Below are 230,686 nucleotides of genomic sequence, written 5' to 3'. Positions count from 1 at the left end.
CTTGTGCTTCCCGGAGGCGTCCACATCGTCCGCGTCGATCTCGATGACCGCGTTGGCCAGCGGCTTGCCCGTGGCCGTGTCCACCTTCTCGAGGACGAGTTCAGCGTCCTTGAAGGGGTCGATCACTGTGATGGGCTTGGCCGAGCCGGACTGCCCGGCCACGATCAACACGTCTTGGTCGGCCGCCAGTTCGTGCAGCTCATCACCTGTCGAGATCTCGTGCAGCCGGTACTTACCTGCCACCAGCCCCTCGAAGGCCAGGACACCTCCCTTGTTGGTCTTGCCCTCTTTCACGACCTTCCCGGAGGAGTCCAGAAGGTGGAAGGTGACACCGGCCAGGCGGGAGCCCTCCGGGTCCTTCTTGCGGATCTCCACGCCGCCGGTAGCGGGCTTGACGGTGACGGCCGCGGAATCCCACGCGGTCGTCTTGTCCCCGGCCAGCAGCATGCGCTGAGCGCGCTTGTCGTGCGGATCCAGGGCCTTGAGCTGCGAGCCCGGCAGACCGGCTGCGGTGCCCCTGACCGCGGTGGCGCCCGCCTTCGACGCGGTGAACGTCCAGCTCGTACGGCCGTCCTTGCCAGTGGTGACGCTTCCTTGCGCCGAGCTGGAGTTGAGAGCCACCTTGACTCCTGGCACCCGCTCGCCGGACAGCTTGGACGTGACGTCCACATCCACCGTGACCTTCGTGCCCTCCGTGGCCTCCTTCGATCTCGGCCGGACATGCAGCTCGTACGGGCCCGCTCGCTTCTTGGCCTCGGCAAGGTAACCAAGCGCGAGAGATCGGGAGTTAGCTGAGACATTCGGATAGTTCAGGCGGGCCTTTCCGCGCACCTCATGGATCCCGTACGCGCCACCGGCGAGCAGGTCGTACGTGGCCGCATCAACAGCGGCTGCCTGAGAATCCGAACGGGTCTGTCCGTACTTGCCAATGATGTACGAGGCGTACGCCAAGTTCGCGGCCGGGACCTGCCGCCCGGTTTCCGATGAGGCCCACCGCGAGACTGGCCGAGGCCCCAAGTACCCGCCAGCCGCGTCGGGTCCACGGCGCGAAGGGTCCGCGCAATACGTCTCGTAGTCGCCCCAGACCTGAAGACCAGGCGGACCGTACGCGCCGATATGGCTGGCCGCCGCGTGCCCCTCAGAATCTGGGACCTTGAAGCCTGGCCCGTACTTGTCCGCTGCGGTAGCGGACGGGGCCCAGGCCAGGGTGCCCATCACCCCAGCGGCCACAGCGACGGCGGCGAGCCGGGACGGGGTTGGTATGCGTGAACGCATGAAGTGGTGCTCCTGCTTACGGAAGCCGCCCACATGTTGGGGGCTTCGGAGGCGGGAACCGGTGTCAGCCTCCCGGTTCGGGACCGGCTCCCCTTGCTGAGAAGGGCCCGCAGTACGAGCCCGCGCACCGTCGGAGCAGTTGTTGTCCCGAAGCGACGTCACGTTGCGGCCCTGGGATCGAATCCTGATGAGTTCACATCGGCCGCCTTGCGTCATATCAAGGTGAATCGACCCTTCCCAGAGCACGGCAGTTTCCGGGATTCCGAAAATTGCACGACCTGCGAAACGCCTAGAGCGCTGGGCCGTGCGGAAATTCTGACAGGGGTGCGGGAAGAACTCACATGAAATCAAAGGGGGAAGTTAATTCCGAGAATCAACTTCTCATATCTGGAACGTGTCCTGTGTGGTGAGAGGGAGCCATCTTTCACCGTTCAGGGAGAGTGAAGTTGGATCGGGCCGGGCGACCTGTGGGAGATCGCCTCACCATGCATGACGCGGCCTCAGGAATAGAGCGAGTTACTCATCGTCAGCTGAGTGCAGTGTCGGCCTGGGGGGGTGCCTCTATGACTTCGGTCAAGGGGCAACGGGGGTTGGTGGTTGGTAGAAGGTCCCGTCGCGGAGCATCGCGAAGAGCACGTCGGCTCGGCGTCGGGCGAGGCAGAGGAGGGCCTGGGTGTGATGCTTGCCTTCCTTGATCTTCTTGTCGTAGTAGGTGCGGGAGGCGGGATCGGACAGGGCGGCGAACGCGGAGAGGAAGAAAGCCCGCTTGAGCTGCTTGTTCCCTCTCCTGGACTGCTGTTCGCCGCGGATCGAGGAGCCCGAGCTGCGGGTCGTCGGCGCGAGTCCCGCATAGGCGGCGAGGTGGGCGGCTGAGGGGAACCTGGTGCCGTCGCCGACGTCGATGAGGAGGCGGGCCGCGGTCCTGACGCCGACGCCGGGCATCGACGTCAGGACCTGGGAAAGAGGGTGTGTCTCCAGCAGCTCGTCGAGTCGTTTCTCCAGCAGACGGCGCTGGTCGAGCACGGCGGTCAGGGACCGGGCGAGGCTGGGAACGATCAGTGCGGCCGCCTCGGTGCCCGGGACGACGACGGTCTGTTCGTCGAGCGCGGTGAAGACGTCCTCGGTCAGACGGGCCGCCATCCGCGGAGCCTTGGGCCGCAGCAGGTGGGTGACCTTGCGGCGTCCGGTCTGGCGGATCTGGGCGGGCGAGCCCAACCTCTCCAGCAGGACCAGGACGGCCGGGTGCTGCATGCGCGGGCCGAGCACCCGCTCCAGGTGCGGGTGGACCTGCGTGAACAGGCCGCGGAGCCGGTTGGAGAGCCGGTTGGCCTCAGCGACCAGGTCGTCGTCGAACCCGACGAGCATCTCCAGCTCGGCGACGGTCTCGTCGTCCAGCTCGATGGAGCGAAGCGTGTGCGGCATCGCCCTGGCGGCGTCGGCGATGATGAACGCGTCGCGGGCATCGGTCTTGGCTTCGCCCGGATAGAGGTCGGCGATCCGCCGCATCGTCAGTCCGGGCAGATAGGCGACCTGGCAGCCGACGGCTCGGGCAACGGCCAGCGGCAGGGCTCCGATGGAGGCCGGCTGGTCGACGACCACAAGCACGATGCCGTGCTTGGCCTGGAGTTTCGTGAAGACCTCGCGGAGCTTGGGTTCGCTGTTGGGCAGGCGTTTGTCGAGGGCCTTCTTCCCGGCCGATGTGACAGCGGTGGCGTGGTGTTCGCCCTTGCCGACGTCCAGGCCGAGGAAGACGTCGATGTCGCTGATGTCGATCACGTCGTGGTTCCTTCGGTGCTGTTCACCCGGCCTCGCCACGGCACTGATCGCCACATCCACATTACGAAGAGCCTCCCGACCTGGGGAAAGGCCGGTGGTCATGCCTCTAATCAGCGGTCTGTCAGTGCCTTCGGAGCCGGTGACACCACCCCCCGGGCCATGCACTCGACAAGGGGAGGTAGTCATGCCAACTCCGAAGGCCGGTAGTCCCGTTGCGGGACTACGAGAACGGTAATGGGGGGGGGCAGGGTCTTGCGCAGGCTGGAGGAGAGCGCTTGCGTGCCTGCGGGGCGAGGGGCGATCGAATCTCCTCGTAGTCACGCAGGTGGGTGGCGAGCGCCCCGAAGGCGAGGGTTGTGCCGCGTCCAGTGAGGCGGATCTGGACCGAACTGTCTACGAGAACGAAACAGGCCGAACAGTTCAGTAAGCACTTTGTGCGGCTCAGCAGATGTATAGGCATGACGAAGCATGTGGCACCGTGCGTGGGTGGAGGACAGTGATGTCGTGGTGTGGGGAACTGCTGCCAGAACTGGGGTGCCCTCTAGTGGGGTTGTTGTTCCTCGGCTCAGGTGCGCTGAGGCTCCTGGCCGAGCGATCACGGCGTAAGACGCTGGTGGCTGTGACGGCACGGGCACCAGCCGGTACCTACCTGGTCCAGGCTCGTGGGGCCGGTGGGCCTGCCCTGTGGCTGCGGGTGGGCACCCCCGTACTCGCACCAGATACCTCCCCTCACCAGGAGAGCCGGTGAATCGGACGCCTCCCGACTACCGGATACCTCCCCACTACAAGGTTGAGATCGCAGATCTCTACTGCGAGGCAGCTGGTGAACTGGAAGCCTTTGCCTCGCATCTCATGCTGTACGACCGAGTGCTCGCGCCCGACTTCGTCCAGGACGCCTTCCAAGCCGCAGCACACCAGTGGCAGCGACTGCGTGCACTCGACCGCGGCGCCCAGCGGGCCTGGCTCTTCCGGGTCCTCAAGAACAAGGTGTTCGACCACTGGGGGACGCGGGCAGCGCGAGAGCTTCCGCTGCCCGAGGTGCCCGCTCCGCAAGGGCTCAGCGACCCTCCGCGCCAAGCGTTATCCCACATGCTGCTCCTACGGTGCTGGCACGTGATGGATCAGATGCCGCCTGTCCAGCGGAAGGTGGCGTTGCTCCGGTGGCGCGGGGAGTGGACCAGCCGCGAGATTGCTGAACATCTTGGTATCTGCACCAGCACCGTCCGGGTCCATCTGGGCCGAGCACGGCAAGAGCTGTGGGAGGAACTCGGCAGCGAAATGATTTTTCCATCTGAGTGGTGGGACGCAGCTGTGGAAGACGTGGAGTGGGAGGTATCCCGGTGAGCCACAGCAACGAGCTCTCCATACATGGCGCATCAGGCTCCGCCGCGCCGCGCGTGAACGATGTACTGGCCCACCTGGAACAGGTGGGCGAAGGACACACAGGAACCGCCGACGGGCTGAACCGGCTGATGGCCTGGATGGACGGCCATGTCGGTCCCGTTGCGGAGGACAGCACCTATGCGGCATCGGCCGAACAGTATGGCCTCCATGGCATGGTCCTCGGCGGATACCGGGCCGGAGCGGGGGCATTCGTTCAGTCCGTGACACTCCAGCTCTGGGGTCAGCGGAGCGAGTCGTTCGGGATCTTGTCTACCGACGCTGGCAGCCTCAAGTTGTTCGCGCCCGGTGACACATGGCCTACAGAGGAATGGGATCGCTGGGCTGAGGGGAGCGTGGGGGCAGTGATCGTCGCCAACACTCAGCACTTGGAGGATTGCTTCGCAGCGCTGAGGTACGTGGAGACCCGAGGGATTCAACACGTTGTGGCAGTTCCCCACGTTGCGGGTGCTCCGACATACGAGGAGGAAGACATCCGGTCGGCTCTGGGAGTGCCCGCTACCGTCCCGCTGACGCGTTTCAGTACGCAGGAAAAGGCGACAGTGGGCAACACGTTGATCGTTCTGGTCGAACACCACTTGCGACGCCTGAGGGCCCAACACCCCGATGTCTTGGAAGAGCTGAGGACCTTCCTCGATTCGATGGAGAGGGAGAGTCTGCTGCAGTAGCGGTTGGCACTCTGACCCGAGGGGATCAATCACGGTGGGAGTGAGCCATGAAAGCGGGCGTGACGGTGGTCCCTTGTCCCCTGGGGAGCGGTGCGCAGCCTCACGCGTGGGGCGCATGGTTCGAAGACGGCGCACGCGCGGCCCCCTGCGTGACGCTCCCACGTCGAGCACGGCATCGGCCGTCTCGGTGCCAAGGCCGCTGTGAGTTATGAAGCGACATCATTCAAACCGTCGCAGGGGCACCCTCCAGGCAGGAGGCTGTCGCCGAGAGCGCGTAGCCGCCCTTTGGTACTCCACCACCAACTAGGCATGAGCTCGTCTGAAGGTCGGGGGCAGTACTGCCGGATGCCACACCTGGCGAAAGGCCGCCAAGATAGCGTGAGGCGCTACGTCAGCGCGGGGCCGCAGGCATCCGGGTCTCGGGTGCGCCGACACGTCTCGGTCTGCTCCATACTCAAAGGAGGGCAAGTGCCCAGTCTGGTCAGTGCTGTTGACGTCCGCCCGTGTGTCTCATACCGGACCATCCAAGTCGGCCCCATCCTCTTCGAAGAGGCGCCGGCAGAAGACGAAATCATCCAGATCCCCGGTGACGGTCTGACGCTGACTTCCAGCGACAATGACTTCTTCCCTCTGGTACGGCTGGAAGTATGGGACGGCACCCCAGCGAAGCCGGATGAGGCCTGGGAGTACGAGCGATCCTTCTGCGCCCCCCTGACGGATAACTTCGTCGTCATCGACCTAAACGGCAGAACGCAGGGTGAGATCACAGTCGAGCCAAGAAAGCACCACATCCGTGTGCTGTGCCGGGGGCGGGATCACTATGAGGCATCCCTGGCCCTTGACCCCTTCCCTCCAGTGGGCCCTCATGAGGACCCACTGGAGTTCTGGGTTATTCAATTGTGGCCTGCCTGATGAACTTCACCGCGGCTGTTGGCCGACCAGCTGGGGCTAGCGGCCAGGAGGTCTGACGGTCCCGCCGCGTGGCGACATCTGGAACGTGATGAAGCGTGGCTTGTAGATACTGGGGTCACTGTAGTGATCGGCGTTCGGATTCACGCGGTTGTCCATGCTGTTCACGTTGTAGGAGAGGGTGTAGGGGCCGAGCCCGTCTGGCAGCTTCGTTCTGTGGACGTGAGCGTTGTAGCTGATCACGTTCGGGTTTGCGTAGCTGCCCCAGGGGCCGGGTTCGGGCATGCGGTAGACGTCTGTCTCAAGCTGGAAGGGGCCATGCGGGGAGCAGGAAACTGATGCTTTGATCTGCCCGCTGAAGCCTTCCTTGCTTGTTTGGCTGACTGCCATGAAGCCACCATTCCATGGCGTCACGCTGTACTCGTTGGCGATCCCGGTGTGAACGTTCGCTGCCTGCTTCTCGCTGCGCATCCAGCCGCCGGCACCGGGGTTGTAGTACTCCCATTTTCCGGTGAGATCGGTGCCCTCCACGCGTGCGATGCGCATCTTCTTGTTCAGCGGAGCATCGTCCACTCCATAGATGTAGGTGTAGCGGTCGCCGCTGAGGCCGGCGGGAAGCAGAGCTGATCCCCACCCGACGCCAGGCGTTGAGGGCACGGGCTCGATGTACAGGGGCTCGTGTCCGTGTGCCGTGCCCAAGTCGTCGAGGGAGAACGTGGCGACGAAGTTGGCCTTGTGCTTGAAGTCCCAGTTCCCTGGACCGAACTTGTAGTACTCCTGGAAGATGACCTGCAGGTAGGTGGTGTTCCCCTCCTTGTGCAGTTGCCCGTCTCCCAGCCAGTACCAGTGTTTGTCCGCGGCCGGTTTCATGAGGCCCTCGGGTTTGGTCTTGGTCCCGCCCCGGAGCGTGGTCATTTTGTCGCCGTCCTGGACCACGAAGGTGCTGTTGACGAGCTGTGCGCTCGTAGGCCTGGTGCCGTTGCTGTTGAGAGGTCCCAGGAAGGTGTCGGAGAAGAGCCAGAGAATGCGGCCGTCCGGGAGCTTGGCGGAGAAGGTTGAGTCACCTCCGGTCCATCCGTCGGGTGTGTTCTTCGCGTAGTTCAGGAAGGTCTTTTCGGGAGCGGCGCTGGTTTTCACGTCGTGTACCTCTGGCTGGCGAAGATCACACGACCGGTTGGAGACTGGTGAGGAGACGCCGTCCGGTTCATCCACCCCAGGGTATTTCCCGCCGTCTGCTGCGAGCACATTGACGAAGAAGGTGTCTGTGTTGATGATCCGTTCATCGAGATAGAACGTATTAAGGAGACGGCCAGCCGCCTGGTTGTCGCCTCCGTTCAGAGGTCTGACGGAGAAATGCCCCGTCGAGTCGTCCTCGACGCCTCCTGTCGAAGCGCCTTCCCGTGTCGATGCCATGGGGTATTCGTCACAGTCGAGTGTCGCACCCCTGGAGTAGGATTTACCGAAGTTCGTTACGCAAGCCGCAGTCGACTTATCCCTGTTCTTCTTGTGCAGTACGTCGTTTTCACTCCCGGCCGCACCTGCCAACCGTTCCAGTGATTCACCACTCTGAATCGAACCTGGGATGTCCTTGTCGCCGACCGTTGGCGGTCGAGTCGAGTTCGGCTTGAATTGCGCGGTCCATACATGCTTGGCGGTCTGTGCAACACCAGGCTCCGCCTTGAAGTTCCAGATGGATGTGACCCCGTCGAATACGCATCCGTACGATGGCACACCGACAGGCCATTTCATGTAGGTGGCCGAGTCGCAACGGAATCCCGCCTCACCGGGCGGGATCATGATTCCCGGTACTGGATACTCCTGGAACACCATTGAGTTCAGGGTGAAATCCATGTAAGCTATCTTGTCGCCGGACAGCGAACCCTCAGGGGACGAGTATTTCCAATCCACATAGCCGGCTTGCATCCACCCCGCGATCGAGTCGATTCGACCGTTTCCTGCGGCGGCATCGCATGCAGCTCCCGAGTTGAACGAAGTGCATACCCCCGTGAAGCCGAGCTGGTCGGTGATGCGTGGGGCGCCGAAGGTCTGGGGCTGGTCGAGCATCATCCAGTACCGAGCCTTGCGGGCGCTGCGATCGTTCTTGTCCTGGTATCCCTGCCCCATGATCCCGATACGGAACTGGACGCTGCCGATTTCTACGCAGCCATTTCCTGGAGGCGGGCCCTTGCAGTTCTCGTAGGAGGAGTAGCTCCCGAGGGCCTTCTTGCACCACTTCCAGTGGCTGAGCGTCACCGTGTTTGCGCCGTTGTAGTCGGCGTCGTAGCACTCCGTCATGGCTGCGGGAGGGAAATCTCCCGCCAGCCGAGGCCCAACCTTCTCGTTCTTCTTGATCTTGTTGAGGTGGTTGCTTCTGGTGCGAACCTGTTCCGGGGTCTCCTTTTGTATGCGCTTCCGGCGTTCATCGAGGGTCTGCGGGGGCTTGCCGGGGTTCTTGAGCGGGGTCCCGTCGGGGCTCGTGACGACGAACCGGCCGGCTCGCTCGCCGCTGCCCTGAGCCTGCGCTGCTGGCGCGATCAGGGATGACAGAAGGGCGGCGATGAGCACCCCCAGCCAAACTGGTCTTCGTCTCTTGGGTTTTCTGCACGTCCGCAAGTGAAGCCTCCTCGCTGCACGTAGGCATGGCGATGCAGGCCAAGGGCAGATGCCTATGGCCCTGGGAGATGTTCACATGGTCATGCCATACGCAACGAGACTTAATTAAATCTCGGCGTGTTCAAGCGGAATGATCAGATCCTCGCTTCGCTGGCTTACACGGCGGCAATGGAGAGACTCGTGGCCAACTCAATCGGCGAGAACTGGCCAAAATTCGCCGCAGCCCGCTAGGGGGTATTTGGGCCGCCCGATGGGTTCTGTCGCCTGAGTTTTTCTAGGTAGTCGGCGCGCCTTTGGGATTGCTCGGGCGTCTCCTTCTGCACTCGCTCTTTGCGCTCTTGCAAAGAGCGAGGAGCGTGTGGTGTAGAAAGTGGCTTCCCGTCGGGGTCTGTCACGGTGAACATTCCGCCGTGTCCTCCGCTTTCGCCACTCTCAGCCGATGGGAGGGCAGGAGCACACACAAGCCCGGCCCCTGCAAACACACTGATGAGCACGGTCCTTCGGCGCATGACAACCCCAGTCCGCCCGGCTACACGTGGGCCAGAAGCCTACTGCCGCGAGGGTCCGATGGGCAGGCAGATGACCACGAGACCCTTCAGAATCCCGGAGGAGCCAAGCCGAGCCGCCTGCTGCGCGTTCTTCGCCTGAACAGCTCGCACCTGCCGGTAGACCGCCGACACCCCGACAGCATCGATCACCGCAGAGAGCGAGGTCGCTGGAGCAGCGAGGCCACCGGCTTCGCCCGCAGTCCGCAGCAGGAGTGGCCGGTCGCCGGCCCGTCCTGAGCCACCCACGTGAGGGTCAAGCCCGACTGCCGGGTCGAAACGCCGTCCCTGCAGGACTGCGCGGGTAGACGGGCCAACTCCGTATGTACGTGAAGGGCAACGCGGGTCAGGCCGGGCGGCTGGTCGCCGACTCCTGGGCGAACTTCACCGTCGACCGGGAGCTCCCGGAGGTCCCTGCGCCGGGGGCCGAGCTTGGAGATCCAATCCAGGAGCGGAGGCCTGGCCCAGACTCCCACCAACTTGAAGGAAGTTGAGATGGGATTTGGCTTGCTCCGCCGTATACCGGATGGCTGCGTTTGCTGGGCGGTGTTGGCGTCGCCGCACGGCTACTTCCTTCGTAAACATGCTGGCTCCTCGCGGTTGCCGCAACGGGTCTTTCCCAATTGCGGCAACCGAGGAGAGGGGCACTCACGAGACGAGATCGTCACAGGACGCTGGAGACAGTGACGGGAGCGCGATTCTGCGCTGCTTCCGCCTCTTCGTGTAGTGCCGCGAGTAGCTCGCCCATCCGGTCATTGCCGACCTGCTCGCGAGCGCGGACGGCGTACTTGATCGCGTCACGCGTGATCTTTCCGGCCTGCTGGGCAGCCTCTCGGGCGACGGGAAGCAGCCGCTCCTTCCAGTCGTCCGCGATCTCACGGTCCTCTGAAGCTTCACCACCGTCCGGGACGGGAACCATGTCTTCGTCCGCGAGGGGGTTGGCCGTCCCGTGGTCCGGTGATTGATCTTCCGTTCGGTCAGCGGGGACCGGTGAACCGTCCGGGACGGAAGTACCTTCGGGACCGGCGGGTCGGGGTCGTCCGTCCGGGACGCTCTCCACATGCTCCCGGCTTGCGGAGGGCCAACCCTCCGCGTCCCTAGGGTGGACTGAGGCGGGCGGGTTCCCCTTGTCCAGACTGGCTCGTTGCCCATCCGTTGAACCCGGATCACGACCGTCCGCTGCAGACGAACCGGGGACTGCGACCGACTCAGAAGCTGGTGCAGCGCCGGACCAGCCACGCTCGAACTGATCTTCCGTGGCGCTTGTCCGCTCTGTCCGGACGGCCTCGCGGACAGGCTCCGGACGGGTCTTGAAACGGTCCGGGACGGACGACTCGGCCGTCCGCGCCATGATGATGTAGAGGTGGACCGAACCCGCGAGTGCCAGCGGCGCGAGCGTGGAAAGGACACCGACGACACGGTCCTCCAAGTGCAGCGCGGACGAGCCGGACTGCGGACCGCGGTTGAGCGTGATCGCGTGCAACGCGTTGGCCCACAGGCTCGATCCCGTGGCTGCCAGGAAGAGGAACCAGGCGTACATGCGCGCACCAAAACCACTGTGACGAAGCAGCACGAGCGCCCGCACGCCGTACGCAATGAACCCGTCGATGAAGACCGGGAACAGGTAGGAGAGCGACGGACGTGCGTGTATCGCGATGGCCACCTGTCGCAGTGCGTCGTAGGAGAAGGCGAAGCCAGCCGCACCGAGCAGGATGATCGCTGCGCGGTCCCAGACACACATCCTGCGCAGCTCGTGCGAGCCCCTCGCCAACGTTGCCTGGGCCACCGCAGTGCGCTCCACGTTCATGCCTCGGCACCGTTGTTCCGGGCGTTGATGTCGGGCCAGGCGGCCGTGCGCGTGAGCAGCAGACCGAGTTGTTCGAGCGAGGTCACTTCGTCCGCCTGCTGACTTGTGCACGAGTCGCAGGTGCGCCGCAGCACGAGCCGCTCATCCCCCTGGCCATCTCCGCTGTAGTGGAGCACCAGGTGCTGACCGGATGCCGTGTCAAGCGACGAGAACGCCTGGAGGTGCTCGTCCAGTCGGAGCACGCCGAGCGCCTCCCACGTGAGGGTCGCGGCGTCGTCTCCGAGTACACGGCGGGCGTATTGCGAGGCCGCTGTGATCGAGCGTGGTGCCCAGGAGCGGAGGGCCTGCTCTCGCACCGTGGTGTGCCGTTTGGCCGCCACATACATGAGCGGGTGTGTCATCGAGCAGGTCCTTCCAGAGAGCAGGTGGCGAGGCGCGGTTCGGTGCGGTTGGCCAGGCGGAGCAGGACGTCGGCATGGCAGGGGGCATCGAGGGGGCAGGTGCACATGAGGTCGAGGCCGTAGAGGGAGCGGGCGAACCGCTCGGCGTAGTAGCGCCCCACAGGCCCGCGGAGCATGGCGTCGAAGAGGTGCACGGCTTCGTGCGCAGTCATCGCTCTCCGGCGCACGAAGGGACTTGGGTGACCGGCGCGGAAGGGGTTGGCGTAGCGGGTGCCCCCGCCGACGTAGATGCAGGAGGCGGGCGACCTCCCGGCGGTACGAGCGGAGCCTTGGAGGCGGACCGGCATCATGCGGCCCCCCGACTCCGGCGTCGGTCGTCCCCGATCATCGGGACCAGTGCCGTGACCATCTCGGCCAGGCGGCTGGCCACGCGGTCACCCACGAAGTCGGTCAGGTCCGGGCCGTCTGCGTCGCGGGCGGGGAGGTTGGACGTGATGATCGTCGGGAGGCAGTGGTTGTAGCGATAGTTGATCAGCCGGTACGTGATCTCCTCGGTCCACTCGGACGTCTTGGACGTCCCGAAGTCGTCGAGGAACAGGTACTGCACGGTGGACAACCGCCTCAGTTCCCGCTCCGAGGACCCGACCACATGCGTTGGCCGCAGATGCCCGTACATGTCCGCGCTGTTCACCGCGAGCAGCTCGAACCGGTCGGGGCCGCCCGCCGCGATGTGGCGCAGGGCCCCGTACGCCTGATGCGTCTTGCCCGTACCGGTCAGGCCGGTAAGAAGCATCGTCCCCGCCTTCGAAGGGTCATCGAGAGCTCGCTCGGCCCAGGCCCTGACATCAGGGAACGTCGCCTCAGCTGTGCGGAATCGGGGCGGGGTAGCAGTCTCCCAGCGCGTCAGCGCGTACTCGACACGAGCACCGTGATGCCAACCGGGATCGCCGGGGCCCCCTTCGTCGGGAATCGGCGTAGTGCCGGAGCTGGACAAGAGAGGTAGTCCCTTCGCCGCGAGGATGCGGTCGATGGCACCCATCGACCGCGCCTGACCTGCGCGTTGGGGCTCAGCCATGCTCAGAATCCGTTCTGGTAGGCGCTGGGCTTGGCCGAGTTACGGAAGGGCTTCCAGCCGCCGGGCTCACGCCGAAGCGGGACGACGTTGCCTTGCGGAGCCTCAGCGGGGACATGGGATGGCAGGTCGTCCCAGATGCGGAGCAGGTAGCGGGCTGACTGAGGTGGCCGACCCGGATCCCACCGCCGCGCGATGAGCTCCACGAGCCGTTCAGCGCCCCAGCGGGCCGACAAGACTGTTACCCGGTTCCATTCGTCGTCCGAGAGTCGCCAGCCCACGAGCATCCCCGCGTGGGTCAGTGCCGCAACGACTTCCTGGGCGCCAGTCGGGATATCGGCGGCTTCCAATCCCTGCTGGCTCGACTTGGAGGAGGGCGAGCTAGCTTGCTTTTGAGAGGTGTTATTACTCCCGTAGGGAGTAATAACACCGTGTACGCCCGAGGAAGAAACTTCCTCGTTCTGTGGCAAGAACTTCCTGCCTTCTGCGTCAAGCTTCCTGTTTCCAGAAGTAGCTTCCGAGTAATTGCTTCCTGCGTCTTGCGAAACGGCGTCGCCGCATGGAGCCAGTTCGGCAGGGTGGCCGAGACGTATGGAGTATTGGTTCTGGTGCCCCCTGCCGCCTCCAGAGCTGTAGGTCAGCTCACCGAGGCCGGACAGTTCCCTAAGGCACGTGGTGATAGACCGTGGAGAAAGCCGAGTGAGCTTGGATATGTCCTTCAGGGCCAACGTCGCTTGCCCCAGCTCATCGGCCTCACGCGCAAGGGCGAGCAGGACGGTAAAGGATCCCCGCTTTGACCGCGATGAATTCCATACGAGATCGGTCATGATGTCACTCACGGTGGCCGCCCTCGGCCGTTGCGATGAGCCGAGAAGGGGTGATGCCGAAAGAGTTGTCATCATCTGGGATGAACCCCAACTGGTCCGGTTCCGGAGTTCGATAGAGAAACCCTGTAGGAATGTGGAATTCGTGAGACCGCCGCCAGTCGGTACGGGAAAAGTGATTACGGACCAGCCTCGCTGCATGTTGCTCTATCTCGTGACCAACTAGGAGGCGAGAGAAGGTCCCTGCGTACAAATGGGCAGCGTCCTGGCTTATTGGGCAGACGCGGACCACAACGATCGAATGGTCCAAGACTCTAATTTGCCCGTAGAGCCCCGTGTGGGGTGCAGGCGAAGAGGTGTTTTCGGGCATGGGAGATCTCCCGTGGAACGCAAGGGAACCCTTGCGGAAGAACGGATTTACCCGTCGAGGGGCGCTCAGGCAGCCTTCGACGCAGGTGAAGTAGGAGCCGGGGAGGTGGCCGGTGCGTACCGCTGCTTGTGCTCTCGGGCGAGCTGCCACAGGTACTTGCTCGGGACGCCGAGCCCGCGGGCTACCCGGTCGGCACCGATCATGGGGTCGGCGGCGAATCGGGCCACGACTTCCTGACGCTCGTGAGCGCTGAGCAGGGTGGTGACGCCACGCAGCGCTGCTGAGATCGCGGTGCTGTCGAGGCGCTGCTTCCAGGACCTCCGGAGTTCGGACCGTTCCGATGCCAGAAGTCCGGCCCGGATGCCGTACTCGTCGTCGCTACGCAGGGACTCGACAAGGCATCGTGCGGCCACCGCCAGCGGGCAGGTGGCGCACAGCTTCAGTGGGGCGTTGAGCGCGATCCCCTGAGCGTGCCGTACTTGATCGGGGTCGCTCCAGGGATGCTCTGCGGTCGGGAAGAAGGTATCGGCCATTCTTCCGGAACATTGAGCTTTCTCTGCCCAGTTCTTTCCTGGCGCGTCCGCCGCTGCTTCAACTAGAGGGGTCCAATTCCCTTCACGGGCAGCTTGCACGGCAACACCTATGCTCGACGCCATCATGCATCATCCGAACTGGATTCGGAAGTGCATGCTGAGGCAGAGCCCACGTAGCGCGCATAAACGAAGAAGTTTTCATTCACGGTCATTGACTTGGCTTCGAAAGATCCAGCCGGACGGAAAGCGGCGAGGATGCCTCTTCGTATCTGATAGGCGGCCGTGGCGGCGTCACCTCGTTTTGCGCGCTCCTGAATGCGCGCCCAGCAATTGGGATTTGCTTGAAGCTTCCTCGCAGCGTCTGAGTGTCGGACGCTGGAGGTCGCTGATCTGCGAGTGGGGGAGGGGAGATCTTCAAAGACGATGTGGCTAACCACTGGAAATTACTCCTGGAGGATCACTGAGAAGCGCGTTGGCACGCGCTGAGCCGAGGTGCGGGAATCAGGCGTGTGAAGAAACGCGTGAACGTCGCGACGGCGTGAGGTTTGTGACCCTCTCGCTCTGGCCGTTACCGATGGGGATCGCGTCGAGATCAGGCCGCACGGCGTACATCTCGGAAATGGCCCTGAGGTCATCATCGGTGAAGCCGACGAACTTGCCCATCTTCCGGTGGGGGAGTGACCCTATGCGTCCGCGGAGCCACTTCTCCGGGATGTTCAGTCGCCTGGCGGCCTCTGTGTAATCGACGTGGAGCGTGTCCAGCTGACGCAGTAGGGCATCGACGTCGCCGCTGTCTGCGATGAGTCGCAGCACCGCAGTGAGTCCTTGCAGGTTAAGGGTGCCGCCGACGGCAGGTGTCCCTGCGGGGTGTCCCATGACACAATCACTCCTTGAGCAGGCAGGGCATGGCCCTGCCTGCATCCGGTGACAGCGGAGCATCGCCCCGTTGCCACTACCGAAGTGCGACCGCGAGGTTTACCAGGCCCGTGCGGTCTGCACTGCTTCTTCGGGAGGCTGAGCCTCCCAAGTTCGGCTCATTGGTGTGGAGTTCCCGCTCCCGCCAGTGGGCCGAACTTGCTTCTTGGAGCCGCTCGACGGCGGCTCGAATCACGATTCCAGGACGGGTTCCCATCCTGACATCATGATCACTATACCATCATTTCCTTCCCGTCATTTTCTTCTCTTGACTCCCTGTGGTGATCTTCGGCTGGGTCGGCTGGGATACTGGCCAGCGTGAAGAGCGTCCAGGACTTCAGCCCGGCTGGGTTTCGCGCCGCCTATGAAGAGCGGGGCATGACCCAGGCTGACGTAGCGAAGGTCGTTGGCGTGACGGTCGGCACTGTCGGCCGATGGGTCACGGGCAAGGGGGCGCCCAGCTCCCGCAAGTTCGCTGCACTGGTCGAGGAGCTCAAGGTCCCTCGGTCGCAGCTGCTGCTACCCCTCTCCGCTGACGCCGACCTCGCCGTGCTGCGAACGCGCGCCGGCCTCCGTCAGGAAGATGTCGCTGAACGTCTGGCCGTCCAGGCGTCGGACGTTTCGGAATTGGAACAGGGGGTTGGGCGCATGAGGGTTGAGTGGGTCGAGCCGCTGTCTGCCCTTTACGACGTTCCGCCGGAGCGGCTGGCCGCGGCCGTGGAAGTCGTGGAGGGGCGCTGGCGCGCGAACCTAGATGCCAAGCGCCAGTGAGTCAATCCCTGGCGCGCTATCGGTACTTGGCTCTACTTCCGGTGATGTCTTAATGCTGGCAGCGGCTTCACTGTCCGATCTGGAATGGGGGCGGGGGTGTAAGCGGGGCCTCGTTGTTGAGTACCCACGTACTTGTCGCGGGTGGAGGCGTTGAATCGACGGCAAGGAAGGTCACGTTGAACTCGCTGTCTGGTGGGTCGGTTCAGATCGGCTGAGGGCATACGAGGTGGGCGGGCTGCTGCGATTGGATCGCTGCGCCCTGCACGCATCCATGAAAGTCCGTAAATGATCACTAGTCAAACGATTGTTTGCAGTTGAATCTGCAATCAAAGGATCGTTGGACCGTCAGTTATGGTTGCTTCCTCACCACTTGTCGAGAAAGACCGCTACCCGTGACCCCAGTCTCCAACCCTGGGCAGCCGACCTTCGCCGCCCGGCTCAACCTTTTGTTCGAAGCTTCCGCCCCCGAAGATCCAGAGCGCCCTGGTCGGTACGTCGAGTACACGAATCAGCAGGTCGCGCAGGAGATCTGTCGGCGCCATGGTGACGGCACCATCACGGCTGAGTACATCCGCCGCTTGCGCAGAGAAGGTGGACCTCAGCCCACCGCGCCGTACATGTCGGTGCTTGCCGACTTCTTCGGGGTCCCGCTCGACGTCTTCAATCTGACCAGTACTGCGGCGAACACGACCGCGGGCGGTGTCATCGCCGAGCTCGAGCGCTTCCTCGACGAGCGACGCCAGCGCCAGGAGCCGGAGGGGAACGAGACCCTTGCCGTTCTCGCTCGATCTGCCAGCCGGTTGTCCCCTCAGGGCCAGGCACGTGTTGTCCAGTACGCCGACCGGCTAGGGGAAGTCGAGCAGATGGAGCACGAGGCCGGGGCAGGAGAGGCGAAGCGGCCCGACCACGACTGACCGACTATCCCCCACGCAAGGTGCACGACTCCGGTGATCCACTACGCCGACAGCCAAATATGCCGAGCTCTCGCGAGTTTCCCGGTTCCTGAACCACTGACCATCGACTCGCTGTTCGCCGTCATTCAGGATCGATACCCGCGGCCACTGGAACTGTGGCGAGAGGACCCGCCCCTCGCCGGTCTCCGGGCCAATGGCCTGTGGCTGACTCGTCCCGAGGCGGAGAGCGATGCCATCTGGGTCGCGCCGGAGCTCACCGGAGCCGCCGCCGTGCACACCCTTGCCCACGAAGTCGGGCACATCGCGCTGAGTCACAAGCCCGTTGTGCTGCCCGCGGAGCCAGAACCCGAGCCGTACCAATTCTTGTCAGCCGACTTCCTGGCCGGTTGCTTGATGGGCCGTACTCGATCCCAAGACGGCCCTCAGGACCCTGAGCACGTCAAGGTCGAGGACCAGGCGGAAAGGTTCGCGTTCGCCCTACGCCGGAAGGCGCTCGATCGCGCCCGCGAGAACCAGCACAGCGGCGATCCGCTCCTTGACCGCCTCTACAAGGCGCTCTAACCGCTCCTGCCGCCGCCTACTCAGAAACAGCTCCTGTTTTGACCTCCGATGACCACATAGCTCTCCTGACGATCATCCCGCTGTGGGCGGTCGTCGTCGTCCGCGCCAACGCCCGGCGCAAGCGCACCGAACCCAACGCGGGTAAGGACGCACTGTTCTGGACGTTCGTAGCCCTCGCCATCGGCACCACGCTGCGACTATCGCCGCTCGAACACGCCCTGGCCTCACTCACCGGGATACGCGACTCCGCCGTGTTGCCGAAGCACCTCTCCCTCGTGGTGGCGTGTCTTCTCCTGGTGGGCTGGGTCGACTCCGCCGTACCACCACGCAGTCCCGAACCGCGCTGGCGCCGCCTCGCTGCGTTCAAGCCGCGACTTGTCCTCGGCGCTGTCGCCGTCACCGCGGCCGTCGCGACTTTCCCCGGCGCCGCTCCCGCTCGGCTGGCCCCCAACGGGGACACGGACTTCATCAACGGCCAGTTCGGCGACGGGTGTGGCACCGCCTACCTCTTCGTCTACCTCATGCTCATCGGCGTCGCGCTGGCGCTGTCCGCCGCCTTGTGCACGGCGGCCGCCAACCGTAGCCCGGCGGGCGCTTTCCGCCGCTGCATGCAGCTCATGGCCATCGGTTGCGGGCTCGGCGTCAGCTACCCCATCTACCGGCTCACCTACCTCGGCTACGGTCTCGTCGGTTCCGATTTCCCGTTGACCGAGGACCAGTTCGACATGGGAGGAAACCTCCTCCAGGTCTCGACGATCCTCCCCGTCATCGCGGGCTCCAGCGTCCGCGCCATCGACCTCGTCGCCCGCGGCCTGCGCAACCGCCGCGCCCTCATCGACCTGCGCCCGCTGTGGATCGACCTCGTGTGCGTCCTCTCCCCGGACACTGTCCGCAAGCACCTGGACCAGGGCACTTCCTCATTCCGCGACTGGTGGAGCGTGCGCGACACCTACGACCGGCTCGACCAACGCGTCGTCGAGATCTGGGACGCCGCCTACGAACTGCTCCCGTGGATCGACGAGGACCTGCCCGCTCGCGCGCTGGCCGCAGCACGCGTCGAAGGCTTCACCGGCGACGACGCGGAAGCCGCCGCCGAGGCCGTGTGCCTGCGCATCGCCCGCCGCCGCGCGGTAGACGGCGAACCCCAGGCCTTTCCCGCGACCGTCGAGCCGCTGTTGGCGCTGCGCGACGACCAAGAGGCCAATGCCCGCTGGCTGACCCGTGTCGCAGCCGTCTACACCTCCACGCGCCTGGACTCCGTCGAGAAGGCGCTGGCGAACGAGAACGAAATGGTAGGAACAGCGTGACCACCCTGCACGATGCGCCTGACTTGGCTGTCACCCCCACCGCCATCAGCAGCAGGCGGGCACGGGTAGCGCGGCGCATCACCGACGGACTCGACCCGAAGAACGTCATCATCGCCGTCAGCCTCTTGACCGGCCTTGCCCAGGACCGCCCACTGATGGGTCTCGCCTGGGGCGTCGAGGCGATCGTCTTCGCCGCGGTGATACCCGTCGCCTACATCAAGTACGGGATCAAGTCCGGGAAGTGGAGCGACCGGCACGTCGGCAACCGCCAACGACGCCTTCTCCTGATCCCCGTCATCATGGCGTCCGTCAGCATCGGCATCGGCACCATGCTCTGGCTCGGTGCCCCACGCCAGATGCTCGCCCTGGTCGTCGCGATGCTCACCACACTCGCTGTGCTTCTGCCGATCACCGCGTTCTGGAAGATCTCGGTGCACACCAGTGTCGCGGCCGGTTCGCTCGCGATCCTCGCGTGTGCGTACGGGCCCATGGTCTGGCTGGCCGTGCCGCTGGTGGGGGTGATCGCATGGTCCCGCGTGTTCCTGAGCGCTCATACGCTGGCTCAGACCGTCGCTGGAGGGGGCGTTGGTGCCATCGTGGCGGGGGGCGCATTCAGTGTGCTGAGTTCGTGACGTAAGTGGCTGCGGGAGTTCGCGTTGTGCACGAAGCAGGTCAGCAGGGGCTGTGCGAGATGCGGCTTGTGGAGCTTCTTCATGCGGCGTTGTAGGTGGTCAGAGCGATGGCTCACCCCGGCTTGCCTCCGTTCGCGCGGAGAGTACGACGCCACCGACGCACTGGACAGCATCCTCGACGACTCACCTCCGCTCGCCCGGAGAGCACCCGCACGGGCATCCTCATGCACGGCCAGCGCGCGACTCACCTCCGCCCGCGCGGAGAGCACGCCGCGCCAGCAACGGCGAGCCCCAGAAGGAACGACTCACCTCCGCTCGCGCGGAGAGCACGCGGCACGACCGTGCGCCGCCGGACCCCGGTACGACCCACCTCCGCTCGCGCGGAGAGCACCCGTCACCCCTCGCGGGGTGAACCGTCGGCCCCGACCCACCTCCGCTCGCGCGGAGAGCACGCGCCGTAGCTGGTCGGGCTCAGCTCGTAGAGCGACCCACCTCCGCTCGCGCGGAGAGCACTGTACGCCTGCAACTCGGCGTCGTGCGCGCCGCGACCCACCTCCGCTCGCGCGGAGAGCACACGGGCAAGGTCGGCGGCGAAGCGGCACGCGTCGACCCACCTCCGCTCGCGCCGAGAGCACAGCCGCTCCCTCATCCCCCGGCCCTCCTCCACCGACCCACCTCCGCTCGCGCGGAGAGCACGCATCGCCTTGAGCAGTGCCGAATCAACCTTGCGACCCACCTCCGCTCGCGCGGAGAGCACCCCCAAGACTGGGCGGCGCATGTCCTACACGGCGACCCACCTCCGCTCGCGCGGAGAGCACGTGTCACAGGATCAGACACGGAACACGATGACCGACCCACCTCCGCTCGCGCGGAGAGCACCCTCCAACTGGTCGACGATCCGGGCCAAGGTGCGACCCACCTCCGCTCGCGCGGAGAGCACGAGGAGCACCAGCCCGCCCGGACGCGCCCGTACGACCCACCTCCGCTCGCGCGGAGAGCACAACGTGGCCGGGGGCGCTATCTCCACGCCCGGCGACCCACCTCCGCTCGCGCGGAGAGCACTCTGAAGAAGCTGGGCCCGCTGGCGAAGGCCACGACCCACCTCCGCTCGCGCGGAGAGCACGGCGAACTCCTCCCGCAGAACACGGTCCTGCGCGACCCACCTCCGCTCGCGCGGAGAGCACGCCGTCATGTACGCCGTGGCGACGGCGGGCGGCGACCCACCTCCGCTCGCGCGGAGAGCACCCTGACGGTCGGGGGAAGCGGCGGCGAGCAGCCGACCCACCTCCGCTCGCGCGGAGAGCACGACGTGCTGGTCGTCGTCGTGGACCTGGACGACGACCCACCTCCGCTCGCGCGGAGAGCACTGAGAGGCCACCACCCGAACCGGGGCGGTGGCCGACCCACCTCCGCTCGCGCGGAGAGCACTCCAGCCGGTCGGCGAACTCCTCGGCGGTGAACGACCCACCTCCGCTCGCGCGGAGAGCACCCGTGCGTTTCGGTACTTCGGGCGTGGAGCATCGACCCACCTCCGCTCGCGCGGAGAGCACAGCGCATCAAGGCGGCGCTGAACCACGAGTTGCGACCCACCTCCGCTCGCGCGGAGAGCACGACGAGGACGGCCGCCCCCAGATCGAGACCACCGACCCACCTCCGCTCGCGCGGAGAGCACGTGTACCCCCGGTGGGCCGTGGTGGTGCGCTACGACCCACCTCCGCTCGCGCGGAGAGCACATCCAGCTGACCGCACACCGATGACGATCTGCCGACCCACCTCCGCTCGCGCGGAGAGCACTCCGCCAGGGATGGCCTGGGCGGCCGCGAGGCAGACCCACCTCCGCTCGCGCGGAGAGCACCCGTACGTACGAGGAGTCGATCAGCCCTGTGCCGACCCACCTCCGCTCGCGCGGAGAGCACTCGGGCACGGTCTTGGCGAGGTATCCGGCGGCCGACCCACCTCCGCTCGCGCGGAGAGCACTCGGGGTCGGCGAGGTCGAACCGGTTGGCGGCCGACCCACCTCCGCTCGCGCGGAGAGCACCAGTGCGGCGCCGGACACCCGCCCGGCGAGCACGACCCACCTCCGCTCGCGCGGAGAGCACTTGACCTCTTCGTATCCGGCATCCATGACTGCCGACCCACCTCCGCTCGCGCGGAGAGCACGCGATCTGGTGGGGCGCACCCGGGTGAGGTGGCGACCCACCTCCGCTCGCGCGGAGAGCACGTGTTCGTGCGTGCTCTGGCCCGTGTCACCGCCGACCCACCTCCGCTCGCGCGGAGAGCACTCCACCCAGGCCAGGTGCTGTGCCTGTCCAAGTGACCCACCTCCGCTCGCGCGGAGAGCACGTCGCCGACCCCGGCAGGTACGACGGTGGCCCCGACCCACCTCCGCTCGCGCGGAGAGCACTAGGAGAGCAGCGTCAGGAGCAGCCCCTTCGCCGACCCACCTCCGCTCGCGCGGAGAGCACCCTTCCCGACCTGGGACTCTAGAGACCCTTTGCCGCTTCTTTGTCATCTGGGTTGAGCAGACGCCGCTGCTGGTGAACGGGGAGGAGTATCTGGGTCACGTGGAGAGACTCTACGCGTCCGGCGCCAGTTCGCTGGATCTCGTGCTGCTGTGCTTCGCCGCAGACTCCGGCTGTCCGTCGAGCCGCCTCACAGGTGATTCGCTGGCCCGTGTCCTATCCCAACTCGACTACCTCACCGCCGTGTTGGCATGTTTCGGTAAGTGGAGCGCATTGTCAGTGGCGACTGCTATTCCTTGCCTCATGACGAATCACGGAGAGGCAACGCCCGGATGCGTTCCGCTCGATGCCCGGTTCTGGGGCAAGGAGCGGGAGCTCCCGCATCCCTATCCGGTCGTGTGTCATCTGCTGGACACTGCCGCTGTTTTCGGGGTCCTGTGGGATGTCCTGCTCGGTGCCGAGGTGCACGAGCGTGTGTCCGAGGCTCTCGGACTGCGGGTGGAGCAGGCACGGTCCGTGCTGTCGTTTTGGGCGGGACTGCACGACTTGGGGAAGATCACTCCGCCGTTCCAGGCGCAGGTGCCAGAGAGTTTCGCCGGGCTGCGGGCGGATGCCGCGTACCGGTTCGCTCCGGGGGCGGAGAAGGAGCGGGCGTTCCGTCATGAGATGGCGACGCACTGGTCCCTGACCCAACTGCTGGGCGAGGCCGGGTATCCGGCGGACGGCCGGTTGATGCGGCGGGCGGTGAGTCATCAGGTCGCTCAGCTGCTCGGCGGGCACCACGGGAGTTTCGGCGCGGTCCTCCTGTCCAAGGAGCTGTCTCGGGCGAGTGAGTATCGGCCCGGCCTTGGGGAGGAGGGCTGGGCCGCACAGCGGCGGGCGCACTTCGCGGAGTTGCGGCGCGTTACTGGAGCCGACGCGGTGCCGACGCAGGGGCTGCCTGCCGAACTGGCCGTGAGCGTCACCGGGTTGGTAGTCGTCGCGGACTGGCTGGCCAGCCAACGGGGCGCGATCGTGCCGCTGATGCCGCCGGTGGGCTGGCAGGGCAGGCCAGAGGAGCTGGATGCGCATTGGAGCCGCACGCAGGCGGCGGCGGTCGGGCTGGTGGCGAAGGCGCGTCTGGGGCGGGCCCGGTTTGACGCCGAGCGGTTCGAGGAGATGTTCCCGTTCTCACCCAACGCCCTGCAAGGTGACCTTGCTGAACGCCTTCCGCGGCTCGTGGGGGAGAGGGGGCCGGGACTGTTGCTGGTCACCGCGCCGACCGGGGACGGCAAGACGGAGGCGGCGCTGTACGCGGCCTCGGTTCTGGGGCGGGCCGCCAACGCGCGCGGCCTGTACTTCGCCCTGCCCACGATGGCCACGGCCGATGCGATGTTCCCGCGGGTCAGGGACTTTGCCGCCGAAGCCCTGGAGGGGGAGCGTGCTCTGACGCTGTTGCACTCCATGGCCTGGCTCAGCCCCGCCTATGCCCAGGACGAGCAAGCCCCCGAAGTCTCGGACGGAGCCGTCAGCGCCGACCCGGCCACGGCGACCGAAGCGGGGACATGGCTGCGCGGCTCCAAGAGGGGGCTGCTCGCACCGCTCGGTGTGGGCACGATCGACCAGACGCTCGCTGCGGTTCTGCCCCTGCGGTACAACGCACTGCGGCTGTTCGGCCTGTCCGACAAGGTCTTCGTCGTCGATGAGGCGCACGCCTACGGCCCGTGGATGCACCAGCTCCTCTCGCGCCTGCTGGAGTGGCTCGGCGCCTTTCGCGCGCCCGTGGTTCTGCTCTCGGCGACGCTGACCGGCCGCACGGCCGCCTCCCTGGTCGACGCCTACCGGCGGGGCGCCGGGTTCCTGGAGCCTTCAGCGGTCGAACCCGCCTATCCGGGCTGGCTCTTCACCGACTCCAGGACCGGCAAGATATCCAGGCCCCGCACCGTCACCAGCCAGCGTGCCCGCACCCTCGACATCGACCTGCGGCCGGTGGCGTGGGATGCGATGGAAGGGCCCGCCGCTACACCCCGGACAGAGGGTCGCCGCGCAGCCCTGCGAGAGGTGCTCCGCCCGGTGGCCGAGGAGGGCGGTACGGCGCTGGTGTGCTGCACCACCGTCGCCGAGGCCCAGCAGACCTTCCGCGATCTGTGCACAGCCTTCCCGGAACTGGCCCTGAGAGAGGGTGGGTTGCGGCTGCTGCACTCCCGGTATCCGGCCTTTGCCCGGCAGCGCATCACCGCCGACTGCGAGGAGGCCTACGGCAAGCTGCGCGGCGACCTTGAGGCAGCCCCGCCCCGCCCGGCATCAATCCTGGTAGCCACCCAGGTCGTTGAGCAGTCCCTCGATTTCGACTTTGACGTGGTCGTCAGTGATCTCGCACCCGTGGCCCAGCTCCTCCAGCGTGCCGGACGCGGACGCCGCCATGCACGCGGGAAGGCGGGGCGCCCACCGTGGGCCCACCTCGAGGACCGGCCGCTCCTGGTCGTGTTGGAGCCGGTCGACGGTGACGGCAAGACCGCAGTGCCCCGAACCTGGGGGGCGGTGTACGACGCCGGTCTGCTCCGGCGCACCGCTCTCCTACTCGCCGAGCAGACACGCACCGGCATCGCCATCCCCGATGGTGTCCAGAGCTTGGTCGACGCGGTGTACGCCGAGGACTTCGTCGACGGCCTGGATGCCGCCGCACGACTGGAGCTGCGCCGCATGGACTCCGAGCGCGCCGCCGGAGAGATAGCCGAGGAGCACCTCGCCGGCATGGTCGGCATCTGCGCTCCGGCCGATGTGGCCGGTGATCTCCATAAGCTCAGCCGCCAGGAGGCAGGGGTCACCGAGGAACTCCTGACGACCCGCCTGGGCGCGGACAGCGGCCGTGTCCTGTGTCTGTATGAGCAGCAGGACGGTGCCTTGACGCTGGACGACGCCGGAGCGCTGCCGCTGCCCCAAGGGGGCAAGCGGGGCCCCTCCCGGCAGGAGCTGGTGCAGATCATGGCGCATGTTGCCCCGGTGCCGGGCAGCTGGCTGCGCGGAGCCGAGGGGCACCCCGCCCCTCGGGGATGGAGCGAACAGGTGCCCCTCCGCGATCTCGTCTTGCTGACGGTGCGTCCCGACGACGCCGAGGGCACGACGTGGACTGGCCGCCACGGCAACCGGTCCATCCGGATCTCGGACATCGGCTTGGAGGACGTACCGCACGTCAGTTCACCGCAACGGGAGCCTGGCCGTTGGCAGCCAGCTTCCGCTAGCTTCAATGTGCCGCCCCAGCAGTGGCCCTGACTCCTCCGCAGGCGCTGCTGGGGCGGTGCCCGCCCGCTTGCGCGGGCAGTGGGGGGCGGACGCACTCGGCCGTTGGCAGCCAGTGACTCACCTCCGCTCGCGCGGAGAGCCCGCCCCCATTGTGGCCCGCTGATAGGAGGCCCATGACCACCAGTACGTTCAATCTCCTCGACGAACCGTGGATCCCGGTCCGATGGACCCCGACCGAGTTATCCTCCGCGGTTGCTGGTCGGCCTGACCGAATCGGACTCCGCGAGCTGCTGGCCCGCAGCCCGGAGATAGCGGGGCTCGCCATCGCCGAACCGCCCGCGCACTCCGCGCTGTTGCGGATCCTGTACGCGCTCACCGCCCGGGTGACCGGCCTGGACGAGGCAGGCCCCGGTGACTGGGGCGTGCGTCGCGCCGATGTGCGGGATGCGGGTGAACTGCCGCCGCAGGGCATCAGCGACTACCTTGCCACCTACCGCCACCGCTTCTTCCTCTACGACCCCGATGGCGGCCGCCCCTGGATGCAGGATGCGCGCTTGGCTCACGAGTGCGACCCGGACAACACGGCCGGGGTGAACAAGCTGATCGTCACGCGCCCTTCCGGTAACAATCACTCCTGGTTCGAACACACCAGCGACGCTGCGCCCGGTCTGCCGACCGCCTCGGAGGCCGTGCTGAACCTCCTGGTGTGGCACTACTACGGCCCTTCCGGACGCTGTTCGTCCCGTGAGGTGAACGGTGCGAAGAGCGCCAGCGCGAAGGCGGGCCCGCTGCGCACCGCGCTCTCCTACCATCCGGAGGGCGAGACGCTCTTCGAGACGCTGCTGGCGGGTCTGGTTCCGCCCAAGTCGACGGTGAAGTCCGCGCAGGATCAATGTCCTTGGGAGTGGCATGACCTGCCGGACCCGGATGCCGTCCCTGTTGCCCCGGCCGGACCGTGCGCGCGGCTCACGGCCTGTTCGCAGCACGCGCTGCTGCTCGTTCCGCAGGAGCCGGACGGGCAGTGGGTCCGGGATGCCTTCATCACCTGGGCGTATCGCGACGGCCGCATCCCGCGCGACGACAGCTTCCTGATCTGGCAGGTCAGTCAGCAGGGCAACCGCTATCCGCGCCCGGCCGACTCCGGCCGCGCCCTGTGGCGGGACCTGGACGCCCTGCTGCTCAAGGAGTCCGCAGGGGCCGCGCAGCCCCGGCGGCCGAGGGTCTTCGAGTACGCCTGCGAGGTCTCGGACTACCTGCGGGTCCGCGCGCTCGGATTCGAGCAGGAGGGCCAGGCCAAGGACACCCAGTTCGTCGATGCCAGCACCCCGCCGGTAGTGGAGTTCGTCGAGCGGGAGACGGCACGGACGGCACTGCCGGTGGCGACTCTGCGGCAGCTCGGTGAGACGTATGGACGTCGCCTGGACCGGGCGGTGAAACGGGCCTGGGCCCAGTACGTCGACGATGCCAAAGCGGACGCCGGAACCTGGGCGGCCCAGGCCGGGGCCCGCTACTGGCCGGGTGCCGAGGCCGAGTTCTGGCACCGCTTCGCTCAGCTGGATCGCACCGGCGCAGACCTCGGCGCCGGTTTCGACGCGGCCGCGGCCCGCACGGCGTTCCTGCGCCTGGCCATGGCGGCGTACGACAGCGTGACCGACTCCGTCACCCGTACTCAACGCGGCGCCAGAGCGGCATCCGATGCGCGGATCGAGTTGTACGGCGGCCCCCGCAAGAAGAAGCAAGAGCACGCAGGGAGCGCGCCGCGTCCCGTCCCAGCTCACGGCAACGACGCGAAGGCAGATCACGGATGACAGCGCAGAGCATCACCGAAGACAAGGCCGCGGCCCGACGTAGGCACCGGCAGGGGTTCACAGCGCACGTCGAGAAGCTGTGCCAGGACGCCGGGGCGCGCACGGCGCTGCGCAGCGGGCTGGGCCGCGGCATGGACGACGTACGGCGCATGCACCGCTTCATCGCCCCCCGGCTGCCCGGGGACCGGGTCGGCGAGGCCGAACAGCGGGCCTACTACGCGGTGGCCGCGATGATCGCGGCGCAACCCCGCCAGAGCCCCGCCGGGCCTGAAGACCCCGCCGAGACGGGAGCCGACACCGAGCCCGACACCGGGACCGAGCCCGCCGCGGGCCCCGAACCCGGGCGCTCCGCTGCGCCGGGCACGGCCACGACCGCCTCCGCACGGTACGGAACCAGTCTGGGCACCGCTTTCGCCCTCGCCGTCACCCAAGGCCCCGGCCGGGACCGGAAGATGCGGGAGTCCACAGCCGAGTCCCGCCTCAACCTGCTGACACGGCAGAGCATCACCGGCCTGCACCGTCACCTTCCCGCCTCCGTCCGCTACTTGCGCTCCCTGGGCGTTCCGCTCGACTGGGCACAGCTGCTGGACGACCTGATCGCCTGGCCCGAGTACTCCGGGCGGATCGCACGGCGCTGGCTGCAGGACTACTACCGCCTGAGCAGCCGGGCCCTGCGCGAGCACGCCGACCTGGCCGACCGACAAGAAGCCGAAGCAGCCGAAGCGGCCGCCCCCGGCGCGTAACTGACGGGCACGCGACTTCGCACCGCCCTCTGATATCCGCATCCTCGCCGCCCGCATTCACAGGAGAAGCCCATGCCCGCTCCCGCCCGGTTCATCGACGTCCACATCGTGCAGTCCGTCCCGTTCGCCAACCTCAACAGGGACGACACGAACTCCGTGAAGACCGTGCAGTACGGCAACACCCTGCGTACCCGCGTCAGCAGCCAGTCCTGGAAGCGCGCCACCCGCGAGGTCTTTCAGGAGCGGATCGGCCAGGCGGCCCTGCGCACCCGGCGCATCGGCGAGCGCGTCACCCAGGAACTGGAAGGGCGCGGCTGGCCCCCGGCGCTCGCGCAGCGCGCCGGGGGCCACGCGGCGGCCGCCAGCAGCATCAAGTTCGAGCTGGCCAAGGACCCGGCCGACAACAAGCAGTTCCTGCCCAACACGGTGCTGACCAACGCGATGGTGTACGTGCCGGAGGCGGCGGTCGCCGAACTGGCCGATCTCGCCGAGCAGCACCGCCAGGAGCTGGAGAGCGCCAAGGACATCAAGAAGCCCGCCGACAAGAGCGTGCTGCCCAAGGACGCGGTCGAGGCCGTGCTGCGCTCGCGCAACGGCGTCATCAACCTCTTCGGCCGGATGCTCGCCGAGGTCGACGACGCGGGTGTCGACGGCGCCGTCCAGGTCGCCCACGCCATGACCACCCACGAGACGGACGTCGAACTGGACTACTTCAGCGCCGTCGACGACATCACCGCCGCCTGGAAGGACTCCACCGGCAGCGGCCACATGGGGCACACCGAGTTCAGCGCGGGCACCTTCTACCGGTACGCCACCGTCGACCTGCGTGATCTCGCCACGAACATCGGCGGCGAGGTGCGGGCCGCACGCGAACTAATCGCAGCGTTCCTGGCCTCCTACATCGAGTCGCTGCCGCAGGCGAAGAAGAACTCCACCGCCCCGCACACCATCCCCGACCTCGTCCACATCTCGGTGCGCTCCGACCGCCCGCTGTCCTATGCGGCCGCGTTCGAAAAGCCCGTCCGCGCGGGCGCTCCGGGCGGCTTCGGAGAGGTGTCCCGCGCCGAACTCGCCACGTACGCGCAGGCCGCGAACACCCTGCTCGGCACCGGACGCATCGTGACCTCCGGCTGGGCCAGCCTGGAGACCAAGGACCTGACCGGCCTGGGCACCCGCCATGAGTCCTTCGACGACCTCATCACCGCCGCCCTGGACGCCGCCCTGCACCCGGCCCACGACGGGGCGGCGGCGTGACCCACACACCTGCCCGGCCTGCCCCCGAGCCCGGACTGCTGCTGCGACTGAGCGGGCCTCTGCAGTCCTGGGGCGAACGCAGTCACTTCAACGAACGCGACACCGCCCGCTTCCCGACCCGTTCCGGCATCATCGGGATGCTCGCCGCCGCGCTGGGGCGACGCCGCGGTGAACCGGTCGACGACCTCGCCCGGCTCTCGCTGACCGTGCGCACCGACCGGCCCGGCATCCTCCTGCGTGACCTGCACACCGTCGGCGGCGGCCTGCCCGCCAAAGCCACCGTCACCACCGCCGAGGGCAAGAAGCGCCCCGGGACCACCGGCACCCTGCTCACTCACCGCACCTACCTCGCCGACGCGGCCTTCACCATCGCCCTCACCAGCACCCCCGACGACAGGCCCCTGCTCGATCAGGCGGCCCAGGCCCTGAACACCCCGTGCTGGCCCCTTTTCCTCGGCCGCCGCTCGTGCCCGCCCGAAGGCCCCCTCCTGCTGGGCGCCTCCGAAGACGCCCTGCACCACCTGGTGCACCTGCCGCTCGCCGCCCATCCCGGCCGCGGGCAGCAGGACACCGAATTCCTCGCGGACCGCCCCCTGAACCGTCTTCCGTACGGGACGGCCACCCCGGTCGGCGCGGACGGCACACACCCTTCCGGCGAGGTCAACGACCAGCCGCTCTCCTTCGACCCACGCCGCCGCTCCTACCGTGCCCGGCCCCTGTACCGGCGCAGCCTGCGCCTCCCCACAGAGCAGTACGCCGGACTGGGCACCGAGCACGTCCAGGCACTGGGCGCCTACCTGCGCCAGCACCTGAACCAGCCGGAAGGGAGCCACCGTTGAGCATCTGGCTGACCCGCATCGTCCCCGACCTGCGCTCACGCGACGCCCGCCGCGACCTCACCGGCACCGCGACAGCCGTCGGCCTGCACCGCCGCCTGATGGCCCTGTTCCCCCAGGACGCCGGGCCCGACCCGCGCGCCCAATTCGGCGTCCTGTTCCGCATCGAGGACACCACCACCGGACCGCACGTCCTCCTGCAGAGCACCCACGAACCCGACCTCACCCGCCTGCCCGACGGCTACGGCACCTCCCTCAGCCGACCCCTGGACCCCCTCCTGGACGCCCTGGAACCCGGCCTGACGGTGCGCTACCGCTGCGTAGCCAGCCCCGTCCGCAAACCCGGAGCCACCACCCGCGAGGTCTACAACCTGCCCGCCGTCGTCCCGCTCAGCGGCGCCGCCGCCGACGAATGGTGGCTGCGCCAGGCCGACACCGCCGGACTCAAATCCCTCACCCACCACGCCCAGCCCCTGGACCCAGCCCAAGGGACACGCGGCCCGCACACCCCGGGCAAGGAACAACGCGTCCGCCACGCCCGCACCCGCTTCGACGGCTCCGCGATCATCAACGACCCCGACCTCCTCCGCCAGAAGATCACCGAAGGCATCGGCCGCGGCAAGGCATACGGCTGCGGCCTCCTCAGCATCGCCCCCGCCAAGGCCCTGTGATGACCGACCCAACCACCCACCCCACCGGCCCGCCGCGCGCCAATGCCCGACGGAAACTCGCCGCGCCCACCGTCGCCATGCTGCCCCGCATCGCCGACTCCCTGTCCTTCCTCTACCTCGACATCGTCCGCATCCACCAGGACGACACCGGCGTCTGCGCGGAAGTAACCAGCGAACGCCACGGCACCGAAACCGTCTACCTGCCCACCGCTGCCCTCAGTTGCGTCCTCCTCGGCCCCGGCACATCCATCACCGCCCGCGCCCTGGCCACCTTCGCCCGGCACGGCACCACCGTCCTGGTCACCGGCTCCGGCGGCGTCCGCTGCTACGCCGCCACCCTGCCCGACTCCCTCACCACCACCTGGCTCGAACGCCAGACCCGCGCCTGGGCCGACGACACCAGACGCCTTGCCGTCGCCGGCGCGATGTATGAGAAACGCTTCGGAACCGGCACAGCGCCAGCGGGCAGCACCCTGGCCCAACTCCGCGGCCTGGAAGGCCAACGCGTCAAAGCCCACTACCGGCTGCTCGCCCAGCAATACAAGATCGGCCGCTTCCGCCGCGCCTACGACCCCGACTCCTGGGACACCCAGGACCCGGTCAACCTTGCCCTGTCCTCCGCGAACACCTGCCTCTACGGCATCGTCCACGCCGCCATCCTGGCCCTCGGCTGCTCCCCGGCCCTCGGCTTTGTCCACAACGGCAACCAGCAGGCCTTCGTCTACGACATCGCCGACCTCTACAAGGCAGACCTGACCATCCCCCTGGCCTTCTCCCTGCACGCCTCGACCAACCCCGAAGCCGAAGCACGTCGTTCCTTCCGAGACGGCCTGCGCCTGTTCAAACTGCTGCCCCGCATCGTCACTGACGTGCAGATACTCCTGGACCCCGAAGCCCAACTGGATATCCCAGACCCCGAAGAGCAACTCGTCGACCTCTGGGACCCCATCGCAGGAGCGATCCCCGGCGGCATCAACCACGGAGAGGGCCCATGACCGCCCGGCCGGAGGGACACAGCCCATGGCATCCATGATCGTGCTCTCCGCCACAGCCGTCCCCGACCACCTTCGCGGAGCCCTCTCCCGCTGGCTTCTGGAAGTCACCCCCGAGCTGTACATCGGTACGGTCTCGGCCCGCGTACGCGAGGAACTCTGGGCCTCCGTGACGGCGTGCGCAGACGACGGCACGGCTGTCCTGGCCTACCCGAGCGACAACGAACAGGGCTTCGAACTCCGCACCGCGGGGACGCAGCGCCGCCGCCCGGCGGACTTCGACGGGCTGACCTTGATCGCCTTCCGCCGAGAGAGTAAAGAAGATGCAAACCTCGTCTAACGGTCCAGGTCGGGAAGGGTGCTCTCCGCGCGAGCGGAGGTGAACCGTGGCTCAGGCCCCGGGCGTACTGCCAGGTGTGGTGCTCTCCGCGCGAGCGGAGGTGAACCGTACGTCGTCGCTCTGCGCTTCGCGTCCGTGGAGTGCTCTCCGCGCGAGCGGAGGTGAACCGCCCCTACTCGCGCCCCCGGTTTCCTAGGCCAAGTGCTCTCCGCGCGAGCGGAGGTGAACCGCGGTCAGCCGCGACCGCATCGCGGTACTCGCCGTGCTCTCCGCGCGAGCGGAGGTGAACCGGCGTCGAGGACTGGCACAGATGGCTGGTCTGGGTGCTCTCCGCGCGAGCGGAGGTGAACCGGGCTGACCTCGCTGGAGTCAGCGGCCGTGGAGGTGCTCTCCGCGCGAGCGGAGGTGAACCGCGGTCGGTGTATGGGCCACCGGCTCACGATGCGTGCTCTCCGCGCGAGCGGAGGTGAACCGTTTCGTCGGCAAAGCGCTCAAAGCCTGCGGGAGTGCTCTCCGCGCGAGCGGAGGTGAACCGAACTCGCCGGGCTCCGCGTCATGGTGCAGCACGTGCTCTCCGCGCGAGCGGAGGTGAACCGGCTGGGCTGTTCTCGGCGTGGCCGGACTGGGCGTGCTCTCCGCGCGAGCGGAGGTGAACCGTTCAACCCCTGGCGGTGGGACCGGGACAACGGGTGCTCTCCGCGCGAGCGGAGGTGAACCGGAACCCCGCCATGAACCCCCCGACCCGTATCGGTGCTCTCCGCGCGAGCGGAGGTGAACCGGCCGAGGCCGCCGCGTTGGCCAGCTGTGCGCAGTGCTCTCCGCGCGAGCGGAGGTGAACCGTCGTCGACGGGCACGCAGTGGTATTCCGTGCCGTGCTCTCCGCGCGAGCGGAGGTGAACCGGGCATCGGGGTGGGCGCCCGCCCCATCGCCGTGTGCTCTCCGCGCGAGCGGAGGTGAACCGCTCTCTTCCCACCGCTCCGGCCAGTTCGCCGGGTGCTCTCCGCGCGAGCGGAGGTGAACCGGCGCTCGGCGGTGCGGGCTAACTCCCCGACCCGTGCTCTCCGCGCGAGCGGAGGTGAACCGAGCCGTCCGCCCTCCTCCACGACCTCCGTCGGGTGCTCTCCGCGCGAGCGGAGGTGAACCCGGTCCCAGAGCCAGCGGGGCGCGTGCCCGGTCGTGCTCTCCGCGCGAGCGGAGGTGAACCGCGCTGGTACGGCTCCGGCCTGCGTCCCCGTCCGTGCTCTCCGCGCGAGCGGAGGTGAACCGTCGCGGCCGCCGGGGTCGACGTACCCGAGGCCGTGCTCTCCGCGCGAGCGGAGGTGAACCGTCGCGGCCGCCGGGGTCGACGTACCCGAGGCCGTGCTCTCCGCGCGAGCGGAGGTGAACCGGCGCCCCCGACACCCCAGATTCGCCAGAAAGGGTGCTCTCCGCGCGAGCGGAGGTGAACCGTCCGTCCCTACATTGGACCCCGGGGTGATCGAGTGCTCTCCGCGCGAGCGGAGGTGAACCGGCGGTCCAGGAGCCCGCGCTTCTTCCCGCCCGGTGCTCTCCGCGCGAGCGGAGGTGAACCGGAGATGGACATCAGCTTCGGGCGGGTGCGGCAGTGCTCTCCGCGCGAGCGGAGGTGAACCGCGTCTCCCAGACCGCCCGTGGCGGCCCTTACGGTGCTCTCCGCGCGAGCGGAGGTGAACCGCTAGCCCTAGTTAGCCCTCACGTCTAGCCCTAGTGCTCTCCGCGCGAGCGGAGGTGAACCGGCGGTCCAGGAGCCCGCGCTTCTTCCCGCCCGGTGCTCTCCGCGCGAGCGGAGGTGAACCGGAGATGGACATCAGCTTCGGGCGGGTGCGGCAGTGCTCTCCGCGCGAGCGGAGGTGAACCGCGTCTCCCAGACCGCCCGTGGCGGCCCTTACGGTGCTCTCCGCGCGAGCGGAGGTGAACCGCTAGCCCTAGTTAGCCCTCACGTCTAGCCCTAGTGCTCTCCGCGCGAGCGGAGGTGAACCGGCGGTCCAGGAGCCCGCGCTTCTTCCCGCCCGGTGCTCTCCGCGCGAGCGGAGGTGAACCGGAGATGGACATCAGCTTCGGGCGGGTGCGGCAGTGCTCTCCGCGCGAGCGGAGGTGAACCGCGTCTCCCAGACCGCCCGTGGCGGCCCTTACGGTGCTCTCCGCGCGAGCGGAGGTGAACCGCTAGCCCTAGTTAGCCCTCACGTCTAGCCCTAGTGCTCTCCGCGCGAGCGGAGGTGAACCGGCTCGGTACGGGACGCCGTAGTGCATGGCGGCGTGCTCTCCGCGCGAGCGGAGGTGAACCGTCCGGTGCGTTGGTGCTGAACTCGTCGAGGAAGTGCTCTCCGCGCGAGCGGAGGTGAACCGGCCCTCAGGGGCCTGGCACGACGCGGGTTGCTGTGCTCTCCGCGCGAGCGGAGGTGAACCGCTGGCGGTGTGGGCGTGCGTGAACCTGGTGGCGTGCTCTCCGCGCGAGCGGAGGTGAACCGCCGTTCTCCAGCAGGGCCTGCATGAACACGTTGTGCTCTCCGCGCGAGCGGAGGTGAACCGGAGCCCCAACCCCCCCCGTAGGGCAGGGGGGTTGTGCTCTCCGCGCGAGCGGAGGTGAACCGTCCCAAAGGTGCGGGTCTCCCGCAGGGCGGGCGTGCTCTCCGCGCGAGCGGAGGTGAACCGCGCGACCTGGTAGATCAGGCGGATCAGTACTCGTGCTCTCCGCGCGAGCGGAGGTGAACCGATCAGGCCGAGCGTGTCGCCGACCATGGAAGCGTGCTCTCCGCGCGAGCGGAGGTGAACCGTCGCTGATCAGCCAGAGGAGTGCGGCCAGGGCGTGCTCTCCGCGCGAGCGGAGGTGAACCGCAGCATCACACGCTCCTGACCCGGGCTTTACGGTGCTCTCCGCGCGAGCGGAGGTGAACCGAACGACGAGGGCCGGAAGCTGACGCCCAAGCAGTGCTCTCCGCGCGAGCGGAGGTGAACCGGCGAGGTACTCGCCGATGCTCATGCCGCTGAGGTGCTCTCCGCGCGAGCGGAGGTGAACCGCGAACCCCCGACCGTTGTATGGGGACCGTACAGTGCTCTCCGCGCGAGCGGAGGTGAACCGGGGCAGGGAGGGGACCTCGTCCCAGCGCAGCCGTGCTCTCCGCGCGAGCGGAGGTGAACCGACGGCGTTACCGAGATCATCAGCATGAGTCAGGTGCTCTCCGCGTGAGCGGAGGTGAACCGACGCTCCAGTACCGGGCGATGCAGAAGTTGGGGTGCTCTCCGCGCGAGCGGAGGTGAACCGTCCCGGACGGGGGCGACGCAGGCATGAGCAAGGTGCTCTCCGCGCGAGCGGAGGTGAACCGCCGCGCAGGACGAGCACGAGGTGAACGGCACAGTGCTCTCCGCGCGAGCGGAGGTGAACCGGTCCACGCCCACCACGTGCTGCTGCGCGCCGCGTGCTCTCCGCGCGAGCGGAGGTGAACCGATCTTGTCCGGCGGCAGCAGACGCCCGGTGTGGTGCTCTCCGCGCGAGAGGAGGTGAACCGGTCCACGCCCACCACGTGCTGCTGCGCGCCGCGTGCTCTCCGCGCGAGCGGAGGTGAACCGAAGTACGCGTCCGTCATCCGGCAGATCGACGGGTGCTCTCCGCGTGAGCGGAGGTGAACCGCGGCCGAGGATGGACTTGGCGCACCGCTGTGCGTGCTCTCCGCGCGAGCGGAGGTGAACCGGAGGTTCCATGACCGCACAGCACGCGGACGGCGTGCTGTACCGCGGTGACGAGGCGGGCAAACCACCTGGGCGTCGGTGCCGGTTCGATCGATCCTTCGGTGAGATTTTCTCCAGGGAGAGTGGTCCAGCCGGTAGACCGGCATTTCTGTCCGAGCGCTGTTTGCGGAAAGTGGTCCCTGCAATTCGAGGCGGACTGCAAGGTCGCGGGGTGGGACGATCTGCCCGCCGTCGGGCGGGCTCCAGGAGGGAGCTGCTGGCGTCGATCAGGTTCCAGGTCGGAATGAATCCGGCGGTGCCCGAGCGGCGTGATTCTGGCATCAAGCGGCAGCCTGTCCGTGGAGATATTCCGACCCGGCTCAGCCTGGGGCTCTGAATTCGGGCGACGACGCACCCGGAAATGCCTTCATGTGTCACCGACGCATATGCCCACGTGAAGCAAGTCACAGCCGTTGTCCACACGTTGGACGCCCTCGGGTCGGACTGGTGGGGTCGCTGCCGTCGGCCAGATCTGCACGGCGTAGCAGCCCTCGCCGAGGTTCGCTGGGAGTCTGACGGGATCAGACGCTCGTGGGTGCTGCGCCGGAAGGTTAAGCCGCGGCTACGTAGACACGGGTGAACGTCAGATGGTTACGCGGCCGTCAAAGTAGCCTCGGGCGTGGCCATCCTGCATGTTCGCGCAGGTGACAGCTCTCTGGTGATTCTCCGTGCCGTAGTGCACCGGGACCGCGCTGCGCGGCGCGAGCCGGGCGAGTGCTTCGGCGGCGCGGGAGGGGTTCAGATGGCCGTGGCCGAGGTAGGGGCCCCAGCCGCCGACCGGCAGCAGCGCCACGTCCACCTCGCCGACCTCCGCCGCCATGCCGTCGAAGAGGCCGGTGTCGCCCGCGAAGTAGGTGCGGGCCTCACCGCTCACCACGAAACCAAGGGCGGGGGAGAGGTGCGGTCCCACCGGCAGCCGCCGTCCGTCGTGCAGCGCGGAGACCACGCGTACGACGAGGTCGCCGATCCGGACCTCGTCGCCCGGCACGACCTCGGTGAAGCGCAGCTGGGGCAGTCTGCGGGCCAGTCCTGGCACCGAGCGCGCGGTCCCGCGCGGGACCAGCGCACGCGTGCCGGGCGTGAGCCGGGCGAGCGACGGTACGTGCAGATGATCGGCGTGCAGATGCGAAAGGAGCACGACGTCGGCGACGGCGGCGCCCGGCGGTGGCGGTGCGCCCCTGCGGCGCCGCAGATGTGCCAGGCGGCGCGCGAACAGGGGGTCGGTCAGTACGCGGACGCCCGAGTCCTCGACCGTGCAGGTGGCGTGGCCCCACCATGTGACCTCGACGGGCACCCGGTTCCTCCTTCGTGCGACTGTCTCCGAGCCTACGGCCAGGAGTAGTGTCCGTGGCTGACGCAGAGGTGAGCAGAGGTGAGGGGGACACCATGGAAGACGCCGCGGGCATCGGCATCGGCACGGGCGCCGGAACCGGTTCCGGCACCGGCGTCGCCGTGGTGCGGGTCGCGGCGATCGCCAGCCTGACGCCCCTGGAGGAGCTCGAGGCCGACCCCTTCCTCGTCGACTCCCGCAGCCAGCACGCGATGTGCGCGCGGTGGGCCGCCGAACGGGGCTACGTGGTCACGCGCGAACTCGTCGTACGAGGACTGCGCGCCGACCACGTCGTGCTGTGGGGGGACGTCGAGGCGGGACTCGTGGACCTCTTCGTCGTACCGAGCCGACGCGTCCTGGAACGGGCGCTGCGCTCTGCCGACGAGTTCACCGCGGAGTGTGCGCGGCGGGGGGTGCGGGTGGAGACGGCGGGGCTCGCGGAGCCCGCGTACGACTCGGAGATGAAGGCGCATGTGCATCGGCGGCTTTCCATGCCTACGGCGGGGTACGACGGGCGATAGCTCTCCGCGGGGTGGGTTTTCCCTCTGCGAGGTGGCTGCGGTTCGTGGGGCCGGTCCCTCATCGCCGCCCGCCCGGTCATGCCCCTCGACCGCGGCGACCGCCCCCCCCGTGCCTGCTGCCCGCGACTGCCCTGCCCCGCCCCGCTCCACAGCGACGGCCCGACCGCAAACCCCCGCCGCTCCGCGACGCCTTTCCCCACCCACCCGCCCGGTCATGCCCCTCGGCACCGCTGCCTCCCTCTGCACCGCTCCGCGGCGACCGGCCCCCCCCCGTGGCTGCTGCCCGCAGCCGGGCCTCTCCCACAATCCCGCCGCTCCGCGGCGCTTTCCCCCACCCACTCGCCCCGCCATGCCCCTCCGGTGCGGAGTGTTGGGTGGGCGGGTGGGGAAGATCCGCCGCGGAGCGGTGGTTTGTTCAGGGGACCGGGGGCCGGGGGCCGGGGGCCGGGGGCCGGGGGCCGGAGGGCGGAGGGATCCGGGGCGAGGGCAGAGGGAGGGGGCTGGGAGGGTGTGGGAGGGTGGTGTCCGGTTCGGGTGGAAACGTGAGGTGGCACGGCGTGACGCAAGGGCGATGGCGCAGAATCGGCAGCACGCTCTGGCGCGTGGTGGCCGTATGGGCCGTCAGCACGCTGACGATGCTCGTACTCGCCGGCATCCTGCCGGACTTCAAGCTCCAGTCGGACGACGGCGACAGCGCCACCCGCATCGCCGTCACCGCGGCCCTCGGCGCCGGCGCCTTCGGTGTGCTCTCGGCCGTCGTGTGGCCGCTCCTCGTGCGTGCCCTGCTCCTCGTACCCGCCCTCGTGCTCGGGCTGCTCGCCTTCTTCCTCAACGGGTCCCTGCTGCTCATCGCCCTGCGGCTGATCCCCGAGGGACGGGGCGAGGTCGGTGCGGAGACCGCCGTCGTCGTGGCCGCCGTGATGTCCGCCGTCGCGTCCGCCACCGGCGGCGCGCTCGCCGTCCGGGACGACGACGCCTACCGGCGCCGCCTCTACCGGCTCTCCGACCGGCGGCGCAGGCGGAACAGCGGCCGTGACGACCAGGACGGCGGCGGGCCCGTCACGCCCGGCACCGTGTTCATCCAGCTCGACGGCGTCGGCCACGACGTCCTGCGCGACGCGGTCGACAAGGGCCTCATGCCGACCGTCGCGGACTGGCTGGGCGAGGGGAAGCGCGGCGCCACGCACCGGCTCACTCCCTGGCGTACCGACTGGTCAAGCCAGACCGGCGCCAGCCAGCTCGGCATCCTGCACGGTTCCAACCACGACGTGCCCGCCTTCCGGTGGTACGAGAAGGACACCGGCGAGGTCATGGTCAGCAACCGGCCCGCCTCCGCCGTGGAGCTGCAGCGCCGCGCCATCGAACGCACCGGTGACGGCGGACTCCTCACCGTGGACGGCGCGAGCCGCGGCAACCTCTTCAGCGGGGGCGCCGAGCAACTTGCGCTCGTGCTGTCCATGGCGGCCAGGCGCGGCAAGGAGAACCGGTCGCGGGCCGGGTACTTCGCGTACTTCTCCGACCCCGCCAACGCCGTACGCACCGCGCTCTCCTTCGTCGCCGAGGTCTTCAGGGAGATCGGGGAGTCGACGCGGGCCCGCGTGAAACGGCGGCGGCCGCGCATCGGCCGCGGCGGGCTCTATCCGTTCATCCGCGCCTTCGCGACCGTCGTCGAGCGGGACGTCGTGGTCGCCGCCGTCATAGGGGACATGCTCGCAGGGCGCAGCGCGGTCTACGCCGACCTGGTCGCCTACGACGAGGTGGCGCACCACTCCGGGCCCACGGGACCCGACGTGGAGAAGGTGCTCGCGCGCCTGGACCGGTCGCTCGCGCTGCTCGCGCAGGTCGCCGAGCACGCCCCCCGCGCGTACCGGATCGTGCTGCTCTCCGATCACGGGCAGAGCCCGGGCGAGACGTTCCGCGCGCGGTACGGGCTGACCCTCGGCGACCTGGTGCGGGCGGGCTGCGGGCTGCCCGTGCCGCGCAGGGCGCAGCGCACGCACAGCGGCGCCGAGGCCAGGGCGTCGGTGCGGGCCGCGCTGCGCCGCCCGGTGGAGGAGGGCGCCGACGAGCGGCGTCCCGCGCGCCGGGCCGAGCCGATCGTGCTGGCATCGGGCAATCTCGGCCTGGTCTCCTTCCCCGACGTGCCGCACCGCATGACCCGCGAGGAGATCGACCGGCGGCATCCCGCGCTGCTGCCCACGCTCGCCAACCATCCGGGCATCGGCTTCCTGCTCGTACGCAGTGCGGAGCGCGGTCCCGTGGTGCTCGGGGCGCGCGGCGTCGAGGTGTATCTGGCCGAGGAGCCCGCGGAGCTCGGGCCGCTCGCCGATTTCGGGCCCGGCGCCATGGAGGCCGTACGGCGTACCGACGGCTTTCCGCACACCGCCGACATCATGGTCAACTCCTGGTACGACCCGGCGGAGGGCGAGGTGCTCGCCTTCGAGGAGCAGATCGGCTCGCACGGCGGGCTCGGCGGGGCGCAGGCCAGGCCGTTCCTGCTGTCGCCGCTCGCGCTGTCCGAACCGGTGGCGCCGGGGCAGGAGCTGGTCGGTGCCGAGCAGGTCCACCACGTACTGCGGTGCTGGCTCGGCGAGGAGCTGGGGCCGGAGGTTCCGGTGGGCGACGCGGGTGCGGTACGCGCGGAGAACCCGCAGGTCACGGCGCGGGAAGCCGTCGCGGAGGCTGCGGTTCCGGTGGATGATTCCCGGCCGAATGCCGCTGGCGGCACAGCATTTGCGGCCGCCGACGCCGCCGGGCAGGACAAAACACACTGATTTGGTGGAGCGTCCGCCGTGCCCGACCATGGCTTCCGCTCGGCGATCCCGGGCACCGGGCACGACGAGAGGCGCACCACCCCATGCACGACACCGGAACCGCAGCACCGTCGGCTCCGGCCCCTGACCAGTCAGAAGGCCAGGAAGCGCAGAGCAGGCACGCCCGGCGCTTCGGGCTTCCGATCGCCACCTGCCTCGTCATGGGCAACATCATCGGCGGCGGCATCTTCCTGCTCCCGGCCTCCGTCGCCCCGTTCGGCACCATCAGCCTGGTCGCCTTCGCCGTCCTGACGGCGGGCGCCATCGCGCTGGCCCTGGTCTTCGGGCGCCTCGCGGAACGCGACCCGCGCACCGGCGGACCCTATGTGTACGCACGGGCGGCCTTTGGCGACTTCGCGGGCTTCCTGGCCGCCTGGTCGTACTGGATCACCACCTGGGTGTCGAACGCGGCGCTCGCCGTCGCGGCCGTCGGGTACCTGAACGTCCTGATCCCCGTCAACGACCACAAGTGGTCCGCCTGCCTGGCCGCGCTCGTGCTGCAACTCCTGCCCGCGCTCGCCAACTTCGCGGGCACCCGCTACGTCGGCGCGGTCCAGCTGGTGGCGACCGTACTGAAGTTCCTGCCGCTGCTGCTCGTCGCGGTCGGCGGGCTCTTCTTCTTCGACAGCGCCAACCTCGGGCCCTTCCAGGCGAGCGACGACAGCCCGATGGGGGCCGTTTCGGCGGCCGCCGCGATCCTGCTCTTCTCCTACCTGGGCGTCGAGTCGGCGGCCGTCAGCGCGGGCGAGGTCCGCGATCCGCGCCGCAACGTCGGGCGCGCCACCATCCTGGGCACCCTCGGCGCCGCCGTCGTCTATCTGCTCGGCACCCTCGCCGTGTTCGGGACGGTCGCCCACGACAAGCTGATCACGTCCACCGCGCCCTTCTCGGACGCCGTCGACGTCATGTTCGGCGGCTCCTGGGGCGGCACCGCGGTCGCCTTCGCCGCGCTGATCTCCATGGTGGGCGCCCTCAACGGCTGGACGCTGCTCAGCGCCCAGACGCCGTACGCGGCCGCCAAGGACGGGCTCTTCCCCGCCGCGTTCGGCAGGAAGAAGCGCGGCGTGCCGACCGTCGGCGTCCTGGTCACCGTCGTCCTCGCCTCGCTGCTCACCGTCTACAACTACACGGCGGGCTCGTCGGGCGTCTTCGAGTCGCTCGTCCTGATCACCACATTCACGGCGACCGTGCCGTACCTGCTCGCCACCGTCGCGCAGATCTACTTCCTCGTCTCCGGGCAGCGCGAGCGCGTCAACCGCGGGCGTCTGGTGCGGGACGCGGTGCTCGCCGGTGCCGCGTTCGCCTTCGCGATGTGGCTCGTCGCGGGGTCGGGTTACGCGGCCGTCTACCAGGGCGTGCTGTTCCTCTTCGTGGGCGTGCTCGTCTACGCGTGGATGGCGGCCCGCAAGCAGCGGGCCGCCACCTCGAACGACTGACCTCCGGTGAACGACTGACCTCTGGTGCCGGTGGTCGCGCCTACCTCGCCAGCGGCGCGACGACCCAGCGCTGCGTGCGGAACATGCTGTCCCGCTGGCCGATCTCGATGAGCTTGCGGGCCGCGGGGTACGCCTCGTTGCCCTCGACCTCGTAGCCGACCTCGAACGTGCCGGGCACGTCCTTGACCTCGGGCTGACGCTGCTGCGCCGCGCCCTGTCCGCTCTCGCCCGCGGTGACCGCCGCGAGCTCGGCGAGCAGCTTGCGCTGCGCCGCGTCGAGCGCCTTGCGCGGGTCGCGCTCCAGCGGCGCGGCCGTCGCCTTGCCGCCCTTGGGCGGTGGCGGCGAGACCTCCGTGCTCGGCTCGCGCGTGACGCCGGTGGCCTGGCGCGTGGCGATCTGCGACTGGACGACGGTGCCGTCGTTGTCCAGGCCGACCCGGATCAGGCCGCGCCCGGGGGTGATGACGGGCACGCCGTCGAAGACCTGCCGGAACGTCACGTGCGTCTGCAGGGACACCGGGCGCCCGACCTCGGAGCCGTCCTTGGTGCCGGAGTTCTGCATCAGGTCGTGCACGCTGTCGACGACGAGCTCGGCGCCCTCGGCGTACTGCTCGGCGAAGGTGCGCGCCGCCTGGATCGCCCGGTCGGTGGGCAGCTGCTGGGTGTTGCGGTGGTTGGGCTCGGCGAGCTTGACCCAGCGGCTGGCACCGGGGGCGGTGGAGATGACGCGGTCGCCGGAGGTCGCGCTGATGACGCCCTGCCGTTCGACCTGCACCTCCTGCAGCGCGGCCGTCGGGAACCCGGCCTGCCGGCCGAGTGCGGTGAGTTCCGCGCTCGGGTCGCGGGGCGCGAGCTGGACGATCTGCTGGGGCCCGGGGAGCTGGGTGAGCGGTTCCCTGACGCCTTCGCGCGCGTAGTACCAGCGCCATGCGTACCAGGTGTCCGGCACGTGGTCGCGGTAGAAGTTGCGTTCGGTGTTGAGCCGGTTGACGGCCTCGGCCTGGGTGGTGCCGACAGCGGCGACCGAGGGTGCCTGCCCGTGGTAGATGTCCCAGCTGGCGTTCAGCCAGGCGTCGCAGTACGTCTGCCCGGCCCGCCACTTCTCCCAGAACTTCTTGCCGTAGTCGCCGCTGTCGATGCTGGTGGTCTCGAACCCGAAGATCATCCGGAAGCCGATGTTGGGACCGGCCCAGGTGCGGATCGGGGAGTGGCCGCCGGTGACCTTGAGCGAGTCACAGGTCGACCAGAAGACGTAGTTGACCTTCTCGTTGCCGAGGGCCATCCGGTTGGAGATCGCGTCGCTGCGGCCGTCCCAGACGGCGCCGAGTGGCGCGAAGAAGACGCCGTTGCCGTCCATGCCGCCGTGCCCCGAGTGGTACACGGCGCACACCGCGTCCATGCCGTAGCGGTCCTGCCAGTTGTCGTACGTCTCTTCGTACGCCCACACCTGCGCGCCGCCGTCGGCGAACCAGAAGTTGCGGTCGTAGAACTGCTGGAGGTACGCCAGCCAGCCGGTGGCATCCTCGTGCGTGTGGTAGAGCGTCGCCTGGTTGACGAACTTCTGGATGCTGAAGGCACCCCACCAGCCGAAGGTCGAGTCGCGGTCGCCCGCCGCACCGGGCTTCTCCGGTTCGAGCGGAGAAGGACCGCGGTCCGAATAGTTCATGCGCATGGCCATACCCCCTGAGAGGATCTCCTCGTTCCGTGCGCGAGGGGGCCAAAAAAGTGTCACCTTCGACGCGCCTTGCCCAGTTGTCATTCCAGCCATAGGGCGCCTGCCACAGGTGTGTTCCCGCACCTCGGAGGCACCTTTGGCGCTTGGGTCGACACAACTTGTTCGTATCGGCCGACGCGTACCTGCGCGCCCCGCTCGAACACCTCCGGGCGCCCGCTCCGCCCCGCGCGGCCCGTTTTCATCCGGAGTGTGATCGGATGGTGGCCACGCAAGTTCCGATCACGGAACCGCACTGAAGGGAACTGCATCGTGGCAACCACGCGCTCCGCGCACACGGTCTGGGAAGGCTCGCTGACGGAGGGTTCGGGCACCGTCACCTTCGACTCCTCGGGCATCGGGGAGCAGGCGGTGTCCTGGCCGTCGCGCGCCGAGGAGGCGAACGGCAAGACCAGCCCGGAGGAGCTGATCGCGGCCGCGCACTCCAGCTGCTTCTCCATGGCCCTGTCGCACGGCCTGACCGGTGCGGGCACCCCGCCCACCCGGCTCACCACCTCCGCCGACGTGACCTTCCAGCCGGGCACCGGCATCACCGGCATCCACCTCACCGTCGAGGGCACCGTGCCGGGTCTCGACGAGGCCGCCTTCACCTCGGCAGCCGAGGACGCCAAGGCCAACTGCCCGGTGAGCCAGGCGCTCACGGGTACGACCATCACGCTTTCGGCCAAGTTGGCCTGACGCGACGCCTGTCGGCGATGCCGCCGTCCCGATCGGGGCGGCGGCATCGCCATGTCCGGGGGTTGACAAGAGCCCGCTCAAGTTTTGTGATGGAGGACGGAGTAGACCTGGATTCGGGGGACTTGGGCTCGCGGCGGAAGGGACTGGACCATGGCACGTGCGGTCGGGATCGATCTCGGGACGACGAACTCAGTGGTGGCCGTGCTGGAGGGCGGTGAGCCCACCGTCGTCGTCAACGCGGAGGGCGCGCGCACCACGCCGTCGGTCGTGGCGTTCGCGAAGAGCGGCGACGTTCTGGTGGGCGAGGTCGCCAAGCGGCAGGCGGTCACGAACGTGGAGCGGACCGCGCGCTCCGTCAAACGCCACATGGGCGACGGCGGTTGGCGCTTCCCGGAGAGCGGCTCCGTGGACGGCACCCGCTACACCGCGCAGGAGCTGTCCGCGCGCGTCCTGCAGAAGCTCAAGCGCGACGCCGAGTCCTACCTGGGGGAAGACGTCACCGACGCGGTGGTCACCGTGCCCGCGTACTTCGACGACACCCAACGCCAGGCCACCAAGGAGGCCGGTGAGATCGCGGGCCTGAAGGTCCTGCGCATCATCAACGAGCCGACGGCCGCGGCCCTCGCGTACGGCCTGGACAAGGGCGACGACCAGACCGTGCTCGTCTTCGACCTCGGCGGCGGCACCTTCGACGTCTCCCTCCTGGAGATGGGCGACGGCGTCATCGAGGTCAAGGCCACCAACGGCGACACCCAGCTCGGCGGCGACGACTGGGACCAGCGGATCGTCGAGCACCTGGTGCGGCAGTTCAAGAACGGCCACGGCGTGGACCTCGCCAAGGACAAGATGGCGCTCCAACGCCTGCGCGAGGGCGCGGAGAAGGCGAAGATCGAGCTGTCCTCGTCGAGCGAGACGGACATCAACCTGCCCTACATCACCGCATCCGCGGACGGACCGCTGCACCTGGCCGAAAAACTGACGCGCGCTCAGTTCCAGGAGCTCACCTCGGACTTGCTCGACCGCTGCAAGCAGCCCTTCCACCAGGCGGTCAAGGACGCGGGCGTCAAGCTGTCCGCGGTCGACCACGTGATCCTGGTGGGCGGCTCCACGCGGATGCCCGCGGTGAGCGAGCTGGTCAGGGAGCTCACCGGCAAGGACCCGCACAAGGGCGTCAACCCCGACGAGGTGGTGGCACTCGGCGCGGCCTTGCAGGCCGGGGTGATCCGCGGCGACGTGAAGGACGTGCTGCTGCTCGACGTGACCCCGCTGTCCCTGGGCATCGAGACCAAGGGCGGCATCATGACCAAGCTCATCGAGCGCAACACCACGATCCCCACCAAGCGTTCGGAGACCTTCTCGACCGCCGAGGACAACCAGCCGTCGGTGGGCATCCAGGTCTTCCAGGGCGAGCGGGAGATCGCCGCGTACAACAAGAAGCTCGGCGTCTTCGACCTCACCGGACTGCCGCCCGCCCCGCGCGGCGTCCCCAAGATCGAGGTCACCTTCGACATCGACGCCAACGGAATCATGCACGTGTCCGCGAAGGACGAGGCCACCGGGCGCGAGCAGCGCATGACGGTGACCGGCGGTTCCGCGCTGCCCAAGGACGACATCAACCGCATGGTCCGCGAGGCCGAGGAACACGCGGAGGAGGACCGCAGGCGCCGCGAGGCCGCGGAGACCCGCAACCAGGCGGAGCAGCTCGTCTACCAGACCGAACGCTTCCTGCGCGACAACGAAGAGCGGATCCCCGCCGACACGAAGACCGAAGTGGAGGCGGCCGCGGCGGAGTTGAAGGACCTCCTGAAGAACCGGGCGGAGGACACCGCGGCCCTGCGCACGGGCGCCGAGAAGCTCGCCTCGGTCAGCCAGAAGATGGGCCAGGCGATGTACGCGAACTCTGGCGGGGGCGCCTCGCAAGAACGGACAGCCTCGGAGCCCGCGGCCGAGGAGGGCGTGGTGGACGCGGAGATCGTGGACGAGGACGACAAGAACGAGAAGGGCGGGGCGTAGGGGGGCGCCCCGTAAGGGGCGCGGGGCCGTGACATGTGCGGCTCCGCCGCGTGGGCGCGCTCAGCCACGAAGCACCCGCAGGCGACGCGTCATGAACCGGTCCGCTCCCACCCCCGCCGGTCCGGACGAGCCCCCACCCGCTTGGGGTCCCGGCTCCGATACACCACATACGGCCGAAAGAGATACTGCACCGGCGCGCTGAACATGTGGATCAGCCGAGTGAAGGGCAGCAGCGCGAACAGCAGGAGCCCGATCACCGCGTGGATCTGGAAGGTGAGCGGGACGCCCACCATCAGGTCCACGTCCGGCTGCAGAGTGAAGAGGCTGCGGGCCCAAGGCGCGATCGTCTCACGGTAGTTGTAGCCCTCGTCGAGGCCGGAGTTGGTGAGCTTGGCCCACATGCCCATGACGATCGCCGCGAGCAGCACGACGTACATCACCTTGTCGTTCGCGGTGGTCGCGCGGAAGACCGGCGCCTTGGTGCGGCGCCGGTAGAGCAGCATCAGGATGCCGAGCACGGCGAGCGCGCCCGCCGCCGTGCCGCCCCACAGCGACAGCTTGTGGTACGTGCTCTCGGTCAGGCCGACCTTGTCCGTCCACGACTCCGGCACGAACAGGCCCATGAGGTGGCCCACGAGCACGAAGAGGATGCCGTAGTGGAACATCGGCGAGGCGATGTTGAGGAGCTTGGACTCGTAGACCTGCGAGGAGCGGGTTGTCCAGCCGAACTTGTCGTAGCGGTAGCGCCAGACGACGCCCGCGACGAGCAGGACGAAGGCGACGTAGGGGAGTGCGCCCCAGAGCAGGGTCTTCATGCGGGTCGCTCCCCGATGAGTGCGAAGGGTTCCATGCCGCCGAACGGTTCGAGTCCGACGTCCTCGCGCGGCGGCCCCGAGCGGGCCAGGGCAAGCGCCTCGGCGCGGTCCTTGGGCGAGGGCCCGGGCAGCGAGGCGCAGACGGCGTCGAGGACGGCGGCGTACGGCGTACCGAAGTCGGTCAGGGCCAGGCGGAGCAGTTCGATGCCGCTGCGGTTCTCCGTGAGGAGCACCGGGCCCGCGTGCGCGGAGAACTCCAGGACCGCGGGCAGGAAGTCCGGCAGCTCCTCGCCGCTGAACTCCAGGCCGTGCTCGCGGTACACCTCCTTGAAGCGCACCAGGGCCATGCCGCGCCGCCGGGTGTCGCCGTCCCGCCACCAGCTCAGATAGAGGCTGTGCCGGTTCTTGAAGTCGAAGACCTGGACGTAGTGCGCGGCCAGTTCGCGCTGCCCGGTCGCCTCCGCGTGGTCCAGGAAGCCGGTCAGTTCCGCGGGGGCCGCCGCCCTCAGCAGCGGCAGGCGCGCGCGGAACTCGTCGTCGGGGTAGGCCAGGCAGAGCGCCGCCGCCTGGTAAAGGACCGCGTGGCGCGTCACTTGTCGTCCTCCCTGGCCGCGTGGGCCTCCTCGGTCGCGCTCGGCTGTTCGTCGGCGGTCTGCCTGGCCCGCAGCGCGTGGAAGTTCTCGATGGTGACCAGCGGCAGCTGCTTGCGTCCCGAGTCCTGACCGAAGGGGCCCTCGCCGCCCATCCCTGGCCCGTCCTCGTAGTCGAGGCTGCACGAGTCGGGCAGCGCCGACTCCTCCAGGCGCCGGGCGTCGCCGACCGCGGCGGTGGGGATGACGTACCGGTCCTCGTACTTGGCGATGGCGAGCAGCCGGTACATCTTCTCGATCTCCTGCGCCGACATGCCCACCGACCGCGCGACCGAACTGTCCGGCAGGTCACCGAGGTTGATGGACCGCATGTGCGCCCGCATCGCCGCGAGCTTCTCCAGCGAGGACCGCACCGGGCCGACGTCACCGGCCGTGAAGATCTCCGCGAGGTATTCGAGGGGGATGCGCAGGGTGTCGATCGCGCCGAAGAGGTTGTCCAGGTCCTCGCCGTCGTGGCCGGTCTCGCTCAGCGCGTCCACCACGGGGGAGAGCGGCGGGATGTACCAGACCATCGGCATCGTGCGGTACTCCGGATGGAGAGGGAGCGCCACCTTGTACTTGCTGATCAGCGCGTGCACGGGGGAGCGGCGGGCCGCCTCCAGCCAGTCGTACGAGATCCCGCAGCGTTCGGCGTCGCGGCGCACCTCCGGGTCGTCGGGGTCGAGGAAGACGCCCAACTGCGCCTCGTACAGCTTGTGTTCGTCGGGCTCGGAGGCCGCCTCCGTCACCTTGTCGGGGTCGTAGAGGATCACCCCGAGGTAGCGCAGGCGCCCCACGCAGGTCTCGGAGCAGACGGTGGGCAGGCCCACCTCGACGCGTGGGTAGCACATCGTGCACTTCTCGGCCTTGCCGGTGCGGTGGTTGAAGTAGACCTTCTTGTACGGGCAGCCCGTCACGCACTTGCGCCAGCCGCGGCAGTGGTCCTGGTCGACCAGGACGATGCCGTCCTCCTCGCGCTTGTACATCGCGCCCGACGGGCAGGACGCCACGCACGCCGGGTTCAGGCAGTGCTCGCAGATCCGCGGCAGATAGAACATGAAGGTCTGCTCGAAGGCGAACTTCACCTTGTCGGCAGCCTGTTGGCGGGTCTTGGCGACCATCGGGTCGAGGTCGCCGTGCTCGGTGGCGCCGCCGAGGTTGTCGTCCCAGTTCGACGACCACTCGATCTTCATCGGCTTGCCGGAGATCAGCGAGCGCGGCTCGGCCACCGGGTAGTCGTCGCCGAGCGGGGCGTCGGTGAGGTTCTTGTACTCGTACGTCCAGGGCTCGTAGTAGTCCTTGATCTCCGGCAGTTTGGGGTTGGAGAAGATTTCGAGGAGGGACTTGACGCGGCCGCCGTTCTTCAGCTTGAGGGCGCCGCGCTTGTTCAGCTCCCAGCCGCCGCGCCACTTCTCCTGGTCCTCGTAGCGGCGCGGATAGCCCTGTCCCGGGCGGGTCTCGACGTTGTTGAACCAGACGTATTCCATGCCGTCGCGGTTGGTCCACGCCTGCTTGCAGGTGACCGAGCAGGTGTGACACCCGATGCACTTGTCGAGGTTCATCACCATCGCGATCTGTGCCATCACACGTCGTTGAGTGGCTTCGCCACGCGGCATCAGTACTGCACCTCCTGGCTGCGGCGGCGGATGACCGTCACCTCGTCGCGCTGGTTGCCCGTCGGGCCCAGGTAGTTGAACGCCCATGACAACTGCGCGTATCCGCCGATGAGATGGGACGGCTTGAGGATGAGCCGGGTCAGCGAGTTGTGGATGCCGCCGCGTTTGCCGGTGGTCTCCGTCTTGGGGACGTTCACCGTGCGTTCCTGCGCGTGGTGCATGTAGACCGTGCCCGCGGGCATCCGGTGCGAGACGATGGCGCGCGCCACCACCACGCCGTTCCTGTTGACCGCCTCGATCCAGTCGTTGTCCTTGACGCCGATCGACTCCGCGTCCTGCGGCGCCATCCAGATGCACTGGCCGCCGCGCGACAGGGAGAGCATGAACAGGTTGTCCTGGTACTCGGAGTGGATCGACCACTTGTTGTGCGGCGTGAGGTAACGGACCGTCACTTCCTTCTCGCCGTCAGGGCCGAGGCGTGGCTCGCCGAAGAGCCGGTTCATGTCCAGGGGCGGCCGGTAGACGGGCATCGCCTCGCCCAGTTCGTGCATCCAGTCGTGGTCGATGAAGAAGTGCTGCCGTCCGGTGAGGGTGTGCCAGGGTTTGAGGTGTTCGGTGTTGAGCGTGAAGGCGGTGTAGCGGCGCCCGCCGGATTCGCTGCCGCTCCATTCCGGTGAGGTGATCACGGGGACGGGGGCGGCCTGTGTGTCGGCGTAGGTGATGCGTTTGCCCTCGTGTTCGGCGGCGAGGTGTGCCATCTCCTGGCCCGTGCGCGCCTCAAGGGTGTGGAAGCCCTGGGTGGCGAGGCGCCCGTTGGTCGTGCCGGACAGGGCGAGGATGGTGTTGGCGGCCTTCACCGCGGTGTCCAGGGCGGGCCGTCCGTCGGCGGGCCCGCCACGCACGACGCCGTTGCGCTCCTTGAGTTCCTCGACCTCTTGGTCGGGGTTGAAGGAGATGCCCTTGACCGGCAGTCCGAGCTTCTCCACGAGCGGCCCGAGCGAGGCGAACTTCGCGCCGATCGCGGTGTAGTCGCGCTCCACGACCGCCAGGTTCGGCATGGTCTTGCCGGGGATCGCCTCGCACTCGCCCTTGCGCCAGTCGAGGACGACCCCGCCGGGCTGCGCGGTCTCCCCGGGGGTGTCGTGCTGGAGCGCGGTGGCGACGACGTCCTTGCGTACGCCGAGGTGGTCGACCGAAAGCTCGCTCAGCCGGTCCGCGATCACGCGGAAGGTGTCGAAGTCGGTGCGGGCCTGCCAGGGCGGGTCGACGGCCGGGGTGAAGGAGTGCACGTAGGGGTGCATGTCCGTGGTCGACAGGTCGTGCTTCTCGTACCAGGTGGCCGCGGGGAGCACCACGTCGGAGAGCAGCGTCGACGACGTCTGGCGGAAGTCGAGCGAGACGAGCAGGTCGAGCTTGCCCTCGGGGGCCTCCTCGCGCCAAGTCACCGTCGAGGGGCGCTCGTTCGGGGCCGCCTCCTCGGCGCGCAGCGAGGAGTGCGTGCCGAGCAGGTGCTTGGTGAAGTACTCGGCGCCCTTGGCGGAGGAGCCCAGCAGGTTGGCGCGCCACAGGGTGAGGACGCGCGGCCAGTTCTCCGGCGCGTCGGGGTCCTCGCAGGCGAACTTGAGGGTGCCCGCCTTGAGTTCGTCCACCACATTGGCGACCGGGTCGCTGGTGGTGTCGCCGAGTTCGAGGGAGTTGCGGTCGAACGTCGGGTACGACGGCATCCAGCCGGAGCGTGCCGAGAGGGCCAGGCAGTCGGCGCCGGTCATGCCCGTGAACCGGCCCTCGCCCAGCGGTGAGGCGAGGACGTCCGCCGCGAACTTGTCGTAGCGCCACTGGTCGGTGTTGAGGAACCAGTACGCGGCGCCGATCATCTGGCGCGGCGGCCTACTCCAGTCGTTCGCGCTCGCGAGCGTCGCCCAGCCGGTGGACGGACGGCACTTCTCCTGCCCCACGTAGTGCGCCCAGCCGCCGCCGTTGCGGCCCTGGCAGCCGGTGAGCTGGAGCAGCGCGAGGAAGGCGCGGTAGATGGTCTCGGAGTGGAACCAGTGGTTGGTCCCGGCGCCCATCAGGATCATGCACCGACCCTGCGACTTCTCCGCCGTCCGCGCGAACTCCCTGGCGATCTTCACGCACTTGGCGGCGGGCACGGACGTGTGCGCCTCCTGCCAGGCGGGCGTGCCGGGCGAGTCGGCGTCCTCGTACGACGCGGGCCACTGGCCGGGCAGCCCCTCGCGCGCCACGCCGTACTGCGCGAGCAGCAGGTCGAAGACCGTCGTGACGAGCGGCCCGTCCTGCCCGCCGAGCCGTGTGGCGGGAACGCCGCGGCGCACCACCTCGCCGCGGCCCTGACCGTGCGTGCCGCCCTCGGTGTCGAAGCGCGGAAGGAGCACCTCGGTGCCCGCCGCGACGTCGGAGCCGTGCAGGGTGAGCACCGGTTCGATGTCGCCCAGCTCAAGATTCCACTTGCCCTTGCCGGACTCGGTCCAGCGGAAGCCGAGCGAGCCGTTGGGGACGGCGGGCCGCCCGGTGTTCCCGTCGAGCACGGCCGTCTTCCACTCGCCGCCCTCCCCGTCCTCGCCGAGGTCGGTGGCGCGCAGGAACTTCGAAGGGACGTACGCGCCGTCGCGCTCGGTCAGCGTCACCAAGAAGGGCAGATCGGTGAACTTGCGTACGTAGTCCGTGAAGAAGTCCGTCTGCCGGTCGACGAAGAACTCCTTGAGGATCACGTGCCCCATCGCGATGGCGAGCGCCCCGTCGGTGCCCGGGTGCGGGTGCAGCCACTCGTCGGCGAACTTGGCGTTGTCGGCGTAGTCGGGCGCGACGACCACGACCTTCTGGCCGCGGTAGCGCGCCTCCGCCATCCAGTGCGCGTCGGGCGTCCGCGTCACCGGGACGTTCGAGCCCCACATCATCAGATACGCGGCGTCCCACCAGTCGCCCGACTCCGGCACGTCGGTCTGGTCACCGAACACCTGCGGCGAAGCCACCGGAAGATCCGCGTACCAGTCGTAGAAGGACAGCATGGGCGCGCCGATGAGCCCCATGAAGCGGGCGCCCGCCGCGTGCGACACCATCGACATCGCGGGGATGGGGGAGAAGCCCGCGACGCGGTCGGGGCCGTACGTCTTGATGGTGTGGACGTGCGCGGCCGCGATGATCTCGACGGCCTCGTCCCACGTCGCCCGCACCAGACCGCCCTTGCCGCGCGCCTGCTGGTAGGTCTTCCTGCGCTCCGGATCCCCCTGGATGTCCGCCCAGGCGAGCACCGGGTCCTTCAGGCGGGACTTCGCCTCGCGGTACATCTCCAGGAGCACGCCGCGCAGGTACGGGTAGCGGACGCGGGTGGGGGAGTACGTGTACCAGGAGAACGCGGCGCCCCTGGGGCAGCCGCGCGGCTCGTACTCGGGGCGGTCGGGGCCCACGCTCGGATAGTCCGTCTGCTGGGTCTCCCAGGTGATGATGCCGTCCTTGACGTACACCTTCCAGCGGCAGGAGCCGGTGCAGTTCACGCCGTGCGTGGAGTTCACGACCTTGTCGTGGCTCCAGCGGTCGCGGTAGAACGCGTCCGCGTCCCGGCCACCGGTGAGCCCGATGCTGTGCAGGTCGGGGGCGGTGGTGCCGCGCCGGAAGAACTTGCCCGCCCGCAACAGGGCGGCGGCGGGCTCGGTCGTCTCTGTCACCGTGGTGCTCCCTAGGTCTGCCTCTCAACCGAACCTAGGTGCGGGTGGTACGGAGTACCTGTCGGCAGCGTCCGTACGGGTTGCCGGGTTGCCGGGCTGCGGACCGCCGAGCCGCCCGGGCGATTACCCGGGACGTAATCGACCAGCCCCCGCGAGCCCGGGAGAGTGGTTCCACCGGATCCGGTCCGGCGCACTCCGGACCGGAGCCGGGTCCCTGAACCGCCCGTTCCCCTGTATGGAGGCCGATCCCTCATGTCCGCGTTCCAGCTCACCGCCCTGGCCCGCACCACTGACCCGCAGACGATGCTACGCCGCTTCCTCGCGCTCGACGCGGTCGTGACCGCGGGAAACGGGCTCGCCTACGCCGCCGCGTCAGGCCCTCTCGGGCGCTTCCTCGGCGTCGACTCGGGACTGCTGCTCACCCTCGGAGTCTTCCTGACCCTGTACGCCGCGGGTGTCGGCTTCCTCGCCGCGCGCAAGAGTCCGCCGGTACTGCCCGTCCGGGCGGTGATCGAGGTGAACGCGGCCTGGGCGGTGCTCAGCTTCGTCGCCCTCGCCCTGTGGCTCTCGCCCGGCGCGGCGGGCGCCGTGTGGATCCCGCTGCAGGCCGTGGCGGTGGGCGGTTTCGCGGCGCTCCAGTACGCGGCGCTGCGCGCCATCGGGGGCGCGCGCTAGGACATCATCGACTGGAGGTACTTCGATGTCGCCGGGTCGGCCGGGAGCAGCGTCTCGATGGCCAGCTCGGCGACCGTCACGTCCATGGGGGTGTTGAACGTCGAGATGGACGAGATGAAGGAGAGGATCTGCCCCTCGTGCTCGACGCGCAGGGGCAGCGCGAAGTACGGCACGTCGGTGTCGGCGTCGAAGGCGTCGACCCCCGGATCCGCCACCGGGTAGGCGGCCACCTCGTCGTACACGGCGCGCAGCGCGTCGGAGCGCTGCAGCGCGATCTGCCGCTCCATCTGGTGCAGCAGGTGCCCGCGCCACTCGCGCAGATTGCGGATGCGCGGGGCGAGGCCCTCCGGGTGGAGGGTGAGCCGCATCGCGTTCAGCGGCTGGGACGCGAGCAGGTGCTCGGGCAGGCCCCCGAGCAGCGTCGCGAGGCTGTGGTTCGCCGCGATCACGTCGTACGTCGCGTCGACGACCAGCGCCGGATACGGCTCGTAGCCGGTCAGGAGCCGGTCCAGGCTCTCGCGCAGCGCGCCCATCGACGGGTCGTCGAGCGGGGTCTCACGGAAGCGCGGCGCGTAACCGGCGGCCAGGAGCAGGGAGTTGCGGTCGCGCATCGGTACGTCGAGGTGGTCGGCGAGACGGAGCAGGAACTCCTCGCTCGGCCGCGACCTGCCGGTCTCCACGAAGCTGATGTGCCGCGCCGAGGAATCGGCGCGCAGGGCCAGTTCCAGCTGGCTGACGCGGCGGCGCTCGCGCCAGGCGCGCAGCAGGGGACCCACTCCAGCGGCGTTCCCCTGAGTGCTTCCCCGGGCATTCCCCTTGATGGACGCGGCGGTTGTCATACCTAGACGGTAGTCGAAGGCGGGTGTGGCAAGGTGAGCCGCAGACGTACGTCGTGCCGTAGGCCCGGACGACCAGGAAGGAAGCGTGGCTCATGACCCCCGAACCGCTTTCGCAGAAGGAGATCGAGGACCGGCTCGCCGAGCTGCCAGGATGGTCGCTCGACGGCGGCCGGATCGGCCGCTCGTACCGGCTCGGCTCGCACTTCGCGGCGGCCGCTCTGGTCGTGCACATCGCGCAGACCCAGGAAGAGCTCGGCCACCACTCCGACCTGACGCTCGGGTACAACACGGTCGCGCTGTCCGTGCACACGCACAGCGCGGGCGGCGCGCTCACCGATCTCGACTTCGAACTCGCCCGCAGGGTAGAGGCGTTGGCGCCCGGCCACGGCGCGGAATGACGCCGATGCTCGACTACAGCAAAGAGGCCGACCGCTACGACGCGTCGCGCGGCGGCGAGCCCCGCGCGGCGGCCGCGGCGGACGCGGTCATCGGCCTGCTGCCCCCGGACACCGCCACCCTCCTCGACGTCGCCTGCGGCACAGGACTCGTCACGCGGCGCCTCGCCGCGCGGCCGGGGCTGCGGGTGACCGGGGTCGACGCGGCGTACCGGATGGCCCGGATGGCGGCGGGCCGGGTGCCGGGCTCCGTGGTGCTCGGCGACAGCCGCCGACTCCCCTTTCCCGACGGCGCGTTCGACGCCGTGAGCATGGTGTGGCTGTTGCACCTGCTGTCCGGTGCCGAGGAGACGTCGTCGGTCGTCGCCGAGTGCGCGCGGGTGCTGCGGCCCGGCGGGACCCTCGTCACCACCGTCGACAAGGCCACGTCGCACGACGTGGGCAGCGACATCGACGCCGTGCTCGCGCCCCGTCCGATCCGGCCCGCGGTGGACCGCGCCGAAGACATCGAGGCGTGCGCGGCCGCGCACGGGCTCGCGCCCGCGGGGCAGTCCCGGTTCCGGGGCCACGGGCAGGGCCGCTCGCCCCGCTCCGCGGTGGACGACCTGCGCCGCGGCTGGTTCACCCAGATCGCCCCGGACGGACCGCTCGCCGAGCGGTTCGCCGCGGGGCTCGCGGAACTGCCCGACCAGGAAGTGCCCCGCCCCGACCCGTGGTTCACGCTGCGCGCGTTCAGGAAGGGTCGCTGAAGGCCCCCGTGCCGCCGAACGCCCGCTCGGCGAAGCGTTCCCCGATGCGGCGGTGCGCGGCGGCGTCCGGGTGCAGGGCGTCGGGCAGCGGCAGCTCGGCGAAGTCGGCCTCGCCGTACAGCTCGCGGCCGTCGAGGTAGGACAGGTTCGGGTCGTCGGTGGCACGTTCCCGTACGATCCGGGCCAGCTCGTCCCTGATGACGCCGAGGGTCAGCTTCCCGCCCGCGACCTCCGCCGGATCGCCCGTCGCCCGGAAGCGCAACTGCCCCTCGGTGAACGCGGCGACGTCAAGGGCGCAGGGGCCGGGGGTGTCCTCGTGGATGGGGCACAGGATGGCCGAGACGACGAGCAGCGGCGCGGTCGGGTGGCCTTCGCGCACGGTGTCGAGGAAGCCGTGCACGGCGGGGCCGAAGGCGCGCAGCCGCATCAGGTCGGCGTTCACCACGTTGATGCCGAGCTTGATGCTGATCAGGTCGGCCGGGGTGTCCCGTATCGCGCGGGCGGTGAACGGGTCGAGCAGCGCGCTGCCGCCCAGGCCCATGTTGATCAGCTCCACGCCGCCGAGGGACGCGGCGAGCGCGGGCCACGTGGTGCTGGGGCTCGCGGCGTCGGAGCCGTGGCTGATCGAACTGCCGTGGTGCAGCCACACCTTGCGGCCCCGGTCAGGCGCGGGCTCGACGGGCGCGTCGGTGCGCAGCGCCACGAGCTCGGTGGTCTCGTTGTGCGGCAGCCAGATCTCGACGTCCTTCTCGCCCGCGGCGAGCCCGCCGAAGCGGACGGTGCCGACGGGGCCCGGCCGGTGCTCGGCGGTGCCGGTGCTCAGGTCGATGGTGAGGGTGTTGCCGCCGTCGACGCTGCCCTGACCGGCCGGACGCCCGTCGACGAGCAGGTCGTAGAGCCCGTCGGGGCGGGGCGGGGCGCCCGGGTAGACGCGCTTGGTCGCCAGCGTGTCGAGCTCGATGGCGGTGGCGCGGGTCCGGAAGACCAGGCGTACGCCGGAGGGCTGCGACTCGACCATGGCGAGCTGTCCGTCGGCGCACTGGGCACGGGCGCGGGCGGGCAGCCGGTGCGGCAGGACGCCGTGCGCGGTGTGCTCCAGGTCGAGGTGGCCGCGGAGGAGGTCGGGGGTGATGGGGGTGGTGATGGGGGCGGTGTTGTTCATTGCCTCAGCCTGTTGATCAAGTGGTGGGGGAGGGTGCGCGAGAGCGGGGGGTCAGGGCGCGGACCAGGTCCTGAGCAGGTCGTCGAGCCGGTCCAGGGTCCAGGACCAGGACTCCTGTGAGTCCGGGGCGCTGTGGCTGAAGCCGCCGGCCAGCTCCAGGCTGACGTACCCGTGGAAGACGCTGCCCAGGAGCCGCACCGCGTGTGTCTGGTCCGGCTCGTCCAGGTCGTAGCCGCGCAGGATCGCCCGGGTCATCCGCGCGTGCCTGCCGCCCGCGCTCGCCGCGGCCGCCTCCGGGTCGAGCCGGAACTGGGTCGAGGCGTACCGGCCGGGGTGCTCGCGGGCGTAGTCGCGGTAGACGTTCGCGAAAGCGGTGAGCGCGTCCTTTCCCGCGCGCCCGGCGAGGGCGGCGGAGCCCCGGTCGGCGAGTTCCTCCAGGGCGAGCAGGGCGATGCGGGTCTTCAGGTCGTGGGAGTTCTTCACGTGCGAGTACAGGCTCGCGACCTTGACGTCGAACTGCCGGGCGAGCGCGGAGACGGTCACCTCCGCGAAGCCGACCTCGTCGGCCAGCTCGGCTCCCGCTCTGACCAGGCGATCCGTGGTCAGTCCTACGCGTGCGGCCATGAGCTTGCCTCCGCCTTCTCTTCGGTCTTCCCTTAGGTGCGATCCATCTGCCTATAGCAATAGTGCACTTGCCTAAAGCTTTTAGGCAAGTCGAATAAGGCTTAAGGCGGGCGCGGATTCAGTCACTTGCTGGAACGGCAAGGCGGGTGGTCAGAAACAGGGAAAGGGGCGCAGGCTGGCACCACCCCCTCACGAGGGCGACATCAGCAGAGACACCACAGGAAGGTGGCGGGGAACGATGGCGCACGGACACTCCCACGGGCACGCCCACAAGCACGCCCACGGGCACTCCCACGACACGGCCGACATCGACTGGGCCGACATGGGCGACAAGCTGGAGCGGTACGCGAAGATCGCCGCGCCGATGTACGGAGAGGTGGTCGCGTGGCTGCGCCGGTGGGTGCCGGAGCCGGGGCTCGTGGCCGACGTCGGCGCGGGTCCCGGTGCCGTGGCCTTCCTGCTGGCCGACGCGTTCCCCGGGGCGCGGGTCGTCGCGGCGGACCCCGAGGGGCCGCTCCTGGAGCGCGCCGGTGAGCGCGCCGCCCGCGAGGGCCTCGCCGACCGGCTCAGCGCGGTCCGGGTGGAACTCCCGGACGACGTCGGCCAGTTGCCGCCCGCGGACCTGATGTGGCTGGGCAAGTCCCTGCACCACGTGGGCGACCAGGGCGCCGCGCTCGCCGCCCTCGCGCAGCGGATCGCCCCGGGCGGCGCGATCGCCCTCCTGGAGGGTGGTCTCGGCGCCCGCAGCCTGCCCCGCGACATCGGCTTCGGCAAGCCAGGACTCCAGTCCCGCCTGGAGGCGGTGGACGAGGAGTGGTTCGCCGGGATGCGCGCGAGCCTGCCGGGCGCGAAGGACGTCGTGGAGGACTGGCCCGCCCTCCTCGGCGCCGCCGGCCTGCGGCACGTGGCCACCCGCACCTTCCTCCTCGACCTCCCCGCCCCGCTCCCGCGCGAGGCCCGTACGCACCTGGTGGACGAGCTGGCCCGCCGCCGCGACATGTACGACGAGCTCCTCGGCGCCGACGAGCTGGCCACCATCGACCGCCTCCTGGACCCGTCGGATCCGGGCGGCCTCCTCCTCAGGCCGGACGCGTTCCTGCTGCTCGCGCAGACGGTGCACGTGGCGGTCAAGGACGGGGAGCAGGGCTAGCCGGACGCGCTTCCCGCCAGGCGCGCATTCGCCCAACCACGGGTATGGAACCGCCTGTTGACGTAACGTCGGGGCGGAATCCGGCAGGGCGGGAAGGGGTGCGGCCGCGTGAACGAGCTGATGCGATGGGAGTCCGACGACGGGCCCGTCGTGGTCGAGATGGACTCCCGCGACCCCGGGTTCAGGTCCGTGTCGCGGCGCGGCGGGGACGGCGAGATCTACGAGGTCGAGGGCCGCTTCGAGTCGGCGCTGAGCAATGTGCGCGGGGCCGCGATGTCCGCGCTGCGGACCTTCCGGGACCGGGCGCTCGACCCCGACGCCATCGAGCTGGAGTTCGGGGTCAAGCTCAGCGCCGTAGCGGGTGCCGTCATCGCCAAGACGGCCGCCGAAGGGCATCTCACCGTCAAGCTCACCTGGTCCAGGCCGCAGGCGACGGGCGACGGCACGGGGCAGGACGGCACCGGACAGGACGGCACCGGACAGGCCGTGCAAGGCGAATAATGGCGGGCATGCACTGGCGTGCCCGGATCGGCACGGTCGACGGCGCCCCCAGAGGGGCGGGCGTACTGGTCGACGGTGCGCGACTGATCACCTGCGCCCACGTCGTCGAGGGCCTCGACGAGGTCTCCGTGACGCTGCCGGGACTCGACGAGACGCTGCGCGGGACCGTGGCGTGGGTCGGGGACTGGCGGCGCGTGGGGGACCGCGGCGACGTGGCCGTGGTCGCGCTCGACCGGGTGCCCGACGCGGCGCCGTGCGCGTTCGCCCCGCTCGACGTCCTGCGGCCGCGCCCGGGGCGCGCCGCCCCCGAACTGCGCGCGCTCGGCTTCCCGTTCGGCCACGACGAGGTGGGGACGCACGTCACGCTGCGCACCAGCGCGGACCGGCTGCTCGGCCAGGAGTGGCTGGAGATCGACGTGGACCGGGCTCATCTGCAGCGCCTCGACGAGGGGTTCAGCGGCGCCGCCGTCTACGACCAGGCGAGCCGTCTCGTCGTCGGCATCCTCACCGACGCCGTGCTCGACGGCGCCCCCGCGGGACACCTCGGACGGATGCTGCCCCTCGACACCATCCGCCGCCACTGGGAGGAGCTGGACGACCTCCTGCCGCTCGACTGGCTGCCCAGCGCGCCGCGCCGCGAACTGCGCGCGCTGTTCAGCGACGTACGCATCGACGCGGCGAACCTGGAGCTGATCGTCCGGCGGGCCTTCCCCACCTTCCGCCGTCCGCTGCCCGCCTTCCGGTCCGTCTGGCACGCGGTCCGCCACGTCGCCGAGGAGCTGACCGGCGAGGACCGGCTCGTGCGGCTGCTCGACTCGCTGCGTGCGGCAGGGCCGCCCGGCGTGGACATCGGCGCGTGGCTGCGGCGCTGGATGCCCGAGCAGTACGTCGAGGGCCGGGCGACCGGCGCGGCAGGGGGCGCCGCACCCACAGGGTCCGTCATGTTCCGCGCCGAGTCGATGACCCGGGGCGCCGGACTCGACCTCTCGGTCTGCACCGTGGTCGACGGCGTGCCCGTCGCCAGGGCCGGTCCCGTCCGGATCCGGCCCCGCCAGCTGCGTCCGAAGGTGGAGGCACTGCTCGCCGAACAGATCGGCCGCGTCCACGAGTTCGACTGGATGGTGGAGTTCGTGGTGCCCGAACGGCTGATGAGCGAGCCGTACGAGGAGTGGCAGATCCACGAGCCGGGCGCCGCCCGGCCCCGGCCGCTGCGCACGGTGCCCGTCGTGGTCCGGCACATGGACCGCCTCAAACCGCTCACCGTCTCGCGGCTCACCCGCAGGCGCTGGGAGACGGTGCGGGCCCGCGGCGAGACCAGGCCCCGGCGCGTGGAGTGCGGACTGCCGTACGGCTACGAGGAGTTCCACGACTGGCTGGACGCCGACGACGACGTGTGCGCCCTCGCGTACGCCGCGACACCCGTCGGCGACTGGCTCGCCGCCGCACTCGACACCGGTGTGCCGATCATGCTGTGGCGGCGCCACGACTGCGGCGACGAGGGCCACGCCCACTGCGCGCCCGACAAGTTCCTCGACCGGCTCACGGACGCGGTCGCCGCACTCGACCCCGACCGGCTGCCGTTCGAGGTGATGCGGCTGCGCAAGGAGGCCCGCTCCCCGGACAAGGGGGACGCCGAACACTGCGGGCACCGGCTGACCCTGTTCTGGGACGACCCGGAGCGCAAACCGGATCCGCCGCTGGCGATGGGAGCGAGGGGAGCGCCGTGAGCGCCGTGAGCGGGAGCAGCGCATCGAGTGCGGGAAGCGTACGGATCACAGGGAGCGTGGAGCGTGTCTGAGGCGTCCGAGACGGCCGAGATGTCCAACTGGCTTATCTACAACGGCAGTCGGATCCCGCACGACGGCATCGAACGGCTCCCGGCCCCACCCCCCTGGCGCACCTTCACCGGAGGACCCGCCCTGCCCATCCCGCCCGGCGACTCCGGCAACCCGCACGCGGCCGTCAGCTACCGCCCAGGCGAGGACGCGGTCCGCCAGGTCAACGCCGCGCTGTACCTTCGCAGACCGCTCCTGGTGACCGGCGCCCCCGGCACCGGCAAGTCCTCCCTCGCGTACGCGGTGGCGCACGAACTCGGCCTCGGCAAGGTCCTGCACTGGCCGATCACCAGCCGGGTCGCCCTGCGCGAAGGACTCTACGAGTACGACCCGCTGACCCGCCTGTACGCCGCCGAACGCGCCCGCGGCGACGGAGACGCGGGCGTCGGCGACGACATCGGCGACTATCTGCGCCTCGGCCCCCTCGGCACCGCGCTGCTCCCGTACGAGCGGCCCCGCGTGCTGCTCGTCGACGAGATCGACAAGAGCGACATCGACCTGCCCAACGACCTCCTCACCATCTTCGAGAAGGGCTCCTACGAACTCGTCGAACTGGCCAGGCGCGCCGCGCCCACCGCCAGGGTGATGACCGCCGACAGCACCACCGACCGAGTGGAGATCCGCGACGGCACCGTCACCTGCCGCGCCTTCCCGCTCGTCATCATGACCAGCAACGGCGAGCGCGAGTTCCCGCCCGCGTTCCTGCGGCGCTGTGTGACCGTGGACCTGAAGCAGCCCGCCAGCGTGGCCGAGCTGACCGCGATCGTCCGCGAACATCTCGCCCCGGTGATCGGGGGTGCGGGCGGTGAACTCCCGCCGGGCGCCCAGCAGATCATCGACCGTTTCTTCGAGCGGCGTGGTGGCGGCCTGCTCGCCAACGACCAGCTCCTCAACGCCATTTACATGTGCCATCACGCGTCGTTCAGCGAAGAGCCGGAGAACGTACGGAAGTTGGCGGACCAGGTGATGCCGTACCTGAGCGGCGAGGCGACCCGGCACGATGACGCTTGACCGGCTCAGGGACGCGCTGGAGGCACTCGGTCCACCGGTCACCCCGCTGGAACTGGCGGAGATGCTGTGGCTGGCGGAGCGGTTGCCCGTGGGGGAGGGCGGTGACGCCGGGGCTTCGGCGTCGGGCCGGTACGGCGGTGACCACGTGGACTTCCAAGGGGGTACGTTCCACGGTCCGGTGACGGTCCGCCTTGACCACCCCGACGGGAGCGAGGAGGGCGACGCGGACGCGGAGCGCGTCGACCCGGCGGAGGCGGAGGGCGACGCCGGTCCACCCCCCGACGCCGGGCGCAGGCCCCTGCACGTGCCGCACGGCGCCGCGAGCCCCGGCACCGACGCCGACGACGTCCTCGTCCCCGCCCCACAGGCCCTGCGCCAAGAACTCGCGATCCAGCGCTCCCTGCGCCCGCTCAAGCGGCACGTCCCCGACCGGCGCCGCCGCGTCCTGGACGAGGAAGCCACCGCGGCGCGCGCCGCGCGCCACTCGGGCCCGCACCCCTGGACCCCCGTCATGGTCCCCGTCACCGACCGGCTCCTGAGCCTGGCCCTGGTCGTCGACACGGGCCCGGCGATGACGGTGTGGCGTCCGCTCGCCCGCGAACTGCGCGAGGCCACCCAGCGCACCGCCGCCTTCCGCGACGTACGCGTCTGGCACCTGGCCGACCTCGGATCGCGCGTCGGCGTCCGCAGTTCGGCCGCGGGACCCGCACTCGACCCGGCGGCCCTCGTCGACCCGACGGGGCGCCAGATCGTCCTGGTGCTCAGCGACTGCTCGGGCCCGCACTGGTGGGGCGGTCGCGCGGATCCCGCACTGCGCCTGTGGGCAGGGCGCGGCCCCACCGCGATCCTCCAGCCGCTGCCCGAACGCCTCTGGCGCAGGACCGCCGCACCCGCCGTCCCCGGCCGGGCCATCGCCTCGCGCGCGGGCGCGCCCAACACGGCACTGCGGTTCACCCCGCACGACGGCCGCGCGGGCCTGCCCGCGCCCGACGCGATCCCCGTGCCGGTCCTCGAACTGGCCCCCGAGTGGCTCGCCGACTGGGCGGGCCTGGTGACGGCGTCCGGCGACCGGCGCAGGGACACGGCCATGACGTACGTGAGCGCGACGCGGCCACCGCACGACCAACCCCTCGCCAGCGAAGGGGACTTGCCGATCACTGAGCGGCTCCTCCGCTTCCAGGCGGCGGCCTCGCCCACGGCGGCGGACCTGGCCGCGCACGTCGCGCTCTCCGTCCCCGCGCTGCCGGTGATGCGGCTCATCCAGCAGCGAGTGACGCGCGGCTCGCGCCCCAGCGACCTCGCCGAGGTCCTCCTGAGCGGCCTCCTGGAGCCGGTCGACCCGGAGCGCGGCCTGTACGCATTCGTGCCGGGAGCCAGGGCCGCGCTCCTGGAGACCTTGCCCCGCCCCGAGTCCCTGGCGGTCGCCGAGCTGCTCGGCCGCCTCGGTGCGGAGATCGAGGCGAGGGCGGGTTCGGCGACCCGGGCGTTCCGGGCGGTCGTGCCGGTGGCGGAGGGGTCGGGCAGCCGGGGCCTCGGGGCGGCGGGGCAGCCGTTCGCGCTGGTGAGCGAGGAGGCGTTGGGGGTGTTGCGGGGGCGGGCCATACGGGTCGTGGAGCGGCCATCGGTGAGCATCCCGGATACGGATACGTGGAAACTCGCCGTGGAGGAAGAGCCCGTCCCTCCGGAGGTGGCGCGGTTCGATCCGCCCGGCTCTGTGACGGCCCCGGCTGGCTTCTCCAACGTCACCGTCCCGGACCCGTTCATCGGCCGGGCACATGAACTCGACGGTCTGGACAGGACGTTCTCCGACCTCCACGGGGCCGAGCGGGTCGTCCTGCACGGCGCGGCGGGCGTCGGCAAGACCACGCTGGCGATGGCGTGGGCGCGCCGCTGGAGCGGCCGTGACCAGGAGCGCCTGGTGTGGTGGGTCACGGCGGACTCGTTCGCGGCGGTGGTCGCGGGGCTCTCCGGCCTTGCCGGTGCCCTGCAGCCGTCGGTGACGGATCCTCGCGTGCTGCGGGAGAGCTGGGAATGGGCTCTTGAGTGGCTGAGTTCCCACACCAGCTGGGCACTCGTCCTCGACGGCGTCAGGAAGCCCGCCCACGTACGCGTCCTGCTGTCCCGGCTCGGCCGCGGCGGTGCCGTTCTGGTCACCAGCCGGGAGGCGGAGGGCTGGCCGGACGATGTCTTCCGGCTCGGACTCGACGTGCCCGCGCTGTCGGAGGCGGTCCAGATGTTCAAGGCCCACGTGGGCCGCGATGTCGCGGGCGCCGTGCGCCTGTGCGAGGAGCTGGGGCGCCTGCCGAGCGCGGTGGTGCGGGCGGCGGGGGCCGTCGCGGAGACGGGCGTGACGGTGGACGAATACCTTGCCCTCTCCGCACAGGAGGCGGCCGGACCGATCGATCCGGAGGCACCGGGCCCGGAACCGGCGGAGGGTCCGGTGCAGACGGACGCGATCGGCGACGCGATCAGGGAGTCGCTGCGCGGCCTCGCCGACGAGGAGGCCGCCCAACTACTGCGAATCCTCGCCTGGTTGGGCGAAGGTCCCGTTCCTTACGAGCTGCTGGCAGCTCTGTCCCCGGCGTACGACGTGACACGCTCGCTGGTTGCCCTGGCGGAGCGGGGCCTGGTCGATCGCGACCGGGCGACGGACACGGTGACGCTCCCGGCGAGGGTCGGAGCCATTGCTCTCACCCCGAACGAGTCCCTGCTGCCGCGCGAGGCCAGAGCTGTTGCCGTCGCCCGCAACATGGCCGTCGGCTGTCTCGCCGCCGCGTTTCCGAAGTCTGTCGACGACCCGGCGAACTGGCCCCGATGCCGTCAACTCTTCCCGCTCGTCGAGGGGTTGTGCAAACGGGTCAGGACCGAGGACGGCACCGAGGTGCTGGCGCAACTCTTCACGCGGGCAGGGCAGTTCCTCATCAGTCAGGGGAGGGTGGGGTGGGCCATCGACCTACTGGAAAGGGCGCTGTCGTGCAGGCGACGGCTTTCGGGCCACCGGTCGCCGGAGGCGGTGGAAGCCCTGAAGGTCCTGGCGGCGGCTCACCTGGCGGCGGGGCGAGCCGGGAACGCGATCGATCTCTTCAAGGAGGCGCTGGACGGTGTGGCCACCAGGGGGAGGCACCTGGACCCCGCGTCACTCGAGCTGCGCGCCCGGCTCGCCGACGCCTATGCCGCGTCGGGCGATACGCGGTCGGCCGTACGGGAACTGAAGGACGTCCACACGACGGCGGCCGTTTCCCTGGGCGTCGAGCACCCCGACACCTTGCGGCTGCGGTCTCGTCTCGCGGGCGCGTACGCGGTGGCGGGGCGCCCGGGCGAGGCCGTGGAGACGTACGAGGAAACGCTGACCGGCTGCCGCAGGGTGTGGGGCGGCGATGCCCTGGAGACGATCGAGGTGCGCAGGGACCTGGCCCTCGCGTGCGAGGCGGCGGGAGCCGTGGAACGGGCGGTGACCGAACTGGAGCGGGTGGTGGCGGACCTGTCCCGGGTGTTCGGTGCCGGGTGCCCGCAGGCGGTGTCCGCGCGGTTGGACCTGGCCGACCTCTACCGGGCCGCGGGCAGGGTGCGGCAGGCCGTCAAGACGTATGAGAAGGCGCACGCGGAAAGCTTCGCGGAGCTGGGGGTGGATCATCCGCGGACTCTGGATGTTCGGGAGCGGCTGGCCGAGACGTACCTCACCGACGGGCGTGCGGGACCGGCCGCCGACCTGTTCGAGGTGGTGTGGCAAGGGCGGCGAAGGGTCCTCGGAGAGGACCACCCGGACACGCTCCGGGCTGCGGACTGCCTCGCTTCCGCTTTCGGGGGCATCGGCTCCGTGGGTAGGCAAACCGCCCTGTACGAAGGGGTGTTGGCGGACCGGCGCGAACCGGAGGTGGCGGGCAGGGGCCGGTCCGTGGAACTGCGGGAGCGGGCCCATGCCGGGCGGGTGCGGGTGTTGGGCGAGGACCACCCCGATACCTTGTACGCGCTTGAAGGGCTTGCGCTCGCACGGATCCGGACCGGAGATACGGAGACGGTGTCGAAGGGCTTCGACGATCTCCGTGCCGCGCTGACGCTGCACGAGGACACGCAAGGGCCCACCCACCCCGACACTCTTCGCGCGCTCGGCAGATTCGTGAAGTCCTGCCTGGGCGCGGGGCCGGAGCGCGTCGGGCGAGCCGTTCAGGTGTGCGAGGAGGTCCAGGCCCGCGCGAGCACCACCAGGCGCGACGGAGGGGAGGCGGCGGCCCATGTGATGCGGCATGTCCTCGCCCACGTCAAGGCCACCCTCGGCTCCACCCACCCGCAAGTGGCGGACCTGGAAACGCGCCTGGCCCGCCCGCGCTGACCCGAAGGGCCACCACGAGCGGGCCAGTACGTACGACAGACAGGTGCCGGTCAGACCACGTCGAACGCCGCCGGGTCCGGGCCGAGCCGCCGGTCCTCGTTCAGCGCCGAGATCGCCCCCATGTCCTCGGGGTCGAGCTCGAAGCTGAAGACGTCGATGTTCTCCTTGATCCGCGACGGGGTCACGGACTTCGGGATCACCACGTTGCCCAGCTGGATGTGCCAGCGGAGCACGACCTGGGCGGGCGTGCGCCCGTGCTTCTGTGCGATCGCGACGATCGCGGGGACCTCGAGGAGGCCCTTGCCCTGGCCGAGCGGCGACCACGCCTCGGTGGTGATGCCCTGCTCCGCGTGGTACTCGCGGGAGGCGCGCTGCTGGAGGTGCGGGTGCAGCTCGATCTGGTTGACGGCCGGAATGATCGACGTCTCGCCGATCAGCCGCTCCAGGTGCTCGGGCAGGAAGTTCGAGACGCCGATGGCCTTGGCGCGTCCATCGGCGTGGATCTTCTCGAACGCCTTGTACGTGTCGACGTAGAGATCCTTGGAAGGCAGCGGCCAGTGGATGAGATACAGGTCCACCTGGTCGAGCCCCAGCTTGTCCAGCGAAGCGTCGAACGCGCGGAGCGTCGAGTCGTATCCCTGCTCGCCGTTCCAGAGCTTCGTCGTGACGAAGAGCTCGTCGCGGGCGATGCCGGAGGCGGCGATGGCCCTGCCGGTGCCCTCTTCGTTGCCGTAGATGGCCGCGGTGTCGATGCTGCGGTACCCGGCCTCCAGCGCCGTCGCGACAGCCTTCTCGGCCTCGTCGTCCGGCACCTGCCAGACGCCGAACCCGAGCTGGGGCATCTCGACGCCGTTGTTCAGGATGATCGGGGGGACCTTGCTCACGAGCTTTCGATCCTTAAGTCGTCGGTTGTTACTTCCATGGTCAACGAACACGGCCGGTGCCGCATTCCTGATTACGGCGCGATCTGATCGTGAATTGGCTGGATGAGGATCGCAGGGCCGTCATGTCGGTCCGGACCATTGACGGTGTTCCGTCAGGCCGGGACCCTGTTGCACGTCACTGAACACCGGACACCCATGTGAACGCCGCCAGGGCTGCTGTCCCTGGGAGCCCTGCGATCCCTGCCCCACCTCCCTGAAACCTCACCTCCCTGAAACCCCACCTCTTCAGGAAAGGCAGCGACATGCACAGCACCGATCAGGAGAAGTCCGTCCAGGAGCCCGCGCACCGGTCCGATACCGGCGCCCCGGGCTGGCAGAGCCCCGAGTACGCGATCGTCGACACCGCCCTCGAAATCACCGCCTACCGCCTCGCCGACCGGTAGACCCGCCGCCATGCTGCTGCAGGTGCTCGGCACCGCGGCGGGCGGCGGGCTGCCCCAGTGGAACTGCGCGTGCCCCGGGTGCACCGGGGCGCGCGCCCACCCGGAGCGCCGCCGTCGCCATGCCGCACTCGCCGTCCACGCGGGAGAGGGGCGCTGGTACCTCGTCAACGCCACCCCCGACATCGCCGATCAGATCGAGTCGGTCCCCGCCCTGCACCCCGGCACGGGACAGGACGCGCGGCACACCCCCGTCGCCGGGGTCGTCCTCACCGACGCCGAGCTCGACCACACCCTGGGCCTCGCCCGGCTGCGCGAGGCCCGCGACGGCATCGAGGTCATCGCCACGGCACCCGTGCGCGGCGCCGTGCGCGACGGGCTGCGGCTCGACGCCCTCCTCGAGCCCTACACGCGCGTGCGCTGGCGGGAGCTGACCAGCGAGGCGACCCTGGCGCTGCCCGGCAGCGCGGGGATCCAGCTGCGCGCCGTACCGGTCTCGGCCAAGCGTCCGCGGTACGCCGCGGGCACCGGCGCCGACGTGGGCACCTGGTCCATCGCCCTGCGCATCCACGAGTCCGCGACCGGCAGGACCGTGCTCTACGCCCCCGCCCTCGCGGTGTGGAGCGCCACGTTCGAGCGGGCGGCGCGGGCCGCCGACTGCGTGATCGTCGACGGCACCTTCTGGGACGACGACGAGCCCGTACGCTCCGGCTTCTCCGCCCGCACCGCCACCGCCATGGGGCACCGCCCGATCGCGGGACCCACCGGCACGGCCCACCGCCTCGCCCGGCTCCCGGCGCGCTGCCTCTACACCCACCTCAACAACACCAACCCCCTCGGGGACCCGCACGCCGAGCAGCACAAGCTCCTCGCCGAGTGGGGGATCGAAGTGGCCTCGGAGGGGATGGTGATCGAGCCGTGACGCGTCCCGGGGACGAGCTGACGGAACGGCTGCGCGCCGTCTCCGCCGAGCGCTACCACGACCGGCACCCCTTCAACGTACGCATGCACGCGGGCGACCTGACGCGCGAGGAACTGCGCCGCTGGATCGCCAACCGGTTCCACTACCAGCGGCACATCCCCGTCAAGGACGCCCTGATCCTCGCGAAGTTCGACGACCCCGCGCCGCGCCGCGGCTGGCTGCGCAGGATCAGGGACCACGACGGGGAGCGCGAGGGCGAGGGCGGCATCGAGCGGTGGCTCCGGCTCGGCGAGGCGGCCGGGCTGAAGCGGGAGCAACTCACCGACGCCTCCCGGGTGTTGCCCGGGGTGCGGCTCGCGGTCGACGGGTACGTCAACTTCTGCAGGCTCAGGCCCGCCCTGGACGCCGTGGCCGCCTCCCTCACGGAACTCTCCGCGCCCGATCTGATGCGCACCAGGATCGCCGCCTTCGAACGGCACTACCCGTGGATCGACGCGGACGGGCTCGCCTACTTCCGTACGCGCGTCGGTCAGGGCAGCCGCGACGGACAGGAGGCGCTCGCCCTCGTCCTGAAGTGGGCCCGTACCCCCGAGGAACAGGAACGGGCCGTCGCCGCCCTCGCGTTCAAGTGCGACGTGCTGTGGTCCCTGCTCGACGCCGTCGACCGAGGGGCGCCGTCACATGACTACTCATGACGTCGTACGCGGCGACTGGCGCCCCGAGCTCTCGCGCTCCGTACTGCTCCGGCACGACCGGGTGCGCGACGTGGACCTCCTGGTCCTGCCCGAGCGGGTCGTCGTCCTGCGCGGCGCCGCCGGGAGCATCGTGGCCCTGTGCGACGGCGACCGCGATGTCGTCGCCATCGTCGCGGAACTGGCGCGACGCCACCCCGACGCGCCGGTCGCCGCCGAAGTCCCGGTGTTCCTGGAGCAGTTGCGCGCCGAGGGGTGGCTGCGGTGACCGAACCCGACCCGCCCTGGGCGCTTCTCGCCGAGCTCACCCACGCCTGCCCGCTGCGCTGCTCGTACTGTTCCAATCCCGTCGAACTGGCAGCCAGAGAAGCCGAGTTGACGGCCTCGGAGTGGAGTGACGTCTTCCGTCAGGCCGCCGCGCTCGGTGTCGTGCAGAGCCATCTGTCGGGCGGGGAGCCCCTGCTGCGCCGCGACCTCACCGAGATCGTCGTCGCCGCCACCGCCGCGGAGATCCACACCCAGCTCGTGACCAGCGGCGTCGGCCTGCACCGGGCCCGACTCGACGCGCTGGTCGGTGCGGGGCTGCACAGCGTCCAGCTCTCCGTGCAGCACGCGGACCCGGCCGTCGCCCTGCGTATCGCGGGCGCACGGGCGTTCGCGGCGAAGGAGCGGGCCGCCGGGCTGATCCGGGCGGCCGGTCTGCCGCTCGGCCTCAACGCCGTGCTGCACCGCGCCAACCTCGACGCGCTCGACGCCCTCGTGGAACTCGGCCTCGCCTGGGGCGCCGACCGGCTGGAGCTGGCCAACACGCAGTTCTACGGCTGGGCGCTGCGCAACCGCGACGCGCTGCTCCCCGGCCGGGCACAGGTGGCCCGGGCCCGCGAGCGCGTCGAGCGGTGGCGGCAGCGGCTGGCTGGACGCATGGAGATCGTGTGGGTGGCGCCCGACTACGTCGACGGCGTCGCGAAACCCTGCATGGGCGGCTGGGGCGCGCTCTCGCTGACCGTCGCCCCGGACGGCAGGGCACTGCCCTGCCCGGCGGCCGCTGATCTCCTCGGCGCCGTGGCGCCCAACGTCAAAGACCGTCAATTGTCCTGGATCTGGCGGGAGTCAGAGGCGTTCACGCGCTATCGCGGCGAGGCGTGGATGAGCGACACCTGCCGCGGCTGCGAGCTGCGCACCGTCGACTTCGGCGGCTGCCGCTGCCAGGCGTACGCCCTGACCGGCGATGCCGCCCGCACGGACCCCGCCTGCCACCGCTCGCCCGACCACGCCATGGTCCGCGCCCTGGTCGACGGGGCGGGGCGCGCCGCGGCCGCCGCCGCGCCGCCCGACTACGTCTACCGCACGCACACCGCCGGACCGGCGCTCACGTAACTCCCCATGTCCGCAAGGGCCTTGGGTCCCCTGATGTCCCCCGATTGTCAGGAAAGTTTCCTGACATTGCCGCAGAGAGGTAAGCCCCACGTGAGACTCCACACCCCCCGCTCCCGTACCCGGGTCCGCTCCCGTACCAGGGTCCGCCCGCGCACGACGACCGCCGCGCTGGCCGCGGTCACCGCGCTGTCCGGCGCGGCCGCCCTGACCCTGGCGGGCGAGCCGTCCGCCCAGGCGTCCCCCGCGCCCGCCGCGCGGGCGTCCGGCACCATCCACGCCGCCCCCTACGAATACCTCGGCTGGGGAAGCCCGCAGAAGCCCACCGACGTGATGGCCGCGACCGGCGTCAAGTGGTTCACGCTCGCCTTCATCCTGTCCGACGGCGGCTGCAACCCGGCCTGGGACGGCAGCCGACCGCTGAAGGGCGGCTCCGACGAATCGGCCGTCAAGTCCATCAGGGGCGCGGGCGGCGACATCGTCGTGTCCGTCGGCGGCTGGAGCGGCGCCAAGCTCGGCGAGAAGTGTTCCAGTGCCGCCGCGCTCGCCGGGGCGTACCAAAAGGTCATCGACGCCTACAAGTTGAAGGCCTTCGACATCGACATCGAGGACACCGAGTTCTCCAACGCCACCGTGCGCCAGCGCGTCGTGGACGCCCTGAAGATCGTCAAGCAGAAGAACCCCGGCATCGTCACCTACGTGACCATGGGCACCACGCCGAGCGGCCCCGACGCCACCGGCAAGGACCTCATCAAGCGCGGCGCGGCGGCCGGGCTCGCCAACGACGCCTGGGTGATCATGCCGTTCGACTTCGGCGGCCACAGCGGCACCATGGGCCAGGCCTCCGTCAGCGCCATGGAGGGACTGAAGAACGCGGTCAAGAGCGCCTACGGCTACAGCGACGCCGACGCCTACAAACACATCGGCGTGTCCTCCATGAACGGCAAGACCGACGTGGCGGGCGAGACGGTCACCACGGCCGACTTCAAGACGATCCTCGCGTACGCCAAGCAGCACCACATCGCGCGCTACTCCTTCTGGTCCGTCAACCGCGACCGCGCGTGCGGTTCGGGCGGTGACGCCGACGCCTGCAGCGGCGTCGCGCAGTCGCCGTACGACTTCACCAAAATCGTCGCCCAGTACGGAGGTTGAGATGAAACTCGGCAAGCAGCGAGCCGTCCTGATCGCGACCGCCGTCGTCCTGGTGGCCGGTGCGGTGACCACCGCGACGGCGGGCGCGTCCACCACCGCGGCAGCGGGTGAACCCGGCACGCCCGTCACCCTCTCCACCGGCTGGACCATCCCCTGGGGCACCTCCTGGCTCCCCGACGGATCGGGCGCCCTGGTCACCGAGCGCGACGACTTCGGGGTCTGGCGGATATCCGAGGACGGCAAGGACAAGAAGCGGGTGGGCACGGTACCCGAGTCGCAGACCACCGGCGGCGAGGGCGGGTTGATGGGTCTCGCCGTCGACCCGGACTGGGCGACGAACCACTACGTGTACGTCATGCACACCTCGTCCGAGGGCAACCGGATCGCGCGCATGACGTACGACGGGACGACCGTCAGCGACTACAAGGTGCTGCTCAAGGGCATCAAGAAGAACAAGTACCACAACGGCGGCCGCCTCGCCTTCGGCCCCGACGGCTATCTGTACGCCACCACGGGCGACGCCCAGGACAAGCCGCTCGCCCAGGACAAGAACTCCCTCAACGGCAAGATCCTGCGGCTGGCCAAGGACGGGAAGCCCGCACCCGGCAACCCCTTCGGCAACTACGCGTACAGCCTCGGCCACCGCAACCCGCAGGGCATCACCTTCGACGACCAAGGCCGCCTGTGGGAAGCGGAGTTGGGGGACGCCAAGAAGGACGAGCTCAACCTCATCAAGGCCGGGAAGAACTACGGCTGGCCCACCTGCGAGGGCACCTGCGACGTCGCGGGCATGACCAACCCCAAGCGGACCTGGGGCGTCGCCGAGGCCTCGCCGAGCGGCGTCGCCGTCGTCGACGGCGCGCTCTACATGGCGGCGCTCAAGGGCAAGCGCCTGTGGCGCATCCCGATCAACGCCGACAACGAGAACGTCGGCACCCCGAAGGCGTACTACGTCGGCGAGTACGGCCGCCTGCGCTCGGTCACCACCGTGCCGGGAGCCAAGGAACTGTGGCTGTCCACCACCAACGCCGACAACAACGGCGGACAGCCCGACGGATCGGACACGATCTTCCGCGTGCCGATCGGATAGGCCCTCGACTCCGTCACGGGGCGGCGGTCCCGAGGTAGGCGTCGCGCACCTTCGGGTCGGCGCGCACCTCGGCCGCCGTGCCGTGCGCGAGGACCCGCCCCAGGTCGAGCACGACGACCCGGGCGCACAGCTCCATCACGAAGGCGACGTTGTGCTCGACGAGCAGCACCGCGCAGCCCTCCTCGTCGGCGAGATGGCGTACCACGGCCGCCAGTTGGCCCCGCTCCTCGGCCGTCATGCCGGACGCGGGCTCGTCGAGGAGCAGCACCCTGGGCGGGTCCGCGACCGCGCGCGCCAGCTCCACCATGCGGGCCTGCCCGACCGGCAGGGCGCCCGCGTACTCCCCGGCGAGCGCGTCGAGCCCGCACTCGCGCAGCACGGCGCGGGACCGCTCGCGCCGCATCCTCTCGTACGTACGACGGGTGGGCGCGGCCACCAGATCCGCGGCGAACCCGCCACCGCCGCCCCGCCACTCCTGCGCCACGACGAGATTGTCGGCGACGGTGAGCTGACCGAAGAGCTGCTGCCGCTGGAAGGTGCGGCGCATCCCGTGCCGGGCGCGCCACACGGGGGAGCGGCGTGTCACGTCGGCGCCGTCGAGCAGGACGCCCCCTTCGTCGGGGCGGCGGATCCCGGAGAGCACGTCGAACAGGGTGGTCTTTCCCGCGCCGTTGGGCCCGATGAGCCCGCACACCTCGCCGGGGCGCACGGCCAGGTCGACGCCCTGGAGGGCGTGGATCCCGCCGAACCGGACGCCGACACCCGAGGCTTCGAGGACGTACCGCTGCCGCTTCTCCCGCTCCCTCATGACCGCGCCACGCCCTTCGTCGTCCGCTGTCCCTCGCCCGCCGCCATGCCCAGGTACGCCTCGGTGAGCTGGTCCGCCCGTACCTCGGAGCGCGGTCCGCACCAGGAGACGCGGCCCTGTGCCAGATAGGCCACGGTGTCCGCGACGCCGAGGATCTCGGCCGCCTTCTCCTCCACGAGCAGCAACGCCGTGCCCTGGTCCCGGAGTTCGACGAGCAGCCGGAAGACGTCGTCGACCACGCGTGGCGCCAGACCGAGCGAGGGCTCGTCCGCGATGAGCACCTCCGGCGGGCGCTGGAGCAGCGGCGCGAGCGCCAGCATCTGCTGCTCTCCGCCGGACAGCGAGCCCGCGGGGACGCCGCGCCGGGCGGCGAGGCCCGCGAACCGTTCGTACACGGCGTCGCGTTCGTCCCGCTCCTTGAGGTGCAGGGCGAGGTTCTCCTCGATGGTGAGCGTGGGGAAGATGCCGCGGCCCTCGGGGGCGAGGACGACGCCCGCGCGTGAGCGCCGGACGGCCCCCTCGCGGGTGGCGTCCCGCCCCGCCACGTATACCCGTCCCTCGGCGGGTCGGATCAGGCCCGCGGCGACGCGGCACGTGGTGGACTTGCCCGCGCCGTTCGGCCCGAGCAGGGCGACGATCTCCCCGGGGCGGACGGTGAGGTCCACTCCGTGGAGGACGGGGGCGCCGTCGTATCCGGCGTGGATTTGGCGCAGGGCGAGGGCGGGGAGGTCACGGGGCTGGTGGAAATCACCGGCTTCGCCGAGTTCGTCCTCAAACGCCGGACGGGCTGAAACGTCCAGGCCCGGGCCGGATGGTTTCAGCCCCTCCGGCGTTTGAGGAGCGGGGTCTGGGGCGGAGCCCCAGGCGCGACGCCGATGCATCCGCACCGAGACCGCCGCACAATACCCATCCGGATCATTCGCCAGCGCGAGCCCCGCGAGGCCGAACAAGATCACCGGCAAGTGCACCGACTCCGTCACGTAGTCCGCCATCACCTGCGGCACGATCGCGAAGACCAGCCCCGCCACCACCGCGAACTGCGGCCTCCGCACACCCGCCGCGACCGCCACCGCCAGCCAGATCAGTCCCGTCATCGCGGTGAAGTCCGTCGCGGTGATGCGGGTGTTGAACGACGCGTACATCACGCCGCCGAACCCCGCGAGGCCCGCGGACAGGGTGAACAGGAGCAGCTTCGTCCGTACGACGGAGACGCCCGACGCCATCGCCGCCGCGGGCGCGGAGCGGACCGCCAGCATGGCCCGCCCCGACGGCGAGTTCCGCAGCGCGGCGAGCGCGGCGACCGCGGCCGTGACGAGGACGACCATCGCCACGCCCATCGCGCGGTCGTCCGAGAGGTCGACGGGCCCCGCGACGGGCCTGGGGATCTCCCAGCCCGTGTCGCCGTTCCGCAACCAGCCCATCTGGAAGAGGACTTGGTCGGCGAGGAAGGCGAGTGCCAGGGTGGCCAGGGTGAGGGAGCGCCCGCCGAGCCGCAGCGCGGGCAGCGCCACGAGCGCGCCGAGCAGCGCCGCCGCGCACGTGCCGACGAGCGCCGCACCGGCGAACGGCCACCCGTGGCTCATCAGGAGCCCCGCCACAAGGGCCGCACCCGTCACGAACGTGGCCTGCGCGAGCGAGACCATCGCGCCGAGCCCGGTCACCACGGTGAAGGAGACGAAGACGAGCGAGATCGCGAGGCCCTGGACGAGGATGCCGCTCCAGAAAGGGGTCGTGACCGTGTAGAAGGAGAGCGCGAGCAGGGCCGCGGCCACCGCCCACGGACCCCATCTGCGGGCCCACGAGCGCCCGGCGAGGTAGTCGATCGGCGGCGCGTCCACCGCCGCCGTGCCCGCCGTTCGGCTGCGCCGCGTCATGAGCAGCAGTCCGGCGAAGAGGATCAGGAAGGGGACGGCCGTACGGAAACCGGTGATCCGCTCCGCGAAGTCGGCGTAGCCCGCGACGAGGTTCTGCAGCACCCCGAGACCGAGCCCACCGGCGAAGGCCAGCGGGATCGACACGAAGCGGCCGAGGACGGCGGCGGTCGCCGAGACGAAGAGGAACAGCGTGAAGTCGTGCGAGGAGAGCCCGAGCAGCGGCGTCGCGAGCACGCCCGCGAGCCCTGCGAGCCCCGACGACAGCATCCACGCCACCGAGGAGAGCCGGTCCGCGCTCATCCCGCGCAGCTCCACCAGGGAGCGGTTGTCGACGGCGGCCCGCAGCCGGAGGCCGAGCGGGGTGTGCCGCATCAGCACCCAGAGGGCGAGGGCGACCAGCGCCGTGGCGACCCAGGTGATCAGCTGGTCGGAGTCGATGCCGACGCCGTCCGTCAGCTGCCAGCTCTTGGCCGGGCTCGGCCCTACGCCCGGCAGGCCGAACTGGTTCTCGGCCGGTTTGACGGAGGCCCCCGCGTCCGCGAGGAGCTCCACTACCCACAGGCCGAGCGCGGGCAGCGCGACGAGCAGCCCGATCGTCGCCACGATCTGCGCGGTCTCGCCGACCCGCGCCAGCTTGCGGAACATCAGCCGGTCCAGGCCCCAGCCGAGCCCGGGGGCCACCACGAGGACGAGCAGCAGCGCGGTGGGCACGGCGGGCCAGCCGAAGCCGGAGTGCAGTTCGTAGAAGGCGAGCGCGCAGAGGTAGGCGGTGGCGCCGTGCGCGAAGTTGAAGAGCCCGGAGGCGGAGTAGGACAGGACGAGTCCCGTCGCGAGCAGGGCGTACAGGGCGCCGGAGACGAGGCCGCTCAGAACGAATCCCAGCAGGTCGGACATGGGTGACGCACCCCCTTGCGTGCGGAGCCGGACGTGCGGAGCCGGACGGGGACGCTCACTTGAAGGGGATGGGGTCGTAGCACGTGAACGGTGAGGAGACCGTGTAGGCGCCGCCCTTGAGCTGGACGAGCGCGCCGCAGCCGAACGACTCCTTGTGCCCCTTGGGCAGTTGGCGGTCGCCGACCATGGTGCCGGTGTCGGAGAAGCCGTCGGCCGCCTGCTGGAAGGACTCCACGTCGAGGTCCTTGCCCGCCTTGTCGGCGATGGCGAGGAAGAGGTCGGCGGACATGTAGCCGGTCATCATGTGCATGTTGAGCGGCACCTGCTTGCCCGCGGCCTTCGCGATGTCCTTCTTGAACTGCCGCATGGCCGCGCTGTTCTGTTCGAAGGGCTGGAAGGCGAGGAGCACGTGCACGCCGTCCAGGGCCTTCTTCGTCGCGCTCTTGGCGAGCAGACCGGGGTCGTAGTCGGTGGGGTCGGTGAGGACGCCCTTGAAGCCGGTGCGCTTGACGGCGGTGAACAGGCCGATGTTGTACGGCGTCTGCATGACCGAGACGACCGCGTCGGGCGCCTTCCCGCCGTCCGAGCGCAGGATCTCCTTGGTGTACGCCGACCAGTCGCTGGGCACCGAGGTGGCGGGCACCGTCGACTTGGCGTACGTCACCTCGTACCCGGCCGCGGCGAAGCTCTGCTTGTAGGTGCGGATGGCGAACGTGCCCGCGTCGTTGTCGTTGGCGAGGATCGCGACGCTCTTGCCCTTGGCGCCGCCCATGACCTTCTTCAGGCCCTCGGGCCAGCTCTGGGTGATCGTGCCGCCGGGCATCGGGACCATGCAGCCGCCGAAGCCGTACAGGTAACTGGGCCCGCAGAACGGCGGGATGGTGCCCCAGCCGAAGGTGGGCACCCGCTGCTTCTGCAGGAAGTCCGCGCCGGAGAAGGTCACCGAGCTCATCGGGGAGATCGCGAACACCTTGTCGCGCTGGACGAGTTTGCGGGCCGCGGCGAGGTTCTTCCCGGGGTCCTGGCCGTCGTCCTCCGCGCCCAGGTAGTCGATCTTCCGCCCGTGTACGCCGCCCGCCGCGTTGGCGCGGTCGAAGCGGGCCTTCGCGCCGAGGTCGGTGTCCTTCTTGCTGTAGCCGCTGGCGGTCGTCATGGAGACGATGCCGCCGACCTTGATGGAGTCGTCGGTCACCCCGCGTACGGAGCCACCGTCCTTGCCGCCGCCCGCGCTGTCGGAACCGCCGCTGTTGGAGGCGGAGTTGCAGGCGGTGGCGAGCAGCAGGGCCGCCACGGTGGCGGTGATGGTGCGGATCGATCGCGACACGGTCGAGCCCCCTCCGTCGTCGAAGTGAGGGTGATTCTGTGTGCGACCTGATGAACCGTCAATAACTGGCGCGTCGGTAATTGATGAACCGTCAGAAACCGGGCCCGTGCGGCGCCTAGCTCTTGTACAGCGCCTCGACCTCCGTCAGATACGCCTGCTCGATCGCCTTCCGCTTCAGCTTCAGGGACGGGGTGAGGAGTCCGTGCTCCTCGGAGAACTGGTGCGCCAGTATCCGGAACGTACGGATCGACTCGGCCTGCGAGACCAGGGTGTTGGCGGCGACCACGGCCCGCCGCACCTCGGTCTCCAGATCCGGGTCGCGCACCAGCTCGCCGGGGGAGAGCAGCGGCTTGCGGCGCATGGTGAGCCAGTGCTCGACGGCCTCCGCGTCCAGCGTGACGAGCGCCGCGATGTAGGGGCGGTCGTTGCCGACGACGATGCACTGCGCGACCAGCGGGTGATCGCGCACCCGCTCCTCCAGCTGGGCGGGCGACACGCTCTTGCCGCCGGAGGTCACCAGGATCTCCTTCTTGCGTCCGGTGATCGTCAGATAGCCGTCCTCGTCGAGGGAGCCGAGGTCACCGGTGGCGAGCCAGCCGTCGTGCAGGGTCGCCGCGGTGGCCTTGCGGTCGCCCAGGTAGCCCTGGAAGACGTTGCCGCCGTGCAGCCAGACCTCGCCGTCGTCGGCGATGTGCACCGTGGTGCCGGGGATGGCGAGGCCGACCGTGCCGTAGCGGGTGCGCTCGGGCGGGTTGGCGGTCGCGGCGGCCGTCGACTCGGTCAGGCCGTACCCCTCGTAGATCGTCACGCCCGCGCCCGCGAAGAACAGGCCGAGCCTGCGGTCCATGCCGGAGCCGCCCGACATCGCGTGCCGCACCCGGCCGCCCATCGCCTCGCGCACCTTGGAGTAGACGAGCTTGTCGAAGAGCTGGTGCTGCATGCGCAGGGACGCCGAAGGACCGGCGCCCGTGCCGAACGCCTTGGCCTCCATGGCCTCCGCGTAGCGCACCGCGCACTCCACGGCCTTGTCGAACGCGCCCGCCTTGCCCGCCGCCTCCGCCTTGCGCCGCGCCGCGTTGAACACCTTCTCGAAGATGTACGGCACGGCCAGGATGAACGAGGGCCGGAACGCGGCCAGATCGGGCAGCAGCGCCGCCGCGTTGAGGTTCGGCTGGTGCCCCATCTTGACCCGGCCGCGCACCGCCGCGACCTGCACCATGCGCCCGAAGACGTGCGCGAGCGGCAGGAAGAGCAGCGTCGTGGCCTCGTCGCCGCGCTTGGAGTGGAAGACCGGCTCCCAGCGCGCGACCATCACATCGGCCTCGAACATGAAGTTCGCGTGGGAGATCAGACAGCCCTTGGGGCGGCCCGTGGTGCCCGAGGTGTAGATGATCGTCGCGATCGAGTCGGGCGTGATCGCGCGCCGGTGGCGGTGCACCACGTCGTCGTCGATGTCCCGGCCCGCGCCGTTCAGTTCACCGACGGCGTCCGCGTCCAGCTGCCAGAGCCTGCGCAGTTGCGGAAGCCGGTCGATGACCGAGCCGATCGTCATCGCGTGGTCCTCGTGCTCGACCATCGCGGCGGACACCTGCGCGTCGTGCAGCATCCAGAAGACCTGCTCGGCCGACGACGTCGGATAGACCGGCACGACCTGGGCGCCGATGGCCCACAGGGCGAAGTCGAACAGCGTCCACTCGTAGCGGGTGCGGGACATGATCGCGACGCGGTCCCCGAACCGGACGCCCTGCGCGATGAGTCCCTTGGCCAGGGCCAGCACCTCGTCGCGGAACTCGCCCGAGGTGACATCGCGCCATCGCCCGTCCGTCTTGCGGCCGAGGGCGATGCGCGTCGGGTCCTCGGAGGCATGGTCGAACACGGCGTCGGCAAGGCCGCCCACCAGCGGCGCCGACGCCATCGGAGGATTCGTGAACTCGCGCAATGATGCTCCTTGTGGCGCTCCGCACAGCGCCGTGACGGTACCCCACCCCGACGGCCTTCGGGAGAGGGTCGAAACGGCGTCGGTACGGACCATCAGCACTGGTCAGCCGGTGAAATACGGCCACAAGGGGAAGGGTCGGACAGAATGCTTACCCTGGAGTAAGTTTCGGTTCCGTAATCTCCACCGAATCTGTACGCAGCGTGCAGACGCGCGCGCCCCTCTCGACCCAGTTGCTTGTTCAGGAGAACACATGCCAGCGCACCACCCGCTCCGCCCTGCCCGTCGAGCCGCCGCGACGAGAGGACGGAGGGTCACCGGCGTGTGCGCCGTGGCCTTGCCGGCGGCGCTGCTGGCTCTGCAACTCGGCCTCGGCCCCGCGGTCCAGGCCCACGAGGCCGTCGGCGCGGGACCGCGTGCGGGGAGCGGTGCGATAGCACCCGACAAGGCGACGATCTCGGAAGGGCAGGTCAAGGAGGTCGCGCCCGGGGGTGTGATCACCTATCCGAGCGTCACGAGTTGCCTCACGGTGAGCGTGCGGCTGCGGGACGGCGGTCTCGTCGGTGCGCACGCCAGCCTGTTCCAGGTGCCGGGTGAGCTGCGATCCGATCGGATCCTGGCCGCGCTCAAGGAGGTCGTCGGCAAGCGCCCCGTGGCCGCGATCGAGGTCAGAGGAGCCGTCGGTGCCTGGCATCCGAGCTACTTCGTGAAGGCGATCGAGAGTTACGGCGAGGGGGAGCAGGTTCCGGTCCCGACCGGCCAGGACCCGGACGGGATCGCCCGTGCGGTGTCGGAAGGGCTCGGGACGTCACCCGGTCTCGTCTCGGTCGAGGACGTGCCCGACGGGGACCAGGTCGTCACCTGATCCGCACCACGCAGAGCCCGGTGATCCGCACCACGCCGAGCCCGGCGGTCACAGCCCGGCAAGCGAGTGGCCGCGGTACGCGATCGGCCCCGGTGCCGCCCTCCGGAGCCGACCGCCCGGGATCACCGCACGTGTTCCTCAACGCGCGGCGCCCGCTTCGGAGTTCCCGCCGCGGCGACCGGAACCGGAACCGGACCAGGCTCCCCCTTCGGCGTGCGCACCAGCACGAGCACCAGGACACCGGCGACCAGACCCGCCACGCCCGCCGCCAGCGACGCACCGTTCAGACCCGTGGCGAACGCCGAGCGGACCGCGTCCGAGGAGACCGTGCCGTGCAGCGCCGACGCGCCGCCGCCCGCCGCCGTGTGGGCCGCTTCGCGGCCGAGCGAGTCCTGCATCCGGGAGGTGAGGACCGTGCCGAAGAGGGCGACCCCGACCGCGTAGCCGAGCTGGCGGAAGGTGTTGACCGCGCCGCCCGCCATCCCGGCGTTCGCGGGCGGCACCGAGGCGAGGGCGGCCCCGGCGAGTGCCGGTGCGACCAGGCCCGCGCCCACGCCCGTCACGGTGAGGCCCGCCACCAGTGACGTCCAGGACGATTCGGCGTCGAGCACGGCCATGCAGAGCGCGCCCGTACCGATCAGGAGCAGCCCGACGCCGATGACCAGGCGCGGCGCGACCCCGTGCAGCAGCCGCCCGCCGACCGCGGCCACCAGGAACGACATCCCGGCGAGCGGAAGCAGCACCAGACTGCCGCGCACCGGGCTCATGCCGAGCACGGTCTGCAGCCAGATGGACAGGTAGGGGATCACGCCGTACGCCGCCGCGTTGTAGCCGATCGCGCCGACGAGCACCCCGGTGAAGGCGGGCTTGCGCAGCAGCCGCAGATCGAGCAGCGGCTGGGCCGCGCGCCGTTCGACCAGGACGAAGCAGAGCAGTGCGAGCACCGATGCCGCGAAGGCCGCGACGGTCGCCGTCGACGTCCAGCCGTGCGTGCCGCCGCGCAGCACGCCGTACGTCCCCGCCCCCGCGAAGACCGCGAACGACGCCGTGCCCGCCCAGTCGATCCGGCGCCCCGCGGGCCCCTTCGACTCGGGCACCAGGCGCAGCGTCAGCCAGATCGACGCCACGCTCACCGGCAGGTTCACGAAGAAGATCCAGCGCCAGCCGGGTCCCTCGGTGAGCAGCCCGCCCACGATCGGGCCGAGCGCCGCCGCGGCTCCGCTCACCGCGCCCCACACGCCGAGCGCGACCGAGCGGTCGCGGCCCTGGTAGGCGGCGCCGAGCAGCGGCAGCGTCGTCGCGAACATCGCGGCGGCCCCGAGCCCCTGCGCGGCGCGCGCCGCCACCAGCAGACCGGCGTCGGACGCGAGTCCGCAGCCGAGCGAGGCGAGGGCGAAGATGCCGGTGCCGATGATGTTGAGCCGCCGTCTGCCGAGCACGTCGGCCGCCGCGCCGACGCCCAGGAGCAGCGCGGCGAGCGCGAGCGCGTACCCGTCGATGACCCACTGCAGATCGCCGAGCGAGGCGCCGAGCGCCCGTGCCATGTCGGGCAGCGCCACGACCACGATCGTCACGTCCAGCAGCAGCATGAACGTCCCCAGAGACACCGCGGTCAGCGGCCCCCATGTACGCATCGTCCTTCTCCTCTTCCCCGTGTCGCCGGATGGATCCCGGTGGATCTCCGTGCTCTCGTACGATGGGGTCGTGGCGGACGATCCCGGTGCTGCCAGGTGCCCAGGCGCCGTAATTCGACATGGGGGCATGGTTCAGTGACGGAATCCGAGGCGTTCGACGAGCTCGATCTCCAGCTGCTGCACGCGTTCGAGGTCGATGGCCGGGCCCCCTTCAGCCGGGTCGCCGCGGTCCTCGGCGTCTCCGACCAGACCGTCGCCCGCCGCTTCCGCCGCATGTGCGCCGGGGCCGGTCTGCGCATCGTCGGCGTCCGGGACACCCACCGGCTCGGCAGGGACCAGTGGATGCTGCGGCTGCGCTGCGCGCCGGACGGCGCCGAGGCCATCGCGGCGGCCCTGGCCCGCCGCCCCGACACCCGCTGGATCCACCTCACGTCCGCGGGCACCGAAGTGGTCTGCATGACGCTGCCCCGCACCTCGGGCGAGTACGAAGACCTGCTGTTCGGCAAGCTCCTGCGCACCCGGCAGGTCATCGAGATCACCGCCTACCAGCTGTTGCACCGCTTCTACGGCGGCAGGACCGGCTGGATCGGCAAGCACGGGATGCTCACCTCCGAGCAGGTGGCCGCACTCCGCCCCGGCCCCACCCCGGAAGTCGGGCAACAGGGTTCCGTCCACATCGCCCCCGAGGACGAACCCCTGGTCGCCGCCCTCAAGGCCGACGGCCGCGTCACCTACCCCGAACTCCAGCGGGTCACCGGGCGTTCCGAGTCCGCCGTCAAGCGCCGCCTCACCCAACTCCTGGACACCGGCGCGGTGTACATCGACACGGAGTACAACACCGAGAGCTTCGGCTTCGGCACCGCCGCGATGCTCTGGGTCACCGTCGATCCCGGCGCGCTCGACCGGGTGGGCCGCGCGATGGCCGGACACCCGGAGATCGCGCACGTCTCCGCGACCACCGGGCCCTCCAACCTCATGGCCAGTGTCCTGACCCGCGATACGGCCGAGCTCTACGCCTATTTGAGCGGGGAACTAGGGGCGCTGGAGGGGGTACGGCACGTCGAGTCGGCGCCCTACCTGCGGCGTTTCAAGCAGCTCACCTATCCGCGGCCGCTGCGCTAGGGCCTGTCCGGGGCTGGTGCCGCCCGCGCGGATGCGCGAATAATCGAAGCCGGCGGCTCAGCCGCCCTCGGGGGGTGGTGGCGACGCAGGGAGACGCCGGGGAAGGGCAAGTGCCAACGGGCGGACACCGCAAGGTGATCCGGGTCGCGGTCCTGGACGAGAACGACATCTTCCGCCGGGGCCTCGTGGCCTGTCTGGAGACCGACGAGGCCTTCCTCGTCGCGCACGAGGCGCGGGCCGGACCCGTACCGGAACCGGTCGATGTCGTGCTCGCATCGGCCCTCGCCGCCACGGGCCTCGCGGGCCCCGGGCCGCCCAAGCTGATCTGCGGCGAGCCCGGCCGTACCGACGGGCGACTGCCGGACGGCCCGGCCGACACGGTGCTCTCCCGCACCGGCCTCACCGAGGAACAAGTGCTCGCCGCCGTCCGTGCCACCGCGTGCGGCCTCTTCGTGGGGCCGGGTCCGACACGGCAGGGGACGGCACAGGACGCGGACGCGGGGCGCGACGGCGTCCTGCCGGAACGCATGAAGGACGTGCTCCGCCTCCTCGCCGACGGCTACGGGACGCGGGAGGTCGCCGAGCGGATCGGATTCTCGGAACGCACCGTCAAGAGCGTGGTGCAGCAGGCACAGCGCCGCCTCGGCGCGCGCAGCCGGGCGCAGGCGGTGGCGGAGGGGATACGGCGCGGAATCATCTGAACTCCCGGTGCCCCGGGAGTCCCGCGCTGCCCCGGACTACTCTCGGTGCCCCGGATCTCTCCCGCCGCCCCGGACCTCCCCCGATGTCCAGGAATTCCCCCGGTTCCCGAACTCCCGCCGCCCCAGGGGAAGTCGGGCAGCCCTTTGGGGCAGCGCCCGGCCCAGGAGCACCCCGAGGTCCGCCCTTGTAGCCGCTTTTCCCGGGCACCGCGCACTGCTCTGCTTGCGGGATGGAGCGCACAGAAGTTCCGCTGTGGCTGGACGAGTCCAACGTCATCTTCCGCCGGGGCCTGGCCGACTGCCTCACCGTGGCGGGCTTCACGATCGTCGGGGAGAGCGCGGGCCTGCGGCCGTTGCCCGACCTCGGCACGGCCGCACTCCTGGTGGCCGAGGCGGACGGGGCGGGGCTCGACGCGGTCGCCCGCCTCGTCGCCGAGCGGCCGGTTCCGCTGCTCGGCGTGCTCGACGCGCCCCGCCCCGAACTCGTGCGGTCCGCACTGGAACACGGCTTCGCCGGGCTGCTCGTGCGGGCCGAGACGACCCCCGACTCCCTGGTCGCCGCCGTCGACGCCGTCGCGGCGGGCAGCGGCTCGCTGCCGCCCGCCGCCCTCGCGGGACTGCTCTCCGGCGTCGGCGGTGACGCCCTGAGGCTGCGCGCCGCAGCGGAGCTCCTCGCCCGCCGAGAGCTCGATGTCCTGCGGCTGCTCGCGGAGGGCAGCAGCACCCGGGAGATCGCGGGCACGCTGTGCTATTCGGAGCGGACCGTGAAGAACATCGTGCACGACACCCTGGCCAAGCTGAACTGCCGCACGCGGGCCCACGCGGTGGCGATCGTGGTGCGGCAGGGCGCCTTGTAGGGAGGCCGCTGGCGAGAGAGCGCGTCTGCCCGATCGGCTGCCCCTCCGCCTGGCCTTCCGTCTGCCCGACCGCCTGCCCCTCCGCCTGCCTCTTGGGCTGCCCGCGGGGCTCTCGTCGTCGACCCGCCGTCGGCCTAGCGTCGAAGGCCATCAGAGCGGTGAACGGCGCTCCTCGGGGAGGCGACATGTGCTGCGCGTACTGGTGGTCGGCTTCGGCGACATCGCGGGGCGTGGGATCAGAGCCATCCTGCGGCACCCGGGAATCCTGGTCGAGGAGTGCGGGACGGACACCGTGACCGCGGTGGTGGCCGAGACCCGCCCCGACGTGCTGGTCCTGGAGGCAGGACCGGAGGGCGGCAGCGCCCTCGCGACACCGATGGCGGTCGGCGCCCCGGGCACCACCGTGGTGATCTGCTCCGCGCACCGTACCGACATGCGGGTCTACCCGGCGTCGGGCGGCTGCTTCACGCGGCCGCTGAGCGCACGGGCCCTCATCGACAGTGTGCGGGGATGAGCATGCGGATCACCACGTACCGAGTGCCGTCGGGCCCCGCGGGAACCGCGCGGACCGCGTGGCACATGAGGTCGCTGATCCTCCAGGGCGGCAAGGACATGTACGTACGCCGCCGGGCGGTGCGCCTCCTCAAGGCACGAGGAGTGCGCCCCAAGGACTACCTCGGGGAGATCAGGGCCCTGTTCGAGTGGGTGCGGCGGTCCGTCCGCTACACCCGCGACCCGTACCGGGTGGAACTGCTGCACTCCGCGCGGCGGATGATCCAGCTGCGCGCGGGTGACTGCGACGACATGACGATCCTGCTCGGCGCGTTGCTCCAGTCCGTCGGGCATCAGGTCCGCATCGTCCTCGCGGGACCCGACGCGGGCCGCCCCGGCCTGTTCACCCACGTGTATCCCGAGGCCGAGTACCGGGGCCGCTGGATCGCCCTGGACGCCACGATGCCGCATCCCATGGGCTGGGCGCCCGACAGCCCGGTGAAGAAGGTCGTTCCGCTCCGGACGCGCATCTCGACACGAAGGGGAAATGCCATGAACGCAGCGGAGATGGAGGAGCCCCTCGGCCAGCTGCCGACGGGACCGGCCGCGGACCTGGTCGAGGCCGTGCGCCAATCGGGACTGCCCGCACGCGATCAGCGGGTGCGGGCCGTCTGGGACCAGTTGCGCGCCCAGGGCCTGCTCGGCAGTGACCCGTGGGTGCGTCAAGTGCTGCGCAGGGTGTGGCAGTCCGGCCTCCCGCCGCGGCCGCGGCCGCGCACGGCGGCCCGCCTGGAGGCCGCGCTCCAGAGCCTGGGTCTTTCCGCGGGCTCCGCACCGGGCTACCCCGGCCCCTGGGGCACCTCCGTGGTGCCCGGGTACTACCCGGCGGCCCCCTTCTACGCCACGCCGGTCCGTCGGCGCCGCTACTGGCCCGGGTACGGGTACCGACCCCCGTACGGGTACCGGTCGCCCACGCCCTATTGGTCGCCCACTCCCTATCGGTCGCCGGCCCCGGCCTCGGCCCCGTACCGCCCGGCCCCGGCCTCGGCCCCGTACCGCCCGGCCCCGGCCCCGGCCCCGTACCGCCCGTACCCGCGCTACAGCGCGCCACGTATGCGCTGAACGTCACGGACCGGCGCGTTCCGCGGCGCGACCCCACGATCCCTGCGATACCCGCGATACCCGTGAAAGGAGAACGAGGCGATGGCACGGGTGACCGGCGTCAAGGAGAAGTTGCACAGTCCTCTTTACGACGCCTTCTTCCTCCGCGACGACCACGACCGCTTCGAGGACAGGATGACCGACCCCCGCGTCATCCGGTTCTTCGTCGACGTACAGGAAAAGACCCGCCTGGAGACGAACATGCAGGCGGCCGGTGTGCTGCCCAGCCTGAACACCTTCGAGGCGCGGGCGATGCGCGTGGTGATCAGCGACACGACGCCGATGCCCGACCATCCGAGCCCCTTCATCGCGGACCTGATCTACAGCTCCGTGGTGACGCTGCTCGTCGGTGAGAAGGAGGCGATCACCGCGCCGACCTACATGTTCCCCTCCGGCGCCGGTGTGACCTCGGGCTGCGGCTCGTCACCGCTCAACCACGGGGTGCCCGACCCGATGGCCACCTTCCGCTTCGCGGAGCCGGTGTTCATCGAGCCGCAGCAGAACTTCCGTGTCGAAATGCTCTTCCCGCGCGGGCTGCCCACCGCCGTCGCGGACGAGACGGGCCCCCGGACCATCTGGGTGGTCCTCGACGGCTACCTGGAGCGCGACGTCCAGTAGGGAGGCACAGCGCATGTTCCATGACGGATCCGGCGACGAATACGGCCTCGGCGATGAGGAGTTGATGACCGTGCAGGGCCTCGACGGGCACGACGGATACGGAGGGTACGAGGGGTACGGCGCATACGCCGGGTACGGCTGCCCGATGTGCGGATACGGCGACGGGAACCGAGGCCAGGGCGACGAGCTGGGCCAGTACGAGGACATGGGCCAGTACGAGGACCTCGGCCACGTCTTCCTGCCGAACGCTCCCCGCACCGCGACATGCGTGCCGGGCGAGGTGCGCCGGGGCCGCGACGGCCAGCTCTACGCGTGGGTGGAGGGGCACGACGGACTCGGTTCCCCCGTGGGCTTCTGGTCGCTGCTGCCCGCCATCGCCAGTGCGGTGCTCCCGCTGGCCGCCAAGTATCTGCCGCAGGTGGTGCGGGCGTTCCAGGGCAGGCCGCGCCCGGCGGCGCCGCAGGTGATGCCCATGCCGCCCGCACCTCAGGCCTCGGCCGACGAAGGCGATGAACTGAGCGCCTACGGAGCCGACGAGGAGGACCTGTCGCTCGCCGCCGACGAGGATCTGGACGGCCCCGGTGACATCGACGGTGGCATCGAGGGCTACGTCCGCGAACGGCGGGCCAGGACGAGGGCGTTCCGCCGCCCCACGCAGGCGCCGGAACTCTGGCGGCCGCTCTGGTGACCTGGAGGTCACGATGCAGGACGACCAGCAGTACGGGCAGGTTCCGGCCCGCTACCCCGACCGGGGCAACTATCCCGACCCGGGCAACGGGCGGGGGCCGTGGGCGCAGCCTTCCACGAAGGAGATCCCCTTCGACCACGTGGCGGTCCTCAGGCTGCGCGGCCGGACGGGCAACCGGGTCGAGGAGACCATCAACATCAGTGTCGACGGCGCGTTCGTCGCCACCTCGATCGGCTACAGCTTCATCCCCGCGCGGCCCACGGGCGGCGTCATCAACGGCCAGGCGGTCCAACTGCCGCCGCCGTGGGACGCGTTGGTGGGCGCCGTGTTCAACGACCCGGCAGATGCGGCCCGTTGTCTGTTCGCGCACTTCTGCGGCATCGACTTCACGTACAGCATCGTCGACAGCGGCAGCGGACGTGAGCTGCAGAACCGGGCGATCCACAACATCGCGGGGCTCGGCAGCGCCGACGGGGTGCGGCCGTTCAGGCCCATGGCCAAGCCGATGCTGTTCCTGCCCCGGTCCACCATCCGCATCGTCGTCGACGAGGTGTCGGAGGGTCCCCTCTTCCAGGACGCGCAGCTGTTCTTCGTGCTGCACGGCTACAAGATGCTCGGCTATCTGCCATGACCAGCCAGTATGCCGCCCCGGCGGGCCGCTACGACCAGGCGGCCTGCACGGTCTGCGGCTGCCCCGGAGCGGGGCAGTGCCATGTCTGCGGAAGTCCGCTGGACGCGCGGGTCTTCGACAGCTCGAACGTCGTGGCCGCCCCGGGCCCTGGGGAGGAGGTCGTACTCGCGCGGTTCGAACTGCCGTCGACGCACTGTGGACTCCTGCAGTACTTCGCGCAGTTCACCGACCTCTTCGCGCGTGACCCGGGGCGGGTGGCGACGCCCGGCTACCAGTGGCAGATCCGCAGCGACGTGCAGCCGCTCGACCCGTACCTGAGCTTCGGTCACATCATCAACCCCTGGGGCCTGTCCGGGTTTCCGGTCGACATCCGCATCTCCGAGGGCGCCGCCCTGGAGTTCACCGTCCGCAACACGGGGGCGTCGCGCGCGGACACGCTGACCGAGGTGGGCGGCCGGATCCTCGGGCGGCACTGGTATGACACCCGGTTCGGGGGCGCTCCGGGCCTGCTGTGAGCCGTGCGGCTCATGACGCATACGAGGGGAGCAGGACGCCATGGTGTACGTACGAACTCCCGCGCCGTACAGCGCACTCGGGCAGCCACCGGCCGGGCGCTCCCGCGTCTGCGCGGCGGCCGACCGGGCCAGTGCCGCGCACGACACCGCGTCGGCGGAGCTGCTCCGGCAGCTGCGGCTGCCGATCACCGCCGAGCAGACCGCCCAGCAGGCGCGACGGGCCGACGAACTGCGCCGCCTTTTCGGCGGACTTGACGGTCCGACGGCCCGGCGCCTGGCCGGGCGGCTCAACGACCGGGCCGACCCCCTGGGGCAGTTCTTCGACTGCGAACTGTCGACGCCCCTGCGGTCGGAGCTGCGGTCCCGTCTCGTCCGGCCTCCGGCGCCCGCCGCCGTGCCGCCGCCCGTCCCGATGCAGCCGGGGCCGGAGCCCTGGATACCGGGGGTGCCCGCGCCGGTCCCGCCGGTCTGGCCCTTCCGGCCGCCGGTCCCGCCCCCGTTCCCGCCGGGGCAGCGTGTGCCGCCGCCCCGGGAGATCTTCGAATTCCCGCGCGACACGGGCCCCGGAATCTCGGTGAAGGACCTGCTCCACCGTGCGCGCCAGGTCCTTGATCTCGCCGTCGCCGCGGGCGTGACCGGCGCGGCGGTCGTCGCACTCGGGACGGCGCTCGCCGAGGCGGGCAAGCTCGCGGGGCTGATCGGCGGGTCCGGGGTCGGCACCGCCCTGCTCTTCGACGCGTTGAAGGGCAAGCTGTCCCTGGCGCCGTTCCCGCCGGGCACGGACCCCCACTATCTGGTGCTCCGGGCGCGGGCGGCGGCCCTCGCGCGCCCGGAGTGGGGTCAACTGGAGGAGCGGCTGCGGGAGTTGGCCCGCCTTGCGGACGTCGTACGCGAACAGGCCCGCGACCCCCAGGGGCGCTGGCAGAAGCGTCAGCCCGGCGACAGTCCGCCCGGCGCGCCGTTCGCGGACTCGGTGTGCGACCGCGTCCGGCGGAACTTCCCGTTCTCGGCCCGCGAGGTCCATGTGCGCCCCTATCTGTTCCCCTCGCAGCCGGGGCCCCGCCGCAGCATGGGGAACCGGGTCATCATCGACTGCGTCGGTTCCTTCCTGGCCGACCGTGGGCTGCGGCTCTTCGAGGCCAAGTCGGGCGGCGGACTCCGCAGGAACCAGCCCTTCGAGTACCCGCGCCTCGCACGGAACGGCGGTGTGATCGTCAGCGACCGGGGTCCGTACCGCGCGGGCCAGGAGCTCCCCATCGGCACCGCGGTCACGCTCGTGACCCCGGCCAACATCGACTTCGTCCTGCCGCTGCCGTGACGGACACGAGTGCCGCGGGCCCCGCCGCCCCGTACGAGACCCTCGCCCCCGTCTACGACGCCCTCCTCGGCGACCGCGCCTTCGCCCGGCTGCGGCGGGCCTTCGAGCGGATCGAGTGCCGCTACGGCCTCGTGCTCCGCTCCGTCGCCGACGTGGGCTGCGGCACCGGCACCTTCGTCGCCTATCTGCGGGCCCGCGGCGCCCACCCCGTGTGGGGCGTGGACCGCTCGCCGCACATGCTGGCCGAGGCGCTCGCCAAGAACCGCGGCAACGGCGCCCGCTTCCTCCTCCAGGACCTGCGAGAGCTGCGCCTGCCGCACCAAGTCGCCCTGCTCACCTGCCAGTTCGACACCCTGAACTACCTGCTCGCGCCGTCCGAGCTGCGCACCGCCCTCGCCGCGTTCGCGCGCGCCGTCGAGCCGGGCGGTCATGTGGTCTTCGACATGGTCACCCGGACCGGGGAGGGCGGCGGGCGGCGGGCGGACAGGGAGTGCGTGCGGCGGGTGCGCGTCCTGCGGCGCGGGCCGCCGGGGACCTCGTACGAGACCCATGTGCAGCGCGCCTACACGCCGGCCGAGATCGGGGCGGCCGTCGCCGGGAGCGGGTTGCGGCTGCGGGGCGCGCACCGGGTGGGCGAGGCACGCCCCGAGGCCGGGACCGCACGCGTGATCTTCCTGGCGCGGCGGCCCTGACCTCTGTGGGGCCCGGCCCCGTCAGCGGCTGCCCCGGTGCAGGCGATCGCCGCCTGCGAGGATCGCCGCCGCCAGCGCGTCGGCCGCCCCCTGCGCCGAAGCGCGCCGCTCGCCGTGCAGGAGCACGAAGTCGACGCGGCCGAGTTCGGGCAGGCCCGCCCGGTCAGGGACGCGGACCAGGCTCGGCGGGATCAGGCCGCGCGAGTGCGCCATCACGCCGAGGCCCGCGCGCGCCGCCGCCACCAGGCCGTTGAGGCTGCCGCTGGTGCAGGCCACGCGCCAGGAGCGGCCGCTGCGTTCCAGCGCCTCGAAGGCGAGGGCGCGGGTGATGCCGGGGGGCGGGTAGACGATCAGCGGGACCGGACGCTCGGGGTCGAGGCGCAGCCGCTCGCCGCCGATCCAGACGAGGTCGTCCTGCCAGACCAGTTCGCCGCGCGGGTCCTCGGGGCGTCGCTTGGCGAGCACCAGGTCGAGCCTGCCCGCGTCGAGGTGCTCGTGCAGCGTGCCGGAGAGTTCGACGGTCAGTTCCAGGTCGACTTCGGGGTGGTCATGCCGGAAGGACTCCAGGATGTCGGTGAGGTGGGTGAGGACGAAGTCCTCCGACGCCCCGAAACGGAGCCGTCCGCCGAGCCGCGTCCCGGTGAAGAACGCCGCCGCCTGCTCGTGCGCGGCGAGGATGCGGCGGGCGAAGCCGAGCATCGCCTCGCCGTCCTCGGTGAGCTCCACGGCGTGGGTGTCGCGGGTGAAGAGCTGGCGCCCCGTGGCGTCCTCCAGGCGGCGCACGTGCTGGCTCACCGTGGACTGGCGCAGGCCGAGGCGGCGGGCGGCCTGGGTGAAGCTGAGCGTCTGGGCGACCGCGAGGAACGTCCGGAGCTGCGAAGGGTCGTACACGGGGAACAGCCTAGCGGTGGCTATCGCTATCCGTGATGACAGTCAGAGCGGTATACGGGATTCCCGATCATGCCGATCGAGAGGATCATGAGGAGGGCACCTCCCCGTACCGAAAGCATGGAGCACCGTGAAACGCCTGAAGTGGCCGTCGTGGATGCCGGTCGACCCGTACATCGTGGCGTTGCTCGGCACCGTGGGGCTCGCGGCACTGCTCCCGGCCCGCGGTGGCGCCGCCGACGTCGCGTCCGGCGCGTCGACCGGCGCCGTCGCGCTGCTCTTCTTCCTCTACGGCGCGCGCCTGTCCACCCGTGAGGCGATGGACGGCCTCAAGCACTGGCGGCTGCACGTCACGGTCCTCGTCTGTACGTTCGTCGCCTTCCCGCTGCTCGGGCTCGCGGCGAAGGGGCTCGTCCCCTACGTCCTGACGCCCGCGCTCTACAGCGGCTTCCTCTTCCTCACCCTGGTGCCCTCGACGATCCAGTCGTCCATCGCTTTCACCTCCATCGCGCGCGGCAACGTGCCCGCCGCGATCTGCGCGGGCTCCTTCTCCTCGCTCGCGGGCATCCTGCTGACCCCGCTGCTCGCCGCGGCGCTGCTCGGCAACAGCGGCGGCGGCTTCTCGGCGGACTCGCTCGGCAAGATCGTGCTGCAGCTCCTGGTGCCGTTCGTCGCGGGGCAGGTGCTGCGCCGCTGGGTCGGCGGCTTCCTGACCCGGCACAAGAAGCTCCTCGGCTACGTCGACCGGGGCTCGATCCTGCTCGTCGTCTACACCGCGTTCAGCCAGGGCATGGTGGAGGGCGTCTGGCACCAGGTGACCCCGCTGCGGCTGCTCGCGCTGCTCGGCGTCGAGTCGGTGCTGCTCGCCGCGATGCTGGCGCTGAGCTGGTACGGGGCGAAGCGGCTCGGCTTCCCCCGGGGCGACCGCATCGCGATCCAGTTCGCCGGGTCGAAGAAGTCGCTCTCCGCGGGACTGCCCATGGCGAGCGTCCTGTTCGGGGCGGAGGCCTCGCTCGCCGTCCTGCCGCTGATGCTCTTCCACCAGATGCAGCTGATGGTCTGCGCGGTGATCGCCAAGCGCCGCTCGCGGGACGTGGAGGAGCGCGACCCGGAGGAGCGCGACCCGGAGGGGTCCGTCAGCGGGCCGCCGCCAGCCGCAGCGTCACGAACCGCGGCCGGTACAGGGACACGTTCCGGCTGATGTTCGCCTGCGCGCTCGCGGGCGTCGGGTCCAGCCAGTTGACGTCGTAGCTGAGCGTGACGCGGCCGTCCCCGCCGAGCGCCGCGTGGGCCTGCGGGTTGTAGGCGGCCGAGTCCTGGCGTGCCGCGCCGTCCTGCGGCAGCGGCGCCTGGAAGCCCTTGGCGGGACCGTGCCAGGGCCCGGTGGGGGAGCAGGCCCAGTACGTCGCGACGCCGGTCAGGCCCTCGGTGCCCGCGGCCATCGTGAACAGGACGTACGTCCCGTCGTCGCGCACCACCGTGAACGCGCTGCCCACACCCTTGCGCTTGCCGTCCCCGAGCACCGGCCTGTGCTTGTCCTGCCCGCCCCAGCCGTCCCCGTCCCAGTACTCCCACGCCCCGGCGTCGGCGAGCCTGCCGTGCGGCACGCGCGCCAGATAGGCGTGCGAGGTGGGGCGCGCGGTGGCCTGGGCGTCGGTGCCGCCGAACACGTACGTCCAGCCGTCGTCGTCGACCGTCGTCGTGCCGTACAGGACCCGCTTCGCCGGATCGGCCACCGACTGCTGGTCGGAGACCTTCACGATGTTCTCGACGCGCAGGTCGGGCAGCGAGAGCGTGGCGACCTCCGTGGCGAGGGGCACGCCGTAGATCCAGGGGCCCTGGCTCGCCATCCGGGTCCACAGCAGGACGCGGACGACCTGTTCGGCCGAGCCGGGGGAGCGCGGCTCCACCCGTGCCGCCACCGGCCAGCGCCACTGCTGGGGCGCCGGGTCGGGGAACAGGGGCGAGGCGAGGGTGCCCTCCAGGGTGCCCGAACGGGACATCAGGACCGCCGAGTTGCGGACCATCGGGGTGTTCGTGTCGCGCCAGGTGTGCGGCTGGCCCGCCGGGTTGGGCGGCGCGTGCACCTGCCCGAGGAAGGTGTCGGAGAACAGCCACAGGACCCGGCCGTCGGGCAGGCGCACCGAGTGGGTGCCGTCGCCGCCGGTCCAGTCGTCGGTGCGCGTCGTGTCGTCACCGTAGCGCGCGAACTCCCCGGTGACCTTCTCGTCGGCCGACCAGGACGCCACGGTGCGCGGACGGCAGGCCGCACCGCCCTCCCGGTCCTCGTCCGGGAGGGCGATGAGCAGTACGGCCGCGCAGGCCAGGGCGAGCGGCAGGACCAGCCAGATCCTGCGAGGCCCCGCGGCGGTGCGTTCTCGGGCGGACACGCCCGGGACGTTAGTTGCTGTCGCGCACGCGGTCCATGGGGAGTCGGATCACGGTGTCCCGTGTCACAGGAGCATCAGTGGTGCGCAGAGTGTCCACCTCGCCATCGCTCAACGCCCGGTCGTAGACGCGAACGTCGTCGATCGCGCCGGTGAAGTGGGCGCGGCTGTCCATGCGTTGTCCGACGTGCACGCCGAAGGGCGAGTTGCGGCTGACCGAGCCCGGCACGTCGGCGGTGCTGATCGCCGTGCCGTCCAGGAAGAGCGTCAGCTGTCCGGCGCCCCTGCGCAGCGCGATGTGGTGCCACTGGCCGTCGTTGTACGCGCCGGTGGTGCGCACGGACGCGGACTTCGGGGGCGCGGCGCCGTCCCGGGTGGTGATCAGGCCGGTGACGCGGTTGCTCGCGGGCTCGCCGCGCAGCCACACCTGCGGCTGGTTGGTTCCTATGCCGCCCATCCACAGCAGCGGCTGTTCGCCGCCGGTCGCGGAGTAGCGGAACCACAGGGAGGCGGTGAAGTCCTTCGTGCCCAGCGGGAGTTGGTGCCGGAAGGGGAGGCGTACGGCGTCGTCCTTGCCGTCGAAGGAGAGCGCACCGCCGAACCGGCCCTCGGTCTCGGCCGCTCCGCCGAGCACCGCGGCGGGGCGTGCTCCCCGGGCGAGGTCGCGGGTCGTCGGATCCGGACCCCTGCGCGGCGTCAGCCAGTCCTCGGTGAACCGCGCGAAGCGGATCTCGTCGCGCGCGTCGACCGCGCCGCCCTCGTACAGCAGGCCCACGTGCGCGTCGTCGGCCCGCACCAGGTCCGAGTAGCCGGACCAGTCCGTGGTCACCGTCGTGCCCCGGTCCACGCTGTCCCAGGTGCGCCCGCCGTCGTACGAGGAACGGATCTGCATGGTGCGGCGCCGGTCCGGGTCGCCGGGGCAGGCCAGCAGCATGCGCCCGCCGAACCACAGTGTGGAGCCCTGCACTTGGGGCGTGTAGAGGTCGGGGAGGGCCCGGAAGGGTGCGGCGAACGAGGTGCCGCCGTCGTAGCTGATCGCGTGCGTGCGGTGGCCGAGATCCGTGCCGTCCTGCTCGCGGCCGCTGACGTAGACCGCGCCGTCGGGCCGCTCGGTGAGGGTCATCTCGGACGGCTTCTGGCGGAACGTGCCGTCGTCGGCGATCGGGTACGAGTCCTTCGCGCCGATCCGCCAGTGGTCCCCGCCGTCGTCGCTGATGATCAGCGCGGCGTGGTTGGCGGTGACCCGACTGCCGTTCCACGTCTCGGCGTTGACGGCGAAGGCGAGCCGCCCCGCGTGCTTGCCGCGGGTCAGCTGGACGCCGTGCACGGGCCCGGTCGCGTACCAGGAGTTCCAGTCGTCGGGCAGGATCTCGTCGCTCAGGTCGCGCGGCGCGGACCAGCTGCGCCCGTCGTCGTCGCTGTACTGGAGGTGGGGTGTGCGGTCGCACGGCACATCACAGTTCTTGCCGTCCGTGCGACCGGTGTTGTACGTCTCGGCGAGCAGTACGCGGCCGGTCTCGCGGTCCACGACAGGCGCCGGATTGCCGTGCGTGTCGCCCGCGCCCTCGTTGATCACCTGGAGCGGGCCCCAGGTCCTGCCGCCGTCGTAGGACCGCTTGAGCACGAGGTCTATGTCGCCCGCGTCGCTGCAGTCGTTGACCCGCCCTTCGGCGAAGGCCAGGAGCGTGCCCTTGGTCGTCTTCACCACGGCGGGGATGCGGAAGCAGGCGTACCCGGGATCCTGGGAGGCCTTGAAAAGCACCTGCTGCTCGAACGGCGGCGTCTGCGCGGCCTGCGCCGAGGGCGCGGGCAGCAGGGCGCCGACGGCCACCGCGGTCACGGCAGCGACGGCGGTACGGAGCGATCTGAGGCGTACACGGAGACTCGATGGCATGGTGCGGCCCGCCCTTCGTGGCGATGTCGACTCATGACGGTGTCAACTCATGACGGTGGCGCCGGACGGCGGGTGACCTGACATCCTGACATCCCACGTCCAACGTGCGTGCCACAGACGCTACTTGGGGGCTTCGGCACCCCACAAGAAGCGTGCGTCAGGGGATCAGTACGACCTTGCCCCGATTGCTCCGCGCCTCGATGACCTCGTGCGCCCGCGCCGCGTCCGCCAGGGCGAACTCCGCGTGTACGGCGGGCCGCAGCTCGCCGGTCTCGAACAGCCGCCACAGTTCGCGGCGCCACCTCTCGTACAGCTGGGGCTTCCCGCGCGCGATGAGCGCCATCTGGAAGCCGATGACCGACTTGGCGCCGACGAGCAGGTCGTACGCCGCCACGGTGCCGCCGCCCGAGCTGTAGGCGACGAGGCGGCCGTGCGGGGCGAGGGACCTGACGGCGGGTGCGAGCAGGTCGCCGCCGGCCGCGTCCAGGACGTAGTCGACGGGCTCGCCCCACGCCTCTTCCCGGTACGTGACGACCTCGTCGGCGCCGAGCCCGCGCACGAAGTCCGCCTTGCCGGGGCCCGACACGGCGGCCACGACGCGCGAGGCGCCCCTCAACTTGGCCAGCTGCACGGCGAGGTGGCCGACTCCGCTCGCGGCCGCCGTGACGAGCGCGGACTCGCCGGGCCCGGGGCGGGCCGCTTCGAGCGCCCCGTACGCGACGAGGCCCGACCGGACCAGGGCGACCGCGTCGACGGCGCTCGCGCCCGCGGGGACGGGGGAGGCCATCGCGGTGTGCAGCAGGGCGAAATCGGCGTACCCGTGCCCGAAGACGAGGCCCGTGACGCGGTCGCCCGGCGCGTACCCGGTGACGCCTTCGCCGAGCGCGACCACCGCACCGGCGACCTCCCCGCCGAGCGCGATCGGATCGCGGGGCTCGCGGACCTTGCGTACGACGGGCAGGGTCACGCCGACCGCCTCGACGCGCACGAGGAGCTCGCCGGGACCTGGTTCGGGGACGGGGGCCTCTTCCGTGAACAGGACCTCGGGACCGCCGCTGTGCTCGTACCGGACGCGACGCATCGGCACCACCTCCATAGGGCAGGGATCGTTGGGAGCTCCAACGATGCATGACCATAAGGCACCTGTCGTTGGGATGTCCAATGATTCTTCGCTAGGCTTTCCCCATGCCCACGACACCGCCCGCGCCCAGCACCATCCGCACCCTGCCCAGTTGGCTGCTCGGCCGCGCGGCGGCCCGCGGCCGCGGCCTGGTCGCCGAGGCGCTCGCCCGTGAAGGGCTCAAGATGTGGCACCACGTGGTGCTCAGTGCCGTCGCGGACCTGGGCCCCGTCGCCCAGGCCGAGCTGGGCCGCAGCGTCTCGCTCGACCCCAAGGACATGGTCGGCGTCATCAACGACCTCCAGGCCCAAGGGCTCGTCGACCGCGCCCCCGATCCCACGGACCGCCGCAAGAACGCGATCACGATCACGGACAAGGGCAAGCGGCTCGTGACGCGCTGCGCGCAGGTGGCCGCCGACGCCAACGACGCACTCCTCGCACCGCTCTCGGCGGCCGAGCGCGCGCGGTTCCTGGAGATGCTGACCAGGATCTCGGGAGTCGAGGACGGTCAAGAGGCTTAGGGCAGTGGGCCCGACCGGCGCAGGGGGCGCTCCCCGCCGGCCGGGACCCCGCCGCCGCGCGGCGGGGAGCCCGGGTCAGCCCTGGGCGGCCGCGGCCCGCAGGGCGACGCGGTGCTCGCCCGCGTACACGTTCATGGAGGAGCCGCGCAGGAAGCCGACCAGCGTGAGACCGGTCTCGGCGGCCAGGTCGACGGCGAGCGAGGACGGCGCGGAGACCGCGGCGAGCACCGGGATGCCCGCCATCACCGCCTTCTGCGCGAGCTCGAAGGAGGCGCGCCCGGAGACCAGCAGGACCGCCCGGGACAGCGGGAGCCGCCCCTCCCGCAGCGCGCGGCCGACCAGCTTGTCGACGGCGTTGTGCCGCCCCACGTCCTCCCGTATGTCGAGCAGCTCGCCCTCTTCGGAGAAGAGCGCCGCGGCGTGCAGACCCCCGGTCCTGTCGAAGACGCGCTGGGACGCGCGCAGCCGGTCGGGGAGGCTCGCGAGCAGCTCGACGTCGAGCCGGACCGGGGGAGCGTCGGAGATCGGGAAGCGCGCCGTGGTGCGCACCGCGTCCAGGCTCGCCTTGCCGCACAGGCCGCAGGACGAGGTGGTGTACACGTTGCGTTCGAGGGTGATGTCGGGGAGGACGACACCGGGTGCCGTCCGCACGTCCACCACGTTGTAGGTGTTCGAGCCGTCCTCGGTCGCCCCCGCGCAGTACACGATGGACTGCAGCTCGTCCGCGGCCCCCAGCACGCCCTCGCTGACCAGGAAGCCCGCCGCGAGCGCGAAGTCGTCACCCGGGGTGCGCATGGTGATGGCGAGCGGCTTGCCGTTCAGCCGGATCTCCAGGGGTTCCTCGGCGACCAGGGTGTCGGGGCGCTCAGAGACGTGCCCGTCCCGGATCCGGATCACCTTGCGTCGCGCCGTGACTCGTCCCATGTCTTGATCAGTCCCGGTTCTGTACGTGCTGGTAGCCGAAGCGGCCCTTGATGCAGAGGTTGCCGTGGGTCACCGGATTGTCGTGCGGCGAGGTGACCTTCACGATGTCATTGTCCTGCACGTGCAGCGTCAGGTTGCAGCCGACTCCGCAGTAGGCGCAGACCGTGGTCGTCTCGGTCTGCGCGGACTCGTCCCAGGTGCCCGCGGCCCGCATGTCGAACTCCGACTTGAAGCTGAGGGCGCCCGTGGGGCAGACCTCGATGCAGTTGCCGCAGTACACGCACGCCGAGTCGGTCAGCGGCGCGTCGTGCTCGACGGCGATCCGGGCGTCGAAGCCGCGGCCCGCCACCGCGATCGCGAAGGTGTTCTGCCACTGCTCACCGCAGGCGTCGACGCACTTGTAGCAGAGGATGCACTTGTCGTAGTCCCGTACGTAGAGGTCGTTGTCGACCTTGGGCTCCTCGTTCAGCCGGGCCGCGTCGGCGCCGAACCGCTCGGGCTTCGCCGCATACTCCTTGAGCCAGCCCGCGACCTTCGGCGTCGTCGACAGGTCGACGGACGACGCGAGGAGTTCGAGGACGACCTTGCGGCTGTGCCGGGTGCGCTCGGTGTCCGTGCGCACGCTCATGCCGGGCTCCGCCCTGCGGGAACAGGCCGGGGCGAGGGTGCGGGCGCCTTCGACCTCCACGACGCAGACCCGGCAGGCGTTCTTAGGGGTGAGGGTGTCGCCCTCGCAGAGGGTCGGTACGTCCTTGCCCGCGGCGCGGCAGGCGTCGAGGATCGTGGCCCCCTCCGGGACCCTGGCCGCCTGGCCGTCCAGGGTGAACTCCACGAGGCGGCGCGGCGGTTGAAGCGGGATCGCGGTCATTCGTACGCCCCCAAGCGGTCGATGGCGGATTCCACGGCGTTCCACGCGGTCTGGCCGAGACCGCAGATCGAGGCGTCGCGCATGGCCCGCCCCACCTCGCGGAGCAGCGCGATGTCGTCGGCGGCGGCCGCGCCGGTGCGCCCGGCGATGCGGTGCAGGGCCTCCTCCTGGCGGACGGTGCCGACCCGGCACGGCACGCACTGGCCGCACGACTCGTCGCGGAAGAACTCCGCGATGCGCAGCAGGACGCGGGGGAGCGGCACGGTGTCGTCGAGGGCGAGCACGACGCCGGAGCCGAGCGTGGCCCCGGCGTCCCTCGTCCCCTCGAAGGTGAGGGGGATGTCCAGCTCGTCGGGCCGTACGAACCCGCCTGCCGCGCCGCCGAGCAGGATCGCCCTGAGGTTGCCGGGCATGCCCGCGAGGGCGAGCAGCTCGCCGAGAGTGGCGCCGAAGGGCAGTTCGTAGACGCCGGGCCGCTCGACGCTCCCCGATACGCAGAAGAGCTTGGGCCCGGTGGACTTCTCCGTGCCGATCGCGGCGTACGCCCCGGCTCCCATCGTGAGGATCGGCAGGACGTTGACGAGGGTCTCCACGTTGTTCTCGGCGGTGGGCTTGCCGAAGAGACCCTTCTCCACGGGGAAGGGCGGCTTGGCGCGCGGCTCTCCCCGGTACCCCTCGATGGAGTTGAACAGCGCGGTCTCCTCGCCGCAGATGTAGGCACCGGCGCCCCGCCTGATCTCGATGTCGAAGGCGTACCCCTGGCCCAGGACGTCGTCGCCGAGCAGTCCACGCGCGCGTGCCTGTGCGATGGCGTGCTCCAGGCGGCGCAGGGCGAGCGGGTACTCGCCGCGCAGGTAGAGGTAGCCGAGGTGGGCGCCGACCGCGTACCCCGCGACGGTCATCGCCTCGATCAGCGCGTACGGATCGCCCTCCATGATCACCCGGTCCTTGAAGGTGCCGGGCTCGGACTCGTCGGCGTTGCAGACGAGGTAGTGCGGGTGATCGGGCTGCGCGGCGGTGGCCCCCCACTTCCGGCCCGTGGGGAAGGCGGCACCGCCCCGCCCGACGAGTCCGGACTCCGTGACCTCCCTGATGACCTCGGCGGGCCCGATGGCGAAGGCACGGCGCAGCGCGGTGTAGCCGCCGTGGGAGCGGTAGTCGTCCAGGGACTCCGGGTCCACGGTCCCGATGCGCTTGAGCAGGATCAGGCCGTCCTGGCCCGCCTGGGGGACGGCGAGGGAGGCGGGGGGTTCGGTGGGGGCGGTGTCGGGGGTGAGGGCGGCTCGGGTGAGGGTGTCGGGGGTGGCGGGGGCGACGACCGCTTGAGCCGCCACGGGGTCGCTGTCCCTGGGGCTCCGCCCCGGACCCCGCTCCTCAAACGCCGGAGGGGCTGATCGCGCTCCGCGCTCGTCCTCAATCGCCGGACGGGCTGAATTCGGTCCGGCAGGGGCCGAATATCCAGCCGGTCCGGCGTTATATCCAGCCCGTCCGGCGTTTGAGGACGAACTCGGCGGAGCTGGTGATGGGGCAAGCCCCGTGCCGGGGTCCGGGGCGGAGCCCCGGTTTCGGGAAGGGGCGGGATCGGGGAAAGAAACCGCCGGAGGCCCGGCCCGCACCACCAACGCAGCCGGAGCCCGCTCACACAGCCCAAGGCAAGGACTGGCCTCGACCGTGACCTTCGGCACGGAGCCGAGCCGCTCTTCCACCTCGCCGCACAGGTCAGCGCCCCCACAAGCAAGGTCCGTGCACACCCGCACCACCGTGCGCGCACGCGCCCGCACCGAGAACATGGAGTAGAACGTGGCCACCCCATAGCCCTCAGCGGGAGGAACCGTCAGCCGCCTGCACAAGTAGTCGAGGCCGCCCTCGCTGATCCACCCCACCCGGTCGTTCAGGGCGTGCAGCCCCGGCAACAGCAGATCCCGCCGCTCCCGCGCCACCCGGCCACCCCGCGCCCACCGCAGATCCGCGTCGCTGCGGTCGTCGGCGCCTTCCCACGCGGACTCGGGGGGCCCGAGCACCGCGTCGACGGCCGCCCGCTCCTCGTCCGTCGGCTTGCTGTCACCGAAGCGCAGATCCATACCTCACCTCACCTCGACCGACGCGGTCAGCTTGTCGATCCGGATCGCCGAGGCCTTGAACTCCGCCGTCCCCGCGATGGGGCAGTTCGCCTCGATCGTCAGCTGGTTGGTGTCGACCTCGTCGGGAAAGTGCATGGTCATGAAGGCGAGTCCGGGGCGCAGGCCCGGATCGACCCACACGGGCGCCGTCACCGTGCCGCGCCGCGAGGAGACCTCGACCTCCTCGCCCACCACGACGCCGTACCGCTCGGCGTCCTCCGGGCACAGCTCGACGTACTCCCCGCGCCGCAGCGGAGAGGCGAAACTCCCGCTCTGCACACCGGTGTTGTACGAGTCGAGGCGCCGCCCGGTGGTCAGCCTGATGGGGTACGCCTCGTCGGTGAGGTCGACCGGCGGGTCGTGCTCGACGAGCCCGAACGGGGCGGGGGTGCCGCGCCGCGCGGGATCGGCCTCCCACAACCTGCCGTGCAGGTACGTCGGTTCGATCCCGTTCACGTCGGGGCAGGGCCACTGGATGCCCTGCAGCTCCGCGAGACGGTCGTACGTCATGCCGTAGTGGTCGGGCGAGACGGACCGCAGCTCGTCCCAGACGGCCCGCGCGTCCGCGTACTTCCACTCGTGGCCGAGGCGCCTGGCGAGGTCGCAGATGATGTCGATGTCCTCGCGCGCCTCGCCGGGCGGCCGCACCGCCTTGCGCACCCGCTGCACCCGTCGCTCGCTGTTGGTCGTCGTACCGTCGGTCTCCGCCCATCCGGCGGTCGCGGGCAGCACGACGTCCGCCAATTCGGCGGTCTTCGTCAGGAAGATGTCCTGCACGACCAGGAAGTCCAGGGCTCGCATCCGGCGCACCGCCTGCTCGCTGTCGGCCTCCGACTGCGCGGGATTCTCACCGATGCAGTAGACGGCCTTGAGCGTGCCCTCCTCCATCGCCTCGAACATCTCCGTGAGGGTGAGGCCGTAGCGGGGCTGGATGACGGTGTCCCAGGCCGACTCGAACTTCAGCCGGGCGTCCGGGTCGAGGATGTCCTGGAAGCCGGGCAGGCGGTTGGGGATGGCGCCCATGTCGCCGCCGCCCTGCACGTTGTTCTGGCCGCGCAGCGGCTGCAGGCCCGAGCCGAAGCGGCCCACGTGTCCGGTCAGCAGCGACAGGTTGATCAGGGCGCGCACGTTGTCCGTGCCGTTGTGGTGCTCGGTGATGCCGAGCGTCCAGCACAGCTGGGCGCGCTCGGCCCGCGCGTAGGCGTGCGCCAACTCCCTTATCGCCGCTGCCGGTACGCCCGTCACCTTCTCGGCGAGCGAAAGGGTCCACGGCTCGACCAGAGCCGCGTACGCCTCGAATCCCGTCGTCGCCCGCTCGATGAACGCATGGTTGGCGAGGCCCGCGTGGATGATCTCGCGGCCGATCGCGTGCGCCATCGGGATGTCCGTGCCGACGTTCAGACCGAGCCAGCTCTCGGCCCATTCGGCGGTCTTGGTGCGGCGCGGGTCGACCGCGTACATCCGCGCGCCGTTCCTGATGCCGCGCAGCACGTGCTGGAAGAAGATCGGGTGCGCGAAGCGGGCGTTGGAGCCCCACATCACGACGAGGTCCGTGTGCTCGACCTCTTCGTACGACGAGGTCCCTCCGCCCGAACCGAAGGCCGCGGAGAGGCCCGCGACGCTCGGCGCGTGGCAGGTGCGGTTGCAGGAGTCGACGTTGTTGGTGCCCATGACGACGCGGGCGAACTTCTGCGCCACGTAGTTCATCTCGTTGGTCGCGCGGGCGCAGGAGAACATCCCGAAGGCGCCGCGCGCCGCGCCGAGGCCCTCCGCCGCGCGGGCAAGGGCCTCGTCCCAGGTGGCCCGGCGCAACGGCGCGTCACGGGAGTCGCGGATCAGCGGGTGGGTGAGCCGGGTGTACGTCTTGGGGGTGCGGTCACGTTTCTTGCTCATGCGGCGGTCCTCAATGCGAGCAGGTCCGAGATGGCGTGCACGGTGCGCAGCGTCGGCACCGGGACACCGGTGATGTCCGCCAGCTCCACGACGGCCGCGAGCAGCACGTCGAGTTCCAGCGGTTTGCCGCGCTCCAGGTCCTGGAGGGTGGAGGTGCGGTGGTCGCCGACGCGTTCGGCGCCCGCGAGGCGGCGCTCCACGGAGATGTCGGGCTCGCAGCCGAGGGCCGCGGCCACCGCGAGCGTCTCGTTCATCATGATCTCGATGACCCGCCGGGTGCCGCCGTGCAGACACATCTCGCGCATCGTGGCGCGGGCGAGCGCGCTGATCGGGTTGAAGGAGATGTTGCCGAGCAGCTTGATCCAGATGTCGCCGCGGAGTTCGGGCTCGACCGGGCACTTGAGGCCGCCCGCCACCATGGCCTCGCTGAAGGCGGCGCAGCGCGCGGAGCGGGAGCGGTCCGGCTCGCCGATGGAGAACCGAGTGCCCTCCAAGTGGCGTACGACGCCCGGGCCTTCGAGCTCGGTGGCCGCGTAGACCACGCAGCCGACGGCCCGTTCGGGCGCGAGCACCGCGCTGACCGCACCGCCCGGGTCGACGCTCTCGATGCGGTGTCCTTCGTGCGGTCCGCCGTGCCGGTGGAAGTACCACCAGGGGATGCCGTTCTGCGCGGCGATCACCGCGGTCGATTCATGGAGCAGGGGCTCGATCAGCGGCCCGCACGCCGCGTACGAGTTGGCCTTCAGGCCGAGGAAGACGAAGTCGACGGGCCCGATGTCGGCCGGATCGTCGGTGGCGTGGGTCCGCGCGGTGAAGTCGCCGCGAGGGCTGAGGACCCTTACTCCGTGCTGCCTCATGGCCGCCAAGTGGGGTCCACGGGCTACGAGATGGACGTCGGCACCCGCGCGGTGCAGCGCGGCTCCGACGTAGGCGCCGATCGCACCGGCACCGAGGACTGCGACTTTCACGGTGGGGCGCTCCATTCGGTTGAGGGATCCGAGGAACGTGGGGAGCGGAACGTGTAGAGCAGAAGGCGGAGAGCAAACGTATGGAGAAGACGTCGACGGAATATTGTCTACAGTATGGAAGTTGGGTCAGCAAGGGGTGGCGCGAGAGATTGCATACCGTCGACCCGTGCTGTGCGCCCTCTTCCCAACTCCGCCGTCGGTTTCTACCGTTCGGGATCATGAGGCCCCCCGTCGCACCCCCCGGCTGGAGTCGCTGGCTCGTGCCGCCCGCCGCCCTTTCCGTACATCTCTCCATCGGCCAGGCCTACGCCTGGAGCGTCTTCAAGCCGCCCCTCGAATCCGCCCTCGACCTCAGCGGCACCCAGAGCGCGCTGCCCTTCCAGCTCGGCATCGTCATGCTCGGCCTGTCCGCCGCCTTCGGCGGCACGCTCGTCGAGCGCAACGGACCGCGCTGGGCCATGACCGTCGCGCTCGTCTGCTTCTCCTCCGGCTTCCTGATCGCCGCCCTCGGCGCCGCGACAGGCCAGTACTGGCTGATCGTGTTCGGCTACGGCTTCGTCGGCGGGATCGGCCTCGGCATCGGCTACATTTCCCCGGTCTCCACCCTGATCAAGTGGTTCCCCGATCGCCCCGGCATGGCCACCGGCATCGCGATCATGGGCTTCGGCGGCGGCGCGCTCATCGCCTCGCCCTGGTCGGCGTGGATGCTGGACTCCTTCGGCACGGACGGACACGGCATCGCGCTCGCGTTCCTGGTGCACGGCCTGACGTACGCCGTCTTCATGTCTCTCGGCGTGTTCCTGGTGCGCGTGCCGCGTACGGAAGGTGCGCACAAGCCCGGCGGGCCCGGCGCGCTCGACGGGCCGCAGGTCTCCGCCCGCTCCGCCGTGCGCACCCCGCAGTTCTGGTGCCTGTGGGTGGTCCTGTGCATGAACGTGACCGCGGGCATCGGCATCCTGGAGAAGGCCGCCCCGATGATCACGGACTTCTTCGCGGACACCTCGACGCCCGTGTCCGTCTCCGCCGCGGCAGGCTTCGTCGCCCTGCTCTCCGCGGCCAACATGGCGGGACGCATCGGCTGGTCATCGGCGTCCGACCTGATCGGCCGCAAGAACATCTACCGCCTCTATCTGGGCGTCGGCGCGCTCATGTACCTCCTGATCGCGCAGTTCGGAGACGACTCGAAGCCGCTGTTCGTCGTCTGCGCGCTGGTGATCCTCTCGTTCTACGGAGGCGGCTTCGCGACCGTCCCCGCCTACCTGAAGGACCTCTTCGGGACCTACCAGGTCGGCGCCATCCACGGCAGGCTGCTCACCGCCTGGTCCACGGCGGGGGTGCTCGGGCCGCTGATCGTGAACCGCGTGGCCGACCACCAGGAAGAGGCGGGCAAACACGGCTCCGCGCTCTACGGCCTCTCCTTCACGATCATGATCGGTCTGCTCGTCGTGGGCTTCGTCGCCAACGAACTCGTCAGGCCCGTCCACCCCCGCCACCACGTGCCCGCCCCGAAGGAGGACACCGACGATGACCACGCCGCCGAGCGCACCGCCCCGTAGCCGCCGCGCACTCATCCTTTTCGCCTGGCTTTGGGTGGGTATTCCCCTCGCCTACGGCCTCTACGAACTCGTACACAAGGCCACCCAGCTGTTCACCGGGTGACACGATGATGAGAAGCATCCAAAGCGGGCGCGCCTTTCCTGTCACATTACGTACCCCGTTACTCGCGAGTCGCTGAGCAGACTGGAGGATCCCGCAGCTCCGGCAACACATAAGGGGACCCGTACATGCACGGCTCGCGCATCGTCGCCGTCGGCCACTATCAGCCCGCCAAGGTGCTCACCAACGCGGAGCTGGCGGGGGTGGTCGACACCAGCGACGAGTGGATCCGGTCCCGGGTGGGCATCCGCACCCGTCATGTCGCGGGCCCCGAGGAGCCGGTCGACGAACTGGCCGCGCACGCGGGCGGCAAGGCCCTGGCCGCCGCGGGCCTGACGCCCGACGCCATCGACCTGGTCCTGGTCGCCACCTCCACGGCCATCGACAGGTCACCGAACATGGCGGCCAGGGTCTCCGCGCGGCTCGGCATCCCCTCGCCCTCCGCCATGGACCTCAACGTGGTCTGCGCGGGCTTCACGCACGCCCTGGCCACCGCCGACCACACGGTGCGGGCCGGGGCGGCGACCCGCGCCCTGGTCATCGGCGCGGACAAGATGACCCAGGTCACCGACTGGACGGACCGCACCACCTGCGTCCTGACCGGCGACGGGGCGGGCGCCGCCGTGGTCGAGGCGTGCGGCCCCGGCGAGGAGGCGGGGATCGGCCCCGTCCTGTGGGGCTCGGTGCCCGAGATGGGCAACGCCGTCCGGATCGAGGGCACCCCGCCGCGCTTCGCCCAGGAGGGCCAGAGCGTCTACCGCTGGGCCACGACGCAGCTGCCGCCGCTCGCCCGCGCGACCTGCGAGCGCGCCGGACTCACCCCCGCCGACCTCGCGGGCGTGGTCCTGCACCAGGCGAACCTGCGCATCATCGAACCGCTCGCGGAGCGCATCGGCGCGGTGAACGCCGTTGTCGCGCGCGATGTCGTCGACTCCGGCAACACCTCGGCGGCGAGCGTCCCCATGGCCCTGTCCAAGCTGGTGGAGCGCGGCGAGATCCGCTCGGGCGACCCGGTGCTGCTCTTCGGCTTCGGCGGCAACCTGTCGTACGCGGGGCAGGTCGTGCGCTGTCCCTGAGAGGTGTCCGTGTGATGGGCTCAACTCCCCCTGGTGCTGGCCCTTGTGGCTCGTAGACTGTAGACAAAAGGCAATCGTCGAGGAGGGGACCGCGATGTTGTCCACAGGACTGCCGCAGGGGGCGGTGCCCAGGCTCGAACGCCCCGGGCCGCTCAGAGAGCGTGTCTACGAGGCGCTGCTCGAACTCATCACGACCCGCTCGCTGCAGCCGGGGCAGCACCTCGTCGAGAGCGAACTCGCCGGACACCTCGGCGTCTCCCGGCAGCCGGTGCGCGAGGCGCTGCAACGCCTCAACACCGAGGGCTGGGTCGATCTGCGCCCGGCCCAGGGCGCCTTCGTGCACGAGCCGACCGAGGAGGAGGCGGACCAGCTCCTGACGGTCCGCACCCTGCTGGAGGCCGAGGCCGCCCGGCTCGCCGCCGCGAACACCGGCACCGCGGGCATCACCGCGCTCGACGAACTCTGCACCCAGGGCGAACAGGCCGTCGCCGACGGCGACGTGGACCAGGTGGTGACCCTCAACGCGGCCTTCCACGCCAAGGTGATGGAGCTCGCGGGCAACGTCGTCCTCGCCGAACTCGCCGGGCAGGTGGACCGCAGGGTGCGCTGGTACTACACGCCGGTCGCCCGGCAGCGCGGCAGCCAGTCCTGGATCGAGCACCGCGAACTGATCGCGGCGATCGCCGAGCGCGACGAGCAGCGGGCCACCGACATCATGCGCGCCCACACGGAGCACACCCGCAAGACGTACCACCAGCGCGACCGGGGCTGAGCCCTCGACGGCCCGGGGCGGGGAACACGGTCGCCGCCCCGGCCGTTCCCCCTGAGGGCCGGGAGCGGCCGTGTGGAGAGTGCCGACGCCAGGGGCGGGAGACGCGACGTGAGCGGTACGAACAACCGGATACGACCGGCGATCAGCGAGGACGTGCCGACGGCCGTCAGGACGCTCGGCCGTGCCTTCGCCGACTATCCCTTCACCCGGCACGTGGTCGACGCCGACGACCACGAGGAGCGCGTCCGCCGCTTCCAGGAGCTCTTCCTCACCCGCGTCGGGATGGTCTACGGACGCGTCTGGGTCGCGGGCGCGGGCCGGGCCGTCGCCGTGTGGACCACTCCGGACCGCGACCCGGGCCCCGGATTCGCCGCCGTCGGCCCGCTGATCGGTGAGCTCGCGGGGGCCCGCAAGGCGTGGTTCGACGCGGCCGACCGGGCGCTGCAGCCGTTCCGTCCGCTGCGCCCCGCGTGGTTCCTCGCCACGGTGGGCGTGGACCCCGACGCGCAGGGGCAGGGCCTCGGCCGCGCGGTGATCAGACCCGGCATCGAGGCGGCCGACCGGGCGGGGTACCCCGCTTTCCTGGAGACGTCGACCGAACGCAACGTGGCGTTCTACCAGCGGCTCGGCTTCGCCGTCACCGCGGAGATCGACCTGCCCGACAACGGCCCGCGCACGTGGTGCATGCTCCGCGAGCCGGTGTAGTCCCGCCGGACAGGCCCTGGGCCCGTACAGCTTTGTCCTGTGACTGGAGAAAGTCATGGGTAATTCCCGCGCAACTTCTTCCCACCCCCGGCAGGCACTGCTACGTTCCCCTCGAAAGCTTGAAGGAGGCCCGAAGACAACGGCGTTGTCCGAGGGCGCGGAACTGGCAGCCCGAAGAGGCGGGAGGGGCGCGTGAGACGTATGACGGCTCGACCCGCCAACGCGCACCAGGCGCGGTTGTTGCGGCTGCTGCGTGACGGAGGTCCCAACTCCCGTGCGCAGCTGGGCGATCAGGTCGATCTCTCGCGGTCCAAACTGGCCGTCGAGGTCGACCGGCTCCTGGAGACCGGACTCGTGGTCGCCGACGGACTCGCCGCCTCGCGCGGCGGCCGCCGCTCCCACAACATCCGCCTGGCCCCCGCCCTCCGCTTCCTCGGCGTGGACATCGGCGCGACCTCGATCGACGTCGCGGTCACCAACGCCGAGCTGGAGGTGCTCGGGCACATCAACCAGCCCATGGACGTGCGCGAGGGCCCGGTCGCGGTCTTCGAACAGGTCCTCGTCATGGCGGCCAAACTGAAGGCCACCGGGCTCGCGGAGGGATTCGACGGCGCCGGGATCGGCGTCCCGGGCCCCGTCCGCTTCCCCGAGGGCGTCCCGGTCGCCCCGCCGATCATGCCGGGCTGGGACGGCTTCCCCGTACGGGAGGCCCTCAGCCAGGACCTGGGCTGCCCCGTCATGGTCGACAACGACGTGAACCTCATGGCGATGGGGGAGCAGCACGCGGGCGTCGCACGCTCCGTGGGCGACTTCCTCTGCGTCAAGATCGGCACGGGCATCGGCTGCGGCATCGTCGTCGGCGGCGAGGTCTACCGCGGTACGACGGGCAGCGCCGGCGACATCGGCCACATCCAGGCGGAACCGGACGGACGCCCCTGCGCCTGCGGCAACAAGGGCTGTCTGGAGGCCTACTTCAGCGGCGCGGCACTCGCCCGCGACGCCGAGGAGGCGGCCAGGGAGGGGCGTTCGGCGGAGCTCGCCACGCGGCTCGGCGAGGCGGGGCGGCTCAGCGCCGTCGACGTCGCGGCGGCCGCCGCCGCGGGCGATGCCACCGCGCTCGACCTCATCCGGGCGGGCGGCAACCGCACCGGACAGGTCATCGCGGGACTCGTCAGCTTCTTCAACCCCGGTCTCGTGGTGATCGGCGGCGGTGTGACAGGACTCGGCCACACACTGCTCGCCGCGATCCGTACCCAGGTCTACCGCCAGTCGCTGCCCCTGGCGACCGGCAACCTCCCCATCGTCCTCGGCGAGTTGGGGCCGACCGCCGGAGTCATCGGCGGCGCCCGGCTCATCAGCGACCACCTGTTCTCCCCGGCCTGACCGGTCTCCCACCGGCCTGACCGGGACGTACGCACCTCGCGCACACGGCACCACCACGCCAGCACCGGTACGCGCGGCAGCGCCGCGCCCACCATCACCCCACCCAGCACAGCGCTCTGCTCCGCCCTGCCCTGAAACCGGCACGCACGCACCCGCCTAGGGGAACCGTCATGGCACCAGAACCACCGCTGCTCACCATGTCCGGCATCACCAAGTCGTTCCCCGGAGTCCGCGCGCTCGACGGCGTCGACCTCCAGGTCCAGGCGGGCGAAGTGCACTGCCTCCTCGGCCAGAACGGCGCCGGGAAGTCCACCCTCATCAAGGTCCTCGCGGGCGCCCACCAGCCCGACGACGGCGAGATCACCTGGCGCGGGGAGCGCACCACGCTCCGCTCGCCGATCGCGGCCATGCGGCTCGGCATCGCCACCATCTACCAGGAGCTCGACCTGGTGGAGGGTCTTTCCGTCGCCGAGAACGTGTACCTCGGGCACGAGCCGACCGCCGCCGGATTCGTGGTGCGTGGCCGCACCGCTAAGACAGCAACTGCCGCGCTGCTCAAGCGACTTGGACATGGCGAGATCGACCCGGGGCGGCTCGTGGGTGAGCTGTCCGCCGCCCATCAGCAGATCGTCTCGATGGCTCGCGCCCTCTCCCACGAGGTGCGCCTCATCGTCATGGACGAGCCGTCCGCCGCCCTCGACCCCGACGAGGTCGACAACCTCTTCCGCATCGTCGCGGGCCTCACGGCGGACGGCGTCGCCGTCGTCTACATCTCCCACCGCCTGGAGGAGATCCGCCGCATCGGCGACCGCGTCACCGTCCTCAAGGACGGCCGCGCCGTTGCGGGCGGACTCCCCGCGAAGTCCACGCCGACCCGCGAGGTCGTGGCGCTGATGACGGGACGCAACGTCGAGTACGTCTTCCCCGACCGGCCCACCGAACAGCCGCTGGCGGAACCGGTGTTGACCGTGCGTGGCCTGGCGCGCCGCGACGAGTTCGAACCCCTCGACCTCGACCTGCGCCCCGGCGAGATCGTCGGCCTCGCCGGGCTCGTCGGCTCGGGACGCTCCGAGATCCTGGAGACGATCTACGGCGCACGCAAGCCGAGTGCCGGACAAGTGGCGGTCGAGGGACGGGTGTTGCGCCCCGGAAGCGTCCGCGCCGCCGTCCGCGCGGGACTCGGCCTCGCCCCCGAGGAACGCAAGGCGCAGGCCCTCCTGATGCTGGAGTCCGTCACCCGCAACGTGTCGGTCTCCTCCATGTCCCGCTTCTCGCGCGGTGGTTGGCTCGACCGGGGCGCCGAGCGCGAGGCGGCGCACACCGCGACACAGGAGTTGTCCCTGCGTCCCGACGATCCCGCCGTCCCCGTGCGCACCCTGTCCGGCGGCAACCAGCAAAAGGCCGTCCTGGCCCGCTGGCTGCTGCGCGGCTGCCGCGTCCTGCTGCTCGACGAGCCGACCCGCGGCGTCGACGTCGGGGCCCGCGCCGAGCTCTACGCGGTGATCCGCCGCCTCGCCGACGAGGGCCTCGCCGTACTCATGGTCTCCAGCGAGGTGCCCGAGGTGCTCGGCCTCGCCGACCGCGTCCTGGTGCTCCGCGAGGGCCGCGTCGTGCATACCGCACCCGCCCGTGACCTCGACGAACACCGCGTACTCGACCTCGTACTCGAAGGGAGCCCGGCGGCATGACCCAGCCAGCCCCGGCGGCCGAGGCCGCCACCCGCAAGAGCACCCCCGCCGACGGCGGCAGTCCGTGGCGCACCAAGCTGGTCCGCTTCGACGTGCGGACGCTCTCGCTGCTCGGTGTGCTCGCCGCGCTGGTCGTGATCGGCGGGATCACCCAGCCCGACTCGTTCCTCGACACGGACAACGTCCAACTGGTCCTCACCCAGACCTCCGTCATCGGCGTCGTCACCGTCGGCATGACGTTCGTGATCATCTCCGGCGGCATCGACCTGTCGGTCGGCGCGATCGTCGCGCTGGCCTCGGTGTGGGCGACGACGGTGGCCACCCAGGAGTACGGCTTCGCGGGCATCCTGTTCACGGCCGTGATCGTGGGCATGGGGTGTGGCCTGGTCAACGGCCTGCTGATCGCGTACGGCGGGATGGTGCCGTTCATCGCCACCCTCGCCATGCTGGCCGCGGGCCGCGGCCTCGCCCTGCAGATCACCGACGGCAAGACCCAAATGGTCACCGTCGACTCGGTGTTGGACCTCGGCCTGCGCGAGTCGTACATCCTCGGCATCCCGCCGCTCGTCCTCGTCTTCGCGGGCGTCACGGTCGTCGGCTGGCTGCTCCTGAACCGCACCACCTTCGGGCGGCGCACCGTCGCGGTCGGCGGCAACGCGGAAGCGGCGCGCCTCGCGGGCATCGACGTACGCAGGCAGCGGCTCTACCTCTACCTGCTCTCCGGTTTGTGCTGCGGCATCGCGGCCTTCCTGCTGATCGTCCTGTCCGGCTCGGGACAGAACACCAACGGCAACCTCTACGAACTCGACGCCATCGCCGCGGCGATCATCGGCGGCACGCTGCTCAGCGGCGGCCGCGGGACCATCACCGGATCCGTGCTCGGCGTGCTGATCTTCACCACGATCCAGAACATCTTCGCGCTCAACAACCTGGAGACCGCGACCCAGCAGATCGCCAAGGGCGCGATCATCGTCGCCGCGGTGCTCGTCCAACGTCGTACGGCCCACACTTCCTGAGCTGAGGGGTTCACCCATGCCAACCAACACGAGCCGCAGAGGGCTCCTCTTCGGAGCCGCCGCCCTGTCGGGCGGAGCGCTCCTCGCGGGCTGCACCAGCAACGAGTCCAAGGACGAGGACACCGGGGGCAACGAGCAGCAGGTCGCCGACGACAAGCCCGGCAAGAAGGTCACCATCGGCTTCGCGGGCCCGCAGGCCGACCACGGCTGGCTCAACGCCATCAACGACAACGCCAAGGAGCGGGCGAAGAAGTACGCGGACGTCACCCTGGAGTCCACCGAGGGCTCGAACGACACCGCGGCCCAGATCGGCCAGGTGGAGACGCTGATCAACAAGAAGGTCGACGTCCTGGTGATCCTGCCCGCCGACGGCAAGGCCCTCACCCAGGTCGGCCTGAAGGCCATGAAGGCGGGCATCCCCGTCGTCAACCTCGACCGCGTCTTCGCCTCCCCGCAGGCCTACCGCTGCTGGATCGGCGGCGACAACTACGGCATGGGCCTCAGCGCCGGGCAGTACATCGGCGAGAAGCTGAAGGACAAGAAGAACGCCCGCGTCGTGGAGCTGGCGGGCCTGGACAACCTGGAGCTGACCAAGCAGCGCAGCAAGGGATTCGACGACGCGCTGAAGAACTACCCCAACATCAAGAAGGTCGCCAGGCAGGCCGCCGACTTCACCGTCGAGTCGGGCCAGCAGAAGATGTCCCAGCTCCTCCAGGCGCAGAAGAACTTCGACGCGCTGTGGAACCACGACGACGACCAGGGCGTGGGCGCCCTGCGCGCCATCAAGCAGGCGGGTCGCGACGACTTCCTGATGGTCGGGGGCGCGGGCGCGCTCTCCGCCTTCCAGGCCATCAAGGCCGACGACGGCGTCCTGAAGGCCACCGTGCTCTACCCGCCCACGATGGCCGCATCGGCGATCGACCTGGCGCGCGCACTCGGGCAGGGCAAGGGCGTGAGCGGCATGGCGGAGTTCGAGATCCCGTCCTTCGTCACCTGCTACTCGGCCGTGGTCGACAAGGACAACGTCGAGCAGTACATGCCCACCGGCTTCAAGTGATGAGCCCGTTAAGCGGGGTGTCCCGAAGGGGCGCGGGGAACTGCGCGACCGGCCACGACGGCGTCGCGGCCGGTCGACGGCACATCGCGGCACATCCAGCGGGGCGCGTAGCCACCCGCACCGAGCGTCGACGAGGAGGAGTACCGCATGCGTGAGACGGAACCCGAGGCGGGGAAGCGGCCGTTGGGGGTGGGCATGGTCGGCTACGCGTTCATGGGCGCCGCCCACTCCCAGGGCTGGCGCACCGTCGGGCGCGTCTTCGACCTGCCGGTCGAACCGGTGCTCTCGGCCGTCTGCGGCCGCGACGGCGGCGCGGTGCGCGCCGCCGCCGACCGGCTCGGCTGGGCCGCGGCCGAGACCGACTGGCGCGCCCTGATCGCCCGGGACGACGTCGACATCGTCGACATCTGCACGCCCGGCGACAGCCATGCGGAAATCGCCGTCGCCGCCCTCGAAGCGGGCAAGCACGTGCTGTGCGAGAAGCCCCTGGCGAACAACGTCGAGGAGGCCGAGGCCATGGCCGAGGCCGCCGGACGGGCCCGCGCCCGGGGGCAGGTGGCCATGGTCGGCTTCAACTACCGACGGGTGCCCGCCCTCGCGCTGGCCCGCCGGATGGTCGCCGAAGGCCGCCTCGGCGCGCTGCGCCACGTACGTCTGACGTACCTTCAGGACTGGTTGGTGGACCCGGAGTTCCCCCTCACCTGGCGGCTCCTCAAGGAGCGCGCGGGCTCCGGGGCGCTCGGTGACCTGGGGGCGCACATCGTGGACCTCGCGCAGTACCTGGCGGGGGAGCGGGTGGCCGGGGTCTCCGCGCTCACCGAGACCTTCGTACGCGAACGGCCGCTCGTCGACGAGGCGGCGGTCGCGTCGGGTGGGCTCGCTGCTGCGGGCGGCGCTGCGGGAGGTGCCGAGGGAGGCGCTGGGGTAGGTGTCGAGGGAGGCTCTGCGGGCGGCATCGCGGGCGGCACCCGGTTCGGCGCCGTCACCGTGGACGACGCGGCCGTCTTCACCGGCCGCTTCCCCTCCGGCGCGCTCGCCAGCTTCGAGGCGACCCGCTTCGCCACCGGCCGCAAGAACGCGCTGCGGCTCGAACTCAACGGCGCCGACGGGTCGTTGGCGTTCGACCTGGAGCGGCTCAACGAGCTCTCCTTCCACGACCACACCGAGCCCGCCGCGTCGGCGGGCTTCCGCCGGATCCTGGTGACCGAGCCCGACCACCCCTACCTGGAGGCATGGTGGCCGCCGGGCCACGGACTCGGCTACGAGCACACCTTCGTGCACCAGGCCCGCGACCTGCTGCACGCCATCGCCACCGGCGCGGAGGTCAAGCCCTCCTTCGCCGACGGGCTCTCCGTGCAGCGCGTGCTCGCGGCGGTGGAGGAGAGCGCCGCGAAGAACTCCGTGTACACGCAGATCCCCGCCTGAGCAGTCAGCTGATCCCCGCCCGAGGAGGCCCCGTCATGCCCCGTAGGTTCACGCTCTTCACCGGCCAGTGGGCCGATCTGCCGCTCGAAGAGGTCTGCTCGCTCGCCAGCGACTTCGGCTACGACGGTCTCGAACTCGCCTGCTGGGGCGACCACTTCGAGGTCGACAAGGCCCTTGCGGACCCCGGCTACCTCGCGGGCAGGCACGCCCTGCTCGACAAGTACGGCCTCAAGTGCTGGGCGATCTCCAACCACCTGGTGGGCCAGGCCGTCTGCGACGCGATCATCGACGAGCGCCACCGGGCGATCCTGCCCGACCGCATCTGGGGCGACGGCGAAGCGGAGGGCGTGCGGCAGCGGGCCGCCGCCGAGATCGCGGACACCGCGCGGGCCGCGGCCGCCTTCGGCGTCGACACCGTCGTCGGCTTCACGGGTTCGGCGATCTGGCACCTGGTCGCGATGTTCCCGCCCGCTCCCGATGCCATGATCGAGCGCGGCTACGAGGACTTCGCCGAGCGCTGGAACCCGATCCTGGACGTCTTCGACGCCGAGGGCGTCCGCTTCGCCCACGAGGTGCATCCGTCCGAGATCGCGTACGACTACTGGACCACGCACAAGGCCCTGGAGGCAGTTGGCCACCGCACGGCCTTCGGCCTGAACTTCGACCCCTCGCACTTCGTGTGGCAGGACCTCGACCCGGTCGGCTTCCTCTACGACTTCCGCGACCGGATCTACCACGTGGACTGCAAGGAGGCCCGGCGCCGCCTGGACGGCCGCAACGGCAGGCTCGGCTCCCACCTGCCGTGGGGCGATCCGCGCCGCGGCTGGGACTTCGTGTCGGCGGGGCACGGCGACGTGCCGTGGGAGGACGTCTTCCGCATGCTGCGGTCGATCGACTACGCGGGCCCGGTCTCGGTGGAGTGGGAGGACGCGGGCATGGACCGCCTCCAGGGCGCGCCCGAGGCGCTCAGGCGTCTGAAGGCGTTCGACTTCGAGCCGCCGACCGCGTCGTTCGACGCGGCGTTCAGCAGCTAGCTCGCCGCCACTTTGTCCTGCTCCAGGAAGAAGCTCAACTCCACTGCTGTGCAAACACTTTCGGCCCAAGACAAAGCTCGCTACCGTCCTTGAGATGTACAGGACATAGGACTCCGGGGTGACGGCGCACCCCGGCGCACGGAGCACCGCACGACACCCGCCCCCATCCGGAGGAACCCGTGCACAGGAAACGCCTGAGACTCCACAAAGCCCTGGCCCTGGCCACCGGCGCGCTGCTCACCGGCGCCTCACTGGCCATCGCCGTACCCCAGGCGGGCGCCGCCCCCGCGGAACCGCCCGCGAAGGCCGCCCCCGTCGCCGAGGACTTCCAGCAGGTCACCCTCGCCAAGGGCGCGCCGGAGACGGGCGAGCCCATGACGCTCACCGTGCTCCCCGACCGCTCGGTCCTGCACACCTCGCGCGACGGCACGCTGCGCCTCACCGACGCCGCGGGCAACACCAAGGTCGCGGGCAAGATACCGGTCTACTCGCACGACGAAGAGGGCCTCCAAGGCGTCGGCCTCGACCCGAAGTTCAGCGAGAACCGCGCGATCTACCTCTACTACGCGCCGCCGCTCGACACCCCGGCGGGCGACGCCCCCGAGAACGGCACCGCCGAGGACTTCAAGAAGTTCGACGGCGTCAACCGCCTCTCCCGCTTCGTCCTGAAGGCCGACGGCACCCTCGACAACGCCAGCGAGAAGAAGGTCCTCGACGTCCCCGCGAGCCGCGGCACCTGCTGCCACGTCGGCGGCGACATCGACTTCGACAAGGACGGCAACCTCTACCTCTCGACCGGCGACGACTCCAACCCCTTCGCCTCCGACGGCTTCACCCCCATCGACGAGCGCGCCGACCGCAACCCCGCCTTCGACGCGCGGCGCAGCGCGGGCAACACCAACGACCTGCGCGGCAAGATCCTGCGCGTCAAGGTCGCCGACGACGGCTCCTACACCGTCCCGGACGGCAACCTCTTCGCCAAGGGCACCGAGAAGACCCGCCCCGAGATCTACGCGATGGGCTTCCGCAACCCCTTCCGGATGAGCGTCGACAAGCCGACGGGCATCGTCTACGTCGGTGACTACGGGCCCGACGCGGGCGCGGCCGACCCCAAGCGCGGCCCCGCGGGCCAGGTCGAGTTCGCCCGGGTGACCAAGGCGGGCAACTTCGGCTGGCCGTTCTGCACCGGCAAGAACGACGCCTACGTCGACTACGACTTCGCGACGAAGACCTCCGGCGCCGCCTTCGACTGCGCGGCGCCGAAGAACGAATCGCGGCACAACACGGGCCTGACCGACCTGCCGCCCGCGCAGGAGGCCTGGATTCCGTACGACGGCGGCTCCCTCCCCGAGTTCGGCAGCGGCTCCGAGTCCCCGATGGGCGGACCCGTCTACCGCTACGACGCCGCGAACACCTCGCCGGTGAAGTTCCCCGAGGCCTACGACGGCGACTTCTTCGCGGGCGAGTTCGGCCGACGCTGGATCAAGCGCATCGAGCAGGGCGCGGACGGCACCGTCTCGAAGATCAACCCGTTCCCGTGGACCGGCACCCAGGTCATGGACATGGAGTTCGGCCCCGACGGCGCGCTCTACGTCCTGGACTACGGCACCGCCTGGTTCGGCGGCGACGAGAACTCCGGCCTCTACCGCATCGAGAACGCCACCGAGGGCCACTCCCCGGTCGTCGAGGCGAGCACCTCCAAGACGAGTGGGCAGGCGCCGCTGCGGACCAATTTCACCGCCAAGGCCACGGACGCCGAGGGCGGCACGCTCACCTACGCCTGGGACTTCGGAGACGGCGGCAAGTCGACCCAGCAGAACCCCACGTACACGTACAAGAAGAACGGCGTCTACACGGCGACCGTGACCGTCAAGGACTCCACCGGGCGCACCGGTTCGGCGAGCGCACACCTCACCGTCGGCAACACCGCACCCAAGGTGACCCTCGAACTCCCCGCCGACGGCCAGCTGTTCACCTTCGGCGACAAGGTGCCCTTCAAGGTGAAGGTGAGCGACCCGGAGGACGGCGCGATCGACTGCGCCAAGGTCAAGGTCACCCACATCCTCGGCCACGACAGCCACGGCCACCCGGTGACCTCCGCGAACGGCTGCTCGGGCACCATCCAGACTTCGGCCGACGGTGAGCACGACCCGAACGCCAACATCTTCGGGGTCTTCGACGCCGAGTACACCGACAAGGGCGCGAACGGCCAGCCCGCGCTGACCACCCACGACCAGAACGTCGTCCAGCCCCGGCACCGGCAGGCCGAGCACTACGGCGACTCCAAGGGCGTCTCGGTCGTGAACCACACCCCGGCGCACGGCGGCAAGACCGTCGGCGACATCCACAACGGCGACTGGGTCTCGTTCAAGCCGTACGTCCTCGGCAACGCCACCAAGCTGACCGCGCGCGTCGCGTCCGCGGGCTCCGGCGGCACCCTGGAGGTGCGCAGCGGCTCGGCGACCGGCAGGCTGCTCGGCACCGCGAAGGTCACGCCGACCGGCTCGTGGGAGACGTACGCGGACGTCAGCACCGCCATCTCCAAGCCGCCCAAGACGACCACGACCCTGTTCCTGGTCTTCAAGGGCGCGGGCAGCGGTGCGCTCTACGACGTGGACGACTTCACCTTCACCACCAGCTGAGGAAGGGGCGAGAACCATGCGCAGACGCGCACGGCTCATGACCGCGACCGCGGCGGCCGCACTTCTCATCGGGTGCGCCTCGGGCCCCGCGGCCTCACGACCGGGACCGGACCGGAGCAAGGAGGGGGAGCGGGTCCTGGTCTTCTCCAAGACCGCGGGATTCAGGCACGACTCGATTCCCACCGGCGTCGCGACCGTCAAGGAACTCGGTGCCGCGAACGGCTTCGCCGTCGACGCGACCGAGGACGCGACCGCCTTCACGGCCAAGAACCTCGCGCGGTACGACGCCGTGGTCTGGCTCTCCACCACCGGTGACGTGCTGAACGCCGCGCAGCAGACGGCGTTCGAGACGTACATCCGGGGCGGCGGCGCCTACGTCGGCGTGCACGCGGCCGCCGACACCGAGTACGACTGGCCCTTCTACGGGGGGCTCGCGGGCGCGTACTTCCAGTCGCACCCCGCGATCCAGCCCGCGAAGGTCCAGGTGGAGGACCACGCGCACCCGGCCACGGCCCACCTGGGCGCGGGCACCTGGGACCGCACCGACGAGTGGTACAACTACCGCGCCAACCCCCGGGACAAGGCCCGCGTCCTCGCCTCGCTCGACGAGTCGTCGTACACCGGCGGCACGATGTCGGGCGACCATCCCATCGCCTGGTGCCAGAGCGACTACCAGGGCGGCCGCTCCTTCTACACCGGCGGCGGCCACACCAAGGAGTCCTACGCCGAACCGGCCTTCCGTCAGCACCTGCTCGGCGGAATCCGCTGGGCGGTCGGCGCGGCCCAGGCCGACTGCCGCCCGGAGAAGGGCTACACGCCGATCTTCGACGGCACGTCGGCCTCCCTGGAGGGCTGGAAACAGGCGGGCCCCGGCTCCTTCGCGCTGAAGGAGGAAGACGGGACGCTGACGACCACCGGCGGGATGGGCATGCTCTGGTACGACCGGCGCGAGCTCGGCTCGTACTCGCTCAAGCTCGACTGGAAGATGACCGGCGACGACAACTCCGGCATCTTCGTGGGCTTCCCGCCCTCCGACGACCCCTGGTCCGCCGTCAACAACGGCTACGAGATCCAGATCGACGCCACCGACGTCCCCGAGAAGACCACGGGCTCCGTCTACGGCTTCCAGTCCGCCGACCTGAAGAAGCGGGACAAGGCCCTCAACCCGCCGGGGAAGTGGAACACCTACGAGATCCGTGTCGAGGGCGAGCGCCTTCGCGTCTACCTCAACGGCGTGAAGATCAACGATTTCACCAACTCCGATCCGGCGCGCAGCCTGCGCCAAGGGCACATCGGCATCCAGAACCACGGTGACGCCGACGAGGTCTCCTTCCGCGACATCCGGCTGAAGGACCTGCCCGCGCGCCACTCCGGTCCACCCGCCCCGACCACCTCGGGCGCGGGTCGCTAGACGACGGCGGGCGGCGGACGCCGGACCTCCGCCCGCCGTCTCACACCACCGCATGCACGTCCCTCGTTTCCTCCCTCTGTTCCTCTCTCCCTTTGTTTCTCTGTTCATCTGTTCCTCTGTTCTTTGAGATCTGGCAGGAGGCAGCCGTGTCCACATCCGCGCTCTCTACTTCTTCCGTCGCGACGCCACTCGTCGGGGTCTGGCTGATCGGGGCGCGCGGTTCGGTCGCGACCACGACCGTCACCGGGTGCGCGGCCCTGGCGGCGGGACTGCACGCGCCGACCGGCATGGTCACCGAAACACCTCCCTTCACGGATTGCGGCCTGCCAACGTTGTCCTCGCTCGTCTTCGGCGGCCACGACACCACGAGCTGCCCCCTGCCCAAACGCGCCGAGGAACTGGCCGCGGGCGGCGTCCTGCCCCACGGCCTTCCCTCCGCGGTCCAGGCCGAACTGGCCGCCGCCGACGCCGAGATACGCCCCGGCGGGCCCCTGCCCGGCGACACCCGCACCGACGAGGAGCTGATCGACGCCTTCGCCGCGGACCTGCGAGACTTCATCCACCGCCGGGGCCTTGCCCGCGCGGTCGTGGTCAACGTCGCCTCCACGGAGCCGCTCCCCGCGGACGGCGACGCGCGACTGCCCGCCAGTTCCCTCTACGCCGCGGCCGCGCTCCGGGCCGGCTGCCCCTACGTGAACTTCACCCCCTCGACGGGGCTGCACCACCCCTCTCTCGCCGATGCCGCACAAGCTTCCGCACTGCCCTTTGCCGGACGCGACGGCAAGACAGGACAGACCCTCCTCCGCTCGGTACTCGGCCCGATGTTCGCCCAGCGCGCGCTCGCCGTACGGGCCTGGTCCGGCACCAACCTCCTCGGCGGCGGAGACGGCGCGGCCCTCGCCGACCCGGCCGCCGCCGCCGCGAAGAACGCGGGCAAGGAACGCGTCCTCGCCGACACCCTCGGCACCACCCCCGAGGGCGAGGTCCACATCGACGACGTGCCTTCGCTCGGCGACTGGAAGACGGCCTGGGACCACATCGCCTTCGACGGGTTCCTCGGCACCCGCATGGTCCTGCAGACCACCTGGCAGGGCTGCGACTCGGCCCTCGCGGCCCCCCTGATCCTGGACCTTGCCCGCCTCACCTCCCGCGCCCACGAACGCGGCCTGCGCGGCCCCCTCCCCTCCCTCGCCTTCTACTTCAAGGACCCCGACGACGGCCCTCCCGCCGCACTCGGCGAGCAGTACGCCCAGCTGCTCGACCTCGCGCGGCGCCTGCGGGAGACCCGATGAGTACCCCGCGCGACTGGGCGGAACTGCTGCGCCTCCCTGCCCTGTTCACCGTCCCCGGCGACGCCCTCGCCGGGGCGGCGGCCACCGGTCTGCGCCCCAACCACCGCACCCTCCTCGCCATCACCTCCTCCCTCTGTCTGTACGAAGCGGGCATGGCCCTCAACGACTGGGCGGACCGGGCGGACGACGCCGTCGAACGCCCCGAACGCCCCCTGCCCTCCGGCCGCATCACCCCACCCGCCGCCCTCGCCGCGGCGACGGCCCTCACGGCGACGGGCCTGACCCTGGCCTCCCGCGCGGGCCGCCCCGCCCTCGCCACGGCCACCGCCCTGGCCGGCACGGTCTGGGCCTACGACCTGGGCCTCAAGCACACCCCCGCGGGTCCGGTGGCCATGGCGGCGGCACGAGGCCTTGATCTGGTGTTGGGGGCGGTGGCTACGAGGGGTGGTGGCGGTGTGGGGCGTGGTGGTGGCGGTGGCGTGGGCCGCTGTGGTGCGGGTGCGGGTGCGGGTGCGGGTGCGGGTGCGGGTGTGGGCTTGGGTGCTGGTGCTGGTGCTGGTGCTGGTGCTGGTGCCGGTCGCCGTGGGGGCGAGGGCGCGGTGCCGTCTGCCGCGCTGTCGTCCGCCGGGGTGCTTGCCGCCCATACCCTGGCGGTCACCGCGGTCTCCCGCCGCGAGGCCCAGGGTGGCTCCACGGCAGCGCCCCTTGCGGCACTCGCGGTGACCACGGTGCTGGCCCAGTGGGTGGGACGGGGCCCGACCCCCGGCCTGCCCTCGAGCCGACGCCTCCTCCCATTCCCGGTAGGCCGACGGTCTGCAGCCACCTTCGACCTGCCGGGCCTGCCAGGCGCGTGGAGCGGGCCGAGCGGTCTTGGCAGCCTGCCGAGCGCCGTTTCCTCGGCAGCGGTCACCGCCCGAAGCGACGAGCGAGGCACCGCTGTGCGCGCCCTGCGCGGCGCGCTCGCAGCCGCCTACGTCGGCACCGTCGCCAAGCCCCTGTTCCACGCCGTCCTCAATCCGTCACCGCCTCTCACCCAACGAGCCGTCGGCGGTGGGATCCGCGCCATGATCCCGCTGCAAGCCGCACTGGCCGCCCGCGCGGGCGCCGCGGGAACCGCCCTCCTGACCGCCGCACTCGCCCCCGCGGCCAGGAAGTTCGCACGGAAGGTGAGCGTGACATGAGCGAGCCCGACTCCCGACGGCCCGATGCCGCGCCCGGCGAAAGGGCCGAGTTTGGCGAAGGCGCCGCGCCCGGCGTAGGTGCTGCGCCTGGCGTAGGTGTTGCGCCTGGCGTAGGTGCCGCGCCCGGCGATGTCGCGATGCCCGCCGGTCGCACGACGCCTGGTGAACGAGTGCTGCCCGCCGGTGGCGCGACGCCTGGTGAGCGAGTGCTGCCTGCCGACCGCGCCATGTCCCGTGAGGGCATGCCGCCCGGTGATGGCATGTCGCGTGGCGATGTCGCGATCCCGTTCGGTCGCGCGAGGTCTGCCGACCGCGCCATGTCCCGTGAGGGCATGCCGCCCGGTGATGGCATGTCGCGTGGCGATGTCGCGATCCCGTTCGGTCGCGCGAGGTCTGCCGACCGCGCCATGCCCGGTGAGGGCATGCCGCCCGGTGATGGCATGTCGCGTGGCGATGTCGCGATCCCGTTCGGTCGCGCGAGGTCTGCCGACCGCGCCATGTCCCGTGAGGGCATGCCGCCCGGTGATGGCATGTCGCGTGGCGATGTCGCGATCCCCGTCGGTCGCGCGACGCCCGCCGACAGCACCACGCCCCGTGAACGCACACCGCACGGCAACGGCACGCCGCCCGGCGAACTCCGTTTCGGGTACGGGACCAACGGGCTCACCGACCTCCGTCTCGACGATGCCCTCGGTCTGCTCGCCGACCTCGGCTACGCGGGGGTCGGACTGACCCTCGACCACATGCACCTCGACCCCCTCGCCCCCGATCTCGCCGCCCGCACCCGGCACGTCGCCCGCAGACTCGACCGGCTCGGTCTCACCGCCACCGTCGAGACCGGCGCCCGCTATGTCCTCGACCCGCGCCACAAACACGGTCCCTCCCTTCTCGATCCCGATCCGGAACGGCGCGCCGACCGGGTCAGGCTGCTCATCCGGGCCGTCCGGGTCGCCGCCGACCTGGGCGCCCACGCCGTGCACTGCTTCAGCGGCATCACCCCCGAGGGCACGGACGACGAAACCGCCTGGAAACGCCTCGCCGACGCCCTCGGTGCGGTTCTCGACACCGCGTCCGGTGCCGGTGTTCCGCTCGCGATCGAGCCCGAGCCTGGTCATCTCCTTTCCTCACTCGCCGACTTCCATCACCTCCGCCACGCCCTCGGCGACCCCGAACTCCTCGGCCTCACTCTCGACATCGGCCACTGCCAGTGCCTCGAACCGCTCCCTCCCGCCGACTGCGTCAAGGCCGCCGCGCCCTGGCTGCGACACGTCCAGATCGAGGACATGCGCCGCGGCGTCCACGAACACCTGCCCTTCGGTGACGGCGAGATCGACTTCCCGCCCGTCCTCGAGGCGCTGGCAGCAACCGGCTACCAGGGGCTGACCGTCGTCGAACTGCCCCGCCACTCTCACGCGGGACCTCAACTCGCGGCCCACTCCATCGAGTTCCTGCGCCGCGCCGTCGAAGGAGGAACCCCGTGACCGACACCCCCGGAATCGCCGCCCTCCGCACCCGCCTCGAATCCCATCTCGGCGGGGCCGCCCGCGCCTGGCTCGACCAGGCCACCGCCGAGGCCGCCGCCTTCCAGGCGCCAGGGCAGGGTCCTTCGGCGCAAGGGGACGTACCCACCTGGGAGCTGAGGTTCGCCGAAGCCGGACGCCGCTGCGGGCCTGACCACGCCGACGCCGCCCGCATCCTCCTCCTGCACATGGCCGCCGCCGACCCGGAGACCCTGACCCGCGTCTACGCCCAGGGCACCGCCGCCGAACGCCGTGCCGTCCTGCACTCCCTGCCCCATCTGGTGCCGGGCCCCGAAGCCCTTCCTCTGGTCGAGGACGCCCTGCGCGCCAACGACACCCGCCTGGTCGCCGCGGCCGTCGGCCCTTACGCCGCCGAGCACCTCGCCCCGCACGACTGGCGGCACGCCGTCCTCAAGTGCCTGTTCACCGGCGTACCCGTGGAGGCCGTCACCGATCTCGCACGGCGCGCCCACGGCGACGCCGAACTCGCCCGGATGCTCGGCGACTACGCGAACGAACGCACCGCAGCGGGCCGTCCCGTCCCGGGCGACCTGCACCGCGTCCTGGCCCTGACCGCCCCCACGGCCCGCACGACCGGCGAGGAGTAGGAGTCCCGATGCGCATCTTCGATCCCCACATCCACATGACCTCCCGCACCACCGACGACTATCAGGCGATGTACGCCTCGGGTGTCCGCGCGGTCGTGGAGCCCGCCTTCTGGCTCGGCCAGCCCCGCACGTCGCCCGCGTCCTTCTTCGACTACTTCGACTCCCTCCTCGGCTGGGAACCCTTCCGCGCCGCCCAGTACGGAATCGCCCACCACTGCACGATCGCGCTCAACCCCAAGGAGGCGAACGACCCCCGCTGCACCCCTGTCCTCGCCGCGCTGCCCCGCTATCTCGTCAAGGACAACGTCGTCGCCGTGGGCGAGATCGGCTACGACTCCATGACGCCCGCCGAGGACACCGCGCTCGCCGCCCAGTTGCAACTGGCCGCCGACCACGAGCTGCCCGCGCTCGTGCACACCCCGCACCGCGACAAGCTCGCGGGGCTGCGCCGCACGATCGACGTCGTGCGCGAGTCCCCCCTGCCGTTGGAACGCGTCCTGATCGACCACCTCAACGAGACCACGGTCAAGGAGGCCAAGGACAGCGGCTGTTGGCTCGGCTTCTCCGTCTATCCCGACACCAAGATGGACGAAGAACGGATGATCGCGATCCTGCGCGCCGTCGGCCCGGAGAAGGTCCTGGTCAACTCGGCCGCCGACTGGGGCAAGAGCGACCCCCTCAAGACCCGCAAGGTCGCCGACGCGATGCTGGCCGCCGGGTATGACGAGGACGACGTCGATCTCGTGCTCTGGCGCAACCCCGTCGCCTTCTACGGGCTCAGCGGCCGCCTCGTCCTCGACGTCGCCGGTACGGAAGCGACCCACGAGGGAAACTCCATCCTGCGCGGCGGGGCGTGAGCCATGCGCTTCCGGCACCCCGACGGCTCCACCGTCCACCTCGCGTACTGCACGAACGTGCACCCCGCGGAGACCCTCGACGGAGTCATCGCCCAGCTCCGCGACCACTGCGAGCCGGTGCGCAGACGCCTCGGCAGGGACCGCATCGGCATCGGCCTGTGGCTCGCCAAGGACGCCGCACACGCCCTGGTCACCGACCCCGCGGCGCTGCGCGGACTGCGCACCGAACTCGACCGGCGCGGCCTCGAAGTCGTCACGCTCAACGGCTTTCCCTATGAGGGCTTCGGCGCCGAAGAGGTCAAGTACCGCGTGTACAAACCGGACTGGACCGACCCGGAGCGCCTGTCCCACACCACCGACCTGGCGCGGCTGCTCGCGACCCTGCTCCCCGACGACGTCACCGAGGGCACCATCTCCACGCTCCCGCTCGCCTGGCGCACCCCCTTCGACACCGTCAGGGCCGAGGCGGCCCGCACCGCTCTCACCGCGCTCGCCCAACGCCTGGACGCACTCGCCGAGCTGACCGGACGCTCCATCCGGATCGGTCTCGAACCGGAGCCCGGCTGTACCGTCGAGACGACCGCCGACGCGATCGCCCCCCTCACCGCGGTCGGCCACGACCGCATCGGCATCTGTGTGGACACCTGCCACCTCGCCACCTCCTTCGAGGACCCGCGAACCGCTCTCGACGCCCTGACCGCCGCGGGCATCCCCGTCGTCAAATCGCAGCTCTCCGCCGCCCTGCACGCCGAACACCCCCATCTCCCCGCCGTGCGCGAGGCCCTCGCCGCCTTCGACGAACCCCGCTTCCTGCACCAGACCCGCACCGTCAACGGCACCGGGCTGCGCGGCACCGACGACCTCGGAGAAGCACTCACCGACCACGCACTGCCCGACACCGGTCCGTGGCGCGCACACTTCCACGTCCCCCTGCACGCGGCCCCCGCCGCACCGCTCACCTCCACGCTCCCCGTGCTCCAGGACACCCTGAACCGCCTCGTCGGCGGCCCGCGTCCGCTGACCCGTCATCTCGAGGTCGAGACCTACACCTGGCAGGCGCTGCCGCCCGCACTGCGCCCGCGTGGCCGCCCGCAGCTCGCCGAGGGCATCGCCGCGGAACTGACCCTCGCCCGTGACCTGCTCACGGACCTCGGCCTGAAGGAACTGCCATGACCCCGACTCCCTTGCTGGTCCTGGACGTCGTCGGCCTCACCCCGCGCCTCCTCGACCACATGCCGCACCTCAAGGCCCTTGGCCGGTCCGGCGCCAGAGCACGGCTCGACACCGTCCTGCCCGCCGTCACCTGCGCCGCCCAGTCCACGTTCCTCACCGGCACCACCCCCGCCGAACACGGCATCGTCGGCAACGGCTGGTACTTCCGCGAGCTCGGCGACGTCCTCCTGTGGCGTCAGCACAACGGCCTGGTCGCCGGCGACAAGCTGTGGGACGCCGCCCGCCGCGCGCACCCCGGCTACACCGTCGCCAACATCTGCTGGTGGTACGCCATGGGCGCCGACACCGACTTCACCGTCACCCCCCGCCCCGTCTACTACGCCGACGGCCGCAAGGAACCCGACTGCTACACCCGGCCCCCGGCCCTGCACGACGAACTCACCGACAAGCTCGGCACCTTTCCCCTCTTCCACTTCTGGGGACCCGGCGCCGACCTCGTGTCCAGCCGCTGGATCATCGATGCCACCCGCCACATCCTCGCCACGCGCCACCCCGACCTGGCCCTGTGCTACCTCCCTCATCTCGACTACGACCTGCAGCGTTTCGGCCCGGACGACCCGCGCTCCTCGCAGGCCGCGGCCGACCTGGACGCGGCCCTCGCCCCGCTGCTCGATGACGCCGAGGCCGAGGGCCGCACCGTCGTCGCCCTGTCCGAGTACGGCATCACCCGGGTGAACAAGCCCGTCGACATCAACCGCGCACTGCGTCGCGCGGGCCTGCTCGAGGTGCACACCCAAGACGGCATGGAGTACCTCGACCCGATGGCGTCCCGTGCCTTCGCCGTCGCCGACCACCAGATCGCCCATGTCTATGTGCGGCGCCCCGAGGACCTCGACGCCACCCGCGCCGCCCTCGAAGGCATCCCCGGCATCGAGCAACTCCTCGACGACGAAGGCAAGAAGGCACACCACCTGGACCATCCGCGCGCCGGTGAACTCGTCGCGATCGCGGAGCCGGACGCCTGGTTCACGTACTACTACTGGCTCGACGACGCCCGCGCGCCCGACTTCGCACAGCTCGTCGAGATCCACCGCAAACCCGGCTACGACCCCGTCGAGCTCTTCATGGACCCCCAGGACCCCTACGTCCGGGTGAAGGCCGCGAGCGCGCTGGCCCGCAAGAAGCTCGGCATGCGCTACCGCATGGCGGTCGTGCCGCTGGATCCGTCACCTATTCGCGGCAGCCATGGCCGCCTCCCCACGAGCGAGGACGACAGTCCGCTCATCTTGTGCTCCACCCCCCGCGCCGTAAGCGGCCGTGTCGCGGCCACCGAAGTGAAATCGCTGTTGCTCCAGCTCGCGGGTCTGCACTGATCTCGATGGCCCGCGCCGCTGAATCTGCTTGATCTCCACTGAACCATCCCGCTCGGGCCCTGACATCAGGGCCCGACCCCGAGTGATCCCTGATCCGTTACTCGAACCCATCCCTGATGTGACCCTGGGAGAACGCATGAGCCGCAAGCACACCCCCGCCGACCCCGAACTCGCGTCCAGACTCAGCCGACGCGGCATGCTCGGCGTGGCCGCGGGAGCCACCGCCGCGGCGCTCATCGGCGCGACCACACCGGCCGCCGCCGCGGGCAAGGGCCGCGGTGGCCCCGTCCTGCCGCCCGGCCGCCTCGGCATCCAGCTCTACAGCCTCCGCGACAAGGTCTCCACCGCCGGATTCGGCCCGGTCTTCGCCGAGTTGGAGGCGTACGGATACGACGAGATCGAGTTCGCCGGATACACCCAGGGCTCCGCGGGCGCCATCACCCTCGCCCAGCTCAAGAGGCTGGCCCGCGACCACGGACTGCACCCCATCGGCTCGCACGTCGGCTATTACGACGACAACAACCCCAACGCGTACACCTTCGCGCAGAACCTGACCAAGGTCCTCGACGACGCCGAAGCCCTCGGCCTCAAGCACATCGGCACCGCGTCGGGCCCCTTCCGCTACGGCTCGACCGTCGACGGATGGAAGCGCGCGGCCGAGGACTTCAACACCTATGGCGAAGCGGCACGCAAGCGGGGCATGAAGTTCTACCAGCACAACCACGCCGAGGAGTTCTCCTTCGCCACCGACAAGCCGAACGTCCGCCTCTACGACGTGCTGCTCGCCGAGACCGACCCCGATGCCGTGTACCTGGAGATGGACATCTACTGGGCCTTCTGCGCCCAGTTCCGCTTCGGCAAGCGGCCCGACGGCACCCCGGCCCCCTTCGAACCGCTCGACTACGTGCTCAAGCAGCCGCACCGCTATCCGCTGTTCCACGTCAAGGACGGTGTCCGCGACGAAAGCACTCGCGACGGCTACCGCATGTCGGACGTCGGGGACGGCGACATCGACTACAAGAAGTTCCTGTCGAAGGTGACCGCCCGCACCCACCACGGCAGGCGCTACCACCACTGGCAGACCGAGCACGACAACCCGGTCGAGTCCTACGCCTTCGCCCGCAAGTCGAGCGAGCACCTGCACTCGCTGCGCACCGGTCGCTGCGGCGACTGACCGCACAGGGATGGGGCCCTTCCACCGCTCGGTGGAAGGGCCCCATCCCGTATCGGGGAGTACCGGGGAGCGCGGACGCTAGGCCAGCGCGCCACGCGCGCGTGGCGCGCCCGGTTGCCGCAGCAGCAAGGAGAGGCCCGCCGCGACCAGCGACACCACACCGGCCGTCGTATAGGCGCCGATGTACCCCCAGGAGTCCACGACCATGGCGCCCATGCCGCCGCCGAACAGGCCGGAGACCAGCTTCGCGCTGTAGACCATGCCGTAGTTGGAGGCGTTGTTGTTCTCTCCGAAGTAGTCCGGTACGAGCGCCGTGAACAGCGGGTAGAACGCGCCCCCCGAGAAGCCGGAGAGGAAGGCGAAGAACAGGAACAGCGGCTGGTTGCCGATCTCGCCCGCCCACAGCACGCCGAACTGTGCCACCGCGAGCACCAGGCAGACGTAGGTCAGGGTCCGCTGTCTGCCGAGCCGGTCCGAGAGCCAGCCGACCACACCGCGCCCCGTGCCGTTGATCACCGACATCACGCCCATCGACGACGCCGCGATGAGCGGGCCGAAGCCCATCTCCTTCGCGAACGGCACCTGGAAGGAGATCCCGAAGATCGAGACGCCCGCGCAGCACAGCATGCACACCCACATCAAAGGGACCACTCCGGTGCGCAGAGCCTCTCCCGGAGTGAACTGCCGTGCGGCGGGCGGGTTCTTGGCCAGTGCCACGGCTGTGCGCGGGTCACCGTCGAGCCGCAACGGGTCGACTTCGGAGGGCCACCAGTTCTTCGGCGGATCCTTGAAGAAGAGGCCCGCCACCAGGGTCACGGCGAGCACGTAGAAGCCGACGAGATCGAGCACGGTCCGGTAGTTGGACGTGTCGAAGCCGTACGAGAACAGGAAGATGAAGGGCACCGCTCCGTAGGCGAAGGCTCCGTTGACGAAGCCCGTCTTGCCGCCGCGCCGCTCCGGATACCACTTGCCGACCATGTTCACGCAGGTCGAATAGATCAGTCCGGATCCGACGCCGCCCAGCAGGCCGAAGCCCGCCATCGCCGCCGCCACGTTCGGCGCGTGGCTGAGGCTGACGAAGCCGAGCAGCGAGAGGACCGAGCCCGTCAGCATCGCCGCTCTGCTGGTCAGGATGCCCTTCTCGCGCAGCTTTCCCGCGGGGAAGGAGACCGCGGCCTGGAAGAAGATCCAGACGCTGAGCACCCAGAAGGTGTTCGACGACGTCCAGTGGTGGGCCGCCGACAGGGTGTTCTCGGCCGCTCCGAAGGCGTACTCGAAGACGCTGATGGCGAGCATGGCGGCCCAGGGCAGCGCCACCATGGTCCAGCGTGGGCGGCCGAGGATCTCCCGGTCGCTCTCGCCGATGCGGTAGACGCGACCGCGCGCGTCCGTGACTTCTCGGTACGTCGCGTCGGGGTCTGCCGACGCGTGTCGTGCGGCGATGGGCTCCGCCGTCATGTCAAGCCATCTCCTCACCGATCGGGTGCGGGTTGGGTGCGATGTGCCGGGCCCGTGGCCTGCCCGGAGACTTCAGGAAGAGTGCGAGTACGGCCGAGGCGAGACCGATGGAACCGGCGATCACGAACGCGCCTTCGTAGTCCCAGGCGTTGACCACCACGCCTCCTACGCCGGAGCCGACCAGGCCCGAGATCAACTTCGAGCTGTAGACCATTCCGTAGTTGGTGGCGTTGTTGTTCTCACCGAAGTAGTCGGCCGTCATGGCCGCGAACAGGGGGAAGATCGCGCCGCCGCCGAAGCCGGAGACCATGGAGCAGAAGAGGAAGAACGGCATGCTCCCCATGGACCCGGAGATCAGCACGCCGAACTGGGCGGAGCCCAGGACGACGCAGACGATGACGAGGGTGTTGCGGCGGCCGTAGCGGTCGGAGATCCAGCCGATCACGCCGCGCCCCGTGCCATTGACGATCGCCTTCAGGGACATCGCCGTGGCCACGATTCCGCCCGCGAACCCCATGTCCTTGCCGAAGGGCACTTGAAAGGCGATCCCGAAGATATTGATCCCCGCCGTGCAGAGCAGACAGAACCACATCATCCAGAGCACAGGGGTGTGGGCGGCCTCCTTGGGGGTGTACTGCTTGACGGCGGGTGGGTTCTTCTCGAGGGCCCGCCGGATGCGAGGGTCCTGCGACACCTTCAGCGGGTCGACGTGTGAGGGCCACCATCCCTTGGGCGGGTCCTTGAAGAACCAGCCCGCGACGGCCACGACCAGCGCGCACAGGACGCCGACGGAGACCAGCACGCCTTGGTAGTTGCTCAGATCCATGTACGAGGTGAAGAGGAAGACGAAGGGCACGGAGCCATAGGCGAAGCCGCCGTTGACCATGCCGGTCTTGCCGCCCTTGCGCTCGGGGTACCACTTGCCGACCATGTTCACGCAGGTCGCGTAGACGAGACCGGCGCCGATGCCGCTGAACATGCCGAATCCGATATAGGCGAACGTCACATGCGGCGCATAAGCGAGCGAGACATAGCCGAGGACCGTGCCGAGCGCTCCGAGGAGCATCGCGTACCGTGCGGGCAGCCGCCCGCTCTCCCGCAGCTGCCCCGCGGGGAAGGCGACAGCGGCCTGGAAGAAGATCCAGACGCCCATCAGCCAGAAGATGTGCCCGCTGTTCCAAAGGTGCGCGTCGTGCAGGGTGTCCTCGGCGGAGGTGAACGCGTACTCCGACGAGCTGATGCCCATCATGCCCATCCATGGGAAGAGCACCATGGTCCATCGTGGTCGCCCCATGATGTCCCGGTCGGTCTCGCCGATCCGGTACAGACGGCCGTTGCGGTCCGTCACCTCTCTGAAGTGGACGGGAGCCGTGAGGTCGGTGGTTGTCATGTGTTGTCGCACCCCTTGCGTCGAATGAGCCGGCCAGCGCCCCCTGTCCGTTCCTTCATGCGCGCGCGGGTTCCGGGTCGGCCGACGCGCACCGTCGGCCGACCCCGCATCGGTCACCTCATCGATCGCCCCCCAACAGCCCCGCGGCCCTGGCCCACCGGTACTTCGCGCCGAGCGCGGCGACCGGCTTCTCCGTCGTGTACGGGTACGCCACGACGCCCCGCTCGAAGAGGTACTGGCAGGCCTCCTCCACCTCGACGTCGCCCGCGAGGGACGCCACCACGGGCTTCTCGATGCCGCGCTCGCGGAACTCCGCGATCACGCGGGCCGTGAGCTCGGCGAAGACCATGGGAGGGGTGACGATCGTGTGCCAGTAGCCGAGGACCAGGGCGTGGATGCGCGGATCCTCCAGGCCGAGCCTGATCGTCGCCTCGTACGTCGAGGGAGGCTCGCCCCCGGTGATGTCCACGGGATTGCCCGCGGCCCCGAACGGAGGGATGAACGCCTTGAAGGCCGCGTCCAGGTCCTCGGGGATGTCCATCAGCCGCAGACCGTTGTCGGTCACCGCGTCGGAGAGCAGCACGCCCGAGCCGCCCGCGCCCGTGATGATGACGATGTCGTCGCCCTGGGGAGTGGGCAGGACCGGCAACGCGCGCGCGTACTCCAGCATTTCGTTGAGCCCGGGCGCGCGGATCACACCTGCCTGCTTCAGGATGTCGTCGTACACGGCGTCGTCGCCCGCCAGGGCGCCCGTGTGTGATCCCGCGGCCTTCGCGCCCGCCGCCGTGCGCCCCGCCTTGAGGACCACGACCGGCTTCTTCGGAACGGTCGCCCGGGCGGCCTCCACGAAGGCGCGGCCGTCCTTGAGGTCCTCCAGGTGCATGGCGATGCACTGGGTGTTGGGGTCCTCGCCGAACCAGGTGAGCAGGTCGTCCTCGTCCAGGTCCGACTTGTTGCCGAGCCCGACGATCGCGGAAACACCCGTCTTCGTAGTGCGCGCGAAACCGAGGATGGCCATCCCGATGCCGCCCGACTGGCTGGTGAGGGCGACCCCGCCCTTCACGTCGTAGGGCGTGCAGAACGTGGCGCACAGGTCATGCCACGTCGAGTAGTAGCCGTAGATGTTCGGGCCGAGCAGCCGCACTCCGTGCCGCTCGCCGATCGCCACGATCTCTTCCTGGAGGGCGTGTTCGCCCGTCTCCGCGAAGCCCGAGGGGATCAGTACCGCGTTGGGTATGCCCTTGCGGCCCACTTCTTCCAGGGCTGAGGCCACGAACTTGGCGGGGATCGCGAAGACCGCCACATCCACCTCACCGGGAACGTCCGTGACACTCTTGTACGCCTTGCGGCCCAAGATGTCATCGGCCCTGGGGTTCACCGGATGGATCTCTCCGGAGAAGCCGCCGTCGATGAGGTTGCGCATCACCGAATTGCCGATCTTGCCCTGCTCGTTGGAGGCGCCGATGACGGCGACGGAGCGGGGCTGCATCAGGCGGCGCATCGAGGCGAGCATCTGCGCGCGCGTGTAGGTGCGCCGGGGTTTCGGGGCGCTTTCGGAGAGGATGATCCGGATGTCCGCCGCGATCGCGCTCTGCGGAGTGGCGATCACCGGGTTGAGGTCCACCTCGGCGATCTCGGGGAAATCGGTGACCAGTTGGGAGACCCGGCGGATCTGTTCGGCGATCGCCCACCGGTCCACCGGCGCCGCACCGCGCACCCCCCGAAGGATCTCCGCGGCCCGGATCGAGTCGAGCATCGAGAGGGCCTCGTCGGCGTCGACGGGCGCGAGACGGAACGTGACGTCCTTGAGGACCTCCACGAGGACGCCGCCGAGTCCGAAGGCGACGACCTTCCCGAAGGTGGGGTCCGTCACCGCCCCGACGATGACCTCCTGAGTCGAGGGACCGCTCGGCAGGAGCTCCTGCACCTGTACGCCCTCGATGCGGGCCTGTGGGGCGTATGCGCGGGCGTTCTCGACGATCCGACAGAAGGCCGCCCGCACGTCGGCCGGGCCCTCCACGCCGACCACCACGCCGCCCGCGTCGGTCTTGTGCAGGATGTCGGGGGAGACGATCTTCATGACGACAGGACCGTCGAAGCGGGCGGCGTGCGCCACGGCCTCCTCGACATCGGCCGCCAGCTCCTCGCCCGGTACGGCGATTCCGTAGGCGTCCGCGATCACCTTGCCCTCGGGGGCCGTCAGGGACGTGCGTCCCTCGGCGCGCACCGAGTCGAGGAGCGTACGCACCCGCAGCACGCGGTCTTCGGCCATCAATCAGATCACTCCGTTCGACTTGAGCAGGCGCAGTTCCTCGTCGCCGAGGCCGAGCTCCCCGATGAACACCTCCGCGTTGTGCTCGCCGAGCAGCGGCGAACTGATCACGTCCACGGGGGAGTCGGAGAGCTTCAGCGGGGAGCCGACGGTGGTGAACGTGCCGCGTTCGGGGTGGGGGACCTCGACAACCATCTCGTTGGCGACCAGCGAGGCGTCCTCGATGATCTCCTTGGTGGAGAGGATCGGACCGCACGGGATGTTGTGGGCGTTGAGCCGCTCCAGGACGTCCCACTTGGGCAGCGTCGAGGACCACTCCTCGATCAGCTGGAACATCTTGCCGAGCTTGGGAAGGCGCGCCTCCGGAGTCGCCCAGTCGGGGTCGTCCGACAGTTCCGGGCGCCCGATGAGCTCGGTGATCGGCTGCCAGCCCACGGGCTGCACGATGACGTACACGTAGTCGTTGGGGCCGCCGGGAGCGCACTTGACGGCCCATCCGGGCTGCCCGCCGCCGGAGGCGTTGCCGGAGCGGGGGACCTCGTCACCGAAGTCCTCGTTCGGGTACTCGGCGAGCGGTCCGTGCGCGAGCCGCTGCTGGTCGCGCAGCTTGACCCGGCACAGGTTGAGCACGGCGTGCTGCATGGCCACGTTCACGCGCTGTCCGCGGCCGGTGTTCTCGCGCTGGAAGAGGGCGGCGAGGATGCCGGCCACGGCGTGGATGCCCGTTCCGGAGTCACCGATCTGGGCACCGGTGGCGAGCGGTGGACCGTCCTCGAAGCCCGTGGTCGACATGGAGCCGCCCATGGCCTGGGCGACCACTTCGTAGGCCTTGAAATTCGTGTAGGGGCCGTCTCCGAAGCCCTTGATCGAGGCGTAGACGATGCGCGGGTTGATCTCCTGGATGCGGTCCCAGGTGAAGCCCATCCGGTCCACGGCGCCCGGGCCGAAGTTCTCGACCATCACGTCGGAGCGCCGGATCAGCTCGGTGAGGAGCTCCTTGCCGCGCTCGGTCTTGGTGTTGAGGGTGATGCTCCGCTTGTTGCAGTTGAGCATCGTGAAGTACAGCGAGTCGACGTCGGGGAGGTCGCGCAGCTGTTTGCGCGTGATGTCCCCGGACGGCGCCTCCAGCTTCACCACATCCGCGCCGAGCCAGGCGAGCAGCTGGGTGGCCGAGGGGCCGGACTGGACGTGCGTCATGTCGAGGACGCGGATGCCTTCAAGAGCCTTGGTCATGGCCGTCAGGGCTCCTCACTTGTACATGGTCTGGTTCATGGTTCCGGGGGCGTACGCGTCCGGGTCGACCCAGACGTTGATGAGCGAGGGCTTGCCGGACTCGCGTGCGCGGCGCAGCGCGGGGCCGATGTCGGCGGGGTCGCGGACCTCTTCGCCGTGGCCGCCGAGCATCTGGGCGAACTTGTCGTAGTGGACGTCGCCGAGGGTGTTGCCGACCCGCTCGCGTTGCTCGCCGTACTTGGCCTTCTGGCCGTAACGGATCTGGTTCATCGAGGAGTTGTTGCCGACGATCCCGACGAAGGGCAGGTCGTAGCGCACCAGGGTCTCGAAGTCCCAGCCGGTGAGGCTGAAGGCGCCGTCTCCGAAGAGGGCCACCACTTCCTTGTCGGGCCGTGCCTGCTTCGCGGCGAGCACGAAGGGGATGCCGACGCCGAGCGTGCCGAGCGGTCCCGGGTCCATCCAGTGTCCCGGCGACTTGGGCTGGACGACCTGTCCGGAGAAGGTGACGATGTCGCCGCCGTCGCCGATGTAGATGGAGTCTTCGGTAAGGAAGTCGTTGATTTCGCTGACCAGGCGGTACGGGTGGATGGGTGAGGCGTCGGAGCGCAGGCTCGGGAGCCGCTTCTCGATGGCGATCTGTTCGGCGGCGCGCAGCTCGTCGAGCCACTCCTTGCGCTGGGACGCCCCTCCGTTGAGACGTCCGGACGCGGCCTCGGTCACCGACTTGAGGATGAGCCCGGCGTCTCCGACGATGCCCAGATCGATGTCCCTGTTCTTGCCGACGGTGCGGTAGTCGAGGTCGATCTGGACGACGGTGGCGTCCGGAGAGAGCCGTTTTCCGTATCCCATGCGGAAGTCGAAGGGGGTGCCCACGATGACGATGAGGTCGGCGTTGGAGAAGGCGTAGCGCCGCGAGAGCTGGAAGTGGTGCGGGTCCCCTGGCGGCAGGGTGCCGCGCCCGGCGCCGTTCATGTAGGCGGGCACGTTGAGGGTGCGTACGAGGTCGACGGCGGCTTCGGTGCCGCGGGTCGTCCACACCTGGCTGCCGAGCAGGATCGCCGGCTTCTCCGCGTGCACGAGGAGGTCGGCGAGCTTCTCGACGGCCTCGGGGTCGCCCGCCGAGCGGGTCGACGCGCGGTACTGCCCGGCCTGGGGGACACGGGCCTTGTCGACCGGCACCTTGGCGTCGAGGACGTCGCGGGGTATCTCCAGGAAGGAAGGGCCCGGAGCGCCGTGGTAGCACTCGCGGAACGCCATCGACACCATGTCCGCCGCGCGGGCCGTGTCCGGCACGGTCGCCGCGAACTTGGTGATCGGCGTCATCATGTCGACGTGCGGCAGGTCCTGGAGGGAGCCCATCTTGTGCTGGGTGTGGGCCCCTTGGCCGCCGATCAGCAGCATGGGGGACTCGGCGCGGAAGGCGTTGGCGACACCGGTGACGGCGTCGGTCGTGCCGGGTCCCGCCGTCACCACCGCACAGCCCGGCTTGCCCGTGATGCGCGCGTAGCCGTCGGCCGCGTGGGCCGCGACCTGTTCATGGCGTACGTCGACGACGTCGATGCCCTCGTCGACGCAGCCGTCGTAGATGTCGATGATGTGGCCGCCGCAGAGGGTGTAGATGACCTCCACGCCCTCCGCTTTGAGTGCTTTGGCGACCAGGTGCCCACCGGAGATGTGGTTCTGGCTGTTGTCGTCGGGCATGGCGAAGTCCTGTCCCTTCGTAGGGGAGTTGGAGTGCGCTCGCACGTTCGCGGAGTGCTCTCGCGGTAGATTGCATACAGTCGACGAATACTGTATGAAGCTTGTTATCCCGCATCCGTTGAGTGGTGTCCAGGGGGCGTGCGGCACTTTTAGTCAGGAGCCGAAATGGACCTGTTCGAACACCAGGCAAGGCAACTCTTCGAAGAGCACGGCATCTTGGTGCCGCGCGCCGAGGTCGTCGACACGGCCGAGGAGGCCCGCGTGGCCGCGGCTCGCCTCGGAGGCCGAGTCGTCGTAAAGGCCCAGGTCAAGACCGGTGGACGCGGCAAGGCAGGCGGCGTGAAGCTCGCCGCGGATCCCGCGGCCGCCCACATCACGGCACGGCAGATCCTCGGCATGGACATCAAGGGCCACACCGTGCGCTCGGTGATGGTGGCCCAACCCGTCGACATCGAAGCCGAGTTCTACGTCTCCTACGTGCTGGACCGCGCCGCGGGGTGTTTCCTCGCGATCGCCTCGGCCGAGGGAGGCATGGAGATAGAGGAGGTGGCGGCCGAGCGCCCCGAGGCCGTGGCGCGCCTGGCGATCGACCCGGTGGAAGGAGTGACGCCGACGAGGGCCGCCGAGATCGCGGCCGCCGCCGGACTCCCTGCCGACGCAGCGGACACTCTGGTCAAACTCTGGCGCGTTCTGATCCGTGAAGACGCCCTCCTGGTGGAGGTCAACCCGCTCGTGCGGACCACCCAGGGGGAGATCCTCGCCCTCGACGGCAAGATCACGCTCGACGACAACGCGCGCTTCCGACAGGAACGCTGGGGCGCGGAGCGCGAGACGTACGACGAGGAGCTGGAAGCCACGGCCGCGGCCAAGGGACTCAACTACGTGAAGCTCGACGGCGACGTCGGCATCATCGGCAACGGCGCGGGGCTCGTCATGTCGACCCTCGACGTCGTCGCGGGCTGCGGCGCCCGCCCCGCCAACTTCCTCGACATAGGAGGAGGCGCCTCGGCCCAGATCATGGCCGACGGCCTCTCCGTGATCCTCTCCGACCCCTCGGTCACCGCCGTCTTCGTGAACGTCTTCGGTGGCATCACCGCCTGCGACGCCGTCGCCGACGGCATCGTCCAGGCCCTGGAATCGGTACGGCTGACCAAACCCCTTGTCGTCCGCCTCGACGGCAACAACGCGGTGCGCGGCCGCGCCATCCTCGACGCCCGCGCCCACCCCCTCGTCCAGCAGGCCACCACCATGGACGGCGCCGCACGGCGCGCCGCCGAACTCGCCCACTAGGGAAGGACCGTCATGGCGATCCACCTCACCAAGGAGAGCAAGGTCCTCGTCCAGGGCATGACCGGCGCCGAGGGCATGAAGCACACCCGCCGCATGCTCGCCGCGGGCACCGACGTCGTCGGCGGCGTCAACCCCCGCAAGGCGGGCCGCAGCGTCGACTTCGACGACCGTGCCGTCCCCGTCTTCGGCTCCGTGCGCGAGGGCATCGACGCCACGGGAGCAGACGTCACGGTCGTCTTCGTGCCGCCCGCCTTCACCAAGGCGGCCGTCGTCGAGGCCGCCGACGCGGGCATCGGGCTCGCCGTCGTCATCACCGAGGGCGTCCCCGTCCACGACTCCGTCGCCTTCCTCTCGTACGCGAAGGAGCGCGGCACCCGCGTCATCGGGCCCAACTGTCCCGGTTTGATCACGCCCGGCCAGTCCAACGCGGGCATCATCCCTGCCGACATCACCAAGCCGGGCCGCGTCGGCCTCGTCTCCAAGTCCGGCACGCTCACCTACCAACTCATGTACGAGCTGCGCGACATCGGCTTCTCCACCTGCGTCGGCATCGGCGGCGACCCCGTCATCGGCACCACGCACATCGACTGCCTCGCCGCCTTCGAGGACGACCCCGACACCGAACTGATCGTCCTCATCGGTGAGATCGGCGGCGACGCCGAGGAACGCGCCGCCGCGTACATCAAGGAATCCGTCACCAAGCCCGTCGTCGCCTACATCGCCGGGTTCACCGCGCCCGAGGGCAAGACGATGGGCCACGCGGGCGCGATCGTCTCCGGCTCCTCCGGCACCGCGCAGGCCAAGAAGGCCGCTCTGGAGGCCGTCGGCGTACGCGTGGGCAACACCCCGACCGAGACGGCGCGGTTGGTGCTCGGCCTCCTGTGATTCCTTCCCGCCCCGACCGTGCACCGTGAGCGGAGACCACCAGATGACATCCCTCAGCACCTCCCGCGAAGCCGCGGGCGACGCACTCGTCCTCAAGGCAGGCACCGCCTGGACCGACGCCTGGCAGCGCTGTCTCACGACGGCGCCCGAGGCCTTCCGCGACGACCGCGTCCTGAACCTCTGGAACGGCACCTGGCAGGCCGACGGCAGGCCCTTGCCCGCCACCAACCCCGTCGACGGCACCCCCATCGCGGGCCCGCCGCGGCTCGACGCGGGCACCGCCCGCCAAGCCGTACGCGCCGCACTGGACCAGCACCGCGCCTGGCGCCACCTCGCCCTGCCCGAACGGCGTGCCCGCGTCGCGGCGACCCTCGACTCCCTCACCCAGCACCGGGAGTTGCTCGCACTCCTCCTCGTCTGGGAGATCGGCAAGACGTGGCGCCTCGCGCAGGCCGACGTCGACCGGGCCATCGACGGCGTGCGCTGGTACGTCGACGGCATCGATGCCATGGTCGAGGGCAGGGCACCGCTCGAAGGTCCCGTCTCGAACATCGCGAGCTGGAACTATCCGATGAGCGTGCTCGTTCACACCATGCTGGTACAGGCATTGGCAGGAAACGCGGTCATCGCCAAGACCCCGACCGACGGCGGCGTCGCCTGCCTCACCCTCGCGTGCGCCCTCGCCGCCCGCGAAGGAGTGCCCCTCACCCTCGTCAGCGGCAGCGGCGGCGAGCTGTCCGAAGCACTCGTGCGCGCGCCCGAGATCGGCTGCGTCTCCTTCGTCGGCGGCCGTGACACGGGCGCGGCGGTGGCCACGGCCGTCGCCGACCTCGGCAAGCGGCACATCCTCGAACAGGAAGGACTCAACACCTGGGGCATCTGGAACTACAGCGACTGGGACGCGCTCGGCGCCGTCGTCCCCAAGCTCTTCGACTACGGCAAGCAGCGCTGCACCGCGTACCCGCGCTTCGTCGTGCAGCGCGCGCTGTTCGACGAGTTCCTCGGGGCGTACCTCCCGGCGGTCCGTACCGTACGCGTGGGGCATCCGCTCGCCGTCGCCCAGCCCGACGACACCTTCCCCGAACTCGACTTCGGCCCGCTCATCAACGCGGCCAAGGCCAAGGAGCTCACCGACCAGGTCACCCAGGCCGTCGACCGGGGCGCCGTCCCGCTCCACCGGGGCGAAACGGCGAAGGGCCGCTTCCTGCCCGGCCAGGACACCGGCGCGTACGTCCATCCCGTCACTCTCCTCAACCCGCCACCGTCCTCCCCGCTGCACCACGCGGAGCCGTTCGGCCCGGTCGACACGATCGTCCTGGTCGACACGGAGGCCGAGCTGCTCGCCGCCATGAACGCGTCGAACGGCGCGCTCGTCGCCACGCTCTCCACCGACGACCCGGCGACGTACGAACGCCTCGCGCCCCAGATCCGGGCGTTCAAGACGGGCAGGGGAAAGCCGCGCTCGCGCGGTGACCGCGATGAGCTCTTCGGCGGCTTCGGCGCGTCCTGGCGCGGTGCCTTCGTCGGCGGCGAGCTCCTGGTGCGCGCCGTCACGCAGGGCTCGGCGGGGGAGCGGGCGCCCGGGAACTTCCCGAGCTACCACCTCATGGCGTGACGTCGTGACGTAAGGGGCCCCGGTCCCTCCTGCCTGGTCCGTCAGGGCTCAGCCGATGCCCTGGCGGTCCGGCAGGAGCGCGAACGTGCGGTCCGCGGCTTCCGGGACCGAGCGTTCCACGGCCTGCGCGAGGAGCTCCCGGTGGCGTAGCAGTGGCTCGCGGCGCTCGGCGGGGGCGAGCAGCAGCAGGTCGTCGAGCCCCGCCACCATGCGCCGCGTCACCTGCGGATTGCCGACCGCGCACCCTCGGATCTCGGCGAACCCGAGATCGACGAGGGCGGTCCAGTCCGGCACCGACTGCACGAGGCGCATCTCCCCGCGCCGGTCGCGGTGGCCGAGTGCGCCCAGCGGATAGGGGGCGATCGACGCGAGGAACTGCACGATGCGGTCCAGGGCCTGTACGGCGGTGGTCGGATCGTTCACCGCGGGTGACAGGGCACGCAGCGCGATGTCGGACAGCTGCCGCAGACCGAAGGCGAGGTCCTGGTGGAAGGTCCGCTCCACCCCGACGGAGACCGTGTAGCTCAGGGCGCGCCGCGTTGGTGCCGCCCCGCCGTGCACCGTGAAGACCGGCGTCCCCGGCACCACGAAGTCGCCGATCCGGGGGATCAGCCGCAGGACGACGCCCTGGCGCCGGGCGGCGCGCACGGTCCGCGCGATGTTCACGTCGCGCAGCACGCCCGCCCTGCCGTGGTGGGTGATCCGCGCCGTCTCGGGACCCAGCTGTTCGGTGTCCACGGGGAGGTCGGTCGGCTGTTTCACCGCCACCCGGAACGACTCCCGGGCGATCCGGTCGATGACGAAGCCGATCCGCATCATCCGGACCGTCCCGTTCACATAGGCCACGAACAGCAGCAGGCTCAGGAGCACCATGACCATCGCGAGGACCGACTCGATCAGCGGCACGGTCGTCACGAGCCGTGGATCCTGCTCGCTGTCGAACGACGTCAGCGTCAGCAGGGAGAACAGGAACGTCGCCATGAAGACCGTCAGGGTGGCCTTGGTGATCCGCGACCGGACGTAGAGCCGCACCACCCGGGGGCTGAACTGGCCGCTGGCCATCTGCACGGCCACCAGCGAGATGCTGAAGACGACACCGATGAAGGTCATCATCGCGCTGCCGATGGTGCTGATCACAGCCTTCGCGTCGTCCGCGATGCCGATCAGGTCCTTGATCGTGTCGTAGTCCTCGTCGGTCCGCAGCGCGTCCACGAGCTGCGTGTCCAGCTGCGCCGCGAGCAGCCAGAGGATCATGATCCCCACGAGCCCCGCCGTCGGCGCGAACCACATGGTGTCCCGCAGATGCTCGCGCAGCGGGGACAGGACGCGGGGCCGCCGCACCTTCACACCGTCCAGCGCCCCGGCCATTCCGGTAATCAACCCGTCACTCATGGTGAGACTCTAGGCGGGGTGACGCGGCCCACCGCGTAGCCCACGGTCAAGGGCGGATACGCAGGTGAAAGGCACTCCGAAACCTTGGTATTGTTGTCCATGTCGCCACGGGGAACACCCCAGGGCGGCAGACACCTGGTCCGGGTGGCGGAATGGCAGACGCGCTAGCTTGAGGTGCTAGTGCCCTTTATCGGGCGTGGGGGTTCAAGTCCCCCCTCGGACACCATGCAGTACAGCACGAGTGCTGGCCGATCTTCGGCCAGCACTCGTTTGCGTTTCGCGGCCGCCGTCGACCGTCGACCGGGGTTGTGGGCCTCAGGTGGCGGGCGTCATGTCGTTCTTCAGTGTCCGCGTGATTTGGCTGACCCGTTGGAAGCGGCGGTCGGCGGCGAGCTCGGCGAACGTGTAGTACTCCATCTGGATCGTGCCGCCGGCCTTGAGCGATCCCTCGAAGGTGAGGCGGACGGCCAGGGTGTCGCCGCTCCGCAGGGCCTCGTGGACCGTGTACTGGACGCTCTCGAAGGTCTGGCTCGCGGCGGGGGCGTGCGCGGCCAGTGCCGCTCGGTCCGTCTCCGTGCCGTCGGTGACCTGGACGAAGTCCGGGGTGTAGAAGCGGTCGATGTTCCGCGCGGGATCCCCGCCCCCGAAGATGACCTCCTTCGCGTACGAGGTGAAGAAGTTGCTGGCGAATTCCTCGGGGGTGGTGCCGAGATCGACGGGCATGCCGTTCCTTTCGTTCCTGTCGGCCGGATACCCTCCCTAGGTATATACCCGAACTTCCTTGTGAACCAGTGGTGTTGAGGGTATCCAGGTCCGTGTAGTGCACCGAGGTATCGACGACAGGAGTAGCTCATGGCCTCCCCTGCAACTCCCCATGGTGAAGCTTCCGCGACAGGGGGCGTCACTGTGACCTACCTGGTCGAGGGCATGGTCTGCGGGCACTGTGCCGCTGCCGTGACCGAGGTGCTCACCGGCCTTGATGGGGTGCGCGACGTGAACATCGATGTCCAGGGCGGTCGTGTGTCCGTCGGCTCCGAGCGTGAGCTCGAGGAGGGGGCGGTCAACCAGGCCCTCGACGACATCGGGTATGAATTGGCGGGCCGCGCCTGAGGGGCCGCGTTTTGATCCGGGTCGGTTGCCGGCCCGGACGGCTCCCGGTGCGAGTTCGTCGAGGGGTGCGACAGCCTCTCGGGGTCAGCCCTTGACGCTGCGCGTGATCTGGTCGATGTGGACGAACCTGCCGTCGTCCGTCATCTCGCAGAACATGTGGACGTCGTTCTCCGTCTCCTCGCCCCGCTTGGTGACGGCGCGGATCACGAAGCGGGCCGCGAGGCGGTTGCCGTCCATGACGGCTTGGAGTACTTCGTAACTGCCGCTCACGACGCTCTTCTTCACCGGGCGGATGTGCTTGATGAGGCGGTCCCGGTCGATCTTGATTCCGTCGCTCACCTGAAGGAAGCCGGGCGCGTAGTAGCGGTCGATGACCTCGCCCGCGTCCTCTTCGCTGAAGAGCTCGTGCTGGAAGTTGTTGTAGAGCTTCTCGAGAAAGGCCCGCGGGTCGGCCGTGATGGTGGCGTCCATGATGCTCCTCGGTACTCCGGGGGGGTATGTGCGCGACGCGGTCAGTAAATCAGGGGGCAGGGAGGCCCTGCAACCACACCGGACACCGACGTCTCAGGCGGTGCCGTCCCGCGCCCACAGTGACCGCACGTGCCCCAGATGCCGGGCCATGCACCGCTCCGCGCCCGCCGCGTCGCCCGCCAGCATCAGGTCGAGGAGCTCGATGTGCTCCTCGGCCGACGGGGTCAGCTGGTCGCGTTCGTCCAGGGCCGTGAGGCCGTAGAGGCGGGAGCGCTTGCGGAGGTCGCCGACCGTTTCGACCAGGCGGTCGTTGCCGGAGAGGGCCAGGAGTGAGAGGTGGAAGCGGCGGTCGGCCTCCAGGTAGCCGATGAGGTCGTGGTCGCGGGCGGCGCGGACGATCTCCTCGGCGACCGGGCGCAGCACCTCCAGGTCCTCGCGGGCCGCGGTGCGGGTGATCCGGCCGATCATGGGGACCTCGATCAGGCCGCGGATCTCGGTGAACTGGTCGAGGTCGCGTTCATTGACCTCCGTGACCCGGAAGCCCTTGTTGCGGACGGGCTCGACCAGGCCCTCGCGGGCCAGGTCGAGCATCGCCTCGCGCACCGGGGTCGCCGAGATGCCGAAGTCCTCGGCGAGGCCGGGCGCCGAGTAGATCTCGCCGGGACGCAGCTCTCCGGAGATCAGGGCGGCGCGCAGGGCGTGGGCGACCTGGTCGCGCAGCCGCTCCCTGGTGGTGATGAGGTTCTTCTGCTTCAGGTGCCCCATGGTGTCCCCTCCGGTGTTCCCGCCGTGCTCGCCCACCGGCCCCGGGCTCGTCGCGGAGTCGTTGCGGATCACCAAAGTACAATGTCACGTTGTCAGTTGGGCCCCTCGGGCAGGAAGTGGTAAGCGCCGGTCAGAGGCGGAAGCCCGCGGGGAACGGGTCGTCCGGGTCCAAGAAGTACTGGGCCGTGCCGGTGATCCACGCCCTGCCGGTGATCTGCGGGACGACCGCGGGGAGTCCGGCCACCGTCGTCTCCTCGGTCAGTCGGCCCGTGAACTCCGTCCCGATGAAGGACTCGTTGACGAAGTCGCGGTCCAGGGGGAGTTCGCCACGGGCGTGCAGCTGTGCCATCCGAGCCGAGGTGCCCGTGCCGCACGGGGAGCGGTCGAACCAGCCCGGGTGGATGGCCATGGCGTGGCGGGAGCGGTGCGCGTCCGATCCGGGGGCGGCCAGGTACACGTGTTTCACCCCCGCTATCTCCGGTTGTTCGGGGTGGACGGGGCGCTCCGGCGAGTCGTTGATCGCCGCCATGACGGCGAGGCCCGCAGCGAGCAGGTCGTCCCCCCGCTCGCGGTCGAACGGCAGCCCCAGCGCTTCGAGGTGCACGAACGCGTAGAAGTTCCCGCCGAACGCCAGGTCGTACGTCACCGTGCCGTGTCCCGGCACCTCGACCTTGCGGTCCAGGGCGACGCTGAAGGCGGGGACGTTGGTGAGGGTGACGGACTTCGCCGCGCCGTCCCGTACGTCCACGTCGACGGAGACCAGACCCGCGGGCGTGTCCAGGCGGACCGTGGTGACCGGCTCGGTGACCTGGACCATGCCGGTCTCGACCAGGACGGTGGCCACGCCGATCGTGCCGTGGCCGCACATCGGCAGCAGGCCCGACACCTCGATGTAGAGGACGCCGTAGTCGGCGTCGGGGCGGGTCGGGGGCTGGAGGATCGCGCCGCTCATCGCGGAGTGGCCGCGGGGCTCGTACATCAGGAGCGTCCGCAGGTGGTCCAGGTGCTCGATGAAGTGCAGCCTGCGTTCGGCCATCGTGGCGCCGGGGATGACCCCGACGCCGCCGGTGATCACCCGCGTGGGCATGCCCTCGGTGTGTGAGTCGACGGCGTGGAAGACGTGCCGGGTGCGCATGGAACTCCCTTCGGAGGGTGGGTGGTTGGCACGGGCGTCGGTCAGTGGTGGCCCGCCGCCCGCGCCTTCTCGGTGGCCGCGCGGACCGCGGCCTCCACCTGGCCCGTCAGCGGGGTGCGCGGCGGGCGCGTCGGGCCGCCGCGCAGGCCCACGATGTCCATCGACAACTTGATGGCCTGCACGAACTCCGTCTTGGAGTCCTGGCGCAGGAGCGGGTGCAGTGCGCGGTACAGGGGGAGTGCCGTGGTCAGGTCCCCGGCGCAGGCCGCGTGGTAGAGCTCGGCGCAGGTGGCGGGGAAGGCGTTCGGGTAGCCCGCGATCCAGCCGACCGCGCCCGCGACGGCCAGTTCCAGCAGGACGTCGTCCGCGCCGATCAACAGGTCGAGATCGGGGGCGAGTTCGGCGATCTCGTACGCCCTGCGCACATCGCCGCTGAACTCCTTCACCGCGACCACGGATCCTTCGGCGTGGAGCTGGGCGAGCAGGGAGGGGACCAGGTCGACCTTCGTGTCGAGCGGGTTGTTGTACGCGACCACGGGCAGCCCGGCGCGGGAGACCTCGGCGTAGTGGGCACGCACGGCGTCGTCATCGGCGCGGTAGGCGTTCGGCGGCAGCAGGAGCACGGAGCCGCAGCCCGCCTCCGCGGCCTGTTCGGCCCAGCGGCGGGACTCCGCGCTGCCGTAGGCGGAGACGCCCGGCATCACGCGGGCGCCGTCGCCTGCCGCCTCGACGGCGGTACGGACCACGTGGGCGCGCTCGTCGGGGGTGAGGGTCTGGTACTCGCCGAGGGAGCCGTTGGGGACGACCCCGTCGCAGCCGTTCGCGATGAGGTGGCGGACGTGCTCGGCGTACGCGTCGTGGTCGACGGAGAGGTCGTCGCGCAGGGGCAGCGCGGTGGCGACCATGATGCCGCGCCAGGGTCGGTCCGTGGTCCAGGTGGCAGAGGTCATGAGGCGTGCCCTTCTGTGGCGTCCGGAGCGGTGGTGCCCGGAGCGGTGACGTCCGGAGCTGTGACGTCCGGTGCGGGGAGGGAAGCGAGTGTGCCGAGCGGGATCGGGGTGGACAGGGGGAGTCGGGGCGGTGGTGGCGGGGGAGTGGTGGCGGTGGCGGCCAGGCAGGTCACGGCCGGGTCGCACATGCGGCCCTGGCACCAGCCCATGCCCGCCCTGGTGAGGAGCTTGACGGTGCGGGCGTCGCGCGCGCCGTACTCGGTGACCGCCTCGCGTACGCGGCCCGCGGGCACCTCCTCGCAGCGGCACACGTCCGTGTCGTCCCTGAGCCACTGCGTCCAGCCCGGGCCCGGCGCGTGCGCGAGCGCCATCGCCTCGGCGAAGGCGCGCATGCGGTCGCGGCGGCGGCGCAGGGCGCGGAGGGCGCCGATGCCGGGCAGGGGGCGGGCGGTGTGGTCGCCGCCGCGCGACGCGGGACGGCGGCCGGTCAGGCGCGCGGAGATCGCGAGAGCCGCCAAGGCCCCTTCTGTGAAAGCCAGTTGGACGCCGCCGACGCCGCCTGTCTCGCCCGCGGCCCACATGCCCCGCAACGAGGTCTCCTGCAGAGGGCTCAGGGCGAGGGCGTGCGTGCCGTCGGCGGTGCGGCGCGTGGCGCAGCCCAGGGCGGTCGCCGTTTCGATCCGCGGGATCAGGCCGTGCCCTACGGCCAGGGCGTCACAAGGGACGCGGCGGGCCGTGCCCGGTACCGGACGCCAGTCGCGGTCGAGCCGCGCGACCGTCACCGCCTCCACCCGGTCCGTGCCGTGCGCCTCGATCACCGCACTGCGGGTGCGGAACCGGACCCGGTGGCGTAGCAGGGCCGTCCCGTGGAGCGCCGCCTCCGCCAACTTCCCTGGATTCGCGGCGAGTACGCCGGGGTTCCTGGCGTATCCGAGATAGCCCGACGCCTCGATCACCTCGGGGACGCGCGCGCCCGCGGCGGTGAGCGAGGAGGCCGCGGCGAGCAGGAGCGGACCGCTGCCCGCGACGACGATGCGCCGACCGGGCAGCGCGAGGCCGGACTTGAGCATCGCCTGGGCGCCGCCCGCGCCGACCACGCCCGGCAAGGTCCAGCCGGGAAAGGGGAGTTGACGTTCGTACGCGCCGGTCGCGAGGAGGACGGCGCGGCCGCGTACGGTCACCGGGAGCCGGTCGTCGCCGTCCGCGCCGTCCTCTCCGGTGAGGGCGTGTGCCGTCCAGTCGGTCTCGGACTCGCGCGTCACTGTCCAGACGTGGTGGTGGAAGAAGCGGTCCACCCCGCAGGATGTGAGGCGGTCGCGCAGTGCCGCGAAGGCGGGCCAGTCGTGGTGCAGGGCCTCGGGGCGGGCCGCGCCCGTGGCGGGATGCGGCTGTCGGTAGAACTGGCCGCCCGGTCCGGGCGCCGCGTCCAACAGTGCTACGCGCAGGCCCAGTTCGGCGGCGGTGACGGCGCCCGCGAGGCCTGCGGGTCCCGCGCCGATGACCACCAGGTCGTACGGTTCACGTATCTCAGAGGTCGTAGGGGTATCAGGTGTCGAGCCCGGCATGGCCGTGTCCTTCCTGGGTGGTGACCGCGTCGCCGGGGCGTGCGGTGACCAGGCAGGCCCTCCTGTTGGGGCGGCCGTTGACGGTGGCCAGGCAGTCGTAGCACTGCCCGATGCCGCAGAACGCGCCACGCGGGCGGCCGCCGACGCGGGTGGTGCGCCACGCGAGGATCCCGGCGGACCAGAGCGCGGCGGCGATGGACTGGCCCGGCAGGGCGGTGAGCGTGCGTCCGTCGAAGGTGAACTCGAAGGCGGTGCCGGTCGCGGCGCCCACGAGGTCGGCGGGGGTCCGCTCGGGTTGGATGCTCATGCCGTGGCCGACTCCTCGGTGAAGCGTTCGGGCGCGAATGGTGCTGGATCCAGCGGAAGTTGATGACCCATCAATTGCGCCGCGATGAGCAGACCCGTCGCCGGGGCGAGGCCGATGCCCGCGCCTTCGTGTCCGCAGGCGTGGAAGAGGCCGGGGACGCGCGGGTCGGGGCCGATCGCCGGGAGGTGATCGGGGAGGTAGGGGCGGAACCCCGCGTACGTCCTGATCGCCCGCACCTCCGCGAGGACCGGGAACAGCCGGGTCGCCTGGGCCGCGAGGCGCCGCAGCACCTCCACCGACAACGCCCGGTCGAAGCCCACGCGTTCACGGCTCGCCCCGATGAGTACGGGACCGGCGGGGGTGCCCTCCACCACGGCGGAGGTCTGCAGGGCCGCGGAGCCGCTCGCCACGTCGGCGACGTAGTCGGCGGAGTACACCTTGTGCCGTACGACGCGGGGCAGTGGCTCGGTGACCAGGACGAATCCGCGCCGGGGCAGGACCGGTAGGTCGACTCCCGCCAGGCGGGCGACGTGTCCGCCCCAGGTGCCCGCCGCGTTCACCACGTGGGGCGCGAGGAGGTCGCCCGTGGGTGTGCGCACGCCGCGTATCTGGCCGCGGGGGCCCTTGAGGAAGCCGGTGACCTCTTCACCGAGCCGCAGCGTCAACTTGTGCGTTGCCGCTGCCCGCAGGAGGTGCGCGGCGGCGAGGGCGGGCTGTACCTGGGCGTCCTGCGGGTAGTGGAAGCCGCCCGCGAGGTCGGGGGCGAGGTGCGGTTCGAGGTCGGCGAGGCGGTCGTGCGGCACCTCGTACGTCTCGACACCTGCCCGTGTCTGGCCCGCGGCGAAGTCGCGCAGTGCCGACAGGTCCGCCTCGGTCGACGCGACGACGACGCCGCCCTTCGTCTCGTACTCGATGGCGGGCGGTAGTTCCTTCGCCAGATCGCACCACAACTGGGAGGAAATCAGGGCGAGTTCGAGTTCCGGTCCCGGTTCCTTGTCGGATACGAGGAGGTTGCCCTCGCCCGCACCGGTGGTGCCGCCCGCGACGGGGCCGCGGTCGATCACGGTGACGTTCAGGCCGGAGCGGGTGGCGTAGTAGGCGCAAGCGGCGCCGACCACGCCCGCGCCGACAACGATCAGATCTGGGCGTTCCGAGGGGGTTCTCGTGAGCACGGCAGTAATATTTCACATGGCACAGGGGCTGCCAAGTACCTGTGCAGAGAAGGAAGTTCGCGCGGGTCGATCAGTCGCGGCGCTGATGCGTGCCCGGGGTGTAGCCGAGGGAGCGCCGGAAGACGTCGATGAACGCGCTGGTGGACGACCAGCCGCAGCGGTGCGCGACCGTGGTGACCGGCATGCCGTCGGCCAGCATGCGCAGGGCGTGGTACAGGCGCAGTTGGGTGCGCCACTGCGGGAAGGTCATACCCAGTTCGCGGCGGAAGAGTCGGCTGAGGGTGCGCTCGCCAGCCCCCGCCTCGGCGGCGAGGGCGGCGAGGCCGCGTGGTTCGGCGGGGTCGCGGTGCAGCCGTTCGCAGACGGCCGCGAGGCGGGGGTCGGTCGGGGTGGGCAGCTGGATCGGCTGCTGCGGCGAGGCGCGCAGCTGGTCGAGGAGGACCGCGCGCAGGCGCAGGCCCTCCGGGGTGTCGTCGTGCGGGCCTCGGGTGCAGGCGAGGATCAGCTCGCGCAGGAGCGGACCGACGGCGAGGACGGTGGGGGCGTCGAGCCCGAGCGGGTTGGTGTCGGCGGGCAGCCCGAGCAGGTGCAGGGCGAGGTGACCGTGGGCACGGTGCGCGTGGACGCAGCCCGCGGGAACCCAGATGGCCCGGTTGCCCGGCGCGAACCAGGTGCCCGCGTCGGTGGTGACGGCAAGGACACCGGAGCCCGCGTAGACGATCTGGTGATCGTCGTGCCGATGCGCATCGATCCGCTCCCCGGGCGCCAGCGCCTGGGTACGGGTGGGTGCTTCGGGGGTGTGGCGGATATCCGGCATGGGTTGGCACTTTATCGGAAGCGCGCCAGGGGGCGGCGTGGCGACGATGAGGCGGTGCCAGAGAATCGGACTTCATCAGCGGGCTGGGTCGGGCCGTCGGGCGGCGCTGCGCCATCGGGCGGTGCCGCGTCGCCGGACGGGGGCGGGCTGTCGGGCGGTGGCGTGCCCTCGGGCCGGGTCGCGTCGCCGGACGGGGGCGTGCTGTCGGGCGGCGACGTGCTGTCGGGCGGTGGCGTGCCGTTAGACCGGGTCGTGCCCTCGGGCCGGGTCGCGTCCTCGGATGGTGCCGCGTCGTCGGACGGGGGCGGGCTGTCGGGCGGTGGCGTGCCGCCAGGCCGGGTCGTGCCCTCGGACCGGGTCGTGCCCTCGGGCGGTGCCGCGTCGCCGGACGGGGGCGTGCTGTCGGGCGGCGATGTGCTGTCGGGCGGCGGCGGGCCGCCAGACTGGGTCGTGCCCTCGGTCAGTGCCGCGGCGTCGGACTGGGTCGGGCCGCCGGGCAGCGGCGTGTCATCGGGCAACGCCTCGCCATCGGACTGGGTCGCGCTGCCGGGCGGAGCTGCGCCGCCGGGCAGTGCCGTGCCGCCGGGCAGCGCCGCGCCACCGGACCGGGTCGGGTCGCCGGGCATCGACGTGCCCCCGGGCAGCGCCGCGCCCCCCGCCCCGACCACCCCCTCACCCGCCCCTCCGCACCCCGCACGCCCGCGCCCGCGTCCCCTCACCCTCCTCTCCCTGGGCCACGCCTGCGTAGACATCTACCAAGGAGCCGTCGCCGCGCTCGTGCCCTTCTTTGTGGCCGAGCGTGCCTATACCTATGCCGCCGCATCCGGCATCGTGCTCGCCGCGTCGCTGCTGTCCTCCGTGGTGCAGCCGCTGTTCGGTGCGCTCACCGACAAGTGGCGGATGCCCTGGCTGCTGCCGGTCAGCACGTTGATCGGTGGGGTGGGCGTCGCGTTCGCCGGGGTGAGTGACGACTACGTCGTCACCCTCGTGGTCGTCGCGCTCTCCGGGGTCGGTGTCGCCGCCTACCACCCGGAGGCCGCCCGCGTGGCACGCGGTGCGAGCGGCGGGAGTCACACCGGCATGAGCTGGTTCTCCCTCGGCGGCAACCTCGGCTTCGCGGCCGCGCCCCTGCTCGTCTCCGCCGTCATCGCCACGGGCGGCCTGCGCGCATCGCCGCTCCTGGTGGTGCCCGCCCTCGCCGGTGCGGCCCTCTGCGTGGCCGCGCTGCAAGGGCTCAAGAGCCCGACGACAGCAGGCAGTTCCCTCCGTACGCAACCTGAAGGGCGTGACGACTGGGCCTCCTTCGCCAAGTTGTCCGGCGCCATCGTCTGCCGCTCGATCGTCTTCATCGGGCTCAGTACGTTCATCTCGCTGTACGTGCGCGAACGCACCGGCGGCGGCGACGTGGCGGGCACGGCCGCGCTGTTCGTGCTCTACCTCGGCGGCGCCGTCGGCACCGTCGCGGGCGGCAGGCTCGCCACGCGGTTCGGCAGGGTGCTCGTCGTCCAGTGGTCGTACGCCCTGACCGTCCTGGCCGTCGCCGGAGTCGTGTTCGTCCCCGGCCCACTGCTCTACGTATGTGTGGCGCTCGCGTCGGCCGGTCTGTACGTGCCCTTCTCCCTGCACATCACCCTGGGCCAGGACTACTTGCCGCGCCGGATGGGCACAGCGAGCGGCGTCACCCTCGGCCTCACCGTCAGTGTCGGCGGGCTCGCCAGCCCGCTGATCGGCACCCTCGCCGACGCGACGGACCTGCGGACGGCCCTCGCGCCGCTGATCGCTCTGCCCGCGCTGGGCTGGCTGCTCCTGCGCACACTGCGCGAGCCGGAGGTGTAGCGGGGGAGTCCGGTGGGTGCACGGGGGTTGTCAGTGCAATTTCACATTACTACGTTACGCATCACATGGCGCGGCGGCGTCTCCGCAACTGCTGTCGTGCGCAAGTGAGTTGACCGACGTGTCACCCCCACCTCCCTTTGAGGAGCCACCTGTGTCCCAGTTACGTACCCTGCGAAGATCCGTGCTCGCCGGCGCGCTCGCGGCGACCCTCTGCGTCTCGGCCGCCCAGTTCGGCCACGCGGCCGAGCCCGCCCCGGCCCGCGCCCGTGCCGCCGCGCCCGCCGAGCCGAACCCCCTCGACGTCGTCGAGCACCGGGCCAAGGCCCCCAAGCCCGCCAACCAGGCGCTCCTGGCACCCGGCGGGCTCAAGGACGCACGCATACCCAGCGCGCGCACGCCCAAGGCGACGAAGCCCGCCGCGAAGACGCAGGCCGCCGCCGTCCCCTGCACCCTCGACGCCGTGACCGGTCTCGCCCCCGAGCGCTTCGCCGACTTCCTCGCCGATCCGGCCGTCACCGCCGACGGCTGTCTGCGCACCCTGGTGTGGAACTGGGACCCTCGCCTCGCCCCCGTCATGTCGGACGCCCACGTCCAGGCAGTGTCCGGGCGCATCACCCGCCTCGCCGCCGCTCACGACGGCAAGAACGGCAGCCACCTCCTGGAGATGTTCACCTATCTCCACGCCGTCGCCTACCAGGACTTCTCGCACGACGAGATCGACGTCACCGACGCGCCGACCGTGGACGCGATGCGCCGCGCCGTCGACGCCTTCGGCTCGGCGCCGCGCACCTTCGACGCGACCAGGACCAACGCCGAATCGCTGCGCGAGGCGCTGTACGCGGCCAGCGCGCCCGGCCTCCGGCAGCACCAACTCCCGCTGATCAAGCGGGTGCTCGCGACCATGGACGCCGCCCACCCCGGCACGGCGAAGGACGCCTCTTGGGCCGGTGCCGCGCTCGCCGGGCTCTCCCTGAGCTACCTCGGCGTGTACCCGGGCAACAGGGACGCCGCGTTCCACGCCGCCGTGAAGGCCGACCCCGCCTACCGCGCCGCCTTCAAGGGGTTCGCCCAGTACACCCACCTCAAGGACACCGCCAATGCCTGGGTGGTGCGCGACGCGCTCCTGGAGTACGGCAGGTTCGGCCAGATCGACGGGCTCACCGCGGAGATCACCGCGGGACTCGGCGGCCTCGTGGACGTCACCGTCCGCAACTTCGGTACGGGCAGCGCTCCTTGGGCGAAGGTCGTCACCTGGCTGAACGAGTACGACGCCTGCGCGCCGTACAAGGTGTGCAGGGCCGACATCGAGCGGCTCCTCTTCCCGCAGACCTATACGTACGACAAGGGCGGGATGAAGGTCCGCACGGCGCTCGACCGCGCGACGGTCGACCAGCTCTACTACGCGAGCAAGCAGGTCAAGGCGCAGTTCCACCGCGTGGTCGGTACCGAAGAGCCGCTCGCGGGGGACCCCAACACCACCCTGACCACCGTGCTCTACGCCTCGCGCGCCGACTACGAGAACTACCACCCGCTCCTGACCGGGATGGACACCAACAACGGCGGCGTCTACATCGAGCGCGGCGCGACCTTCTACACCTACCAGCGCCGCGTGCCGCAGGACTCCTCGCTCACCCTCGAAGAGCTCTTCCGGCACGAGTACACGCATTACCTCAACGGCCGCTGGGCGGTGCCGGGGTCCTTCGGCGAGGGGCCCTGGTACCAGGGTGACAGGACCACCGCGATGGACGAGGGCACCGCCGAGTTCTTCGACGGCGCCACCCGTGACGACGGCATCAAGGTCCGCAAGTCGCTGGTCAAGGGCATCATCGCCGACACCGCGAACGGCGGGCCCCGGATGACCGTGAACCAGCTCCTGCACGCCACCTACGCGGGGGACGGCTTCCGCTTCTACAACTACGCGGGCACGTTCTTCGAGTTCCTGTGGAGCGAACACCCCACGCTGCTCAAGGAGATGTACGGGTACCTGCGCGCCGACAACCCGTCAGGATTCGACGCCTGGCGCGACCGGCTCGGCAGGGACGCGGGGCTGCAGCGCGCGTACGACGCCTTCCTCGACCGGCAGATCGCGCGGGTCGACGACCTCTTCGTACCCGACACGAGGTACGTGCCGGTGACCGAGCTGCGCGACACCACGGCCGACCAGGTGCGCGCCTCCTTCACCGCGACGACCAGCAGCACACCCGACTGCGCGTCCAACGGGGCGCCGGAGCGGCCGCGTTACACCTGCACCGGACGGATCACCGCGAACCTCGGATCCGCGGGCGACCCCGACGCCGTCTTCAAGGACATGTCCGAGACGGTGGACTACTTCCTGCTGGAGCGGGCCGCGACCGGTGACAACAATCTGGCCGACATGAACTGCTCGTTCGGCAAGGTGGACATCTGGTCCAACGGACGCGCTGGCACCGCGAACTACAGCTGCGAGGGCCCGCTGAGGGGCTGAGCCCGCTCAGCCTCGGTCTCCGGGGGTGTCATGTCTACGGAGACCGAGGCCGTGTCCATCCGGCGGCGCAGCATCGGCAGCGCGCAGAGCGCGAGCAGGAGCGCGAGCGCCCCGGCGCCGATGCCCATGGAGAACCCGGCCGTCGAGCCGAACGCGTCGTACACGACACCCGAGACCGCCGCGCCGATCGCGACGCCGCTCTGCAGGCCCGCGATCATCCAGGTCATCGCCTCGGTGAGGCGGTGCTCCGGAGTCGTACGCTCCACGATCCCCATGGTCACCACCATGGTCGGGGCGAAGAAGACACCGGCCGCGAACACCACGGCCGCCATCCCCGCGACGCTGTCCACCCACAGGAAGGGCAGCGTCGTCAGGGCGGTGCCGGTGACGCCGATGAGCAGGAGGCGGGGCAGCGGCACGGTCAGCGAGCGGGCGCCGAAGAGCAGCCCCGAGATCCCCGAGCCGAGCGCGTACGCCGCGAAGACGAGACCCGACAGCGCCTTGTCGCCCTGCCGTTCGGCGAAGGCGAGGCCCATCGTGTCGACCATCCCCGGGATCGCCCCGCCGAAGAGCAGGGTCAGCGCGAGCAGCAGCACGGGCGGGGACCAGATGACCGAGGAGGAGCCGCCGGAGGGCTGCTCGGCGCGGGGCACGACCCGCGGTTCGGTGCGCTTCTGCGGGACGAACAGCGCGACGCCGACGACGAGCAGGATGCCCGCGGCGAGCGGCGCGGCCTGCGGGAACAGCGCGGTGGACAGGATCACGGCGAGCGCCGGGCTGATGACATAGGTGAGCTCGTCGACCACGGACTCCATGGAGTACGCGGTGTTCAGCCGGGGCGTGCCTCGGTAGAGCTCGGTCCAGCGGGCCCTGACCATGGCGCCCATGCTGGGCATCAGGCCCGCGAGCAGGGCGCAGAGGAACAGCGTCCAGGTCGGTGCGTCGGTCGTGGCGCAGAGCAGCAGCGCGGCGAGCCCGAGCGCGCTCAGGCCGGTGGCGATCGGCAGGACGCGGCTCTGCCCGTGCCGGTCGACGGCGCGCGAGACCTGCGGTCCCAGGAGCGCCATGGAGAAGGTGAAGGTGCCCGCGACCAGGCCGGACAGGGCGTACTCGCCGGTCGTCTCGGAGAGCATCGTGAGGATGCCCATGTGCGTGAGGGGCAGCGGGAGGCGGGCCAGGAGACCGGCGCCGCTGAACGCCTTGGCGCCGGGGGCGGAGAAGATCTCGCGGTAGGGGCTGGGCATGGCGGGGCCTTTCGCGCTGGCGTGGAAAACAAGTGGGACGGAAGTTCCACTTTCTATCACGCGGGTGGGCGCGGCCGCCGGGGTACGGTCGGTGGGCAGGTCAAAGGAACGCGGAATCACGCAGGCCGGGAGTAGGACACTGACCGGGAGAAGGACACTGAAGAGCACCGCCGCGAGCGCCGCGAGCGCCGACGGAACCGCCCCGAGCACCGACGGGCGCAGGGCCAAGGGAGAGCTCCGCCGCCGCGCGCTGATCGAGGCCACCGTGCGCGTGATCGCGCGCGACGGGGCGGGCGGCGTCACGCACCGCACCGTCGCCAAGGAGGCGGGGCTCCCCACCACCGCCACGACGTACTACTTCGACAGCATCGACGCCCTGCTGACCGCGGCGCTGACCAGCTGCATGGAGGAGGACTCCGCGCGCATCGAGCGGCTCGCCGAGGAGCCCGGCGACGCGGCGGAACGGCTGCGCACCCTGGCCGGGCTGATGGCGGAGCTGCTCACCGCACCCGGGCACCTGCTCGCCGAGTTCGAGATGTACCTGCTCGCCGCGCGCCGCCCGGAGCAGCGCGCGGCGACGCGCCGCTGGCAGGAGGCCCTGGCCGCGTTCGCCCGGCAACTCACCGACGACCCCGTGCGCGTCAAGCTCTTCGCGCGGGCGTACGACGGTCTACTGCTGCAGGGGCTGCTCGCGGACGAGCCGCCCACGGCGGGGGAGTTCGAGGAGATGCTGCGGGAGCTGCTGCTGCCGCCGGGCTGAGGGACGGTTCAGCGGCAGCGGGGCGGCAGTGGCAGCGGCATGGGTCAGGCGCCCGCGCCCGCCAGCAGTTCCGCCGCCGCGATCCCCGACACCCGTGTCGCGCCGTGCGTGATCAGGTGGGCGGCGCCGAGCGCGTCGCCCGCGGGGACGCCCATCTCGACGACGAGGGCGTCGGGGCGGCTGCGCAGGAGGCGGGTGAGGGTGTCGGTCATCCAGCGGTGGCGGGCCGCGTCCCTGACCACGACCACCAGGTCGCGGCCGGTCGCGGGGGTCAGGGCCGCTTCGGTCAGGACATCGGTGGTGTGGGTGAGTTCGGGCTCCGTCAGGCGTACGGACGTGGTGCCGGGGCGCAGGTCGCGCAGCGGGTCGGCGACGCCCCACGGGGTGTGGCCGTCCACGGCGAGGTTCATCGTGGGGGAGAGCTCCACGACGTGCGGGGCGCCGGTGAGGGGCAGGGTGACCGGGGTCGTGCCCGGGCGGTGCCGGACGAGGACCGCGCGGCGGGCCGCGACCAGGCCGATGTCGGAGCGCTCCAGGGCGCGCGCCACCGCCCGTGAGCGCTCGCCGGACCAGCGCGCGAACTCCGTGACGCGCCTGCTGGCCTCGACCAGGCGCTCCTCGGGGAGCGTGCCGTCCAGGACGGCCTTGACCAGGGCGGTGGTGAGCAGGTCGACCGTGGCTTCCTCGGCGCTCTCGCCGCCCACGCACACCGCGTCCACGCCACCGGCCACCGCCTTGACCGTCGCCCCGTCGATGCCGTAGCGGTCGGTGACGGCGCCCATCTCGATGCCGTCCGTGACCAGGAGGCCGTCGAAGTCCAGCTCGCCGCGCAGGAGTTCCACCAGGATGCGGTGGCTGAGCGTCGCGGGCAGGTCGGGGTCGTAGGCGGGGGCGACCAGGTGCGCGGTCATCACCGCGCGGACGCCCGCCTCCATCGCCGCGATGAACGGCGGCAGGGCGGTGAGTGCGATCTCCTCGGCGGATCCGGTGACCTGGGGCAGCCCGTAGTGCGAGTCGACGACCGTGTCGCCGTGGCCGGGGAAGTGCTTGGCGCAGGCGGCGACGCCCGCCTCCTGCAGTCCGCGGATCCAGGCGGCGGTGTGGCGCGATACGAGGTCGGTGCGGGCGCCGAAGGACCGCACGCCGATCACGGGGTTGAGCGGGTTGGAGTTGACGTCGGCGCTGGGCGCGAAGTTGAGGGAGACGCCCGCGGCGTGCAGATCGCGGCCGATGTCGTGGGCGACCCGCTCGGTGAGGTCGATGTCGTCGACGGCGCCGAGGGCGAGGTTGCCGGGCCGCGACGATCCTGTCCACGCCTCCAGGCGGGTCACGTCGCCCGCCTCCTCGTCGATGCCGACGATCAGGTCGGGGTTCTCGGCGCGCAGCGACGCGGTGAGCGCCGCGACCTGCTCGGGCGTTTCGATGTTGCGCGCGAACAGGACAACGGAGCCGAGGCCCTCGGCGATCTTGCGGCGCAGCCAGTCGGGGGCCGTGGTGCCCTCGAACCCGGGCTGCAGCACGGAGTTGGCGAGCCGCTCCAGAGTCGGGTCACTGCTCGATGCCATGGCGCGACCTCCGAGGATGCGGGTGGTGGTGCGTGGTTTCGTCTTCTTGTTGCGTGTTGCCGCGTGGTTCCTGTGACGCCTGCTGATTGGTCCAGGCCAATCAGATAGTGGATATTGACTCGCGCCAAACACGGCTGTCAAGAAGCCCGAACCGGTCGAGACGGGCGAATTCAACATCATCTGGGGAGACTTGGGGAATCCTTGGGACGCATACGGATCCACCGCCACTGACATACGGATCCACCGCCACCGAGGGGAGAGGGTCATGCGCAGGTACGAACTGGTCGGGCGGCGTGACATCAGACCGGTCGCCGACGCCCCCGTGCCGACACCGGGACCGCTCGAAGTGCTCGTCAGGGTGCGGGCCTGCACCGTCTGCAACCGCAGCGATCTGGCCTACTTCCACTACTACGGACTGCGCGAGCACGCCGCCACGGGGTGTTTCGGCCACGAGATCGCCGGAGAGGTCGAGGCGATCGGCGAAGGCGTCCGCCGGGTGGCCCCCGGGCAGCGTGTCTTCGTGCGCACACCGCTCACCACCGGATACGCCGAATACGCCCTGGCCCGCGAGATATCCGTGGGCGCCCTGCCCGACTCCGTGCCCTTCGAGCAGGGCGCCATCCTGCAGCTCCTGCCGCTGGCCGTGCACGCCACGCGCGGCATCCGGCTCGGCGACCGCGTCGTGATCGTCGGGCAGGGGCCCGTCGGGCAGATGGCCCTGCGGATCGCGGTGCTGCGCGGCGCCGCCGAGGTCGTCGCCGTCGACCTCGACGACTGGCGCCTGGCGCGCTCCACGGAGGCGGGCGCCGACGCCGTGCACCGCGTGGACGGCAGCGCCGGGCAACTCGCCGAAGTGGGCGGCAGGTTCGACGTCGCCGTGGACGCCGTGGGCACCCCGACCACGCTCAACGCCTGCGTCGGCCTGGTCCGCCAGAACGGCCTCGTCGTCCTCCTCGGCACGCACCACGTCGACACCCACGTCACCCTCGATCTGGTCACCTGGGAGCGCAAGGGGCTGCGGGTGCACAGCTCCGCGGAGCCCCTGGACGCCGCGCGCGCCGAGGCGCTCGCGGTCGCCGAGCGGATCGCCCACCGCCGCCCCGGGATCCTGCGCCTGCCCGACCTGCTCACCCACACCTACCCCCTGGACGACCTGCCGAAGGCCATGGAACAGCTCTCCGCGAGCCGCGCGCTGTACCCCGACGCCGAGCCGGCGCCGTACCAGGGACCGCCGCCCGAGACGCTGAAGGTGGCGATCGTCCCGTGAGCACGCCGCCCGCGTGAGATGGGGCATCGCCGGATACGGCGACATCGTGACCCGCCGCGTCCTGCCCGCGTTGCGCGCTCTGGGCGAGGAACCCGTGGCGCTGTGGGGCCGCGACGCGCGGCGCGCGGCACAGGTCGCCGAGCGGTACGCCGTCGGGGCCTCCGGCAGCGGCCAGGAGGTCCTGCTGCGCGGCGTGGACGCCGTGTACGTGGCCACCCCCGTCGTACGCCATGTCCCGCTCGCCCGCGCCGCGTTGGCCGCCTGTCTCCCCGTCCTCGTGGAGAAGCCGCTCGCCGGGGCGCTCGACGCGGGTGCCGCGCTGGACGCGGCAGGGCGCTGCGCCGGAGTCGCGTACTACCGCAGGCTCGCGCCCGCCGTGCGACGGCTGCGCGAGGAACTGCGCGACTGGACGCCCGAGCGGGTGGAGGTCCGCTTCCGGTGCGCGTTCGCGCCGGGGCCCGACGACCCGATGCGCTGGCGCACCGACCCGGCCGTCTCAGGCGGTGGAGTCCTCGCGGACGCGGGAAGCCACCGGATCGATCTGCTGCTCCACCTCTTCGGGCGGCCCTGCGAGGTGGCGGCGGCACTCGGGCGCCGCTTCCCCGACGGCGCGGAGCGGCGGGCCGAGCTCGGCCTCCGCTGGCGCTCGGGCCTGGTCGCGCACCTCCTGGCGGAGTGGTCCGACGAACCACCGGTGGACCGCTTCCAACTCAGCGGCGCGGGCCGCACCGTGACGCTCGACCCGCTCGACTCGGGGCGTGTCGAAGGGCTTGGCGCGGCGTCCCTGGTGCTGCCGCCCGCGGCCAACCCGCACCAGCCGCTGCTCGCCGACTTCGTGCGGGCCGCCGCGTCGGGCGGGGCGCCGGTGTGCCCGGTGGCCGAGGCGCGCCTGGTCGACGACGTGATCGTGGCCGCCGGGCGCTCGGCCGCCGCCGACGGGCGTCCCGTACGGCCATGGAATGACTGAACTGCCTGCGAAATAAGCCGTGTTCAGGCTCCGTCGTCCGCCGACCACGGCTTGAGCCAGCGCGGGTCGGGAGTGTCGTCGGAGCGTACGAACCGGGTGTCGACGGAGAGCCGCATCGCGTCCGTCGTGGTGTCCAGGGACGCGTGGATGACGCGCGGCAGGTGCACCATCACATCGCCCGCCGCGAAGTCGGCGTACAGCCAGCGGCGGCCGAGCGTGCGCGCGGTCAGCTCCAGGTCGTGACAGATCTGGCGGCGGTCGGCCGGGCGGTCCGTGGTGTCGCGCAGCGGCTCGTACTCCTCGGGCGGGAGCCGGTGGGAGCCCTCCAGGTAGACGAGGCCCCCGGTGGGCGGCGGGCAGTCGCCGACCGGGGTCCACATCGTGACGACCCTGGGCGAGCCCTCGTCCATGTAGTCGAGGTCGACATGGGCGCGCGATGCGCGCCGGGTGCCGCGGTGGAAGTGGCGCAGGATGCGCCGCGGCAGCATCTCGGCCTTGAAGTCCAGCAGGTGGGCGGCGAGTTCGCCGAGCACGGGGTTGCCGACGAACCGGTCGAAGGGCGCCGAGCGCACGAATTCGTACGCGGGATGGCCCGCCACCCCGTACTCCGGGACGTCCTTCGGGGTACGGCCGGAATACACCCCTTCCTCGGGGGCCGTGCCCGGCGCCAGGAAGCCCGGTGGGAAGAGGGAGAAGTACCGGCCGCGCAGCGCGAGCACCTCCGCGCGGTCCAAGAGCCCGGGCAGAAACAGATACCCGTCGGCGTGCAGCCGCTCGCGCAGCGCGAGCGGGTCCCTCGGGGGCAGCAGGTCCGCACTGGAACGCAGCGGCCCGAAGAGCTCCGGAGTGAAGGGTATGGGTACGCCGTTCGACGACAAGTCCACGATGAATCCTTCGAAGCTGGGGAACCCGGCGCGTCAATAGACGCCTTCCACCGCCTCCTGCGCGCCCGCCGCGTCCTCCTGGAAGGGCCGCACCGCGGCCACTCCGTCCCAGGGGAACCACGGATGCGGGCCCGTCCTGATCGCGCTGTCCCGCTCGAGGAGATTGGGCAGGAAGAGGTCTTCGAGCAGCGTGGTGGCCCGTACACGGCCCCGCTCCCCGACGGCCACTTCGCGCCACGGGTCCACGGGGTCGACCACCTTGAGGACCGCGAAGGGCGGCGGCAAGTGATAGGAGTGTCCGGTGCCGCCCGGCAGTTCGGGCGCGCCGGGCACCGCGTCGGCCTGCAGGGCATGGCCGACCAGCGTGTTGCCGTACGTGTCGATCCACTCCACGCCCACCAGGTGCTCCTCGCGCAGGAACTCCGCCTCCGCGGCGGAGCACGAGGTGCCGCCGGTGCACACGGCACGGATGCCGTACGTGTGCAGGGGGCGTGGCAGTCGCATGGCGAGTTCCAGGAGCAGGCGCGAGGTCGTGAAGAGCAGCGAGGGCCGCTCGGCGGCGAGCAGCGCGAGGGTCTGGTCGATCAGGTGCGCGGTGTACGCGTCGGCCTCGCCGCCCGCGCGCAGCGCGGCCTTCACCCAGCGCGGGTCGAAGTCGATGGCGTGCACGGCGCCGCGCCAGCTGTCGGCGAGCCCCTCCACGAAGTGCCCGTACGCGTGCGGGCCGCTCGGCGTCATCGCGAGCACGTCGCCGCCCGCCACGCCGCGCGCCTCCAGGACCGTGCGGTAGATCTCCACGTCGTACGCGAGGCGGGTGACGTTGACGATCCGGCAGGGCGTCCCGGTGGTGCCGCCGGTCTCGAAGACCCGGAAGGGGCGGTCCTGGTAGCCGCGCGGGCGCAGGTCGCGGGCGCTCGCCGTGCGCAGCTCCGCCTTGTCGAAGAGGCCGAACAGGTCGAGCGCGGCGAAGCCGTTGACGTCCTCGACGGGGTCGAAGCGGAGCTTCGCCCTGCGCGCCACCCAGAAGGGGCTGCCGGTGGCCGGGTCGAAGTGCCAGCGCATCATGCGGCGCGTCCACGCGTCGAGGTCCACGGCGAGCTCGGGCACCCGTTGGCGCAGTGTGTCGTGCAGAGTGCCGAACGTCGTCGTCATGCGGGACCTCGCTTCGCGGGTCGGTACACGAAAAGGGAATCGGCGGTGATGGCCGCTGTCGCGGCGGGTTCCGCGCTGAGGACGGCGGCGAAGGGGAAGGGCACCTCGTGGCCGATCAGCGGGTGCGGATCGGGCGTGGCGAAGTGGCCGTCGAGCAGGACGAGTTGGGGCGGTGCCAGGGAATCGGTCGCGGCGCGCCGGGTGAGGAGGCGGTCCGCGGGGCGCAGCCGGTCGCTCACGGAACGTGCGGCGCTCCGGGCGGCGCCCGGCTCCCGGAAGGCGGCCAGCGGCCATGTCCCGTCCGGGCGGAGCGCGTCGAGGGCGGCGGCCAGCGCGATCGCCAGGGACCGTGCCGCTTCGGGGTGTGCGCAGACGACAGTGCGTACGTTGCTGCAGAACCGCCCCGAGTCCGCCGCGACCAGCGGCAGCAGCCACTCCACGGCGTCGGCGGTCGACAGGTCGGACGGTACGAGGGCGCAGCCCCTGCCCGGTCCGTGCAGGGTGAGCGAGGGGGAGTCGCGGAGCGCGGCGGCGAGCCCGGCGCCGCCGTAGACGACGTGCCGGTCGGTGAGCCGCAACAGCCCGTGCAGGGCGCGTTGTTCGGCCGGGTACAGGCCGATGCGGGACGCGGGCCAGCCCGCCGCGAGCAGGGCGGCGACGAGCCGGGCGGCGGACAGCGGCTCACGTCGGCTCGGGCGCACCCACACCCCGGCCGAGCGCTCGGCCTGGTCGCACACGGACACCAGGCAGGTGAACGTGTTGCCCGGCAGCGCGACCAGGGTCAACCGCTCGTCGGGCACGGGGGCTTGCCCCCTCTTCAGGACGTCCGTGTGGAGCATCTCGCACCACCGGTCGACCAGTGGGCCCGGCAGCCCCGCACTGTCCTGGAGCGCCGCGCGGAAGTCCTGGGCGCTCTGCTCGCCGACGCCGCCCACGGTGAGGGTCGCCCGGTCGAACAACTCCAGTGCGGTGAGCAGGAGTTCGCGGCGTCCGGTGAGCGTGGGCAGGGTGGGGCGTGCGCTGTCCCACCACCGTCGGTCCGCGTGGGCGACGATCTCCGGGACCAGCGCGAGCCGGGTGCCGGTCGAGCCGGGCAGTTCCACGGTGTCCAGCGACGTCCGCCACTCGCCCCTGCGGAACGCCAGGACCTGATCGCCCGTCACGACAGCTCGCTGCGGAGCGCGGCGACCACCCGGATCTGCTCGGCCTCCGTGAGCGACGGGTACAGCGGAAGCGCTACGTGGTGGCGGGCGAACCAGCGGGCCCGTGTGAAAGGACCCGGCTCGGAGGACCGCCCCTCGGTCACGAAGTAGGGGTGGTCGCACAGCAGATGGTCGTAGACCTCCCCGGCAAGCGCCACACCGTGCCGCTCCCGCAGGCGCTTCTTCAGGAGCGCGCGGTCCAGGGGGCCTTCGGGGTCGGGATAGGCGAGGTACTTGTAGTAGTTGCTGCCCGCGGCGTCGGGCACGGGGTGCGGGCGGATGCCGGGCACGTCGGCGAGCAACGCGTCGTAGCGCGCGGCGAGTTCACGCCGTGCCGTCAGCGTGACGGCGAAGCGCTCCAGGTCGACCGTGCCGACGGCGGCGTGCAGTTCGCTCAGCCGCCAGTTGCTGCCGGGACGGTCGTGCAGCGTGGAGCCCTGGGCGCACTTGCCGTGGTCGCGCCAGCGTCGCACCTGCTCCAGGTCCTCGGCGCTGGCCGCGCTGAGTAGTCCGCCCTCGCCGCTGATCGCGACCTTCGTCGGGTAGAAGGAGAAGGCGCCGAACCTGCCGAGACTCCCGGCCGGGCGTCCTCGCAGGGTGGAGCCGAAGGCGTGCGCGGCGTCCTCGACCACCGGGATGCCGCGTTCCGCGCAGAGCGGCAGGACCGCGTCGATGGCGGGTGAGACGATGCCGCCGATGTGCACCGGGAGGACGGCCGCGGTGTCGGGGTGCAGGTCAAGGGCCGTGCGCAGCGCGTCGGGGTCAAGGCCGAGCCCGTCCGGCTCGATGTCGACGAAGCGCACTGCCGCGCCCGCGCGCACCGCCGCGGCCGCCGTCGCGAAGAACGTGTTGACCGGCACGAGCACGGTGCGGCCGCTCACGCCGATGATGCGCAGGGCGATCTCCAGGGCGGCCGAGCCGGACGCCACGGCGGCGGTGTCCGTGCCGGTCCAGGCACGCGAGAGCTCCTCGAAGCGGGCCACCTGTGGGCCCTGGGTGAGCATGCCGGAGGCGAGCGCGGCGTCCACGCGGTCGAGCACGGCGCGCCGCTGCGACACCTCGAAGTGGATGCGCTGGGCGGGGACTTCGGCCTGGTGGGCGGGCGGTCCCGCGTCATGCGGCTTGGCCAGGGTGCGGGTGAAGAAGTCCGCGGCGTGGCCGACGTGGGTGCCGTGGCCCATGGCGATCTCGTGCACTTCCACGTCCGCGTCGGCGACCGCGTACGCCTCTTCGACCCGCCGTGCGGCGGCGCGCGCGTCGGCGGGTTCCAGGAAGGAGTCGGCCGTGCCGTACTGGAGTTGCAGCGCGGCGGGGGCGTGCGCGGCGTAGAGGTCGGGCAGGTCGGCGTACTCCAGGATGCCGGGCAGGACCGCGCCCTCGTGGCCGGTCAACAGCCTTTCGTAGAGCGCCGGGTAGCTGCCGAGGTGGCTGGCCGCGCAGAGCGGCAGCCGACGGTCGTCGGTCAGCAGCGAGGTGTGCAGGGCGACCGCGGCGCCGAGGCTGTGGCCGAACAGGCCGACACGGTCGGGGTCGACGAGCGGATGGGCGCTCAGGACGTCGAGCGCGCCCAGGGCGTCGCCGACGAGCGCGCCGAGCAGCGATCTGCCGGTCAGCGCGAACGCGTGGGCGAGCAGGGTGCCTTCGTCCCTTCCCGCCCTGCGCTCCGCGTCGAGGCCACCGCCGATGCCGTGGTCGAGGGAGAGGGTCACGAAGCCCGCCCGCGCCAGCTGCTCGGCGACGTTGCGGTCGGGGTGGTCAGGGGGTACGTCGCCGGTGAGCTGGTCGAGCCGGGCGTTCTTGCCGCCGAGTACGAGGACGGCGGGCCCCTGCGCGATGTCCCGCGGCGCGAGCAGCGTGCCGTGGAAGGTGCCGCGCAGCGGGGAGTCGAGGACGAGGTGCTCGCGGTGCAGCTCTCCCTCGTCCGAGACGGTGCGCTGCGCGACGGTCAGCGTGGCGTGCTCGACGCGGGCCAACCGGGTGATGACTGAACGGAGTTGACGGGACCAGGCGCGGTGGGCCGGCGGTGCCGCCGAGGGCCCTGCGGCGAACCGCAGGGCGGGCTCGGCGGCGAGCAGCCGACGGACGTGACGTAGCTGCATCCGCGGCTCAGACGAAGTCGCCGTGCAGGGTGCTCGGCACTTCCAGCGCGTAGGCGTCCAGCGCCTCGTCCAGTTTGATCTGGCCGCGCTTGAGGAGTTCGAGCAGTTCGTTCTGCGGCCGGTAGAAACATGATTTGCACAGGTCGGTCCTGCGCGGGTTGGAGGCTTCCCACTCGGCTCGCGGGCCGCCGTCGAGTACCTCGGAGTAACTCTGCTCGACGACATTGCCGATCAGATAGCGGCTGTTGAGATGCACCTGCGGGCACGGATAGAGATTGCCGTCGGCGCCGACCGCGGTCACGAAGCGGCTGTAGTGGCAGTGTTCGAAGTCGCCCTCGACCTCTTCGACCTGGTCCATCGGTCCTCGGTCCAGCTTCGGCACCGATACTTCGAAGGCTTCCGTGGAGAGTTCGGCGGCCTGCGTGAGGGATTCCGAGATCTCCGACATCACGGATTCGATGGTCTCGTGGCCCATCGCGCTGTAGAACTCCGGTTCGAAGCGCACATAATGCGCCCCGGATTCGTGGGCGATACGGGCCGCGTCCATGATCTCCCGGTAATTCTGCAGGGTGATCACGTAGTTGAAGCCGATGCGGAAGTCCGGGTCGACGGCGCTCTCGCGGAGCTTGCCGACCGAGCCGATGAACTTCGAGAACGTCTGTTCGCGGTCCCGGGTGATGTCGTCGAAGGTGGCCTCGGTGCCCGCGTTGAGGCCGATGCGGACCCAGGTGTGGGTCTCGGCGACGCAGGAGGCGACCTTGGGGCGGCCGAGCCGGGAGCCGTTGGTGATCAGGCCGATCCGCAGCCCGGCGGCGTGCCCGGCGCGGCAGATGTCGGTGTAGCCGGGGTGGATGGTGCACTCGCCGCTGCCGCAGAAGGTCACGGCCCGCCCGTCGTTCTCGGCGAACTCTCGCAGCAGCGTGACCGCCTTGTCGGTGGCGATCGAGTCCTTGAACGAGAACAGGTCGTAGAACTGCTCTTCGTTGGGGGAGTGGAAGTTGCAGAAATTGCAGCGCATATTGCAGGCGCCCATGATGCCGATCCGCATATGGACGGGCTTGATCTCTTCCCCTGCCACGAAGCGCCGCAGCAAATCGCCGTGGGCGAGAACCTTCTGTGGCGAGTGAGCCTGATCGAGACTCACGATGGGGAGGCCGTCGCGATTTTGAGGGAAGGCCATTTGGATGTCGCCGGAACTGGGTGTGCTGTTCACGAACCCCCCACACAAGATCGATGTGCGTATATGTTGTTCGAGCTTGTTGGCGACATTAGGGAGGCCCAAGAGGGCTGTCAATGGGTCTAGACAATACGATGGTTGATGGCGGAATGAGAACCGCCGCTCTGCCCGAATGGGCATCCGACGTGGTAGTCGGCCCCGGCGGCCGCTCGTCGTGGCGGTCGGGCGCGGCGGGCGCCGGGCCGGTGGGACGGTGTGGGCGGTAAGAGGTGAACGCCCGGAGCGCCGCCATACCGGTGCCCGTCAAGAGGCGGAAATCCGCCGAGTACGGCTCATGTCGGTGCCACCCGGCCTTGGGGCCGGGTGGCGGATTGAGTGCGGGTTGGGGGTTACGGGTTGCCGCCCGATGTCAGCACGCTGAGGGTCTCGGCGACCCAGGCCGTGAGGCCGTCCTTCGTGAGGCCGAGGCCGGTGAGCGGGCCCGAGCCGTCCTCGAACTCGACGAGGGCGAGCAGGAGATGCTCGGTGCCGATGTAGTTGTGGCCCAGGCGCAGGGCTTCGCGGAACGTCAGCTCCAGGACCTTGCGCGCCCCCGCGTCGTACGGAACGAGCTCGGGCACCTCGCCGTCGGCCGTGGCGGGCAGCGCGTCGAGGGCCGCGTCGCGGACGTCGTCGAGGGAGACGCCCTGCGTGACGATCGCCTTGGCGGCGAGGCTCTCCGGGTCGCCGAGGAGCCCCAGGATCAGGTGCGCGGTGTGGATCTCGTCGTGGTGAGCGGCCTTGGCCTCGTTGTGCGCGGCCATCACGACGTTCTTGGCCCGCGGGGTGAAGCGGCCGAAGCCCTGGCTGGGGTCGAGGTCGGCGGCCTCGCCCGGGTTCTTGGGGACGAAGCGCTTCTGGGCGGCCTGCCGGGTGACGCCCATGCTCTTGCCGATGTCGGTCCAGGAGGCGCCGGAGCGGCGCGCCTGGTCGACGAAGTGGCCGATGAGGTGGTCGGCCACGTCGCCGAGGTGGTCGGCGGCGATGACCGCGTCGGAGAGCTGGTCGAGGGCGTCGGTGTGGACCTTCTTGATGGCGTCGATGAGGTCGTCGAGGCGCATCGGAGGCTGCGGAGTCGTGCGTTCGGAGTCCGTCATGTGACAACCGTAGGTTGACAGTTGGGAGGGTGTCAACCTTGGGTTGACAGTGAAGGTGGGGGCGAATTCCGCGGCGGGGCCTCGGAGTTGAGCACGTAGCCGGGCCGGGCCAAGCCGGGCCAAGCCGGGCCGGGCCGGGCTGAGCCGGGCCAAGCCAGGCCGGGCCGGGCCGGGCTGAGCCGGGCCAAGCCAGGCCGGGCCGGGCCGGGCTGAGCCGGGCCAAGCCAGGCTGGGCTGGGCCAAGCCGGGCTGGGCCAAGCCGGGCTGGGCTGAGTCGGGCTGGGCCGAGCTGAGCTGAGCTGAGCCGAGCCGGGCCACCGTGCCGAGCCCGGAGATGAGCCGGGCCCAGAGCCGAGCCCGGAGCCGAGCCCGCAGTCGAACCCCGGAGCCGAGCCCGCAGTCGAACCCCGGAGCCGAGCCCGCAGTCGAACCCCGGAGCCGGGCCCGGAGTCGACCCCCCGGGTTCCGCCCACACATGTACGCCCCGCACTGTGGTGCCCGCGACCATGGGAGGACCCGGCGCCGCCTCTCTAGCGTTTCGCCCATGACGAGCGAATCCCCCGGACCGGGCGAACCCCCCGGAGCACGTGCCGACGGCGTGGACCTCGGCGGACGCACCGCGCTGGTGACCGGCGGCGGCAGTGGCATCGGGCGGGCCTGCGCCGAGGCGTTCGCCGCCGCGGGCGCGCTGGTCCATGTGGCCGACGTCGACGCCGAGTCGGCGAAGGCGGTGGCCGCCTCCGTCGGCGGCGTGCCGCACGTCGTGGACCTCACCGACACCGACGCGGTCCCCGGACTCCCCGCCGACGTCGACATCCTGGTCAACAGCGCGGGCACCCAGCACGTCGCGCCCATCGAGGACTTCCCCGCCGCCCGCTTCGAGCAGCTGCAGCGCCTGATGGTGACCGCACCCTTCCTGCTGCTGCGGCACTGTCTGCCGCACATGTACCGGCAGGGCTGGGGCCGGGTGGTGAACATCTCCAGCGTCCACGGACTGCGGGCCAGCCCCTTCAAGTCCGCGTACGTCGCCGCCAAGCACGGTCTGGAAGGGCTCAGCAAGGTCGCCGCACTCGAAGCCGCCCCGCACGGTGTGACCTGCAACTGCGTCAACCCCGGTTATGTGCGTACGCCGTTGGTCGAGGGCCAGATCGCCGCCCAGGCCGCCGTGCACGGCATCGACCCGGCCGACGTCGTCGCCGATGTGCTCCTCGACCGTTCGGCGGTCAAGCGGCTCATCGAACCCGACGAGGTCGCCGCCGTCGCCGTCTGGCTCTGCGGTCCGCACACCGGCTACCTCACCGGAGCGTCACTGCCGGTCGACGGCGGCTGGACGGCGGGCTGATCCTCCCGGAGGAGGCGGGCTGATCCCCCGGCCCGGGCGGGCCGACCGCCTGAGGAAAACCCTGGGTTGATCACCGGGGCCCGGTGGTTGAAGGGCGGAACTACCGGCTCTGCGAGCCCCCGTGCGTGCCGCCGCGTCCCGCACGCCACACGAGGCGTCGCCACCCCGGCGCCCCTGCGGGGCCCCGGACCGATACCCCAGGGTTTTCACGGTCGCCCCTGCCCCCGCGCGGGGCCAAGGTGGAGCCACGGTCGCGGAGTCGCGGCGGACCTGGAAACACCGATACGGGGGAGAAGAATACCGGTGACCGGACGTACTACGGGGGTGTACGCACGGACGGGTCGCCCGGTAACGGGGGAACGACCGTCGCTGGGGCGGGGGACGGGGGTGCCCGGAGGCACCCCCGCTCGGGCGCGGGACGTCTCCAGGATCGGGCGCACTCCACTGGTGCCCGTACGGCTCAAGGTGGCCGGACGATGGCGTGAAGTGGGCCTGAAACTCGAACAGTTCAACCCCGGCGGCTCGGTCAAGGACCGGACCGCCTACGCGCTCGTGGAGGACATGGAGGACCGCGGACTGCTCGGCCCGGGACGTACGGTGGTCGAATCCACCTCGGGGAACCTCGGCGCCGCGCTCGCCTACGTGTGCCGGAGCCGCGGCTACCCTTTCGTCGCCGTCGTCGACCCGAAGACGAGTCGGCGCAACCTCGACGAGATGGCCGCCCTGGCCGCGGCCGTGGAACGGGTCGACCTGCCCGACGCGCACGGCGGATATCTGCGGGCCAGGCTCCGCCGGGTCCGTGACCTGCTCGCGTCCGATCCCACCTGCGTCTGGCCCGACCAGTACCGCAATCCGGCCAACCCGCGCGTCCACCGCGAACAGACCGGACCCGAGATCCTGCGGCACGGAAGCGAAAGCGGCAGTGGAAGCGGAGGCGGCAGCGGCAGCGGCTGCCCCGACGCCGTCTTCGTGGCCGTCTCCACCGGCGGCACCCTGGCGGGCGTCGCCCAGTACCTGCGCATGGTCGCCCCCGAGTGTCATGTCGTCGCCGTGGACGTCCGCGGCTCCGTGGCGCTCGGCGGCCCGCCGGGGCGGCGCAGGCTGACCGGGATCGGCGCGGGCCGCCCTTCCGACTTCGCACGGCCCGGCGACTGCGACCAGGTCAGGCACGTGCCGGACGCCGAGGCCGTGGCCGCCTGTCAGGTGCTGCGCGCACAGACCGGCGTGGGTGTCGGCGGATCGTCGGGCGCCGTGCTCGCCGCGGCGGCCCGCTACCTGACCGAGCGTCCGGAAGCGGAACGGGTCGTCTGTCTCTGTGCGGACGGCGCCGACCGCTACGAGGACACCTTGTACAGCGGGGCCTGGCTCCGCGAACACGGCTTCACCACCGGTACGACAGGCACGGCGGCGGCCGCCCGGGCCGAGGTGGCGGGACTCGCCTTCGACGCCGCGGAAATCGTCTGACGGACGAGGCCGCCGACCGCCCGGGGCGCCCGGCGCAGCCCGGCACACCGCTCCTCACACCGCTCCTCACACCGCTCCTCACACCACTGTGCACATCACTAGTCACACGTATGTCACGTCATGGCGCCGCACTCGCGCGGCGCGCACCACAACGGGGGATCCGAACACCATGTCCGCTCACGACAACCGCACCGCTCACCTGCCCGAATCCGACACCCTGACCTACCTCTCCGGCGCCGAAGTGCGCGAGGCCTGCGCCGAGATCGACCCGCTGGCCTGCATGCACGAGACACTCGTCGCGCATGCCGGGGGACGGACCGTGCTGCCGCCCGAGGCCTACCTCGGCTGGACGCCGCCGGACGGCGGCGAGGCCCGCAGCATCAACATGCCGGGCCTGGTGGAGGGCGGTCTCACGGCCGTGGGCACGAAGGTCATCAACGCCAACCCGGCCAACGTGGCCCAGGGCCTGCCGCGCGCCAGCGGACTGACCGTGCTCTTCGACCCGAGGACCGCACGCCCGCTGTGCGTCATGGAGGGCGCCCACATCAGCGCGCTGCGCACCGCCGCCGTCTCCGTGCTCGCCGCCCGCCACCTGGTCCGCCCCGGCGCCCGCACCGCGGCCCTCTACGGCGCGGGCGTCATCGCCCGCGAGCATGCGCTGATGCTGGCCGGCAGGCTGCCCGGCATCGAGGAGATCAGGGTGTACGACGAGGTGCCGGGCCGCGTCGCGCAGTTCGAGCGGGACATGGGCGACGCCCTCGGCGCGCACGAGGTCAAGGTCACCGCGGCCGTCGACGCGCGGACGGCCGCGCGGGGCGCCGACGTGGTGATCGCCTGCACCAACACCCGGCGCGGCTACGTCGAGCGCTCCTGGCTCGCCTCCGGCGCGCTCGCGGTGAACGTCTCGCTCGACGACCTGACCGAATCCGTGCTGACCGGCGCGGACCGGCTGTACGTGGACGACTGGGACCTGATCCGCGACGACCCGTACCGCCTGCTCGGCACGTTGCTGCGCGAAGGCCGCGTCCGGCAGGAAGACGCCGCGACCCTCGGCGAGGTGCTCACCGGGGCGCGTCCCGGGCGCACCGGCGACGACGAGCTGATCGTCGTCAACCCCTTCGGCCTCGCCGTCGAGGACATCGCGCTGGCCCACCGGGTCTTCCGCGTCGCGCGCCACCGGGGCCTGGGCACCGCGCTGCCCCGCTGACCGGCGGCCCTCTCATACCTCTCGTACGTCACGGAGAAGACCTGTGAAACGACTCCTGTTCGTCGCGGGCCGCAGCGGCCCGTCCCTGGACTACGCCCTGCCCCGGCTCGCCGCCACCGCGTCCGTGCACGCGGTGCTGCTCTCCCCGGTCGACGACTTCGCCCTCGGCGAGCTCGGCAGGCACTGTGCCGACGTCACCGACCGGAGCTCGGCCGCCGACCCCGTCACCGCGCTCACCGAACACGCCCGCCGGATCGGCGCCGACGGCCTGCTCACGTTCTCCGAGTACGCGGTGCGTCCGGTGGCCGAGGCCTGTGTGCGGCTCGGCCTGCCAGGACCCGGCGTCAACGCGGCGAGGGCGCGCGACAAGTGGCTGATGCGGCTGCGCTGGCAGCGGGCCGGTGTGCCCGTGCCGCGCTTCCGGCACGTCACCAGCCTCGGTGACCTCCAGCGGGCCAGGGACAGGATCGCGCTGCCGTTCCTGCTCAAGCGCGCCGACGGGGCCGGGTCGATCGGGCACGTCGTGATCGGCGAGGACACCGACATCGCCGAGGTGTGGCACCGCGCCCTGGAGGTCGACCGCGCGGCTCGCGGGGACGGGTTCGGCGACTACACGGCGGGCACGGACGTGCCGTCCTTCGTCGCCGAGGAACTCATCGAGTCCACCACCGAGTCCTGGTACGACGAGAGCCGCGACGACACGCGGGGCTACGGCGACTACCTGAGCGTCGAGGGCATCGTCGCCGCCGGTACCTACCACCCGGTGTGCGTCACCGGCAGGCTGCCCACCGTCGCGCCCTTCACCGAACTGAGCAACCAGGCGCCCTGCGTGCTGCCCGAGCGGCTGCAGCGCATCGTCGAGGAGCACGCGCGGCGCGCGGTCGACTCGCTCGGCCTCGACACCTGCGCCACGCACACCGAGCTCAAGCTGATGGCGGGCAACCGGCTGAGCCTCCTGGAGACGGCCGCCCGGGTCGGCGGGGCGATGGTCACCCGCGAGGTCGCCGAGGTGTACGGCGTCGACCTGATCACCCTTCAGGCGCGCGAGGCGCTCAGCGAGCCGCAGAAGTACCCGGACCGCATGCTGGTCACCGGCGAGGGCCGGGCCGCCGCATCGCTCGCGCTGATCGCCACCGACTCGCGCGGCACGCCCTGGGCCACGCTGCCGCGCCTCAACTGGCGTACGCACGACTGGGGTTCGCTGGTCTCGCCCGGCACCACGGTGGAGATCGCCCGGGGCAGCACGGTGCCCGACGGAACCGTGATGCCGCGCTACGACGCGGCCGCCGCGGCGCTGAGCATCGGCGGCATCGCCTACCTCACCGCCGACGACCCCGCCACCCTCAAGGCCGACACCTACCGGATCCTGGACGGCCTGGAGGCGAGCCTCGTCGCCGGGGAGGGGGAGCGGCAGCGGGCCGAGCTCACCGGATCCGCACCCGTCGTGTACGCCGACGAACTCCCGGCAGCCGCCGAGGTGTCCGACCTGTTCCGCGCCGCCGAGCTCAACGGGCCGATCGACGAGCCCGCGCGCATGCGGCGGATGCTGGAGACCTCGCAGCACCTCATGACCGCCCGCGTGGCGGGTCGCCTCGTCGGTCTCATCCGGGTGTTGACGGACCTGTCGTTCAACGCCTTCGTCGCCGACCTGGCCGTCCACCCCGACCTGCAGCGCCGCGGCATCGGCGGCGAACTCCTGCGCCGGGCCACCGAGCCGCACCCCGGGGTCAAGTTCGTCGTGCACCCCGGCAACCACTCCGGGGACTTCTACCGCAAGCAGGGGTTCGTGCCCGCGCCGGAGTGCGTGGCGCTGCCCCGCCGCGAGAGCGACCCCGAGGAGGACCGGTGAACACTGGCGGAGAAACGGTTCTGGTGGTCGGCAGTGGCACCCAGGAGTACCGCGAGTACCTGCTGCGCTCGGCCGCGTTGAAGGCCGACCTGTGGCTGCTCGACGAGACCGCCCCCACCTGGCAGTCGCCCCATCTCGCGGGCTCCACACAAGTGGTGCCCAGTGACGTCAACGCCCTGGTGGCGGCGGCTCGTTCGGTCGCCGAGCGCCGGGCGGTGCGGGGCGTCTTCTGCTACGACGAGGCGCTGATCCTGCCCGCCGCCCAGGTCGCCGAGGCCCTCGGTCTGCCGGGCCCGACCGTGACCGCGGTGCGCAACTGCCGCGACAAGCACCGCACCCGCGCGCTGCTGCGCGACGCGGGGCTGCCGCAGCCGAAGTTCGCCCTGGTCGCCGATCTCGCGGAGGCGGCGGCCGCGGCAGAGTGGATCGGCTACCCGGTGGTGGTCAAGCCCCGTGGTCTCGGCGCGAGCCGAGGTGTGGCCCTCGTCCGCTCGGCGGCCGATCTCGCGGGGCTCTTCGCCGACGCGCGCTCGGCCCACTACCCGGGCGTCCCGACGTACCGGGCGGGCATCCTCGTCGAGGAGTACCTCGAAGGTCCCGAGATCAGCGTCGACGGCGCCGTCCACGACGGCGAGTACGCGACGATGTTCCTCGCCCGCAAGGAGGTCGGCCTCTCCCCGTACTTCGAGGAGACCGGCCACCTGGTCGACGCGGGGGACCCGCTCCTGAACGACCCCGCCCTGCGCTGGATACTCGCCAGGACCCACCGCGCGCTCCGGGTCGACCACGCGGTCACCCACACCGAACTGCGCCTGACATCACGGGGGTTCGTGGTCATCGAGGTGAACGGCAGGCTAGGCGGCGACCTCATCCCCTACCTGGGAAAGCTCGCCACCGGCATCGACCCGGGCCTGGTCGCCCTCGACGTCGCCCTGCGCACCCCGCCCGACCTCACCCCCACCCACGCGCGCGCGGCGGGCATCCGCTTCCTCTACCCGCCCGAGCACTGCCGCGTCGACCGCGTCACGGTGCCCGCGCCCGACGAGGCGTCAGGACTCCTGAGGGCCACCGCACTCGCGGCCCCCGGCGACGAACTCCGACTGCCGCCGCTCGACTACCTCCAGCGGTACGCGTACGTCCTGTGTGCCGCCGACACCCCCGAGGGGTGCGTCGGACGCCTGGACGAAGCGGAGGCCCAAGTCGCTCTCCACGCAAGGCCGTTGGAACACGTCACCGACGCGCGGAGGGCGTCGTGACCGTACCCGATCCGGCCGCCCAGGAGACCAGCGAGGCGGCGCGGGAGCCCGACCCCGGCATCCGCGCCGCCCTGCGCGAACTGCCCACCCCCGCACGGCTGCTCCTCGCCGGGGTCGCCCTGAACCGCATGGGCTCCTACGTCCAGGTCTTCGTGGTCCTGTACGTCACGCACCTGGGCCACACGGCCGGTCAGGCCGGTCTCGTCCTGACCGGATACGGGGCGGGCTCGGTGCTCGGCACGCTGCTCGGCGGGACGCTCGCCGAACGCCTCGGCAACCGGCGCACCATCGCCGGATCGGTGATCGCCACGGGGCTGCTCACCGCGGCCCTGCCCGCCGCCCCGGGCTACTGGGCGCTGCTGCTGACCGTCGCCGCCATCGGCGCCGCGTCCCAGGTCTACCGCCCGGCCGCCGCCGCGCTCCTGGCCGAACTCCTGCCCGCGCACCGCCTGGTGGTCGCCTCCGCCGCGTTCCGGCTCGCGCTGAACGTCGGCGCGGCGCTCGGCCCGCTCGCCGGTGCGGCGCTCCTGACCGGCTCGTACACGCTGATGTTCGAGGTCAACGCGGTCGTCTCGGTCCTCTTCGGACTCGTGGCGCTCGTCGTCCTGCCGGGCGGCGGGGGCGCACCGAAGGCGGCGCGCGGATCTACGGGGGCGCGTTATGCCGACGTCCTGCGCGACCGCGCCTTCACGCTCGTCGTCCTCGCGCTGTTCCTCATCGCGCTCGTCGAGTCGCAGTACCTGACCGCGCTCCCGCTCGACCTGCGCGAACGGGGCGTGCCGACCGCCGTGTACACCGCGCTCGTCGCACTCAACGGCCTCCTCGTCATCGTGGGCGAACTGCCCCTGACCCGCTACGTGCAGACCTGGCCCATGCGCGTCTCCATCGCGGGCGGCATCGCGCTCATCGGCTGCGGCATCGGCCTGTACGGCATCCACGCGGGCGCCGCGCTCCTGGTGGCCGCCACCGTCGTATGGACCCTCGGCGAGATGGTCGCCGCGCCCTCCACGCTCGCCTACCCGGCGCTCACGGCGCCCGACGGCGCGCGCGGCCGCTACATCGCGGCGCTCTCCGCGGGACAGAGCGTCGGCTACGCCGCCGGGCCCGCGCTCGGCGCGCTCCTCTTCCAGGCGGTGGGCGGCGCCGTCTGGCCGGTGTTCGCGGCCGTCGGGCTGCTCGCCGCGGCGGCCGCCCGCTCCGGGGTGCGCCAGCCGGACGCGCTGCGCGAGGCCGCGCCGCACGCCGGGAGCCGGTGACCGCCACCCCCACCGCCAACCGCCCTTGCCCAGCGATCCACTTGAGCAGAGACCGAGATGACCCACCACGAGTTCGACGACAACCACGACTGGTACGAGCGGTCGGGGGTGCGCAGCGGCCCGCACCGGACCGTCAGCGGCCCCCTCGACCCCGCGACCCGGTTCTTCCCGCACCACCTGGTGCCCTACTGGGACCATCCCCTGGTCCGCGCCCTGCCCGAGCGTCGCCGTCAGGAGCTCCTGGCCCGCCACCTCTACCACTACCTGAACTTCACCGCCCACTTCGAGACCCGCGTGGTCAACCGCGCCACCGAGCGCATCGCCGACGGCCGCACCGGCCTCGACCTGCCCGCGCGGGTCCGGCTCGACGCCTACCGCATCTACTGCGACGAGGGCTATCACGCGCTGTTCAGCCTCGACGTCGTCGAGCAGATCGCCGCGGCCACCGGCATCCCGCCGCTGCCGTACGCCTTCGACCCGTTCTTGCGCCAGCTCGACGGCATCGGCGCCGAACTCCTCGCCGGGGAACCGGTCCTCGCCCAGCTGCTCCAGGTCGTCGTCTTCGAGACGCTCGTGACCTCCGTGCTCAACGAGGTGCCCAAGGACCAGGAAGTGCTGCCCGTGGTGCGGGAGGTCGTCCGCGACCACGCCAGGGACGAGGGCCACCACCACGTGTACTTCTCCCGGTTCTTCGAGCGGCTCTGGAGCGACCTGCCGACCTCGCTCAAGCGGCGCGCCGCCCGCTGCCTGCCCGAGCTGATCGTCTCCAGCCTCACGCCCGACCTGCGGCCCGTGGGCGCCGCCTTGACCGTCGCGGGACTCGGGCCCGACGCGGTGCGCGACGTCATCGCCGACAGCTACGGCACCCCGGCGAGCAAGGGTGCGCTACGGACCACCGCACGCCACTCCGTCCGCCTGTTCCGGGACGCCGGAGCACTCGAACTACCGGGCGCCGCCGAGGCGTTCGCCACCGCGGGCCTGCTCGTCGACGTGCCCGACTCAGCAGAGATCCCCAGGGAGGATCCCGATGAACACTGACGCCGCTCAGCACGCCGCCGTCCCCAGGGGCGCCCCGCCCGAGGCCCCGGAGACCGGTCTCTTCTCACTGGCCGACCTCTCCGTGGAGACCGTCACACGCCTCGCGGAGCGGTCCGTGGAGCTGCACAGGGACCGCGCCGCGCACGACCGTCCGCTGGCCGGTGCCACCGTCGGCGTGCTGTTCACCAAGCCGTCCACGCGCACCAGGACCGCCTTCACGGTGGCCGCCGTGCGCCTGGGCGCGGTTCCCGTCACCTACGGCCCCGGTGACCTCCAGCTCTCCACCGGTGAGGCGATCGAGGACACCGGAAGGGTCTTCGGCGGCATGCTCGACGGCCTCGTCGCCCGCACGGCGGGGCCCTTGGCGGAGCTGCGGCGGCTCTCCCGCTCAGGACACCTCCCGGTGGTCAACGCCATGGCCACCGAGGAGCACCCGTCGCAGGGCCTGTGCGACCTGGCGACGCTCCGGCTCTGCCTGGGCGACGACCTGCGCGGACTGCGCCTCCTCTACGTGGGGGAGGGCAACAACACCGCCGCCGCGCTCGCCCTCGCGCTCGCCGGGATCCCCGGCTGTGAGGCCACCTTCGCCTGCCCGCCCGGCTACGGCCTCCCCGACGACCTCGTGTCCGCCGCGGGCAAGCGCGCGGCCCGCAACGGAGCGGTCATCGACCGGCGGGACTCCGCGGCCGACCTGCCGAGCGGCGTCGACGTCGTCTACACCACCCGCTGGCAGACCACCGGCACCAGCAAGCCCGACGCGGCCTGGCGCGAGCGGTTCCGCGCGTTCCACGTCGACGAGGAGTTCATGACACGGCGTCCCGGTGCCCTCCTCCTGCACGACCTGCCCGCGCACCGCGGTGACGAGGTCACCGGAGCGGTGCTCGACGGGCCGCGCTCGGTGGCCTGGACCCAGGCATCGATGAAGCTCAGCAGCGCGATGGCCGTACTGGAGTGGGCACTTGGGCCGCAGCGGCGGCCGGGAACCTACACCGGCGCCTCGGCGGCCTGAGCGAGCAGCCGGACGAGCTGTGCCCTGCGGCTCACCCCGTCGAGCTTGCGGTAGATGTTGCTCAGGTGGAACTCGACCGTCTTCACGCTGAGGAAGAGCCGCTCCGCGACCTCGTGATTGGTGAGGCCCCGGCCGACCACGAGCGCCACCTGCAGCTCCTGCGGGGTCAACCGCTCCAACGGAGCCCGCTCCGGGCGCACTTCGGTGCCGCCCGCCGCGTGCAGTTCGGCGGCCACCCGCGCCGCCCACCCGGTCGCGCCGAGCCGCTCGAAGGTGACGAGCGCCCGTTCGAGCAGGCGCCGCGCCTCGCTGCGCCTGCCCTGCCTGCGCAGCTGCTCGCCCCACGCGAACTCGGTCCTGCCCCGCTCGAAGGGCACCGGACGCTCGGCGAGCAGCGCGAGGGAGCGCTCCATGTGCCGCGAGGCGGCTTCCGGGTCTCCCGGTTCGAGCAGCCCCCGACAGCGCGCCGCGGCGCCCGCGGTCACCGGACGGTGGCCGCGGCCCGCCTCGTACTCCAGGACGTCGAGGACCTCGCGGGCCTCGGCGGTCATGTGCAGATGGACGTACGCGTCGGCCAGATCGGCCGCCCAGGTCAGATACAGGCCGTCGCCGCGCCCGTGCTCCCGCGAGAAGGCGCGCACGTCCTCCAGGCAGTGCACCGCCTCCTCGAAGCGGCCGAGGCCCAGTTCGAGCAGGCCGAGGGCGCCGCGCGCCCGGGCCGCGTCCATCGGCAGCTCGGTGGAGAGCGCCCACTCCTGGGCCTGCGCGGCATGCCGCCTGCAGTCCTCCTCGCGGTTGAGCGCCGCCTCGGTCCTGGCGAGCGCGGCGAGCCCGCGCGGCACCTCGATGAGGCGCCCGGTGGCCTCGGCGAGCCGGACCGCCTCGTCGGCGTGGGCGAGCGACGGCGTCCAGCGGCCCCGCCAGAACTCCACCACGGCCAGGGTGCACAGCAGGTGGGAGAGCAGCCCCACCGCGCTCGAACCGCGCGCCGTGTACGCGGCGCGGTCGAGGAGGCCGTAGGCCTCGTCGAGTTGCTCGGCCGCCAGATGGCACAGGCCGCCCACTCCGGAGAGCGGATAGGGGAACGCGGGATCGGGCGAGGCGAGCGGCTCGGCCAGCTCGCGCAGGAGTTCCCTGCCCGCGTCCGCGTCGCCGCCGAGCAGCAGCACCAGGGTGTGCAGGAGGCGCACCGGCAGCATCGCCTCCTGGGCGGAGCCCGCCATGTGCATCGCCGCCGCCGACGAGTGCCGGGCCGCCGTGAGGTCGCCGACCGCGAGTTCGGTGAGGGCGATGCCGCCGAGCATCACCGCGGCGAGCGCGGGGTCGACCTTCTCGGCCTCGTCGACCGCCGACCTGAGCAGCTCGCGCGAACGGGTCGGCTGACCGCGCTGGACGTCCAGGTAGCAGCGGAGCTGTCGGATGTCGAGCCGGGTGCCGAGCTGCTCGGCGTGTTCCAGGGCGCGGTCCAGGATCGCCGCCGCCTCGTTCAGGGACCCCGCGGCCTGCGAGGCCCGCGCGGCGTCGAGGAGCCGCTCCGCCTTGCGCTGGCCTGCCGGGGTGAACCGCGCCGCCCGCTCGTACAGCCGGGAAGCGAGGGGGTACGTGAGGGTCTCCGGGGCGCCGGACGCCGCGTTCTCCAGGAGCGAGGCGACGTGTTCGTCCGGCTCGGCGCCCGATGCGGCCAGGTGCCAGGCGTACTGCTCCAGGGCGGGCGCGGTCGCGCCTTGCAGGGAGCGGGCGACCGCGTGGTGGGCCCGCCGCCTGCGCACCGGCGTCGCCCCGTGGTAGACGGCGGAGCGGACCAGCGGGTGCCGGAAGGCGTACCCGTCCCGCTCCTCGACGACCAGGCCCGCCGCCTCCGCCGCCTCCAGCGATTCGTAGCTGAGCCCGTGCGCCCGCAGCGCCGCCTCGGTGCCCGCGAGCGGCCGGGTGCCCAGGACCGCGAGCAGCAGCATCGCGTCCTGCGCCTCGGACGGCAGCCGGTCGACCGCGCTGCCGAAGGTGTGGGCGAGGAGCTCCCCGATGGCCAGCGGCGCCCCGGATTCCTCCTCGTCGCCCCCGGAGTCGCTGCCCGCGAGCAGCGCGGGCAGCTCGATGAGTGCCAGGGGGTTGCCCCGTGCCTCGGCGAGCAGCCGGGCCGTCTCCCGCTCGGTCAGTTCGGCGGTGCCCTCCTCGGCGATGAGCCGGTGCGCCGAATCGGGGTCGAGGCCGCCGAGCGTCAGCGTGTCGATGGAGGCGAGCCGCGAGGCCGATTCCTCCGGTGCGTCGCGGGTGGTGAACAGGACGACGACGCCCTCGCGGCCGAGCCTGCGGGTGGCGAAGGCGAGCGCGTCCAGTGAGTACGGGTCGAGCCAGTGCGCGTCGTCGACGGTGACGAGCACGGGCCCCTCGTCGGCGAGGGCGCCGAGCAGGCTGAGGGTGCCCGCGGCCACCGCGAACCGGTCCTGCGCCTCGGCGGGCCCGAGCGCGAGGGCGCCGGTGAGCGCGGCGACCTGACGCTCCGGGATGCGGTCGAGGAAGTGCAGGACGGGCCGGAGCAGATCGGCGAGGCCCACATAGGGCAGGTCCGATTCGACCTCGACGCCGCGGGTGCCGATCCGCAGCAGGTCGTCGGCGGCGTCCGCGACGTACGAGACGAGGCTCGTCTTGCCGATGCCGGCCTCACCGCGGATGACCAGCGCGCCGCTCTCGCCCCCGCGTGCCTTGTCGATGAGGGCAAGAAGACGTGCGCATTCCGCGGAGCGCCCCAGGAGCATGGCTTCAGCGTACCGGCGGGGCCGGACTTCGGAGGGCGGTCGAACGGTACGTATCTGGCCATGAGTTGGCACGCTCGCGGCAACGCGCGGACTCCGTCGATCTGCTCGGGTCCCGGCTCTGTCAACCCCAAGATCCCCCCGCTACCCTCCGCGCATGATTTCCACGGTGGTGTGGGGAACGGGCAATGTGGGCCGTGCGGCCATCCGTGCCGTCGAGGCGCATCCGGCGCTGGAACTCACGGCGGTGCTTGTGCACAGCGCGGGCAAGGTCGGCCGTGACGCCGGTGAACTCGCGAGCCTCGACCGGCGGTTGGGTGTCCTGGCGACCGATGACATCGACGCGGTCCTCGCGGCTGGGCCGCGTGCCGTGGTGTACGCGGCGTCCGGTGACATCCGCCCCGACGACGCGCTCGCCGACGTGGTCAAGGCCGTCGGGGCGGGGGCGGTGGTGGTGACGCCCGCGCTGTACGCGCTCTACGAACAGCGGGGCGCCCCGGCCGAGTTCAGGGATCCGGTGCTCGCCGCTGTCGCGTCGGGCGGCGGCTCGCTGTTCGTCTCGGGCGTGGACCCCGGCTGGGGCAACGACGTGCTGCCGCTCCTGGTCAGCGGACTCGGCTCCACCGTCGACGCCGTCCGCTGCCAGGAGATCTTCGACTACTCCACGTACGACCAGGAGGACTCGGTCCGCCAGCTGATCGGCATGGGCCACCCCATGGAGTACGAGCCGCTGATGCTCGCCGAGGGCGTCCCGACCATGGTGTGGGGCGGACAGATCCGGCTGATGGCCAGGGCGCTCGGCGCCGAACTCGACGAGATCCGCGAGACGTTGGAGCGCCGTGCGCTGGACGTCACCGTGGCGACCAGGACCATGGGGGAGTTCGCGGCGGGTACGCAGGGCGCGGTGCGGTTCGAGGTGCAGGGCGTCGTCGGCGGCGAACCCCGCATCGTCATCGAGCACATCACCCGCATCCACCCGTCCTGCGCCCCCGACTGGCCCGCCCCGCCCGACGGCGGCGACGGCGCGCACCGCGTGATCGTCGAGGGCCGCCCGCGCATCGAGGTCACCGTCGAGGCCACCGACGAGGGCGAGAACCGCGCGGCGGGCGGCAACGCCACCGCGGCGGGACGGCTCGTGAACGCCATCGACTGGCTCGTGGACGCCGAACCGGGCCTCTACGACGCGCTCGACGTCCCGCTGCGCCCCGCGGCGGGCCGACTCGGAAGGAAGCAGCCATGAACGCGGCCATGCGCATCGACATCCCCGACGGCAAGGAACCCATCGGATACGTGTGGGGCGAGATGGTCCCGGGCATCGGCATCGCCGCGTCCAACTTCTCGCTCGCGGTGTACGAGCACAGCACGCTCGGCCTGCGCGAGTTCGAGGCGGCGCGGCTGCGGGTCGCGCAGCTCAACGGCTGCGCCTTCTGCCTGGACTGGCGCACCGAGCGCGACGGCGAGAAGGTCGAGGAGGAGTTCGCGGACGCGGTGACCGGGTGGCGCACCACCGACGCCTTCGACGAACGCACCCGGCTCGCCGCGGAGTACGCGGAGCGGTACACCCTGGACCACCACGGCCTCGACGAGGAGTTCTGGCGGCGGATGACCGCGCACTACAGCCAGAGCGAGATCGTGGAGCTGAGCATGTGTGTCGGCTCGTGGCTGGCGTTCGGCAGGCTCAACCACGTGTTGGGCCTGGACAGCGTGTGCGTGCTGCCCAGGCCCTGACGCTCATACGTGTGATCAGCAGTTGCCCGCCGGGCGGGCCCGGGTCACCAGGTCGGTGTGGCCCGTCGTGCCGTCGATCCACACCACGCGCTTGCCGGTGTCGGCGGCGCCGTAGCTCTGCTCACCGCGGTTGCAGGACACCCGCGCCAGGCCCTTGCCGTCCAGGTCGGTCTGGACGAGCTTGGTGAGGTTGCTATTGCTCCAGCCCTGTTCGGGCTTCCACTGGGTCAGCGTCAGCGCGCTGTCGGAGGCGTCCACGCCCCAGAAGTAGGAGTTCTCGCTGTCCTCGGGGATGACGTCGGTCAGGCCGGTGCCGTCCAGCTTCGCGCGGCGCAGGCCCTGCCGGTTGTCGTCGGCGATGTCGTCGACCAGCCAGTACAGGTACTTTCCGTTGATCGTCGGCGTGGAGATGCCGAGGCGGCTCTCCTTGGCGGGGACCAGCGTCTGCTTGCCGGTGCGCACGTCCGTGATCTCGGTCGAGACCTGCTGGATGCCGTCCTTGTCGGTGTAGACCTTGGCGTACCCGAGCTTGGCGCCGCTCAGCGTGGGCAGCGCGGTGGCCACGTCGTAGCGGCCGCCGTCCACGAAGTGCGGCTCGCGCTCACCGGGCTTGATGTACGCGACGCGCTGCTGCCCGAAGGGGCTGGACTCCTGCCAGGCGACGGTGTCACCGGAGACCTTGACGTTGCCGACCGTCGTCCCCGCCGACCAGAGCTTCTTGACCGGGCCGCCCTTGAGCGGCCGCGTCAGGACCTCCACGCTGTCCGCGCCGTACGCGGCCCAGGCCACTGTCTTGCCGTCGGTGTCCGGATAGACGTGGAAGCGACCGTCGTTGGGGCTGAGCAGCTTCGGCGCGCCCTTGCCGTCGGTGCGGCCCGCGTAGACGGAGTACGGCTCGCCGCCCTCCTCGTCGGACTTGGACGTGGCCCACCAGCCGCCGCCCGCGCCCGCGCCGGTCCGCTTGGTGTTGAGGTCGCCGAGGAGCTTGTCGGAGTCGGCGCCGATGGCCTTCTCCCAGCCCTTCACGATGCCGTGCGCGTCGAAGGCCCGGGTGACCGAGCGCAGGTCCGCGCCCTTGACGCCGAGGTCCTTGGCGGCGGCGAGCACCGCGTTGCGGGCCTCGGTGAAGCCGTCGAGCGGGGTGAGGTACTCGGTGAGCGCCTTGTAGACGATGCGGTCGGCGCGCTTGCCGCCGAGGTCCTCACGGATGTCCCACAACGCACCCGAGAAGATGGTGGAGTTGAGATGCACGCCGCCGCTGTCGGTGGCGTAGGTGACGCCGAGGAAGTCCTTGGCGGTGGTGCGGCCGTCGTTGAGGTCGCGCATCGCGCAGTCCTTCGGCCCCTGCGTACGGCACAGGTCCTCGCCGATCAGGGAGGCCTCGGGGGCGCCCTCGTTGCCGGTGGCGTCGACGTCGATGGCGTTGCCGAAGTAGTCGGCGACGGCCTCGTTCAGGGCGCCGGACTGGCCGGTGTAGACGAGGCCCGCGGTGTGCTCGACGACGCCGTGGGTCATCTCGTGGCCGACCACGTCCAGGTCGGCGGAGAAGACCTTGTTCTCCTCGTCGCCGCCCCCGTAGACCATCTTCTGGCCGTCCCAGAAGGCGTTGACGAAGGGCAGGCCCTGATCCGTCACGCCCACCAGGGAGTTGATGGCCATGCCCTTGTCGTCCAGGCTGTCCCTGCCGTGCTTGGCCTTGTAGTAGTCGTAGACCTGCCCGGCCGCCCAGTGCGCGTCGACCGCGCCCGCCTCGGTGGCGTCCTTGCCGAACTCGGGCGTCGGCGACGTGACGTCCTTGAGGCCCGAAGGCCACTTGCCCGAGGCGTCGTTGGCGTCCACGTCACGCGCGTCGTACGTGGTGATGGGGTTCTTGCTGCCGCCCCACTGGCGGCGCTGGTCGATCAGACCGTACGCCCCGGTCTTCGCGTCCTTGGTGACGTCGAGGTCGACCTTGCTCCCGTCGAGCTTCACGCCGGAGCCCTGGGCGCCGGGGTGACCGGCCGGGGCGTCGTCGAAGGCCTGGATGCCGGAGTAACTGAGCACCGGGAATCCGGCGTTCGCGTCGACGTAGATCTCCTGCTTGACCGGCGCCCCGGTCGCGGGGTCCTCGCCGGTCACGGTGACGTGGTACGTCAGGACGCCCTTGCCCTCGGGAAGGACGACGAGGCCGTGGGACGTGCCGCGCAGTGAACTCTTCTTGCCCCGCTGCTTCTTGGTGCCCTCCGCGCGGTCCTTCGACGCGGGACCGCGCAGCTTGGTCCACTGGCCCGCCCCGCCCTGGGAGAGGCCCGAGAGGGCGGCCGCGGTGGCCCGCTCGACGGCGGTCCCCTCCGACACGTCGGCCTTGGCCCCCACCGTGAGCCCCGTGAAGTACTTGCCGGAGGTGCCGGTGACGACCCGGTCGCCGTCCTTCTCCGCCAGGCGCACCAGGTACTGGCCGCCGAGCACCGGTATGCCCCGGTGCTTCTGCTGGAAGCGCACGGCCTCGCCGGTCCGCCCGCGCACCGTCTTCCCCGCGGTCAGATCCCGCCGGGGGTCGGCTATGCGGTAGCGGCTCTTCTTCTCTTCGAGGTGCTTCTTCGCGGCGGCGGCCGCGCTGCCCGAGTCCTGTGCGGGCTCCTCGATCCCGTCCACCAGGGCGGGCGTCGCGGTGCGCTGGCCGGGTATCAGCTCGGGCACGGGGTCAGGGCCGGGGTCGGCGGCGTGGGCGACGGGCACGGCCATGGCGAGCAGCGCGGAGACGCCGAGCAGGGCGACACCACCGGCCGCGCCGGGTATGCCCGCCTTGCGAAGTCCCTTGGGTCTCTTGGGTGTTGTCCTCATGGGTGACTTGTTCACGTTCCCCTCTACGGCAGGGCCGCAGGTCGTGCGGCCCTCTTGATCATGAAGATGTCAGACGAATGTGGATCAAGTGATAACGCCGTGTCACAAGTTGCGCCAGAGGAACACCACCACGCGTACTTGGACAAAGAGTTGAACGCTCACGCCCCCGCGCCGGGACCACCGGCATGGCCGCGGCCACCATGCCGGGGGCGGCAACTGTGGTGCACCCGCACATGTGACGTTGACCTGCGGCTTCCTACCGTTTGGCGACATCGGAACGTCCCCGCCCACCACCATCCGGAAGTGGTGCACATGCCCACCACCGCTGAACCGCCGCGCGCCCTCGTCAGGATCGTCGCCGCGAGCCTCGTCGGCACCACCATCGAGTGGTACGACTTCTTCCTCTACGGCTCGGCCGCCGCGCTCGTCTTCAACACGCTGTTCTTCCCGTCGAGCGACCCCCTCGTCGGCACCCTCCTGTCCTTCCTCACCTACGCCGTGGGCTTCGCGGCCCGGCCGCTCGGCGGAGTCGTCTTCGGACACTTCGGCGACCGGGTGGGGCGCAAGCGGCTGCTCGTCATCAGCCTGCTGATGATGGGCGGCGCCACGTTCGCGATGGGGCTGCTCCCCACCCACGCGAGCATCGGCGTCGGCGCACCCGTCCTGCTCACCGTGTTGCGGCTGGTGCAGGGCTTCGCGCTCGGCGGGGAGTGGGGCGGCGCCGTGCTGCTCGTCTCCGAGCACGGCGGTGCCAAGAGCCGCGGGTTCTGGGCCTCCTGGCCGCAGGCGGGCGCGCCGGGCGGGAACCTGCTGGCCACCGGTGTGCTCGCGCTGCTCGCCGCCGTCCAGTCGGACGAGGCGTTCCTCGCCTGGGGGTGGCGCGTGCCGTTCCTGCTGTCCGGGGTGCTCGTGATGATCGGCCTGTGGATCCGCATCTCGGTCACCGAGTCACCGGTCTTCCTCGCCGCGCAGCGGAAGGCGGAGGCGGCCGCCGCCGCGGGGGCCGGGGAGAAGCCGCCCGTGGTCGAGGTGTTCCGCAAGAGCTGGCGCGAGGTGCTCATCGCGATCGGCACCCGCTTCGGCGAGAACATCTCCTACTACATCCTCACGGCCTTCGTCCTGGTCTACGTCACCGTGCACCTCGAACTCCCCAAGAGCGACGCCCTGAACGCGGTGCTCATCGGCTCCGCGTTCCACTTCGTCACCATCCCGCTGTGGGGCGCCCTCTCCGACCGCGTCGGGCGCCGTCCGGTGACGCTGATCGGCGCGCTCGGCATGGCGGGCTGGGCCTTCGCCTTCTTCGCGCTGCTCGACTCCCGTTCCTTCCCGGTCATCACGCTCGCGGTCACCGTCGGACTGCTCTTCCACGGCGCGATGTACGGGCCGCAGGCCGCGTTCATCTCCGAGCTCTTCGACACCAAGGTGCGCTACTCCGGCGCCTCGATGGGCTCCCAGCTCGCGTCCATCATCGGCGGCGCCCTCGCGCCGATCATCGCCGTGGAACTGCTCAAGGACTACGAGTCGGCGCTGCCCGTCGCCCTCTACATGTCCTGCGCGGCCCTCGTCACCGCCGTGACCGTACGGTTCGCCAGGGAGACCAAGGGTCGTGACCTGTCCAGGGACGAGGTCGTGGACGCGGCTCACGCGCGCCCCGCGGCGCAACCGCAGGGCTCCGTGCCCCTCGGCGGCTGACCGCCACCGCCCCATCGACCGCGGCCACCCCGTCGGGAGACGATCGCCCCATGCTCCCCACCACCCGAGGCAAGGACCACGCGGACCCCCCGGGCGGCCCGCGCGCTCTGCTCGACCTGCTCGACCGGGGCGCGCCCGCCGAGGAGTTCGCGCGCCCCGCGGCCCGCGCCCGCGAGGCCGGTGCCACCGCCGCCGAGCTCGCCGCGCTCGGCGAGGCCACCGAGGTGGCGCTGCGCGTCCACCGCACCCTGGGCGCGCACCGCCGCCGCGAGGCCGAACTCACCGCGCTCTTCGACACCGCGAGCGACCTGGCGGCGCTGCGCGACCCGGACGCCGTGCTCCGCGCCATCGTGCGCCGTGCGAAACTGCTGCTCGGCACCGACGTCACGTACCTCTCGCTCAACGACGAGAGCGCGGGCGACACCTACATGCGGGTGACCGACGGCAGTGTCGCCGCCGCATTCCAGCAGCTGCGGCTCGGCATGGGGGAGGGGCTCGGCGGACTCGTCGCGCAGACCGCACGGCCCTACGTCACCGGCGACTACCAGCAGGACCCCCGCTTCCACCACACCGACGCCATCGACGGCGCCGTCCTCCAGGAGGGGCTGCGGGCGATCCTCGGCGTGCCGCTGCGGCTCGGCGCGCGCGTCATCGGGGTCCTGTACGCCGCCGACCGCGCGGCCCGCGAGTTCGCGACGGAGGAGATCGTGCTGCTCTCCTCGCTCGCCGACCACGCCGCCATCGCCATCGACGGGGCCCGGCTCCTGGAGGAGACCCGCGCCGCGCTCGTCGACCTCAACGCCGCCAACGAGACGATCCGCGCGCACAGCAGCGCCATGCGCCGCGCCGAACAGGCCCACGACCAGCTCACCGACCTCGTGCTGCGCGGCGGCGACGCGGGCGACGTGGCCGACGGCATCGCCGCCCTGCTCGACGGCGGCGCCCTCATCCACGACGCGGACGGCGTGGAACTGGCCCGCACCGCGACCGATCCGCTCGCCCCGCCCGCCCAGGCCGTCGCCGCGTCACGGGCCAGCGGCCGCGCGGTCCCGCAGGACGGCACCTGGGTGTGCGCGGTCCTCGCGGGGCCCGAACTCCTCGGCAGCATCGCCCTGACGGGCCGGGCCGAACTCGCCGAGTCCGACCGGCGGCTCTTCGAGCGCGCGAGCGTCGTCACCGCGCTGCTGCTCCTGCTGCGCCGGTCCGTGGCCGAGACCGAGGACCGGGTGCGCGGCGAGCTCCTCGGCGATCTGCTGTCCACCACCGGCGACCCCTCGGGCTTCGCGGGCCGGGCCCGCCGCCTCGGCATAAGCCTTGAGGGGCCGCTCGCGGTGTTCGTCGCGCACAGCGAGAGCGTGCCCCGGCGACGGCTGCTCGCCGCCGCGCACCGCACGGCCCGCGCGCACAGCGGCCTCGCCGGGGCGCACCACGACGACGTGGTGCTCGTGACGCCCGCCCGGAGCCCGGGAGCGGCCGTCCACCCGCTCGCCGCCGAACTGGGCCAGGCCGTCGGCGCCCCGGTCACCGTCGGCGCCGCGGGCCCTGTCACGGGCCCCGGAGGGCTGCCCGCCGCGCACGCCGAGGCCCTGCGCTGCCTCTCCGCGCTGCGTGCCCTCGGCCACACCGGGCGCGGCGCCGCCCTCACCGACCTCGGCTTCGTCGGCCTGCTCATCGGCGAACAGGCCGATCTGGGCGGCTACGTCAGGGCGACCCTCGGCCCCCTCATCGACTACGACGCCGAACGCGGCACCGATCTCGTACGCACCCTGGAGGCGTACTTCGGCAAGGACCGCAGCCTCACCAAGGCCAAGACCGCGCTGCACGTCCATGTGAACACGGTGGTGCAGCGCCTGGAACGCGTCGCGCGGCTCCTCGGCGACGACTGGAACACGCCCGCCCGCACCCTGGAGATCCAACTCGCCCTCAGACTGCACCGGTTGACGCCACCGGGGTGAGCTTCTCGCGCAGCCTGTCGAGCAGGGCGCGGGCCGCGGGGCTCGCGGGCCCGTCCGTCCGCCGGGCCAGCGCGATCCTGCCGCGCGAGCGCGGCTCCGTGATCTCCAACGACCGCAGTCCGAACGCCGCGGCCTCCTCGTCGCAGAGCCCGGGCAGCACGGCCACGCCGAGACCGCGCACCGCGAGCCGCGCGAGGACCTCGGGGGCCGCCGCCTCGAAGGTGATCCGGGGCGTGAACCCGGCCTGCGCGCAAGCCCGGTCGAGGACGCCGCGCACACCCGTGCCGCGCGGCAGGCTGATCAGCGGGCGTTCCGCGAGTTCGGCAAGGGGCACCTCCGTACGGTCGGCGGGCGCGAGGAGCGGGTCGCCGGGCGCCATGACGGCGACCAGCGGCTCGTCGATCACGATGTGCAGGCAGATGCCGGGCGGCGGCTCCGCCGCGTCGACGCCGAGGAGCGCCATGTCCAGCTCGCCCCCGCGCAGCGCGGCGAGCATCCGCTCCGAGGAGTCCTCGGTGAGGGAGATCTCGACCTGGGGATGCGCGTCGTGGAAGTCGGCGAGCACCGACACCACGTCGAACTCGTGGACGGCGGCGCCCGACACGAGACCGAGCGTGACCTGGCCGCGCAGCAGCCCGGTGAACTCGTCGGCCGTCCGCCGCGCCCCCTCTTCGGCGGCGAGCGCGGCCCGCGCGTACGGCAGCAGCGCCCTGCCCACCTCCGTGGGCGTCACCTTCCGGCCCGAGCGGTCGAGGAGCCGGTGACCCAGCTCCCGCTCCAACTGCCGTATCTGCGCGCTCACTCCGGGCTGAGCCAGATGCAGCCGGGCGGCGGCACGGGTGAAGTTGGCCTCCTCCACCACGGCGACGAAGTACCGCAACTGCCGAAGTTCCATAACTGATGATGCTAGTAGTGAGCACAGATGACTCTTGGACTTATCGCCGGACCTTGATCAGCCTGGAACCATGGGTAACGACGACACCGAAGTCAGGGCCGCGATCGCCGCCGAACGCAGGGAACTCGCCGACCTCTTCGACGGGCTGAGCGCCGAGCAGTGGGACATGCCCTCGCTCTGCGCGGGCTGGCGGGTGCGCGAGGTCGTGGCCCACATGTCCCTGGGCTTCCGTTACTCCCTGCCCGGCGTCCTCGCCGAACTCGTCAAGGCGCGCGGCAGCCTGCACCGCATGACCGACCGCCGCGCCCGCGCGGACGCCGCCGCGTTCACGACCGCCGAACTCGCCGCCCTGCTCAGGGACAACGCGCACCACCCCTGGACGCCCCCGGTCGGCGGCTACGTGAACGCGCTCGGCCACGACGTGGTGCACGGCCTCGACGTCACCGTCGCGCTCGGCCTGGACCGGCGGGTCCCCCTCGACCGTGTACGCGTCCTCCTGGACCACGTCACGCCCAAGACCCTCAGGTTCTTCGGCGCCGACGTCACGGGCGTCGCCCTGCACGCCGACGACCTCGACTGGTCCTACGGCACCGGCACGCCCCTGCGCGGCCGCGCGCAGGACCTGCTGCTCCTCGCGTACGGCCGCAAGGTCTCGATGACCTGAACCGAACTCGCGTCCTCGCCGGGCCAGTTGTCACATCCGGGCCTGTTGGATACGTCATACATGCGACCTACGCTGGTAGCCGCCTGAAAGGGAGTCGCATGAGCGGACGCATCGAGCGCACCGGGGCACGTGGACTACCCGCACGGCCGGGGAAGCCCGGCAGAGGCGAGCGGGTCGCCGACTGGGCTGACGGGCGGCTCGGCATCAACACCCTCGCCAAGAGCCAGATGCGGAAGATCTTCCCCGACCACTGGTCGTTCATGTTCGGGGAGATCTGCCTCTACAGCTTCCTGATCCTCATCCTCACCGGGACCTATCTGACCCTCTTCTTCGAGCCGAGCATGGCCGAAGTGACGTACGACGGTACCTATGTGCCGCTCAAGGGCCTGCTCGTGTCCCGGGCCTACGAGTCCACGGTGGACATCAGCATGGAGGTGCGCGGCGGACTGCTCATCCGGCAGATCCACCACTGGGCGGCGCTCGTCTTCGTCGCCGCGATGCTCGCGCACATGATGCGGGTGTTCTTCACCGGGGCCTTCCGCAAGCCGCGCGAGGTCAACTGGATGTTCGGTTGGACGCTGTTGTTCCTCGGCATCATCACGGGCCTCACCGGCTACTCGCTGCCCGACGACATGCTCTCCGGCACCGGCATCCGCTTCGCGCAGGGCGCCATCCTCTCCATCCCCGTCATCGGGACGTACATCTCCTTCTTCCTGTTCGGAGGGGAGTTCCCGGGGGAGGACATCATCGCGCGGTTCTATCCGATCCACATCCTGCTGCTGCCCGGCATCATGCTGGGGCTCGTCGTCGCGCATCTGATCCTGGTCTTCTACCACAAGCACACCCAGTTCGCCGGGCCCGGCAGAACCGAGAAGAACGTGGTCGGGGCGCCGTTCCTGCCCATCTACATCGCCAAGGCGGGCGGCTTCTTCTTCCTCGTCTTCGGGGTGCTCGCGATCATGGGCGCGGTCGCCACCATCAACCCGGTCTGGCTGATCGGCCCCTACCGGCCCGACCTGGTCTCCACCGGCGCTCAACCCGACTGGTACCTCGGGTTCTCCGAGGGGCTGATCCGGGTGATGCCCAGCTGGGAGATCAACGCCTGGGGGCACACGCTCAACCTGGGCGTCTTCATCCCCTTCATGCTCTTCCCGCTGGTGCTGCTCGCCATCGGCGTCTATCCGTTCATCGAGGCATGGGTCAAGGGCGACAAGCGCGAGCACCACATCGCGGACCGGCCGCGCAATGCGCCCGTGCGGACCGGGCTCGGCGTGGCCTGGCTCGCGCTGTTCGCCGTGCTGATGGTCGGCGGCGGCAACGACCTGTGGGCCACCCGCTTCGGCCTCTCCATCAACGTCATCACCTGGTTCGTGCGGATCGGCTGCTTCGCCGTGCCCGCCGCCGCGTTCTTCGTGACGCACCGGATCTGTATGGGACTTCAGCGCCGCGACCGCGACAAGGTGCTGCACGGCCGCGAGACAGGCACCATCAAGCGGCTGCCGCACGGCGAGTACATCGAGGTCCACGAGTCGCTCTCGCAGGCCGAGTTGTACACCCTGACAGCCCATGAGCAGCCCCGGCCCTACGAGATAGGACCCCTGGTCGACGCCAACGGCGTCGCCCGCAAGGTCGGCCGCTCCGACCGGCTGCGGGCCCGGCTTGCCCGCGCCATGTACGGGCCCAAGGCCCAGGTGCCGAAGGCGACTGTGGAGGAGTACCTGGCGATCCAACGAGGTGAGGGCGAGCACCACTGAGCAGCGGCGGGCGGGCCGGGGCGGGCGGCGGCCGGTGCGTGGCGGGGGACCGGCCGCCGTTTTCGGGATCAACTCGGTTAGCCTCACGGAGTGATGGCATCCGACAAGACTCCGAAGCTGCTCGCGATCAGTGACCTGCACGTGGCCTATCAGGACAACAGGGACTACGTCGAGTCCCTGCGGCCCGAAACCGACGAGGACTGGCTGATAGTCGCCGGTGACGTGGCCGAGCGCATGGCCGACATCGAGTGGGCGCTGCGCACGCTCACCGAACGGTTCGCCAAGGTGGTGTGGTCGCCGGGCAACCACGAGCTGTGGACTCCCAAGGACGACCCGGTCCAGCTGCGCGGCGAGGCGCGCTACCAGCATCTCGTCCAGCTCTGCCGGTCGTTGGGGGCACTCACCCCCGAGGATCCGTATCCCGTGTGGCGCGGCGCGGGCGGACCGGTCACGGTGGCGCCGCTGTTCCTGCTCTACGACTACAGCTTCCGGCCCGAGGGTACGTACACCAAGGAACAGGCGCTCAAGGCCGCCCACGAGGCGGGCGTCGTCTGCACCGACGAGTACTTCCTGCACCCCGACCCGTTCGAGACCCGGGACGACTGGTCGAGGGCCCGCGTCGAACTCACCGCGAAGCGGCTCGACGCACGCACCCCCGGTCTGCCCACCATCCTCATCAACCACTGGCCGCTGCTCCGCGAACCCACCCGGATCCTGCGCTACCCCGAGTTCGCCCTGTGGTGCGGCACCGAACTGACCGCCGACTGGCACCTGAAGTACGACGCCGAGGCCGTCGTCTACGGCCATCTGCACATCCCGCGCACCACCTGGCACGACGGCGTGCGGCACGTCGAGGCGTCCGTCGGCTATCCGCGCGAGTGGCGCAGGGACTTCCACCCCGACCCGCACCTGCGGCAGATCCTGCCCGCGCCCGCGGAGTAGGTCACGAAGAGGCGGGCAGCGGCCTGCGGGCGAGGAGTTCGGCCAGGCCCTGCCGGGTGGCGGCCAGTACGACGCGGTCGCTGGGCCGCAGCTCGTACTCCGGGTCGAGCTCCCACTCCAGGCCCGAGGAGCGCTCCAGGGCGACCACCCGCCACGCCCCGGGACGGAACACCCCCGCGACGGTCCGGCCCGCGAGCTGTGGCTGCCGCTCGACGTCGAGCACCGCGAAGAGCAGCACCGAGCGCTCCACGGGCAGCGCGCCGAGGATCTGGCGGCCCATCATCGCCCCGGCGAACGCGGGCGCGGCGAGCGCGGACACGCTGCGGCTGCGCGTGAGGGCGCCCGGGTGCGCGGCCCGCAGCGTGCGGTAGACGGCGGTGGCGAACTCGTCGTCGTACAGACGCAGCGCCACCCGCAGATCGGGCTTGACCGCCCGTGCGTACAGGGCCGCTTCGAGGTTGATGGTGTCCGCGCTGGTGAGCGCGAGCAGGGCGTGCGCGCGATGGATCTTGGCCGCCTCCAGGACGCCCTCCTCCGTCACGTCGCCGATCACCGTGGGCACGCGCAGCCGCCGCGCGAGCGAGACGCCGCGCGCCTCGGGGTCGGCCTCCACGCACACCACCGGGATGTCCAGCTCGCGCAGCCGCGCGAGGACCCGGGTACCGATCTTGCCGAGCCCGAGCAGCACGACGTGCCCCGAGAGACCGCGCGGCGGACGGCGCAGCGAGGAGGCGGTGCGGAAGGTGCCGAGGGCCTCCAGGACGGCGGCGAACAGGATCGGCAGGAGCAGCAGCCCGACGAGACCGGCCAGGAGCTGGAGGATCTGTCGGCTGGCCGGGCCCTCGGTCGCCGGGTCGTTGATCGAGAAGAGGTCGAGGAGGGTCAGGTACGTCGCGTGCAGCGGACTGGTGTCCGCGGTCGTGACGATCGAGGCGATCGCCATGCCGAGCACCGCGGCGGCGAATCCGGCGACCGACCAGCGAAGACGCCGTGAGAACAGCTGGCGCAGCGGTACGCCGCGCCCCGCGAGGAACCCGGGCGGCGGCGTGGCACCGGAGTACGACACGGCTTCGAGGACCAGCGCGCCACGGCCCGGCGCCGCGGCCACGGCGGCGTCGTCGGGAAGCAGCAGCGGCCCCGCTTCGCCGCCCGCGCGGTCCGAACCCTCGGAGCCCGCGGGGTCGTTGGCGGTCGAGGAGAGCAGAGCGAGGGTCGCGAGGCCGCGCGGCGCCACCGTGCCCGTCGCGGGCGGCGTACGTTCCACGGCGCGCAGCAGCAGCCCGTCGGCGTGCACGACCTTGCTGGTCCCGGCGACGGCGGTGGCCGCGAGCGCGGGGGCCGCGGTGTCGGCGTCGGACAGGACGGTGACGCTGGAGGCGGCCGCGGCCAGGCCCGCGACGGCCGCCGCCTGGTCGAGCAGGTCCTCCAGGTACTGGCCGAGCTTGCGGTTGTAGAGCCGGATCACCAGGCGCAGACAGGGGTTGAGCCGTCGCGCGGCGAGCGCGGTGCGGATGTTGGTCTCGTCGTCGTCATGCATGAGCGCGAGCGCGGCGGCCTGCGGGACGCCCGCGTCCACCAGGACGTCGTCGGTGAGTTCGACCGCTTCGATGGTCCGCGGCACACCGCCGTCGCCTTCGCCGTTCCCCTGGCCGTTGCCGCCCGCGTTCCCCGTGGTGCGGGAGACGGCCGCGGTGATGCGCCCGAGCAGCGCGGTGGCCCGCCCCGTCGCCTGGGCCCGCTCGCCCCGTCCCGCGGGCGGCACGACGAGCGTCACCTGCTCGCCGTAGACACCGCGCAGTTCGGCGGCGAGCCGGTGGGCGAGGGCGTTGTCGCCGCCGCACACGACCATGTGACCGGTGGCGGGGGACGGCGGGCGCTGTGGGGGAAGCGATGATGCGTACGACACACGGAGAAGAGTGCCTCAACGCGCCGCGCGGTTCCCCTCGGCGCACGGGTGATCACCCGTCAACGCGTCGTACTCATGCCCGAATTGGTCCCCGTATCGATGCCGATGGGACGCTCTGGGACGCCCCGGAGCAAGGGTTCCGCAACCACGTACATACCGGTGGACAAGCCGCCTCGGCGAAGCTCGGGAACACAGGAGGTCAGGTCCGGCCGGTTCGCGCGGCGGAAGGACCCGGCGCCGGGAGGAGGCGGTCCCATGCATCTGGTCGAACTGCTCGCGGCGCGGTCGAGGCCCGCGGCCGCCCTCCTGATGACGCTCACCAGGCGGTGCCCGCTCTCCTGCGCGCACTGCTCCACCGCGTCCACGACGGACTCCGAACAACTCGACGCGGCGCCCCTGACCACCTTCGTCGCGACCTTCACCCCCGAGGACCGGCCGGACTTCCTGCTCCTGACCGGCGGCGAGCCGCTGCTCAGGCCGCGCCTGGTCGAGGACCTCGCGCACCGGGCCCGCGCGGCGGGCACCCGCACCCAGCTCCTCACCGGCATGTTCTTCGCCCGCGCCACCCGTACCCCGGCCCCCGTCGCGGCGGCCCTCGCAGCCGTCGACCACGTGGCCGCCAGCCTCGACGCCTTCCACGAGGCGGAGGTGCCCCGCGCCCGCGTCTTCGGCGTGCTGCGCGGCCTGCTCGACGCGGGCAAGGACGTGAGCGTGCAAGTCACCGGGCTGGGCCCGGACGACCCGTATCTGGCCGATGTCACCGACGACATCCGCCGCACCTTCGGCGACCGCGTGCCGGTCCTGGCGGCCGAGGTGCGGGCGGCGGGCCGGGCCGCGCAGTGGCTGTCCGCCGCCCCTTCCGCCCCCGCCCCCGCCGTCCCCGCCGCCGACGTGCCCCAAGGCGCCGCGCCGTGCGCGATGGCCGCCTGGCCCGTCGTCGCCTTCGACGGGACCGTGGTCGCCTGCTGCAACCAGAACGTCGTGGACGGCCGGGGCGGACGCCTCGCGGGCCCCGCCGGAGAGTTCCCCGGCCACCTCCGTCTCGGCCACGTCGCCGACGACGGCTGGCCCGCCGTGCGCCGAGCACTTGTCGAGCGCCCGCTGCTGCGCGGCATCAGGGCGTTCGGCCCGCAGTACCTCGCCAGGGCGCTGGCGCCGGACGCCGACTCCGGCCGGGAGTGCGCCGGTTACTGCGGTACGTGCGTGTCGGTCCTGGCCGCGCCGGGTGCCGCGGCCGCCGCCGACGCCTTCATGGCGCGCGCGGGCACCCGCGTACTGGAGCGGGAGATCAACCGGCTCGTCGAGGAACGCGGCGCCGACGGCTTCCTCGCCCGGCACACGGTCGCCGCCTACCGGGACCTCGCCGCTCTCGGTGCCCCGGCAGGTCCCGCGTGAGCGGCGCGGGCGCCCGGGTCGACGCCGCGCTGGGGCTGCTCATGCCCGGCCTGCACGCCGCCGTCGACCGGGTCTGGGAGGTGCCCGAACCCGACCGGATCTACCCGGAGTTCCTCGTCACGACCCACCACATCATCCGTGCGTCCGTCCCGCTGATGACCGTCGCGCGGACCCGCTGCGCCGAGCTCGCCCGGCACGGCGCCGACCCGGTGGCCGAGGCCCTGATCCCGTACTGGGAGCACCACATCGCCGAGGAGAGGGGCCACGACACCTGGGTGTGCGAGGACCTCGCCGCCCTCGGACACGACCCGGGCCGGGTCTGGCGGCGGATCCCGTCCGGCGCGGTGGCCAGGCTCTGCGGGGTCCCCTACCTCTGGATCGGAGGGCAGCACCCCGTCTGCCTCCTCGGCTACCAGGCGGTCCTGGAGGGCAGCCCGCCACGGCCCGACGTCGCCGAGGTGCTCGGCGCCCGCACCGGCCATCCGCGCGCGGCCTTCCGCACCCTGGCCCGGCACGCGGCGGCCGACGTCGGCCACGGCGCCGAACTCCTCGGCCTCCTCGACGAACTCCCCCTGGAAGAACGCCTTTCGGCGGCCGTGGTCCGCTCCGCGCTGCACACGGTGCGCTCGGTGGTGCGGGTCTTCGAGGAGCTCGTCCAGCCGTACGCCCCCGCGACGCACCTCGGCAGCGAAGGAGCCCGGTGATGAACCCCCGCAGCGAAGGCGCCTCGTGATGGCCGGGCCGCCCGCGATGGCCGCGGCGCTGCGGCACCGCCGCTTCCGCGTGCTCTTCGCCAGCCAGGTGGTCTCCAGCGTCGGGGACTGGCTGGACTACCTCGCGCTGATCGTGCTCGTCACCTACGTCTGGGACCAGGGCGCGGGCGCGCTCGCCGCGGTCAGCGTGGCCACCGCGGTGCCGCTGGTGCTGCTCGCCCCGGTGGCGGGCGCGGTCGCCGACCGGACCCGGGACCGCAAGGCCGTCCTGATCGGCTGCGACGTGGCGCGCGCCGCCCTCGTGCTCGGCTTCCTCGCCGCGCCGGGGCTGCCCGTGCTGCTCACCCTCGTCGTGCTCAAGGTCTCCTTCTCGGCCCTGTTCAACCCGGCGTACCAGAGCACACTGCGCTCGGTGGTGCCCGAGCGGGACATGCTCTCCGCGATGTCCCTGACCGTCTTCGCCAACCAGGCGGCGAAGGTCGCGGGCCCCGCGCTCAGCGGACTCGTCGTCGCCCTGTGGGGCGTGCGCGCCGCCTTCGTGGCCGACGCGGCGACCTTCGTGGTCTCCGGGCTGCTGCTCTGCGCCGTACGCCTGCCCAAGCGCTCCGCGCGCCAGGAGACGGCGGACGGCGAGCCGGCTGCCGGGCGCGCTGCGCCCCCCGACGCCAGGGGCAAGCTGTGGGCCGAGACCGTCGAGGGCGTCGCCTTCATCGCGCGCACGCCCGCGCTGATCGCCGTGATCGGCAGCATGGCGGCCACGCTCTTCCTGGTGCTCGCCTTCGACACGCTGTCGCCGCTCGCCATGCGCGAACTCGACGTGGGCGAACAGGACCTGGGGTACGTGGTGGCGGCCGTCGGGCTCGGCGCCGTGCTCGGCACGCTGGCCATCAGCCAGTGGGGCACGCGGGTGCGGCCCTTCGTCCTGCTCGGGGCGGCGCAGCTCCTGGTCGGCGCGCTCGTCGGGGTCATCGGGATCGGCCTCGCGGTGGGGGCGGGCGGGCACGCCCTGCTCTGGATGGCCGTCGCGTTCGGCGTGGGCTTCGCCGCGGCCGGGATCATGGTCGTCTTCCCGTACGTGCTGCACAGGGAGACTCCGCAGGAGCTCATCGGGCGCGTGACGTCGACCGCGAACGCCTTCCCCGTGCTGCTGCAGCTCGCGGCGCCGCCGCTCGGCGCGCTGCTCGCGGGGTGGTTCAGCGTCGGCTTCGTCTTCCGGACGGCGGGCGCGGTGCTCTGCGCCGTCGGCGTGGTGGTGTGGATCTACGGGAGGGGCGAGAAGGTGGCCGGTGACGGGAGCAAGGACCTCGACGGGGCGCGCGGCGACGCCGGGAGCACCGGGGAGCCGGGGCAGGACCGGGGAACGGAGACCGACCGCGGCGGACAGAACCTGGAGCTGCTGCGCGGCGCGGGCTTCCCCGTCGACCAACTGCCCGACGGGCAGCGCGCGGCGCTGTCCGGGCTCAGCGACGAGGAGGTGGCGACCCTGATCGACGTGCAGTCCCGGATCCAGGCGCGCGCCCCCGAGGTGGAGGCGCACAGCATGGAGCCGATCATCGGCGGCGTGCTGTTCTGAGGAGCGGGGGACAGGGGGTGCCGAAGAGTCCTGAGACCGTCCGAGGGGGTGCCGCATGACGCGCGACCGTTCCGCCCAGAGCCGCAAGACCGTCACCATCGTCTTCTGCGACATGGTCGGGTCGACCGCGCTCAGCGAACGCCTGGACGCCGAGGCGCTGCGCCACGTCATGCTGCGCTACTACGCCGTACTCAGCGACTGTCTGGAACGGCACGGCGGGACCGTGGAGAAGTACATCGGCGACGCGGTGATGGCCGTGTTCGGGATCCCCGCGATCCGCGAGGACGACGCGCTGCGCGCCGCCCGCGCGGCCCTCGACATCCTCGCCGCCGTGCGGACGTTCGCGAAGGACGCGCTCGGCGCGCACGGCGTGCCGGTGGCCGTACGCATCGGCATCCACACCGGCGAGGTGGTCACGTCGGGCGACGCGGACGCCGGGCACGCCCTCGTGTCCGGCGAGGTCGTCAACGTGGCGGCGCGCCTGGAACAGCACGCGCCCACGGGGCAGATCCTCGTCGGCGCCGACACCCAACGGCTCATCGCCTCGGCCGCCGAGACGGTCCCCGTGCCGCCGCTGACCGTCAAGGGCAAACGGGATCCGGTGCCCGCCTGGCGGCTCGTGTCGGTCGGCTCACCGGGGCACGGCGCCGCCCGTGGCAGGGGCGTCGCACTCGTCGACCGACAGGACGAACTCGCCCAGCTGGATCTGGCGTTCGGCCGCGTCGGCAGGGACCGCACCTGTCATCTCGTGACGCTCTACGGCGACCCCGGCGTCGGCAAGAGCAGGCTGGCGAGGACCTTCGCCGCGGTGGCCGCCGCGGCGGGCGCGACCGTGGCCTGCGCCGCCTGCCCGCCCTACGGCAGCGAGGGCTCCCTCGCGCCGCTCGCCCAGCTCCTGAAGCGCCTGCTCGGCGACGGGCCGCGCGAGCGCCTCGCCGAACTCCTCGGCACCGCGGGCCCCGCCGCCGCTGCCGCCACCGCCCTGGCGCGCCTGGCGGGCTCGGGCCGCTCAGGGACCTCCTTCGACGAAACGTGCTGGGCGCTGCAGCGGCTGTGCACCGCGCTCGCGGCCGAGCGCCCGCTGGTCCTGGTCATCGACGACCTCCAGTGGGCGCACGAGGACCTGCTCGGCGCGCTCGACCACATCGCCGACTGGGTGCAGGGCGCGCCCCTGCTCGTCCTCTGTCTCGCCAGGCCCGAACTCCTGGAACAGCACGGCAGTTGGGGCAGCGGCAAGCTCAACGCGACCGCGCTCGTGGTGCCGCCGCTCGGCGGGGAGGACTGCCGGGAACTGGTCATGCGGCTCAGCGGTGGAAGCGCCGCACCCACGACGGCCGAACAGCAGGACGTGGTCGCGCACTTCGCGCCATCGCCGCTGCCCGACCGCGCCGTGGGACGGCTCATCAGCCGCTCCGAGGGCAATCCCCTCTTCGTCGAGCAGATCATGGAGATGGTCGCCGAGGGCGCCGACCCCGACGACGTACCCCTGTCGGTGCGCGCCATCGTCGCGGCCCGTCTCGACCGGCTCGCCCCTGACGAACGGGCCGTCCTGGAAAGGGCGTCCGTCATCGGCGCCGAATTCGCCGCGGCCGACCTCGCGGCGCTCGCCGAACCCGACGAGCCCGCGGCCGACCCCGTCGTACGCGACCTGGCGCGGCGGCGCTTCCTGGAGGCCGCGGACCCCGGCACGGCAGGCGAACCCCGCTGGCGCCTGGTCAGCCAGCTCATCCGCGACGAGGTCTACACCGGCATGTCCAAACTCCTGCGCGCCCGCGGCCACGAGAGCTACGCCGAGCACGCGCGCCGCACGGGCCCCGACGACCACCACACCATCGGCACCCACCTCGAACAGGCCTCGCGCCTTCGCGCCGAACTCGACCCCGGCGACCCCGAGGTGCGTCGCACCGCCCGTGCGGCCGCCACCCACCTCGGCAGGGCGGGCACCGACGCGCTGGCGCACGGCGACATCAACTGGGCGGTCGGCCTCCTGCGCCGCGCCCTCGCGCTGACCGGGGACCGCTCGCCGGACGCCCTCGCGCTGCGCACCGCGCTCGCCGAGGCCAGGCTCGCCGCGGGCGACGCGGAGGAGGCCGTCGCCGAGATGCGCAGACTGCTCGGCGACGCGGCCGAGGCCGGTGACGCGCGGACGGCGGCCAGGGTCCGGCTCCAACTGGGCTACCTGGAACCGGGAGACGACGGCTTCGGGACGCTCCGCGACGCCGCGCGCGCGGCCGTCCCGGTGTTCACCGAGGCAGACGACGCGCTCGGCCTCGCCCGCGCCTTCCTCGCCATGGGCCAGGAGAGCCAGAGCCGCAGCCGCCACCGGGAGGCCGCCGCCCATCTGGAGCGCGCCCTGCGCGAATCGGTGCGGGCCGGTGCCGAACTGGAGCGCGCGGGCATCCTCGGCGCGCTCGCCGTCTCGCTGTGGCTCGGCCCCGAACCGGTCGGCTCCGCGCTGCGCAGCTGCCGCGGGTTCCGCGGCGACCACCTGGCGGGGCGCCTGGTGGGGCGGGCCACCGTCGCCTGTCCGATGGCCGTCCTGCTCGCCATGCGCGGCGAGTTCGACGAGGCCCGCGGCCTCCTCGACGACGCGCTGCGCACCCTGACCGACCTCGGCCACCACTTCGCGGTGCCCGCCGTGCACCTGTTCACGGCGACCGTGGCACAGCTCGCGGACCACTGGGACGAGGCCGAACGCCTGCTGCGCGACGCCGCGGCCGCGACGGAACGCCTCGGCGACGGCCAGCTGCACTCCACCGCCGTACGCGATCTCGCCCGTGTCCTGCTCTCCCGCGGCGACCCCCGGGACGAGGTGCGCGCCCTGCTCGACCGGCTCATCGGCGACGGCGTGGCCGCGATGCCCGCCGCGGCCTGCGAGGTGCACGGCATGCGGGCCCGCATCGCCGCCGCCGACGGCGACCACGCGGCCGCCGCCGAACACATCGTCACCGCCCTGCGCGCGGCCGCGGCGACGGACTCGCCGTCCTGCCGCGCCGGGGCCGAACTCGACCGCGCACACGTCGCCCGCGCCCTCGGCCGCACCACGGAGGCGGCGGCCGCGGCGGCGGAGGCCGAGCGGCTCTTCCGGGCGAAGGGACACCTCGTGGGCGTGCGCAGGGCAGCGGCGGTACGGGACGGTGGGCGATGACCGCCGCCCCGGAAGGACTCACCTGGCACCTCCTGGGCCGCGACCGCGCCGCCATCGAGGTCCGCACCGACTGGGCGGGCGCGGGCGCGGGTTCGGGAGACGGCGCCCCGGACGGCGCCGACTGGGCGTGGGGCGGCGCGACGGGACGCGGCGTCCGGGTCTGCGTGATCGACAGCGGCGTGGACACCGAGCACCCGCTGGTGGGACCGGTCAACGCCTCGTACCTCGTCAGGGAAGCGGCAGGGGAGGACGACGGGGGCGGTGGGAGCGGCGGGAGCGGCGGAACAGTGGAGTGGGAGGTCGTGCGGGTCTCCGGGGGCGACTCGTCGGGGCACGGGACCGCCTGCGCCTCGATCATCAGGGGCCTCGCACCGCAGTGCGACGTGGACAGCGTGCAGGTGCTCGGCTCCGGCTTCCGCGGCTCGGGCGACGCGCTGATCGCGGGCATACGCTGGGCGGTCGAGCGGGGCTACGACGTCATCAACATGAGCCTGTCCACCACCCGCAGACAGTTCGCCCCCGTCCTGCACGACCTGGCCGACCAGGCGTACTTCGGACGCACCCTGCTGGTCGCCTCCGCGCACAACATGCCGGTGGAGAGCTACCCCTGGCGGTTCTCCTCGGTGATCTCGGTGGGCAGCCACGACGAGGACGACCCGGGGCTGCTCCTGTACAACCCGAGCCCGCCGGTGGAGTTCTTCGCGCGCGGGGTGCGGGTGCCCGCCGCCTGGCCCGGCGGAGCGACCCGGCGGTGCACGGGCAACAGCTTCGCGACGCCGCACGTGGCGGGCCTGTGCGCGCGGATCGTGGGCAAGCACCGCGGCATGACGGCGTTCCAGGTCAAGCAGGCGCTGTTTCTCGCCTCGGCCAACGTGAGCAGCCACTGAACGTGAGGAGCCACTAGATGAAGGACACCGGGCCGGACACGGGACACGGCGGGGCGGCGGAGGACGACCACCGCAGGCTGCTGCGTTCCGTGGTGCGCACCGCCGTGGCGATCTTCGACGCGCGGGCCAGCTCCATCGCGCTGCTCGACCAGGCCGACGGGGAGCTGGTCTTCGAGGCGGTGGCGGGCAAGGGCGAGGACGCCCTGGTGGGCCGCCGCTTCCCCGCCGAACGCGGCATCGCGGGCTGGGTCCTGCAGTCCCGCCAGCCCGTCGAGGTCCAGGACGTCGACCGCGACGCGCACTTCGCGCGGGACATCGCGGAGTCCACCGACTACGTGCCCAAGGCCCTGATGGCGGCGCCCCTCTTCGCCGGGGACGAGCCGCTCGGCGTCCTGGAAGTCCTGGACCGCAGCCAGGAGTTACGGGCCCCGCTCGCCGCGATGGAGCTGCTCGCGCTCTTCGCCGACCAGGCGTCGGTGGCCCTGGCCCTGGTGCAGCGCGGCAGACTCGCGCGGCTCACCGGGGAACCGGTGGTGGAGGACGCGGACGCGGCCGCCGTCCGCGCGCTCGCCGAGGAGATCGGCGCGCTGGACGACGGCCGAGGGGCCGCCGCGCGACGTATCGTCAGCGACCTGGCCGAGGTGCTGCGCAGGCGGGACTGACCGCGCAGTCGCCCCCGCCGTGCGCGGGCCGTACGGAGAGCCGCCTGGGCGCGTGTTCCCGTGCCAGGTCGTGCACGAAGGCCCCGAGCCGGAACAGTCCTGGGCCGTCCGGATCGGCCAGCGGCACATCGGTCAGCGCGTGCGTGTCGCACAGCCGGTTGAGGATCTGCGCGGTGTCCATGGGCTCGCCGCCCAGGCGCAGCCAGGCGTCCATGAACGTGAAGTCGGCGCCGAAGTCCAGGAGCTGGATCTGCCGCCAGTCCGCGTCGGTGAGCACCCGGTAGCCGCGCCGCAGGCTCCCGCGCAGGTCGACGTCGCCGACCGTGAACCAGTCGAGGCCCGCGGTCGACTCCACGTGATCGGCGAACTTGGCCAGCGGCCAGATCCTGCGCGGCGCGATCCTGGCCCCCGCGATGCGCAGCGCGAGCGGCAGCCCGCCGCAGCACCGCGCGATGCGGCGCGCCGCGTCGGGCTCGGCGTCGATGGCCTCCGACCCGGTGATGCGGCGCAGCAGCCGCAGCGCCGCCTCGTCGTCGAGCGGCCGCAGTTCGAGCGCGTCCGAGCCGTCGAGGCCCGCCAGGCGCGAGCAGCTGGTGACCACCGTGGTGACCGGCGGAGCGCTGGGCAGCAACGGCCGCACCTGTGACTCGTGGGCGGCGTTGTCCAGGATCAGGAGCGTGGGCACCCGCGGCGTGAACCGGGCCCGGTAGCGCATGACGAGGCCCGGCAGGTCCTCGGGCAGCGTCTCGGGCAACTCGCCGAGCTGTTGCAGGAGTTCGGCCAGGGCGCGGGCGGGCGGCCTCGGCAGCCCCCGCGCGTCGCTGAGGTCGACGTGGAAGACCCCGCCCGGATGGTCCTCGGCCGCCGCGTGCGCCGCCGTGACGGCCAAGGAGGACTTGCCCACTCCCGGCGGCCCCGTGACCACCGTGACCCGCCACCGCGGCGCGGCATCGCCGTGCGCCGCCACCTCGGGGAACAGTGCGGCCATCTCCTGCTCGCGGCCGGTGAAGTCGGTGAGCCCCGGCGGCAGTTGTACGGTCCCGGTGACCGGTTCGGGATCGCGTGCCGGTGTCGCGTCGGTGATCCGCGCGGACTTCTCGCACGTGCTCGGCGCCGGGGCGGGGGGCCCGGCCGCGGGGCCGCCCGCCAGGATCTCCTGCTGCAACTGCCGCAGCACGGCGCCCGGTTCGAGCCCCAGCTCCTGGGAGAACTGGCGGCGCGTCTCGTCATAGGCGATCAGCGCGTCGTTCTGCCGGCCGACGCCGCACAGCGCCCGCATGTGCTGGGCCCGGAACACCTCGCGGAAGGGGTGCTCGACGACCAGCGGCTCCACCTCGTCGAGCACCTCGTGGTGCTGGCCGAGCTGGAGCCGTGCGGTGAACCACGCCTCGAGGCCCGAGAGCCGCCGCTCCTCCAGGCGCGCCGCCTCCGCGTCCAGCGGCGCCACGCCTTCGAGGCCGACGAACGGCCTGCCGCGCCAGAGCGCCATGGCCTCGCGGATCACCCGGTCCACGCGGGGCGCGTCGCTCTGCGCGGCGGCCCGCCTCGCCAGGTCGATGCCCTGCTCGAAGCGGACCATGTCGATCGCCAGCGGATTGACGGCGAGCCGGTAGCCGGGCCGCTGGTGCAGGACCTGCGCGCCCGCACCGCCCTCCTCGTGCGCCAGGGCGCGGCGCAGGTGGTGGACGTACACCTGGAGGTTCTTGCCCGCGCTGCGCGGCGGGTCCTCGCTCCACAGCGCGTCGACCAGGCGGTCCACCGGGACCACCGAGTCCGGCCTGCACAGCAGGACCGCGAGGAGCACCTGCTGTTTGAACGGTCCCAGGGCGAGCTGATCGGACTCCGTGACCGCTGCGAGCGGCCCGAGCACGTTGAACTGCAACACCGTCGAATCCTTCCCCGTGGGTGCCTCTCGTGGTCGCGCCGCAGGGCCCAGGCGGGACATCACCTGGGCCCTCGTGGTGCTCAGCCGGCGTGCGGCCGATGGTGCGGGGTGCGCGTCACTACCAGACGAACGCGCCGCTGAGCGGGCTGTTGCTGTGCGAGACGACGTCCTCGGCCGCGTCGAGGCGCGACTTGATGGAGTTGAGGAGCGCGACCTCTTCCTGGCTGAGGGAGGAGATGGCGTCGAGCTGCTGCGGGTTGGCGCCCTTGAAGTTGTGACCGGCGGCGGCGAGTTCCTTGAGCGCGTCGTACGACATGGTTTCTCTCCTTGGTTGGCTGGTGGTCCGTCGGTCGGCGGATCACCGGTGCGAGGGGGATGGGCGCCCCCTCACGCTTGGGTGGTCGCCAGGGCCGGGGCCCGGCGGGAGGCCAGCACCGCGCGCAGGGCGGCGTCGGCGGCATCGACGGAGTGCAGCGCGCTGAGCCCGACGGCGGTCGCCAGGTCGTGGGTCAGCGGCATTCCGTCGATGGTGCGCAGGATTTCGTCACGGTGTTTCACGTCGAGCGCGGCATGGCGTTCAAGGGTGCGGAATCCGCCGCGCGGAAATCCGGTGCGGCGCATCAGTTCGTCGACGAGGTGAGGTGACGGCGGATTTCCTTCGAGGACCGCGATGTGCCCGAGCAGACAGGCCGGGTGGTAATGCCGGATCCAGTAGTACTGGGCTCCGACGAGATTGGCAACGGATGCCGCGGGAACCCGGCGCAGCGGTTCCTGCGGATCGTGTCCAAGGGCTTCGAGGTCCTGCCTGAGCCATTCGTCGTGGCCCTGTTCCTCGCGAATGTGCCGGGTGAGATAGGTGACGAGAACCTCGGCCGCCGGATCGTCCGCCGCGCGGTTCTCCGCCTCCTCCAACGCGCATTCCATGAGGGGCACCGTCGAGCGGATCGCGGTGTGCAGCATGCAGAGGTACTCGGGATAGAGCTCGCGGAGCCGCGGTGAATTCCACAGTTCCTGCGACGTTTCGGCAAGGCGTGGCAGCAACAAATCGATTTTGGCGAGAAGCACACGGCTGTGCCGGGTGGTCATGAGGGATCTCCTGTCTCGCGGTGCGCGGAGTCCGGACGGAACATCCCGGACGGCGTGTCCCGGGCACGATTCCGGGGCGCGGGATGGGCGCTCAGTCGGTGAGACTGGCCAAGGCGGCGAGCAGCGCGTCGTGCTTGCCCGCTTCGCCCCCGCCGGAGAGCTGCTCGGCTCGGGCACGCCGCTTCGTCATCGTCCAGCACAGGCCGCAGATGGACGAGAACTCGCGGTCTGCCAGATCGCGGTACTGCGGGAGCCCCGTCAGGGCGCCGGGACCGACCGCGCCGAGCGCGCGGAAGAAGTCGTCGTCGTGGAATTCCCGTACGGCCGCCTCGACCTGCTCACCGTCGGCGGCGTCGCGGCGCAGCGCCGCGGGGCCCGCGCCCATGATCACGGACTCGTTGCAGCAGGCGGTGACCCGGCCGTCGTAGCGTACGACGGTGGCGTCCACGACGTCGCAGGGGCCGAAGCCACTCCCGGGGGTGCGCTGTTGCCAGGCGTAGAGCGCGGCGCCCCTGCCGTGCGGCAGGCCGTGGGTGGGGATCAGCTCGGCCCGCCGGGGCCAGTCGGGTCCGAGCGCCTCGGTGAGCGAGGCGCGGGTGGCGGCCAGGCTGTCGCCCTCGTCGACGCACTGCACGACGATCGGTACGGAGTGCCCCGCGACGACCCGTGCCGCGTTCACGAACCGTTCCGGGCCCTGCCCGTCGACGTGATGCGCATCGGTGCTCAGATAGATCGCGGTGGTCAGCGGCAGCAGCCGGTCGATCCACTCGGGCGCGCGCGGCGAGGCCGCCCAGAAGCCGCTGGTGTAGATGACCACCTGCTTGCCCGCGGCGGCCAGGCGCCGTACGGCGAGCGTCAGTCCGCGCCGTTCGACGAACGGCTCGCCCCCGGAGATGCCCACCATGGTGAGCTCCGGCATCGCGGCGAGCCGGTCGACCAGGGACTCCAGGAGGGCGAAGTCGGTGATGCGCGGGCTGTCGGGGCGCGAGTCCACCGAGCAGTGCGCGCAGCCGACGGGGCAGCGGTCGGTGAGGAACAGCAGGACGGAGGAGCCGCGTGCGCGGCGGATGGCGAGGATCTCCCGGTGCGTGGCCGCGGTCATGGCGTGCTCCCTGCGGTGCTCCCCGCGGTGGTCCCCGCGGTGCTCCCCGCACCGCTTCCCGCACCGCTGCCCGCGGTCCACTGGCTGCCGACGCCCGCGGGTTCGGTCCCGCCGAGCCCGAGCGTGATCAGCTCGGCGTACTCGGTGATCCCGTACTGCTGCGCGAAGGAGACCGCGCCCGCCTCGACGAGCAGTTCCTCGGTGTGCTCCTCCACCAGGCGCGTGGTGGGCTCGACGGAGAGGCGGCGTACGTTCGCGGGCAGGGCCGGGTCCTTGGAGAGCACCCAGCAGGTCTGGCAGTAGCCCTCGGTGCCGCAGCCGCCGTCCGAGCCGTGCCGCCGCATGAGGTACTCGGGGCCGGTGGCGCGGATGGCGCGCACCATCGGGCTGCCGATCACGCGCTCCCTGATGGTGGGCCAGTCGTCCTTGGCGATGTGGCCGAGGTAGAGATGGGCGGGCAGCGGCACCTTGCCGTCCATCACGTCCTGGTTGCCGCACGCCGTCACCTGGCCGTTGAAGCCGATGACCGGCCAGGCGGAGACGGCACAGGGCGCCGGTGCGATCTCGCCCCGCGGCAGCGGTGCCTGCTTGAGCCAGGCGTCCGCGCGGCCGTGCGGGCTGACCGGCGCCACCAGCATGGGGACCTGGTCGTCGAAGACCCTGCGGACCTCGGAGGTCAGATCGGCCAGATAGGGGTCGCCGGGGCCCGTGCCCGTCAGCTGGAGACTGACGTTCTTGCCCTCGGCCATGAGTTCTTTCAGGACACGGAAGACGGCCGCCCGCGGGACCTCCTCCTCGTGGAAGACGTCCAGGCTCGCGGAGAAGTGGTCCACGGCGTCGATGGCCCGCTTGACGGCCGGCGGAATGCGCCCGCCGTGCTGCGCGAAGTAGAGCCCCGAGAGCACGTGGGTGCGGGCGCCGACGTCGCGCGAGAGTTCCGCGATGTCCTGGACCAGACGCGGCCGCAGCAGCGCCTCGCCGCCCGACATGAGGACGAATTCAGGCCGGTTCTCCGCGGTGAAGGTCTCGGCGAATCCCCGGAAGAGCTGCTCGGGATACTCCTCGCTGTCAAGCAGGGAACTGGTCGAGCAGTGCTTGCAGTGGAGAGGGCACCTGCGGGTGATCCCGAAGAACACCGCCGCCGCGGGCACCGGGCGATATCGCAAGATCTCCATGAGGTGCACCGGAATCCCCCTCCGTAGACAGACATGTTCTGCGGCTTCTGTGTCGAACTGGTTCGAGTATGAAGTCCCGTACTTACGTTCGTCTTTGAAGTTGGTTGAGAACCGGTTCTACCGGTTCTCAACCACGGTATTCAGACGGAAGGAAGCACCCCGTCGGGACGATTGCGCAGCGCGAGTGCGGCAGGCAGAGCGGTCGATATCAGCGCCAATGCGGCAACTCCCGCGATGATGAGCGAGTAGCCCAGCGGCGGAATGCTGAAATCGGTGGAACCCGTCAGCGCGCCGTTCGCCCCCGCGAGCCCCGTGACGGCGATGGCCGTGCCCGTCGCGGCCCCGATCAGTACCGCGATGAGCGTCTCCAGATAGAGCATCCCCGTGATGTGCCTGCGGCCCGCGCCGAGCAGCCGCAGCAGCGACACCTCCTTGGCGCGTTCGGCCGTGCCCATCAGGAGACCGTTGATCATCGAGACCGCGGTGAAGAGCACCAGGACGGAGAGCACGAGATAGGTGCCCGTGGTGTTCTTCGCCAGCGAGGTGCGCAGGCCGTGCGCGTACTCGTCGACGTCCGTCACCTCGACCGTCGGATGGTCCTTCACCAGCGCGGCCGCGGCCGCCCGCAGCTTCTCGCCCTGGCCGGGCGCGGCGCGCACGAGCACCGAGTCGTTGAGGTTCTCGTGCAGGTGCGGGCCCAGATAGCGCTCGGACAGCAGGATGTCGCCGAGGCCGAGCGGCCGGTCGAAGACGGCGCCCACGGTCAGCTTCACCCGGGTGCCGTCGCCGAGCCAGGCCTCGAACCTGTCGCCGACGTCGAAGCCGCGCTGCTTGGCGTACGTACGGCTGACGGCCGCGGTGCCGTCGCGCGCCAGGCTCTTCAACGAGCCCTCGCGAAGCCCGAGATCCATCACCTTGCCCGCCGCCGCCGGGTCGAGCGCCTGCGCGCCGAGCACGTCCGGCGTACCGAGGACGTCCGAGATGACCGTGGTGGACCGGGTCGCGGCGACGGCCGCGGCTCCGTCGAGACCGCGCGCCGCATCGGCGACGTCGGCGGGCAGCCCCGGCGAGTCCTGCGGGAGCAGGACCAGGTCGGCCTGGGTGCGCCGGTCGGTCTGCTCCGCGGTGATGCGGTTGAGCGAACCGGTGACGAGCAGCACCGTGCAGGCCATCGCCACGGTCAGCATCAGGGCCGACGCCATCGACGCCACCCGGCGCACCGAGAAGCGGGAGTTGGCGTGCGCCAGCCAGCCCGTGACGCCGCCGACCGCCGAGACCAGCGCGCCGAGCGGCGGCTCCAGGATCCGGGCGAGCAGCGGACCCAGGAGCGCGGCCGCCCCCATCAGGAGCAGCACGATCAGGTACTGGAAGGCCACCCCGACCTCGCCGCCGATGTGCTGCGTGGCGAAGAACAGCGCGATGCCGCCGCCCAGCGGGAGCAGCGCGAGCAGCACCCGGGTGACGGTCACGGGACGGCGCGGCGACACCGCTTCCTGGAGCGCGTCGGCGGGCCTGATCCGGGAGATCCGGCCCGCCGCCGCGAGCGCGGCGAGCAGGGCGAGCAGCAGGGTCGCGCCACCGGCGAGCAGGAACGGCAGGGGCCCCACGATCAGTTGGTAGGCGTCCGGTGCCGTGCCCCGGTCGCGCAGCCGGTCGAGGATCAGCCCGGACAGCGGCACGGAGAGCAGGAAGCCGGGCAGCAGACCGGCGGCGGACGCGAGCAGCGTCTCGGCCGCGACCATCCGCCTGACCTGCCAGGAGGTCGCGCCGACCGCCCGGAGCAGGGCGATCTCCTGGGTGCGCTGAAGCACCCCGAGCGCGATGGTGCCGCCGAGCACGAACACCGCGAGGAAGCCGCCGATGCCCGCCATCGGGCCGAACAGCAGCGTCGTCGAGGCGAGTTGCTCGGTGGTGCCGGGGGCTCCGGCCTTGGCGCGCTCGTCGCCGCTCAGCACGTCGAGGCGCGGTACGTCGAGTGCCTCGCGCACCCGCTGCCCCACCGCGTCGGCGCTGTCGCCCTTGCCGAACACACCGGCGAAGGCGGCCGCGCCCTTGGCCCCGGCGAGCCGCTCGGCGGTGGCCGAGGCGAAGAACAGCGATGACTGGTCGGGGAGTTCGTCCCGGCCGCTCGGCCTGGCGATGCCCGAGACGCGGTACGTGGCCGCGCCCTGGGCGGTGACCACCCGCACCTGCCCGCCGACCTCGTGGTGCCCGCGCGCCGCCGTGCCCGCGTCGAGCACCACCTCGTCGGCCGCGCCCGGCGCCTTGCCCGACGCCAGCGTGAACGGGGTCAGGGCGGCCGCCTGCCACGCGTGCCCCTCGGTGACGCCGTCGTCGGGGGCCGCCTGCGCGGTGCCGTCCGCCGCGATGGCCTGCGCGTAGAACGGAGTGTCCGTCACCACCCGTGCCACACCGGGGACTTGGCGCACCTTGTCGACCTGCGCGGCGGTCAGCCGGGGCGGCTGGTCGAGCGGATAGCTCTCGTTGTCGACGTTCTGCCCCGAGCCCGTGCGGATCACCACGTCCGGGTCGAGCCGCACCACCGCGGTGGTGGCGCCGAACCGGTCCGCCGTCGGCACCGCCCGCAGCCCCGACTCGACGAGGATCCCGCAGGCGGCGACGAGCATCGCGGCCATCGCGGCGGCGCAGAGCGCGCCGACGAACCCGTACCGGTGCTGGCGGATGCCCGTCACCGCGAGCCTGAGCACCTCAGGACCCCAGCCGCGACATGCGCTCGGAGACCCGCTGCGCGCTGGGCCGCTCCATCGCGTCGACGACCACGCCGTCGGCGAGGAAGAGCACCTGGTCGGCGTAGGACGCGGCCCCCGGGTCGTGCGTGACCATCACCAGGGTCTGCCCCGTCGTGTCGACGACCTCGCGCAGCAGGCGCAGCACGTCCTGTCCCGAGCTCAGGTCGAGCGCCCCCGTCGGCTCGTCGGCGAAGATCACCTCGGGCCTGGTGACCAGGGCGCGGGCCACCGCGACGCGCTGCTGCTGGCCGCCGGAGAGCTCGGCGGGCCGGTGCCGCAACCGGTCGGTGAGTCCGGTGCGCGTGATCACGTCCCGCATCCAGTCGCGGTCGGGCCGCCGCCCGGCGAGCCGGAACGGCAGCAGGATGTTCTCCCTGGCGGTCAGCGAGGGCACCAGGTTGAAGGACTGGAAGACGAACCCGATCCGCTCCCTGCGCAGGATCGTCAGCTTCCGCTCCCGCATCTTGCTGATGTCGGTCTCCCCGAGGAACACCTCGCCGGAGCTCGGCCTGTCGAGCCCGGCCGCGCACCGCAGAAGCGTGCTCTTGCCGGAGCCGGAAGGGCCCATCACCGAGGTGAAGGACCCGGCCGGGAGCGCCACGGACACCGCGCGCAGCGCGTGCACCGCGCCGTCGCCGTGGCCGTAGGTCCGCGTCACGTTGTTCAGGCGCAGGGCGGAGCGCGTCAGCGGCGCGGACCGGCGTGCCTCCTGATCGGGCAGGGTCATGGGGTTTTCCTCCGGTGTCGGTACGGTCACGGGGTACGGTCACGAAGCAGCCGCGAGGCCGGTATCAGCGCGGCGAGCAGGGTCAGGAGGACGGCTCCCGCCCCGGCGCCCACCAGGAACAACGGGGGTCCCGCGAGGTCCACGCCGCCGCTCAGCGCCACACTCGTCGCGGCGAGCACGACGGCCGCGACACCGCCGCCGAGCAGCAGCCCGCAGGCCGCCACCACCGAACTCTCCCCGGCGACGAGCGCGAGCACGTCCCTGCGCGTCGCGCCCGCAAGGCGCAGCACCGCGAACTCACCGGCGCGCACCAGCGTCGCCATCACCAGGGTGTTCGCCAGCGCGAGCGCCGTGAACGCGGCGATCAGCGCGCTGAACACATACGCGGGCCACGTCTGCGACGCCGCGTCCTCGGTGCCCGCGTCCCGCACCTGGTCGCGGTCGGCGGTGCCCGCCATCGGCCAGGTACGGGTGAGCCCGGCCAACTCCTCGTCCAGCGCCGCCTGTCGGGTGCCGGGTGCGCGCTTCACGTACACCGCGTCCAGCAGGGGGTCCGGTGTATGGGCGCGCAGCACCCGGCTGGGCACGATCAGGTCGGCGAAGCCGAGCGAGCGGTCGTAGCGGGCGCCGACCCGCAGTGTCGTCCGCGTGCCGTCGGGCAGCCGGAGCCGCACCCGGTCGCCCACCCGCCAGCCGTACTCCTTGGCCTGTTCCTGGCTCACCGCGACGGCACTCCCGGACACCAGGCCCGTGAGCCCGCCCTCGCGCACGTGCAGCCGCAGCGCTTCGGGCAGCTTCGGATCGGCCGCGAGCGCACGGGCGTTGACGCTCTCCGCCTCGTCCGTGCGCACCGAGACCCGCACCCAGGCACTGCTGGTCGCCGACACCGACGCGACACCCGGCAGCCGGGCGGCGTCCCGCGCCACGGCGGGCGGCAGCCCCGTCGCGTCCCGGGGCACCAGGACGTGGTCGGCGACCAGCCGGTCGGCCGCCCACTCCTTGGCCGTCGACTGCTGCGACGTCTGCATGAACAGCGCGGACACCGGAAAGCCGATCATCAGGATCAGCGGCACCGCGGCGGCCGCCACCCGGCGCGGCGCCGTCGCGCTGTTGGCGAGGGCGAGGTGCCCCGTACGCCGGAACACGACGCGCAGCAGCGCGCCCGCGAGCGGCACGAGGGGGCGCACCAGGGCGGGCCCGAGGACGGCCGACGCGATCAGCAGCGTGAGCACACCGCCGAAGGCGAGCCCGGCCCCCTGCACCCCGCCCATCGCGATGCCGAAGAACAGGAAGCACCCGGTGAAGAGCAGGAACGCGAGCCCCGTCAGGAGCCGCGACAACGGCAGCCCGCGATCGGCGAGTTCGGCCTCGCGCAACGCCTCGTCCGGACGCACCCTGGCCGCGCGGCGCGCCGCGGAGACCACCGCGAGGCGGGTGATGAGGATGCCGACCGCCGCGGCCCCCGCCAGCGGCAGCCAGGTGATCCGCACCGTCAGCTCGTCGGGCGCGATGCCGAGGCCGACGAGACCGCGGGCCAACGGCCTCGCGAGGGCCGCGCCGACCGGTACGGCGACGGCCGCCCCGAGCACCGCGACGCACAGCGTCTCCCAGCCCAGCATCCGCTTCACCTGGCGCGGCGTCGCCCCGATCACCCGCAGCAGCGCGATCTCCCGGTGCCGCTGGAGCACGGCGAAGGCGAACCCGCTCGCCATCACGAACAGCGCCACGAACACCGCCAGGGAGCCCATGCTCACCACGAACACCAGAGTGTCCAGGAACAGCACGTCGCTCGCGGAGATCTCCGCCCGCGCCGTGTCGGTGAGGACCCGCACCCCGGGACCGTGGCCGACGGCGTCCCTGACACGCGAAGCCACCGCCTCCAAGTCCTCCCCGGGGGCGGTGGTCACGGCGACGGCATGCACGTCACCGCCGGGCGGAGCGAGCTGCGCCGCGGTGGCGGCGGTGAAGAACAGCGCCACCTGATCCTTGGTCAGACCGGTGCCCGGCGGCCCCGCGATGCCGCTCACGCGGTACGTGCCGTGCCCCTCCACCGCCGTGAACACCTTGACCCGGTCGCCGACATGGATCCGGCCACGCGCCGCCGCCGCGGCGTCCACCACCACGTCGCGCGAGCCCTTCGGCGGCGATCCGTCGCGCAACTGATAGGGCGTCACGCGCGCGCTCTGCCACGCGTGCCCGAGCGAACGCTCACCGAGCTCGGGAGTGACCGGACGCCCGTCGTCCGCCACCACCTGCGCGGAGAACGCCAGGTCGGGGATGACGTCCCGGACGCCGTCCACCTTCTCGACGCGTTCCACGAGATCGCCGTCGACCGGCGGGCGCGGCACCAGCGGCGCCTCCACGTCACCGAAACCGGGGGAGTGGTCCTTGCCGTCGAGGCCCTCGTCCCGGTCGCCGGTCACGACGAGCGACGCGGCGTCGAAGCGGTTCGCCTCGCCCTCCCCGCGCAGCGCGGAGTCGAGGAGCACCCCCGACGCGGTGAGCAGCATCAGCGCGAGCGTGACCGCGGCGAGGGAACCCGCGAACAGCGCACGTCGCGTGCGCAGTGTCTGAAACGCCAGCCTCAGCACGAAGGCCTCCTCATCACGACCCCAAGGATCACGTGGCGCCCTGTCCAAAACCTGTCCACGCGATGTCCCCGGGGCGCGGCGGGCATCGACCCTGTCCGGCGAACAGGTGGCAGCCCGCCCCGCCGCGTGATCCGATGGCGGCCATGGAGTTCGAATTACTGGGTGAACTCGTGGTGCGCGACGACGCCGGGCGCCTCGTGCCGATCCCCGGCGCGCTCCAACGGGCGCTGCTCGCCTTCCTGTTGCTGCACGCGCCGTCGGCGGTCAGCGGCGGCAGGATCCTCAGCGAACTGTGGACGGGCGCCCGCGCCAAGGACCCCACCGCGGCCCTGCACACCGCCGTCGCCAAGCTGCGCCGCGCCCTGCACCCGCACGCCCCCGGCCTCATCCGCACCGGACCCGCCGGGTACCGCCTCGATCTGACCGGGCACTCCTTCGACGTACGCCGCTTCGAGGCCGAACTCGCCGCCATGCGCGGGCGCGGCGGTCCTGACCGGCGGGCCGCCGCCCTGCGCGACCTGCTGCACAGGAACCCCGGGCCGCCCCTGGGCGGGCTGCCCGCGCTGCCGTTCGTGCAGCAGGAGCGGGACCGCCTCGAAGCGCTGCGGCTCACCGCCCTGGAGCACCGGGCCGAGGCGGAACTCGACGTGGTCGCCCACGCGGGCGTGGTGGAGCGCGACGGCGAGACGGCGGCCGATCCGCCCGCGCTCGTCGAGGAGTTGCGGGCCGCCGTGCACGAGGACCCCGACCGGGAACGGCTGCGCGCGCTGCTGATCCAGGCCCTGCACGCGTGCGGACGCCAGGCGGAGGCCCTGGAGGTCTACCGCGTCGCACGCGCCGACCTGCGTGAGCGCCTCGGCATCGAACCGGGGCCCGAACTGCGCGCCGCCCAGCGGGCGGTGCTCGTCGCCACGCCCGCCCGCACGGTGGCTCCCGCGGCCGACCGCACGGTGGCTCCCACGCCCGCCCGCACGGTGGCTCCCGCGGCCGACCGCCCCCACTCGCACGAGCCGCCCGCCGACCCGCACTTCATCGGACGCGGCGAGGAACTCCGCGAGCTGCGACGGCACGTGCGAAGCCCCGGCCTGGTGACCGTCGTCGGCGCCGCGGGACTCGGCAAGACCCGGCTCGCACTCGCCGTCGCAGCCCGCGAGGAGCGTCCCGGCGCCGAGGTGTGGCGCGTCGACCTGGTGCCCTGCGCGCCGGGCGGGGTCACGGCCGCCGTCGCCGACGCCATGGAGGTCGCGACGGGCGGGCTCGGACCGCGGGCCGTACGCCAGCGGATCCGCGCCGTGGCCGACCGCAGCGCCCACCCGCTGATCGTCCTCGACAACTGCGAGCACGTCCTCGGCGACGCGGGCGAGGTGGCCGCCGAACTCCTCGCGGGCTGCCCCGACTTGCGCATCCTCGCGACCAGCAGGGAGTGTCTCGGCGTCGCGGGCGAGACCCCCTACGCACTGCGGCCCATGACCGGCGACGACGCGGCGAGGCTCTTCCGCACCCGCCTGCGCCGCCTCTCCCCGGGGGCCGCCGAGGCCGCGCTCGACCACGAGATCGGCGCGGTCTGCGCGGCCGTCGACCGGATGCCGCTCGGCATCGAACTGGTCGCGGCCAAGGCGGCGACCGCGCCGCTCGACGGCATCGTCGGCCAACTCCGCGCCCGGCGCGGCATCCTGGACACGCGCCTCTGGTCGGCCGACGCCCGGCACGGCACGCTGCGCGCCGCCGTCGACTGGAGCTACCAGCTCCTCGCCCCCGACGAGCGGGCGGTCCTCCGGGCGGTATCCGTCTTCACCGGCGGCTTCACCCCCGAGGCGGCGGAAGCGGTCGCGGGAGCGGCCGCGCCCGCGACCCTGGCCCGCCTCGCCGCCAAGTCCCTCCTCGTCTTCGTCCCCTCGGCGGACCGCCCCACCTACCGGATGCTGGTCTCGGTGCGCCAGTACGCCCGCGCCTCCCTCGCCGAGCACGGCGAGGAGCCCACCGTCCTGCGCCGCCACGCCCACTGGGTCGCCACCCTCGCCGAACGCACCGCGCGGCGCATGCGCACCGGCGGATTCCGTGCGGCGTACGCCGAGATGAGCGCGGCGGCCCCCGAGGTGACCGCCTGCCTTGACTGGCTGCAGGGCGGCGACGGCACGGACGAGGCCGACGCGCTGCTCGCCTCCCGCATCGCCACCCGCCTCGCCCTCCACTGGGCCGCGGCGGGCCGCCAGGCCGAGGGCCGCGAACGCCTCGCCCGCGCCCTGGAGGTCACCACGCCCGCCGCTCCCTGGTACGCCGAGGCGCTCGCGTGGTGCGGCTGGCTCGGCGTCAACATCCGCGAGGACCACGGCGACGAGGAACTCCTCAGGCGCGCCCTGCCCGCGGCTCAGGCGGCGGGCGACGACGCCGTCGTGGCCTTCGTCGGCGCCCTCGCGCTGACCGTGCACGTGCGCCAGGAACGCCTCGCGGAGGCCCGCGATGCGGCCGCCCGCACAGAAGGCGCCCTCGACGCCTACCGGCACGGCTGGGAGACCGGCGTCTGGCAGCTCTTCCACAGCGAACTGCTCGTCGCCGAGGACCGCACCCGGCAGGCGCTGACGGCCGCCGTCACCGCGCGCGAACTCCTCTCGGGCATCGACCCGCACTCCGCGGCCACCGCGCTGATCATGACCGGCATGGCACAGGAGCGCATCGGCGACCGCACCGCGGCCCTGCGCTCCTGGCAGGCCGCCCACCAGGAACTCCTCCTCATCGGCTCCGAACACGAGGCCGCCTGGGTCAAGGCGCTGCTCGGCTACGTGGCGGCGGGCGACGGCGACCCCGCCCGCGCCGAGTCCTTCGCGCAGGGCATGGACGCGTACGCCAAGGAGACCGGCGAGCCCTACCTCCAGGCGAAGACGGCGACCCTGCGGGCCCTGGTCGCGGGCGCACGCGGCGACACGGACACCGCGGAACGTCTGCACCTGACGGCGGTCTCCGGCTACCAGGAGGGCCGCAGGCCCGAGTGCGCCGCCCACGAACTGGCCATGCTGGGCCACCTCGCCGCCGACCGCGGCGACATGCTCCTCGCCCGAATCCGCTGGGACCACGCCTTACGCGCAGCGAAACTCTCGGGCCGCGCTCACGCGGAGATCTTGCCGCTGCGGGGGCTTGTGGGGTTGGGGGTGGGTGAGGCGAGCGGGTTGGTCGGGGTTGGTGAGGTGAGTGGGTTGGTCGGGGCGGGGGAGGGGGCCGAGGCGCACGGATCGGTCGAGGTGCGGCACGACGCGCCGGGCGACCCCGCCCAGGCCGGGCTCCTGCGCGCCCGCCTCGACGAGGTGCTGCGCGTCGCCTCACCGCCGCGCAGCACGGAGTGCCCGTTCCACTTGGCCGTGCCTGCGGCGACCAGGCCGGGGCCGACGCCCCGTGCGGCGGAGGGCGGGCTCCGCTGAGTGCCCTTCCGCTAGGTCGGGGCTGATAGGCAGGGGCTGACGTCCCGCTCGCCGCACGGCGGGCCCTTCCACTTGGCCGTGCGCGCCGTCATTGGGCCGGGTCTGATGTCCAGCTCACCGTACGGCGGGTTCCGCTGAGTGCTTGTTCCGCTTGGCCGTGCGCGCTGCCACTGGACCGGGTTCAAGGCCCCGCTCGCCGTACGGCGGGCCACGCTGAACACCCCTCCCACCTCGCCGCGCCCGCGGCCATAGGCAGGCTCCGATTCCCGCACGGCGCACGCCGGGCAGCCCGCCGAGCGCCCCCCTCTCACCTCGCCCCGCCCGCCGCCACCAGCCCGCACCCACCGCGCCGAGCTCGGCCGAGCGGCCCTCCCCGCCAGCGCCCCCGAAGCAATCCGGATCTCACCATTCCCATGGCCACGCCACTCCTGCACACTGCGGCCGGGGGTCGCTGGGCATGCCACGGGCCTGCCACGGACCTGTCGCGGTCGCTACGACGAGGAGAGACGCCGATGATCCAGCCCTGGTTCGGCGATGCCAAGCTTGGGATCTTTCTGCACTGGGGTGTCTACAGCGTGGACGGAGTCGCCGAGTCCTGGTCGTTCTTCGACGGTGTCGTGCCCTACGACCGGTACATGGCGCAGCTCGACCGGTTCACGGCCGCTCGGTACGCGCCCGACGACTGGGCGGACCTGTTCGTCCGCTCGGGTGCCCGCTACGCCGTCCTGACGGCCAAGCACCACGACGGCGTCGCCCTGTGGGACACCGCCGCGAACGACCTGTCCGTGGTCAAAAGGACCCCCGCGGGCCGCGACCTCGTCGCCCCGTACGTCGCCGCGCTGCGCGCCCGCGGCATCAGGGTCGGCCTGTACTACTCCCACCTGGACTGGTCGCACCCCGACTACGCCACCGTGCGCCCGGCGGGCCAGGACCCGGCCGAGCGCGGCAACCCCTACTCCATGCCCGCCGCGGGCGACGAGGACCCCGCGCGCTGGGTGGAGTTCCTCGCCTTCCACCGCGCCCAGGTGCGGGAGCTACTGGAACGCTTCGAGCCCGACCTGCTGTGGTTCGACGGGGAGTGGGAGCGCGGTCCGGCCCAGTGGCGGATGGCCGAACTCGCCGCGGAGATAGCGGAGCTGAGCCCGCACACCGTCGTCAACGGCCGCCTCACGGGCCACGGCGACTACGCCACCCCCGAACAGGGCGTACCCATCGAACCGCCCACGGGCGACTGGGAGTTGTGCCTCACCGTCAACGACTCCTGGGGCTACCAGCCGCAGGACACCCACCACAAGACGCCCCGCCAGTTGGTCCGCGTCTTCGTCGAGACCATCGGGGGCGGCGGCAACCTCCTGCTCGACGTCGGCCCCAAGGAGGACGGCACGCTCCCGCCCGAGCAGGCCGAGCGGCTCGCGGCGCTGGGGGAGTGGAAGGGGCGGCACGCCGACGCCGTCCACGGCACGGTCCGCGGCCTGCCGCACGGCCACTTCTACGGCCCCTCCACCCTCTCCGCCGACCGCCGCACCCTCCACCTCTTCCTCTTCGACCGGCCCAACGAGTACGTGGTCCTTCGCGGCGTCCGCAACGCCGTGACCTCGGCCCGCGTGCTCGGCACCGGTACCCCCGTGCGCCACGAACGCGTCGGAGGACTCGGCGACGTGCCCGGCTGGGAGTACCTCCACCTGACCGACGACGACCTCGACCCGCTCTGCACCGTGCTCGTCCTCGAACTCGACGGCGAGCTCGATCTGTACCGCGCGCACACCCGTGACTGACTGACCGACCGACTGCCTGACTGATGCGACAGTCAGAAGCTCAATTCGGCTTCTTGCTGCGCAATGGACGTACCCATGTTGTGCTGATCGCAACGCATGGGTACGGTTGCTCACCATGCAGTCAGAGCAGCGGGACGACGTCGCCGAGCGCGTACGGAAAGTCATCACCGACGCGGGCGTGACCCAGCGCGAATTCGCGCGCCGGATCGTGATGGACCCCTCGAAGCTGTCCCGCTCCCTGGGCGGCACGCGCAGGTTCACCGCGGCCGAGCTGGCCCGCATCGCCGCCACCGGCGGCGTCGACGCGGGCTGGCTCCTCGGCACCGCGCCCACCGCGGCGCCCGCGCGGCGCCCGCGCACGGCGGGCCCGGCGGGCACGGCGGGCGCCTCCCTGGAGGGCGGCCGCCCCCTGCAGATCATCCGCGAGACCGTCCGCCTCATCGCCGAGCACGGCTTCCACGCCGTCCGCGTCCAGGACATCGCCGCGGCCTGTGACACCAGCACCGCCGCCATCCACTACCACTTCCCCGGCCGCGGCGACCTCCTCGAAGCGGCCGTGCGCTGGTGCATGGACGAGGACACCGCACGTCGCGCCGCGCGCGTCGCCGACGCCGCTGACGCCGCCGACGAGCTGCGTCAGCTCATCGAGCTGCAGATCCCGCGCACCCCGCAGCAGCGCTGGCAGTGGAGCGTCTGGCTCGACCTGTGGGCGGAGGCCGCCCGCTCCACCGCCGTGGGCCGACTGCACGCCGACTACTACCGGCAGTGGCGCACCACCGTCGCCGACGTCATCCGCCGCGGCATCGCCGAGGGCGTCTTCCGGCTCGCCGACCCGGCGGCCGCCGCGCTGCGCCTCACCGCGCTGATCGACGGCCTCGCCACTCAGGTCCTCGCGGCCGCCCCGGACAGCCCCGGGGCGGGCCCCGACGACATGCACGAGGCCCTCACCGCGTACGTCGACGCCACGCTGACCGCGCACTGACTTCCCGTACGCAACGTACGCAACGTACGCGTCGTACGGCCGTTCTCCGTACCCAACACCCCACCCCCGAGGGAGAGTTCCGCATGCCCGTGAACGACAACGTCATCATCACCGCCGCCCTGACCGGCGCGGGCGACACCGTCCGCAAGAGCCCGCACGTGCCCGTGACGCCCGAGCAGATAGCCACCTCCGCGGTGGAGGCCGCCGGGGCGGGCGCCGCCGTCGTGCACATCCACGTCCGCGACCCCGAGACCGGCGACCCCTCGCGCGACCCGCGCCTGTACCGCGAGGTCGTCGAGCGCATCAAGGAGACCGGCACCGACGTCGTCATCAACCTGACGGCGGGCATGGGCGGCGACCTCGTCATCGACCCTGCCGAGCCGCTCAAGGAGCTCGGCGAGCTGCCCGGCACGGACCTCGTCGGCGGTCTCGACCGGCTCCCGCACGTCGAGGAGCTGCTGCCCGACATCTGCACCCTGGACTGCGGCTCGCTCAACTTCGGCGACAACCTCTACATCTCCACCCCCGACATGCTCCGCCAGGGCGCCAGGCGCATCCAGGAGCTCGGCGTACGGCCTGAGCTGGAGATCTTCGACACCGGCCAGCTCTGGTTCGCCAAGCAGCTGCTCGCCGAAGGACTGCTCGACAACCCCACCGTCTTCCAGCTCTGCATGGGCATCCCGTGGGGCGCGCCCGCCGACCCGGGCGTCCTGCAGTCCATGGTCAACATGCTGCCCGAAGGCGCCCAGTGGGCCAGCTTCGCGCTCGGCCGCATGCAGATGCCGTGGGTCGCCCAGTCGATCCTGCTCGGTGGGCAGGTGCGGGTGGGTCTTGAGGACAACCTCTACCTCGGCAAGGGGAACAAGGTGAGCAACGCGCAGCTCGTCGAGCGTGCGGTGCAGATCACCGAGAACCTCGGCTCGCGGGTCGCCACGCCGGACGAGGCCCGCCAGAAGCTGGGCCTGCGGCCGCGGTCGTAGTTCTTTGACCGCGGGCCGTCGTGGCTTGTCGCGCCCACGCGGCGGAGCCGTGCCTGCGGCCGCGGGTGCAGTTGTTTGACCGCGGGCCGTCGTGGCTTGTCGCGCAGTTCCCCGCGCCCCTCAAGGGGCACCCCCCTGTCCGTCAGCCGCTCGGCCGCGGGTCCGTCGTGGCTTGTCGCGCAGTTCCCCGCGCCCCTTAAGGGGCGCCCCCCCCGCAGCAACGAATAGGAGTCCCCCATGACTACCACCACCCCTGAAGAAGTCCGCCGCGTCGCCTGTATAGGCGCGGGCGTCATCGGCGGCGGATGGGTCGCCCACTTCCTGGCCCGTGGGTACGACGTGACCGCGTGGGACCCGGCGCCCGACGCCGAGGTGAAGCTGCGCCGCCTCGTCGACGCCGCCTGGCCCGCGCTCATCGAGCTCGGGCTCGCCGACGGCGCTTCGCGGGACCGGCTCACCGTCGCCGCGACCCTCGAAGAGGCCGTCGCCGACGCGCAGTTCGTGCAGGAGAGCGCCCCGGAGAAGCTGGAGCTCAAGCGCGACCTGCTGGCCGATCTCGACGCCGCCACGCCCGCCGGAGTCGTCATCGCCTCCTCCACCTCCGGCTACCCGATGACCGACATGCAGACCACGGCCGCCACCCCCGGGCGCCTCGTCGTCGGCCACCCCTTCAATCCGCCCTACCTCATCCCCCTCGTCGAGGTCGTCGGCGGCGAGCGCACCGACGCCGAAGCGGTGGCCTGGGCCTCCCGGTTCTACGACGTCGCGGGCAAGTCCGTGATCACCATGCGGAGCGAGGTTCCCGGCTTCATCGCCAACCGCCTTCAGGAAGCCCTGTGGCGCGAGGCCCTGCACATGGTCGCCAACGGCGAGGCCACCGTCCAGGAGATCGACGACTCCATCACCGAGGGCCCCGGCCTGCGCTGGGCGTTCATGGGCCCGATGCTCACCTTCGCGCTCGCGGGCGGCGAGGGCGGCATGGCCCACATGCTCGACCACTTCGGCCCCTCCCTGAAGTCGCCGTGGACGCGCCTGGAGGCCCCCGAACTCGACAAGAAGCTGTACGACGCGGTGGTCGCGGGCTGCGACGAGGAGGCGAACGGGCGCACCATCGCCGATCTCGTCGCCGAGCGCGACCAGGGAGTCATCGACGTCCTGCGCGCCACCGGGCGCCTGAACGGAGGCAAGAAGTGACCGCGCGCGAGCCGCTGCCCCTGCTCCACCGGCAGGTCCGCCCCGAGTGGATCGACTACAACGGCCATATGAGCGAGGCCTTCTACGTCCTGGTCTTCGGCTACGCCACCGACGCCATGATGATCGAGACGGGCCTGCACGCGGGCTACCGCGAGTCCACCGGCTGCTCCCTCTACACGGTCGAGTCCCACATCCGGTACCTGAACGATGTCCCCGAGGGCGCCCAACTGGCCGTCCGCACCCGCATGCTGGGCGCCGACGCCAAGAAGGCACGCTTCACGCACGAGATGTACGTGGTCGACGACGCGGACGCCGACCCGGCCGAGGACGCGAGCCCCGTGGCCACCACGGAGCTCCTCGCCCTCCACGTGGACCAGAACCAGGGCCGTACGACCCCGTTCCCCGACGAGATCCGCGAACACCTCACGGCCCTGACCGAACCGGCCCCGGAGTGGGCGGGCCGTTCGATCGTGACGGTTCCCGCGGAGGGCTAGACCACCCTCTTCTCCGCCCTCACCCACGCGGCGAAATCCTCGATGCCGTCGATCAGCGCCTCGAAGCGGAAGGAATGGAAGAGGTCGAAGGCGTGGTGCCCGCCCCGGAGTTCGACGTACACGACCGGCGAGGTGGACACCGAGCGCAGGGCGGTGGCGAGGGCCTTGGGGTTCTCGGTCTCCACCAGCTCGTCCAGGTCGCCGTGCGCGATGAGGAACGGTGGCGCGTCCGCGCGGGCGAGATGCGCCGGCGACGTCGCCGGATCCCCGTCGAAGTACGTCCCGAGGTAGCCGTTCAGCGCGATGGCGGCCGTCACGGAAGTGTCCGCCTCCTCGAACCCGGGCTGGTAGCGCGGTTCGTTGGGGGTCAGGGCGGCGAGCGCCGCCATGTGCGCGCCCGCGGAACTCCCCGACACGAACACGGCCGCCTCGGGGTGCGCGCCGTACTCCTCGGCGTGTTCGCGCGCCCAGGCGATCACCTTCTTCGCGTCGATCAGATGGTCGGGGTGCGAGAAGGCGGGCCGCAGGCGGTAGTTGGCGCTGATGCAGACCCAGCCCTGGCCGGCGAGCCGGTAGAGCAGGGGGAGCGACTGGGTGTTCTTCCGCCCTTGGTCGTAGTGGCCGCCGTGGAAGTGGATCAGTACGGGGCCGCCCTCGGGGCGCGCCCGGTGGTGGTAGAGGTCCAGGAGGTTGCGGCGGCCCCCGTCCCCGTAACGGAGGTTGCCCACCCGTCTGACGTCACGGCGGCGCCGGAAGACGGGCCTCAGCAGAATGCGTGCCAGCGGCGGCCTGCGGCGCGTGGCCGTACCGGCGCCGAGCGCCTCGTCCAGGGCGAGCCTGACCGCGCGTGCGGTCCGCATCCCGCGCCGGGCCACCACGGCGAGTGCGACGGCCGAGGCCGCGGCCGCACCGACGGCCACCCGGTCGGCGGCCGTTTCGATGTCGCCTTCCGCGAAGGCCAGCGCCGTCGATGCCGCCAGTGCGTAGACGACCAGGAACGGCATCTCGTTGAAGACCAGGCCGAGCCGGTAGCTGACGTAGAAGAGCGGCTTCGGCCCGCGGATGCGAACCAGGCAGAACACCGCGATCAGCGCGGCCAACACCACGGTCATCAGATAGCCCACAGCCACCAGAACCACTCCCGTTCGACCTTCGATCCGCGACCCACGATCAGAACCACCACAACTGTGGTACCACGGATGAGGTAGTTTGGATACGTGAATCGAGAAAGACGGGATCGCCTGGGCGACGCGGCCATCGACGTACTGGCGGAATCCGGCAGCAAGGGCCTGACGCACCGGGCCGTCGATGCCGCAGCGGATGTTCCGCCGGGCACCACCAAGAACTACTTCCCCACCAGGGACGCGCTGTTGCGGGCGAGCGCGGAACGCGTCATCGAGCTGTACGCGGCGATCCCCAGACCCGCGCCCGTCGACCGGGCAGGGCTGACCGCCCTGTTGCGCACGCTTCTGGAACACGTCGAAGGACCCGGCCGCGTCCGGGTGCTCGCGCTCCTGGAGCTGCAGCGCGAGGCGACGCGGACTCCGTGGCTGACGGAGCCGCTGGATGCCTTCGCGGCCGCCGACTTCGCCCACTTCGAGCAGGCCCAACGCAGCGCGGGCCTGCCCGTGACCCCGCAGCGGGCCGCCGCCGTCACGCTGGCCCTGCACGCCGCGCTTCCCCACCTGGTGGCCCGGGGTCCGGCCACGCTGGCCGCGGCCGGACTCGACGACCTCGACGGGTTCGTCAAGGGCCTCCTGGACACGGTGTACGGCGCGGCGTGAGAACGCCGCCTCGTGCCACGCCTTGGGTGCCCTACCTCTCCAGCGGCCGATGCGCCGTCTCCGGCAGCCGCAGGTACACGAACGAAGAGACGACACACAGCACGGCCACGTACACGGGGAACAATCCCGGGGAACCGATCTCCTTGAACAGGGTTCCCATGTAGGGGGCCGTGCCCCCGAAGAGTGCGACGGTCAGCGAGTAGGGGAAACCGATCCCGGCCGCCCGGACCCGCGCCGGGAACACCTCCGCGTTCACCGCCGCCGAGATCGACGTGAAGCCGGTGAGCAGCACCATCCCCGCGCACTGCACGAGCAGCAGGGAAGTGAACGAACCGGTCAGGGACTTGAGCAGTGGCACGCTCAGGACGGTGAAGCCGATGCCGAAGAAGAGGAGTGGCGGCCTGCGGCCGAAGCGGTCGGAGAGGAGGCCGCCGAGCGGCTGGAGCAGCGCGAAGAAGGCGAGCGAGATGGTGCCCGCGAGCAGCGCCTGACTCTTGTCGATGTCGGTGTTCAGCTCGGCGTACGTCGGCAGGTACGACGTCCACGTGTAGTAGGCCAGCGTGCCGCCCGCCGTGATGCCGCAGATCAGCAGCGACTGGCGCGGATGGTGCCGCAGCGCGTCGAACAGGCCGGGTCGGTCGCCCTGTCCCGCGGGCGCCTCGTGCGTCTCGTGCGCGCCCTGCCTGATCCAGAAGCCCACCAGGCTGAGCACCGCGCCGATCAGGAACGGCAGCCGCCAGCCCCAGCCGTCCATCTGCCCTTCGGTGAGCGTGGCGACGAGGAGCGCCGCGATGCCGGACGCGGCGAGCTGGCCCGCGCTCGTGGAGACGTACTGGAAGCTGGAGAAGAGCCCGCGCCGCCCGGGCCCCGCCGACTCCACCAGGAACGTCGTGGAGGCCGCGAACTCGCCGCCCACCGAGAGCCCTTGGAGCAGCCGCGCGGCGACGAGCACCACAGGGGCGAGCACGCCCACGGACGCGTACGTCGGGGTCAGGCCGACCAGCAGGCTGCTGCCGCCCATCAGCAGGATGGTGACGGTGAGCGCCGCCCGCCTGCCCCGCCGGTCGGCGACCGCGCCCATGAGCAGGCCGCCGACGGGCCGCATGAAGAAGCCCACCGCGAACACGGCGAACGTGGAGAGCAGCGGGACCAGGGAGTTGCCGGATCCCTTGGGGAAGACCTGGCCCGCGATGTACGTCGCGAGGAACGTGTACGCGTACCAGTCGTACCACTCCACCGCGTTGCCCACCGACGCGGCGAGCAACTGCCGTACGGGGCGCCGCTCGTGGGCGGGGGCGGGGACGGTGGTGGTCACCTGCTCGTCGTGCTGTGTCATGATCACGACCTTCCCCGATACGGCGGCGCCCCACACGTACCGTCCGTCAGCCGGACACCGGCACCGCCGTCAGCCCGTCGTCGGCTTGTACGCGTACACCGCCGTCGTCACCAGGCACACCGACGGCGGCACCACCTCCACGCGCAGCGTCCGGCGCTCGGAGTCGTAGTCCACGCCCTCCGTCTCGAAGCTGCCGGAGCAGATGCTGCGCTGCGGCGACGCGAAGAGGCTGGAGACGCGGCCGGTCACCGGCTTGCCGTCGAGCGGGCGCTCCAGGTCGACCTGGAGGACAGGGCGGTCCTCGGGGAAGAGCTCCTTGGACGCGTCGTTGGAGGCGCACACCAGACGGGTGTCCGAGGCGAAGTCGCAGCCCTGGATGTCACGCACCGGCTTGTCGAGCGAGATCTGCCCGGCCTGCGCGAGGGTGCCCCCGGTGGGCGGGGTCGAGGAGTTGAGCAGCGGGGCGGGGAAGACCTGGAGGCGGTTCTGGTCGCCCCACTCGCCCGAGACCAGCCACTGCGCGTCGGGCGAGACGGCCGCGAAGGAGTTGTTGAGCTTCTCGCCCGGGTCCAGCGGGTGTTCGTAGAGGTAGCGCTGCCCGCCGGGCGTGGTGACCGCGTACATCTTCGACTTCGCGTCGTCGCCGCCCTGGTAGGCGTCGAAGGTGTGGCCCCGCGCGATGTCCGGGTCGCCTATGTGTCCCCAGCCCTTGATGCGCAGATCGAGGGGTATGGAGCCGAGCCCCCGGTACAGGAGGCTGCCGTCCGCCTTGCTCGCCAGGCCCTGGCTGCCGGTGAGCGAGTTGACGTACGAGGTGCCTGACTCCTGCCAGCCGCCGGGCGAGCGGGGCGCGGCCGAGGCGGCGGAGGCCGTCGTCAGGGCCAGGGTGACGGCGCCGAGCAGGGCGGCGGACGTCTTGAGTGATCTTTTCGGGCTCATCGGGGTGCGTACCTCCGTGGGGGTTCGGGTCGCTGCGGCGCAATCGTACGTAACGTGGCAGGAGCCGATACATGGTCCGACAGAAGGTGGTTGAGGCGTGAAGCTGGTCATTCTCGGCGGCGGTGGATTCCGCGTCCCGCTCGTGTACGGGGCGCTGCTCGGCGACCACGCGGAGGGCCGCGTCACCGAAGTCGTCCTGCACGACCTGGACGCGGCGCGGCTCGGCGCGATCGCCCGCGTCCTGGCCGAACAGGCCGACGGCGTGCCCGACGCGCCGTCCGTCACCGCCACCACCGATCTCGACGAGGCGCTGCGCGGCGCCGACTTCGTGTTCTCCGCGATCCGCGTGGGCGGCCTGGAGGGCCGGGCCGCCGACGAACGCGTCGCGCTCGCCGAGGACGTCCTCGGCCAGGAGACGGTCGGCGCGGGCGGCATCGCCTACGGCCTGCGGACCGTGCCCGTCGCCGTCGACATCGCGCGCCGGGTGCGGGAACTCGCCCCCGACGCCTGGGTCATCAACTTCACCAACCCCGCGGGCCTGGTCACCGAGGCCATGTCCCGGCACATCGGCGATCGCGTCATCGGCATCTGCGACTCGCCCGTGGGCCTCGGCCGTCGGGTGGCGCGGGTGCTCGGCGGCAACCCCGACGAGGCGTTCATCGACTACGTGGGCCTCAACCACCTCGGCTGGCTGCGCGGTCTGCGCATCGTGGGCCGCGACGAACTCCCGCGCCTGCTCGCCGACCCGGAACTCCTCGGCTCCTTCGAGGAGGGCAGGCTCTTCGGCACCGACTGGCTCAGGTCGCTGGGCGCGATCCCCAACGAATACCTGCACTACTACTACTTCAACCGCGAGACCGTCCGCGCCTACCAGGAGGCGGAGCAGACCCGCGGCGCCTTCCTCCGCGACCAACAAGGCGGTTTCTACGCCGAGATGGCCCGCGCCGCCGCCCCCGCGCTCAAGACCTGGGACGACACGAGGGCCGAGCGCGAGGCGACCTATATGGCGGAGAACCGGGAGGCGTCGGGGGCCGGTGAGCGCGCCGAACAGGACCTCGAATCGGGCGGGTACGAGAAGGTCGCCCTCGCCCTGATGCGGGCCATCGCGCGCGACGAGCGGGCCACGCTGATCCTCAACGTCCGCAACGGCACGACGCTCTCCGCCCTGGACGCGGACGCCGTCATCGAGGTGCCGTGCTCGGTGGACGCCAACGGCGCACACCCGCTGTCGGTGAGCCCGCTGCCCGGCCACGCCACCGGCCTGGTCTGCGCGGTCAAGGCCGTCGAGCGCGAGGTGCTCGCGGCGGCGGAGAGCGGCTCGCTGGCCACCGCGGTCAAGGCGTTCGCGCTCCATCCGCTCGTCGACTCGGTGACGGTCGCGCGCCGTCTCGCGGAGGGCTACCGGGGTGTGCATCCCGGTCTCGCGTACCTGAGATGATCACGACATGAGTCCCGTCGTCTCCATCGGTGCCGCGGCACGCCGCCCCTGCACGCTCGTCGTGTGCAGGGGCTGCTGCTGCGGCGACGCCCGCAAGAATCCCGGCATCGACCACGTCTGGCAGCTGGAGCGGCTGCGCTCGGCGGCGGCGGCCTCACGCGGCCGCTTCGCACTGCGCACGACCGACTGCCTCGGCCCGTGCGGTCAGGCCAACATCGTCGTCGTGCAGCCCTCCCACGAGGGCCGCAGACGAGGCGGCCGCCCGGCCTGGATCGGCTTCGTCACGGACGACGAGTCGGTGGACGGGATAGTGGCGTGGGCACAGGCGGGCGGCCCGGGCATCGCGAAGATGTCGCCGGCGCTGGAACTCCAACTGGTGGATCCGCGCAAGGTTTGAGCCCCGTTAGGGGCGCGGGGAACTGCGCGACCAGCCTCGGACGGCCCGCGGATGTCAAGCCGACCGCTCAGCCCTCACTTTTCCCGGCGGCCGCAGGCCCTGGCGTACGCGCCGCACGGAACTGCGTGGTCCGCCGCAGCCGGAAGCCGAGCGACTCATAGAGCCGGATGGCTACGGTGTTCCGCGCGGCGGTGTGCAGGAACGGGGTCTCGCCGCGCTCCCTGATGCCGTG

The 230,686-nt window shown here is 71.2% G+C and carries 183 protein-coding genes, 1 tRNA gene and 2 CRISPR repeat arrays (2 of these 186 cut by a window edge); of the genes, 111 read left to right on the top strand and 73 right to left on the bottom strand.

What is annotated here, in order from left to right:
• Together CP970_RS44740 and CP970_RS05815 are read right to left on the bottom strand one after the other, a co-directional pair.
• Window positions 1-669 carry the 5' end (the start) of a SpaA isopeptide-forming pilin-related protein gene (locus CP970_RS44740; protein WP_055545701.1) on the bottom strand. 759 nt of this gene lie to the left of the window's left edge, so 669 of the gene's 1,428 nt are visible here — the first part of the coding sequence; its start codon is at window positions 667-669; its stop codon lies off the left edge, out of view.
• Between the two features lie 1,179 nt (window positions 670-1,848).
• On the bottom strand, window positions 1,849-3,051 hold the full coding sequence (locus CP970_RS05815) for an IS110 family RNA-guided transposase (protein WP_107099142.1): 1,203 nt from the start codon (window positions 3,049-3,051) through the stop codon (window positions 1,849-1,851).
• Window positions 3,052-3,795: 744 nt separating this feature from the next.
• Between CP970_RS05815 and CP970_RS05810 the strand changes: the two genes are divergently transcribed.
• The 3 genes from CP970_RS05810 to CP970_RS05800 all read left to right on the top strand — a co-directional run bounded on the left by CP970_RS05810 (window position 3,796) and on the right by CP970_RS05800 (window position 6,032).
• Window positions 3,796-4,395 (top strand): RNA polymerase sigma factor, encoded by a 600-nt coding sequence (locus tag CP970_RS05810; RefSeq protein WP_157877687.1) that lies wholly within the window; start codon window positions 3,796-3,798, stop codon window positions 4,393-4,395.
• Window positions 4,392-5,120, top strand: a complete 729-nt coding sequence (locus CP970_RS05805) for a hypothetical protein (RefSeq protein ID WP_150493023.1) — start codon at window positions 4,392-4,394, stop codon at window positions 5,118-5,120. The genes CP970_RS05810 and CP970_RS05805 overlap by 4 nt, the downstream gene beginning before the upstream one ends.
• Window positions 5,121-5,588: 468 nt before the next feature.
• The gene (locus tag CP970_RS05800) at window positions 5,589-6,032 is read left to right on the top strand and encodes a hypothetical protein (protein WP_055545838.1); all 444 of its coding nucleotides are present in this window, start codon (window positions 5,589-5,591) and stop codon (window positions 6,030-6,032) included.
• Window positions 6,033-6,068: 36 nt separating this feature from the next.
• Here CP970_RS05800 and CP970_RS05795 read toward each other — a convergent pair whose 3' ends face one another.
• From CP970_RS05795 to CP970_RS05760, 8 genes are all read right to left on the bottom strand, one after another.
• A complete protein-coding gene (locus CP970_RS05795; RefSeq protein WP_079043373.1) occupies window positions 6,069-8,594 on the bottom strand; it encodes a NucA/NucB deoxyribonuclease domain-containing protein in 2,526 nt (841 codons plus the stop codon).
• Window positions 8,595-9,851: 1,257 nt separating this feature from the next.
• Window positions 9,852-10,994, bottom strand: coding sequence for a DUF2637 domain-containing protein (locus CP970_RS05790; RefSeq protein ID WP_079043374.1), 1,143 nt, complete (start codon window positions 10,992-10,994; stop codon window positions 9,852-9,854).
• Window positions 10,991-11,395, bottom strand: coding sequence for a DUF6195 family protein (locus CP970_RS05785; RefSeq protein ID WP_055545842.1), 405 nt, complete (start codon window positions 11,393-11,395; stop codon window positions 10,991-10,993). Before CP970_RS05785 ends, CP970_RS05790 begins: the two co-directional genes overlap by 4 nt.
• Window positions 11,392-11,742, bottom strand: a complete 351-nt coding sequence (locus CP970_RS05780) for a DUF4326 domain-containing protein (RefSeq protein WP_079043378.1) — start codon at window positions 11,740-11,742, stop codon at window positions 11,392-11,394. The genes CP970_RS05785 and CP970_RS05780 overlap by 4 nt, the downstream gene beginning before the upstream one ends.
• Window positions 11,742-12,188: an ATP-binding protein gene (locus CP970_RS44735; protein ID WP_224058252.1), complete on the bottom strand. Its 447-nt coding sequence runs from the start codon at window positions 12,186-12,188 to the stop codon at window positions 11,742-11,744. The genes CP970_RS05780 and CP970_RS44735 overlap by 1 nt, the downstream gene beginning before the upstream one ends.
• Before the next feature lie 284 nt (window positions 12,189-12,472).
• The gene (locus CP970_RS05770) at window positions 12,473-13,306 is read right to left on the bottom strand and encodes a hypothetical protein (protein WP_150493021.1); all 834 of its coding nucleotides are present in this window, start codon (window positions 13,304-13,306) and stop codon (window positions 12,473-12,475) included.
• A gap of 420 nt (window positions 13,307-13,726) precedes the next feature.
• Window positions 13,727-14,317 (bottom strand): WhiB family transcriptional regulator, encoded by a 591-nt coding sequence (locus CP970_RS05765; protein WP_224059164.1) that lies wholly within the window; start codon window positions 14,315-14,317, stop codon window positions 13,727-13,729.
• A gap of 378 nt (window positions 14,318-14,695) precedes the next feature.
• The gene (locus CP970_RS05760) at window positions 14,696-15,070 is read right to left on the bottom strand and encodes a hypothetical protein (RefSeq protein WP_055545848.1); all 375 of its coding nucleotides are present in this window, start codon (window positions 15,068-15,070) and stop codon (window positions 14,696-14,698) included.
• Window positions 15,071-15,427: 357 nt separating this feature from the next.
• On the opposite strand from CP970_RS05760, the gene CP970_RS05755 reads away from it, so the two are divergent.
• The 13 genes from CP970_RS05755 (at window position 15,428) to cas2e (ending at window position 31,622) form a co-directional block, all read left to right on the top strand.
• Window positions 15,428-15,880, top strand: coding sequence for a helix-turn-helix transcriptional regulator (locus CP970_RS05755; protein WP_055545850.1), 453 nt, complete (start codon window positions 15,428-15,430; stop codon window positions 15,878-15,880).
• Window positions 15,881-16,272: 392 nt separating this feature from the next.
• On the top strand, window positions 16,273-16,794 hold the full coding sequence (locus tag CP970_RS05750) for a hypothetical protein (protein ID WP_055545852.1): 522 nt from the start codon (window positions 16,273-16,275) through the stop codon (window positions 16,792-16,794).
• Between the two features lie 33 nt (window positions 16,795-16,827).
• Window positions 16,828-17,355 (top strand): hypothetical protein, encoded by a 528-nt coding sequence (locus tag CP970_RS05745; RefSeq protein WP_055545854.1) that lies wholly within the window; start codon window positions 16,828-16,830, stop codon window positions 17,353-17,355.
• A gap of 38 nt (window positions 17,356-17,393) precedes the next feature.
• Entirely contained in the window at window positions 17,394-18,662 is a 1,269-nt protein-coding gene (locus CP970_RS05740; RefSeq protein ID WP_055545856.1) for an MAB_1171c family putative transporter, read from the top strand.
• On the top strand, window positions 18,659-19,294 hold the full coding sequence (locus CP970_RS05735) for a hypothetical protein (protein WP_224058250.1): 636 nt from the start codon (window positions 18,659-18,661) through the stop codon (window positions 19,292-19,294). The genes CP970_RS05740 and CP970_RS05735 overlap by 4 nt, the downstream gene beginning before the upstream one ends.
• A 179-nt stretch (window positions 19,295-19,473) precedes the next feature.
• A CRISPR array of direct repeats spans window positions 19,474-21,759; the repeat unit is 29 nt; unit sequence CGACCCACCTCCGCTCGCGCGGAGAGCAC.
• 99 nt (window positions 21,760-21,858) lie between these two features.
• Window positions 21,859-25,008: a CRISPR-associated helicase Cas3' gene (gene cas3, locus CP970_RS05730; protein WP_398654647.1), complete on the top strand. Its 3,150-nt coding sequence runs from the start codon at window positions 21,859-21,861 to the stop codon at window positions 25,006-25,008.
• Window positions 25,009-25,151: 143 nt separating this feature from the next.
• The gene (casA, locus tag CP970_RS05725) at window positions 25,152-26,786 is read left to right on the top strand and encodes a type I-E CRISPR-associated protein Cse1/CasA (RefSeq protein ID WP_079043376.1); all 1,635 of its coding nucleotides are present in this window, start codon (window positions 25,152-25,154) and stop codon (window positions 26,784-26,786) included.
• Complete coding sequence (casB, locus tag CP970_RS05720) at window positions 26,783-27,529, top strand: type I-E CRISPR-associated protein Cse2/CasB (protein WP_055545858.1); 747 nt, start codon at window positions 26,783-26,785, stop codon at window positions 27,527-27,529. Before casA ends, casB begins: the two co-directional genes overlap by 4 nt.
• 72 nt (window positions 27,530-27,601) lie before the next feature.
• Complete coding sequence (gene cas7e / locus CP970_RS05715; RefSeq protein ID WP_055545860.1) at window positions 27,602-28,783, top strand: type I-E CRISPR-associated protein Cas7/Cse4/CasC; 1,182 nt, start codon at window positions 27,602-27,604, stop codon at window positions 28,781-28,783.
• Window positions 28,780-29,622 (top strand): type I-E CRISPR-associated protein Cas5/CasD, encoded by an 843-nt coding sequence (gene cas5e, locus CP970_RS05710; protein ID WP_055545862.1) that lies wholly within the window; start codon window positions 28,780-28,782, stop codon window positions 29,620-29,622. Before cas7e ends, cas5e begins: the two co-directional genes overlap by 4 nt.
• Window positions 29,619-30,290, top strand: a complete 672-nt coding sequence (gene cas6e, locus CP970_RS05705) for a type I-E CRISPR-associated protein Cas6/Cse3/CasE (RefSeq protein WP_055545864.1) — start codon at window positions 29,619-29,621, stop codon at window positions 30,288-30,290. Before cas5e ends, cas6e begins: the two co-directional genes overlap by 4 nt.
• Window positions 30,290-31,285 (top strand): type I-E CRISPR-associated endonuclease Cas1e, encoded by a 996-nt coding sequence (cas1e, locus tag CP970_RS05700; protein ID WP_055545866.1) that lies wholly within the window; start codon window positions 30,290-30,292, stop codon window positions 31,283-31,285. The genes cas6e and cas1e overlap by 1 nt, the downstream gene beginning before the upstream one ends.
• Window positions 31,286-31,310: 25 nt before the next feature.
• Window positions 31,311-31,622, top strand: coding sequence for a type I-E CRISPR-associated endoribonuclease Cas2e (gene cas2e, locus CP970_RS05695; protein ID WP_055545868.1), 312 nt, complete (start codon window positions 31,311-31,313; stop codon window positions 31,620-31,622).
• A gap of 18 nt (window positions 31,623-31,640) precedes the next feature.
• Window positions 31,641-35,330: direct repeats of the CRISPR family, unit length 29 nt; unit sequence GTGCTCTCCGCGCGAGCGGAGGTGAACCG.
• Between the two features lie 620 nt (window positions 35,331-35,950).
• On the opposite strand, the gene CP970_RS05690 is transcribed toward cas2e, so the two are convergent.
• A complete protein-coding gene (locus CP970_RS05690) occupies window positions 35,951-36,661 on the bottom strand; it encodes an MBL fold metallo-hydrolase (RefSeq protein WP_079043377.1) in 711 nt (236 codons plus the stop codon).
• 92 nt (window positions 36,662-36,753) lie between these two features.
• Here CP970_RS05690 and CP970_RS05685 point away from each other — a divergent pair, with 92 nt between their 5' ends.
• From CP970_RS05685 to CP970_RS05675, 3 genes are all read left to right on the top strand, one after another.
• The gene (locus CP970_RS05685; RefSeq protein ID WP_107098893.1) at window positions 36,754-37,218 is read left to right on the top strand and encodes a hypothetical protein; all 465 of its coding nucleotides are present in this window, start codon (window positions 36,754-36,756) and stop codon (window positions 37,216-37,218) included.
• A gap of 557 nt (window positions 37,219-37,775) precedes the next feature.
• The gene (locus tag CP970_RS05680; protein WP_191094875.1) at window positions 37,776-39,992 is read left to right on the top strand and encodes a phage holin family protein; all 2,217 of its coding nucleotides are present in this window, start codon (window positions 37,776-37,778) and stop codon (window positions 39,990-39,992) included.
• 83 nt (window positions 39,993-40,075) lie between these two features.
• The gene (locus CP970_RS05675; protein WP_055555942.1) at window positions 40,076-41,467 is read left to right on the top strand and encodes an amino acid permease; all 1,392 of its coding nucleotides are present in this window, start codon (window positions 40,076-40,078) and stop codon (window positions 41,465-41,467) included.
• Between the two features lie 40 nt (window positions 41,468-41,507).
• On the opposite strand, the gene CP970_RS05670 is transcribed toward CP970_RS05675, so the two are convergent.
• Window positions 41,508-43,133, bottom strand: coding sequence for a DUF6345 domain-containing protein (locus tag CP970_RS05670; RefSeq protein WP_224058242.1), 1,626 nt, complete (start codon window positions 43,131-43,133; stop codon window positions 41,508-41,510).
• A 318-nt stretch (window positions 43,134-43,451) separates the two neighbouring features.
• Between CP970_RS05670 and CP970_RS05665 the strand changes: the two genes are divergently transcribed.
• Both CP970_RS05665 and dnaK read left to right on the top strand, forming a co-directional pair.
• Window positions 43,452-43,877, top strand: a complete 426-nt coding sequence (locus CP970_RS05665) for an OsmC family protein (protein ID WP_055555944.1) — start codon at window positions 43,452-43,454, stop codon at window positions 43,875-43,877.
• A gap of 150 nt (window positions 43,878-44,027) precedes the next feature.
• On the top strand, window positions 44,028-45,890 hold the full coding sequence (dnaK, locus tag CP970_RS05660) for a molecular chaperone DnaK (protein ID WP_150493019.1): 1,863 nt from the start codon (window positions 44,028-44,030) through the stop codon (window positions 45,888-45,890).
• Between the two features lie 89 nt (window positions 45,891-45,979).
• Here the strand turns inward: dnaK and narI are convergent, their stop codons facing one another.
• From narI to CP970_RS05640, 4 genes are read right to left on the bottom strand one after another with little or no spacing between them, the layout of a single operon-like run.
• Window positions 45,980-46,705 (bottom strand): respiratory nitrate reductase subunit gamma, encoded by a 726-nt coding sequence (narI, locus tag CP970_RS05655; RefSeq protein ID WP_150493017.1) that lies wholly within the window; start codon window positions 46,703-46,705, stop codon window positions 45,980-45,982.
• A complete protein-coding gene (gene narJ, locus CP970_RS05650; protein ID WP_055554403.1) occupies window positions 46,702-47,298 on the bottom strand; it encodes a nitrate reductase molybdenum cofactor assembly chaperone in 597 nt (198 codons plus the stop codon). Before narJ ends, narI begins: the two co-directional genes overlap by 4 nt.
• Complete coding sequence (narH, locus tag CP970_RS05645) at window positions 47,295-48,917, bottom strand: nitrate reductase subunit beta (protein ID WP_107099086.1); 1,623 nt, start codon at window positions 48,915-48,917, stop codon at window positions 47,295-47,297. The genes narJ and narH overlap by 4 nt, the downstream gene beginning before the upstream one ends.
• A gap of 32 nt (window positions 48,918-48,949) precedes the next feature.
• Complete coding sequence (locus tag CP970_RS05640; RefSeq protein ID WP_055554400.1) at window positions 48,950-52,633, bottom strand: nitrate reductase subunit alpha; 3,684 nt, start codon at window positions 52,631-52,633, stop codon at window positions 48,950-48,952.
• Window positions 52,634-52,885: 252 nt separating this feature from the next.
• On the opposite strand from CP970_RS05640, the gene CP970_RS05635 reads away from it, so the two are divergent.
• Window positions 52,886-53,308, top strand: coding sequence for a hypothetical protein (locus CP970_RS05635; protein WP_055554399.1), 423 nt, complete (start codon window positions 52,886-52,888; stop codon window positions 53,306-53,308).
• On the opposite strand, the gene CP970_RS05630 is transcribed toward CP970_RS05635, so the two are convergent.
• The gene (locus tag CP970_RS05630; protein ID WP_055554398.1) at window positions 53,305-54,147 is read right to left on the bottom strand and encodes a helix-turn-helix domain-containing protein; all 843 of its coding nucleotides are present in this window, start codon (window positions 54,145-54,147) and stop codon (window positions 53,305-53,307) included. The two genes, CP970_RS05635 and CP970_RS05630, sit on opposite strands and share 4 nt — an antisense overlap.
• A 92-nt stretch (window positions 54,148-54,239) precedes the next feature.
• On the opposite strand from CP970_RS05630, the gene CP970_RS05625 reads away from it, so the two are divergent.
• Both CP970_RS05625 and CP970_RS05620 read left to right on the top strand, forming a co-directional pair.
• A complete protein-coding gene (locus CP970_RS05625; protein WP_055554396.1) occupies window positions 54,240-54,545 on the top strand; it encodes a 4a-hydroxytetrahydrobiopterin dehydratase in 306 nt (101 codons plus the stop codon).
• A 5-nt stretch (window positions 54,546-54,550) separates the two neighbouring features.
• A complete protein-coding gene (locus tag CP970_RS05620) occupies window positions 54,551-55,291 on the top strand; it encodes a class I SAM-dependent methyltransferase (protein WP_055554394.1) in 741 nt (246 codons plus the stop codon).
• On the opposite strand, the gene CP970_RS05615 is transcribed toward CP970_RS05620, so the two are convergent.
• Both CP970_RS05615 and CP970_RS05610 read right to left on the bottom strand, forming a co-directional pair.
• Window positions 55,275-56,453 carry a GDSL-type esterase/lipase family protein gene (locus tag CP970_RS05615; protein WP_150493015.1) on the bottom strand — a complete coding sequence of 393 codons (1,179 nt, stop codon included), beginning with the start codon at window positions 56,451-56,453 and terminating at the stop codon, window positions 55,275-55,277. The genes CP970_RS05620 and CP970_RS05615 overlap by 17 nt on opposite strands.
• Before the next feature lie 51 nt (window positions 56,454-56,504).
• The gene (locus CP970_RS05610; protein WP_055546026.1) at window positions 56,505-57,077 is read right to left on the bottom strand and encodes a TetR/AcrR family transcriptional regulator; all 573 of its coding nucleotides are present in this window, start codon (window positions 57,075-57,077) and stop codon (window positions 56,505-56,507) included.
• Window positions 57,078-57,315: 238 nt separating this feature from the next.
• On the opposite strand from CP970_RS05610, the gene CP970_RS05605 reads away from it, so the two are divergent.
• From CP970_RS05605 to CP970_RS05585, 5 genes are all read left to right on the top strand, one after another.
• Entirely contained in the window at window positions 57,316-58,227 is a 912-nt protein-coding gene (locus CP970_RS05605; protein WP_055546024.1) for a class I SAM-dependent methyltransferase, read from the top strand.
• 108 nt (window positions 58,228-58,335) lie between these two features.
• The gene (locus CP970_RS05600) at window positions 58,336-58,728 is read left to right on the top strand and encodes a CU044_2847 family protein (RefSeq protein ID WP_055546023.1); all 393 of its coding nucleotides are present in this window, start codon (window positions 58,336-58,338) and stop codon (window positions 58,726-58,728) included.
• Between the two features lie 8 nt (window positions 58,729-58,736).
• On the top strand, window positions 58,737-60,455 hold the full coding sequence (locus CP970_RS05595; protein WP_157877689.1) for a VMAP-C domain-containing protein: 1,719 nt from the start codon (window positions 58,737-58,739) through the stop codon (window positions 60,453-60,455).
• Window positions 60,456-60,545: 90 nt separating this feature from the next.
• The gene (locus tag CP970_RS05590) at window positions 60,546-61,574 is read left to right on the top strand and encodes an AAA family ATPase (RefSeq protein WP_150494745.1); all 1,029 of its coding nucleotides are present in this window, start codon (window positions 60,546-60,548) and stop codon (window positions 61,572-61,574) included.
• Window positions 61,564-65,904, top strand: a complete 4,341-nt coding sequence (locus tag CP970_RS05585) for an SAV_2336 N-terminal domain-related protein (RefSeq protein WP_150493013.1) — start codon at window positions 61,564-61,566, stop codon at window positions 65,902-65,904. Before CP970_RS05590 ends, CP970_RS05585 begins: the two co-directional genes overlap by 11 nt.
• Before the next feature lie 50 nt (window positions 65,905-65,954).
• Here the strand turns inward: CP970_RS05585 and CP970_RS05580 are convergent, their stop codons facing one another.
• Window positions 65,955-66,746: an aldo/keto reductase gene (locus CP970_RS05580; RefSeq protein ID WP_055544976.1), complete on the bottom strand. Its 792-nt coding sequence runs from the start codon at window positions 66,744-66,746 to the stop codon at window positions 65,955-65,957.
• A gap of 344 nt (window positions 66,747-67,090) precedes the next feature.
• Between CP970_RS05580 and pqqA the strand changes: the two genes are divergently transcribed.
• The 7 genes from pqqA (at window position 67,091) to CP970_RS05545 (ending at window position 72,458) form a co-directional block, all read left to right on the top strand.
• Entirely contained in the window at window positions 67,091-67,231 is a 141-nt protein-coding gene (gene pqqA, locus CP970_RS05575) for a pyrroloquinoline quinone precursor peptide PqqA (RefSeq protein WP_063806024.1), read from the top strand.
• Window positions 67,232-67,241: 10 nt separating this feature from the next.
• Entirely contained in the window at window positions 67,242-68,150 is a 909-nt protein-coding gene (gene pqqB, locus CP970_RS05570; RefSeq protein ID WP_055544964.1) for a pyrroloquinoline quinone biosynthesis protein PqqB, read from the top strand.
• A complete protein-coding gene (gene pqqC / locus CP970_RS05565; RefSeq protein WP_055544965.1) occupies window positions 68,147-68,845 on the top strand; it encodes a pyrroloquinoline-quinone synthase PqqC in 699 nt (232 codons plus the stop codon). Before pqqB ends, pqqC begins: the two co-directional genes overlap by 4 nt.
• On the top strand, window positions 68,832-69,110 hold the full coding sequence (gene pqqD, locus CP970_RS05560; protein WP_055544966.1) for a pyrroloquinoline quinone biosynthesis peptide chaperone PqqD: 279 nt from the start codon (window positions 68,832-68,834) through the stop codon (window positions 69,108-69,110). The genes pqqC and pqqD overlap by 14 nt, the downstream gene beginning before the upstream one ends.
• Complete coding sequence (gene pqqE, locus CP970_RS05555) at window positions 69,107-70,219, top strand: pyrroloquinoline quinone biosynthesis protein PqqE (protein WP_079043278.1); 1,113 nt, start codon at window positions 69,107-69,109, stop codon at window positions 70,217-70,219. The genes pqqD and pqqE overlap by 4 nt, the downstream gene beginning before the upstream one ends.
• Before the next feature lie 90 nt (window positions 70,220-70,309).
• The gene (locus CP970_RS05550; RefSeq protein ID WP_079043279.1) at window positions 70,310-71,368 is read left to right on the top strand and encodes a chitinase; all 1,059 of its coding nucleotides are present in this window, start codon (window positions 70,310-70,312) and stop codon (window positions 71,366-71,368) included.
• Window position 71,369: 1 nt separating this feature from the next.
• Window positions 71,370-72,458: a PQQ-dependent sugar dehydrogenase gene (locus CP970_RS05545; protein WP_055544968.1), complete on the top strand. Its 1,089-nt coding sequence runs from the start codon at window positions 71,370-71,372 to the stop codon at window positions 72,456-72,458.
• 13 nt (window positions 72,459-72,471) lie between these two features.
• On the opposite strand, the gene CP970_RS05540 is transcribed toward CP970_RS05545, so the two are convergent.
• The 4 genes from CP970_RS05540 to CP970_RS05525 all read right to left on the bottom strand — a co-directional run bounded on the left by CP970_RS05540 (window position 72,472) and on the right by CP970_RS05525 (window position 79,273).
• Window positions 72,472-73,266, bottom strand: a complete 795-nt coding sequence (locus CP970_RS05540) for an ABC transporter ATP-binding protein (RefSeq protein ID WP_055544969.1) — start codon at window positions 73,264-73,266, stop codon at window positions 72,472-72,474.
• Window positions 73,263-76,034, bottom strand: coding sequence for an ABC transporter permease subunit (locus CP970_RS05535; protein WP_055544970.1), 2,772 nt, complete (start codon window positions 76,032-76,034; stop codon window positions 73,263-73,265). The genes CP970_RS05540 and CP970_RS05535 overlap by 4 nt, the downstream gene beginning before the upstream one ends.
• Window positions 76,035-76,089: 55 nt before the next feature.
• Window positions 76,090-77,358, bottom strand: coding sequence for an ABC transporter substrate-binding protein (locus CP970_RS05530; protein ID WP_055544971.1), 1,269 nt, complete (start codon window positions 77,356-77,358; stop codon window positions 76,090-76,092).
• A gap of 115 nt (window positions 77,359-77,473) precedes the next feature.
• A complete protein-coding gene (locus CP970_RS05525; RefSeq protein ID WP_079043280.1) occupies window positions 77,474-79,273 on the bottom strand; it encodes an AMP-dependent synthetase/ligase in 1,800 nt (599 codons plus the stop codon).
• 352 nt (window positions 79,274-79,625) lie between these two features.
• On the opposite strand from CP970_RS05525, the gene CP970_RS05520 reads away from it, so the two are divergent.
• Entirely contained in the window at window positions 79,626-80,159 is a 534-nt protein-coding gene (locus CP970_RS05520) for a hypothetical protein (RefSeq protein WP_055544979.1), read from the top strand.
• 122 nt (window positions 80,160-80,281) lie between these two features.
• Here the strand turns inward: CP970_RS05520 and CP970_RS05515 are convergent, their stop codons facing one another.
• Entirely contained in the window at window positions 80,282-81,793 is a 1,512-nt protein-coding gene (locus CP970_RS05515; protein ID WP_079043281.1) for an MFS transporter, read from the bottom strand.
• 135 nt (window positions 81,794-81,928) lie between these two features.
• On the opposite strand from CP970_RS05515, the gene CP970_RS05510 reads away from it, so the two are divergent.
• The 11 genes from CP970_RS05510 (at window position 81,929) to CP970_RS44015 (ending at window position 90,588) form a co-directional block, all read left to right on the top strand.
• On the top strand, window positions 81,929-82,915 hold the full coding sequence (locus tag CP970_RS05510; RefSeq protein WP_055544972.1) for an Lrp/AsnC family transcriptional regulator: 987 nt from the start codon (window positions 81,929-81,931) through the stop codon (window positions 82,913-82,915).
• A 110-nt stretch (window positions 82,916-83,025) separates the two neighbouring features.
• Window positions 83,026-83,616, top strand: coding sequence for a response regulator transcription factor (locus CP970_RS05505; RefSeq protein WP_055544973.1), 591 nt, complete (start codon window positions 83,026-83,028; stop codon window positions 83,614-83,616).
• Window positions 83,617-83,846: 230 nt separating this feature from the next.
• On the top strand, window positions 83,847-84,473 hold the full coding sequence (locus tag CP970_RS05500) for a helix-turn-helix transcriptional regulator (protein WP_055544974.1): 627 nt from the start codon (window positions 83,847-83,849) through the stop codon (window positions 84,471-84,473).
• Between the two features lie 187 nt (window positions 84,474-84,660).
• Window positions 84,661-84,987 (top strand): type 1 periplasmic-binding domain-containing protein, encoded by a 327-nt coding sequence (locus CP970_RS05495; RefSeq protein ID WP_055544975.1) that lies wholly within the window; start codon window positions 84,661-84,663, stop codon window positions 84,985-84,987.
• Window positions 84,984-86,087, top strand: coding sequence for a transglutaminase-like domain-containing protein (locus tag CP970_RS05490; RefSeq protein ID WP_150493011.1), 1,104 nt, complete (start codon window positions 84,984-84,986; stop codon window positions 86,085-86,087). Before CP970_RS05495 ends, CP970_RS05490 begins: the two co-directional genes overlap by 4 nt.
• A gap of 81 nt (window positions 86,088-86,168) precedes the next feature.
• Complete coding sequence (locus tag CP970_RS05485; RefSeq protein WP_055543999.1) at window positions 86,169-86,744, top strand: hypothetical protein; 576 nt, start codon at window positions 86,169-86,171, stop codon at window positions 86,742-86,744.
• A 13-nt stretch (window positions 86,745-86,757) separates the two neighbouring features.
• Entirely contained in the window at window positions 86,758-87,432 is a 675-nt protein-coding gene (locus tag CP970_RS05480) for a hypothetical protein (protein WP_055544000.1), read from the top strand.
• Between the two features lie 13 nt (window positions 87,433-87,445).
• On the top strand, window positions 87,446-88,063 hold the full coding sequence (locus tag CP970_RS05475) for a hypothetical protein (RefSeq protein ID WP_055544001.1): 618 nt from the start codon (window positions 87,446-87,448) through the stop codon (window positions 88,061-88,063).
• Entirely contained in the window at window positions 88,060-88,578 is a 519-nt protein-coding gene (locus CP970_RS05470) for a hypothetical protein (RefSeq protein WP_055544002.1), read from the top strand. The genes CP970_RS05475 and CP970_RS05470 overlap by 4 nt, the downstream gene beginning before the upstream one ends.
• A gap of 40 nt (window positions 88,579-88,618) precedes the next feature.
• Window positions 88,619-89,896, top strand: coding sequence for a hypothetical protein (locus CP970_RS44020; RefSeq protein WP_055544003.1), 1,278 nt, complete (start codon window positions 88,619-88,621; stop codon window positions 89,894-89,896).
• Window positions 89,893-90,588: a class I SAM-dependent DNA methyltransferase gene (locus tag CP970_RS44015; protein WP_055544004.1), complete on the top strand. Its 696-nt coding sequence runs from the start codon at window positions 89,893-89,895 to the stop codon at window positions 90,586-90,588. Before CP970_RS44020 ends, CP970_RS44015 begins: the two co-directional genes overlap by 4 nt.
• 21 nt (window positions 90,589-90,609) lie before the next feature.
• On the opposite strand, the gene CP970_RS05460 is transcribed toward CP970_RS44015, so the two are convergent.
• Window positions 90,610-91,479 (bottom strand): LysR substrate-binding domain-containing protein, encoded by an 870-nt coding sequence (locus tag CP970_RS05460; RefSeq protein ID WP_055544005.1) that lies wholly within the window; start codon window positions 91,477-91,479, stop codon window positions 90,610-90,612.
• 127 nt (window positions 91,480-91,606) lie between these two features.
• Here CP970_RS05460 and CP970_RS05455 point away from each other — a divergent pair, with 127 nt between their 5' ends.
• Window positions 91,607-92,677, top strand: coding sequence for a bile acid:sodium symporter family protein (locus CP970_RS05455; RefSeq protein WP_079043155.1), 1,071 nt, complete (start codon window positions 91,607-91,609; stop codon window positions 92,675-92,677).
• On the opposite strand, the gene CP970_RS05450 is transcribed toward CP970_RS05455, so the two are convergent.
• The 3 genes from CP970_RS05450 to CP970_RS05440 form a co-directional block, all read right to left on the bottom strand.
• Entirely contained in the window at window positions 92,613-93,866 is a 1,254-nt protein-coding gene (locus tag CP970_RS05450) for a DUF4185 domain-containing protein (protein WP_055544006.1), read from the bottom strand. The two genes, CP970_RS05455 and CP970_RS05450, sit on opposite strands and share 65 nt — an antisense overlap.
• 10 nt (window positions 93,867-93,876) lie before the next feature.
• Window positions 93,877-95,757, bottom strand: coding sequence for a sialidase family protein (locus CP970_RS05445; RefSeq protein WP_055544007.1), 1,881 nt, complete (start codon window positions 95,755-95,757; stop codon window positions 93,877-93,879).
• A 157-nt stretch (window positions 95,758-95,914) separates the two neighbouring features.
• Complete coding sequence (locus CP970_RS05440; protein ID WP_055544013.1) at window positions 95,915-96,838, bottom strand: quinone oxidoreductase family protein; 924 nt, start codon at window positions 96,836-96,838, stop codon at window positions 95,915-95,917.
• Window positions 96,839-96,942: 104 nt separating this feature from the next.
• On the opposite strand from CP970_RS05440, the gene CP970_RS05435 reads away from it, so the two are divergent.
• Entirely contained in the window at window positions 96,943-97,398 is a 456-nt protein-coding gene (locus CP970_RS05435) for a MarR family winged helix-turn-helix transcriptional regulator (RefSeq protein ID WP_055544008.1), read from the top strand.
• Window positions 97,399-97,473: 75 nt separating this feature from the next.
• Here CP970_RS05435 and fdhD read toward each other — a convergent pair whose 3' ends face one another.
• Genes fdhD through CP970_RS05410 form a run of 5 tightly spaced genes read right to left on the bottom strand, consistent with a single transcriptional unit; the run spans window position 97,474 to window position 104,171 of the window.
• Entirely contained in the window at window positions 97,474-98,322 is an 849-nt protein-coding gene (fdhD, locus tag CP970_RS05430; protein ID WP_055544009.1) for a formate dehydrogenase accessory sulfurtransferase FdhD, read from the bottom strand.
• 7 nt (window positions 98,323-98,329) lie between these two features.
• Window positions 98,330-99,190, bottom strand: a complete 861-nt coding sequence (locus tag CP970_RS05425) for a 2Fe-2S iron-sulfur cluster-binding protein (protein WP_055544010.1) — start codon at window positions 99,188-99,190, stop codon at window positions 98,330-98,332.
• On the bottom strand, window positions 99,187-101,271 hold the full coding sequence (locus CP970_RS05420) for an NADH-ubiquinone oxidoreductase-F iron-sulfur binding region domain-containing protein (protein ID WP_150493009.1): 2,085 nt from the start codon (window positions 101,269-101,271) through the stop codon (window positions 99,187-99,189). The genes CP970_RS05425 and CP970_RS05420 overlap by 4 nt, the downstream gene beginning before the upstream one ends.
• A gap of 3 nt (window positions 101,272-101,274) precedes the next feature.
• Complete coding sequence (locus CP970_RS05415; RefSeq protein WP_055556051.1) at window positions 101,275-103,203, bottom strand: molybdopterin oxidoreductase family protein; 1,929 nt, start codon at window positions 103,201-103,203, stop codon at window positions 101,275-101,277.
• Window positions 103,200-104,171, bottom strand: coding sequence for a 2-dehydropantoate 2-reductase (locus CP970_RS05410; protein WP_055556053.1), 972 nt, complete (start codon window positions 104,169-104,171; stop codon window positions 103,200-103,202). The genes CP970_RS05415 and CP970_RS05410 overlap by 4 nt, the downstream gene beginning before the upstream one ends.
• 218 nt (window positions 104,172-104,389) lie before the next feature.
• Between CP970_RS05410 and CP970_RS05405 the strand changes: the two genes are divergently transcribed.
• The 21 genes from CP970_RS05405 (at window position 104,390) to CP970_RS05310 (ending at window position 129,214) form a co-directional block, all read left to right on the top strand.
• Entirely contained in the window at window positions 104,390-105,727 is a 1,338-nt protein-coding gene (locus CP970_RS05405) for an OFA family MFS transporter (RefSeq protein ID WP_055556049.1), read from the top strand.
• Entirely contained in the window at window positions 105,696-105,830 is a 135-nt protein-coding gene (locus CP970_RS46190) for an MFS transporter small subunit (RefSeq protein WP_420855626.1), read from the top strand. The genes CP970_RS05405 and CP970_RS46190 overlap by 32 nt, the downstream gene beginning before the upstream one ends.
• Window positions 105,831-105,955: 125 nt before the next feature.
• On the top strand, window positions 105,956-106,903 hold the full coding sequence (locus CP970_RS05400; protein WP_055556047.1) for a beta-ketoacyl-ACP synthase III: 948 nt from the start codon (window positions 105,956-105,958) through the stop codon (window positions 106,901-106,903).
• Window positions 106,904-106,997: 94 nt separating this feature from the next.
• On the top strand, window positions 106,998-107,675 hold the full coding sequence (locus CP970_RS05395) for a GntR family transcriptional regulator (RefSeq protein ID WP_055556044.1): 678 nt from the start codon (window positions 106,998-107,000) through the stop codon (window positions 107,673-107,675).
• Between the two features lie 108 nt (window positions 107,676-107,783).
• The gene (locus tag CP970_RS05390; protein WP_055556042.1) at window positions 107,784-108,380 is read left to right on the top strand and encodes a GNAT family N-acetyltransferase; all 597 of its coding nucleotides are present in this window, start codon (window positions 107,784-107,786) and stop codon (window positions 108,378-108,380) included.
• 201 nt (window positions 108,381-108,581) lie between these two features.
• A complete protein-coding gene (locus CP970_RS05385) occupies window positions 108,582-109,763 on the top strand; it encodes an ROK family transcriptional regulator (RefSeq protein WP_055556040.1) in 1,182 nt (393 codons plus the stop codon).
• Between the two features lie 170 nt (window positions 109,764-109,933).
• Window positions 109,934-111,451 carry a sugar ABC transporter ATP-binding protein gene (locus CP970_RS05380; RefSeq protein WP_055556038.1) on the top strand — a complete coding sequence of 506 codons (1,518 nt, stop codon included), beginning with the start codon at window positions 109,934-109,936 and terminating at the stop codon, window positions 111,449-111,451.
• Entirely contained in the window at window positions 111,448-112,467 is a 1,020-nt protein-coding gene (locus tag CP970_RS05375; protein ID WP_055556036.1) for an ABC transporter permease, read from the top strand. The genes CP970_RS05380 and CP970_RS05375 overlap by 4 nt, the downstream gene beginning before the upstream one ends.
• Before the next feature lie 16 nt (window positions 112,468-112,483).
• Entirely contained in the window at window positions 112,484-113,524 is a 1,041-nt protein-coding gene (locus CP970_RS05370; RefSeq protein ID WP_055556033.1) for a substrate-binding domain-containing protein, read from the top strand.
• Between the two features lie 147 nt (window positions 113,525-113,671).
• Entirely contained in the window at window positions 113,672-114,949 is a 1,278-nt protein-coding gene (locus CP970_RS05365; protein ID WP_055556031.1) for a Gfo/Idh/MocA family protein, read from the top strand.
• A 35-nt stretch (window positions 114,950-114,984) separates the two neighbouring features.
• Window positions 114,985-115,983: a sugar phosphate isomerase/epimerase family protein gene (locus CP970_RS05360; protein WP_055556029.1), complete on the top strand. Its 999-nt coding sequence runs from the start codon at window positions 114,985-114,987 to the stop codon at window positions 115,981-115,983.
• Between the two features lie 179 nt (window positions 115,984-116,162).
• Window positions 116,163-118,625, top strand: coding sequence for a PQQ-dependent sugar dehydrogenase (locus tag CP970_RS05355; protein WP_055556028.1), 2,463 nt, complete (start codon window positions 116,163-116,165; stop codon window positions 118,623-118,625).
• 16 nt (window positions 118,626-118,641) lie between these two features.
• Window positions 118,642-120,036 carry a ThuA domain-containing protein gene (locus CP970_RS05350; RefSeq protein ID WP_055556025.1) on the top strand — a complete coding sequence of 465 codons (1,395 nt, stop codon included), beginning with the start codon at window positions 118,642-118,644 and terminating at the stop codon, window positions 120,034-120,036.
• A 146-nt stretch (window positions 120,037-120,182) separates the two neighbouring features.
• Window positions 120,183-121,328 (top strand): inositol-3-phosphate synthase, encoded by a 1,146-nt coding sequence (locus CP970_RS05345; protein WP_150493007.1) that lies wholly within the window; start codon window positions 120,183-120,185, stop codon window positions 121,326-121,328.
• On the top strand, window positions 121,325-122,509 hold the full coding sequence (locus tag CP970_RS05340) for an SCO3242 family prenyltransferase (RefSeq protein WP_150493005.1): 1,185 nt from the start codon (window positions 121,325-121,327) through the stop codon (window positions 122,507-122,509). Before CP970_RS05345 ends, CP970_RS05340 begins: the two co-directional genes overlap by 4 nt.
• A 530-nt stretch (window positions 122,510-123,039) precedes the next feature.
• Entirely contained in the window at window positions 123,040-123,990 is a 951-nt protein-coding gene (locus CP970_RS05335; protein ID WP_055549499.1) for a sugar phosphate isomerase/epimerase family protein, read from the top strand.
• Window positions 123,987-124,637, top strand: a complete 651-nt coding sequence (locus CP970_RS05330) for an EboA domain-containing protein (RefSeq protein WP_055549501.1) — start codon at window positions 123,987-123,989, stop codon at window positions 124,635-124,637. Before CP970_RS05335 ends, CP970_RS05330 begins: the two co-directional genes overlap by 4 nt.
• An 8-nt stretch (window positions 124,638-124,645) precedes the next feature.
• The gene (locus tag CP970_RS05325; RefSeq protein WP_055549503.1) at window positions 124,646-125,494 is read left to right on the top strand and encodes a TatD family hydrolase; all 849 of its coding nucleotides are present in this window, start codon (window positions 124,646-124,648) and stop codon (window positions 125,492-125,494) included.
• Between the two features lie 3 nt (window positions 125,495-125,497).
• Entirely contained in the window at window positions 125,498-126,667 is a 1,170-nt protein-coding gene (gene eboE, locus CP970_RS05320; RefSeq protein ID WP_055549505.1) for a metabolite traffic protein EboE, read from the top strand.
• Complete coding sequence (locus CP970_RS05315) at window positions 126,664-128,040, top strand: nucleotide pyrophosphatase/phosphodiesterase family protein (protein WP_055549507.1); 1,377 nt, start codon at window positions 126,664-126,666, stop codon at window positions 128,038-128,040. Before eboE ends, CP970_RS05315 begins: the two co-directional genes overlap by 4 nt.
• 136 nt (window positions 128,041-128,176) lie before the next feature.
• Complete coding sequence (locus tag CP970_RS05310) at window positions 128,177-129,214, top strand: sugar phosphate isomerase/epimerase family protein (RefSeq protein ID WP_055549510.1); 1,038 nt, start codon at window positions 128,177-128,179, stop codon at window positions 129,212-129,214.
• A 78-nt stretch (window positions 129,215-129,292) separates the two neighbouring features.
• Here CP970_RS05310 and CP970_RS05305 read toward each other — a convergent pair whose 3' ends face one another.
• The 5 genes from CP970_RS05305 to CP970_RS05285 form a co-directional block, all read right to left on the bottom strand.
• Window positions 129,293-130,672, bottom strand: a complete 1,380-nt coding sequence (locus tag CP970_RS05305) for an OFA family MFS transporter (RefSeq protein ID WP_055549512.1) — start codon at window positions 130,670-130,672, stop codon at window positions 129,293-129,295.
• Between the two features lies 1 nt (window position 130,673).
• A complete protein-coding gene (locus CP970_RS05300; protein ID WP_055549514.1) occupies window positions 130,674-132,062 on the bottom strand; it encodes an OFA family MFS transporter in 1,389 nt (462 codons plus the stop codon).
• A gap of 118 nt (window positions 132,063-132,180) precedes the next feature.
• Window positions 132,181-134,334, bottom strand: a complete 2,154-nt coding sequence (locus CP970_RS05295) for an acetate--CoA ligase family protein (protein ID WP_055549516.1) — start codon at window positions 134,332-134,334, stop codon at window positions 132,181-132,183.
• Between the two features lie 3 nt (window positions 134,335-134,337).
• Window positions 134,338-135,567: a formyl-CoA transferase gene (gene frc / locus CP970_RS05290; RefSeq protein WP_055549518.1), complete on the bottom strand. Its 1,230-nt coding sequence runs from the start codon at window positions 135,565-135,567 to the stop codon at window positions 134,338-134,340.
• A gap of 15 nt (window positions 135,568-135,582) precedes the next feature.
• Entirely contained in the window at window positions 135,583-137,268 is a 1,686-nt protein-coding gene (locus tag CP970_RS05285; RefSeq protein ID WP_055549520.1) for a thiamine pyrophosphate-binding protein, read from the bottom strand.
• Between the two features lie 165 nt (window positions 137,269-137,433).
• Between CP970_RS05285 and sucC the strand changes: the two genes are divergently transcribed.
• The 3 genes from sucC to CP970_RS05270 are packed head-to-tail and all read left to right on the top strand — an operon-like array spanning window position 137,434 to window position 141,058.
• On the top strand, window positions 137,434-138,558 hold the full coding sequence (gene sucC, locus CP970_RS05280) for an ADP-forming succinate--CoA ligase subunit beta (RefSeq protein ID WP_055549522.1): 1,125 nt from the start codon (window positions 137,434-137,436) through the stop codon (window positions 138,556-138,558).
• A gap of 12 nt (window positions 138,559-138,570) precedes the next feature.
• On the top strand, window positions 138,571-139,443 hold the full coding sequence (sucD, locus tag CP970_RS05275; protein WP_055549524.1) for a succinate--CoA ligase subunit alpha: 873 nt from the start codon (window positions 138,571-138,573) through the stop codon (window positions 139,441-139,443).
• A 43-nt stretch (window positions 139,444-139,486) separates the two neighbouring features.
• Entirely contained in the window at window positions 139,487-141,058 is a 1,572-nt protein-coding gene (locus CP970_RS05270; RefSeq protein ID WP_055549526.1) for an aldehyde dehydrogenase family protein, read from the top strand.
• A gap of 48 nt (window positions 141,059-141,106) precedes the next feature.
• Here CP970_RS05270 and CP970_RS05265 read toward each other — a convergent pair whose 3' ends face one another.
• Complete coding sequence (locus CP970_RS05265) at window positions 141,107-142,450, bottom strand: DUF2254 domain-containing protein (RefSeq protein ID WP_107098983.1); 1,344 nt, start codon at window positions 142,448-142,450, stop codon at window positions 141,107-141,109.
• A gap of 138 nt (window positions 142,451-142,588) precedes the next feature.
• Between CP970_RS05265 and CP970_RS05260 the strand changes: the two genes are divergently transcribed.
• Window positions 142,589-142,676: transfer RNA gene (locus CP970_RS05260), tRNA-Leu, on the top strand.
• Between the two features lie 89 nt (window positions 142,677-142,765).
• On the opposite strand, the gene CP970_RS05255 is transcribed toward CP970_RS05260, so the two are convergent.
• On the bottom strand, window positions 142,766-143,173 hold the full coding sequence (locus CP970_RS05255; RefSeq protein ID WP_055549530.1) for a nuclear transport factor 2 family protein: 408 nt from the start codon (window positions 143,171-143,173) through the stop codon (window positions 142,766-142,768).
• Window positions 143,174-143,356: 183 nt separating this feature from the next.
• Here CP970_RS05255 and CP970_RS05250 point away from each other — a divergent pair, with 183 nt between their 5' ends.
• A complete protein-coding gene (locus CP970_RS05250) occupies window positions 143,357-143,560 on the top strand; it encodes a heavy-metal-associated domain-containing protein (protein ID WP_224058234.1) in 204 nt (67 codons plus the stop codon).
• 84 nt (window positions 143,561-143,644) lie between these two features.
• On the opposite strand, the gene CP970_RS05245 is transcribed toward CP970_RS05250, so the two are convergent.
• The 8 genes from CP970_RS05245 to CP970_RS05210 all read right to left on the bottom strand — a co-directional run bounded on the left by CP970_RS05245 (window position 143,645) and on the right by CP970_RS05210 (window position 150,742).
• Window positions 143,645-144,031, bottom strand: coding sequence for a hypothetical protein (locus tag CP970_RS05245; protein WP_055549534.1), 387 nt, complete (start codon window positions 144,029-144,031; stop codon window positions 143,645-143,647).
• A 93-nt stretch (window positions 144,032-144,124) separates the two neighbouring features.
• Window positions 144,125-144,796 carry a GntR family transcriptional regulator gene (locus CP970_RS05240; RefSeq protein WP_055549541.1) on the bottom strand — a complete coding sequence of 224 codons (672 nt, stop codon included), beginning with the start codon at window positions 144,794-144,796 and terminating at the stop codon, window positions 144,125-144,127.
• A 130-nt stretch (window positions 144,797-144,926) separates the two neighbouring features.
• Complete coding sequence (locus CP970_RS05235; protein WP_055549537.1) at window positions 144,927-145,931, bottom strand: proline racemase family protein; 1,005 nt, start codon at window positions 145,929-145,931, stop codon at window positions 144,927-144,929.
• Window positions 145,932-145,972: 41 nt separating this feature from the next.
• Window positions 145,973-146,881 carry a dihydrodipicolinate synthase family protein gene (locus CP970_RS05230; protein WP_055549539.1) on the bottom strand — a complete coding sequence of 303 codons (909 nt, stop codon included), beginning with the start codon at window positions 146,879-146,881 and terminating at the stop codon, window positions 145,973-145,975.
• Window positions 146,878-148,446, bottom strand: coding sequence for an NAD(P)/FAD-dependent oxidoreductase (locus CP970_RS05225; protein ID WP_150493003.1), 1,569 nt, complete (start codon window positions 148,444-148,446; stop codon window positions 146,878-146,880). The genes CP970_RS05230 and CP970_RS05225 overlap by 4 nt, the downstream gene beginning before the upstream one ends.
• The gene (locus tag CP970_RS05220) at window positions 148,427-148,753 is read right to left on the bottom strand and encodes a (2Fe-2S)-binding protein (RefSeq protein WP_055554353.1); all 327 of its coding nucleotides are present in this window, start codon (window positions 148,751-148,753) and stop codon (window positions 148,427-148,429) included. Before CP970_RS05220 ends, CP970_RS05225 begins: the two co-directional genes overlap by 20 nt.
• Window positions 148,750-149,925, bottom strand: coding sequence for an NAD(P)/FAD-dependent oxidoreductase (locus tag CP970_RS05215; RefSeq protein WP_055554356.1), 1,176 nt, complete (start codon window positions 149,923-149,925; stop codon window positions 148,750-148,752). The genes CP970_RS05220 and CP970_RS05215 overlap by 4 nt, the downstream gene beginning before the upstream one ends.
• A 70-nt stretch (window positions 149,926-149,995) precedes the next feature.
• On the bottom strand, window positions 149,996-150,742 hold the full coding sequence (locus tag CP970_RS05210; RefSeq protein WP_055554358.1) for an AraC family transcriptional regulator: 747 nt from the start codon (window positions 150,740-150,742) through the stop codon (window positions 149,996-149,998).
• Window positions 150,743-151,471: 729 nt separating this feature from the next.
• Between CP970_RS05210 and CP970_RS05205 the strand changes: the two genes are divergently transcribed.
• Both CP970_RS05205 and CP970_RS05200 read left to right on the top strand, forming a co-directional pair.
• The gene (locus CP970_RS05205) at window positions 151,472-152,578 is read left to right on the top strand and encodes an MFS transporter (RefSeq protein WP_055544381.1); all 1,107 of its coding nucleotides are present in this window, start codon (window positions 151,472-151,474) and stop codon (window positions 152,576-152,578) included.
• A gap of 151 nt (window positions 152,579-152,729) precedes the next feature.
• Entirely contained in the window at window positions 152,730-155,042 is a 2,313-nt protein-coding gene (locus CP970_RS05200) for a collagenase (protein WP_055544355.1), read from the top strand.
• On the opposite strand, the gene CP970_RS05195 is transcribed toward CP970_RS05200, so the two are convergent.
• Entirely contained in the window at window positions 155,012-156,286 is a 1,275-nt protein-coding gene (locus CP970_RS05195; RefSeq protein ID WP_055544356.1) for an MFS transporter, read from the bottom strand. The two genes, CP970_RS05200 and CP970_RS05195, sit on opposite strands and share 31 nt — an antisense overlap.
• Before the next feature lie 91 nt (window positions 156,287-156,377).
• Here CP970_RS05195 and CP970_RS05190 point away from each other — a divergent pair, with 91 nt between their 5' ends.
• Window positions 156,378-157,046, top strand: coding sequence for a TetR/AcrR family transcriptional regulator (locus tag CP970_RS05190; RefSeq protein WP_224058232.1), 669 nt, complete (start codon window positions 156,378-156,380; stop codon window positions 157,044-157,046).
• Between the two features lie 44 nt (window positions 157,047-157,090).
• On the opposite strand, the gene CP970_RS05185 is transcribed toward CP970_RS05190, so the two are convergent.
• Complete coding sequence (locus CP970_RS05185; protein WP_055544357.1) at window positions 157,091-158,611, bottom strand: glycoside hydrolase family 3 protein; 1,521 nt, start codon at window positions 158,609-158,611, stop codon at window positions 157,091-157,093.
• Window positions 158,612-158,876: 265 nt separating this feature from the next.
• Here CP970_RS05185 and CP970_RS05180 point away from each other — a divergent pair, with 265 nt between their 5' ends.
• Both CP970_RS05180 and CP970_RS05175 read left to right on the top strand, forming a co-directional pair.
• Window positions 158,877-159,878 carry a zinc-dependent alcohol dehydrogenase gene (locus CP970_RS05180; protein WP_055544358.1) on the top strand — a complete coding sequence of 334 codons (1,002 nt, stop codon included), beginning with the start codon at window positions 158,877-158,879 and terminating at the stop codon, window positions 159,876-159,878.
• 13 nt (window positions 159,879-159,891) lie between these two features.
• Complete coding sequence (locus CP970_RS05175) at window positions 159,892-160,845, top strand: Gfo/Idh/MocA family protein (protein WP_055544359.1); 954 nt, start codon at window positions 159,892-159,894, stop codon at window positions 160,843-160,845.
• A gap of 23 nt (window positions 160,846-160,868) precedes the next feature.
• On the opposite strand, the gene CP970_RS05170 is transcribed toward CP970_RS05175, so the two are convergent.
• From CP970_RS05170 to CP970_RS05145, 6 genes are all read right to left on the bottom strand, one after another.
• The gene (locus CP970_RS05170) at window positions 160,869-161,729 is read right to left on the bottom strand and encodes a phytanoyl-CoA dioxygenase family protein (RefSeq protein WP_055544360.1); all 861 of its coding nucleotides are present in this window, start codon (window positions 161,727-161,729) and stop codon (window positions 160,869-160,871) included.
• 33 nt (window positions 161,730-161,762) lie between these two features.
• A complete protein-coding gene (locus tag CP970_RS05165; protein ID WP_055544361.1) occupies window positions 161,763-162,881 on the bottom strand; it encodes a phenylacetate--CoA ligase family protein in 1,119 nt (372 codons plus the stop codon).
• Window positions 162,878-164,044, bottom strand: coding sequence for a hypothetical protein (locus tag CP970_RS05160; protein WP_055544362.1), 1,167 nt, complete (start codon window positions 164,042-164,044; stop codon window positions 162,878-162,880). Before CP970_RS05160 ends, CP970_RS05165 begins: the two co-directional genes overlap by 4 nt.
• A complete protein-coding gene (locus CP970_RS05155; protein WP_055544363.1) occupies window positions 164,041-166,182 on the bottom strand; it encodes a DegT/DnrJ/EryC1/StrS family aminotransferase in 2,142 nt (713 codons plus the stop codon). Before CP970_RS05155 ends, CP970_RS05160 begins: the two co-directional genes overlap by 4 nt.
• Before the next feature lie 7 nt (window positions 166,183-166,189).
• Window positions 166,190-167,326, bottom strand: a complete 1,137-nt coding sequence (locus CP970_RS05150) for a radical SAM protein (RefSeq protein WP_224058230.1) — start codon at window positions 167,324-167,326, stop codon at window positions 166,190-166,192.
• Window positions 167,327-167,748: 422 nt separating this feature from the next.
• Entirely contained in the window at window positions 167,749-168,495 is a 747-nt protein-coding gene (locus CP970_RS05145; RefSeq protein ID WP_055544364.1) for a Clp protease N-terminal domain-containing protein, read from the bottom strand.
• Window positions 168,496-169,039: 544 nt separating this feature from the next.
• Between CP970_RS05145 and CP970_RS05140 the strand changes: the two genes are divergently transcribed.
• The 8 genes from CP970_RS05140 (at window position 169,040) to CP970_RS05105 (ending at window position 178,916) form a co-directional block, all read left to right on the top strand.
• On the top strand, window positions 169,040-169,837 hold the full coding sequence (locus CP970_RS05140; protein ID WP_055544365.1) for a 3-hydroxybutyrate dehydrogenase: 798 nt from the start codon (window positions 169,040-169,042) through the stop codon (window positions 169,835-169,837).
• Window positions 169,838-170,224: 387 nt separating this feature from the next.
• Window positions 170,225-171,301, top strand: a complete 1,077-nt coding sequence (locus CP970_RS05135) for a pyridoxal-phosphate dependent enzyme (protein ID WP_157877657.1) — start codon at window positions 170,225-170,227, stop codon at window positions 171,299-171,301.
• A gap of 169 nt (window positions 171,302-171,470) precedes the next feature.
• Entirely contained in the window at window positions 171,471-172,508 is a 1,038-nt protein-coding gene (locus CP970_RS05130) for an ornithine cyclodeaminase family protein (RefSeq protein WP_055544367.1), read from the top strand.
• A 43-nt stretch (window positions 172,509-172,551) separates the two neighbouring features.
• Complete coding sequence (locus tag CP970_RS05125; protein WP_055544368.1) at window positions 172,552-174,357, top strand: GNAT family N-acetyltransferase; 1,806 nt, start codon at window positions 172,552-172,554, stop codon at window positions 174,355-174,357.
• Window positions 174,354-175,613, top strand: coding sequence for an ATP-grasp domain-containing protein (locus CP970_RS05120; protein WP_055544369.1), 1,260 nt, complete (start codon window positions 174,354-174,356; stop codon window positions 175,611-175,613). Before CP970_RS05125 ends, CP970_RS05120 begins: the two co-directional genes overlap by 4 nt.
• Entirely contained in the window at window positions 175,610-176,869 is a 1,260-nt protein-coding gene (locus CP970_RS05115; RefSeq protein WP_055544370.1) for an MFS transporter, read from the top strand. The genes CP970_RS05120 and CP970_RS05115 overlap by 4 nt, the downstream gene beginning before the upstream one ends.
• Before the next feature lie 57 nt (window positions 176,870-176,926).
• Window positions 176,927-177,907 (top strand): diiron oxygenase, encoded by a 981-nt coding sequence (locus CP970_RS05110; protein WP_063806006.1) that lies wholly within the window; start codon window positions 176,927-176,929, stop codon window positions 177,905-177,907.
• Window positions 177,897-178,916 carry an ornithine carbamoyltransferase gene (locus tag CP970_RS05105; RefSeq protein ID WP_055544371.1) on the top strand — a complete coding sequence of 340 codons (1,020 nt, stop codon included), beginning with the start codon at window positions 177,897-177,899 and terminating at the stop codon, window positions 178,914-178,916. The genes CP970_RS05110 and CP970_RS05105 overlap by 11 nt, the downstream gene beginning before the upstream one ends.
• Here CP970_RS05105 and CP970_RS05100 read toward each other — a convergent pair.
• The gene (locus CP970_RS05100; protein WP_055544372.1) at window positions 178,892-181,672 is read right to left on the bottom strand and encodes a helix-turn-helix transcriptional regulator; all 2,781 of its coding nucleotides are present in this window, start codon (window positions 181,670-181,672) and stop codon (window positions 178,892-178,894) included. The two genes, CP970_RS05105 and CP970_RS05100, sit on opposite strands and share 25 nt — an antisense overlap.
• Before the next feature lie 154 nt (window positions 181,673-181,826).
• Between CP970_RS05100 and CP970_RS05095 the strand changes: the two genes are divergently transcribed.
• Both CP970_RS05095 and CP970_RS05090 read left to right on the top strand, forming a co-directional pair.
• Window positions 181,827-182,909 carry an NAD(P)H-dependent amine dehydrogenase family protein gene (locus CP970_RS05095; RefSeq protein ID WP_055544373.1) on the top strand — a complete coding sequence of 361 codons (1,083 nt, stop codon included), beginning with the start codon at window positions 181,827-181,829 and terminating at the stop codon, window positions 182,907-182,909.
• A gap of 8 nt (window positions 182,910-182,917) precedes the next feature.
• A complete protein-coding gene (locus CP970_RS05090; RefSeq protein ID WP_055544385.1) occupies window positions 182,918-183,397 on the top strand; it encodes a carboxymuconolactone decarboxylase family protein in 480 nt (159 codons plus the stop codon).
• A gap of 15 nt (window positions 183,398-183,412) precedes the next feature.
• On the opposite strand, the gene CP970_RS05085 is transcribed toward CP970_RS05090, so the two are convergent.
• Complete coding sequence (locus tag CP970_RS05085) at window positions 183,413-186,220, bottom strand: M4 family metallopeptidase (RefSeq protein WP_055544374.1); 2,808 nt, start codon at window positions 186,218-186,220, stop codon at window positions 183,413-183,415.
• A gap of 312 nt (window positions 186,221-186,532) precedes the next feature.
• Between CP970_RS05085 and CP970_RS05080 the strand changes: the two genes are divergently transcribed.
• Both CP970_RS05080 and CP970_RS05075 read left to right on the top strand, forming a co-directional pair.
• Window positions 186,533-187,912: an MFS transporter gene (locus tag CP970_RS05080; protein WP_055544375.1), complete on the top strand. Its 1,380-nt coding sequence runs from the start codon at window positions 186,533-186,535 to the stop codon at window positions 187,910-187,912.
• A 50-nt stretch (window positions 187,913-187,962) separates the two neighbouring features.
• Window positions 187,963-189,867, top strand: coding sequence for a helix-turn-helix domain-containing protein (locus tag CP970_RS05075; RefSeq protein WP_055544376.1), 1,905 nt, complete (start codon window positions 187,963-187,965; stop codon window positions 189,865-189,867).
• Here CP970_RS05075 and CP970_RS05070 read toward each other — a convergent pair.
• On the bottom strand, window positions 189,836-190,762 hold the full coding sequence (locus CP970_RS05070) for a LysR family transcriptional regulator (RefSeq protein ID WP_055544377.1): 927 nt from the start codon (window positions 190,760-190,762) through the stop codon (window positions 189,836-189,838). The two genes, CP970_RS05075 and CP970_RS05070, sit on opposite strands and share 32 nt — an antisense overlap.
• A gap of 70 nt (window positions 190,763-190,832) precedes the next feature.
• Here CP970_RS05070 and CP970_RS05065 point away from each other — a divergent pair, with 70 nt between their 5' ends.
• From CP970_RS05065 to CP970_RS05055, 3 genes are all read left to right on the top strand, one after another.
• Window positions 190,833-191,426 carry a maleylpyruvate isomerase family mycothiol-dependent enzyme gene (locus tag CP970_RS05065; protein ID WP_055544378.1) on the top strand — a complete coding sequence of 198 codons (594 nt, stop codon included), beginning with the start codon at window positions 190,833-190,835 and terminating at the stop codon, window positions 191,424-191,426.
• A gap of 98 nt (window positions 191,427-191,524) precedes the next feature.
• Window positions 191,525-193,180, top strand: a complete 1,656-nt coding sequence (gene qcrB, locus CP970_RS05060) for a cytochrome bc1 complex cytochrome b subunit (protein WP_107098830.1) — start codon at window positions 191,525-191,527, stop codon at window positions 193,178-193,180.
• A 93-nt stretch (window positions 193,181-193,273) separates the two neighbouring features.
• Window positions 193,274-194,122 (top strand): metallophosphoesterase family protein, encoded by an 849-nt coding sequence (locus tag CP970_RS05055; protein WP_055544379.1) that lies wholly within the window; start codon window positions 193,274-193,276, stop codon window positions 194,120-194,122.
• Between the two features lies 1 nt (window position 194,123).
• Here the strand turns inward: CP970_RS05055 and CP970_RS05050 are convergent, their stop codons facing one another.
• Complete coding sequence (locus CP970_RS05050; RefSeq protein ID WP_055544380.1) at window positions 194,124-195,971, bottom strand: NAD-binding protein; 1,848 nt, start codon at window positions 195,969-195,971, stop codon at window positions 194,124-194,126.
• Between the two features lie 312 nt (window positions 195,972-196,283).
• Here CP970_RS05050 and CP970_RS05045 point away from each other — a divergent pair, with 312 nt between their 5' ends.
• From CP970_RS05045 to CP970_RS05020, 6 genes are read left to right on the top strand one after another with little or no spacing between them, the layout of a single operon-like run.
• The gene (locus CP970_RS05045; RefSeq protein ID WP_150493001.1) at window positions 196,284-197,423 is read left to right on the top strand and encodes a radical SAM protein; all 1,140 of its coding nucleotides are present in this window, start codon (window positions 196,284-196,286) and stop codon (window positions 197,421-197,423) included.
• Window positions 197,420-198,127 (top strand): iron-containing redox enzyme family protein, encoded by a 708-nt coding sequence (locus CP970_RS05040; protein WP_055555003.1) that lies wholly within the window; start codon window positions 197,420-197,422, stop codon window positions 198,125-198,127. The genes CP970_RS05045 and CP970_RS05040 overlap by 4 nt, the downstream gene beginning before the upstream one ends.
• 28 nt (window positions 198,128-198,155) lie before the next feature.
• Window positions 198,156-199,709, top strand: coding sequence for an MFS transporter (locus tag CP970_RS05035; protein WP_055555005.1), 1,554 nt, complete (start codon window positions 198,156-198,158; stop codon window positions 199,707-199,709).
• A gap of 55 nt (window positions 199,710-199,764) precedes the next feature.
• Entirely contained in the window at window positions 199,765-202,857 is a 3,093-nt protein-coding gene (locus tag CP970_RS05030; protein ID WP_055555007.1) for an adenylate/guanylate cyclase domain-containing protein, read from the top strand.
• Entirely contained in the window at window positions 202,854-203,744 is an 891-nt protein-coding gene (locus tag CP970_RS05025) for a S8 family peptidase (RefSeq protein ID WP_055555009.1), read from the top strand. Before CP970_RS05030 ends, CP970_RS05025 begins: the two co-directional genes overlap by 4 nt.
• Window positions 203,745-203,761: 17 nt before the next feature.
• Window positions 203,762-204,406, top strand: coding sequence for a GAF domain-containing protein (locus tag CP970_RS05020; protein WP_055555012.1), 645 nt, complete (start codon window positions 203,762-203,764; stop codon window positions 204,404-204,406).
• Here the strand turns inward: CP970_RS05020 and CP970_RS05015 are convergent.
• The 8 genes from CP970_RS05015 to CP970_RS04980 form a co-directional block, all read right to left on the bottom strand.
• Window positions 204,369-206,291, bottom strand: coding sequence for an AfsR/SARP family transcriptional regulator (locus tag CP970_RS05015; RefSeq protein ID WP_055555014.1), 1,923 nt, complete (start codon window positions 206,289-206,291; stop codon window positions 204,369-204,371). The genes CP970_RS05020 and CP970_RS05015 overlap by 38 nt on opposite strands.
• A gap of 118 nt (window positions 206,292-206,409) precedes the next feature.
• Window positions 206,410-206,607, bottom strand: coding sequence for an aroma-sacti cluster domain-containing protein (locus CP970_RS05010; RefSeq protein WP_055555016.1), 198 nt, complete (start codon window positions 206,605-206,607; stop codon window positions 206,410-206,412).
• 71 nt (window positions 206,608-206,678) lie between these two features.
• Window positions 206,679-207,377 carry an iron-containing redox enzyme family protein gene (locus CP970_RS05005; RefSeq protein WP_055555018.1) on the bottom strand — a complete coding sequence of 233 codons (699 nt, stop codon included), beginning with the start codon at window positions 207,375-207,377 and terminating at the stop codon, window positions 206,679-206,681.
• Between the two features lie 91 nt (window positions 207,378-207,468).
• Window positions 207,469-208,479, bottom strand: coding sequence for a radical SAM protein (locus CP970_RS05000; protein WP_055555020.1), 1,011 nt, complete (start codon window positions 208,477-208,479; stop codon window positions 207,469-207,471).
• The gene (locus tag CP970_RS04995; RefSeq protein WP_150492999.1) at window positions 208,476-209,654 is read right to left on the bottom strand and encodes a radical SAM protein; all 1,179 of its coding nucleotides are present in this window, start codon (window positions 209,652-209,654) and stop codon (window positions 208,476-208,478) included. Before CP970_RS04995 ends, CP970_RS05000 begins: the two co-directional genes overlap by 4 nt.
• A 140-nt stretch (window positions 209,655-209,794) precedes the next feature.
• Window positions 209,795-212,362, bottom strand: a complete 2,568-nt coding sequence (locus CP970_RS04990) for an ABC transporter permease (protein WP_055555025.1) — start codon at window positions 212,360-212,362, stop codon at window positions 209,795-209,797.
• Between the two features lies 1 nt (window position 212,363).
• Window positions 212,364-213,131 (bottom strand): ABC transporter ATP-binding protein, encoded by a 768-nt coding sequence (locus CP970_RS04985; RefSeq protein ID WP_079043969.1) that lies wholly within the window; start codon window positions 213,129-213,131, stop codon window positions 212,364-212,366.
• A gap of 26 nt (window positions 213,132-213,157) precedes the next feature.
• Complete coding sequence (locus tag CP970_RS04980) at window positions 213,158-215,722, bottom strand: ABC transporter permease (RefSeq protein ID WP_055555028.1); 2,565 nt, start codon at window positions 215,720-215,722, stop codon at window positions 213,158-213,160.
• Window positions 215,723-215,865: 143 nt separating this feature from the next.
• On the opposite strand from CP970_RS04980, the gene CP970_RS04975 reads away from it, so the two are divergent.
• The 6 genes from CP970_RS04975 to CP970_RS04950 all read left to right on the top strand — a co-directional run bounded on the left by CP970_RS04975 (window position 215,866) and on the right by CP970_RS04950 (window position 224,560).
• Window positions 215,866-219,135 (top strand): AfsR/SARP family transcriptional regulator, encoded by a 3,270-nt coding sequence (locus tag CP970_RS04975; RefSeq protein WP_191094874.1) that lies wholly within the window; start codon window positions 215,866-215,868, stop codon window positions 219,133-219,135.
• A 512-nt stretch (window positions 219,136-219,647) separates the two neighbouring features.
• Window positions 219,648-220,910, top strand: coding sequence for an alpha-L-fucosidase (locus CP970_RS04970; protein WP_150492995.1), 1,263 nt, complete (start codon window positions 219,648-219,650; stop codon window positions 220,908-220,910).
• A gap of 115 nt (window positions 220,911-221,025) precedes the next feature.
• On the top strand, window positions 221,026-221,892 hold the full coding sequence (locus CP970_RS04965; RefSeq protein ID WP_055552243.1) for a TetR/AcrR family transcriptional regulator: 867 nt from the start codon (window positions 221,026-221,028) through the stop codon (window positions 221,890-221,892).
• Between the two features lie 83 nt (window positions 221,893-221,975).
• Complete coding sequence (locus tag CP970_RS04960; protein WP_055552240.1) at window positions 221,976-222,872, top strand: BKACE family enzyme; 897 nt, start codon at window positions 221,976-221,978, stop codon at window positions 222,870-222,872.
• Window positions 222,873-223,109: 237 nt separating this feature from the next.
• Window positions 223,110-224,066, top strand: coding sequence for a 3-hydroxyacyl-CoA dehydrogenase NAD-binding domain-containing protein (locus CP970_RS04955; protein WP_055552238.1), 957 nt, complete (start codon window positions 223,110-223,112; stop codon window positions 224,064-224,066).
• Window positions 224,063-224,560 (top strand): thioesterase family protein, encoded by a 498-nt coding sequence (locus CP970_RS04950; RefSeq protein ID WP_055552236.1) that lies wholly within the window; start codon window positions 224,063-224,065, stop codon window positions 224,558-224,560. Before CP970_RS04955 ends, CP970_RS04950 begins: the two co-directional genes overlap by 4 nt.
• On the opposite strand, the gene CP970_RS04945 is transcribed toward CP970_RS04950, so the two are convergent.
• On the bottom strand, window positions 224,557-225,699 hold the full coding sequence (locus CP970_RS04945; RefSeq protein WP_224058228.1) for an alpha/beta hydrolase: 1,143 nt from the start codon (window positions 225,697-225,699) through the stop codon (window positions 224,557-224,559). The two genes, CP970_RS04950 and CP970_RS04945, sit on opposite strands and share 4 nt — an antisense overlap.
• A 78-nt stretch (window positions 225,700-225,777) precedes the next feature.
• Here CP970_RS04945 and CP970_RS04940 point away from each other — a divergent pair, with 78 nt between their 5' ends.
• Window positions 225,778-226,344 carry a TetR/AcrR family transcriptional regulator gene (locus CP970_RS04940; protein WP_055552231.1) on the top strand — a complete coding sequence of 189 codons (567 nt, stop codon included), beginning with the start codon at window positions 225,778-225,780 and terminating at the stop codon, window positions 226,342-226,344.
• A 31-nt stretch (window positions 226,345-226,375) separates the two neighbouring features.
• On the opposite strand, the gene CP970_RS04935 is transcribed toward CP970_RS04940, so the two are convergent.
• Together CP970_RS04935 and CP970_RS04930 are read right to left on the bottom strand one after the other, a co-directional pair.
• Window positions 226,376-227,680, bottom strand: coding sequence for an MFS transporter (locus CP970_RS04935; protein ID WP_055552247.1), 1,305 nt, complete (start codon window positions 227,678-227,680; stop codon window positions 226,376-226,378).
• 69 nt (window positions 227,681-227,749) lie between these two features.
• On the bottom strand, window positions 227,750-228,619 hold the full coding sequence (locus tag CP970_RS04930; RefSeq protein ID WP_055552229.1) for a hypothetical protein: 870 nt from the start codon (window positions 228,617-228,619) through the stop codon (window positions 227,750-227,752).
• Window positions 228,620-228,716: 97 nt separating this feature from the next.
• Here CP970_RS04930 and CP970_RS04925 point away from each other — a divergent pair, with 97 nt between their 5' ends.
• Both CP970_RS04925 and CP970_RS04920 read left to right on the top strand, forming a co-directional pair.
• Entirely contained in the window at window positions 228,717-230,057 is a 1,341-nt protein-coding gene (locus tag CP970_RS04925) for a 6-phospho-beta-glucosidase (protein WP_055552227.1), read from the top strand.
• Window positions 230,058-230,064: 7 nt separating this feature from the next.
• Window positions 230,065-230,454 (top strand): (2Fe-2S) ferredoxin domain-containing protein, encoded by a 390-nt coding sequence (locus CP970_RS04920; protein WP_055552225.1) that lies wholly within the window; start codon window positions 230,065-230,067, stop codon window positions 230,452-230,454.
• 67 nt (window positions 230,455-230,521) lie between these two features.
• On the opposite strand, the gene CP970_RS04915 is transcribed toward CP970_RS04920, so the two are convergent.
• A protein-coding gene (locus CP970_RS04915; RefSeq protein WP_224058226.1) for a GNAT family N-acetyltransferase crosses the window boundary here: on the bottom strand, window positions 230,522-230,686 show its final stretch. It continues 591 nt past the right edge of the window; the window shows 165 of its 756 coding nt (coding positions 592-756); its start codon lies beyond the right edge, outside the window — the gene reads right to left on this strand; the stop codon is at window positions 230,522-230,524.

The sequence above is a fragment of the Streptomyces kanamyceticus genome (genome assembly GCF_008704495.1).
GTDB lineage: Bacteria > Actinomycetota > Actinomycetes > Streptomycetales > Streptomycetaceae > Streptomyces > Streptomyces kanamyceticus.
The sequence above is the reverse complement of the archived record's forward strand: the minus strand, read 5'-3'. Positions and strand labels throughout refer to the sequence as shown.

Coding starts and splice junctions, on each gene's coding strand:
- CP970_RS05790 (WP_079043374.1), bottom strand. CDS start 10,994: ATGAACGTGGAGCGCACTGCGGTGGCCCAGGCAACGTTGGCGAGGGGC.
- CP970_RS05785 (WP_055545842.1), bottom strand. CDS start 11,395: ATGACACACCCGCTCATGTATGTGGCGGCCAAACGGCACACCACGGTG.
- CP970_RS05780 (WP_079043378.1), bottom strand. CDS start 11,742: ATGCCGGTCCGCCTCCAAGGCTCCGCTCGTACCGCCGGGAGGTCGCCC.
- CP970_RS44735 (WP_224058252.1), bottom strand. CDS start 12,188: ATGCTTCTTACCGGCCTGACCGGTACGGGCAAGACGCATCAGGCGTAC.
- CP970_RS05765 (WP_224059164.1), bottom strand. CDS start 14,317: ATGGCGTCGAGCATAGGTGTTGCCGTGCAAGCTGCCCGTGAAGGGAAT.
- CP970_RS05760 (WP_055545848.1), bottom strand. CDS start 15,070: ATGGGACACCCCGCAGGGACACCTGCCGTCGGCGGCACCCTTAACCTG.
- casA (WP_079043376.1), top strand. CDS start 25,152: ATGACCACCAGTACGTTCAATCTCCTCGACGAACCGTGGATCCCGGTC.
- casB (WP_055545858.1), top strand. CDS start 26,783: ATGACAGCGCAGAGCATCACCGAAGACAAGGCCGCGGCCCGACGTAGG.
- cas7e (WP_055545860.1), top strand. CDS start 27,602: ATGCCCGCTCCCGCCCGGTTCATCGACGTCCACATCGTGCAGTCCGTC.
- cas1e (WP_055545866.1), top strand. CDS start 30,290: ATGACCGACCCAACCACCCACCCCACCGGCCCGCCGCGCGCCAATGCC.
- cas2e (WP_055545868.1), top strand. CDS start 31,311: ATGGCATCCATGATCGTGCTCTCCGCCACAGCCGTCCCCGACCACCTT.
- CP970_RS05685 (WP_107098893.1), top strand. CDS start 36,754: ATGGAAGACGCCGCGGGCATCGGCATCGGCACGGGCGCCGGAACCGGT.
- CP970_RS05675 (WP_055555942.1), top strand. CDS start 40,076: ATGCACGACACCGGAACCGCAGCACCGTCGGCTCCGGCCCCTGACCAG.
- CP970_RS05670 (WP_224058242.1), bottom strand. CDS start 43,133: ATGAACTATTCGGACCGCGGTCCTTCTCCGCTCGAACCGGAGAAGCCC.
- dnaK (WP_150493019.1), top strand. CDS start 44,028: ATGGCACGTGCGGTCGGGATCGATCTCGGGACGACGAACTCAGTGGTG.
- narI (WP_150493017.1), bottom strand. CDS start 46,705: ATGAAGACCCTGCTCTGGGGCGCACTCCCCTACGTCGCCTTCGTCCTG.
- narH (WP_107099086.1), bottom strand. CDS start 48,917: ATGGCACAGATCGCGATGGTGATGAACCTCGACAAGTGCATCGGGTGT.
- CP970_RS05635 (WP_055554399.1), top strand. CDS start 52,886: ATGTCCGCGTTCCAGCTCACCGCCCTGGCCCGCACCACTGACCCGCAG.
- CP970_RS05630 (WP_055554398.1), bottom strand. CDS start 54,147: ATGACAACCGCCGCGTCCATCAAGGGGAATGCCCGGGGAAGCACTCAG.
- CP970_RS05625 (WP_055554396.1), top strand. CDS start 54,240: ATGACCCCCGAACCGCTTTCGCAGAAGGAGATCGAGGACCGGCTCGCC.
- CP970_RS05620 (WP_055554394.1), top strand. CDS start 54,551: ATGCTCGACTACAGCAAAGAGGCCGACCGCTACGACGCGTCGCGCGGC.
- CP970_RS05615 (WP_150493015.1), bottom strand. CDS start 56,453: ATGAACAACACCGCCCCCATCACCACCCCCATCACCCCCGACCTCCTC.
- CP970_RS05610 (WP_055546026.1), bottom strand. CDS start 57,077: ATGGCCGCACGCGTAGGACTGACCACGGATCGCCTGGTCAGAGCGGGA.
- CP970_RS05605 (WP_055546024.1), top strand. CDS start 57,316: ATGGCGCACGGACACTCCCACGGGCACGCCCACAAGCACGCCCACGGG.
- CP970_RS05595 (WP_157877689.1), top strand. CDS start 58,737: ATGCACTGGCGTGCCCGGATCGGCACGGTCGACGGCGCCCCCAGAGGG.
- CP970_RS05590 (WP_150494745.1), top strand. CDS start 60,546: ATGTCCAACTGGCTTATCTACAACGGCAGTCGGATCCCGCACGACGGC.
- CP970_RS05585 (WP_150493013.1), top strand. CDS start 61,564: ATGACGCTTGACCGGCTCAGGGACGCGCTGGAGGCACTCGGTCCACCG.
- CP970_RS05580 (WP_055544976.1), bottom strand. CDS start 66,746: ATGCCCCAGCTCGGGTTCGGCGTCTGGCAGGTGCCGGACGACGAGGCC.
- pqqA (WP_063806024.1), top strand. CDS start 67,091: ATGCACAGCACCGATCAGGAGAAGTCCGTCCAGGAGCCCGCGCACCGG.
- pqqB (WP_055544964.1), top strand. CDS start 67,242: ATGCTGCTGCAGGTGCTCGGCACCGCGGCGGGCGGCGGGCTGCCCCAG.
- pqqD (WP_055544966.1), top strand. CDS start 68,832: ATGACTACTCATGACGTCGTACGCGGCGACTGGCGCCCCGAGCTCTCG.
- CP970_RS05545 (WP_055544968.1), top strand. CDS start 71,370: ATGAAACTCGGCAAGCAGCGAGCCGTCCTGATCGCGACCGCCGTCGTC.
- CP970_RS05540 (WP_055544969.1), bottom strand. CDS start 73,266: ATGAGGGAGCGGGAGAAGCGGCAGCGGTACGTCCTCGAAGCCTCGGGT.
- CP970_RS05535 (WP_055544970.1), bottom strand. CDS start 76,034: ATGTCCGACCTGCTGGGATTCGTTCTGAGCGGCCTCGTCTCCGGCGCC.
- CP970_RS05525 (WP_079043280.1), bottom strand. CDS start 79,273: ATGGCGTCGGCGCCGCTGGTGGGCGGCCTTGCCGACGCCGTGTTCGAC.
- CP970_RS05515 (WP_079043281.1), bottom strand. CDS start 81,793: ATGCGTACATGGGGGCCGCTGACCGCGGTGTCTCTGGGGACGTTCATG.
- CP970_RS05500 (WP_055544974.1), top strand. CDS start 83,847: ATGGAGCGCACAGAAGTTCCGCTGTGGCTGGACGAGTCCAACGTCATC.
- CP970_RS05490 (WP_150493011.1), top strand. CDS start 84,984: ATGAGCATGCGGATCACCACGTACCGAGTGCCGTCGGGCCCCGCGGGA.
- CP970_RS05485 (WP_055543999.1), top strand. CDS start 86,169: ATGGCACGGGTGACCGGCGTCAAGGAGAAGTTGCACAGTCCTCTTTAC.
- CP970_RS05480 (WP_055544000.1), top strand. CDS start 86,758: ATGTTCCATGACGGATCCGGCGACGAATACGGCCTCGGCGATGAGGAG.
- CP970_RS05475 (WP_055544001.1), top strand. CDS start 87,446: ATGCAGGACGACCAGCAGTACGGGCAGGTTCCGGCCCGCTACCCCGAC.
- CP970_RS05470 (WP_055544002.1), top strand. CDS start 88,060: ATGACCAGCCAGTATGCCGCCCCGGCGGGCCGCTACGACCAGGCGGCC.
- CP970_RS44020 (WP_055544003.1), top strand. CDS start 88,619: ATGGTGTACGTACGAACTCCCGCGCCGTACAGCGCACTCGGGCAGCCA.
- CP970_RS05445 (WP_055544007.1), bottom strand. CDS start 95,757: ATGCCATCGAGTCTCCGTGTACGCCTCAGATCGCTCCGTACCGCCGTC.
- CP970_RS05440 (WP_055544013.1), bottom strand. CDS start 96,838: ATGCGTCGCGTCCGGTACGAGCACAGCGGCGGTCCCGAGGTCCTGTTC.
- CP970_RS05435 (WP_055544008.1), top strand. CDS start 96,943: ATGCCCACGACACCGCCCGCGCCCAGCACCATCCGCACCCTGCCCAGT.
- fdhD (WP_055544009.1), bottom strand. CDS start 98,322: ATGGGACGAGTCACGGCGCGACGCAAGGTGATCCGGATCCGGGACGGG.
- CP970_RS05425 (WP_055544010.1), bottom strand. CDS start 99,190: ATGACCGCGATCCCGCTTCAACCGCCGCGCCGCCTCGTGGAGTTCACC.
- CP970_RS05420 (WP_150493009.1), bottom strand. CDS start 101,271: ATGGATCTGCGCTTCGGTGACAGCAAGCCGACGGACGAGGAGCGGGCG.
- CP970_RS05415 (WP_055556051.1), bottom strand. CDS start 103,203: ATGAGCAAGAAACGTGACCGCACCCCCAAGACGTACACCCGGCTCACC.
- CP970_RS05405 (WP_055556049.1), top strand. CDS start 104,390: ATGAGGCCCCCCGTCGCACCCCCCGGCTGGAGTCGCTGGCTCGTGCCG.
- CP970_RS46190 (WP_420855626.1), top strand. CDS start 105,696: ATGACCACGCCGCCGAGCGCACCGCCCCGTAGCCGCCGCGCACTCATC.
- CP970_RS05400 (WP_055556047.1), top strand. CDS start 105,956: ATGCACGGCTCGCGCATCGTCGCCGTCGGCCACTATCAGCCCGCCAAG.
- CP970_RS05395 (WP_055556044.1), top strand. CDS start 106,998: ATGTTGTCCACAGGACTGCCGCAGGGGGCGGTGCCCAGGCTCGAACGC.
- CP970_RS05385 (WP_055556040.1), top strand. CDS start 108,582: ATGACGGCTCGACCCGCCAACGCGCACCAGGCGCGGTTGTTGCGGCTG.
- CP970_RS05380 (WP_055556038.1), top strand. CDS start 109,934: ATGGCACCAGAACCACCGCTGCTCACCATGTCCGGCATCACCAAGTCG.
- CP970_RS05375 (WP_055556036.1), top strand. CDS start 111,448: ATGACCCAGCCAGCCCCGGCGGCCGAGGCCGCCACCCGCAAGAGCACC.
- CP970_RS05370 (WP_055556033.1), top strand. CDS start 112,484: ATGCCAACCAACACGAGCCGCAGAGGGCTCCTCTTCGGAGCCGCCGCC.
- CP970_RS05365 (WP_055556031.1), top strand. CDS start 113,672: ATGCGTGAGACGGAACCCGAGGCGGGGAAGCGGCCGTTGGGGGTGGGC.
- CP970_RS05360 (WP_055556029.1), top strand. CDS start 114,985: ATGCCCCGTAGGTTCACGCTCTTCACCGGCCAGTGGGCCGATCTGCCG.
- CP970_RS05350 (WP_055556025.1), top strand. CDS start 118,642: ATGCGCAGACGCGCACGGCTCATGACCGCGACCGCGGCGGCCGCACTT.
- CP970_RS05340 (WP_150493005.1), top strand. CDS start 121,325: ATGAGTACCCCGCGCGACTGGGCGGAACTGCTGCGCCTCCCTGCCCTG.
- CP970_RS05335 (WP_055549499.1), top strand. CDS start 123,040: ATGTCGCGTGGCGATGTCGCGATCCCCGTCGGTCGCGCGACGCCCGCC.
- CP970_RS05325 (WP_055549503.1), top strand. CDS start 124,646: ATGCGCATCTTCGATCCCCACATCCACATGACCTCCCGCACCACCGAC.
- eboE (WP_055549505.1), top strand. CDS start 125,498: ATGCGCTTCCGGCACCCCGACGGCTCCACCGTCCACCTCGCGTACTGC.
- CP970_RS05315 (WP_055549507.1), top strand. CDS start 126,664: ATGACCCCGACTCCCTTGCTGGTCCTGGACGTCGTCGGCCTCACCCCG.
- CP970_RS05310 (WP_055549510.1), top strand. CDS start 128,177: ATGAGCCGCAAGCACACCCCCGCCGACCCCGAACTCGCGTCCAGACTC.
- CP970_RS05305 (WP_055549512.1), bottom strand. CDS start 130,672: ATGACGGCGGAGCCCATCGCCGCACGACACGCGTCGGCAGACCCCGAC.
- CP970_RS05300 (WP_055549514.1), bottom strand. CDS start 132,062: ATGACAACCACCGACCTCACGGCTCCCGTCCACTTCAGAGAGGTGACG.
- CP970_RS05295 (WP_055549516.1), bottom strand. CDS start 134,334: ATGGCCGAAGACCGCGTGCTGCGGGTGCGTACGCTCCTCGACTCGGTG.
- frc (WP_055549518.1), bottom strand. CDS start 135,567: ATGACCAAGGCTCTTGAAGGCATCCGCGTCCTCGACATGACGCACGTC.
- CP970_RS05285 (WP_055549520.1), bottom strand. CDS start 137,268: ATGCCCGACGACAACAGCCAGAACCACATCTCCGGTGGGCACCTGGTC.
- sucC (WP_055549522.1), top strand. CDS start 137,434: ATGGACCTGTTCGAACACCAGGCAAGGCAACTCTTCGAAGAGCACGGC.
- sucD (WP_055549524.1), top strand. CDS start 138,571: ATGGCGATCCACCTCACCAAGGAGAGCAAGGTCCTCGTCCAGGGCATG.
- CP970_RS05270 (WP_055549526.1), top strand. CDS start 139,487: ATGACATCCCTCAGCACCTCCCGCGAAGCCGCGGGCGACGCACTCGTC.
- CP970_RS05265 (WP_107098983.1), bottom strand. CDS start 142,450: ATGAGTGACGGGTTGATTACCGGAATGGCCGGGGCGCTGGACGGTGTG.
- CP970_RS05255 (WP_055549530.1), bottom strand. CDS start 143,173: ATGCCCGTCGATCTCGGCACCACCCCCGAGGAATTCGCCAGCAACTTC.
- CP970_RS05245 (WP_055549534.1), bottom strand. CDS start 144,031: ATGGACGCCACCATCACGGCCGACCCGCGGGCCTTTCTCGAGAAGCTC.
- CP970_RS05240 (WP_055549541.1), bottom strand. CDS start 144,796: ATGGGGCACCTGAAGCAGAAGAACCTCATCACCACCAGGGAGCGGCTG.
- CP970_RS05235 (WP_055549537.1), bottom strand. CDS start 145,931: ATGCGCACCCGGCACGTCTTCCACGCCGTCGACTCACACACCGAGGGC.
- CP970_RS05230 (WP_055549539.1), bottom strand. CDS start 146,881: ATGACCTCTGCCACCTGGACCACGGACCGACCCTGGCGCGGCATCATG.
- CP970_RS05225 (WP_150493003.1), bottom strand. CDS start 148,446: ATGCCGGGCTCGACACCTGATACCCCTACGACCTCTGAGATACGTGAA.
- CP970_RS05220 (WP_055554353.1), bottom strand. CDS start 148,753: ATGAGCATCCAACCCGAGCGGACCCCCGCCGACCTCGTGGGCGCCGCG.
- CP970_RS05210 (WP_055554358.1), bottom strand. CDS start 150,742: ATGCCGGATATCCGCCACACCCCCGAAGCACCCACCCGTACCCAGGCG.
- CP970_RS05195 (WP_055544356.1), bottom strand. CDS start 156,286: ATGCCCAGCCCCTACCGCGAGATCTTCTCCGCCCCCGGCGCCAAGGCG.
- CP970_RS05185 (WP_055544357.1), bottom strand. CDS start 158,611: ATGGCATCGAGCAGTGACCCGACTCTGGAGCGGCTCGCCAACTCCGTG.
- CP970_RS05180 (WP_055544358.1), top strand. CDS start 158,877: ATGCGCAGGTACGAACTGGTCGGGCGGCGTGACATCAGACCGGTCGCC.
- CP970_RS05165 (WP_055544361.1), bottom strand. CDS start 162,881: ATGACGACGACGTTCGGCACTCTGCACGACACACTGCGCCAACGGGTG.
- CP970_RS05155 (WP_055544363.1), bottom strand. CDS start 166,182: ATGCAGCTACGTCACGTCCGTCGGCTGCTCGCCGCCGAGCCCGCCCTG.
- CP970_RS05145 (WP_055544364.1), bottom strand. CDS start 168,495: ATGACGGACTCCGAACGCACGACTCCGCAGCCTCCGATGCGCCTCGAC.
- CP970_RS05140 (WP_055544365.1), top strand. CDS start 169,040: ATGACGAGCGAATCCCCCGGACCGGGCGAACCCCCCGGAGCACGTGCC.
- CP970_RS05130 (WP_055544367.1), top strand. CDS start 171,471: ATGTCCGCTCACGACAACCGCACCGCTCACCTGCCCGAATCCGACACC.
- CP970_RS05110 (WP_063806006.1), top strand. CDS start 176,927: ATGACCCACCACGAGTTCGACGACAACCACGACTGGTACGAGCGGTCG.
- CP970_RS05105 (WP_055544371.1), top strand. CDS start 177,897: ATGAACACTGACGCCGCTCAGCACGCCGCCGTCCCCAGGGGCGCCCCG.
- CP970_RS05100 (WP_055544372.1), bottom strand. CDS start 181,672: ATGCTCCTGGGGCGCTCCGCGGAATGCGCACGTCTTCTTGCCCTCATC.
- CP970_RS05095 (WP_055544373.1), top strand. CDS start 181,827: ATGATTTCCACGGTGGTGTGGGGAACGGGCAATGTGGGCCGTGCGGCC.
- CP970_RS05090 (WP_055544385.1), top strand. CDS start 182,918: ATGCGCATCGACATCCCCGACGGCAAGGAACCCATCGGATACGTGTGG.
- CP970_RS05085 (WP_055544374.1), bottom strand. CDS start 186,220: ATGAGGACAACACCCAAGAGACCCAAGGGACTTCGCAAGGCGGGCATA.
- CP970_RS05080 (WP_055544375.1), top strand. CDS start 186,533: ATGCCCACCACCGCTGAACCGCCGCGCGCCCTCGTCAGGATCGTCGCC.
- CP970_RS05075 (WP_055544376.1), top strand. CDS start 187,963: ATGCTCCCCACCACCCGAGGCAAGGACCACGCGGACCCCCCGGGCGGC.
- CP970_RS05070 (WP_055544377.1), bottom strand. CDS start 190,762: ATGGAACTTCGGCAGTTGCGGTACTTCGTCGCCGTGGTGGAGGAGGCC.
- CP970_RS05065 (WP_055544378.1), top strand. CDS start 190,833: ATGGGTAACGACGACACCGAAGTCAGGGCCGCGATCGCCGCCGAACGC.
- qcrB (WP_107098830.1), top strand. CDS start 191,525: ATGAGCGGACGCATCGAGCGCACCGGGGCACGTGGACTACCCGCACGG.
- CP970_RS05055 (WP_055544379.1), top strand. CDS start 193,274: ATGGCATCCGACAAGACTCCGAAGCTGCTCGCGATCAGTGACCTGCAC.
- CP970_RS05050 (WP_055544380.1), bottom strand. CDS start 195,971: ATGGTCGTGTGCGGCGGCGACAACGCCCTCGCCCACCGGCTCGCCGCC.
- CP970_RS05045 (WP_150493001.1), top strand. CDS start 196,284: ATGCATCTGGTCGAACTGCTCGCGGCGCGGTCGAGGCCCGCGGCCGCC.
- CP970_RS05035 (WP_055555005.1), top strand. CDS start 198,156: ATGGCCGGGCCGCCCGCGATGGCCGCGGCGCTGCGGCACCGCCGCTTC.
- CP970_RS05030 (WP_055555007.1), top strand. CDS start 199,765: ATGACGCGCGACCGTTCCGCCCAGAGCCGCAAGACCGTCACCATCGTC.
- CP970_RS05025 (WP_055555009.1), top strand. CDS start 202,854: ATGACCGCCGCCCCGGAAGGACTCACCTGGCACCTCCTGGGCCGCGAC.
- CP970_RS05020 (WP_055555012.1), top strand. CDS start 203,762: ATGAAGGACACCGGGCCGGACACGGGACACGGCGGGGCGGCGGAGGAC.
- CP970_RS05010 (WP_055555016.1), bottom strand. CDS start 206,607: ATGTCGTACGACGCGCTCAAGGAACTCGCCGCCGCCGGTCACAACTTC.
- CP970_RS05005 (WP_055555018.1), bottom strand. CDS start 207,377: ATGACCACCCGGCACAGCCGTGTGCTTCTCGCCAAAATCGATTTGTTG.
- CP970_RS05000 (WP_055555020.1), bottom strand. CDS start 208,479: ATGACCGCGGCCACGCACCGGGAGATCCTCGCCATCCGCCGCGCACGC.
- CP970_RS04995 (WP_150492999.1), bottom strand. CDS start 209,654: ATGGAGATCTTGCGATATCGCCCGGTGCCCGCGGCGGCGGTGTTCTTC.
- CP970_RS04985 (WP_079043969.1), bottom strand. CDS start 213,131: ATGACCCTGCCCGATCAGGAGGCACGCCGGTCCGCGCCGCTGACGCGC.
- CP970_RS04975 (WP_191094874.1), top strand. CDS start 215,866: ATGGAGTTCGAATTACTGGGTGAACTCGTGGTGCGCGACGACGCCGGG.
- CP970_RS04970 (WP_150492995.1), top strand. CDS start 219,648: ATGATCCAGCCCTGGTTCGGCGATGCCAAGCTTGGGATCTTTCTGCAC.
- CP970_RS04965 (WP_055552243.1), top strand. CDS start 221,026: ATGCAGTCAGAGCAGCGGGACGACGTCGCCGAGCGCGTACGGAAAGTC.
- CP970_RS04960 (WP_055552240.1), top strand. CDS start 221,976: ATGCCCGTGAACGACAACGTCATCATCACCGCCGCCCTGACCGGCGCG.
- CP970_RS04955 (WP_055552238.1), top strand. CDS start 223,110: ATGACTACCACCACCCCTGAAGAAGTCCGCCGCGTCGCCTGTATAGGC.
- CP970_RS04935 (WP_055552247.1), bottom strand. CDS start 227,680: ATGACACAGCACGACGAGCAGGTGACCACCACCGTCCCCGCCCCCGCC.
- CP970_RS04930 (WP_055552229.1), bottom strand. CDS start 228,619: ATGAGCCCGAAAAGATCACTCAAGACGTCCGCCGCCCTGCTCGGCGCC.
- CP970_RS04920 (WP_055552225.1), top strand. CDS start 230,065: ATGAGTCCCGTCGTCTCCATCGGTGCCGCGGCACGCCGCCCCTGCACG.